At 70.3% G+C, this 216,332-nt stretch carries 187 protein-coding genes, 1 rRNA gene, 3 pseudogenes and 1 riboswitch; of the genes and pseudogenes, 91 read left to right on the top strand and 100 right to left on the bottom strand.

Features of this window, described 5'->3' with window-relative positions; translation table 11 throughout:
* Positions 1-92, top strand: a 5S ribosomal RNA gene (gene rrf, locus ACGFIM_RS37060); the annotation flags it as partial.
* A 1,211-nt stretch (positions 93-1,303) separates the two neighbouring features.
* Here rrf and ACGFIM_RS37065 read toward each other — a convergent pair.
* From ACGFIM_RS37065 to ACGFIM_RS37075, 3 genes are all read right to left on the bottom strand, one after another.
* Entirely contained in the window at positions 1,304-1,957 is a 654-nt protein-coding gene (locus ACGFIM_RS37065) for an NUDIX domain-containing protein (RefSeq protein ID WP_393210770.1), read from the bottom strand.
* A 353-nt stretch (positions 1,958-2,310) separates the two neighbouring features.
* Positions 2,311-2,847: a chloramphenicol phosphotransferase CPT gene (gene cpt / locus ACGFIM_RS37070; RefSeq protein WP_393210773.1), complete on the bottom strand. Its 537-nt coding sequence runs from the start codon at positions 2,845-2,847 to the stop codon at positions 2,311-2,313.
* Between the two features lie 323 nt (positions 2,848-3,170).
* Complete coding sequence (locus ACGFIM_RS37075) at positions 3,171-3,935, bottom strand: PhzF family phenazine biosynthesis protein (protein ID WP_393210776.1); 765 nt, start codon at positions 3,933-3,935, stop codon at positions 3,171-3,173.
* A gap of 167 nt (positions 3,936-4,102) precedes the next feature.
* On the opposite strand from ACGFIM_RS37075, the gene ACGFIM_RS37080 reads away from it, so the two are divergent.
* The gene (locus tag ACGFIM_RS37080; RefSeq protein ID WP_393210779.1) at positions 4,103-4,486 is read left to right on the top strand and encodes a cell division protein SepF; all 384 of its coding nucleotides are present in this window, start codon (positions 4,103-4,105) and stop codon (positions 4,484-4,486) included.
* A 660-nt stretch (positions 4,487-5,146) separates the two neighbouring features.
* Here the strand turns inward: ACGFIM_RS37080 and ACGFIM_RS37085 are convergent.
* The 5 genes from ACGFIM_RS37085 to ACGFIM_RS37105 all read right to left on the bottom strand — a co-directional run bounded on the left by ACGFIM_RS37085 (position 5,147) and on the right by ACGFIM_RS37105 (position 12,448).
* Positions 5,147-6,481 carry a hypothetical protein gene (locus tag ACGFIM_RS37085; RefSeq protein WP_393210782.1) on the bottom strand — a complete coding sequence of 445 codons (1,335 nt, stop codon included), beginning with the start codon at positions 6,479-6,481 and terminating at the stop codon, positions 5,147-5,149.
* A 121-nt stretch (positions 6,482-6,602) separates the two neighbouring features.
* Positions 6,603-8,330, bottom strand: a complete 1,728-nt coding sequence (gene argS / locus ACGFIM_RS37090; RefSeq protein ID WP_393210785.1) for an arginine--tRNA ligase — start codon at positions 8,328-8,330, stop codon at positions 6,603-6,605.
* Entirely contained in the window at positions 8,327-10,642 is a 2,316-nt protein-coding gene (locus tag ACGFIM_RS37095) for an HAD-IC family P-type ATPase (protein ID WP_393210788.1), read from the bottom strand. Before ACGFIM_RS37095 ends, argS begins: the two co-directional genes overlap by 4 nt.
* A 75-nt stretch (positions 10,643-10,717) precedes the next feature.
* Complete coding sequence (gene plsX / locus ACGFIM_RS37100; RefSeq protein ID WP_393210791.1) at positions 10,718-11,737, bottom strand: phosphate acyltransferase PlsX; 1,020 nt, start codon at positions 11,735-11,737, stop codon at positions 10,718-10,720.
* Positions 11,738-11,890: 153 nt separating this feature from the next.
* The gene (locus tag ACGFIM_RS37105) at positions 11,891-12,448 is read right to left on the bottom strand and encodes a DUF1707 domain-containing protein (RefSeq protein ID WP_393210794.1); all 558 of its coding nucleotides are present in this window, start codon (positions 12,446-12,448) and stop codon (positions 11,891-11,893) included.
* Between the two features lie 177 nt (positions 12,449-12,625).
* Between ACGFIM_RS37105 and ACGFIM_RS37110 the strand changes: the two genes are divergently transcribed.
* Together ACGFIM_RS37110 and ACGFIM_RS37115 are read left to right on the top strand one after the other, a co-directional pair.
* Positions 12,626-13,942, top strand: a complete 1,317-nt coding sequence (locus ACGFIM_RS37110; RefSeq protein WP_393210797.1) for a KamA family radical SAM protein — start codon at positions 12,626-12,628, stop codon at positions 13,940-13,942.
* 392 nt (positions 13,943-14,334) lie between these two features.
* A complete protein-coding gene (locus ACGFIM_RS37115; protein WP_393210800.1) occupies positions 14,335-15,297 on the top strand; it encodes a hypothetical protein in 963 nt (320 codons plus the stop codon).
* A 1,078-nt stretch (positions 15,298-16,375) separates the two neighbouring features.
* Here ACGFIM_RS37115 and ACGFIM_RS37120 read toward each other — a convergent pair.
* From ACGFIM_RS37120 to ACGFIM_RS37130, 3 genes are all read right to left on the bottom strand, one after another.
* Positions 16,376-16,549: a hypothetical protein gene (locus ACGFIM_RS37120; RefSeq protein WP_393210803.1), complete on the bottom strand. Its 174-nt coding sequence runs from the start codon at positions 16,547-16,549 to the stop codon at positions 16,376-16,378.
* A gap of 169 nt (positions 16,550-16,718) precedes the next feature.
* Positions 16,719-17,585, bottom strand: a complete 867-nt coding sequence (locus ACGFIM_RS37125) for an ABC transporter ATP-binding protein (RefSeq protein ID WP_393210806.1) — start codon at positions 17,583-17,585, stop codon at positions 16,719-16,721.
* The gene (locus tag ACGFIM_RS37130) at positions 17,578-18,513 is read right to left on the bottom strand and encodes an ABC transporter permease (RefSeq protein WP_393210809.1); all 936 of its coding nucleotides are present in this window, start codon (positions 18,511-18,513) and stop codon (positions 17,578-17,580) included. The genes ACGFIM_RS37125 and ACGFIM_RS37130 overlap by 8 nt, the downstream gene beginning before the upstream one ends.
* 696 nt (positions 18,514-19,209) lie before the next feature.
* Between ACGFIM_RS37130 and ACGFIM_RS37135 the strand changes: the two genes are divergently transcribed.
* From ACGFIM_RS37135 to ACGFIM_RS37155, 5 genes are all read left to right on the top strand, one after another.
* Positions 19,210-20,625, top strand: a complete 1,416-nt coding sequence (locus ACGFIM_RS37135) for an ABC transporter substrate-binding protein (RefSeq protein ID WP_393210812.1) — start codon at positions 19,210-19,212, stop codon at positions 20,623-20,625.
* A gap of 125 nt (positions 20,626-20,750) precedes the next feature.
* Positions 20,751-21,695 carry an ABC transporter permease gene (locus tag ACGFIM_RS37140; protein WP_393210815.1) on the top strand — a complete coding sequence of 315 codons (945 nt, stop codon included), beginning with the start codon at positions 20,751-20,753 and terminating at the stop codon, positions 21,693-21,695.
* Positions 21,688-22,662, top strand: coding sequence for an ABC transporter permease (locus tag ACGFIM_RS37145; protein ID WP_393210818.1), 975 nt, complete (start codon positions 21,688-21,690; stop codon positions 22,660-22,662). Before ACGFIM_RS37140 ends, ACGFIM_RS37145 begins: the two co-directional genes overlap by 8 nt.
* A gap of 13 nt (positions 22,663-22,675) precedes the next feature.
* Positions 22,676-23,713 carry an ABC transporter ATP-binding protein gene (locus tag ACGFIM_RS37150; protein WP_393210821.1) on the top strand — a complete coding sequence of 346 codons (1,038 nt, stop codon included), beginning with the start codon at positions 22,676-22,678 and terminating at the stop codon, positions 23,711-23,713.
* Positions 23,697-24,713, top strand: a complete 1,017-nt coding sequence (locus ACGFIM_RS37155) for an ABC transporter ATP-binding protein (RefSeq protein WP_393210824.1) — start codon at positions 23,697-23,699, stop codon at positions 24,711-24,713. Before ACGFIM_RS37150 ends, ACGFIM_RS37155 begins: the two co-directional genes overlap by 17 nt.
* 44 nt (positions 24,714-24,757) lie before the next feature.
* Here the strand turns inward: ACGFIM_RS37155 and ACGFIM_RS37160 are convergent, their stop codons facing one another.
* Entirely contained in the window at positions 24,758-26,005 is a 1,248-nt protein-coding gene (locus ACGFIM_RS37160) for a S8 family serine peptidase (RefSeq protein WP_393211279.1), read from the bottom strand.
* 266 nt (positions 26,006-26,271) lie between these two features.
* Positions 26,272-27,081, bottom strand: coding sequence for an S-adenosyl-l-methionine hydroxide adenosyltransferase family protein (locus tag ACGFIM_RS37165; RefSeq protein ID WP_393210826.1), 810 nt, complete (start codon positions 27,079-27,081; stop codon positions 26,272-26,274).
* 118 nt (positions 27,082-27,199) lie between these two features.
* On the opposite strand from ACGFIM_RS37165, the gene ACGFIM_RS37170 reads away from it, so the two are divergent.
* Together ACGFIM_RS37170 and otsB are read left to right on the top strand one after the other, a co-directional pair.
* Complete coding sequence (locus ACGFIM_RS37170; RefSeq protein ID WP_393210829.1) at positions 27,200-27,499, top strand: DUF3263 domain-containing protein; 300 nt, start codon at positions 27,200-27,202, stop codon at positions 27,497-27,499.
* Positions 27,500-27,538: 39 nt separating this feature from the next.
* Positions 27,539-28,309, top strand: coding sequence for a trehalose-phosphatase (gene otsB / locus ACGFIM_RS37175; protein ID WP_393210832.1), 771 nt, complete (start codon positions 27,539-27,541; stop codon positions 28,307-28,309).
* Between the two features lie 116 nt (positions 28,310-28,425).
* On the opposite strand, the gene ACGFIM_RS37180 is transcribed toward otsB, so the two are convergent.
* A complete protein-coding gene (locus ACGFIM_RS37180; protein ID WP_393210835.1) occupies positions 28,426-29,850 on the bottom strand; it encodes a trehalose-6-phosphate synthase in 1,425 nt (474 codons plus the stop codon).
* 31 nt (positions 29,851-29,881) lie between these two features.
* Here ACGFIM_RS37180 and ACGFIM_RS37185 point away from each other — a divergent pair, with 31 nt between their 5' ends.
* From ACGFIM_RS37185 to ACGFIM_RS37210, 6 genes are all read left to right on the top strand, one after another.
* Positions 29,882-30,436, top strand: coding sequence for an RNA polymerase sigma factor (locus ACGFIM_RS37185; protein ID WP_364068323.1), 555 nt, complete (start codon positions 29,882-29,884; stop codon positions 30,434-30,436).
* A gap of 79 nt (positions 30,437-30,515) precedes the next feature.
* A riboswitch (SAM riboswitch) is annotated at positions 30,516-30,659 on the top strand.
* 13 nt (positions 30,660-30,672) lie between these two features.
* The gene (gene thrC / locus ACGFIM_RS37190) at positions 30,673-31,905 is read left to right on the top strand and encodes a threonine synthase (RefSeq protein WP_393210840.1); all 1,233 of its coding nucleotides are present in this window, start codon (positions 30,673-30,675) and stop codon (positions 31,903-31,905) included.
* Between the two features lie 25 nt (positions 31,906-31,930).
* Complete coding sequence (locus tag ACGFIM_RS37195; RefSeq protein WP_364068319.1) at positions 31,931-32,206, top strand: MoaD/ThiS family protein; 276 nt, start codon at positions 31,931-31,933, stop codon at positions 32,204-32,206.
* Between the two features lie 242 nt (positions 32,207-32,448).
* Positions 32,449-32,649, top strand: a complete 201-nt coding sequence (locus tag ACGFIM_RS37200; RefSeq protein ID WP_043633553.1) for a cold-shock protein — start codon at positions 32,449-32,451, stop codon at positions 32,647-32,649.
* Between the two features lie 349 nt (positions 32,650-32,998).
* On the top strand, positions 32,999-34,630 hold the full coding sequence (groL, locus tag ACGFIM_RS37205; protein ID WP_393210844.1) for a chaperonin GroEL: 1,632 nt from the start codon (positions 32,999-33,001) through the stop codon (positions 34,628-34,630).
* 160 nt (positions 34,631-34,790) lie between these two features.
* A complete protein-coding gene (locus tag ACGFIM_RS37210; RefSeq protein ID WP_393210847.1) occupies positions 34,791-35,021 on the top strand; it encodes a hypothetical protein in 231 nt (76 codons plus the stop codon).
* A gap of 161 nt (positions 35,022-35,182) precedes the next feature.
* Here ACGFIM_RS37210 and ACGFIM_RS37215 read toward each other — a convergent pair whose 3' ends face one another.
* Together ACGFIM_RS37215 and ACGFIM_RS37220 are read right to left on the bottom strand one after the other, a co-directional pair.
* Positions 35,183-35,713 (bottom strand): YbhB/YbcL family Raf kinase inhibitor-like protein, encoded by a 531-nt coding sequence (locus ACGFIM_RS37215; RefSeq protein WP_393210850.1) that lies wholly within the window; start codon positions 35,711-35,713, stop codon positions 35,183-35,185.
* A gap of 67 nt (positions 35,714-35,780) precedes the next feature.
* A complete protein-coding gene (locus ACGFIM_RS37220) occupies positions 35,781-37,811 on the bottom strand; it encodes a HelD family protein (protein WP_393210853.1) in 2,031 nt (676 codons plus the stop codon).
* Between the two features lie 123 nt (positions 37,812-37,934).
* On the opposite strand from ACGFIM_RS37220, the gene ACGFIM_RS37225 reads away from it, so the two are divergent.
* On the top strand, positions 37,935-38,264 hold the full coding sequence (locus tag ACGFIM_RS37225) for a hypothetical protein (RefSeq protein WP_393210856.1): 330 nt from the start codon (positions 37,935-37,937) through the stop codon (positions 38,262-38,264).
* A 221-nt stretch (positions 38,265-38,485) separates the two neighbouring features.
* Here the strand turns inward: ACGFIM_RS37225 and ACGFIM_RS37230 are convergent, their stop codons facing one another.
* The gene (locus tag ACGFIM_RS37230; protein ID WP_393210859.1) at positions 38,486-40,132 is read right to left on the bottom strand and encodes a DNA repair helicase XPB; all 1,647 of its coding nucleotides are present in this window, start codon (positions 40,130-40,132) and stop codon (positions 38,486-38,488) included.
* A gap of 138 nt (positions 40,133-40,270) precedes the next feature.
* On the bottom strand, positions 40,271-40,627 hold the full coding sequence (locus ACGFIM_RS37235) for a DUF4190 domain-containing protein (RefSeq protein ID WP_393210862.1): 357 nt from the start codon (positions 40,625-40,627) through the stop codon (positions 40,271-40,273).
* Positions 40,628-41,405: 778 nt separating this feature from the next.
* Here ACGFIM_RS37235 and ACGFIM_RS37240 point away from each other — a divergent pair.
* A complete protein-coding gene (locus ACGFIM_RS37240) occupies positions 41,406-42,761 on the top strand; it encodes a hypothetical protein (RefSeq protein ID WP_393210865.1) in 1,356 nt (451 codons plus the stop codon).
* Positions 42,762-42,874: 113 nt separating this feature from the next.
* Here ACGFIM_RS37240 and ACGFIM_RS37245 read toward each other — a convergent pair whose 3' ends face one another.
* Positions 42,875-45,220, bottom strand: coding sequence for a helicase-associated domain-containing protein (locus ACGFIM_RS37245; RefSeq protein WP_393210868.1), 2,346 nt, complete (start codon positions 45,218-45,220; stop codon positions 42,875-42,877).
* A gap of 45 nt (positions 45,221-45,265) precedes the next feature.
* Between ACGFIM_RS37245 and ACGFIM_RS37250 the strand changes: the two genes are divergently transcribed.
* Positions 45,266-46,159: a hypothetical protein gene (locus tag ACGFIM_RS37250; protein WP_393210871.1), complete on the top strand. Its 894-nt coding sequence runs from the start codon at positions 45,266-45,268 to the stop codon at positions 46,157-46,159.
* Between the two features lie 3 nt (positions 46,160-46,162).
* On the opposite strand, the gene ACGFIM_RS37255 is transcribed toward ACGFIM_RS37250, so the two are convergent.
* Positions 46,163-46,780 carry a TetR/AcrR family transcriptional regulator gene (locus tag ACGFIM_RS37255; RefSeq protein ID WP_393210874.1) on the bottom strand — a complete coding sequence of 206 codons (618 nt, stop codon included), beginning with the start codon at positions 46,778-46,780 and terminating at the stop codon, positions 46,163-46,165.
* Between the two features lie 553 nt (positions 46,781-47,333).
* Between ACGFIM_RS37255 and ACGFIM_RS37260 the strand changes: the two genes are divergently transcribed.
* Positions 47,334-47,954, top strand: coding sequence for an HAD family hydrolase (locus tag ACGFIM_RS37260; RefSeq protein ID WP_393210877.1), 621 nt, complete (start codon positions 47,334-47,336; stop codon positions 47,952-47,954).
* A gap of 93 nt (positions 47,955-48,047) precedes the next feature.
* On the top strand, positions 48,048-48,443 hold the full coding sequence (locus ACGFIM_RS37265) for a cold-shock protein (protein WP_393210880.1): 396 nt from the start codon (positions 48,048-48,050) through the stop codon (positions 48,441-48,443).
* Positions 48,444-49,099: 656 nt separating this feature from the next.
* Here the strand turns inward: ACGFIM_RS37265 and ACGFIM_RS37270 are convergent.
* Positions 49,100-50,632, bottom strand: coding sequence for an MFS transporter (locus ACGFIM_RS37270; RefSeq protein WP_393210883.1), 1,533 nt, complete (start codon positions 50,630-50,632; stop codon positions 49,100-49,102).
* Positions 50,633-51,450: 818 nt separating this feature from the next.
* On the opposite strand from ACGFIM_RS37270, the gene ACGFIM_RS37275 reads away from it, so the two are divergent.
* A complete protein-coding gene (locus ACGFIM_RS37275; protein WP_393210886.1) occupies positions 51,451-52,248 on the top strand; it encodes a DUF3027 domain-containing protein in 798 nt (265 codons plus the stop codon).
* 85 nt (positions 52,249-52,333) lie between these two features.
* Complete coding sequence (locus ACGFIM_RS37280) at positions 52,334-55,387, top strand: sacsin N-terminal ATP-binding-like domain-containing protein (RefSeq protein WP_393210889.1); 3,054 nt, start codon at positions 52,334-52,336, stop codon at positions 55,385-55,387.
* A 23-nt stretch (positions 55,388-55,410) separates the two neighbouring features.
* Here the strand turns inward: ACGFIM_RS37280 and ACGFIM_RS37285 are convergent, their stop codons facing one another.
* Together ACGFIM_RS37285 and ACGFIM_RS37290 are read right to left on the bottom strand one after the other, a co-directional pair.
* Complete coding sequence (locus ACGFIM_RS37285; RefSeq protein WP_393210892.1) at positions 55,411-56,892, bottom strand: alpha/beta hydrolase; 1,482 nt, start codon at positions 56,890-56,892, stop codon at positions 55,411-55,413.
* Positions 56,893-57,137: 245 nt separating this feature from the next.
* Positions 57,138-57,350, bottom strand: coding sequence for a DUF2530 domain-containing protein (locus ACGFIM_RS37290; protein WP_393210895.1), 213 nt, complete (start codon positions 57,348-57,350; stop codon positions 57,138-57,140).
* A gap of 82 nt (positions 57,351-57,432) precedes the next feature.
* Between ACGFIM_RS37290 and ACGFIM_RS37295 the strand changes: the two genes are divergently transcribed.
* From ACGFIM_RS37295 to ACGFIM_RS37305, 3 genes are all read left to right on the top strand, one after another.
* The gene (locus tag ACGFIM_RS37295; protein WP_393210898.1) at positions 57,433-58,872 is read left to right on the top strand and encodes an NCS2 family permease; all 1,440 of its coding nucleotides are present in this window, start codon (positions 57,433-57,435) and stop codon (positions 58,870-58,872) included.
* A gap of 142 nt (positions 58,873-59,014) precedes the next feature.
* Complete coding sequence (locus ACGFIM_RS37300) at positions 59,015-59,467, top strand: MarR family winged helix-turn-helix transcriptional regulator (RefSeq protein ID WP_393210901.1); 453 nt, start codon at positions 59,015-59,017, stop codon at positions 59,465-59,467.
* A 23-nt stretch (positions 59,468-59,490) separates the two neighbouring features.
* Positions 59,491-60,714, top strand: coding sequence for an MFS transporter (locus ACGFIM_RS37305; RefSeq protein WP_393210904.1), 1,224 nt, complete (start codon positions 59,491-59,493; stop codon positions 60,712-60,714).
* A 111-nt stretch (positions 60,715-60,825) separates the two neighbouring features.
* Here ACGFIM_RS37305 and ACGFIM_RS37310 read toward each other — a convergent pair whose 3' ends face one another.
* On the bottom strand, positions 60,826-61,215 hold the full coding sequence (locus ACGFIM_RS37310) for an ATP-binding protein (protein WP_393210907.1): 390 nt from the start codon (positions 61,213-61,215) through the stop codon (positions 60,826-60,828).
* 244 nt (positions 61,216-61,459) lie between these two features.
* On the opposite strand from ACGFIM_RS37310, the gene ACGFIM_RS37315 reads away from it, so the two are divergent.
* The 3 genes from ACGFIM_RS37315 to thpR all read left to right on the top strand — a co-directional run bounded on the left by ACGFIM_RS37315 (position 61,460) and on the right by thpR (position 63,116).
* A complete protein-coding gene (locus tag ACGFIM_RS37315) occupies positions 61,460-62,284 on the top strand; it encodes a Scr1 family TA system antitoxin-like transcriptional regulator (protein WP_393210910.1) in 825 nt (274 codons plus the stop codon).
* Positions 62,277-62,495, top strand: a complete 219-nt coding sequence (locus tag ACGFIM_RS37320) for a DUF397 domain-containing protein (protein WP_393210913.1) — start codon at positions 62,277-62,279, stop codon at positions 62,493-62,495. Before ACGFIM_RS37315 ends, ACGFIM_RS37320 begins: the two co-directional genes overlap by 8 nt.
* A 63-nt stretch (positions 62,496-62,558) precedes the next feature.
* Positions 62,559-63,116: an RNA 2',3'-cyclic phosphodiesterase gene (gene thpR / locus ACGFIM_RS37325; RefSeq protein ID WP_393210916.1), complete on the top strand. Its 558-nt coding sequence runs from the start codon at positions 62,559-62,561 to the stop codon at positions 63,114-63,116.
* Between the two features lie 193 nt (positions 63,117-63,309).
* Here the strand turns inward: thpR and ACGFIM_RS37330 are convergent, their stop codons facing one another.
* Positions 63,310-64,278: an aldo/keto reductase gene (locus ACGFIM_RS37330; protein ID WP_393210919.1), complete on the bottom strand. Its 969-nt coding sequence runs from the start codon at positions 64,276-64,278 to the stop codon at positions 63,310-63,312.
* Positions 64,279-64,330: 52 nt separating this feature from the next.
* Here ACGFIM_RS37330 and ACGFIM_RS37335 point away from each other — a divergent pair, with 52 nt between their 5' ends.
* Together ACGFIM_RS37335 and ACGFIM_RS37340 are read left to right on the top strand one after the other, a co-directional pair.
* Positions 64,331-65,644: an MATE family efflux transporter gene (locus ACGFIM_RS37335; protein ID WP_393210922.1), complete on the top strand. Its 1,314-nt coding sequence runs from the start codon at positions 64,331-64,333 to the stop codon at positions 65,642-65,644.
* A gap of 48 nt (positions 65,645-65,692) precedes the next feature.
* Entirely contained in the window at positions 65,693-66,709 is a 1,017-nt protein-coding gene (locus tag ACGFIM_RS37340; RefSeq protein ID WP_393210925.1) for a hypothetical protein, read from the top strand.
* A gap of 48 nt (positions 66,710-66,757) precedes the next feature.
* Here the strand turns inward: ACGFIM_RS37340 and ACGFIM_RS37345 are convergent, their stop codons facing one another.
* Positions 66,758-67,147: a hypothetical protein gene (locus ACGFIM_RS37345; protein ID WP_393210928.1), complete on the bottom strand. Its 390-nt coding sequence runs from the start codon at positions 67,145-67,147 to the stop codon at positions 66,758-66,760.
* Between the two features lie 69 nt (positions 67,148-67,216).
* On the opposite strand from ACGFIM_RS37345, the gene lhgO reads away from it, so the two are divergent.
* From lhgO to ACGFIM_RS37375, 6 genes are read left to right on the top strand one after another with little or no spacing between them, the layout of a single operon-like run.
* Positions 67,217-68,443: an L-2-hydroxyglutarate oxidase gene (gene lhgO / locus ACGFIM_RS37350; protein WP_393210931.1), complete on the top strand. Its 1,227-nt coding sequence runs from the start codon at positions 67,217-67,219 to the stop codon at positions 68,441-68,443.
* Between the two features lie 17 nt (positions 68,444-68,460).
* Entirely contained in the window at positions 68,461-69,153 is a 693-nt protein-coding gene (locus ACGFIM_RS37355) for a response regulator transcription factor (protein ID WP_393210934.1), read from the top strand.
* 8 nt (positions 69,154-69,161) lie between these two features.
* Positions 69,162-70,565: a sensor histidine kinase gene (locus ACGFIM_RS37360; RefSeq protein WP_393210936.1), complete on the top strand. Its 1,404-nt coding sequence runs from the start codon at positions 69,162-69,164 to the stop codon at positions 70,563-70,565.
* Between the two features lie 20 nt (positions 70,566-70,585).
* Positions 70,586-71,287: a response regulator transcription factor gene (locus tag ACGFIM_RS37365; protein WP_393210939.1), complete on the top strand. Its 702-nt coding sequence runs from the start codon at positions 70,586-70,588 to the stop codon at positions 71,285-71,287.
* A gap of 9 nt (positions 71,288-71,296) precedes the next feature.
* Positions 71,297-73,165, top strand: a complete 1,869-nt coding sequence (locus ACGFIM_RS37370; protein ID WP_393210942.1) for an ABC transporter — start codon at positions 71,297-71,299, stop codon at positions 73,163-73,165.
* The gene (locus tag ACGFIM_RS37375; RefSeq protein WP_393210945.1) at positions 73,162-74,985 is read left to right on the top strand and encodes an ABC transporter; all 1,824 of its coding nucleotides are present in this window, start codon (positions 73,162-73,164) and stop codon (positions 74,983-74,985) included. The genes ACGFIM_RS37370 and ACGFIM_RS37375 overlap by 4 nt, the downstream gene beginning before the upstream one ends.
* 14 nt (positions 74,986-74,999) lie before the next feature.
* Here ACGFIM_RS37375 and ACGFIM_RS37380 read toward each other — a convergent pair whose 3' ends face one another.
* The 5 genes from ACGFIM_RS37380 to tdh form a co-directional block, all read right to left on the bottom strand.
* A complete protein-coding gene (locus tag ACGFIM_RS37380; RefSeq protein WP_393210948.1) occupies positions 75,000-76,178 on the bottom strand; it encodes an MFS transporter in 1,179 nt (392 codons plus the stop codon).
* Positions 76,179-76,202: 24 nt separating this feature from the next.
* Positions 76,203-76,661: an RNA polymerase sigma factor gene (locus ACGFIM_RS37385; protein ID WP_393210950.1), complete on the bottom strand. Its 459-nt coding sequence runs from the start codon at positions 76,659-76,661 to the stop codon at positions 76,203-76,205.
* 61 nt (positions 76,662-76,722) lie between these two features.
* Positions 76,723-77,625: a LysR family transcriptional regulator gene (locus ACGFIM_RS37390; RefSeq protein ID WP_393210953.1), complete on the bottom strand. Its 903-nt coding sequence runs from the start codon at positions 77,623-77,625 to the stop codon at positions 76,723-76,725.
* Between the two features lie 238 nt (positions 77,626-77,863).
* Positions 77,864-79,036 (bottom strand): glycine C-acetyltransferase, encoded by a 1,173-nt coding sequence (locus ACGFIM_RS37395; RefSeq protein ID WP_393210956.1) that lies wholly within the window; start codon positions 79,034-79,036, stop codon positions 77,864-77,866.
* 47 nt (positions 79,037-79,083) lie between these two features.
* The gene (gene tdh / locus ACGFIM_RS37400) at positions 79,084-80,112 is read right to left on the bottom strand and encodes an L-threonine 3-dehydrogenase (protein ID WP_393210959.1); all 1,029 of its coding nucleotides are present in this window, start codon (positions 80,110-80,112) and stop codon (positions 79,084-79,086) included.
* Between the two features lie 387 nt (positions 80,113-80,499).
* On the opposite strand from tdh, the gene ACGFIM_RS37405 reads away from it, so the two are divergent.
* Positions 80,500-81,642: an ROK family protein gene (locus tag ACGFIM_RS37405; protein WP_393210962.1), complete on the top strand. Its 1,143-nt coding sequence runs from the start codon at positions 80,500-80,502 to the stop codon at positions 81,640-81,642.
* 150 nt (positions 81,643-81,792) lie between these two features.
* Positions 81,793-82,974, top strand: coding sequence for a Gfo/Idh/MocA family protein (locus ACGFIM_RS37410; RefSeq protein ID WP_393210964.1), 1,182 nt, complete (start codon positions 81,793-81,795; stop codon positions 82,972-82,974).
* A 220-nt stretch (positions 82,975-83,194) separates the two neighbouring features.
* Here the strand turns inward: ACGFIM_RS37410 and ACGFIM_RS37415 are convergent, their stop codons facing one another.
* The 7 genes from ACGFIM_RS37415 to ACGFIM_RS37445 all read right to left on the bottom strand — a co-directional run bounded on the left by ACGFIM_RS37415 (position 83,195) and on the right by ACGFIM_RS37445 (position 89,784).
* A complete protein-coding gene (locus ACGFIM_RS37415) occupies positions 83,195-84,268 on the bottom strand; it encodes an SPFH domain-containing protein (RefSeq protein ID WP_393210967.1) in 1,074 nt (357 codons plus the stop codon).
* A gap of 3 nt (positions 84,269-84,271) precedes the next feature.
* Positions 84,272-84,703: an NfeD family protein gene (locus ACGFIM_RS37420; protein ID WP_393210970.1), complete on the bottom strand. Its 432-nt coding sequence runs from the start codon at positions 84,701-84,703 to the stop codon at positions 84,272-84,274.
* 72 nt (positions 84,704-84,775) lie between these two features.
* A complete protein-coding gene (locus ACGFIM_RS37425; protein ID WP_393210973.1) occupies positions 84,776-85,945 on the bottom strand; it encodes an Ig-like domain-containing protein in 1,170 nt (389 codons plus the stop codon).
* A gap of 73 nt (positions 85,946-86,018) precedes the next feature.
* On the bottom strand, positions 86,019-87,122 hold the full coding sequence (fahA, locus tag ACGFIM_RS37430) for a fumarylacetoacetase (RefSeq protein WP_393210976.1): 1,104 nt from the start codon (positions 87,120-87,122) through the stop codon (positions 86,019-86,021).
* Positions 87,119-87,889, bottom strand: coding sequence for a hypothetical protein (locus ACGFIM_RS37435; RefSeq protein WP_393210979.1), 771 nt, complete (start codon positions 87,887-87,889; stop codon positions 87,119-87,121). Before ACGFIM_RS37435 ends, fahA begins: the two co-directional genes overlap by 4 nt.
* Positions 87,886-89,055, bottom strand: coding sequence for a homogentisate 1,2-dioxygenase (locus ACGFIM_RS37440; RefSeq protein ID WP_393210982.1), 1,170 nt, complete (start codon positions 89,053-89,055; stop codon positions 87,886-87,888). The genes ACGFIM_RS37435 and ACGFIM_RS37440 overlap by 4 nt, the downstream gene beginning before the upstream one ends.
* A 78-nt stretch (positions 89,056-89,133) precedes the next feature.
* The gene (locus tag ACGFIM_RS37445) at positions 89,134-89,784 is read right to left on the bottom strand and encodes an IclR family transcriptional regulator (protein ID WP_393210985.1); all 651 of its coding nucleotides are present in this window, start codon (positions 89,782-89,784) and stop codon (positions 89,134-89,136) included.
* 98 nt (positions 89,785-89,882) lie between these two features.
* Here ACGFIM_RS37445 and ACGFIM_RS37450 point away from each other — a divergent pair, with 98 nt between their 5' ends.
* Positions 89,883-90,497, top strand: coding sequence for a hypothetical protein (locus tag ACGFIM_RS37450; protein WP_393210988.1), 615 nt, complete (start codon positions 89,883-89,885; stop codon positions 90,495-90,497).
* 41 nt (positions 90,498-90,538) lie between these two features.
* Positions 90,539-91,669: an NAD(P)/FAD-dependent oxidoreductase gene (locus ACGFIM_RS37455; protein WP_393210991.1), complete on the top strand. Its 1,131-nt coding sequence runs from the start codon at positions 90,539-90,541 to the stop codon at positions 91,667-91,669.
* Between the two features lies 1 nt (position 91,670).
* Here the strand turns inward: ACGFIM_RS37455 and ACGFIM_RS37460 are convergent, their stop codons facing one another.
* Entirely contained in the window at positions 91,671-92,939 is a 1,269-nt protein-coding gene (locus tag ACGFIM_RS37460; protein WP_393210994.1) for an MFS transporter, read from the bottom strand.
* Positions 92,940-93,209: 270 nt separating this feature from the next.
* Here ACGFIM_RS37460 and ACGFIM_RS37465 point away from each other — a divergent pair, with 270 nt between their 5' ends.
* The 3 genes from ACGFIM_RS37465 (at position 93,210) to ACGFIM_RS37475 (ending at position 97,338) form a co-directional block, all read left to right on the top strand.
* Positions 93,210-94,493 (top strand): hypothetical protein, encoded by a 1,284-nt coding sequence (locus ACGFIM_RS37465; protein ID WP_393210997.1) that lies wholly within the window; start codon positions 93,210-93,212, stop codon positions 94,491-94,493.
* Positions 94,494-94,696: 203 nt separating this feature from the next.
* On the top strand, positions 94,697-96,151 hold the full coding sequence (locus tag ACGFIM_RS37470; RefSeq protein ID WP_393211000.1) for an AAA family ATPase: 1,455 nt from the start codon (positions 94,697-94,699) through the stop codon (positions 96,149-96,151).
* Positions 96,148-97,338: a tetratricopeptide repeat protein gene (locus tag ACGFIM_RS37475; RefSeq protein WP_393211003.1), complete on the top strand. Its 1,191-nt coding sequence runs from the start codon at positions 96,148-96,150 to the stop codon at positions 97,336-97,338. The genes ACGFIM_RS37470 and ACGFIM_RS37475 overlap by 4 nt, the downstream gene beginning before the upstream one ends.
* Before the next feature lie 86 nt (positions 97,339-97,424).
* Here the strand turns inward: ACGFIM_RS37475 and ACGFIM_RS37480 are convergent, their stop codons facing one another.
* A complete protein-coding gene (locus ACGFIM_RS37480) occupies positions 97,425-98,405 on the bottom strand; it encodes an aldo/keto reductase (RefSeq protein WP_393211006.1) in 981 nt (326 codons plus the stop codon).
* A gap of 62 nt (positions 98,406-98,467) precedes the next feature.
* Here ACGFIM_RS37480 and ACGFIM_RS37485 point away from each other — a divergent pair, with 62 nt between their 5' ends.
* The 3 genes from ACGFIM_RS37485 (at position 98,468) to ACGFIM_RS37495 (ending at position 100,951) form a co-directional block, all read left to right on the top strand.
* Complete coding sequence (locus ACGFIM_RS37485) at positions 98,468-99,346, top strand: LysR family transcriptional regulator (RefSeq protein ID WP_393211009.1); 879 nt, start codon at positions 98,468-98,470, stop codon at positions 99,344-99,346.
* A 36-nt stretch (positions 99,347-99,382) separates the two neighbouring features.
* On the top strand, positions 99,383-99,583 hold the full coding sequence (locus ACGFIM_RS37490) for an EF-hand domain-containing protein (protein ID WP_393211012.1): 201 nt from the start codon (positions 99,383-99,385) through the stop codon (positions 99,581-99,583).
* 435 nt (positions 99,584-100,018) lie between these two features.
* Positions 100,019-100,951, top strand: coding sequence for a nucleoside hydrolase (locus ACGFIM_RS37495; RefSeq protein WP_393211015.1), 933 nt, complete (start codon positions 100,019-100,021; stop codon positions 100,949-100,951).
* Between the two features lie 200 nt (positions 100,952-101,151).
* On the opposite strand, the gene ACGFIM_RS37500 is transcribed toward ACGFIM_RS37495, so the two are convergent.
* Positions 101,152-101,796, bottom strand: coding sequence for a TetR/AcrR family transcriptional regulator (locus ACGFIM_RS37500; RefSeq protein WP_393211018.1), 645 nt, complete (start codon positions 101,794-101,796; stop codon positions 101,152-101,154).
* 66 nt (positions 101,797-101,862) lie between these two features.
* Between ACGFIM_RS37500 and ACGFIM_RS37505 the strand changes: the two genes are divergently transcribed.
* On the top strand, positions 101,863-102,630 hold the full coding sequence (locus ACGFIM_RS37505; RefSeq protein WP_393211021.1) for an alpha/beta fold hydrolase: 768 nt from the start codon (positions 101,863-101,865) through the stop codon (positions 102,628-102,630).
* A 25-nt stretch (positions 102,631-102,655) separates the two neighbouring features.
* On the top strand, positions 102,656-104,410 hold the full coding sequence (locus tag ACGFIM_RS37510; protein ID WP_393211023.1) for a bifunctional metallophosphatase/5'-nucleotidase: 1,755 nt from the start codon (positions 102,656-102,658) through the stop codon (positions 104,408-104,410).
* Here ACGFIM_RS37510 and ACGFIM_RS37515 read toward each other — a convergent pair whose 3' ends face one another.
* From ACGFIM_RS37515 to ACGFIM_RS37530, 4 genes are all read right to left on the bottom strand, one after another.
* A complete protein-coding gene (locus ACGFIM_RS37515) occupies positions 104,411-105,163 on the bottom strand; it encodes a cytochrome d ubiquinol oxidase subunit II (protein ID WP_393211025.1) in 753 nt (250 codons plus the stop codon).
* 20 nt (positions 105,164-105,183) lie between these two features.
* Positions 105,184-106,434, bottom strand: a complete 1,251-nt coding sequence (locus tag ACGFIM_RS37520; protein WP_393211028.1) for a cytochrome ubiquinol oxidase subunit I — start codon at positions 106,432-106,434, stop codon at positions 105,184-105,186.
* 97 nt (positions 106,435-106,531) lie between these two features.
* On the bottom strand, positions 106,532-107,200 hold the full coding sequence (locus tag ACGFIM_RS37525; protein WP_393211031.1) for a response regulator: 669 nt from the start codon (positions 107,198-107,200) through the stop codon (positions 106,532-106,534).
* A 90-nt stretch (positions 107,201-107,290) separates the two neighbouring features.
* On the bottom strand, positions 107,291-108,418 hold the full coding sequence (locus tag ACGFIM_RS37530; protein ID WP_393211034.1) for a sensor histidine kinase: 1,128 nt from the start codon (positions 108,416-108,418) through the stop codon (positions 107,291-107,293).
* 68 nt (positions 108,419-108,486) lie between these two features.
* Here ACGFIM_RS37530 and ACGFIM_RS37535 point away from each other — a divergent pair, with 68 nt between their 5' ends.
* Entirely contained in the window at positions 108,487-108,711 is a 225-nt protein-coding gene (locus tag ACGFIM_RS37535) for a hypothetical protein (protein WP_364068182.1), read from the top strand.
* 90 nt (positions 108,712-108,801) lie between these two features.
* Here the strand turns inward: ACGFIM_RS37535 and ACGFIM_RS37540 are convergent, their stop codons facing one another.
* Positions 108,802-109,767, bottom strand: coding sequence for a fatty acid desaturase family protein (locus ACGFIM_RS37540; protein WP_393211281.1), 966 nt, complete (start codon positions 109,765-109,767; stop codon positions 108,802-108,804).
* A 261-nt stretch (positions 109,768-110,028) separates the two neighbouring features.
* Here ACGFIM_RS37540 and ACGFIM_RS37545 point away from each other — a divergent pair, with 261 nt between their 5' ends.
* A complete protein-coding gene (locus ACGFIM_RS37545; RefSeq protein WP_393211038.1) occupies positions 110,029-111,357 on the top strand; it encodes an FAD-dependent monooxygenase in 1,329 nt (442 codons plus the stop codon).
* On the opposite strand, the gene ACGFIM_RS37550 is transcribed toward ACGFIM_RS37545, so the two are convergent.
* The 7 genes from ACGFIM_RS37550 to ACGFIM_RS37580 all read right to left on the bottom strand — a co-directional run bounded on the left by ACGFIM_RS37550 (position 111,279) and on the right by ACGFIM_RS37580 (position 119,632).
* Entirely contained in the window at positions 111,279-114,368 is a 3,090-nt protein-coding gene (locus tag ACGFIM_RS37550) for a BTAD domain-containing putative transcriptional regulator (RefSeq protein WP_393211041.1), read from the bottom strand. The genes ACGFIM_RS37545 and ACGFIM_RS37550 overlap by 79 nt on opposite strands.
* A gap of 314 nt (positions 114,369-114,682) precedes the next feature.
* A complete protein-coding gene (locus ACGFIM_RS37555) occupies positions 114,683-114,901 on the bottom strand; it encodes a hypothetical protein (RefSeq protein ID WP_393211044.1) in 219 nt (72 codons plus the stop codon).
* Positions 114,902-114,938: 37 nt separating this feature from the next.
* On the bottom strand, positions 114,939-115,289 hold the full coding sequence (locus ACGFIM_RS37560; protein ID WP_393211047.1) for a nuclear transport factor 2 family protein: 351 nt from the start codon (positions 115,287-115,289) through the stop codon (positions 114,939-114,941).
* Positions 115,290-115,754: 465 nt separating this feature from the next.
* Positions 115,755-116,762 carry a LacI family DNA-binding transcriptional regulator gene (locus ACGFIM_RS37565; RefSeq protein ID WP_393211050.1) on the bottom strand — a complete coding sequence of 336 codons (1,008 nt, stop codon included), beginning with the start codon at positions 116,760-116,762 and terminating at the stop codon, positions 115,755-115,757.
* 17 nt (positions 116,763-116,779) lie between these two features.
* Entirely contained in the window at positions 116,780-117,049 is a 270-nt protein-coding gene (locus ACGFIM_RS37570) for a sulfurtransferase TusA family protein (RefSeq protein ID WP_393211053.1), read from the bottom strand.
* Positions 117,050-117,192: 143 nt separating this feature from the next.
* Complete coding sequence (locus tag ACGFIM_RS37575; protein WP_393211056.1) at positions 117,193-118,806, bottom strand: cellulase family glycosylhydrolase; 1,614 nt, start codon at positions 118,804-118,806, stop codon at positions 117,193-117,195.
* Positions 118,807-118,924: 118 nt separating this feature from the next.
* On the bottom strand, positions 118,925-119,632 hold the full coding sequence (locus tag ACGFIM_RS37580; RefSeq protein ID WP_393211059.1) for a TetR/AcrR family transcriptional regulator: 708 nt from the start codon (positions 119,630-119,632) through the stop codon (positions 118,925-118,927).
* Positions 119,633-119,749: 117 nt separating this feature from the next.
* Here ACGFIM_RS37580 and ACGFIM_RS37585 point away from each other — a divergent pair, with 117 nt between their 5' ends.
* From ACGFIM_RS37585 to ACGFIM_RS37600, 4 genes and pseudogenes are all read left to right on the top strand, one after another.
* Positions 119,750-120,226: a (2Fe-2S)-binding protein gene (locus ACGFIM_RS37585; RefSeq protein WP_393211284.1), complete on the top strand. Its 477-nt coding sequence runs from the start codon at positions 119,750-119,752 to the stop codon at positions 120,224-120,226.
* A complete protein-coding gene (locus ACGFIM_RS37590) occupies positions 120,223-121,212 on the top strand; it encodes an FAD binding domain-containing protein (protein ID WP_393211062.1) in 990 nt (329 codons plus the stop codon). Before ACGFIM_RS37585 ends, ACGFIM_RS37590 begins: the two co-directional genes overlap by 4 nt.
* Positions 121,209-123,407, top strand: coding sequence for a xanthine dehydrogenase family protein molybdopterin-binding subunit (locus ACGFIM_RS37595; protein ID WP_393211065.1), 2,199 nt, complete (start codon positions 121,209-121,211; stop codon positions 123,405-123,407). Before ACGFIM_RS37590 ends, ACGFIM_RS37595 begins: the two co-directional genes overlap by 4 nt.
* Before the next feature lie 73 nt (positions 123,408-123,480).
* Positions 123,481-123,940: pseudogene (locus ACGFIM_RS37600) on the top strand (nuclear transport factor 2 family protein).
* Between the two features lie 63 nt (positions 123,941-124,003).
* Here the strand turns inward: ACGFIM_RS37600 and ACGFIM_RS37605 are convergent.
* The 3 genes from ACGFIM_RS37605 to ACGFIM_RS37615 form a co-directional block, all read right to left on the bottom strand.
* On the bottom strand, positions 124,004-124,537 hold the full coding sequence (locus ACGFIM_RS37605; protein WP_393211068.1) for a hypothetical protein: 534 nt from the start codon (positions 124,535-124,537) through the stop codon (positions 124,004-124,006).
* A gap of 84 nt (positions 124,538-124,621) precedes the next feature.
* Positions 124,622-125,227 (bottom strand): disulfide bond formation protein DsbA, encoded by a 606-nt coding sequence (locus ACGFIM_RS37610; RefSeq protein WP_393211071.1) that lies wholly within the window; start codon positions 125,225-125,227, stop codon positions 124,622-124,624.
* 510 nt (positions 125,228-125,737) lie between these two features.
* The gene (locus tag ACGFIM_RS37615) at positions 125,738-126,202 is read right to left on the bottom strand and encodes a very short patch repair endonuclease (protein WP_393211074.1); all 465 of its coding nucleotides are present in this window, start codon (positions 126,200-126,202) and stop codon (positions 125,738-125,740) included.
* Between the two features lie 104 nt (positions 126,203-126,306).
* Between ACGFIM_RS37615 and ACGFIM_RS37620 the strand changes: the two genes are divergently transcribed.
* Positions 126,307-128,247, top strand: a complete 1,941-nt coding sequence (locus ACGFIM_RS37620) for a DNA translocase FtsK (RefSeq protein WP_393211078.1) — start codon at positions 126,307-126,309, stop codon at positions 128,245-128,247.
* Here ACGFIM_RS37620 and ACGFIM_RS37625 read toward each other — a convergent pair.
* The 5 genes from ACGFIM_RS37625 to ACGFIM_RS37645 all read right to left on the bottom strand — a co-directional run bounded on the left by ACGFIM_RS37625 (position 128,228) and on the right by ACGFIM_RS37645 (position 142,119).
* A complete protein-coding gene (locus ACGFIM_RS37625; RefSeq protein WP_393211081.1) occupies positions 128,228-130,327 on the bottom strand; it encodes a UvrD-helicase domain-containing protein in 2,100 nt (699 codons plus the stop codon). The genes ACGFIM_RS37620 and ACGFIM_RS37625 overlap by 20 nt on opposite strands.
* 66 nt (positions 130,328-130,393) lie before the next feature.
* Positions 130,394-132,271 carry a DrmB family protein gene (drmB, locus tag ACGFIM_RS37630; protein ID WP_393211084.1) on the bottom strand — a complete coding sequence of 626 codons (1,878 nt, stop codon included), beginning with the start codon at positions 132,269-132,271 and terminating at the stop codon, positions 130,394-130,396.
* A gap of 2 nt (positions 132,272-132,273) precedes the next feature.
* A complete protein-coding gene (locus tag ACGFIM_RS37635; protein ID WP_393211087.1) occupies positions 132,274-135,474 on the bottom strand; it encodes a helicase-related protein in 3,201 nt (1,066 codons plus the stop codon).
* Positions 135,458-137,356 (bottom strand): UvrD-helicase domain-containing protein, encoded by a 1,899-nt coding sequence (locus ACGFIM_RS37640; protein WP_393211090.1) that lies wholly within the window; start codon positions 137,354-137,356, stop codon positions 135,458-135,460. Before ACGFIM_RS37640 ends, ACGFIM_RS37635 begins: the two co-directional genes overlap by 17 nt.
* A complete protein-coding gene (locus tag ACGFIM_RS37645) occupies positions 137,353-142,119 on the bottom strand; it encodes a DEAD/DEAH box helicase family protein (RefSeq protein ID WP_393211093.1) in 4,767 nt (1,588 codons plus the stop codon). Before ACGFIM_RS37645 ends, ACGFIM_RS37640 begins: the two co-directional genes overlap by 4 nt.
* A gap of 375 nt (positions 142,120-142,494) precedes the next feature.
* Between ACGFIM_RS37645 and ACGFIM_RS37650 the strand changes: the two genes are divergently transcribed.
* From ACGFIM_RS37650 to ACGFIM_RS37670, 5 genes are all read left to right on the top strand, one after another.
* The gene (locus ACGFIM_RS37650; RefSeq protein ID WP_393211096.1) at positions 142,495-144,588 is read left to right on the top strand and encodes a helix-turn-helix transcriptional regulator; all 2,094 of its coding nucleotides are present in this window, start codon (positions 142,495-142,497) and stop codon (positions 144,586-144,588) included.
* Positions 144,585-145,517 (top strand): hypothetical protein, encoded by a 933-nt coding sequence (locus ACGFIM_RS37655; RefSeq protein ID WP_393211099.1) that lies wholly within the window; start codon positions 144,585-144,587, stop codon positions 145,515-145,517. Before ACGFIM_RS37650 ends, ACGFIM_RS37655 begins: the two co-directional genes overlap by 4 nt.
* Entirely contained in the window at positions 145,514-146,341 is an 828-nt protein-coding gene (locus tag ACGFIM_RS37660; protein ID WP_393211102.1) for a DUF6339 family protein, read from the top strand. Before ACGFIM_RS37655 ends, ACGFIM_RS37660 begins: the two co-directional genes overlap by 4 nt.
* Before the next feature lie 68 nt (positions 146,342-146,409).
* Positions 146,410-147,378, top strand: coding sequence for a DNA cytosine methyltransferase (locus ACGFIM_RS37665; protein ID WP_393211105.1), 969 nt, complete (start codon positions 146,410-146,412; stop codon positions 147,376-147,378).
* Positions 147,379-147,397: 19 nt separating this feature from the next.
* Entirely contained in the window at positions 147,398-148,645 is a 1,248-nt protein-coding gene (locus ACGFIM_RS37670) for a DNA cytosine methyltransferase (RefSeq protein ID WP_393211108.1), read from the top strand.
* 44 nt (positions 148,646-148,689) lie between these two features.
* Here ACGFIM_RS37670 and ACGFIM_RS37675 read toward each other — a convergent pair whose 3' ends face one another.
* The 4 genes from ACGFIM_RS37675 to ACGFIM_RS37690 all read right to left on the bottom strand — a co-directional run bounded on the left by ACGFIM_RS37675 (position 148,690) and on the right by ACGFIM_RS37690 (position 152,343).
* Positions 148,690-149,067 (bottom strand): hypothetical protein, encoded by a 378-nt coding sequence (locus ACGFIM_RS37675; protein ID WP_393211111.1) that lies wholly within the window; start codon positions 149,065-149,067, stop codon positions 148,690-148,692.
* Between the two features lie 155 nt (positions 149,068-149,222).
* Complete coding sequence (locus ACGFIM_RS37680; RefSeq protein WP_393211114.1) at positions 149,223-151,283, bottom strand: DUF6571 family protein; 2,061 nt, start codon at positions 151,281-151,283, stop codon at positions 149,223-149,225.
* Positions 151,280-151,513 carry a hypothetical protein gene (locus ACGFIM_RS37685; RefSeq protein ID WP_364068134.1) on the bottom strand — a complete coding sequence of 78 codons (234 nt, stop codon included), beginning with the start codon at positions 151,511-151,513 and terminating at the stop codon, positions 151,280-151,282. Before ACGFIM_RS37685 ends, ACGFIM_RS37680 begins: the two co-directional genes overlap by 4 nt.
* A 125-nt stretch (positions 151,514-151,638) precedes the next feature.
* Positions 151,639-152,343: a FadR/GntR family transcriptional regulator gene (locus ACGFIM_RS37690; protein WP_393211117.1), complete on the bottom strand. Its 705-nt coding sequence runs from the start codon at positions 152,341-152,343 to the stop codon at positions 151,639-151,641.
* A gap of 65 nt (positions 152,344-152,408) precedes the next feature.
* On the opposite strand from ACGFIM_RS37690, the gene ACGFIM_RS37695 reads away from it, so the two are divergent.
* The 4 genes from ACGFIM_RS37695 to ACGFIM_RS37710 all read left to right on the top strand — a co-directional run bounded on the left by ACGFIM_RS37695 (position 152,409) and on the right by ACGFIM_RS37710 (position 158,261).
* Positions 152,409-153,260: a dioxygenase gene (locus ACGFIM_RS37695; protein ID WP_393211120.1), complete on the top strand. Its 852-nt coding sequence runs from the start codon at positions 152,409-152,411 to the stop codon at positions 153,258-153,260.
* Positions 153,257-154,114, top strand: a complete 858-nt coding sequence (locus tag ACGFIM_RS37700) for a fumarylacetoacetate hydrolase family protein (RefSeq protein ID WP_393211123.1) — start codon at positions 153,257-153,259, stop codon at positions 154,112-154,114. Before ACGFIM_RS37695 ends, ACGFIM_RS37700 begins: the two co-directional genes overlap by 4 nt.
* Before the next feature lie 131 nt (positions 154,115-154,245).
* Positions 154,246-156,420, top strand: coding sequence for an ABC transporter ATP-binding protein (locus ACGFIM_RS37705; protein WP_393211126.1), 2,175 nt, complete (start codon positions 154,246-154,248; stop codon positions 156,418-156,420).
* Positions 156,420-158,261, top strand: a complete 1,842-nt coding sequence (locus ACGFIM_RS37710) for an ABC transporter ATP-binding protein (RefSeq protein WP_393211129.1) — start codon at positions 156,420-156,422, stop codon at positions 158,259-158,261. The genes ACGFIM_RS37705 and ACGFIM_RS37710 overlap by 1 nt, the downstream gene beginning before the upstream one ends.
* A 426-nt stretch (positions 158,262-158,687) precedes the next feature.
* Here ACGFIM_RS37710 and ACGFIM_RS37715 read toward each other — a convergent pair whose 3' ends face one another.
* Positions 158,688-160,145, bottom strand: a complete 1,458-nt coding sequence (locus tag ACGFIM_RS37715; RefSeq protein ID WP_393211132.1) for a serine hydrolase domain-containing protein — start codon at positions 160,143-160,145, stop codon at positions 158,688-158,690.
* 63 nt (positions 160,146-160,208) lie between these two features.
* On the opposite strand from ACGFIM_RS37715, the gene ACGFIM_RS37720 reads away from it, so the two are divergent.
* Both ACGFIM_RS37720 and ACGFIM_RS37725 read left to right on the top strand, forming a co-directional pair.
* A complete protein-coding gene (locus ACGFIM_RS37720) occupies positions 160,209-160,931 on the top strand; it encodes a Clp protease N-terminal domain-containing protein (RefSeq protein ID WP_393211135.1) in 723 nt (240 codons plus the stop codon).
* Positions 160,932-161,245: 314 nt separating this feature from the next.
* Positions 161,246-162,400 (top strand): serine hydrolase domain-containing protein, encoded by a 1,155-nt coding sequence (locus ACGFIM_RS37725; protein ID WP_393211138.1) that lies wholly within the window; start codon positions 161,246-161,248, stop codon positions 162,398-162,400.
* A gap of 55 nt (positions 162,401-162,455) precedes the next feature.
* Here ACGFIM_RS37725 and ACGFIM_RS37730 read toward each other — a convergent pair whose 3' ends face one another.
* Both ACGFIM_RS37730 and ACGFIM_RS37735 read right to left on the bottom strand, forming a co-directional pair.
* The gene (locus tag ACGFIM_RS37730) at positions 162,456-162,926 is read right to left on the bottom strand and encodes a PPOX class F420-dependent oxidoreductase (RefSeq protein WP_393211141.1); all 471 of its coding nucleotides are present in this window, start codon (positions 162,924-162,926) and stop codon (positions 162,456-162,458) included.
* 85 nt (positions 162,927-163,011) lie between these two features.
* A complete protein-coding gene (locus ACGFIM_RS37735; protein WP_393211144.1) occupies positions 163,012-163,440 on the bottom strand; it encodes a DUF1772 domain-containing protein in 429 nt (142 codons plus the stop codon).
* Between the two features lie 193 nt (positions 163,441-163,633).
* Between ACGFIM_RS37735 and ACGFIM_RS37740 the strand changes: the two genes are divergently transcribed.
* Together ACGFIM_RS37740 and ACGFIM_RS37745 are read left to right on the top strand one after the other, a co-directional pair.
* Positions 163,634-164,014 carry a hypothetical protein gene (locus ACGFIM_RS37740; protein ID WP_393211147.1) on the top strand — a complete coding sequence of 127 codons (381 nt, stop codon included), beginning with the start codon at positions 163,634-163,636 and terminating at the stop codon, positions 164,012-164,014.
* A 107-nt stretch (positions 164,015-164,121) separates the two neighbouring features.
* The gene (locus tag ACGFIM_RS37745; RefSeq protein ID WP_393211150.1) at positions 164,122-164,601 is read left to right on the top strand and encodes a phospholipase; all 480 of its coding nucleotides are present in this window, start codon (positions 164,122-164,124) and stop codon (positions 164,599-164,601) included.
* Between the two features lie 175 nt (positions 164,602-164,776).
* Here ACGFIM_RS37745 and ACGFIM_RS37750 read toward each other — a convergent pair whose 3' ends face one another.
* Both ACGFIM_RS37750 and ACGFIM_RS37755 read right to left on the bottom strand, forming a co-directional pair.
* Positions 164,777-165,838, bottom strand: a complete 1,062-nt coding sequence (locus ACGFIM_RS37750; RefSeq protein WP_364068121.1) for a glycoside hydrolase family 19 protein — start codon at positions 165,836-165,838, stop codon at positions 164,777-164,779.
* A 76-nt stretch (positions 165,839-165,914) separates the two neighbouring features.
* A complete protein-coding gene (locus ACGFIM_RS37755) occupies positions 165,915-166,355 on the bottom strand; it encodes a DNA-binding protein (protein WP_364068120.1) in 441 nt (146 codons plus the stop codon).
* Between the two features lie 237 nt (positions 166,356-166,592).
* Here ACGFIM_RS37755 and ACGFIM_RS37760 point away from each other — a divergent pair, with 237 nt between their 5' ends.
* Positions 166,593-167,942: an ATP-binding protein gene (locus ACGFIM_RS37760; protein WP_364068119.1), complete on the top strand. Its 1,350-nt coding sequence runs from the start codon at positions 166,593-166,595 to the stop codon at positions 167,940-167,942.
* Entirely contained in the window at positions 167,939-168,571 is a 633-nt protein-coding gene (locus ACGFIM_RS37765) for an RloB family protein (RefSeq protein WP_378785412.1), read from the top strand. The genes ACGFIM_RS37760 and ACGFIM_RS37765 overlap by 4 nt, the downstream gene beginning before the upstream one ends.
* A 6-nt stretch (positions 168,572-168,577) precedes the next feature.
* Here ACGFIM_RS37765 and ACGFIM_RS37770 read toward each other — a convergent pair.
* Together ACGFIM_RS37770 and ACGFIM_RS37775 are read right to left on the bottom strand one after the other, a co-directional pair.
* A pseudogene (locus ACGFIM_RS37770) lies at positions 168,578-168,673 on the bottom strand (MerR family transcriptional regulator); the annotation flags it as partial.
* 18 nt (positions 168,674-168,691) lie between these two features.
* A complete protein-coding gene (locus ACGFIM_RS37775) occupies positions 168,692-169,591 on the bottom strand; it encodes a diacylglycerol/lipid kinase family protein (protein WP_393211155.1) in 900 nt (299 codons plus the stop codon).
* 505 nt (positions 169,592-170,096) lie between these two features.
* Between ACGFIM_RS37775 and ACGFIM_RS37780 the strand changes: the two genes are divergently transcribed.
* The 5 genes from ACGFIM_RS37780 to ACGFIM_RS37800 are packed head-to-tail and all read left to right on the top strand — an operon-like array spanning position 170,097 to position 174,900.
* A complete protein-coding gene (locus tag ACGFIM_RS37780; RefSeq protein ID WP_393211158.1) occupies positions 170,097-170,918 on the top strand; it encodes a S1C family serine protease in 822 nt (273 codons plus the stop codon).
* 14 nt (positions 170,919-170,932) lie between these two features.
* Positions 170,933-171,919, top strand: a complete 987-nt coding sequence (locus ACGFIM_RS37785; protein WP_393211161.1) for an AAA family ATPase — start codon at positions 170,933-170,935, stop codon at positions 171,917-171,919.
* Positions 171,920-171,925: 6 nt separating this feature from the next.
* A complete protein-coding gene (locus ACGFIM_RS37790) occupies positions 171,926-172,816 on the top strand; it encodes a DUF58 domain-containing protein (RefSeq protein ID WP_393211164.1) in 891 nt (296 codons plus the stop codon).
* 34 nt (positions 172,817-172,850) lie between these two features.
* Positions 172,851-173,810: a VWA domain-containing protein gene (locus ACGFIM_RS37795; RefSeq protein WP_393211167.1), complete on the top strand. Its 960-nt coding sequence runs from the start codon at positions 172,851-172,853 to the stop codon at positions 173,808-173,810.
* A gap of 37 nt (positions 173,811-173,847) precedes the next feature.
* Entirely contained in the window at positions 173,848-174,900 is a 1,053-nt protein-coding gene (locus tag ACGFIM_RS37800; RefSeq protein WP_393211170.1) for a VWA domain-containing protein, read from the top strand.
* Positions 174,901-174,924: 24 nt separating this feature from the next.
* On the opposite strand, the gene ACGFIM_RS37805 is transcribed toward ACGFIM_RS37800, so the two are convergent.
* Positions 174,925-175,317: an RNA-binding S4 domain-containing protein gene (locus ACGFIM_RS37805; protein WP_393211173.1), complete on the bottom strand. Its 393-nt coding sequence runs from the start codon at positions 175,315-175,317 to the stop codon at positions 174,925-174,927.
* A gap of 4 nt (positions 175,318-175,321) precedes the next feature.
* Entirely contained in the window at positions 175,322-176,821 is a 1,500-nt protein-coding gene (locus tag ACGFIM_RS37810; protein ID WP_393211176.1) for an aromatic amino acid ammonia-lyase, read from the bottom strand.
* A gap of 62 nt (positions 176,822-176,883) precedes the next feature.
* Here ACGFIM_RS37810 and ACGFIM_RS37815 point away from each other — a divergent pair, with 62 nt between their 5' ends.
* From ACGFIM_RS37815 to ACGFIM_RS37825, 3 genes are all read left to right on the top strand, one after another.
* Positions 176,884-178,434 carry an NAD(P)-binding domain-containing protein gene (locus ACGFIM_RS37815; protein WP_393211179.1) on the top strand — a complete coding sequence of 517 codons (1,551 nt, stop codon included), beginning with the start codon at positions 176,884-176,886 and terminating at the stop codon, positions 178,432-178,434.
* Positions 178,424-179,860 (top strand): class I adenylate-forming enzyme family protein, encoded by a 1,437-nt coding sequence (locus ACGFIM_RS37820; protein ID WP_393211182.1) that lies wholly within the window; start codon positions 178,424-178,426, stop codon positions 179,858-179,860. The genes ACGFIM_RS37815 and ACGFIM_RS37820 overlap by 11 nt, the downstream gene beginning before the upstream one ends.
* A 513-nt stretch (positions 179,861-180,373) precedes the next feature.
* Positions 180,374-183,688, top strand: coding sequence for a GH92 family glycosyl hydrolase (locus ACGFIM_RS37825; protein ID WP_393211185.1), 3,315 nt, complete (start codon positions 180,374-180,376; stop codon positions 183,686-183,688).
* 158 nt (positions 183,689-183,846) lie between these two features.
* Here ACGFIM_RS37825 and ACGFIM_RS37830 read toward each other — a convergent pair whose 3' ends face one another.
* Positions 183,847-184,527, bottom strand: coding sequence for a hypothetical protein (locus tag ACGFIM_RS37830; protein ID WP_393211188.1), 681 nt, complete (start codon positions 184,525-184,527; stop codon positions 183,847-183,849).
* A 276-nt stretch (positions 184,528-184,803) separates the two neighbouring features.
* Between ACGFIM_RS37830 and ACGFIM_RS37835 the strand changes: the two genes are divergently transcribed.
* A complete protein-coding gene (locus ACGFIM_RS37835) occupies positions 184,804-185,703 on the top strand; it encodes a LysR family transcriptional regulator (protein WP_393211191.1) in 900 nt (299 codons plus the stop codon).
* A gap of 11 nt (positions 185,704-185,714) precedes the next feature.
* On the opposite strand, the gene ACGFIM_RS37840 is transcribed toward ACGFIM_RS37835, so the two are convergent.
* From ACGFIM_RS37840 to ACGFIM_RS37855, 4 genes are all read right to left on the bottom strand, one after another.
* Complete coding sequence (locus tag ACGFIM_RS37840; RefSeq protein WP_393211193.1) at positions 185,715-186,446, bottom strand: SDR family NAD(P)-dependent oxidoreductase; 732 nt, start codon at positions 186,444-186,446, stop codon at positions 185,715-185,717.
* 14 nt (positions 186,447-186,460) lie between these two features.
* On the bottom strand, positions 186,461-187,255 hold the full coding sequence (locus ACGFIM_RS37845; protein WP_393211196.1) for an oxidoreductase: 795 nt from the start codon (positions 187,253-187,255) through the stop codon (positions 186,461-186,463).
* 195 nt (positions 187,256-187,450) lie between these two features.
* Entirely contained in the window at positions 187,451-187,741 is a 291-nt protein-coding gene (locus ACGFIM_RS37850) for a hypothetical protein (protein WP_393211199.1), read from the bottom strand.
* Between the two features lie 94 nt (positions 187,742-187,835).
* Positions 187,836-188,762 (bottom strand): LuxR C-terminal-related transcriptional regulator, encoded by a 927-nt coding sequence (locus ACGFIM_RS37855; RefSeq protein ID WP_393211202.1) that lies wholly within the window; start codon positions 188,760-188,762, stop codon positions 187,836-187,838.
* Between the two features lie 184 nt (positions 188,763-188,946).
* Between ACGFIM_RS37855 and ACGFIM_RS37860 the strand changes: the two genes are divergently transcribed.
* From ACGFIM_RS37860 to ACGFIM_RS37875, 4 genes are all read left to right on the top strand, one after another.
* On the top strand, positions 188,947-189,087 hold the full coding sequence (locus ACGFIM_RS37860; protein WP_364068096.1) for a hypothetical protein: 141 nt from the start codon (positions 188,947-188,949) through the stop codon (positions 189,085-189,087).
* Between the two features lie 25 nt (positions 189,088-189,112).
* Complete coding sequence (locus tag ACGFIM_RS37865) at positions 189,113-189,634, top strand: MauE/DoxX family redox-associated membrane protein (RefSeq protein WP_393211205.1); 522 nt, start codon at positions 189,113-189,115, stop codon at positions 189,632-189,634.
* Between the two features lie 63 nt (positions 189,635-189,697).
* Complete coding sequence (locus ACGFIM_RS37870; RefSeq protein ID WP_393211208.1) at positions 189,698-190,234, top strand: hypothetical protein; 537 nt, start codon at positions 189,698-189,700, stop codon at positions 190,232-190,234.
* Between the two features lie 5 nt (positions 190,235-190,239).
* Positions 190,240-192,096, top strand: a complete 1,857-nt coding sequence (locus ACGFIM_RS37875) for an ABC transporter ATP-binding protein (protein WP_393211211.1) — start codon at positions 190,240-190,242, stop codon at positions 192,094-192,096.
* On the opposite strand, the gene ACGFIM_RS37880 is transcribed toward ACGFIM_RS37875, so the two are convergent.
* Complete coding sequence (locus tag ACGFIM_RS37880) at positions 192,015-192,473, bottom strand: S26 family signal peptidase (protein WP_393211214.1); 459 nt, start codon at positions 192,471-192,473, stop codon at positions 192,015-192,017. The two genes, ACGFIM_RS37875 and ACGFIM_RS37880, sit on opposite strands and share 82 nt — an antisense overlap.
* 94 nt (positions 192,474-192,567) lie before the next feature.
* Between ACGFIM_RS37880 and ACGFIM_RS37885 the strand changes: the two genes are divergently transcribed.
* Positions 192,568-193,002, top strand: a complete 435-nt coding sequence (locus ACGFIM_RS37885; protein WP_393211287.1) for a hypothetical protein — start codon at positions 192,568-192,570, stop codon at positions 193,000-193,002.
* Between the two features lie 213 nt (positions 193,003-193,215).
* The gene (locus ACGFIM_RS37890; RefSeq protein WP_393211217.1) at positions 193,216-193,845 is read left to right on the top strand and encodes a hypothetical protein; all 630 of its coding nucleotides are present in this window, start codon (positions 193,216-193,218) and stop codon (positions 193,843-193,845) included.
* A 269-nt stretch (positions 193,846-194,114) separates the two neighbouring features.
* Here the strand turns inward: ACGFIM_RS37890 and ACGFIM_RS37895 are convergent, their stop codons facing one another.
* The 12 genes and pseudogenes from ACGFIM_RS37895 to ACGFIM_RS37950 form a co-directional block, all read right to left on the bottom strand.
* Positions 194,115-195,167, bottom strand: a complete 1,053-nt coding sequence (locus ACGFIM_RS37895; RefSeq protein WP_393211219.1) for a hypothetical protein — start codon at positions 195,165-195,167, stop codon at positions 194,115-194,117.
* Positions 195,164-195,682, bottom strand: a complete 519-nt coding sequence (locus tag ACGFIM_RS37900; protein WP_393211221.1) for a SigE family RNA polymerase sigma factor — start codon at positions 195,680-195,682, stop codon at positions 195,164-195,166. The genes ACGFIM_RS37895 and ACGFIM_RS37900 overlap by 4 nt, the downstream gene beginning before the upstream one ends.
* Positions 195,683-195,749: 67 nt before the next feature.
* A complete protein-coding gene (locus ACGFIM_RS37905) occupies positions 195,750-197,054 on the bottom strand; it encodes an MFS transporter (protein WP_393211223.1) in 1,305 nt (434 codons plus the stop codon).
* A 144-nt stretch (positions 197,055-197,198) separates the two neighbouring features.
* Entirely contained in the window at positions 197,199-197,477 is a 279-nt protein-coding gene (locus ACGFIM_RS37910) for a hypothetical protein (protein WP_393211226.1), read from the bottom strand.
* A 314-nt stretch (positions 197,478-197,791) separates the two neighbouring features.
* A complete protein-coding gene (locus ACGFIM_RS37915) occupies positions 197,792-199,882 on the bottom strand; it encodes a hypothetical protein (protein ID WP_393211229.1) in 2,091 nt (696 codons plus the stop codon).
* Positions 199,879-200,121 (bottom strand): hypothetical protein, encoded by a 243-nt coding sequence (locus ACGFIM_RS37920; RefSeq protein WP_393211231.1) that lies wholly within the window; start codon positions 200,119-200,121, stop codon positions 199,879-199,881. Before ACGFIM_RS37920 ends, ACGFIM_RS37915 begins: the two co-directional genes overlap by 4 nt.
* A gap of 193 nt (positions 200,122-200,314) precedes the next feature.
* Positions 200,315-200,551 (bottom strand): hypothetical protein, encoded by a 237-nt coding sequence (locus ACGFIM_RS37925; RefSeq protein WP_393211290.1) that lies wholly within the window; start codon positions 200,549-200,551, stop codon positions 200,315-200,317.
* A gap of 82 nt (positions 200,552-200,633) precedes the next feature.
* Positions 200,634-200,735: pseudogene (locus ACGFIM_RS37930) on the bottom strand (IS5/IS1182 family transposase); the annotation flags it as partial.
* On the bottom strand, positions 200,714-200,989 hold the full coding sequence (locus ACGFIM_RS37935) for a hypothetical protein (RefSeq protein ID WP_393211234.1): 276 nt from the start codon (positions 200,987-200,989) through the stop codon (positions 200,714-200,716). The gene ACGFIM_RS37935 and the pseudogene ACGFIM_RS37930, both read right to left, overlap by 22 nt.
* A 322-nt stretch (positions 200,990-201,311) precedes the next feature.
* Positions 201,312-201,743 carry a hypothetical protein gene (locus ACGFIM_RS37940; RefSeq protein WP_393211238.1) on the bottom strand — a complete coding sequence of 144 codons (432 nt, stop codon included), beginning with the start codon at positions 201,741-201,743 and terminating at the stop codon, positions 201,312-201,314.
* Between the two features lie 797 nt (positions 201,744-202,540).
* Complete coding sequence (locus tag ACGFIM_RS37945; RefSeq protein ID WP_393211241.1) at positions 202,541-202,735, bottom strand: hypothetical protein; 195 nt, start codon at positions 202,733-202,735, stop codon at positions 202,541-202,543.
* A 101-nt stretch (positions 202,736-202,836) separates the two neighbouring features.
* Positions 202,837-203,301 carry a DUF3237 domain-containing protein gene (locus ACGFIM_RS37950; RefSeq protein ID WP_393211244.1) on the bottom strand — a complete coding sequence of 155 codons (465 nt, stop codon included), beginning with the start codon at positions 203,299-203,301 and terminating at the stop codon, positions 202,837-202,839.
* 102 nt (positions 203,302-203,403) lie between these two features.
* Here ACGFIM_RS37950 and ACGFIM_RS37955 point away from each other — a divergent pair, with 102 nt between their 5' ends.
* Positions 203,404-204,066, top strand: a complete 663-nt coding sequence (locus ACGFIM_RS37955) for a TetR/AcrR family transcriptional regulator (RefSeq protein WP_393211247.1) — start codon at positions 203,404-203,406, stop codon at positions 204,064-204,066.
* Between the two features lie 96 nt (positions 204,067-204,162).
* Here the strand turns inward: ACGFIM_RS37955 and ACGFIM_RS37960 are convergent, their stop codons facing one another.
* The 3 genes from ACGFIM_RS37960 to ACGFIM_RS37970 all read right to left on the bottom strand — a co-directional run bounded on the left by ACGFIM_RS37960 (position 204,163) and on the right by ACGFIM_RS37970 (position 209,482).
* Positions 204,163-204,486 (bottom strand): putative quinol monooxygenase, encoded by a 324-nt coding sequence (locus tag ACGFIM_RS37960; RefSeq protein WP_290006461.1) that lies wholly within the window; start codon positions 204,484-204,486, stop codon positions 204,163-204,165.
* A gap of 250 nt (positions 204,487-204,736) precedes the next feature.
* Complete coding sequence (locus ACGFIM_RS37965) at positions 204,737-207,520, bottom strand: ATP-binding protein (RefSeq protein WP_393211251.1); 2,784 nt, start codon at positions 207,518-207,520, stop codon at positions 204,737-204,739.
* 504 nt (positions 207,521-208,024) lie between these two features.
* A complete protein-coding gene (locus ACGFIM_RS37970; RefSeq protein WP_393211254.1) occupies positions 208,025-209,482 on the bottom strand; it encodes an aldehyde dehydrogenase family protein in 1,458 nt (485 codons plus the stop codon).
* A gap of 289 nt (positions 209,483-209,771) precedes the next feature.
* Between ACGFIM_RS37970 and ACGFIM_RS37975 the strand changes: the two genes are divergently transcribed.
* From ACGFIM_RS37975 to ACGFIM_RS37985, 3 genes are all read left to right on the top strand, one after another.
* Positions 209,772-210,425: a hypothetical protein gene (locus ACGFIM_RS37975; protein WP_393211257.1), complete on the top strand. Its 654-nt coding sequence runs from the start codon at positions 209,772-209,774 to the stop codon at positions 210,423-210,425.
* 638 nt (positions 210,426-211,063) lie between these two features.
* Positions 211,064-211,792 carry a hypothetical protein gene (locus ACGFIM_RS37980; RefSeq protein WP_393211260.1) on the top strand — a complete coding sequence of 243 codons (729 nt, stop codon included), beginning with the start codon at positions 211,064-211,066 and terminating at the stop codon, positions 211,790-211,792.
* 219 nt (positions 211,793-212,011) lie between these two features.
* Positions 212,012-212,797 (top strand): tyrosine-type recombinase/integrase, encoded by a 786-nt coding sequence (locus tag ACGFIM_RS37985; protein WP_393211263.1) that lies wholly within the window; start codon positions 212,012-212,014, stop codon positions 212,795-212,797.
* Positions 212,798-213,055: 258 nt separating this feature from the next.
* Here ACGFIM_RS37985 and ACGFIM_RS37990 read toward each other — a convergent pair whose 3' ends face one another.
* The 5 genes from ACGFIM_RS37990 to ACGFIM_RS38010 form a co-directional block, all read right to left on the bottom strand.
* Positions 213,056-213,355, bottom strand: a complete 300-nt coding sequence (locus ACGFIM_RS37990; protein WP_393211266.1) for a hypothetical protein — start codon at positions 213,353-213,355, stop codon at positions 213,056-213,058.
* Positions 213,356-213,358: 3 nt separating this feature from the next.
* Complete coding sequence (locus ACGFIM_RS37995) at positions 213,359-213,646, bottom strand: hypothetical protein (RefSeq protein ID WP_393211268.1); 288 nt, start codon at positions 213,644-213,646, stop codon at positions 213,359-213,361.
* 287 nt (positions 213,647-213,933) lie between these two features.
* On the bottom strand, positions 213,934-214,314 hold the full coding sequence (locus ACGFIM_RS38000; RefSeq protein ID WP_393211271.1) for a hypothetical protein: 381 nt from the start codon (positions 214,312-214,314) through the stop codon (positions 213,934-213,936).
* A 295-nt stretch (positions 214,315-214,609) separates the two neighbouring features.
* Positions 214,610-215,191, bottom strand: a complete 582-nt coding sequence (locus ACGFIM_RS38005; protein ID WP_393211273.1) for a hypothetical protein — start codon at positions 215,189-215,191, stop codon at positions 214,610-214,612.
* Position 215,192: 1 nt separating this feature from the next.
* Positions 215,193-216,332, bottom strand: a 1,140-nt coding sequence (locus ACGFIM_RS38010; RefSeq protein ID WP_393211276.1) for a hypothetical protein, incomplete at its 5' end; no start/stop codon positions are given.

Here is a 216,332-nt window from a genome sequence, read left to right on the forward strand (position 1 = left end):
CACCCGGTTACATTCCGAACCCGGAAGTTAAGCTTCCCAGCGCCGATGGTACTGCACTCGGGAGGGTGTGGGAGAGTAGGTCACCGCCGGACAATCTTTGAGAGAGGGGTTCCAGCATCTTTCGGGATGCTTGGGACCCCTCCTTTTTGTGTGTCTGGATACTCTTGCCCGCCGCTTCTGGGACACGTGAGGTGGTCTCGTGGTGGGTCAGGGAGCGTGCTCGCTGCTGAGGGGTCGGCTGTCGGGCTGGACTTGATCCGGTCTGGGGGCTTGATCCGGTCTGGGCGGTCTGGGTGGTGTGGGTGGTTGAGGAAGGGCCGCGAGCATCTCGTTTGAGAAGGCCGCTCGGATCAGCCGGTCTGGGAGGGCCGTTTGCGACGAGCCGTCTGGGAGGGCCGTTTGCGACGACCCGTCTGGGAGGGCCTTTTGCGTATTGTCGTGTGGTCTTGACGCGCACCGGATTGTTCAGGCGGTCTCGACGCGCGTCCTGGCGCTGTCAGCGCGCGTCCAGGCGGTCTTGATGCGCACGTTCGCAAGCGTTTTTGCGCAGGCTGGCGAGGCTCTGAGGATCAGCGTGGGGGAAGCACCGGGAGTCAGTCGTCGCCGACTCCGACCCAGCCGCTTGCAGACGTCCCCGCCTCGGTCGTCTGGAAGCGGCTCTGGCCAGCCGTCCGTGGGCGGTCTTGGTTAGTCGCCCATGAGCGGGTCTGGTTCGCCGTCCGGGGGCGGCTTGGCTGGTCGTCCGGGGGCGGGTCGGGTCAGTCGTTCGGAGGTGGTTCTCGGTAAGGCGTCCGGAGGTGGCCTTGGTTGAGGTCTGGCGGGGCTGCATCTTGCGTGCTCGATCTGAGGGAGGTGGTCTGCGTCGCCTGTCAGCGAGGTCGGCTGCCTGTGGGGCGCCGGCTGTTCGGTAGCGGCCCTGGGCAGTGGTACGGGAATGGCTCGCCGTTGGGCCTCCGGTGTGGGGATTGCGTCTTCTGCTGGGCAGTACTGGAGGTGCCATTGCGCCGTTGGCCGCGGAGCGGTCCTGCGCCAGTCGTCTGATGTGGCTCTGGTCAGTCGGCCCGGGAGCAGCTTTGGGGCGGTCGTCTGGGAGGGGGCTGCGTCTTCCGCTGGGAAGTCCCGGAGGTGTCTGTGCGCCGCTGCGGGGGCTGGGAAGTTCCGGAGGTGTCTGTGCGGCGCTGCAGAGGAGCGTCTTGCGTCGGTTGTCGGGAGGTGGCTCTGCCTTAGTCGTCCGGGGTGGCCTCGTGTCGGGTTTTCGGGGTGGCTCTGTGGCTCGGGGCGGTTGTTCGGAAGAGGGGACTGTTCAGCCGCCTGGAAACTCCGGGGAGGAGCCGTGGAGTGGTGGAGCGTTGTCGTGCGGGTGTCGGGGCGTCGCTGTGGAGGAGACGGGCGTTGCTGTGGAGCGGGCGGGGTGACGTGATCTGGTAGTGGCGTTGGGCGGTGGGTGGTCCCTCGGGCTACTGGCGCCTTTGTCGGGATCTCGGTGCGGGTGCGGAGGGCTGGTCAGGTCCTGGGGCGGGGTGGGCCGGCCGTGGGTGCCTATGCCTTGGTTGCGGTGGTAGTGCCGGAGGCCGGCGACCGTGTACGGGACCGTATTGCCGGGGAGGCGGTGGGCGGGGAACCAATCGACGGCGGCGCACTTGTGCGGTTCGGCGTTGACGATGGTGCCGGTCCACTGTGTGGTGGCGAAGAAGAAGCCGCGGGGCTGTCCTTCGGGGTTGAGGTGGTGCAGGACGGTCGCCGGTCGCAGCGCGGCGGGGTCGATGCGGACGCCGACCTCTTCGCGGGTTTCCCGGATCGCGCATTCGACGACGGTCTCACCTTCCTCGAGGTGCCCTGAAGGGAGGCAGTACCAGCCGTCCCGGTAGCCGGTGCCCTGGCGGAGGCAGAGGAGGACGTCGTCGCCGCGTTCGAGGATCGCATGGACGTCGACGGTGACCTGCTGGCGTTGCGGCATCGGGCGTCTCCTCCCCAAGGACGAGCCTCGTGCCCAAGGACGAGCCTCGTGCTGCTCGGGGCATCGGCGGCTGCCGGGTGGCGAAGGCTCGCGTCGGAAGGCGATGGCGAGGGCGTTGTTCGGGGGTGACGATGAAGGTGTTGTTGGGGGTGACGGCGAGGGGCGTTGCTTGAGGGTGGCGGCGAGAGGGTGTTGTTGGGGGCGACGATGAGGGGGCGTTGTGGGGGTGACGGCGAGGGTGTTGTTGGGGGTGACGGCGAAGGTGTTGTTTTGGGGGTGAGGTGAGGGGGCGGCCGCCTCAGAGGGGGACGGGAGAAGGCCTCGTGGGGTGGTGACGCAGTCAGGAGGCGTTGTCAGGTGGTGACGTGGGCGGCGATTATTTTGGCGCACTCCAGGGACTCCGCGCGTGTGGTGTCCACCTCCAGGTCGTAGGTGACGCCCTTGTGGACGATCTCCGCCTGCTGTGCGGCCATCCCGGGGATGCGGTCGCCGCGGGCGAGTTCCCGGCCGGCCGCCACCTCTTTGTCGCACTTGACGCCCACCCACAGCACGTCGAGCCCGGCGAGGGCCTTCTGCCAGCGTTCCTGGGAGGCGGCGCCGCCGAGGAAGACGTCGTCGATGATGATGTGGGCGCCGGCGCGGGCCATCGCGGCCACACCCGCCGACCAGGCGCGGTCGAGGGCGGCGAACTCGGCACCGACGTTCACCGTGCCGTCGGGACCGATGTCGAGCCCCTCCTCCGATGCCTGCAGCTTCGCGGGCAGCGCCTCCACCATGGTGTCCACCCCGAGCGCGAGCCACGGGGTGGGGAGGATCGCCTGGAGACACCGTACGATGCCGGACTTGCCGGAGCTGGAACCGCCGTTGAGCACGATGATGTCTGTTGCCACCCGGTCACCCTAAAGGCCGCAGGGTCGCTCCGGAACTGGTTTTCGCAGCTCAGCGCTCTACCGGCTCTGCGTCCGCTCTCGCCCCCGATCCCGTTCGTCTTTGGCTCGCTTCGGTCCGCTCTCGCCCCGATCCGTTCGCCGTCGTCTCACTTCGGTCCGCTTTCGCCTCGATCCCGCCCGTCCTCGCCCCGCTCCTGTCCCGTCCCTTCCGGCCGCCCGCTCCCGCGTCTTCTGTCGGCTCGCGTCCCTCGCGGTCCCGTGTCTCCTGTGGCTCCGTTGCCCCGCCTGCGCGTGGCCGGTCGGGGCGGGCCGGTGTGGCGGGGTCAGATGTGGAGGGTGCCGGACATCACCGTGACCGCCTGGCCCGCCAGGTGGACGCGGTCACCGGCGTGCGTGACGTGGATGATGCCGCCGCGCTTGGACAGCTGCGCCCCCACCAAAGACGTGCGCCCGAAACGCTCCGCCCAGTACGGCGCGAGAGCGCAATGAGCGGAGCCCGTCACCGGGTCTTCAGGGACGCCGACGTTCGGCGCGAAGAAACGAGAGACGAAGTCCGTGTCGCTGCCGGGGGCGGTGACGATGACGCCTCTCGCGTCCACTGCGGCCAGCGCCGCGATATCGGGGGCGAGGTCGCGTACGGTTTCCTCCGAGTCCAGCTCCACCAGCAGGTCGAGCCTGCTTTTTCCGACCCGGACCGGGGTGGTGCCGAGCGCTTTCTCCAGGCCGGCAGGAACGGCGACAGGGGTCGCCTCCTTGGCCGGGAAATCCATTGTGATCATGTCGTCGGGGCGGCGATTCACGGTAAGGGTGCCGCTGGCGGTGCGGAATTCGAGCGTGCCCGTCGCGGCTCCGGTCGAATAGAGGACGTGCGCGGTGGCCAGCGTGGCGTGACCACACAGCGTGACCTCGACGGCCGGGGTGAACCAGCGCAGGGAATCTCCGAGCAGGAATGCGGTCTCGGAGAGGTTCATCTCGGCGGCTACGCTCTGCATCCATCGATCAGTAACCGGAGAGTCCAGCAGGCAGACGGCGGCGGGATTACCCTTGAAAGCCGTGCCGGTGAAGGCGTCGACGGTGAAGAGGCGCATGGGGCCGATGGTATAGGGGGGCGGATATCCAGCTGCAAGCGGGCTGCAAGCCGTACAAAATGGAATTAGGGCTGGGCGTGTCGCGTGGCGAATGCGGAATCGTCGGTTACCGTCCAATGTGTAGGGACGTGCCGATTACGGTGAGTTCCTGAGGAAAGGACAAGCCGATGGGGGCAGTGCACAAGGTGGTGAGCTACCTTGGATTGAGCGGGGCCGAGCACTACGACGAGGGCTACGAGTACGACGACCAGTACGAGGACGAGTACGTCCCGGCGACCGAGCGGGCAGCCCGCAGGTGGCGGGCGAACGTCGACTCATCGCGCATCGTCATGGTGCAGCCGCTCAAGTACAACGACGCACCAGTGGTCGGCCGGCATTTCCGCGACGGTCAAACGGTGATCATGGACGTCACCGCCATGCCGATGTCCGAGGCGACGCGGATGGTGGACTTCGCGGCCGGGCTGGTGTTCGGGTGCGAGGGCCGGATCGAGCGCATCGCTGAGCGGGTGTTCCTGCTCGCGCCGGCGCACGTGGAGATCGAGGTCACCTGACCCGGCCACACCGGTTCCTGCCGGTGATTCCGCGTGCCGGGCCCGGCCGGGGTGGCCGGGGCTTTTCCGGTGCCGTCATGAGGCCGTCTCGGTGTCGTGCCGATGTCGCGCGTGCAGGGTCGAGTCGCCTTTCCCCGGGTTGATGTCGTGCGAGGTCAGGCCGTTGTCGGGCCGTCTTCCGGATCGACGCCGTGCGGGTCTGCTCCGGAAGGTGTCCGGGGCGGTGCTGTGCGGCTCCGTTGACTCTTCGAGTTGATGTCGTCGCGGGTTCGGGCCGTCTCCCTCCCGGTTCCGGGCCGTCTGCCATTCTCCGGTTTTCGCCGAGGGGCTTCTGGGCGCCTCGGCATTCACTCTCCGTGAGCGTGCGAGTGCGGAGCGGGGAGAACGACGTCACCTGCGTGCAGGGAAGGCAGGCCCGTAGCGGGCGGTGACCGGGGCGCGCCCCATGCGGGCGGTCCCCGCGACCCGCGCCTCGCGCATGCCCGGCGCAGGTGGTTGCCGGGACTTTGTGCTTCGCGCATGCCCGGCGCGCAGCGCGACCAAGGCGGTGGCCGACCATGAGGCTGCCCGGGGCGCGGGTGATGGTGGGGCGGGCCTCGGCGACCCTGCGCGGCGTCGGAAGCGGCGGCCGGTCCCGGTGCCCTCTCCGGCGGAGGGTGGTCAGTGGGCGGCGCGAGGGCCGCGGCGGATGAGGCGGGTGAGTTCGGCGGCGTCCTCGGCGGCCTGCTTGGCGCGGGCCTCGGCCTCGCGGGCGTAGGCGTGCAGCGCCCACACCGCCCCTTCGGCCAGCTCGCGTAGCTCGCTGACCTGCTTGTCGACGTAGCGGGCGTCCGCCTCGATCTTTTTGCGGCGCTGCCACAGCCGCCAGCCGGCCAGGCCGATCATGGCGACGGCAGCGGCGGCGAGCAGGACCTCGGCGACGACGGCGCCGACCAGGCAGGCCACGCCGAGGACGATGAGGACGATCGCGGCCCAGGGCCGTCCTGGCGGCGTCATGCCCTCCGTACGGATGGACTCCTCGGCCGCGGCCAGCGACGTCTGGTCGGGGCCCTCGGGGCGCAGCCGGATGCGGTGGCCGAGCAGCGGCACGGTGAGCGTCTCCGGAGGCTCAAGGCGGCTGTCGGCTTCGAGCTCTTCGGCGGCGCCGCGCAGGATCGGGGCGGCCACGTGGAGCGCGATCGCCGCGAGGTGCGGGTCGGCGCCGGGGCGCAGGTCGTCGAGCAGGTACGTGTGGAGCGAGGCCATCGGCCCGGCGGGCCCGCCCTGGCCGATGAGGGAGCGCAGCACGGCGAGCGGCTCGTCCTCGGCCCAGTTGGCGGCGGGTTCGCCCGCGCTGTTGTCGAGCGGGGCGCCGGCGGCCTGCTCACTCTGCCGGGCGGAGGTGATCTCGGCGCAGCGGGCGCGCAGCCTGGCCAGGCGGTCGGCGGCCATGGCGGGCTTGGCCAGCTCGGGGATCTCCGCCATCTCGGGGAAGTCGGCCAGCGACGGCGGCACGACGACGGAGGGCTCGCCGGGCACCAGCGCCTGGATCCACTGCTCGGCGTCGGCGTGGTTCTGCACGGAGAGCGCGTCGAGCTTGCGCAGCACGAAGATCTTGCCGGCGGGGCCGTAGGCGCCTCTGGCGGCGGCCAGCCAGAGCGAGCGCTGGCCGTGGGTGACGGGCCGGTCGACGGACAGCTCGCCGAAGGCGGTGCCGAGCCAGGAGGCGTGGATGCGGCTGCCCTGGCCGGAGACGGCCAGCGCGAGGCAGAGGAAGAGCGCGGTCTGCTGCTGGTCGCGCCCGGCGGCCCGGCTCAGCGGCTCCATCGGGTCGTCGCCGGCCAGCAGCGCGACCAGCGCCTCGACGGCGGGCGGCAGCCAGTAGCCGGGTATGTCGCTGAAGCTCGGTGCGGCCGGCGGCGCGGTGCCCTTGGCGGCGAGGTGCGCGATCAGCGCTTCGGCATAGCGATGCAGCTCGGTCGCTGCTGGGGGGCTCGCAGTCAGGTCTGTGCTCAAGGCAGAGAACTCCCCGTTTCGGCCGCGGTTCATGACCGCGTAAAGCCTAGCCGTTGGGGCGCGCCAACCCGATGGAGGCGCGCCCACGACGGTACGGGAGACTTTGAGCCAACGTGCCGGTTTACATGCGCTCGGGGACAGGGACACCGAGGAGGTTGAGCCCCGTCTCCATGACCCGCAGCGTCAGCGCGCACAGGGCGAGCCTGGAGGCGCGGGTCTCGGGGTCCACGCCTTCCTTGAGCACCGGGCACTGCTCGAAGAAGTCGGTGAAGGCGGTGGCGGTGGCGTAGAGGAACGCGCACAGCCGGTGGGGCTCGCTCAGCTCCGTGGCCTGCTCGACGACGGCGCCGAAGCCGAGCAGCTGCAGGGCGAGCGCGCGCTCGGGCGCCTCGCCGAGCCTGATGGGGCCGGTGGCGTCGTCGGGGTCGAGGCCGCCCCTGCGGAAGATGGAGCGGATGCGGGCCTGGGCGTACTGCAGGTAGGGGCCGGTGTTGCCGGTGAAGGCCACCATGCGGTCGAGGTCGAAGACGTACTCGCTGTCGTGGCTGACCGACAGGTCGGCGTACTTCACCGCGGCCATGCCGACCGCCCGCGCGATCTCCTTGCGGGTCTCCTCGTCGTAGCCGCGCTCGGCGATCAGCGCGTACGCCTTGTCGACGGCCGACTGGAGCAGGTCCATCAGCTTGACCGACTCGCCGGAGCGGGTCTTGAAGCGGCGGCCGTCCTTGCCGAGCATCATGCCGATCTGGACGTGCTCGGCCGAGACGCTGTCGGGCAGCCAGCCGGCCATCTTGGCGGCGGCGAACACCATGCGGAAGTGCAGCGCCTGGTCGCTGCCCACGACGTAGAGGATGCGGTCGGCCTTGAGGTCGTGAACGCGGTAGCGGATGGCCGCCATGTCGGTGGTGGCGTATCCGTAGCCGCCGTCGCTCTTTCTGATGATGAGCGGCAGCGGCTTGTCGTCGGGGCCGGTGAAGCCGGGCGGGAAGACGCAGAGCGCGCCCTCGCTGATCTTCGCGGTGCCGGACGCCTCGAGGTCGTCGCAGACCTTCTGCAGCATGGGGTTGTACATGCTCTCGCCGGCGATGTCGGCGTCGGTGAGCGTGACGCCCAGCAGGTCGTAGACCTTGTTGAAGTAGCGCACGGTGGCGTCCATGAAGACGTGCCACAGGCGCAGCGTCTCGGGGTCGCCCGACTGGAGGGTGCCGACGCGCTTGCGCGCGCGGGCCTTGAAGTCGTCGTCGCTGTCGAACTTGGCGCGCGCCGCCTGGTAGAACTCTGTGCCCTGACCGGCTTCGAGCTGGGCGACGGCGGCCGGCTCGCCGATGTCGAGCAGGTGCTCGATGAGCATGCCGAACGGGGTGCCCCAGTCGCCGAGGTGGTTCTGCCTGATGACGGTGTTGCCGACGTGCTCGTGCAGGCGGGCGAGCGCGTCACCGACGATGGTGGTGCGCAGGTGGCCGACGTGCATCTCCTTGGCCGCGTTGGGCGCGGAGTAGTCGATCACGACGGTCTGCGGCGGTGTGCTGAGGCCGACGCCGAGCCGCTTGTCGCCGAGCATCTCGTCGGCCTCGGACGCGATCCACTCGTCGGCGAGCGTGATGTTGAGGAAGCCGGGGCCGCTGACCTCGACCGTGCCGGGGAAATCGGACAGCTCCGCCTTGATCGCCTCGGCGACCTCCCGCGGGCTCCGTCGCAGGCGCTTGGCCAGGCTCATCGCGACGTTCGCCTGGAAGTCGGCGAACTGGGAGGGCCGGATCAGCGGGTCTGCGTCGGCGTACTCGGAGCCGAACGCGCGACCCAGCGCCTGCTGGACGCGCTCGGTGAGCACTTTCTGCGGGTCGGTCATGGTCTAAGGGTACCGGCGAGCTTGACCGCCACGCTTATCGTTATCGCCGCCGCGAACGAGATCCCGACGGCGGTCAGAACGTCGCCGGGACCGCCGGGTACGAGCGCGAAGAAGTCCCTGATGAACGGCAGCGCGAACCCGGCCGCGAAGAGCGCCGCCATGGCCGCGACCAGCACGCCGCGCCACCAGTTGAGCGGCCTGGCGATGAGCACGAGCACCCACCAGGTGGTGAGGAAGAGCGTGATCACGGCGGCGGTCTGGTTCTCCAGCAGCGGGGCGGCGGCGTCGTGGGCGGCCCAGAACGTCGCCATCACCGCGAGCGCGCACAGCACCCCGGCCGGTACGGCGAAGCGCAGCACCCGGGCGACGAACCCGGGCTGCGAGCGTTCGAGCGTGGGCGCGAGCGCGAGGAAGATCGCGGGGATGCCGATGACCAGCGCGTTCGTCAGCGTCGAGTGGCGGGGCGCGAACGGGAACGCGACGCCCGCCACCCCGACGAGCAGCGACAGCACGATCGCGTAGAAGGTCTTGGTGAGGAACAGGTTGGAGACGCGCTCGATGTTGGCGAGCACGCGGCGGCCCTCGCCGACGACGTGGGGCAGCGTGGCGAAGGTGTTGTCGAGCAGCACGACCTGCGCGACGGCCTTGGTGGCCGGGCTGCCCGCGCCCATGGCGATGCCGAGGTCGGCGTCCTTGAGCGCGAGCACGTCGTTGACGCCGTCGCCGGTCATGGCGACGGTGTGGCCGCGGGCCTGCAGCGCGGTGACGAACTCGCGCTTCTGCTGCGGCGTGACGCGGCCGAAGACGGTGTGGGAGTCGAGGATCTCGCCGAGCGCGGCGGGGTCGTCGTGGGGGAGCGTACGGGCGTCCACGGCGCGTTCGGCGCCGGGGATGCCGAGGCTCGCGGCGATGGCCGAGACCGCGAGCGGGCTGTCGCCGGAGATGACCTTGACCGTGACGCCCTGCCTGGCGAAGTAGCGCAGGGTTTCGCGGGCGTCGGGCCTGATGCGCTGGCAGAGCGTGATGAGCGCGACGGGCTCCACCACGGCCTGGCCGAGCTCGGCGGCCTCCAGGCCGTCGGCGCGGCATAGCGCGAGCACCCGCGCGCCGGATGCGGCCAGCTCGGCGGCCCTGTCGTAGGCGTCGCCGCCCTTGAGCAGCACGTCGGGCGCGCCGAGCAGCCAGGTGCCGCGCTCGCCGAAGTCGGCGCCGCTCCACTTGCGCGCCGATGAGAACGGCACGGTGTCGCGGGCCGTCCAGCCGGCGGGCGGCACCGGGTGGCGGGCCTTGATGGCCTCGGCGGTGGCGTTGGGCCGGGCGTCGAGGTGCGCCATGGCGGCCAGCACGGGCTCGACCGGCTCGCCGTCGCGTACGGGCAGCACCTGGTCGAGGTCCATGCCGCCGGCGGTGAGCGTGCCGGTCTTGTCGAGGCAGAGCACGTCGGTCCTGGCCAGCCCCTCGATGGCGGGCAGCTCCTGGACCAGGCAGCGGCGGCGGCCGAGGCGTACGACGCCGACGGCGAATGCGATGGACGTCATCAGCACCAGCCCCTCGGGGATCATGGTGACGATGCCCGCGACCGCGCCGGTGATGGCGGTGCCGAGGTCGGCCGAGTTGCGCAGCTGGCTGTAGATCAGCAGCGCGCCGATGGGGACGACCAGCCAGGTGATGTACTTGATGAAGTCGGCCACGCCGGCGCGCAGCTCGGAGTGCGCGAGGTGGAAGCGGCTCGCCTCCTCGGCCAGCCGTACGGCGTAGGCGTCGGTGCCGACCCTGGTCGAGACGAACGCGCCGCTGCCCGCCACCGCGAAGCTGCCCGACAGCACCTGGTCGCCGGGCCGCTTGTGCACGGGGTCGGCCTCGCCGGTCAGCAGCGACTCGTCGACCTCCAGGCCGTCGGAGTCGACCACCTCGCCGTCCACCAGCAGCCGGTCGCCGGGGCCGAGCAGGATGAGGTCGCCGAGCACCACCTCGCGGGGGCTGATCAGGCGTTCCTCGCCGTCGCGGCGCACGCGTACGGGTGCCTCGTTGATGACCGCGAGCCGGTCGAGCGTGCGCTTGGCGCGTACCTCCTGGACGATGCCGATCAGCGCGTTGGCCACGATGACCAGCCCGAACAGGCTGTCCTGCCACTCGCCGAAGATCAGGATCAGCGCCCAGAGCACGCCGATGACGAGGTTGAACCGGGTCAGCACGTTCGCCCTGAGTATGGCGCTCAGCGACCTGCTGGAGCGCCGCGGCACGTGGTTGGCCTTGGCCGTTGCCACCTGGGCGGACGTGAGCCCGTGGACCACCGAGGTGAGCCCGTCCACATAACCCCCCGTTTCTGTGGATCGGTGACACACCCTAAAGGGTCGGCACCCTTCCTCGGGGGTGACTTCGCCCTATTACCACAATCGATGTGGCCGGCCCGTCGCCGACATCCGCTCGCCGATGGCGGGCACGATGCCGGCGGCCGCCAGGTCGGCGGCGAGCCGGCAGGCGGCGCTGATGCCCTGGGCCTTGGAGGCCCCGTGTGCGATGACCACAGTACCGTTCAGCCCGAGCAGCACCGCACCGCCGTACGCCTCCGCGTCGAGGCGGCGGCGCAGCTCGCGGATGCGGGAGCGCTGCAGCGCCGCGCCGAACCTGGCCAGCCTGCTGTCGCCGATGGCCTCGCGCAGCTCGCTGAAGGCGTACCGGACGGCGCCTTCCATGGTCTTGAGCGCGACGTTGCCGGTGAAGCCGTCGGATGCGATGACGTCGACCTTGCCGGTGAGCAGGTCGTGGCCCTCGACGTTGCCGGCGAAGTTCACGCCGGGCGCGGCCTGCAGCAGCTCGTGGGCGCGCCTGACGACCTTGTCGCCCTTCTCGGCCTCGCTGCCGATCGTGAGCAGGCCCACCCTGGGCTCGGCGACGCCGTGGGCGAGCTCGGCGTACGTGCTGCCGAGCTGGGCGAACTGCACCAGCATCTCCGGCTTGGCCTCGGCGTTGGCGCCGGCGTCCACGAGCACGGTCGGCGTGGGCCGCGTGGGGAGGGAGACGGCGATGGCCGGTCTGAGCACGCCCTGCTGGCCTTTGAGCCGCAGCCGGCCGGTGGCGACGACGCCGGCCGTGGATCCCGCGGAGACGACCGCGGCGGCGTCGCCGCGGCGGACGAGGTGGCAGGCGATCGCGATGCTGGAGCGGGGGCGGCGCAGGCTGGCCAGCGCGCCCTCGTCCATGGCCAGGGCCTCCTCGGCCCGGACGATCGGGATCTCTTTGGTGGCGTCGTGGTCGGCGAGCGCCTCGTACAGAACGCGGGGCGAGCCGACGAGCACGACGGGCAGCCCGCGCTCGCGTACGGCGTGCACGGCCCCCGCCACGATCTCGTGCGGGGCGTGGTCGCCGCCCATGGCGTCGAGCGCGATCGGCCTGGTGTCTGACAAATGGTCACCTCGTACGGCTTCGAGCCCGCCGTCACGGCATGGGCCGGTGGGCGGGCTCGGATGTCCGCACCGCAGGCAAGGCAGCTGCCAGGTTAACCGGCGGGTAGGTCCTCATGGTGCCCGGCCAGGGGCGTTCCACTCGCGCGCCCGAGGCTAGTGCAGGTTCCAGTCGTCCTTTCCGCGCGTGACGATCACCTTGGAGAACGCCGACGAGCCGGTCAGCCTGATCAGCGGCCCGTCGCCGCGGTCTCCGGCGTTCACGTTGCGCTTGCCGAAGATCGAGCTGCCCTCGTCGATGACGTGGGCGTCGGCGGGCACCCTGACGATGACCTTGCTGAACCGCGCTCTGGTCTCGAGGGTGATCTCCCGGCCGGGCAGCACGGCGTCGGACAGGTCGATGATGAGCGCGCCGAAGCCGGCCGCGAGCGTGAGGTGCCGGGAGGCAACCCAGCGTCCCTTGCGGACGATCTTGCTGAAGGTCGAGCTGATGACCTGCTTCTCGATGGTCGAAGGGACCCCGGAGGCGGGCACGTCGGGCAGGTCGCGGGTGAGGGGGGCGAGCTCGCCGACGGTCTTGGCGTTGTATGCCAGGTCCAGGCGGTCGGCGTGCTCGACGCTGGTAAGTCTTCCTGTGGCGAGTGCCTCGGACAGGATGGCGGCCACGCGGTCGCGGTCGGCGTCTGAGGCGCGGAGCTCTGGGTCCTGGGTCACGATATGTCAGTCTACGCCCAGTCGCGATATGTCGCGAGTGTCCCGAACCTCAAGGAAAACTTGGAGACCAGCGGAACCGGTGACGGTAGTGCCTGCGTCCGGGTATTAAGAACCGTAGACGCGCGACAGGGTCGTGAGGTTTACACGCGATCGAACAAAAAAGATGGGAAAGGCCTAGTGATCTTGAACCAAGCTGGCACGCGACGCTTCAGGGCGTACACGTCCAAGCACCTCGACGAGCTCCTGCGGCGTGCGGGGCTCGGGGACGACGAGCGCCTCAAGGTGCGCGCCGTCGCCACGGTGCTGCCTTTCCGGACCAACGCCTACGTCGTGGAAGAACTCATAGATTGGTCGGCCGCACCCGACGACCCGATCTACCGGCTCGTCTTCCCACAGGAGGACATGCTGCCCGCTGCCGACGTCGCCCGGCTGGCCGACCTGCTCAAGGCCGAGGCGCCGAACGCCGAGATCCAGGCCGAGGCCAATCGAGTCCGCGCCCAGCTCAACCCGCACCCGGCGGGCCAGAAAGAGCTCAACGTTCCGAAGATCAACGACGAGCCCATTCCTGGCCTGCAGCACAAGTATCCAGAGACCGTGCTGATCTTCCCCAAACAGGGGCAGACCTGTCACGCCTACTGCACCTACTGCTTCCGCTGGGCGCAGTTCGTCGGCGACGCGGACCTGAAGTTCGCCTCGGACGACATCGACCAGATGGTCGGCTACATCCGGCAGCACCCCGAGGTGACCAGCGTGCTGATCACCGGAGGCGACGCGATGATCATGGGTGAGCCCGTGGTCAGGCGCTACATCGAGCCGCTCATGGAGCTGGAGCAGCTCGAGAGCATCAGGATCGGCACCAAGTCCCTCGCCTACTGGCCGCAGCGCTTCACCAGCGACCCCGACGCCGGCGACACCCTGCGCCTGTTCGAGCAGGTCGTCGCGCGGGGCAAGAACCTCGCGTTCATGGCCCACTTCTCGCACCCGCGAGAGCTGGAGTCGCCGCTGGTCGAGGAGGCGGTCAAGAACATCATCGGCACCGGGGCCACGATCAGGACCCAGGCGCCGCTGATCAAGTCGATCAACGACGACCCGGCCACCTGGGCGGGCATGTGGCGGCGGCAGCTGCGGATGGGGATGATCCCCTACTACATGTTCGTCGAGCGCGACACCGGTCCCCAGGACTACTTCGCGGTCCCGCTGGCGCGGGCGTACGAGATCTTCAGGGACGCCTACGCCTCGGTCTCCGGCCTGTGCCGGACCGTACGCGGGCCGTCCATGTCGGCCACGCCCGGCAAGGTCTGCGTCGACGGCGTCACCGAGATCGCCGGCGAGAAGGTGTTCGTCCTCCACTTCATCCAGGCTCGCGACCCGTCGCTCGTGGGACGGCCCTTCTTCGCGCGCTTCGATCCCAACGCCGTCTGGCTGACGGACCTGCGCCCGGCCTTCGCCGACCGTTTTCCGTTCGAGTCGGCGGACGCCCTGCTGCCCGCCTGACCCGGCCGCGCGCGTCCATCGCGACCGGGATGAAACCGCGCCCCGGACCCGTGACATTTGTTTTCGCGACCCTTTGTTCACGGGCCTCCGGGGCGCTCCCCATTTCAGGCGATCTTGTACGTGCTATATCGGGAACAAGGCCGCCTGAATCCGTTTTGTCTGCCCGCTCAACGCCGCCCCTTTACTCGGTAACCGGGCTGCAAACCCCTGCTACATGGGCATTCATGCGCCTGCGGGCCGTTCACCGCGGGTGGTAGAACTTCCTGCGTAGCTCAGCCGTTGCGACACGCTCAGTGTGGTGCCCATAGCGCGTACGCGACGGCATACGGGGGTTATCGATTCGCATTTCCATCGCATTCGAGAGCGATCGATCACGAGCCGGGAAGGCAACCATGAATCGAGTAGTCAAGACGGCCCTGGCCGTCACAGCATTCGGCTTGGCGGCGGCGGCCATGGCCGTGCCGGCGCAAGCCGATGGTCAAAAGGAGACCGCCGCGCACGCGACGGTCGACGCCGGGGGCACCACCGCGGCAGGCCCGCTCGGCGGCGTCCTCGGCGGCCTGACCGGCGGCGATCTGCTGGGCGGCGACCTGCTCAACGGCCTGCTCGGCACGGCCAAGTCCGTCGCCCTGCCCTCCGCGCCGATGAGCGAGGTCGAGCGCGACAGGCTCGCCGAGATGCAGGCGCAGCGCCAGGCCCAGGCCAAGGGCAACGGGTTCGAGGACATCACCCGCACCGGCGGCCCGATCCCCGAGATCTCGCCCATCGTCTCCAACATGGCGTTCAGCGGCGGCGCCCTGACCTCGTCGCTGCCCCTCCTGGGCGCGGCGCGCATGGCGCAGCCGTCGGTCAAGGCCGACCGCGCCGTCCCGGCCGAGGCGGCGTTCAGCACGGTGGACGGTGTCCTGGCCTCGCCGGTCGGCGGCGCGCTCGGCCGGCTGCCCGGCACCGCGCTGCTGCCGGGCTCCGCCGGGAGTCTCGCCGACGCCGGCGCGGTCACCTCCGGGACCGTCAAGACCGCCACCAAGAGCCTGCAGGCCGTCTCGGCCGACGGTCTCGCGGCCGGGCTGAGCGAGGCCGCCGCGCGGGCGCTGCCGCACGCGGAGAACGGCCGGCTCGCCCCGATGGTCGGCAAGGTCGCGCCCGCCGAGGTCGCGCCGGTCGTCGAGGCGCTGCCCGCGACCACGCAGGCCGTCGCCGCGGACGAGCTCGCGCCGCTCGTGTCGGACTCCGTCTCCTTCGTCGCGAACCGCGGCGTCAAGGCCGCAGGGGCCTACAGCGACATCGTCACCGCCCTGGGCTGGACCACCGACGCGCTGACCGGGTCGGTGCGCGGGGTGGCCGCCCACCACTGAGCCCGCGGGCCGGGTGGGCTCGTGAGGCGTGACTCGTCCGGTGAGCCGGCATGGAGGTCCGCGGGCGTCTTCTAGGTGCCGGCGCCCTCGCCTTCGTCCGGCGACGCGACGCGCTTCGCGCGCTCCCCACGACGGGTTCCCCTCCCGCGACCGGCGTTTCCACGGGGGAACGACCGGCCGCGACACGGCGGATTCCCCCTCCGGCGGGTCTGGCGCTCCTTGCGGGGTGCTGCGGGGCCCGTCTTCGGCGGGTCGGGCGCGTTCCTACGGGGCGTCGCTGATCCCGTCTCCGGCGGTTCGGTGCTTCCTTCGGCGGAAGGCCGGGGCGCCGCGGCGATCCGCCTCCGGCAGATCCAGTGCTTCCCGGCGAGAGGCCGGCAGCCACGAGCTGGTGCCGCTCCTGGCAGGCCGTGCTCCTCTCTCAAGGGATCGGCTCTCAAGGATCGGCCGCCATCACGCAGATCGCGCCGTCAGCGGACCGGGAGCTTCCTTTCGGCGCCGCTGTGGCGGGTCGTCTCCGGCCGGTCCGGTGCTCCTCTCATCGCGGGGCATCGGTGGTCGCGGCCGAGCGCGTCAGGGTGACCAGGGCGTCTCAGGTGCCGGACGTCCGGTGCAGCCGGCGTGCAAGGGGATGACGTAGGGACCTCCGCACCGCGCGGACGGTCCGATGACGGGCCAGGGCGAACGCGCCCTCGCCCCGGGCATGCTCGCGCGCGGCGCCGCCACTGCAGGGCAGCGGCGCCACGCGAGCCCCGCCCCGCCGCCGGCCCCCAGGGGGTCGGCGGCTTTCGCATGTCCGGCCAGTGCAGCGCCCACCGCGCCTCGAACGGCCACGGGTCTCAAGCGGCCACCTGCTCTTGAACAGCCGCCGGTCTCGAACGGCCATCTCGCCTCGGACAGTCACCGGGTTTCAAGCGGCCATCTCGCCTCGAACGGCCACCGGGTTTCGAGCAGCCGTCCTCCCGTCTCGCCGGAGCGTCTGGCGGTGGCTTCTGGCCTCGGCCGTCACCCCCTCCCGGCCGCACCTCCCCTGTGGGCCATCCGGCCCCTGCAGGCCGGGGAGAGGCGCGTACGGCGCTCAGGGGATGCGGACGCCGGTGCGGCGGGCGATCTGGGCCTGCAGCCGGGCCATCTGCCAGTGCAGCTCCAGCAGCTGCTCGGCCAGCTGCATCCGCGGGATCTCGGAGATGTCTTCGGAGGCCAGGTGGTCAATCGCGGCCGACAGCTCTCCCATGGCGCGCCCCCACTCCATCACCGTTCCTCGAATCGAATCGACGTTCGAATTCTAGCGGAACCTCTGCCGCGCTGTCAGTGTTTCGCCCCAGGCATCGCAGACGTTTCGCCCGCGCCGTCGCGGCAAGGCGCGGACATGCGAAACCCCCGCCACCAAGAGCGGGGGCCGGAGAAAGAGGGACGGGGGATCAGCCCTTGTTGTAGGCGGCGATGACCTCCTTGGGATCGCCGTCCATGCGGATCTTGCCCTTGTGCAGCCAGATGACGCGATTGCAGGTCTCCTCGATGACCCTCAGGTCGTGGGCCACGAGGAAGACGGTGCCGGCCTGCTCGCGGATCTGGCGGATGCGGGCCTCGCTCTTCTTGCGGAACTCGCGGTCACCGGTCGCCAGCGCCTCGTCGATGAGGAGGACGTCGTGGGTCTTGGCGGAAGAGATGGCGAAGCGCAGGCGGGCGCCCATGCCGGAGGAGTAGGTGGACATGGGCAGCTGGACGAACTCGTCGATGCCCGAGAAGTCGACGATCTCCTGGTACTTCTCCTTGACCTCGGCGGGCGTCATGCCCATGGCGTAGCAGCCGAGGACGATGTTGCGCTCGCCGGTCAGCTCGCGCATCAGGGCCGCGTTGACGCCGAGCAGCGAAGGCTGGCCGTCGGTGTAGACGGCGCCCTTGTGCGGGGGCAGCAGGCCGGCGATGGCGCGCAGCAGCGTGGACTTGCCCGAGCCGTTGCGGCCCACGATGCCGATGGCGTCGCCGTGGTAGGCCACGAACGTCACGCCCTTGACCGCGTGGACCTCTTTCATCTGCGGGCGGCCCTGGCGCTTGAGGATGCGCGTGAGCGCGTTGACCGCGTTGCCCTTCTCGGCGTCGGTGGCGGCGCCGTAGACGCGGTAGACGATGTGGAGGTCGTCGACGATGACCGTGGGCGTGCCCGTGGGTACGTCGAGGGGCCGCTTGCCCGAAGGCTCCGGGGTGGGACGCTTCTTGGCGTCCTTGCCGGGGACGGCGGGCTTGTCGCCCTTCACCTGTGACAGCTCCTTGGTCAGTTCAGCCACGCCCGTACCTCTCTTCGGACCGCCAGAAGTACCAGAAGCCGAAGCCGAGTGCGAACACCGCCCAGAATACGCAAGACATCCACACCATCGGCGGGGGGTGGTGGCCGAACTCCGGCCGGTAGGTGGTGACCAGGATCTCGCGCATCCACTCGATGAACGACGCGGCCGGGTTGAGATACATCACATCGGCCACCCACTGGGGCAGCCCTGCCGACCCCACGACCTTGTCCTGAATGGAGAAGAAGACGCCGGAGGCGTACAGCCACGTGCGGGTGATGAAGGGCAGGAGCTGGTTGAGGTCGCGCATCGTGGCGCCGAGGCGGGCGACGATCAGCGCGGCCCCGATGTTGAAGAACGTCTGCAGCAGGAGCACCACGGGGATCATGAGCCAGAACCACGTGGGCAGCTCGCCGGTGACGACCACGAGGACCAGCAGCACGGTCATCGAGATCGCGAGCTGCTGGAGCTCCTGGATCGTGTAGGCCAGCGGCAGCGAGGCCCTGGGGAAGTGCAGCGCCCTGATGAGCGACAGGTTGCTGGAGATCGACTTGGCGCCCGCGGTGACGGTGCGCTGGGTGTAGGTGAAGATGAACATCCCGGTCAGCAGGAACGCCGGGTAGTTTTCGATCCCCTTGCCGCCGCCCAGGATGAGGCCGAACATCAGGTAGTAGATGGCGGCGTTGAGCAGCGGGGTCAGCACCTGCCAGAGCTGCCCGAGGGCGGAGCTGGAGTATTTCGAGACGTTGCGCGACGTCGCGTACGTCAGGATGAAGTGTCGCCGCTCCCACAGCTGGCGCAGATATACAGGGAACCTCGGCCGCGCGATGGCACGGCGAAGCCCGTATCTCTGGGCGAGCTTGGCCAGCGGCTCCTGCCCGCTTCGGCCGCCCGCCTGGGCGTCCGCGACAGCGGATTCCGGCTGGCTCATGGCAAGGACTCTATTGGATCCCGGTGGGTGGGGTGTCTGTCGTACGGATCGACGACAGACAGTTGGACGATCGAAGGCGGCGCCGGGTTCCAAGGCGCTGCCAAGACCTGGTCAACCGTAGCTCAGGGAGCGGGCGCGCGGGGGCGGAGACGCGAGCACGGTCCGGTAGGGGGTACTTTTCATCGACTGTTCATGCGCTGGCCTGGTCGGTCTGTTGAGTTTTGTACTATTTGCGAGGCATCAGGCGGATTGTCTGTGACGCTGGATAGGCACACGTGTGACCGAACTGCAACGCGCCAGAGACTCCCTGGTGGCAAGGAGTAAGGGATAGTCGCGATCGACTGGCAGGGCGTCGGCTGGTTTGACCATGTCAGCCAAATCCGGGGGGATACCAGGAACTCCCCGTCAGGCTGCTCACGATCACCGCAGCTCAGCGCTTGGCGCCCAACCTGTAGAGGGAGGAATTCTTTCACCATGCGTGTTACTAAGGGCGCACGGATCGTCGCCGGTACCGCGCTGCTCGCCCTCGCGGTTGCCGCGTGTGGCGGCGGTGCCTCGGACAACGGTGGCACCGCCGCGGGCGGCTCAGACACGCCGGTCCGCATGGAGATCGGAGAGCCCCAGGAGCTCCTGAACCCGCAGAACACCACTGAGACCGAGGGCTCTGAGGTTCTCGCAGCCGTCTTCTCTCCGCTCGTGCGTTACGACGAGAACAAGCAGCCGGTCGAGGAGGCCGCCGAGTCGATCACGACTGAGGACAGCAAGGTCTGGACGATCAAGCTCAAGCCCGGCTACACGTGGCACGACGGCAAGCCCGTCACCGCGGCCGACTACGCGCGTGCGTGGAACTACGCCGCGTACCAGGAAAACGCGATGTCGTCGTCCTACTTCTTCGGCCGCGTCCAGGGCTACGAGGACGTTCACCCGGGTGAGGGCAAGAAGCCGACCGCCAAGGAGATGAGCGGCCTGAAGGTCATCGACGACCTGACGCTCGAGGTCACCCTGTCGGCGCCGTTCTCGCAGTTCAAGACCATGCTCGGCTACACCTGCTTCTACCCGATGCCGGAGTCGGCGATCGGCCCCGACGGCAAGGTGACGCAGGAGTACGGCGAGAAGCCGATCGGCCAGGGCCTGTTCAAGCTCGACAAGCCGTACAAGAAGGGCACCGACCCGACCATCGAGCTGTCGGTCTACGACAAGTTCCCCGGCAAGAAGCCGTCGAACTGGACCAAGCTCCAGTTCAAGATCTACACCAGCTCCGAGACCGCGTGGAACGACCTGCAGGCCGAGAACCTGGACATCCACGACTCCCTGCCGGCGACCGCCATCGCCACCGCCAAGTCCGTCCTCGGTGACCGGTACTTCGACGAGCCCGACGCCTCCATCGGCTACATCGGCGTTCCGCTGAAGTACAACAAGGACTTCGAGAAGGTCGAAGTCCGCCGGGCCATCTCGATGGCCATCGACCGGAAGACGATCGCCGACACGGTCTTCTCCGGCACCCGTTCCCCCGCCGACGACTTCATCAACCCGGCCATCCCCGGCTACCGCCAGGGCGCCTGCGAGGCGTGCACGTACAACCCGGCCGAGGCCAAGAAGCTGTACGAGCAGGCCGGTGGCCCCAAGAGCATCGAGCTCGGCTACAACGCCGACGGTGGCCACAAGGAGTGGATCGAGGCCGTCGCCAACAACCTGCGGGCGAACCTGGGCATCGAGGTCACGCCGAAGCCGTTCGAGAAGTTCCAGGGCATCCTGGACGCCCTGGACGCCAAGGAGTACAAGGGCCTGTTCCGTATGGGCTGGTCCATCGACTACCCGTCGGCTGAGAACTACCTGACGCCGATCTTCGGCACCGGCGCGATCGAGACCGGCTCCAACTACGGCGGCTACTCCAACAAGGAGTTCGACGAGCTGGTGGCCAAGGGCGACCAGGCGCCGACCGCCGAGGAGGGTCTGAAGTACTACCAGCAGGCCGACGACATCCTGCTGAAGGACCTCCCCTACATTCCGGTTTACTTCTACCGGAGCAACTTCGGCCACTCCACCAAGGTCAAGAATGTCAAGCTCAATCTGCTGAACCAGATTGAGTGGGCGGACATCGAGAAGGCCTGACGTCGTTCGCCCGGCGGGCGGCTCTTGCCGCCCGCCCGTCGGAGGGCTGAGCTTGGAGGCAGTCACTCGGACCGGCCGAATCACGGACTCCGAGGGCTGCCTCCAAGTGTGTACCGGAGGGCTTTATGGGCCGTTATGTCATCAGGCGCTTGATCCAGGCGATACCCGTCCTGCTCGGCGCCACACTACTCATCTTCTGCATCGTCTTCGCGCTGCCCGGCGACCCCATCGCGGCACTGTTCGGGGACAAGCGGCCGGATCCGGCCGTGGCCGAGGTGCTGCGCGAGCAGTACCACCTCAACGATCCGCTGCTCCTGCAGTACTGGTACTACATCAGCGGTGTGCTCTTCAGAGGCGACTTCGGCGTCAACTTCGCCGACGTGCCGGTCTCGGAGATGCTCGCCGGCAAGTTCCAGGTCACGCTCAACCTCGCGCTGGTCGCCCTGATCATGGAGGCGATCATCGGCGTCGGCCTCGGCCTGTGGGCGGCGCTGCGCCGCGGCCGGGCCATCGACACCCTGATCCTGGCCTCCACGCTGCTGCTGATCTCGGTCCCCACGCTGGTGACCGGCTTCGTGCTCCAGCTCGTGCTGGGCGTGCAGCTCAAGCAGTGGACCGGCCTGGACATCTTCCCCGTCGCGGGCACGTTCGCGGGCCTGCGCAGCTATCTGCTGCCCGGCTTCGTGCTGGCCGGCGTGTCCGTCGCGTACCTGACCAGGCTCACCAGGACGAGCCTGGTGGAGACGCTGCGGGCGGACTACATCCGCACGGCCGTCGCCAAGGGCATGTCCAGGCGGCGCGTCATCGGCAGGCACGGCCTGCGCAACGCGCTGATCCCGCTGGTCACCTATCTGGGCGCCGACCTCGGCAACCTCATGGGCGGCGCGGTGATCACGGAGACGATCTTCAACCTCCAAGGAATCGGCAACCAGCTCTTCACCTCGGTCTACTTGCGTGAGCAGCCGGTTGTCGTCGGGATCGTCACCATCCTGGTGCTGATCTACATCCTGGCCAACCTGGTCGTCGACATGTTGTACGCCGTGCTCGACCCGAGGATCCGCTATGAGTAACCCAACCCCGACGGGCGGGCCTGGACTCCCGGAGACGCAGACGCTGGTCCCCGACACGGTCGCCGCCCCCGCAACCGAGCCGGACGGCGGTGAAGGCAAGGGCGGCAAGCCCGCCAGCCTGTGGACCGACGCCTGGTACGACCTGCGCCGCAGGCCGATGTTCATCATCTCGGTGATCATCATCCTGGTCCTGCTGGTCATGTCGTTCTGGCCCTCGCTGTTCAGCGACATCGACCCGTACAACGCCAGGACCTGCGACCTGTCGACGGCGCGGCAGGGCCCCGGACCGGGCCACCTGTTCGGCCGCGACAACCTGGGCTGCGACGTCTACGCCAGGACCATCTACGGCGCTCGCAACTCCATCGTCATCGGCGTGTTCACCACGCTCATGACCACGATCATCGGCGGCCTGCTCGGCATCATCGCCGGGTTCCGCGGTGGCGTGACCGACACGATCGCCTCGCGGGTCACGGAGATCTTCTTCGCCATCCCGTCGATCCTCGGCGCGCTGCTGATCGCCGCCACCTTCCGCGGCAAGGCCAACAGCATCCTGCTGGTCATCCTCGCGCTGACGGTGCTCGGCTGGCCGATGGTCTTCCGCATCATGCGGGCCGCGGTGATCACGGCGAAGAGCCAGGACTTCGTGGTCGCCGCGAGGGCGCTGGGCGCGGGAGCGGGCCGGATCATGTTCCGTCACCTGCTGCCGAACTCGCTGGCGCCGGTCATCGTGGTCGCCACGATCAACCTGGGCACGTTCATCGCCGCCGAGGCGGCGCTGTCGTTCCTGGGCGTGGGCGTGCAGTCGCCGGACATCTCGTGGGGCCTGATGATCGCCGACGCGCGCAACAGGTTCCTCGAGGCGCCGCTGCCGCTGGTGTTCCCCGCCGTGTTCCTGAGCGTCACCGTGCTCGCGTTCATCATGCTGGGCGACGCGGTGCGCGACGCGCTCGACCCGAAGCTCAGGTAGAAGGGGGGATAACGTGAAGAAGACGTCCACGGATGTGTTGCCCGCCGAGGGAGGGCCGGGCGACGGGCCGCTGCTCGCGGTCGACGACCTGCACGTGGAGTTCCACACGCGGGCCGGCGTCGTACGAGCGGTCAACGGCGTGAGCTACACGGTCAACCCCGGTGAGACGCTCGCGGTGCTTGGCGAGTCGGGCTCGGGCAAGTCGGTGACGGCGCAGGCCATCATGGGCATCCTCGACATGCCGCCGGCGGTGATCCCCAAGGGGCAGATCCGCTTCAAGGGCACCGACCTGCTCAAGCTGTCGGAGGAGGCTCGTACGCAGGTCCGCGGCCAGCGGATCGCGATGATCTTCCAGGACGCGCTGTCCGCGCTCAACCCGGTGTTCACCGTGGGCTGGCAGATCAGCGAGATGTTCCGGGTCCACCGGGGCATGTCCAAGTCCGACGCCATGAAGAAGGCCGTCGAGCTGATGGACCGGGTCCGCATCCCGGCCGCCAAGCAGCGGGTGAACGACTACCCGCACCAGTTCTCCGGCGGTATGCGCCAGCGCATCATGATCGCCATGTCGATCGCGCTGGACCCCGAGGTGCTGATCGCGGACGAGCCGACCACGGCGCTGGATGTGACCGTGCAGGCTCAGATCATGGAACTGCTGGCCGAGCTGCAGCGCGAGAGCCAGATGGGCCTGATCCTCATCACTCACGACCTCGGCGTCGTGGCCGACGTGGCCGACAAGATCGCGGTCATGTACGGCGGCCGCATCGTCGAGCACGCGCCGGTGTACGACATCTACAAGGCGCCCGCGCACCCGTACACCAAGGGCCTGCTGGACTCGATCCCCAGGGTCGACCAGAAGGGCCAGGAGCTGTACGCGATCAAGGGCCTGCCGCCCAACCTGCTGAACCTGCCGACGGGGTGCGCTTTCCACCCGCGCTGCCCGTTCCGTCAGGACACCTGCATGACCGACGCGCCCCCGCTGTACGAGATCAGCGGCACGCGCGGCAGCGCCTGCCACTACTGGAGGGAGGTCCTCGATGGCGAGCGGCAGTGAGGCCATCCTGCAGGTACGCGACCTGGTCAAGCACTTCCCGCTGACCCAGGGCATCCTCTTCAAGAAGCAGGTCGGCGCGATCAAGGCCGTGGACGGCGTCTCGTTCGACCTGCACAAGGGCGAGACGCTGGGCATCGTGGGCGAGTCGGGCTGCGGCAAGTCCACGCTGGCCAAGCTGCTCATGGCCCTGGAGCGGCCGACGTCGGGCTCGGTCAAGATCAACGGCCGGGACATCGCCAAGGCCAAGGGCGCCGAGCTCAAGCGCATGCGCCGCAACATCCAGATGGTGATGCAGGACCCGTACACCTCGCTGAACCCCCGGATGACCGTCGGCGACATCATCGGCGAGCCGTTCGAGATCCACAGCGACGTCGCGCCGAAGGGCGACCGCCGCAAGAAGGTGCAGGAGCTGCTGGAGGTGGTCGGCCTCAACCCCGACCACATCAACCGCTACCCGCACCAGTTCTCCGGCGGCCAGCGGCAGCGCATCGGCATCGCCCGGGGCCTGGCGCTGCAGCCGGAGATCATCGTCTGTGACGAGCCGGTCTCCGCGCTGGACGTGTCGATCCAGGCGCAGGTGATCAACCTGCTGGACCGCCTGCAGAACGAGTTCGACCTGGCGTACATCTTCATCGCCCACGACCTGTCGGTGGTGCGCCACATCTCCGACCGGGTGGGCGTGATGTACCTGGGCAAGTTCGTGGAGCTGGGCAAGGACGCCGAGATCTACGACACTCCCGCGCACCCGTACACGCAGGCGCTGCTGTCGGCGGTGCCGGTGCCCGACCCCGAGGGGCGCGAGCAGCGGGAGCGGATCATCCTCCAGGGCGACCCGCCCTCGCCGGCCAACCCGCCGAGCGGCTGCCGCTTCCGCACCCGGTGCTGGAAGGCGCAGGAGATCTGCGCGGAGGAGGAGCCGCTGCTGCAGATCAGGCCCGGGATCGGGCACGAGAGCGCCTGCCACTTCGCCGAGGCGCACGACGTGGTCCACGCGGGCTGAATCGTTGCGCGATGACCCCCTGGGGAGCCCTCCCCAGGGGGTCTTCACGTTCTCAGGTCGCGGCGATCAGTGCGGAGCCGTGGCCGGACAGGTCCAGCACGGCCGGCCCGGCCTGCAGCGGCCGTGCGCCGCCCCTGGGACCGCAGCACCACCCACCCCGACATCGCGATCGCCAGCACCACCATCCCCGCGGCCACCGCCGTCCTTGAGGCGGGCGCCGCGACGAAGTACGGCCCGGGCCGCGGCGGTGTGGCGGCGGGCGCGGCCAGCCGGGCCGCCGCGCGCAGCGCGAGCGCCGCGTTCGCCATCCCGTGGCCGTAGTCGGGGCTGTAGCGGTCCGCGCCGGGCCGCCGCCTGGTGCCCATCTCGATGGCCATCCGCACGTGGTACGGCGACAGGTGCGGATGCGCCGACTTGATGAGCGCGGCGATGCCCGCCACCATGGCGGCGGCCGAGCTGGTGCCGTCGCTCACCACGTACGAGTCGTCGCCGTCGGCCGTGACGATGTCGGTGCCGGGCGCGACCACCGACAGGTAGTCCTGCCGGTTGGAGAAGCGGGCCACCCTGCCGCGCCGGTCCACCGCGCCCACGGCGATCACCCCGGGGTAGGCGGCGGGGAAGTTCTTCCTGTTCGCCTCGGCGCCGTCGTTGCCCGACGAGGCCACGAGCACCGCGCCCTTGGCGATGGCGTACTGGACGGCCTCCTCCTCGGCGGCCGAGTCCTCCCAGGCGCCGCTGCCGCCGCCGAGCGACATGCTGATCACGTTCGCGCCGTGGTCGGCGGCGTATCTGATGCCTCTGGCCAGCGCGTCGCGCCAGCCCGGGCGGCTGCGGGCGCGGCGCGGGTCGCCGTTCTCCAGCGTGACCCTGATCGACAGCACCCGGGCGGCGGGCGCGACGCCGAGCACCCCGCCCCTGTGGCCCTCGCCGTGCCCGCGGCCGGCGATCAGGCCGGCCATCGCGGTGCCGTGCGGGCCCCAGCGCCGCCCGTTCCCCGAGCCGCCGGGCGCGGTCAGGTCGGGGCCCTGGACGACGGCGCCTTTCAGGTCGGGGTGGTGGGGGTTGACGCCGGTGTCCAGCACCGCGACCGTGACGCCCTCGCCCTTGGTGACCCGCCACGCCTCGGGCAGGCGCAGCGCGCCGAGCTGCCACTGCCCGGCCCTGGCGGCCGCGGCCACTTCGTCGGCGCCGTCTCCCGCGCCGGTGCCGTCTCCCGCCGTGCCGGCGAGCGCGGCGGGAGCGCTCCCAGTAAGGAGTACGGCCGCGAGCAGGCATGCGGCGATCGGCTTCACAACGGGCAACTGGAACACGTCGACCTCGGCGGGAGGGGAGGGACCTCCGGTCAGCTCGCATTCTGACACGCGAGTGCGCAACCGAAGGGACGCTTCAGTAAACAGTCCGATACGTGGAGTAGTTCCGAACTGTCTCGTATGTCGTGAAAGCAGGGAAAGTCGGACGGGAGCCGTGGCCGCCGGGTCGCGTCACCAAGGCGTCGCTCAAGCGTCCCTCAGGTGCCGCTCAGGCGTCCCCGAGGCGTCTCCGAGGCGTCTCCGAGGCGTCACCGAGAAGCAGGGGCGAGCCGGACGTGCGCGCCGGGCGGAAGCCCCAGCCGCTGGGCCGCGTCACCGCAGTTGACCGCGATCGCGATCAGCCCCGCCGAGTCCGCGAACGCCACGAGCTCGCCCGGCGGCACCGCCGCGTACGTCTCCCGGTACGGCAGCGAGAACCGCCGCCGCCCCAGCCAGACCCCCAGCCTGTCGCCCACCCGCACGCCCAGCGCCTGCAGGTCGCCCGCGCCGATCGACAGCTGCGTGTTGCCGAAGCGGTCGACGGAGACCACCTCGCCCTCCACCGAGCCGTCGCGCAGCACCGTGGTCGGCTCGGGCAGCGTGACCAGCCCGGACACCGGCACCTGCGGCCCCAGCGCGGCCGGGTCGAGCCCGGCGTACAGACGCGCGGCCACCGGCGCGAACACGTCGCGCCCCGGGAACGTCGGTGACGCCGGCCGCAGGAAGTAGGCGTCGTCGCTGATCTCGTACGCCGCCCGCGCACCGCCGCCGGCCCGTACCGCCCACGACAGCAGCCCGTTGTCGGGCCCGATGAACACCCGGCCGCCCGCCTCGATGGCCACCGCGCGCCGGGAGCCACCCGCTCCGGGATCGACCGCGCTGATGTGGATACCCTCGGGAAGGTACGGAATGGTCTGCGCCAGAACCGCCGCGCCGCGCCGCACGTCGCCCGCGGGGATCAGGTGGCAGACGTCGATCACCCTGGCCTCCGGGGCCAGCCGGGCGATCACCCCATGACAGGCCGCCACATACCCATCCTCTAACCCGTAGTCGGTGAGGAGTGTGATGACAGAGGTCACATTTGGTGACTGTACGTCTCCCAATCCATCGTGAACAGCCGCACTTCGCACATTACGATGGCGAACGGGCCGCGCGCGGGCGGCGAGATCGCCACCCGCCCCTTTCGAGGAGGACACCATGGGAGCACCGCTCAGCGGTGACAATGCTGCCCAGGAACCGTCCCGACGACCACTGACCCAACGCGATCTCGATCTCCTCGCCTTCGAGCGCCAGTGGTGGCGCTACGCGGGCGCTAAGGAGCAGGCCATCAAGGAGACGTTCGGCTTCTCCGCCACCCGCTACTACCAGCTTCTCGGCGAGTTGATCGACCGGCCTGAGGCGCTCGAACAGGACCCCATGCTGGTCAAGCGGTTGCGCAGATTACGCTCTACGCGCAGGCGTGATCGTGCGGCCAGGAGGCTCGGCATGCGTCCCTGACCCGCTGGGTACGGCAGCCGCGTGAAGAACATCCCTGCAATGGAAGCGATCGTCAGCGATCCGGCGGGCGCCGTGATCGGGCTCGACTTCGACGGCACCCTGGCGCCGATCGTGCCCGACCCGGCCCAGGCCGTGATCCATCCGAAGGCGCCCGGCGTGCTCGCGGAGCTGGGCGCCCGCGTCCGTGCGGTGGCCATCGTGACCGGCAGGCCCGCGGCCACCGCGCTGGAGCTCGGCCCCGGCCTGGCCGACGTGCCCGGCCTGGTGGTGCTCGGCCACTACGGCTTCGAACGCTGGGAGGACGGCCGCATCTCCGCGCCACCGCCGCCGCCCGGCGTGCCGCGCGCGGAGGCCGAGTTGCCGCTGCTGCTGGAGTCGCTCGGCGTGCGCGGCGTCACCATCGAGGACAAGGGGCGCGCGGTGGCCGTGCACACCCGGCGCAGCCCCGACCCCGAGGGCGCGCTGGAGGCGCTGCGCGAGCCGCTGGCCAAGCTGGCCGGCGAGCACGGCCTGGTGGTCGAGCCCGGCCGCATGGTGCTGGAGCTGCGGCCGCCCGGCATGGACAAGGGCCAGGCGCTCGGCCTGTTCCTCGCCGAGCGTGCGGCGAGGTCGGTCATGTTCGTGGGCGACGACCTCGGCGATCTCGCGGCGTTCGAGGCGGTGCGCGCCTCCGGGCTGCCCGGCGTGACCGTGTGCAGCGGCTCTGCCGAGGTGACCGCGCTCGCCGAGCGCGCCGACATCGTGGTGGACGGTCCGGACGGCGTGGTGGCGCTGCTCGAAGAGCTGGTCGCGGCGATCGGCGGCAGGTGAGCCGGACAACCGGCTCTCAGCCGCCGGTAAGCGGGACCTCGCCCGCGCGCTCGAGCTTCGCCGGGCCCGTCCGGCGGACCGGCGCGCGCCAGGTGGTGCCGACCACGGCGATGATCTCAGGCCAGGGCTTCGAGCTGAGCGGCGAGCCATTTCTGCGGCGGCAGCGCGGTCGCGGCCGCGCGCAGCCTGTCGCGGCGCATGCGCCGCTCGTCCTCCGGCATGATCAGCGCCTGGTGCAGGGCGGCGGCGGTCTCGCTGATGTCGTACGGGTTCACCACGAGCGCGTGCGGGCCCAGCTCGGCCGCCGCCCCCGCCTCCCGCGACAGCACGAGCGCGCAGCGCGGCGACAGCACGGGGCCCTCCTTGGCCACCAGGTTCATGCCGTCGCGGATGGGGTTGACCAGCAGCACGTCGGCCAGCCGGTAGGCGGCGAGCGAGCGCGGGTAGTCGTCGTCGACGTTGAGTATCAGCGGGTCCCAGTCCTCGGTGGCGTACTCGTCCTCGATCTCCTGGGCGCAGCGCTGCACCGACGCGGTGTACTCGCGGTATTCGGGCAGGTCGTGCCTGCTGGGGTAGGCGAAGGCGAGGTGCACCACGCGGCCGTGCCACTCGGGGTGGGCGGCCAGGAACTCGCGGTAGGCGATGAGCCCGCGCACGATGTTCTTCGACAGTTCGGTGCGGTCGATGCGGACGATCAGCTTGCGCTCGCCGACCTGCTCCCTGAGCGCGGCCATGTGCGACTCGACGTCGGGCTCGCAGGCCCGCTCCCACAGGGCCGCGCCGTCCACGCCCAGGCTGTGGACGCCGATGCGGGTGGTCCTGCCCGCGTAGGTGACGCTGCGGCCGACGCGGTCGGCCTCGGCGCCGAGCAGCCGTTCGCAGCAGTCCATGAACGCCTGGGCCCACCTGTCGGTGAGGAACCCGGCGTGGTCGGCGCCCAGGATGCCTTCGAGCACCTCCCTGGCGACGTCGTCGGGCAGCAGGGAGAAGTACTCGGGCGGCGCCCACGGGGTGTGGCTGAAGTGCGCGATGCGCAGGTCCGGCCGTTCGGCCCTGAGCATGGCCGGCGTCAGCGTAAGGTGGTAGTCCTGCACCATCACGCGCGCGCCGTGCCCGGCCTCCTCGGCGAGCGCCAGCGCGAAGGCGCCGTTGTAGTCGCGGTAGGACTCCCACTCGCGCTCGAAACGGGTGCCGAAGTTGGGCGAGTTGGGGATGTCGTAGAGCAGATGGTTGATGAACCACAGGGTCGAGTTGGCCACCGCGTTGTAGGCGCGGTGGAAGGTGGCGGGCGCGATGTCCAGCATGCGCATCGGCCCCGTGTCGTAGCCGGCGTGGTCCATGCGGCCGCCGCCGGCCAGGCGTACGGCGCTGCGGTCGCCGTCGGTCAGCGCGGCGCAGACCCACAGCACGCCGTCGCCCTTGGCCACGCCCGACAGCCCGGAGACGAGTCCGCCTCCGCCGCGTTTCATGGTGAGTTCGCCGTCGTCGGAGACGGTGAAGGAGACCGGCCCCCTGTTGGAGGCCAACAGCACGCTGTTCATCTAGGCTCCTTTCGATCATAGGATCCCAGCTATGGCGCTTGATGAGCTAACCGAGGAACTCGCTCGCTCAGCCGCCGCCGGAGACCATCGCGCACTCGGTGAGCTCCTGGCGCGGATAGAGCCCGATGTGATGCGGCATTGCGCCCGAATCCTGCCTTATCACCAGGATGCGGAGGAGGCCTCGCAGGATACGTTGCTGGCCGTCGCGCGCAATATCAGCCGTTTCGAGGGGCGGGCCAGGTTCAGTACGTGGCTGCACATCGTGACGGCCAACTGCGCCCGCACGACGTACCGGTCGCTCAAGCGTCGGGCGGCCGAGCAGAGCTCGGACGAGCTGCCCGTGCAGAAGCCCGACGTGCGGCGGGTCAGCGTGATCGCCGGCTCGCGCCTCGACCTCCTCGACGCCATGGAGGCGCTGGAGGCCGACAAGCCCGATCTCGCGCAGGCGCTGGTGCTGCGTGACATCGTCCAGCTCGATTACAACGAGGTGGCCGAGCAGCTCGGCATCCCGCTGGGCACCGCGAAGTCCCGGATCCATCAGGCCCGCAAATACGTGCAGAGCGTGCTGGGAGAGGACTATCGATGAGACCACCCGTCTCAAACTTTGAGACGGGTGGTAATTTCGTCCACTTCAGCGGGTAGAGTCCAATTCAACAACTTCATACAGCTCATCCAGAGGGGTGGAGGGACCGGCCCTGTGAAGCCCCGGCAACCCTCCCGGCTTTCGAGACTCGCGACCTGGCGAGGCCGACCGGGACAAGGTGCCAATTCCGGTTCGCGGTCAAGGTGGCCGCGGGCGAAGATGAGGGAAGGCCTCGCTTCATGTCGCTTGACTTTGGTCCTGCCGTCGGTCTGTCCTGCCGCGAGTGCGGCGCTCGTTACCCGCTGGGTCCCAGCTTCGCCTGTCTGGAGTGTTTCGGGCCGCTTGAGGCGGCCTACGACTTCGGCGAGGTGACCCGCGAACAGATCGAATCGGGTCCCGCCAACATCTGGCGTTACCGGGCACTGCTTCCGGTTCCGGCCGACGTGACCGAAAAGCCGAATATGAACCCCGGCTGGACGAAATTGGTCAAGGCCGGAAACCTCGGTCGAACGCTCGGAATCAAGAACCTTTACGTGAAGGACGACTCGGGCAACCCCACCCACTCGTTCAAAGACCGGGTCGTCGCCATGGCCGTGGAAGCGGCCAGGAACTTCGGATTCCACACCCTTTCCTGCTCCTCCACCGGCAACCTCGCGGGCGCCGTCACCGCCGCCGCGGCGCGTGCCGGGCTGGAGGCGTGCGTGTTCATCCCCGCGAACCTCGAGCAGGCGAAAATCGCCATGGCGCGGGTCTTCGGCGGCAAGCTCATCGGCATCGAGGGCACGTACGACGACGTCAACCGGTTCTGCTCGGAGCTGATCGGTGACCCGCTGGGCGACAAGTGGGGATTCGTCAACGTCAACCTGCGGCCCTACTACGCCGAGGGCTCCAAGACGCTCGCGTACGAGATCGCCGAGCAGCTCGGCTGGCGGTTGCCCGAGCAGATCATCGTCCCCATCGCCTCCGGCTCCCAGCTCACGAAGATCGACAAGGGTTTCCAGGAGCTCATCAAGCTGAGGCTGGTCGAGGACACGCCGTACAAGATCTTCGGCGCGCAGGCGGCCGGGTGCTCGCCGGTGTCCACCGCGTTCAAGGCGGGCCACGACGTCGTGCGGCCGGTCAAGCCCGACACCATCGCCAAGTCGCTGGCCATCGGCAACCCGGCCGACGGGCCGTACGTGCTGGACATCGCCCGGCGCACCGGCGGGGCCGTCGAGGACGTCACCGACGAGGAGATCGTGGCCGCCATCAAGCTGCTGGCCTCGACGGAGGGCGTCTTCGCCGAGACCGCCGGCGGCGTCACGGTCGGCGTGCTGAAGAAGCTCACCGAGAACGGCGTGCTCGACCCCGAGGCCCTGACCGTGGTGCTCAACACCGGTGACGGGCTCAAGACGCTCGACGCGATCAGCGACGACGCCGTGCCCACGGCCGTGATCCGGCCCTCCCTCGACGCGTTCCGCGCGACTGTCTGATCAATCAGGAAAGGCGACTTCAACCATGAGCGTTTCTGTGCGGATTCCCACCATTCTGCGCACGTACACGGGGGGCAACGCCGAGGTCAGTGGCGAGGGCGCGACTCTTCGTGACGTGCTCACCAAGCTCGACGCGGACTACCCGGGGATCGGCGCCCGAATTCTGGATGAATCGGGCAAGATTCGTCGTTTCGTCAACGTTTACGTGGGAGAAGAGGACGTCCGATTCGCCCAGGGGCTCGACACTCCGGCCCCCGACGGCGTTCAGATCTCCATCATCCCGGCCGTCGCCGGCGGCTGAGTGTCGAGGATCACATCGTGAAGGCGCCCCTTGTGGGCGCCTTCTCCTTTTGCAGGCCCAATTCAACGTTGAACGACCTTCGGAAGGAGGAAATAGGCTCTTTTCAGATTGACTCTGTTGCCAAACCCCTTGCCACAGGTATGGTCGAGGCGATCGTCCGGCTGATTTTCCGTTAAGTCGGGCGATTACAGGTCTCGCGGAGGAATGGGCGAGATCTGGTAGACCAGTAAGAGGAGTCGGAAGTGGCGCAGGGCACCGTCAAGTGGTTCAACGCGGACAAGGGCTACGGCTTCATCGCGGTAGACGGTGGTAAGGATGTATTCGTCCATTACTCGGCGATCCTGATGGACGGGTACCGATCTCTCGAGCAGGGGCAGCGCGTCGAGTTCGAGATCACGCAGGGCCAGAAGGGACCGCAGGCGGAGTCCGTCCGCACTGTCTGATCCACGACCTGGTACGCACCGGGCGGGTTCGCACGGCAGCGCAGTCCGTGCGAGCCCTCATCTCTCTTTTGTCGAATCACGTACGGTGGGCCGCCGGGCGGCTCGCCGTACCGGCGCATATAGCGCAGACCACCAAATGGCCGTTGACCTGGGAGAAAGCAGGGAGAGCAGGGGCGTTCGCTTGCACTCGGCAGGGTAGAGTGCTAAACAGTTCGTTGGCACTCTGTGCAGTAGAGTGCCAACACCGGATCGGGACGATGGGGTCTGCCGAAGGAGATGCTGACCCATGCCGTCGCGGGCGTCGGCTCGGTCCACGACAAGCCACCCTGCATCTGGGAGGTCTAGCCTTATGGCAGCCAAGATGATCGCGTTTGACGAGGACGCCCGGCGCGGTCTCGAGCGCGGTATGAACCAGCTCGCCGACGCCGTGAAGGTGACCCTGGGCCCGAAGGGCCGCAACGTCGTGCTGGAGAAGAAGTGGGGCGCCCCCACGATCACCAACGACGGTGTGTCCATCGCCAAGGAGATCGAGCTCGAGGACCCCTGGGAGAAGATCGGCGCCGAGCTGGTCAAGGAGGTCGCCAAGAAGACCGACGACGTGGCCGGTGACGGCACCACCACGGCCACCGTGCTCGCCCAGGCGCTGGTGCGCGAGGGTCTGCGTAACGTCGCCGCCGGGGCCAACCCGATGGCCCTGAAGAAGGGCATCGAGGCCGCCGTCGAGCGCGTCAGCGAGGAGCTCTCCAAGCTGGCCAAGGACGTGGAGACCAAGGAGCAGATCGCTTCGACCGCCTCCATCTCCGCCGCCGACCCCGAGATCGGCGCGCTCATCGCCGAGGCGATGGACAAGGTCGGCAAGGAAGGCGTCATCACCGTCGAGGAGAGCAACACCTTCGGCCTGGAGCTCGAGCTCACCGAGGGTATGCGCTTCGACAAGGGCATGACCTCGATGTACTTCGTGACCGACTCCGACCGCATGGAGGCCGTTCTCGAAGACCCCTACATCCTGATCGTCAACAGCAAGGTCTCCGCCAACAAGGACCTGCTGCCGCTGCTCGACAAGGTCGTCCAGTCCGGCAAGCCGCTGCTGATCATCGCCGAGGACATCGAGGGCGAGGCCCTGGCCACCCTGGTCGTCAACAAGATCCGCGGCCTGTTCCGCTCCGTCGCCGTCAAGGCTCCGGGCTTCGGTGACCGCCGCAAGGCGATGCTCAACGACATCGCGATCCTGACCGGCGGCCAGGTCATCGCCGAGGAGGTCGGTCTCAAGCTCGAGAACGCCACCCTCGACCTGCTCGGCCGCGCCCGCAAGGTCGTCGTGACCAAGGACGAGACCACGATCGTCGACGGCGCCGGTGACGCCGAGCAGATCGCCGGCCGGGTCAACGAGATCCGCGCCGAGATCGAGCGCACCGACTCCGACTACGACCGCGAGAAGCTCCAGGAGCGCCTGGCCAAGCTGGCCGGCGGTGTCGCCGTCATCAAGGCCGGTGCCGCCACCGAGGTCGAGCTCAAGGAGCGCAAGCACCGCATCGAGGACGCCGTCCGCAACGCGAAGGCGGCCGTCGAGGAGGGCATCGTCCCCGGCGGTGGCGTGGCGCTGCTGCAGGCCGGCGCCAAGGCCTTCGACAAGCTGGAGCTCAACGGCGACGAGGCCACCGGTGCCGCCATCGTCAAGAAGGCGCTGGAGGAGCCGCTCAAGCAGATCGCGGTCAACGCCGGCCTCGAGGGCGGCGTCGTGGTCGAGCGCGTCCGCAACCTCACCCCGGGTGAGGGCCTCAACGCCGCGACCGGCGAGTACGTCAACATGTTCGAGTCCGGCATCATCGACCCGGCCAAGGTGACGCGCTCCGCGCTGCAGAACGCCGCCTCCATCGCGGCGCTGTTCCTGACCACCGAGGCCGTCATCGCCGAGAAGCCGGAGAAGGCTCCGGCCGGCGCCGGCGCGGGCATGCCCGGCGGCGGCGACATGGACTTCTGAGTCTTCATTCGTCGCGCAGACGAAGGGCGGTCCGGAATTTTCCGGGCCGCTCTTTTTCTTGTGGACCGGCCATTACGTTTCATCATTGATCCGCTACGCCCGGTGAGGAAAGGTGGGTGGCCACGACTTTCCACCGAGTACGAACACGAAGGAGCAGCGGATGTTCTCCCGCAGCAAGCGCATTTTCGGTATCGCGGCCCTCGCGCTGGCCGCCGTCGGCATCGCGGCCGCGCCCGCGCACGCCGACGACGACGAGCTGACGGGCTTCAACCTGCTGCGCGACCTGCGTCACCCCCTCTGCCTGCCGAGCGCCGGGGTCACCGGCATCCCGATCGTGGACTCGCTGCTGCCGGAGGTCATCGCCTGCGGGCGGGCGATCGAGGTGCGCTGACGCCGACGTGACGAGCGCCCCGCCGGTGCGTGCCGGCGGGGGCGCTCGTGTGCGCCCGGTGAACCGCGTGCCGGAATGCGCCCGCCGGAAAAGGAGCGTGAAAAAGGGCCTGCCGGAAAAGGACCGGCAGGCCCGTCGAAAAGGTCCCCTGAGCGGGCTGATCAGACGCCGAAAGTGGCGACGATGAAGCCGCGGGCCAGCAGGTTGGCGTTGATGTTGAAGCCGACCACGGCGGGGCTGGCGTCGCTGTCCACACCCAGCTTCTCGACGCTCAGCGCGTGGACGGTGAACACGTAGCGGTGCGGGTCGCCGGGGGGCGGGGCGGCGCCGCCGTACGCCTTGATGCCGTAGTCGGAGCGGGCGTGCACGGCGCCCTCGGGCAGGCCCTTGAAGTCGGGGGCCGTGCCGGCGCCCGTGGGCAGCTCGGTCACCGAGGCGGGCAGGTCGAACAGCACCCAGTGCCAGAAGCCGCTGCCGGTGGGCGCGTCGGGGTCGAAGCAGGTGACGGCGTAGCTGCGGGTGCCGTCGGGAGCACCCGACCAGCGCAGGTGCGGCGACTGGTTGCCGCCCGTCATGCCCCAGTCGTTGAAGACGTGGAGGTCGGGCAGGCGTGCGCCGTCCTGGATGTCGTCGCTCTCGACCGCGAGCGCGGGGACCGGTGGCAGGAATTCATGGGGAAGCGGTGCGGGCACGGCATCCTCCTTGGGTGAGAGCTAGGTGCTTGCTCAGCCATCCTAGAAGTGGCCGTGCCCGCGCAGCTCACACCTGAAGCTCGGCGGGCAGCGGCTTGTCGTGCAGGACGGTCAGCGAGGTGACCGCACGGGTCAGCACGACGTACAGGCGGGCCAGGCCCCTGGGCTCGGCGGCCACGATGTCGGCCGGCTCGACGACGATGACGTGGTCGTACTCGAGACCCTTGGCCAGCGTGGCGGGCACGACGAGCAGGCGCTGCTCCTCGGTGGAGTCGGGGCCGAGCACGCCGTGCGGCAGGCCGGACAGCGCCTGCGAGACGCTCTCCACCAGGGCGTCGGGGGCGATGACGGCGATCGAGCCCTCCTTGGCGAGCGCCCGCTCGGCTGCCTCGGCGACCGAGCCGCCCGGCAGCACGGTGAGCGAGCCGGCGCCGGGGCGCAGCGAGCGCGGCGCGGCGAGGCCGGGGGCGATGGACGGCAGCAGCCGGGCCGCGTAGTCGAGCACCTCGCGCGGCACGCGGAAGCCGAGCGTCAGCTCCGTCACCTCGCCGTCGCGCTGGCCGAGGTGTTCGAGCACGGTCTCCCACGAGGTGGTGGACCACGGGGTGGTGCCCTGGGCGAGGTCGCCGAGCACGGTGGCCGAGCCGTTGCGGCAGCGCCGGCCGAGCGCTCTGAGCTGCATCTCCGACAGGTCCTGCGCCTCGTCCACGACCAGGTGGCCGAGCGAGGGCGTGCGTTCCATGAGGTCGTTCAGCTCGTCGAGGAGGGCCGCGTCCGCCGCCGACCACTTCGCCGACTTCCAGCTCCGGTACGGCTTGCGCCAGATGAGCAGCTCCTGCTCCTCGGCGGTCAGGTCGGACTTGGCGGCCGTGGCGAGGAACTCGGGGTCGGACAGCAGGCGGTAGAGCACCTGCTCGGCCGTCAGCTTGGGCCAGACGGCGTCCACGAGCTGCTTGACCGGCTTCGACCTGGCAACGGCGTCCTGGACACGGTCGTCGGGCGACTCGCCGCGCTGCTCCATGCGGACGAGCACCATGTGGGCCAGGCGCTGGGCGAGCGCGGCACGGCCCGGGTTGTAGCGGGTGGTGCCGCGCAGGGAGGCGACGATCTCGCGTACCTCGTAGTCGGCCACCCGGTAGCGGTAGGCGCCCTTGGTGTAGACGAGGCCGTCCTCCGGCTTGGTGATGTGCAGCCAGAGCGCGCGCTCCAGGACGGCGGCCATCCTGGCGTCGCCCTTGATGGCGGCGACCTCGGAGGCCTCGGGCGCGGCGTGGTCGCCGAGCAGCCCGGCCACCGTGGTCTGGTCGACCTTGACCTCGCCGAGCGCGGGCAGCACGGAGGAGATGTAGGACAGGAAGGCCTTGTTGGGGCCGACGATCATGACGCCCGACCTGGCCAGCCGCTCGCGATGGGTGAACAGCAGGTAGGCGGCGCGGTGCAGGCCGACGGCGGTCTTCCCGGTGCCCGGCGCGCCCTGCACGCAGACGGTCTTGGCGAGCTCGGAGCGGACGATCTCGTCCTGATCGGGCTGGATGGTGGCGACGATGTCGCGCATCGGGCCGGTGCGGGGGCGCTCGATCTCCTCGGTGAGGATCTTCGACGGACCGATCTCGCCGCCCTCGGCCAGCGGCTCGTCCTCGTACGCGGTGAGCTCCCCGCCCTGGTAGCCGAAGCGGCGCCGCAGGACGACGCCCATCGGGTCGGCCGGGCTCGCCTGGTAGAAGGCGCGGGACACCGGCGCCCGCCAGTCGATCACCAGGGGTTTGCTGTTGGCGTCGTGGACATGGCGGCGGCCGACGTAGATGGTGCCGGGCAGCTCGTCGCTCTCGGCGCGGTCGAGACGGCCGAAGAACAGCGGGGTGTCGGGGTGGTCGGCCAGCGCCGCCACCCGCTGGTCGAGCAGGGATTGCAGGATCTGCTGCGAGACCCAGTCGCCGGCGGCGTCGGCGGACAGGGACTCGGCGTGCTTGCGCATGGCCGTCAGCGCGGCTCTGGACTCCGCCAGGTGCCGCTGCTCGGCCGCGAGTACGTCGGATGGGTCGTCCGAGTCGGTGCCGGTCTCGCGGCGTATGTCAGGGGCCATCTGGTGTCCGGGCATGCGAAAAGCGCCTCCCTGGAGTAAGTGAACGGAGGTGGTCAAGGCAGCGAATCCGCCAGTTTAGTACCGAGTCCGGCGGCCCTCCAAAGCATTTCCTCGCGGGCGACCGGGTAGGCATAGGAGGTGCTCCGGCTCCGTGTCTCACCGATCGTGCCCACGATCGCGAGCTTCCTGCTCGCGGCGCTGTGGGCCGCCTCGGTGTTCGCCGGTTGGGGGCTTCAGGCGTTCTGCGCCGGTGATGAGAGCCCATCGACGTGCGCCCGGCGGCTTGATACCGTCTCCACGGTGTCGGCGCTGTTCGCCGCGCTGGCAGCCTGCTGCACGGCGGCCGCCTGGCTGTTCCCGTGGTCCAGGGCCGATTCGCGCACGTTCGCGCGCCTCATGGGCGCGGGGGCGCTGGCCTGGGTCGTGGCCGAGGGCGTGTTGTTCCTCGGGGGACTGCTGGCGCGCTGAGCCGGGCTGAAAGGTGCGACAGCCGTCAACCTGGAAATACCGAAAAAACCGGGCATATCAGGTGCGTTTGTCGGATCATGGGGGTATGTCGCAGGCGGCGTGATAGTACGCAGGTGAGGGGGGTGGTTCGAATGTCGTCGGCCCGCGGAGTCTCGTGGACGTGACACCACGGTGAATGCTCGGCCGCTCGGGTGAGAGCGGCCGGGCATCGCGACCGAGCCTCACACCCCGCCGAGCACGTCGTCGGCGTCGATGATCTGGTAGGCGTATCCCTGCTCGGCCAGGAACCGCTGCCGGTGCGCCGCGAACTCCTGATCGACGGTGTCCCTGCTGACCACCGTGTAGAACCGCGCGCCGCCGCCGTCGGCCTTCGGCCGCAGCACCCGCCCGAGCCGCTGCGCCTCCTCCTGGCGGGAGCCGAACGTGCCCGACACCTGGATCGCGACGGTCGCTTCCGGCAGGTCGATGGAGAAGTTGGCCACCTTCGACACCACCAGCACCTGGATCTCCTTGTCGCGGAACGCCTGATACAGCCGCTCGCGCTCCTTGACCCTGGTGTCACCCTTGATCACCGGCGCGTTGAGGTGCTCGCCCAGCTCGTCGAGCTGATCGATGTACTGGCCGATGACCAGCACCTGCTCGCCCAGGTGCCGCCGCACCAGCGCCTCCGTGACGCGCGTCTTCGACGGCGTGGTGGCGCAGAAGCGGTAGCGCTCCTCGGCCTCGGCCATCGCGTACGCCAGCCGCTCGTCGTCGGTCAGCGTCACCCGCACCTCGACGCAGTCGGCGGGGGCGATCCAGCCCTGGTTCTCCATCTCCTTCCAGGGCGCGTCGTAGCGCTTGGGGCCGATCAGCGAGAACACGTCGCCCTCGCGGCCGTCCTCGCGCACCAGCGTCGCGGTCAGGCCGATGCGCCTGCGGGCCTGGAGGTCGGCGGTCATCCGGAAGATCGGCGCGGGCAGCAGGTGCACCTCGTCGTAGACGATCAGGCCCCAGTCGCGGGCGTCGAACAGCTCGAGATGGCTGTAGACGCCTTTGCGCCTCGTGGTCATCACCTGGTACGTGGCGATCGTGACCGGGCGGATCTCCTTCTTGGTGCCGGAGTACTCGCCGATCTCGTCCTCGGTCAGCGACGTGCGCTTGAGCAGCTCGGTCTTCCACTGGTGAGCCGAGACCGTGTTCGTGACGAGGATGAGCGTGGTCGCCTGGGCGTGGGCCATGGCCGCCGCGCCGACGATCGTCTTGCCCGCGCCGCACGGCAGCACGATCACGCCCGAGCCGCCGTTCCAGAACGCGTCGGCCGCCTCGCGCTGGTAGGGGCGCAGCGCCCAGCCGTCCTCGCGCAGCTTGATCGGGTGGGCCTCGCCGTCGACGTAACCGGCCAGGTCCTCGGCCGGCCAGCCCAGCTTGAGCAGCGCCTGCTTGACGTTGCCGCGGTCGCTCGGATGGACGATGACCGAGTCGTCGCCCACGCGCTCGCCCAGCATCGGCTGGATCTTCTTCGAGCGCAGCACCTCTTCGAGCACGGCCTTGTCGGTGGAGGTGAGGATCAGGCCGTGTACGGGGTGCTTCTCCAGGCGCAGCCGCCCGTAGCGGGCCATCGTCTCGGCGATGTCCACGAGCAGCGCGTGGGGCACCGGGTAGCGGCTGTAGGTGATCAGCGCGTCGATGACCTGCTCGGCGTCGTGGCCCGCGGCTCGGGCGTTCCACAGCGCCAGCGGCGTGACGCGGTAGGTGTGGACGTGTTCTGGAGCGCGCTCGAGCTCGGCGAACGGCGCGATCGCCTTACGGCAGGCGTCGGCCTGCTCGTGGTCGACCTCGAGCAGCAGCGTCTTGTCCGACTGGACGATCAGCGGTCCATCGCTCACTGGCTTGTCTCCGTGGGGTTGCGGACGGGGCTCTGACGCATCGGGACCATCGTCTCGTGATCCCGGCTCCCCCGCTCCGTGTCTCCAACAACGGACACGCCAGGATTAGTCCTGGACGGCGCTATCGCGGGTCCGGCCTCAGTCGTCCAGGCGGCCGGTCGCGCCCAGGTAGATGAAGGTGCCGAGGGTGAGAGCGAGGCCCACGCCGAAGAGCACCCAGCTCCAGACGAGCATCGTGCGGGCGCTCTGCGGGCGATCATTGGCCCTGCCGAGCGCGAGACCGGCCAGGATCGCGCCGGGGATGCTGAAGATGTTGCAGCAGGACACGACCGCCATGCAGTTGAGCACCAGCGCGACGATGGCGTTCGCGGTGGGGCCGCTGCCGGGGGCGGGCGGAGGCGGGCCGTAGCCGTGGCCGTATTGCGGCGGGGGCTGCTCGCCGTACGGCGCCCCGTATGGGATGTACGGGTAGCCCGACGAGTCTTCCTGGCTCATTTTCACCTCCAGACGGATCAACAGATATCACGGAATCGGCACCGGGCTGACCAGTATGAAGAAGAGACGAAATCCCCGCAGCACCGGTGCTGCTTCGAGTAGAGGAGCGCCACGTGGTCCGGTCTGTGTGGGGTCGGTTGAGCGGCCTGTCTGAGTGGATGGGGTGTCGCGTGGTCGGGTCTGTGTGGGGTGGGCGTTGGGGTTGAGCGGCCTGTGTGGGTGGGTGGGGTGTCGCGTGGTCGGGTCTGTGGGGGGTGGGCGTTCGAGCCGGGCAGGCTCGGCGCCGCCTCGGCGAAGCCGCCGCACGTCCGGCGGGCGCGTTCGGCGAGCGCGTGACGCGCGGCCACACGCCTCGTGGAACACCGCGTCGTGGTCGTCGAAGCGCCGCCAGGGCCCTGGGCCAGGCGGCCCAGCCCGTGCTCGGCCGCATGCACAACCTGACGGGAGCGGGGAGGGGGAGTCAAGGCGGGGATCTTGACTCGTCATTGTGGACACGGGTGTTGTAGCCCGTAAATAGAGATAAATCTCGCTATATTGGCCTCAGAGGTTGCATGCGGTCTTCGATGGTGTATTGGTTGATATCTACGGGTCGTGAGGCTCGAAGCGAGCAATGCCAGGCATGATCCACATGTCTGAGCCGTTGTGAAGGGCGGCAGATTTCCGCAGGTCAGGCGCGGGATGATGACGCTCGGTCACCCCTTGTGCGAAAACCAAGAAAACCCGTGACTCGCGGGTCTTCTTTGTGGAGGAAAGTTTCCGCCCTATTACGAGGTGCTTCGTGACAGATACGCCTGATCCAGGGGAGATCGACCTCGACCACTTAACGCTCACAGGCAGCGTCAAAGCGGTCAACGACCACCTGCGCGCCATCGCCGGCCCCGCCACCGGAGACCTGACCAGGCGGGCCGCCGACGCGCAGCTCAGGTCGTACCTGGAGCCCGGGTGCTTCCCCGAGGCGGTGCGCCGGCTCGCCGCGCGCCACCTGCTCGTCCTCGTCGGCGAGGAGGACAGCGGGCGGCGGCTCGGAGCCATCGCGCTGCTGTCGCGCATGTCGCTGGCCGAGAGCACGATCACCGTGCTGTCCCCGGCCGCCGGCGTGACGGAGCTGCTGACCGGCATCGAGTACGAGCCGGGCCGGGCGTACCTGCTGCACGACTGGATCGCCGCCTCCGCGGGCCGCAGCGACCTGGTCGATCTGGCGCGCAAGCTCGCCGAGCTGGGGTCGTACCTCGTCGTCACCAGGAGCGGCGCGCTGTCGGCCGCCTCCGAGGTCGAGCTGGCGTGGGCCGCGCCCGACCTCGGCGAGCTGTACGACCTGTGCCTGAACAGTCTCGACCGGCGCGCCGGCGTCGCCGCGGACGTGCTGGCCCGGGGCCGGGAGCTGGCACAGCGCCTGCACACGCCGGCCGAGGTCGTCCGGCTCGCGGCCCGCCTCGCCCGCGGCGAGCCGCCCGCCGACGAGGTCGCCACCTGGTTCGACACCAAGCCGCCCCTGGGCGAGGTGCTGGCCGTCGCCGCGCTCGCGTTCGCGCACCGGCTCGCCGAGCCCGCCTTCGGCCAGCAGCTCGCCCGGCTCGAACGCCTCTGCCGCGACACCGGGGCAGGACCGCTCGCCCGGTCGATCGGCGGCCCTCTCGTCGAAGTCGCGGACGGGCGCGTGGCCTTCCGCGCCGCGCACCAGCGCGGGCAGGTGCTCGCCGAGCTGGCCGGGCGGTACGGGTTCTGGCTGTGGCAGCCGCTGCGCGCCTGGGTGCGCTCGCTGCCCTCGCAGGGGGCGGCCGTCCAGGTACGCGCCGCCGCCGGGCTCGCGCTGCTCGCGCGGCACTCGATCAAGGAGGTACGCCAGGAGTTCCTGGAGGTGTGGGCGCTGGGGAGCGCGGCGGAGCGGGTGGCGGCGGCCAACGTGCTGTCGTACATGTGCGCCGACGACACCCTCGCCCCGGAGGCGCTGCGGATCGCGCTGGAATGGTCGGACGACCCCCGAGACCGGCGCGCCGAGGTGGCGGCGGTGGCGCTCGGCGGCGGCCCCGCCGTTCGCTACCCGGCCGACTGCCGGCGCCGCCTGCGCGACCTGGAGTCCGCGGGCGGCCGCGTGGCGTCGGTGGCCGCCCGGTCCCTCGCCCTCCTGCCCTGACCCGCTCGCCGGGCACAACGCCGTCCCGGCACGCGCGCCGACCGTTTCCCCCGGCTCCGCCGCGCTTCCCCCGGCTCCGCAGCGCGCGTTCCGTCTCGCGCGCCGGGGGTGGGTCAGAGGCCGGAGACTCCGGTGATGCGGTGGAGGGCGAAGCGGTGCACGGCGGCGCGCGTCTCGTCGTACGCCGTCAGATAGCCGCCCTCCATCCTGGCCGGCTCCAGGATGCGCGAGGTCGCGTTGCCCTGCGAGTCGAGGTAGCCGATCCAGACCCGCACGCCCTGCTTGATGGCCTCCTGAAGGGCCGAGATGGTGGCCGTGGCAGGCCCGCGCGGGATGCCGCCCGGCGCGTCCACGGGCTCGCGCCGCGACAGGTGCGCCGCGTCGCCGGCCCGCAGCGCGCGCACGGCCGCCGCCGCCACATCGGGGTCGAGACCGTTCGGGGCCGAGACCGCGCGGACCGGGGCGACGCCCTCGGTGCGGCGGCTCTCCAGCTGCGAGATGATCACGTCGCCGTCGAGCGACTCGGCGACCGGCGCGTACCCCATGGCGCGCAACGAGTCGACCAGCGCCGCCCTGGGCGAACGCGAGGCGATCACGGTCGGGGCGAGCCGCCGCAGCCGCAGCGCGGCCGAGCGCCGGTCGGCGGTGATCTGGTCGAGCAGCGCGGGGTCGTCGCACCTGATGTACGCGCTCGCCGTGCCCACCCGGATGCGGCCGTGCCGCCTGGCGACATCGGTCACCAGGTACGTCAGCGCCTGCGGCACCGGCGTCGCCGAGTGGCGGGTCAGCATCGACACCAGCTCCTCGGCGCCGTGCCCGGCGTCGAGCGCCCGCCTGATCGACTCCTCGCTGAAGCGGTAGACGGTGGCGCCGCCCTTCGACTCGACGTCGGCGGTGAGCGTCATCCACCGGTTGAGCTCGCTGGTGAGCGGTCCAGGGGCGACGGCGGTGAGGTCGGCCTGGAGCAGCACGTGATCGACGGGCTCGGGCAGCAGCGGTGCGAGCGCGGCGGCGGCGTCCCCGCCCTCGGCGAGCAGCCGCCCGTGCGCGGACAGCGCGCCCAGCCCCGTCACGCCCACCTGCTCGGCCTCCCGCAGCGTGAACTCGGTGAGCTGATCCCGCAGCGGCCCCCGGCGGCGCGGCTGCTCCCACGCCAGGCGTTCGAGCACCGAGTCGCGGTCGGGCGCGAGACCGGGCTCGGCCGCGAGCACGCCCAGCGTGGCCGCCCGCACCCCGGGCGCGGACGAGCGCCGCAGGTCGGTGTGGAGGGCGTTCAGCGGCCTGTCACGGTCGTCGCGGTCGCCGACCAGGCCCGGCACGCGGTCCATGTGCAGCCACATGGACGCCAGGGTCACCCACCGGTCGGCGGTGGGCCTGACCCGCCACAGGTCGTAGCCGGAGGTCGGCAGCCACTCACCGTCGACGCCGCCGCCCGCCGCGATCAGCCCGGCCGCGTGCGCGACCTCCACCACCAGCGCCGCCACCCACTCGGGCACGTCGAGCTCGGCCGAGGTCCGCTTCAGATCGCGCACGCCCAGCCCTCCGGTACGCAGTACGCCCGGCGGATCGACGCTCCACCGCTCGCACAGCTCCTCGACCGACCTGACGAACGAGAACGCCTGCCCCGCCGCCGTGCGGTCCGCGAGCTGCTGATCGCGCGCCTTGCCCCGCAGCGGCGGCGGCACGGCGCGCAGGCCCCGGTGGATCCGTCCGCCGCGCAGGTAGAGCGCGACCTCGCGGGGCAGCGTCACGCTCTCCTCGCCGGTCGCCGCGAGCAGGCCGCGCGCCAGCAGCTCCTCGATGGGGGAGCGGGCCGAGGCGATGCGCACCTCGCGCCTGGCGTTCGGCACGCGGCCGGTCGGCGGGCCCCAGGCGAGCTGGTCGAGCGCGGCCCTGGCCTCGGGGGAGACGCCGGCGATCAGGTCAGCGGGGTCGGCGAGCGCCGCCACGAGGCGTTCCTTGCCCGAGCCCTCGGTGCCCGGCGCGATGTCGTCGGCCATCTCCGTGAGCTGCTCGGGCGCGTGATGGCGGAACGCGTCGGCCGCGCACGGGCCGAGGCCCGCCGGGTCCTCGAGCACCTTGCGGACGCCGGGGCCGAGGCGCAGGGCGTCGTCGCAGCCGTACACGAGGGCCAGCTCGCGCAACCTGTCGAGGGCGGAGGTCAGCGCCGGCTCAGGATCGCGCGCTTCGCCTTCGTCCTCGGTGGCCAGGGCGGCGGCGATCAGGTCGCGCAGGGCGTCCTTCGGCAGCGGCTCCTCGCCTACGGCCAGCGTCTCCACGACCGCCAGCGTGAACCGGTCGAGCCGGTCGAGCACCCTGGCGATGGCCGACGGACTCGCCGCGCGGGAGGCGAGACCTTCCAGATGCGCGGGCACCGGAGTGATCAGCTCGGGACGCGCGGAGACGAGCGCCCGTAGCTGTTCGTCGGTGCGCCCCCTGATCCACTCCGTGAACTCCATCGTTGCCATGGTATGTCCCACCTGATTGAGGCAGCATTGCTAGGCGTGATAGAGCGCGCGGACCAGCTCGTGCTGAACTACGTCTCCAAGGCCGCCGACGCCGCACACGGCGTGCTGCGCGCCGACCAGCGGCTCGACTTCACGCGGCGGCTGCGGGCCAGGATCGAGGAGGAGGTCGGGGACGGCCGGGATGCCCGGCACGTGGCGAAGGTGCTGGCCAGGTACGGCGATCCGGTGGCGCTGGTCGAGCGGGAGGTGCGCAGGCTCGCCGCGGGTGGTTCCGCGGGTCCGCTCGCCGCACCCGTTGCTGAGCCCGTGGCCGCACCCGTGGCTGCACCCGTGGCTGGGCCCGCCGTCGCGGACGGCGACACGGCGGTCATCCCCGCCGCCGCGAACGGCACGCGCCGGCTGCCGCCCCTCGTGGACGACCGGGCCGCGCCGCCCGGCGTGCGCGTGCACCGCCGGCTCACCGAGGAGGAGCGCGGCTACGGGCTGCCGTTCGCGGGCCTGCGCAGGGTGGCCATGTCGCGCGCCAACCCGCTGGCCACCGGCGGCAGGGACGCCAGGACCATCGTCAAGGAGCACCCGCGCGACGCGGCCGCCCTGGTGATCCTGGTGCTGGCCGCGCTGCTGGTGCCGTTCCACCTGGCCCCGCTGGCGATCTTCCAGGTGCCGGTCGTGGTGTGGGCGCTCGGCGCGGCGCTCGTGCTGTTCAGCGAGAACTGGAACGTACGCGACAGGCTGCTCGGCATCGGCGCGCCCATGCTCGGCTACTCCGTCGGCGGGGTGGTCATCGGCGGCCTGCGGGTCGGTCTCGAGGCGGGGTGGCAGCCGTTCGTCACGCAGTTCTTCGACGTCAGCGGCACGATGTTCATGATCGGTACGGGGCTGGGCGTCGTCTGGCTCGGCTACCGGCTGCTCGCGCTCGAAGACCGCTGAACGTCAGCCGACCGGGGCGGGGCTGGGCAGCAGGCCGAGCGCCAGGCGTACCCAGGCGGCGACGAACTGGTCCTTCTCCGCATGGCCCGGCACGTCGCCGATCGTCTCCTGAAACAGCCGGTACTGCACCACCGAGCCGCCCAGCACGGCCGCGATGCCGGTCCAGTCGAGGTCGGCGTCGTGGTATTCGGGCTGCTCCTTGAACCAGCTCACGATGGCGTCGAACATCGGCTGCAGCAGGCCCTCGCGGACCACCGCGACCAGCTCGGGAAACTGGCTGAGGTCGCGGAAGAAGACCCGGGTCAGCTCCGACTCCTCGCGCACCTTGGCCAGGCCGGCGCGGCACACGTGCGCCAGGCGCTCCTCCAGGGCGACCGACGTCTCCATGGCGCTCAGCTCCGCCAGGCTCTCCGCCACCTGGATCCTGGTACGCGCGGCGTGCTCGTTGATGGCCGCGGCGAGGACCTCGTACTTGGACTTGAAGTGCCGGTAGAGCCCGCCGGCGCCCGGAGACAGCCCCGATGCCGCCTCGATCTCGGCCACGGACGTGGCTGAGTAGCCCCGTTCCGCGAACAGTCGCAGGGCCTCGTCGACGATCCGCTCGCGGGTCGATCTGCTCATGTCTGTGCTGATACCTCCGTAAGGAGCGTAGTCGCTACCGCGAGGTACGCCGGATGAGGCCCGCCACGGCGGAGCCGACGATCGCCGCGAGGCCATGGTTGACGGGGATCGTCCAGCGCGCCCGTCACCCGCCGCCACGGCGTCACGCCCCTTCCACCGGGGCGCGCGGGCTGGTGCGGGCGGATCAGCGTGCAGGCGCGCACTGGCGTCGAGCCGCTGGGGCGCGTGGGCTGGTGCGGGCGGATCAGCGTGCGGGTGTGCGGCGGCATTGAGCTCTCGGGGCGCGCGAGGCGGCGCGGATGCGGCGCGAACCCGCGCTCGGCGCGCGGCCCTGCGGGGCCGCCTCCGGCACGCGATGCGCCCGGCTCCGCGCAGGCGCTCGCGGTGCGCGGTGCGGTGGGGGAGGCGACGAGCCGGTCTCCGGCGTGCGGCGGGTGGGGGGTGCCGGTCACGGCCCGCTCCTCTCCGATAAGTAATTCCTTTCTTCCCATTCCCCGGCTCCCAGAACAAGGCCCGTTACAGGTGGTAGGGGAGCGTTTGGCATCCTTCATGCGTGACGACTTCGGTGGGATTCGACCTTGACATGACATTGGCGGACACGCGGGAGGGCATCGCGGCCGTTTACGACGAGCTGGCCAAGCGATTGGGCGTGCCATTTGACAGTGCGGCGATCGTGCAACGGCTGGGGCCGCCGTTGGAGGTGGAGCTGGCCAACTGGTTGCCGCCCGAGGAGGTGCCCGCGGCGGCCGACCTCTATCGCGAGATATATCCGGAAATAGGAGTTCCGGTGCACAAGGCCATGGCGGGCGCGTACGAGGCCGTCGACGCCGTACGCCGCGCCGGCGGCCGGGTCATCGTCGTGACCGGCAAGAATCCCCGGGACGCCGTCGGCACCGTGCGGACGCTGGGCCTGGAGGTGGACGAAGTGGTCGGCTCGCTTTTCGGTGCGGCCAAGGGATCGGCACTCGCGCGCTTCGGCGCGGCGGCTTATGTTGGTGACCATGTCGCGGACATCGAGGCGGCACGCGCGGGCGGCGCCGTGAGTGTGACAGTCGCGACCGGTCCTTACACGGTAGGAGAGCTGCGTGAGCACGGAGCGGATGTGGCACTGGGCGACCTGACCGAATTCGCCGCCTGGTACGACCGCTGGTGCGATCAAGGCGCTCCCGCGTAATTGTCCGGCATTTACCCGGTCGCTCCGGCGCTTCCCGGGGCATAACCTACTTCCATCCGTCCTTCTTTTCGACTGTTTGAACGAGGTCCTCCTGTGCCGACTGGCAAGGTCAAGTGGTACGACGCCGACAAGGGATTCGGCTTCCTCACCCGCGACGACGGCGGTGAGGTCTTCGTGCATTCATCCGCGCTGCCCGCCGGTGCGGGGCCGCTCAAGCCCGGCCAGAAGGTCGAGTTCGGCGTTGCCGAGGGCCGCCGGGGCCAGCAGGCGCTGTCGGTCAGGATCTTGGAGCAGCCGCCGTCGCTCGCCAAGGTCAAGGCCAAGAGCAAGCGGAAGAAGCCGGACGAGATGGTGGTCATCGTCGAAGACCTGATCAAGTTGCTCGACGACGTCTCGACGACGTACCGGCGGGGCAAGCACCCCGACGCCGGGCACGCCAGGAAGATCGCCCAGGTGCTCCGCGCCCTCGCCGACGACCTCGACGCCTGACCCCATCCCCCACCCCACCCCCACGTTTCGCGACGTCCGCTCCTCCCTGCCCATGAGGGACCGCCCATGAGGGCCTGCTTGTGAGGGATCTGTCCTCGGGGGCCTGCTTGTGAGGGATCTGTCCGCGGGGGCTGCCTGTGAGGGGCCTGCCCCGCGGGGCCTGTACGCAAAGGGCTATCCGCGGGCTGTCCGCGGTGATCCGTCCGTAAGGGGCTGCCCGCGGGTGCCTGCCCGCGACGGGTTCTCCGCGCGGAGGAGCGGCGGCGCGACGCCCACGCCTGTCCTTCGTGGTTCCTTCGTGGTTCCTGCGCGAGGACGGCAGAGCCGTGCCGACCTGTCGCGGCGCACCCGTCCCCGCGTTGAGCCCGTTCCCGCGATGAGCCCGTCCCCGGCGACGAGCCCGGCTTCGCTGCGAGGACGGCCGCGCCGCGCCCTCTGCGGGTCAGCGCTGCCGGAGTGGGCTCTTCGGAGCCGGGGCGGACGCTGAGAAGCGGAGCGGACCCCTGCAAGCGCTGAGAAGCGGAGCGGACCCCTGCAAGCGCTGAGAAGCGGAGCGGACCCCTGCAAGCGCTGAGAAGCGGAGCGGACCCCTGCAAGCGCTGAGAAGCGGAGCGGACCCCTGCAAGCAGGTCGGCGACTCCCGCCGGTGGCGGAGGTCAGATGTTGGGGTTCGTCAGGGGCTTGGTGGGGTCGAGCGGGTCCGGGCGGTGCTGGGGCTCGGCGGTGGCGCGCTCGCGGTCGAGCCGTTCCTTCACCGCGCGTACGCGACGGCGCCGGGTCACCAGGAGCCAGCCGAGCGCGGCCGTCAGCGCGACGGCCTGCGTGACCAGCCCGGCCGTGCTGCTCCGCGTGAGCGACAGCACCAGCCCCGCCAGCCCGCCGAACACCCACGCGAGCTGCAACACCGCCTCGACCACGCCGAACGTGGACGACCGCACCTCCTCACCGATCTCCCGCTGCACGATCGCGTCGAGCGCGAGCTTGCCCAGCTCCTGGGCGAAAGCGGTGATGAGGGAGATGGCGAGCGCCGCCCAGACGCCGAAGAAGACGGCGGTGAGGATGGTCGCCACCACGGTGACGGCCAGCGTCAGCAGCACGATGAGCTGCGGCGCGTTCTTCCGCGTCCAGTTGGCGACCACGGCACCGGCCAGACCGCCGAACCCGGCCGCGCCCGCGAGCAGCGCGATCGTCTTCGTCACGTCGAAGAACGGGTCGCGCGCCGCCGGATCGTCGGCCGACAACCACGGCACGGCCGCGTCCTGCACCAGGAACAGCAGGAAGAACAGCAGGAAGCCGGAGAAGACGCGAAGGGCCACGTTCGCCCAGACGGCCTCCGCGACCGTGGGGCCGACCTTGAGCAGCGTGCGCCAGCGCGGCGCGGCGCCCTCCTCCTCCAGGTCGGGCGAGTCGACGTGGCGTGGCAGGCGTACGGCCGCCACACCGAGCAGCAGGAACGCCACCATCGCGACGCGCAGCACCACCGCGCTGCCCAGCCACGCGGTCAGCCCGGCGCCGATCGGCACCACGATTCCGGCCGACACCAGCGTGAACAGCGCCACCCGCGCGTTCGCCGACACCAGCGTGATGTCGGCGGGCAGCACCGACGGCATGATCGCCGCCCGCGACACGTTGAACGCCTTCGACAGCACCAGCACGCCGAGCGCCCCGATGAACAGCGTGGGCAGGTCACCCGGGCCCACGGCGGCGGCCATCGCGAAGCAGAGCAGGCCGCGCCCGAACAGCGTGCCCGCCATGACATAGCGGCGGCCCGATCTGAAACGGTCGAGAATCGGCCCCACGAACGGCGCGAGCAGCGCGAACGGCAGCATGGTGATGACCAGGTAGAGCGCGACCGAGCCGCGGGCCTCGCCGACCGGGACGCCGAAGAACACGGTGCTGGCGAGCGCGACCGTGACGAGCGCGTCGCTCGCGCTGTTGCCCGCCGACAGCTCGATCAGCCTTCCGAGCCCGGTGCGGCCCGCGCCGTTGGCGTGCGTGAGCCGCCGGATGGCCTGCCCGACCTTCCGCGCTCCCGTGGCCGTGGCCTTGCCCGCCCGTATGGTGCCGCTCGCCGTAGCCTTGGTCGCGCGCGCGGTCGCACGTCCCGCGCCGGCGGCGCCGCGCGCCACCCGCCGGGAGATCTCGCGTGCTCGCTCCCAGCCGCCGCCCTCCACGCCTACCAGTGTCACCCGGCCTCCTCCGCGATCTCAGCGCGGGTCCTACCTCCGACCTTGCCCCCTTCCCCGGCGCCGCTCCCACCGAACGAGCACCCACGACCGGCCGCCCGTGGATGGCTTACCTCTGTCGGCGGTGATTTCGCCGGGCGGGGACCCGTGACCGGCCGCCCGTGGATGGCTTACCTCTGTCGGCGGTGATCTCGCCGAGCGGGACTCGCGGCCGGCCGCCCTGGATCGCTCACCCCGTCGGCGATCACCCACGAAGGGCCGCCCGGCGTGCCCGCACGCGGTAGTGCGCCGCCTTGGGCCGGCCTGGTGTGCGGGGGTGTGCCGTTTGGGACCGGTCTGATGTGCGGGGGGCTCGGCCCTTCCGTCCTTCTGCGACCTCAGCTCTTTGGTGACCTCGGCCCGCTGTGGCGCCACCCGCTGTGACGTCGGCCCAGCGACTCCGGCCCGCTGCGTCTTCGGCCCGCCGGGTGGGCTCAGCGGGATGGAGACGGTTCGTCGTGGGTGGAGATGGGTGGGGCGGAGGTTGCGCGACCGGAGAAGGCGCCGGTTCCGGGGAGGCGTGGCCGGTCGTGAGGAGTGCCGGAGCCGGGCGGTGGGATCGGGTGGTGTCCGGGTGGGGGATCGGGTGGTGTTCGGGCGGGGGATCGGGTGGTGTCCGGGTGGTGGGAAGGGTGGGTTTCGGAAAGTGAGAAGGGTGGGTTCCGAACGGTGGGAAGGTGCGGGGGAATTGTGGGCGGGATGCGCGGTTGTGGGCCCCGCGGGTCCTTCGATGGGTGAGAATGAAGTGTGAGCGAACAGCACCTTTCGGCGGAGGCGGGCCGATGAGCCGCACGAGGGCCCGTGTCTCCGCTCCCGACCAGGCCTGTGTCGCCGCCGTCGATCTGGCGCGCGCCGCGGCCGAGGAGCTCGCGCGGCCGGGCGAGCCCGGCGAGCACCTCGGCTACGAGAGTGAAGGCGACCGGATCGTCACCCACTACTTCGCCTGCCAGGATCGCGCCTATCGCGGCTGGCGCTGGGCCGTCACCGTCACGCGCGCCTCGCGTGCGCGTAAGGTCACGGTCAGCGAGGCGTGCCTGCTGCCCGGTGCGGGCGCGTTGCTGGCGCCCGAGTGGCTGCCGTGGAGCGAGCGGCTGCGTCCTGGCGACCTGGGCGTGGGCGACCTGCTGCCGACCCCCGAAGACGACGACCGGCTGGCGCCGGGTTTCACGGAGACCGACGACGACGTCGAGCATCAGGCGGTTTTCGAGTACGGCCTGGGCCGAGCACGTGTGCTCTCGGCCATCGGCAGAGACCGGGCTGCCAAACGCTGGCACTCGGGCGAGCACGGGCCGCACACGCCGATCGCACACGCCGCTCCCGCGCAGTGCTCCACCTGCGGCTTCTACTGGATGCTCTCGGGTGGTCTGCGGCAGATGTTCGGAGTTTGCACTAACGAGTACGCGCCCGACGACGGCAAGGTCGTCTCGGCCGATCACGGCTGCGGCGCCCATTCCGAGGCCGCGGTGCAGCCGCCGCCCGTCGAGCAGGCGATCCCGATCCTCGACGACCTGGGTTACGACCTCATGGAGGAGGAGGGCTCGGTCGACGAGTCGGCCTCCGAGGAGCTCGGCCACTCGTGATCGTGAGTGTCGGTTTCTGATCGTGAGTGTCGGTGAAGGCCGCTAACCTACGGTGGCCCCCAACCCTCTACCAGGATCGTGATCGATGAGCGACACCTACGGCACTGACCGGATGCGCGCGGCCGTTCTGTCCGCGTGGACGGCTTCGCCCGCCCGGTTCCGCGAGGACGCCAACGCGGAGGAGGACTTCGCGCTCGGTGGTTACCGCGACCGGCTGATCGTCGAGCTGGCCCAGAACGCGGCCGACGCGGCGCTGCGGGCGGGCGTGCCTGGCGTGCTGCGGCTGACGTTGCGCGGCGAGGTGCTGACGGCGGCCAACACCGGCGCGCCGCTCGACCGCACAGGAGTGGAGAGCCTGTCCACGCTGCGCGCCTCGGGCAAGCGTGACGAGGCGGGCGCGGCGGGCAGGTTCGGTGTCGGGTTCGCGGCGGTGGTGTCGGTCTGTGACGCGCCGTCGATCGGCTCGCGCGGCCACGGTGCGGTCCGCTGGTCCCGTACGGAGACGGCGGCTCTGGTGGCCGACATTCCGGAGCTGGCCGGTGAGCTGGCCGACCGGGGCGGCCACGTGCCGCTGCTGCGGCTGCCGTTCGACGAGCCGCCGTTCATCGACATCCCCGAAGGCTTCGACACGCTGGTCCGCCTGCCGCTGCGCGACAAGGACAGCGTCGATGCGGTCCGGCGGATGCTGGCCGAGACCAGCCCGGCGCTGCTGCTGGGCCTGCCCGCGCTGGAGCGCATCGAGATCGAGCTCGACGGCGAGACCCGCACGGTGGTCGCCGAGGGCTGGCACGTGGTGTCGGAGTCCGGCGAGTTCACCCAGGAGGAGGTCGCGCGGCTGTTCGCCGACCGGCCCACCGAGGAGCGGGCCCGCCCTTACTGGTCGCTGCGCTGGGCCGTCCCCGTCACCGAGACGGGCGAGCCGGGACCGCTGCCGTCCACCGTGCCGCCGGTGCTCCACGCGCCGACGCCGAGCGACGAGCCGATCGACCTGCCCGCGCTGCTGATCGCATCGTTCCCGATGGCCACCGACCGGCGCCACGTCGCCAAGGGGCCGCTGACCGACTTCCTGGTCGAGCGGGTCGCCGACGCCTACGTACGCCTGCTGCGCGAGCTGCCCCGCACACCGAAGCTGCTCGACCTGGTGCCGTCGCTGATGGGCAAGGGCGAGCTCGACGCCCGCATCCGGCGGGCGGTGCTGGAGCGGCTGCCCGCCACGCCGCTGCTGCCCGCGCTGTCGGCGCCCGCGCCGGTGGTGGAGACCCCGTCGTTCGCCGAGGAGCGCGTCTACGAGCCCGACGCCGAGTGGCGGGTCGAGCATCCCGTGCCCGAGCCGGAGGGCGACGGCTGGGTGGTGTCCGGCCGCGAGGCGTCCGTCGTGCCGGGGGCCTCGTCGGAGTTCCTGGCGGCGGTCGCCGACTTCGTGCCCGGCCTGCTGCCCGCCGGCTGGAACGCCCGCCACCCCGCGATGGCCGCGCTCGGCGTGCGCAGGGTGGAGCTGGCCGACGTGGTCGACATGCTGTCGGGCGAGGCGCTGGAGGGGCGCGAGCCGTCGTGGTGGCGTTCGCTCTATGAGGTGCTGCCGGTCGACGACCCCGAGTCGCTGGGCGCGCTGCCGGTGCCGCTGAGCGACGGCCGGCTCGTACGCGGCCCGCGCGGCACTCTCATCCTCAGCGACGGCGGTGCCGAGCTCGACCTGACCCCGCTGGGGCTGCGCATCGTCCACCCGGAGGCGGCCCATCCCGTGCTGCTGCGGCTCGGCGCGGCCGAGGCGTCGCCCCGCACGGTGCTGGAAGACCCGCTGACCAAGGCCGCGGTCGCGCAGTCGCTCGACAGCCCCGACCCCGAGCCGGTGGCGAAGGCGGTGCTGTCGCTGGTCGAGGCGTCGGGGCTGGCGCCCGGCGAGGCTCCGTGGCTGGCCGAGCTGGCGCTGCGCGGCACCGACGGCGACCTCTATCCGGCCGGCGAGCTGATGCTGGCCGACGGCGCGCTGGCCGGGCTGCTGGAGCCCGACACGCACCTCGGCGTGGCGGCGTCCGAGCTGGAGGAGACCTACGGGCCGAGGGTGCTGGCGGCGGCCGGCGTGCTCGACGGGTTCGCCGTCGTACGCGACGCCGACGTGCTGCTCGACCCCGACGACTGCGACCACGACCTCGACGGCGAGGCCGACTGGATCGACCACGTGCTCGACCTGCTGCCCGACCTCGACGTGCCGCCGCTGATCCCCGAGTTCATGGCCGTACGCGACCTGGAGCTGGTGGCCGACTGGCCGGCCGCGCTGCGGCTGCTGACCACCCCGCCGCTGCGCGCCGCGCTCCACCCGCTGCGCATCCAGGGCGTGGAGGTGCCGTCCTACACCGCGTGGTGGCTGGCCAACCATCCGGTGCTCGACGGCCGCAAGCCGCTGGAGCTGCGGCTGCCCGGCGCCGACCCGCTGCTGCAGGGCCTGTACGCCGACGCGCCCGCCGGGCTCGACGAGGCCGCGCTGTCGATGATCGGCGTCCGTACGACGCTGCCCGAGCTGCTGGCCTCGCACGGCGGCCCGGAGGAGCTGCTCGACCTGATGGCCGACGAGTCGATCGAGGTCGACAGGGCGCAGCTGCGGGCGCTGTGGGTGGCGCTCGCGGGCGTCGATCCGTCGCGGGTGGCGCCGCCCGCCAAGGTGCGCGCCGTGCTCGGCGGCGACATCGTGGTGGCCTCGGCCGACGACGCCGTCGTGGTGGAGGCTCCCGACCTGCTCCAGCTCGTCACCGACAGGCCGCTGATCCTGGCTCCGTACGACCTGGCCGAGGCGCTGTCCGAGCTGCTCGACCTGCCGCTCGCCGGCGAGCTGACCGCCGGTGAGGTCACCTCGGAGGGCGTGACGCGGCCGGTGCCGGCCGAGGTGCGCTCGCTGCTGCCCACGGCGCCCGAGACGTACGTCGAGCACGAGAAGCTGCTGGTCGACGGCGTGGAGTGCGCGTGGCGCTACTTCGAGGGCACGGTCCACTGCACGGGCGTCGACGGGCTGGCGAGGGGTCTGGCCTGGGCGACCGGCCAGTGGAACGACCGGCTCGCGGTGGCCGCGCTGCTGCGCGACCCCGCCGTGGTGCCGCTGCTGCTCGCCGAGGCCGACCTGGCCGAGTCGGTGCTGAGCCTCTGAGGTCCTGTCTCATCCGCTCGTCGTCAGGCGGGGCAGGTGGTGCCGGAGGCGGGGAGCTTGCCGTCCACCAGGTAGGCGTTCACCAGCCCGGTCACGCACTGGTTGCCGCTCAGGTAGGCGCCGTGGCCTTCGCCCTCGTACGTCACCAGGACGCCCGTCTTGAGCTGGTCGGTGAGTTTCGTCGCCCACTCGTACGGCGTGGCCGGGTCGCCCTTGCCGCCGATGACCACGATCGGGGCGGAGCCGGTGGCGTCGATGTGCTTGGCCGCGTCGTCCCCCGGCACCGGCCAGTGGGCGCAGGCCGAGGTGGAGCCGCCGGTCGCCAGGATGGGGAAGATCTTGCGGATGCGGGCGTCGAGTTTCGCGGCCTCGGCGAGGGTGGGCCGTTCGCTGGTGTCGGCGCAGTTGATGGCGAGCAGGCTGCTCATCATCGTGTTGTACGTCCCGTCGGCGCGCCGCCCGGTGTAGGCGTCGGCCAGCGAGAGCAGTATGGAGGCGTCGCCCTTGCGCGCGGCGGCCACGGCCTGCTCGAGCACCGGCCAGGTCTGCTCGGCGTAGAGCGGGCTGATGACGGCGAGCTGGGCCAGCCCGTACGTCAGCTCGCGCTCGCCCACCTTGATGGGCTTGGTCTCGACCTGTTCGAGCAGGTTCATCACGGTCTTTTCGACCTCGGCGGGCGAGTCGCCGATCTCGCAGCCCTTGGCGACGCAGTCCTTGGCGAACGCCTCGAAGGCCGCGTCGAACCCGCGTGCCTGGGTGACCGCCCGCTCCTCGAACGTCCCCGTCGGGTCGAAGGCGCCGTCGAGCACGAAGCGGCCGACGTTCTTCGGGAAGTGGGTGGCGTAGACGGCGCCGAGGTGGGTGCCGTAGGAGAAGCCGAGGTAGTTGAGCTCGTCGTCGCCGAGCGCGGCCCGCAGCAGGTCGAGGTCCTTGGCGGCGTTCACGGTGCCGACGTGCGGCAGGATCTTGCCGGAGTCCTTCTCGCAGGCGGCGGCGAACTCCGCCGAGAGCTTGTCCTGGTCGGCGCTGGTGCCGGCGGCGAGCAGCTCGTCGATGGTGTCGCCGCAGCGTACGCCGGCGCTGCGGTCGACGCCGCGCGGGTCGAAGCCGACCAGGTCGTAGCGGTTGCCCAGGGCGGCGAACACCGGTGCGGCGGTGGCGAGGGTGTCCACGCCCGACGCGCCGGGGCCGCCGAAGTTGAAGACCAGCGAGCCGAGGCGCTCACCGGTGGCCTTGATGCGGATGAGCGCGAGGTCGATCTTCTCGCCGTCCGGCTTGGCGTGGTCGAGGGGGACCGGCAGCGTGCCGCACTCGACGCCGGGGCCGGGAGTGGTGGGTTTGCCGTCGGCGCCGATGAGGTCGGTGCAGGGGCCCCAGGCGATCGCGCCCGCCTGGCTGCTGCTCGTGGCCGGGGTCGTGGCGGGCGGTGCCGGGGAGCCGCCTCCGGTGCCGCAGGCGGTCAAGAACGCAGCTCCCAGAAGGAGCGGCACGATGGGCTTCTTCATGCTGTTCAGCATGGTTCGGCGGGCATATGCCGATGTAGTGGGCGATAACACCACTTCGAGATGACTTCGGCGACCGGCCCGGGATGACGAATGTCAGGTCCGGCCGTGGACCCCGGTCAGAACCACCTGGTCGTGCGCGGTCGGTCGGCTGGAGTGCCGTCTCCGGCAGGGAAAGCGGGCGGGTCCGGCGGTCGGCGCAGGGCGCCGGTGGGAGTCGTCGGGCGGGGTCGTTCGGGAGCCGGGGGTCAGTTGCGGCCGGGGCGGCGGACGAACCAGATGCCGAAGAGGCCGAAGACCACGCCCGTCACGCAGGTCCAGATCCACCACGTGTTCTCCGGTGCCGGACGGAAGATCAGCAGCACGACCAGCGCGAGCGCCCACAGGCCGGTGCCGACGGCGATGGCGGCCGTGTCGTTCGTTTTGATGGGCGGCGGGTCGGGATGCCACTGCTTGTCCACGTATCCAGCGTAGCTTCCAATAGGGTCTCGATCTCATCACTGGCTCTTTTCGCAGCTCACGACCTGCTGCCACTCTTCGCCCGTGAGTGACACTCGTTCTGCAATAGACCGTTTCTTCGCGATCTCCGAGCGTGGCTCGACGATCTCCCGGGAGATACGTGGCGGTCTGGCCACGTTCTTCACCATGGCGTACATCGTTGTGCTCAATCCGATGATCCTCGGCAACGCCAAGGACGTGACCGGCGAGTACATCGGCGACAGCCTCACGAACAACGTGGCGCTGGTCGCCGCCGGCACGGCCTTCGTGGCGGGCGTGATGACGATTCTCATGGGCGTGATCGGCAAGGTGCCGTTCGCCCTGGCGGCCGGGCTCGGCTTGAACGCCTTCGTGACGTTCACCATCGCCTCGGTGATGACCTGGGAAGAGGCCATGGGCCTGGTCTTCCTCGAAGGCGTCATCATCACGATCCTGGTGCTGACCGGGCTGAGGACGGCGATTTTCCACGCCATCCCCGCCCCGTTGAAGACCGCGATCAGCGTGGGCATCGGCCTGTTCATCGCGCTGATCGGGTTCGTGGACGCCGGATTCGTCCGCAAGGCTGAGGGCGCGCCGCTCGAGCTGGGCATCGGCGGCAACCTCACCTCGTGGCCGATCCTCGTCTTCATCGTGGGCCTGCTCGCCACGGCCGCCATGGTCGCCCGCAAGCTCAAGGGAGCGATCCTCATCGGCATCGTCGGGACCACCATCCTGGCGATCATCGTGGAGGCGTTCGCCAAGGCCGGCATCGCCTCGGACACCAACCCCGGCGGCTGGCAGCTCAACCGGCCCACCCTGCCCGAGCGGATCTTCGGCTTCGAGAACCCGCTGAGGCTGTTCACCGAGTTCGACCCGTTCGGCGCCTTCGTCCGTGTCGACGTGCTGCTGGCAGGGCTGTTCGTGTTCACCCTGCTCATCACCGACTTCTTCGACACCATGGGCACGATGGTCGGCGTCGGCCGCCAGGCCGGCCTGGTGCAGGAGGACGGTACGCTGCCGCGTGCCAAGCAGATCCTGCTCGTCGACTCGATCGGCGCGGCGGCCGGCGGCGCGGGCTCGGTCTCCTCGAACACCACCTACATCGAGTCGGCGGCGGGTGTCGCCGAGGGCGCGCGCACCGGCCTGGCCAGCGTGGTCACCGGCGTGCTGTTCCTCATCGCCATCTTCTTCGCGCCGCTCGTCACGATCGTGCCGTACGAGGCCGCCGCTCCCGCGCTGGTGCTGGTCGGCTTCATGATGATGACCGCGGTCCGCGACATCGACTGGAGCGACTTCGAGATCGCGATCCCGGCGTTCCTCACCGTCGTGATCATGCCGTTCACGTACTCGGTGTCGAACGGCATCGGCGCCGGCTTCATCAGCTACGTGCTGATCAAGGTCGTCCGCGGCAAGGTGCGCGAGCTGCACCCGCTGCTGTGGGTCGTGGCCGTGCTGTTCGCCCTGTACTTCGCGATCGGCCCCATCAGGGCGCTGCTGGGCGTCTGAGAAACCGGCCGTTCGGGGGATCCGGAGGACCGGTCAGGGAGCCGCTTCGCGCACGCGGGGCGGCTCTCGGGTATCAAGGGGACAAGAGTCCTTGCTCGGGAAATATCTTGCCATGCCGTATAGTTAGCAAAGGTAATGACTCATGCTAACCAACACCCAGCCAAAGATGGACCTGCGCAGCGACGCAGGTCTCGCTTCAGCGCTGCGCGTTTCACTCGCCAGGCTGAACCGAAGACTTCGACGACAGGCGGCAGCGCACTCGCTGACGCCCACCCAGTTCGCGACGCTCGCCGCGGTGGAACGGCATTCCGGGATAACCCCCGGCGAATTGGCCGAGCTCGAGAAGGTGCAGCCGCCCTCGATGACGCGCGTGATCGCCGCGCTCGAGGAGCGCGGCCTGGTCTTGCGCACCCCGCATCCGACCGACCGGCGGCAGGTGACCGTCTCGGTGACCGAGCCCGCCCAGAAGCTGCTGAAGGAGGAGCGCCGGCGCAAGGAGGCCTGGCTGGCGCAGCGCCTGAAGGAGCTGTCGCCGGAGGAGAGAGCCGTGCTCAGGCAGGCGGCGCCGATTCTGGAGAAGCTCAGCAAGATCTAGAGCCTGAAGAACCCAGGACCGGAATGTTCCGGTCTCTTAGGGTTCGTAACTACCGCATGTTCGCGGCCGGGGGCGCCGTCTCCAACGTGGGCACCTGGCTGCAGCGCACCGCTCAGGACTGGCTCGTCCTCGATCTGACGCACGGCAGCGCCTCCGCGCTCGGCACCGCCACCGCCCTGCAGTTCCTGCCGATGCTGCTGTTCGGGATGTTCGGCGGCGTGCTCGCCGACCGCTACCCCAAGCGGCCCATCCTCATCACGGCCCAGACCCTCATGGCCGGGCTCGCGCTGACCATCGGCATCCTGACGATGACCGGCAGCGCTCAGGTGTGGCACGTGTACGTGATGGCGTTCCTGCTCGGCATGATCTCCTGCGTGGAGGTGCCGACCCGGCAGGCGTTCGTGGTCGAGATGGTCGGCCGTGCGGACCTGCCCAACGCGATCGCGCTCAACAGCTCCATCTTCAACCTGGCGCGCGTGGTCGGCCCGGCTCTGGCCGGTGTGCTGATCTACGTGCTGGGCGGCACCGGGCCGATCTTCCTGATCAACGCGCTGACGTTCGGCGGCGTGATCTCCAGCCTGGTCTTCATGCGCAAGTCCGAGCTGAACGTGTCCGAGCCCGTGCCGCGGGCCAAGGGGCAGCTCCGCGAGGGCCTGAAGTACGTGCTGCAGCACGAGGAGATCCTCATGCCGGTGCTGCTGATCGCGTTCGTGTCGATGTTCTCGCAGTCGTTCTCGATGTCCATCGCGCTGATGGCACGCGAGGTGTTCGGCGCGGGTGCGTCCTCGTTCGGGCTGGCCTCCAGCATGTTCGCGGTCGGTGCGCTCGCCGGCGCCCTGCTGGCCGCGCGGCGGGCCAGGCTGACCCGCAAGGTGCTGTTCGCGGGGGCGATCGGGTTCGGGCTGTTCCAGATCGCCACGGCCGTCGCGCCGTTCTACCCGATCTACCTGCTGCTGCTGGTGCCGACCGGCATCGCGTTGATCACCATCAACACGGCCGCGAACTCCAGCGTGCAGATCGCCACCTCGCCCGACATGCGGGGCCGCGTCATGGGCATCTACATGCTCGTCTTCACCGGCGGAGCGCCGCTCGGCGCGCCGCTGATCGGCTGGCTGTCCGAGCTGGGCGGCCCGCGGATGGGCGTGCTGCTCTCCGGCGTGCTGGTCCTCGTCGGCACGGGCCTGGCGGTGCTGATGACCCGCCTGATCACCGCTCGGGTGGGGAAGTCGGCGCTCGCGGTGGCATGAGTCATGAGCCCACGTCGTGGGTGCTGAACGTGGGGAGAGGCGGGCGTCCGTTACGCGGGCGCCCGTTTTCTTTGCCCGGCCGGTCTTCCGCACGGTCGCTTCCGTACGGCTTCAGCGGGCGAACAGGGCCCAGACCACGCGTTCCCCCATCCGCGTCAGGCCCGTGCCCCAGCAGCCGCTCGTCAGGCCGTGCACCAGCCACAGGCCGCGCCCCCGCGTGTCCTCGGGCCCCGGCCTGCGCGGCAGTGGCACCTCTCCTTTCCTGCCCGGGTCGATGACGGCGAGCCGCCAGTAGTGCCGCCCTTCCTCCTGTACGGGGAGCAGGCTCATCCGCACCCACGGGCCGCCTCCGTGCTCCAGCGCGTTGGCCACCAGCTCGGAGGCGGCGAGCTGGAGATCCGTAAGCGCCGGATGGTCCGGCACCCACCCGCGCAGCTCACGCCGCGCCAGCGCGGGCAGCCGGCCCGGGTCGTCGAGCTCGTCGATGAGCCAGACCTTCACGCTGAAGGTGTAGGAGTTCGCTGCTACCGCTCTTTGCATGGTCACCTCGGCCCGTCAGGCGTACAACGCCGATCCCGGCGCGTACGCTCTCCCGCCGCACGCCACCCGGCGCGCGCTGGAGGGGTCTCATCAGCATGGGCTTTCATCGGCCTGATTGGGGACGGATTTCGGGCGTACAGTTTCCGTACAGTTAGTAGCCGACCACGATGTGTGTCGATCCGCCGAGCTACCCAAGGAGCGCGATATGGCACCAGAGGGGGACGATCCGAGCAGAGAGGCGTGGCGGGAGTTCGCCAGGCGGCAGCGCAGCTTCCGGCTGGGCAGGGGCCTGAGCCAGGAGCGCCTGGCGAGCCTGCTGCCGTACAGCGAGAGCGCCGTGGGCCACGTCGAGCGCCTGGTGCGCAAGCCCACCGGCGACTACACCCGCGCGGTCGAGCGGGCGCTCGGCCTGGACGGCCAGCTCATGGAGCTGGTGCCGGTGATCCAGGGGCAGACCATGGCCCCGAAGTGGTTCAGGGAGTGGCCGCGGGTCGAGACGTCGGCGCACACGATCCGTACGTGGGAGCCGATGCTGATCCCCGGCCTGCTCCAGACGGAGGGCTATGCCACCAGGGTGTTCCTGGGGGAGCCCGGGGCGACCGACGAGGAGACGCGGCAGGCGGTGCGCTTCCGCATGCACCGGCAGGCGGTCTTCTCCCGCCCGCGCCCGCCGCTGTACTCCGCGCTCATCGACGAGAGCGTGCTGCGCCGCCCCGTCGGCGGGAAGGAGGTGATGCGGGCGCAACTGGCCAAGATCCTCGACGTCCTGCGTCCCCCGTACGTCACGGTGCGCATCGTGCCGCTGGGCGCGGGCGTGACGACGGGCTGCCTCGGCGCGTTCGAGGTGGCGACGCTCATGGACGGCGGCGCGGACCACGCCTACCTCGAAAGCGCGGAGGAAGGGCGGGTCACTTGTCGCGCCGAGACCGTGCAAGCCCTTATCGTGCGGTGGGAGATTCTTTCCAGCATCGCGTACCCGGTCGATCAGAGCCGGGAGACGATCCGTGAGGTGATGGCGAGCTATGTCTGATGCGGGCGGGCTGACCGTTGGCGTGTGGACCAAGGCCAAGGCGTCGGGAGGAAACGGCGGTAGCTGCGTCGAGGTGATGCGGCGGGCGGACGACAGCGTTCTCGTGCGCGACACGAAGGACCGCGGGAAGGGGCCGGTGCTGACCTTCACCCGGGACGAGTGGCGCGCCTTCCTGGACGGTGCGTCCAAGGGGGAGTTCGACCTCTCCTGACGACCGGCCCGGCACGCGGACGTCCTTTTTCCCGCCTGCGATGATTCGGCAGGATGGGGAGGTATGAGGTTGTTCGCGGCGGTGGTGCCGCCCGATGCGGTGCTGGACGAGATCGCCGACGCCATCGCCCCCTACGTCGGTCAGGTGCCCGGCCTGCGCTGGCCTGACCGAGCGCTGTGGCACATCACGCTGGGGTTCTTCGGCGAGGTGCCCGAGGCCGTGCTGCCCGAGCTGGAGGTGCGCCTGGCCCGCGCCGTACGCCGCCACACCGCGCTCGACCTGGCCTTCGAGGGGTTCGGGGCCTTCTCGTCCGCGCGCCGGGCACGCGTGTTCTGGGTGGGCGTCACCGGCGACTCGATGGTCAGGCTGGCCGACTCCATCAAGGCGGGCGCGCGGCGGGCCGGGGCCGCGCAGACGGACGAGAAGCGGTTCCATCCACATCTCACGCTGGCCCGCGCCAAGGCGGAGACCGATCTGCGGCCGCTGGTCGAGGCGCTGTCGGGGTTCAGCGGGTCGCGCTGGCGGGCCGAGCGGGTACGGCTCGTCCGCAGCCACACCGGTCCCGCGATGAGGTACGAGTCACTCGCCGAATGGGCGCTGGCACCCGCCGAGCGGGGCTAGGCTCCAGGGCGTGGACCGTCCTCGACCCTGGTTGCTGCCCGTCGTCCTGGGCCTGTTGCTGCTGATCGTGATCGTCGGAGCCGCGCTGGCCTGACCGCCCGGCTCGCCGGCGTGCGTGCCTGATGATGGGCCGCGTCGCCGACCGCCCAGGGCGGGCGGCCGGCGAACGGTCACACCTCAAGACGCGGCCGGCTTACCAGGCGTAGTCCTCCGGGGCGGTGCGGTGGCCCGGGAAGATCTCGTCGATGCGGGCCAGCGCGGCCTCGTCCAGCTCGATCTCCAGGGCGCGCAGGCTGCCCTCCAGCTGCTCCATCGTGCGCGGGCCGATGATCGGCGCGGCGACCGCGCGCTGCTTGAGCAGCCAGGCCAGCGCCACGTTGGCCGGGTGCTCGCCCAGCTCGTCGCAGAACTTCTCGTACTGCTCGATCTTGTCGCGGTGCTTCTCGAGCTGCTTGACCATGTTGTCGGCGGCCGAGCGGCCCTTGTCGATCTTGCGCAGCACGCCGCCGAGCAGGCCGCCGGCCAGCGGGCTCCACGGGATCACGCCGAGGCCGTAGTCCTCGGCCGCGGGCAGCACCTCCAGCTCCGGCGCGCGGGTCAGCAGGTTGTAGTGGGTCTGCTCGCTGATCAGGCCCATGAAGTTGCGGCGGGCCGCCGTCTCCTGGGCCTTGGCGAGGTGCCAGCCCGCGAAGTTCGACGAACCCACATAAATGATCTTGCCCTGCTGCCGCAGGACCTCCATGGCCTCCCAGAACTCCTCGAACGGAGTCAGCCTGTCGACGTGGTGTGCCTGGTAGATGTCGATGTAGTCGGTCTGCAGCCGCTTCAGTGAAGCGTCGCAGGCGCGGCGGATGTTCAGCGCCGACAGCCGCCGCTCGTTGGGCCAGTCGCCCATGTCGCCGTAGACCTTGGTCGCGAGGACCGTACGCTCCCTGCGGCCCCCGCCCTTAGCGAACCACTTGCCCAGGATGGTCTCGGTGATGCCCTCGCCCTTGACACCGCCGTACACGTTGGCCGTGTCGAAGAAGTTGATCCCCAGCTCGTGAGCCCGGTCCATGATGGCGAAGGAGTCCTCCTCCGTCGTCCGCGGGCCGAAGTTCATGGTGCCGAGGCAGAGCGGGCTCACCAGGAGCCCGCTGCGTCCGAGGTTGACGTAATCCATGGCTCACAACCCTAAGGACCTGGAGTGCACTCCAGGCCATACCATTTCCCGGGTGATTTCCGGCGCGACGACATCCGGCGGCCGTCCCCCTTCCTTAGCGATCACCCTTCTGCGCTCGGCCGTGCCGATCTGCCTGGCGATGATCGCCGGAATGATCGGCTCGCTGCTGGTCACCTCGGTGCTCGGGCAGCACGACACGGTGACGCTGGCCGCGTACGCGGTGGTCACGGCCGTGCTCACCCCGGCCTCCTCGGCCGTGACGGGGGCGCTGCGCGGGCTCGGGCCGTTCGTCGCGCCCTTCCGCGACGACCCCGCGTCCGCCGTTCCGGTGATCCGCGACGCGCGCTGGCTCAGCCTGTCGGTCGGCACGATGGGCGCGCTCGCCGTCTTATGCGTGCCGCTGCTCGCCACGGCCACCGGGGTGCCCGGCCAGGTGGTGGCCGAGATGGGGCTGCTGCCCTGGTTCCTTGCGGGGTACGTGCTGCTCTTCGCCTCCACCGGCGGCGCGGGCACCATCCTGGTCGCGCTCGGCCGCAGCCGTAACATGCTCTGGCCCACCCTCGGCTTCGGCCTGGTGCAGGGCGGGCTCACCGCGCTGCTCGTGCCGTCGATGGGGCTGACCGGGGCGGGCATCGCCTGGCTGACGGGCGGCGTGGTGTCGGCGCTGGTGGGGGCGCTCAACGTACGGCTGGCCGTGGGCCGCCCGATCGGGCAGAGCCGGCCGCGGCCGCGCGAGATCGCCAAGCTGGCGCGGGTCAGCATCCCGCTGGCCGCCACCGTGCTCATCAAGTTCGCGGTGCTGGGCGCGGTGACGTTCGCGGCCGGCACCACGAGCCCCCGCGACACCGCCGCCCACGCCGTGCTGACCACGCTGACCAGCCTGATCATGATGATGTCGCTGGCCATCGCGCAGGCCGCGGTGCCGGAGATCGCCCGCGCCACCGACACCGCCGGCGCGCGGCGGGCCGGGCGGGTCGCCGCGCTGCTCGCCGTGTCGGGGACGCTCGTGATGGCGGCGCTGCTGCTTGTGGCGGGTGGGCCGCTGACGGCGCTGTTCACCGACGATCCGGCCGTGCGCGACCGGGTGCTCGGGCTGCTGCCGCTCATGCTGCTCTCGGCGGCGCTCGACGCCGCCCAGGCGGTGCGCGGCTTCGGTCTCACGGCGCTCAAGCGGTCGTCGTCCAGCCTGGGCTCCTTCGCGGTGGCGTACGGGCTGCTGCTCCTCTCCGTCGTGCCCGTGGCGCGGACCTGGGGCATCACCGGGCTGTGGACGGCCATGACGGCGGCCAACGCGCTGCTGGTAATGCTGCAGGGGCTGGGCTTCCACCGGCACAGCGCCAGGGTCGGCGCGGCCGTGACCGTCTGAGCGCGGCGTTGGGCCGGGATGCCCGGCTTGTGGTGCATGATGGCGAGCGTGGGGGACTTCGTGATCAGGATGCTCGCCGTCGTCGCGGCCGTGTGCCTGCTGCCCGTCGCGCCCGCGCTCGCGGCGCCCGGCGATGACGGCATGGAGAAGCTGTTCACCTTCCGGGACGAACGCATCACGGAGTCCAGCGGCCTGGCCGTCTCGCCGACCCACGACGACGTCTACTACACCCACAACGACAGCTCCGCCGCCCCCGTCTTCTACGCGGTGGACGGCAAGGGCCGCACGATCGCCACCTTCCACCTTCGCGGCGCCGAGGCCCGCGACTGGGAGGCCATGGCCGCGAGCAAGGACCCGGCGACCGGTCGCGGCGTGCTCTGGTTCGCCGACATCGGCGACAACCTCGACGGCGCGTGGCCCGACGTCTCCGTCTACAAGGTGGCCGAGCCGCGCACCCTCGCCGACGCCACGCTGCCCGCCGTCCGCTACCGCCTCCGCTACGCCGACGGGGCGCGCAACGCCGAGGGCATCATGGTGCACCCGAAGACCGGGCGGCTGTACGTCGTGTCCAAGGAGTTCGCCGGGTCCGTCTATGCCGCGCCGAAGAAGCTGCGCAGCGACCGGGTCAACGTGCTGCGCCGGGTCGCCTCCGCGCCCATCATGGCCACGGACGCCGCGTACGCGCCCGACGGGTCGTCGTACGTCGTGCGCACCTACTTCTCCGCCACCCTCTACAAGCCCAACGGCGAGGTGCTGGCCAGGGTGCGGATGCCGGAGCTGAAGCAGGCCGAGTCGATCGCGTACACGGCCGACGGCAAGGCGCTGCTCACCGGCAGCGAGGGGCTGCACAGCCCCGTCTACCGGGTGCCGCTCCCGACCTCCGCCACGCCCACGCCCACCCCTTCGGAGACTCCATCGGCAACGGGGGCCGACGACGAGGAGAGCGCGCAGGCCGCGCCCGCCGGCTCGCCGGGCGGGCTGACCGCGAGGGACGTGCTCATCTGGCTGGCCGCCGCGGCCATCGCGATCAGCGTCATCACGTTCCTGGCCCGGCGTACTCGCTAGGCCCGCCGCGCGGTCCGCGTGGGTCCGCCATCGGCCGGTCGGGGGCGCTCAGGGGCGGTGGGCGCGGCCTTCGGGGCGCATGGTGGCGGTGAACATGTCGCCGCGCAGCGCGCGTTCGACCACCTCGATCGAGCGGGACAGCCGTACCAGCCGTGGCCCCTCCTGGCGGTAGGTGTCGAGCACGGCCTCGATGGCGTGCGGCGGCAGATGGCCCTTGAGGTCGACGGCGGCGGCGCGGTAGCCGGCGCGGGCGGCCTCGACGGCGGACTTCACGTGGTGGCGGGCCATCGCGGCCAGTGCCACGGGGTGCCGTCTGAGCACCTCGTACGCCCGGTAGTCCGGCGGCACCGCATCGAGCAGCCAGGCCACGGCCGAGGTCTCCCAGTCGGGCACGCTGGGCGGGCGGACCTCGGCGGGCCACTCTGGCGGGACGTACATACCGCCAATCGTACTGAAGTTCGATTGTCGAAGGGAGAGTGCCCCGGCGCGGTCCCAGAGAGGCCGGATATGGCGGGGACGGGCGGTAAGTCGGAAAATCGGCGTGTGACGGAGAAGATCGGAGTCGTGGGCGCGGGCATCGTCGGGCTGGCGGTGGCGCGCGAGCTGGCCGGCACCAGAGGCGCCGAGGTGACCGTGCTGGAGAAGGAGGACCGCGTCGGGGCCCACCAGACCGGCCACAACAGCGGCGTCGTGCACGCGGGCATCTACTACCCGCCGGGCTCGCTCAAGGCGCGGCTCTGCAGGGAGGGCGTGGCGCTGCTCAAGGAGTACTGCTCCGGGCACGGGCTGCCGTACGAGGAGGTCGGCAAGCTCGTGGTGGCGAGCACCCGTGCCGAGCGGCCGCTGCTCGCGGCGCTGGCCCAGCGGGCGCGCGCCAACGGCGTGCCGGACATCGCCGAGCTGGACGGGCTCGGGCTGCGCGAGATCGAGCCGCATGCGGTCGGCGTGGGCGCGATCCACTCGCCGCGTACCGCGATCTGCGACTTCCCCGCCGTCGCGCGCCGGCTCGCCCAGGACGTGGCCGAGCTGGGCGGTTCGGTACGCCTGTCCGCCCCCGTCAGGGCCATCAGGGAGCGCGCGGGCAAGGTGGAGGTGGTGGCCGGGCGGCAGCGGCTGGCCTTCGACCGCCTGGTGGTCTGCGCCGGCCTGGGCACCGACGCGGTGGCCGAGATGGCGGGCGCGCCGGGCGAGGTGCGGATCGTGCCGTTCAGGGGCGAGTACTACGCGCTCAGACCGGCCGCGGCCGAGCTGGTGCGCGGGCTCATCTACCCGGTGCCGGACCCGCGCTATCCGTTCCTGGGCGTGCATCTGACGCGCAGGATCGGCGGGGGCGTGCTGGTGGGGCCGAACGCGGTGCTGGCGCTCGCCTACGAAGGCTACAAGTGGCGAAATCTTGGCAATTTTCGGCAAATTTTGGGTTGGCCAGGGACGCTGCGCATGGCCGCAGCCCACTGGCGTACCGGCATCAAGGAGATCTACGGCTCGCTCGTCAAGGGAGCCTTCCTCGAAGCCGCCCGCCGCTACGTGCCACGGCTGACCGCCGATGACCTGGAAAGAGCCCCGGGCGGCGTCCGCGCCCAGGCCGTCGCGCGAAACGGCCGCCTGGTGGACGACTTCGTCGTGGACGTGCACGGCAAGGTCGTCCTCGTCCGCAACGCGCCCTCACCCGCGGCCACGTCGAGCCTGGCGATCGCCCGGCACATTGCCGGAATTGTCCCAGCACTCGTCCGATGAGGGCATCCTTGGATGTGATGGAATCACGCCTGCTGATAGTCGAGGACGACCCGAACATTCTCGAACTCCTCGCCGCGAGCCTGAGGTTCGCGGGTTTCGACGTGACCACGGCTAAGAGCGGACTCGACGCCGTCAACGCCGTCCAACGCCACCGCCCCGACCTCGTGGTGCTCGACGTCATGCTGCCCGACCTCGACGGTTTCGAGATCGTCGAGCGGATGCGCGGCGGCGGGATGCACACGCCGGTGGTGTTCCTGACCGCGCGCGACGAGACCGAGGACAAGATCCGCGGTCTCACGATCGGCGGCGACGACTACGTGACGAAGCCGTTCAGCCTGGAAGAGGTGGTCGCGAGGATCCACGCCGTGCTGCGCCGTACGAGCGGCGACGCGCAGGCGGCCCCGCCCAGGCTGACGTTCGCCGACATCGAGCTGGACGAGGAGAGCCACGAGGTGTGGCGCGGCGGCACCGCCGTCGCGCTGTCGCCCACCGAGTTCAAGCTGCTGCGCTACTTCATGACGAACGCGGGCCGCGTCCTGTCCAAGCCGCAGATCCTCGACCACGTGTGGGACTACGACTTCCGCGGCGAGGTGGGGATCGTCGAGTCGTACGTGTCCGTGCTGCGCCGCAAGATCGACAACCGGAGCCCCCGGCTCATCCACACCCTGCGCGGCGTCGGATACGTCATGCGCCTGCCGCCGGGCAGCTGATGCGCGGTATGCCGCTGCGGATCAAGCTCATCGCGTCGATGCTGGCGCTGCTCGGCCTCGGCATGTTCTTCATCGGCCTGGTGAGCGTCTCCGTCCTGCACGGCTACCTGATCGACCGGGTGGACAGCCAGCTCCACCTGCTCAGCGCACGCATGGAGAAGAAGGTCAGGAGCGACTGGCGCAAGGACAGGGAGACCCCGGAGCGGCCGATCCTCATCGAGTCCGACGCGATCGCGCTGGTCAAGGAGCGGGGCGGCGAGTTCGTCCCCATGCTGACCGACCGTGACGTGGACGCCAAACCGAAGCCCGTGCTCGCGGCCAAGCCGGGCCACGAGCCCTACACCGCGCCCGCGGTGAGCGGCGACGGCGAATGGCGGGTGCTGGAGACCGAGGGGCCGTGGCGCACACTCGTCGTCGCGGTGGACCTGGAAGAGGTGGACGCCATCACCCGCAGGCTCGTGCTCATCGAGCTGTGCGGCGGCGGCGGGATCCTGTTCATCCTGGCGGTGGCCGGCGTCACGATCGTGCGGCGCAGCATGCGCCCGCTGGCCGAGATCGAGCGTACGGCCGAGGCCATCGCGGGCGGCGAGCTGGGCCGCAGGGTGCCCGACGGCGACCCTCGCACGGAGGTGGGCGGCCTGGCCAGGTCGCTCAACGGCATGCTGGCCCAGATCGAGGCCGCGTTCGCCGCCAGGTCGGCCTCCGAGGCCGCGGCCCGCCGCTCGGAGGACCGCATGCGGCAGTTCGTCGGCGACGCCTCCCACGAGCTGCGCACCCCGCTCACCTCGATCCGCGGCTTCGCCGAGTACGCCAGGCAGAACCCGCAGGCCGACGCCACCGAGCTGATGCAGCGCGTGGAGAAGGCGGCGGCCCGGATGAGCCTGCTGGTGGACGACCTGCTGCTGCTCGCCAGGGTGGACCAGCAGCGCCCGCTGCGCATGCAGCCGGTCGACATGCTGGCGCTGGCGGCCGACGCCGTACAGGACGCGCGGATCCTCGCCCCCGACCGGGAGATCAAGCTCGACGTGGTCGGCGGCGCGGCGCTCATCGTCTCCGGCGACGAGGTGCGGCTGCGCCAGGTCATCAGCAACCTCGTCACCAACGCCATCGTGCACACCGAGCCCGGCTCCCCGATCGTGGTGCGGGCCGGCGGCACCGCCGACAAGGTGTTCGTCGAGGTCGTCGACAGCGGCCCGGGACTCACGCCAGAGCAGGTCGAGCACGTCTTCGAGCGCTTCTACCGGGCCGACTCCGCCCGCTCGCGCCGCCGCTCCGCCGAGGACCGCGGCAGCGGCCTGGGCCTGGCCATCGTGCAGGCCCTCGTCGAGGCTCACGACGGCACCGTCACCGTGCAGAGCTCGCCCGAGTCCGGCTCCACCTTCCGCGTCGAACTCCCACTGGCCTTGGAGTGAGCGTTCAGCAAACCCTCAGAATGCTGCGTCACCCTGGGGAGGTGACGAATGCCGAGGCGTTGATCATGGTCGTGGACGACGAGCCCAGCATCAGGGACCTGCTCGCCGCGAGCCTGCGCTTCTCCGGGTTCGAGGTGCTGACCGCCGCCGACGGCGAGGAGGCCGTCGAGGTCGCCGTACGCACCTCGCCCGACCTCGTGGTGCTCGACGTCATGCTGCCCGACCTCGACGGGTTCGAGGTGGCCAAGCGCATCGACGCGCCCGTGCTGTTCCTCACCGCCCGCGACGCCACCGAGGACAAGATCGCCGGGCTGCGGGTCGGCGACGACTACGTGACCAAGCCGTTCAGCCTGGAGGAGGTGCAGGCCAGGATCCGCGCGGTGCTGCGCCGCACCAGGGGCGACGCCGCGCCGGTCAGCAAGCTCAAGGTCGCCGACCTGGAGCTGGACGAGGAGACCCGCGAGGTGCGGCGGGCCGGGCGGCAGGTGCGGTTGTCGCCGACCGAGTTCAAGCTGCTGCACTACTTCATGATCAACGCCGGGCGGGTGCTGTCGAAGGCGCAGATCCTCGACCACGTGTGGAACTACGACTTCGGCGGCGACGCCGGCGTGGTCGAGTCGTACGTGTCGTACCTGCGCCGCAAGGTGGACGACGTCGAGCCGCGGCTCATTCACACGCTGCGCAGCGTGGGTTACGTGTTGAGAGAGCCGCCTGCGGGTTAGCGTGCAGGTATGGACCTGCTCGGCGCGCTCGAATCGCTGCGCCGGCCGCTGGACCGGGAGCTGTTCCCGCTGGCCGTCGGCGACGCCGCGGCCGATCGGCGCGCACTGCGCGCGCTGACCGGGCAGCTCGACGACTACCTGCTGCCCCGGCTGCGCGCGCTCGACGCGCCGCTGCTCGCCGTCGTCGGCGGCTCCACCGGCGCCGGCAAGTCCACGCTGGTCAACTCCCTCGTCGGCGCCGACGTCGCCGAGCCGGGCGTGCTGCGGCCCACCACGCTCGTGCCCACGCTCGTCGCCAACCCCGCCGACCGGGCCTGGTTCATGGGCAAGAACGTCCTGCCCGGCCTCTCCCGCGCCACCGGCGAGGGGCCGGGCGACCTGCGCGTCGTCACCTCGCCCGCGCTCGGGGCCGGGCTCGCGCTGCTCGACGCGCCCGACATCGACTCCGTGGTCACCGCCAACCGCGAGCTGGCCGCCCAGCTCCTGGCCGCCGCCGACCTGTGGCTGTTCGTCACCACCGCCGCCCGCTACGCCGACGAGGTGCCCTGGAGCTTCCTGCGTTCCGCCCGCGAACGCAGCACCGCGCTCGCCGTCGTACTCGACCGGGTGCCGCCCGAGGCCGTCGAGCCCGTCTCCCGCGACCTCGGCAGGCTGCTGCGCGAGAACGGCCTCGAAGGCACCCGCCTGTTCACCGTGCCCGAGACGGCGCTGCCCGACGAGAAGTCCCGGCTGCCCGCCGAGTCCGTACGGCCCATCGCCGGCTGGCTGGCCGAGCTGGCCGCCGACGCCGCCCAGCGGTCCCTGGTCGTGCGCCAGACGCTCACCGGGGCGCTCGACAGCCTCGCTCCCCGCGTGGCGTCGCTCGCCACCGCCGTCGAACGCCAGCAGGACGCCTTCGACGGGCTGCGCGCCATCGTCGAGGCCGCGTACGCGGGCGGCATGGCCGACTTCGACGAGGGCATGCGCGACGGCTCGCTGCTGCGCGGCGAGGTGCTGGCCCGCTGGCAGGACTTCATCGGCACCGGCGACATCATGCGCTCCCTGGAAAGCCGCGTCGGGTGGCTGCGCGATCGCCTCGTCGGGTTCTTCACCGGGCGAATGCCGGAGGTGCAGCTCCGCGACGCCCTGGAGAGCGGGGTCGAAACGCTCATCAGAGGCGCCGCCGACGGGGCCGCCGAGCGGGCGCTCGAAGGCTGGTCGGCCGCGCCCGGCGGCCCCGGGCTGCTCGACCGGCTCGGCGCCGTCGAGTCCGCCCGCCTCGGCCGGGCCTCTCCCGAACTCGGGCGGCGGGCCGAGGCGGCGGTGCGGGGGTGGCAGGCGTACGTGCTGGACCTCGTCCGCGAGGAGGGCGCGGAACGGCGCACCGCCGCCAGGGCGGCCTCCTTCGGCGTGAACGGCGCCGGGCTGCTGCTCATGCTGGCCGTCTTCGCCTCCACCGGCGGGCTCACCGGGATCGAGGTCGGCATCGCGGGCGGCACCAGCGTGCTGTCCCAGAAGCTCCTCGAGGCCGTCTTCGGCGATCAGGCCGTACGGACGCTCACCGCGCTGGCCCGGGAGGACCTGCGGGAACGCGTGCGGGAGCTGCTCGCCGACGAGGCGGACCGGTTCCTCGACCTCCTGGCGACCGTCGAGCCGCCCAGGGACACCGCCGACGCCCTCCGCTCGGCCGCCCGCCTCATCCAGGAACACCGCACCGAGCTCCCCGGCGCCGCCGACATGCCCGGCGCGCTCGAAGACCACCCTCTCCTGCCCGGCCCGGCCTCCGGAGCAGGCTCATCGCCGGACGCTGACCTGAGCCAAGGTGGCGAAGGCCCGCGTGGGGAGGGTGCGGAGCCGCCCGGGGACGAGGGGCGTCCTGAGCGGGGGGAGGGCGCGTGAAGCTGCTGCGCCGTAAGGAGGGGCCGTCGCTCGACTCCCGGCTCGCCGCCCTGATCGAGGCCGCCGACCTGGGGGCGGGACGGCTTCCCGACGCGGCCGTGGCGGCGGCCCGCGAGGTGGCCGGGCGCGCGGGGGCACGGCGCGAGCTGTCACTCGACCACACCGTGGTCGCCCTGGCCGGCGCCACGGGCAGCGGCAAGTCCTCGCTGTACAACGCGCTGGCCGGGAAGAAGCTCGCGGACGTCGGCGTCACCAGGCCCACGACCTCGGCCGCCCAGGCCGCCCTGTGGGACGGCGACGGCGCGGGCCCGCTCCTCGACTGGCTGGAGGTGCCGCACCGCCACTCGGCGGCCGAGCCGGGCGGCGCGGCCGGGACAGGCGGCGCGGCCGGGACAGGCGGCGCGGCCGGGACAGGCGGCGCGGCCGGGACGGGCGGTATGGGCGGCGCGGCCGGGACGGGCGAGTCCGGCTGGGCGGGCAAGCCGGGCGAGGCGGCCGATCTGGCCGGTCTCGTCCTGCTCGACCTGCCCGACCACGACTCCATCCGGCTGTCGCACCGCCTGGAGGTGGACCGCCTGGTGAGCCAGGTGGACCTGCTGGTGTGGGTGGTGGACCCGCAAAAGTACGCCGACGCCGCGCTGCACGAACGCTACCTGCGCCCGCTGGCCGGGCACCGGGACGTGACGGTGGTGGTGCTCAACCAGGTGGACCGGCTGCCTCCGGCCGCCGTCGAGCGCTGCCTCGACGACCTGCGCCGCCTCCTGGACGGCGACGGGCTGACCGGCGTCCCCGTTCTCGCCGTCTCGGCCAGGACCGGGCAGGGACTCGACGCTCTGCGTACGCTCCTCGCCGAGCGCGTCGCGGACCGCCGCTCGTGGTCGGCCCGCCTCTCCGCCGACATCACGACCGCCGCCGCCCACCTCGCCGCCGGAGAGCCGTCCGCGCCCACAGCGGGCCGGGACGCGCCCGATCGGCGGCCTGCGGGCGCGGCTGGTGGCGGGGCGGGGAAGGACGAGGGGGCCAGGCGGCTCGATGGGGCCGGGCGGGCGCTGACCGGGGCGTTGTGCGCGGCGGCCGGGGTGCCGGTGATCGTGGAGGCCGTGGCGAAGGGACACCGGCACCGCGCGGTGGTGGCCACCGGGTGGCCGGTGACGAGGTGGCTGCGGAGGTTCCGGCCGGATCCGCTGCGGCGGCTGCGCATCCAGCCGCCGCGTGGCCGGCGGGACGGGGAGGGCAGGGAGGTCGTCGGGCGTACGTCGGTGCCCGCCGCGTCGGTGGCGCAGCGCGCCCAGGTCGAGACCGCGATCAGGGACGTCGCCGAGGTGGCGGCCGACGGGCTGCCGGGCCCCTGGGCGGCCGCGGTACGGCAGGCGGCGAGGTCGCGCGCCGCCGAGCTGGCGGACGCCGTCGACCGGGTCGTGGCCACGACGGCGGCGGGCGCGACCAGGCGGCCACGCTGGTGGCGGGCGGTGAACGTCCTGCAGTGGCTGGTCTTCGCCGCCCTGCTGGCGGGCGCGATCTGGCTGGGCGTGCTGTTCGCGATGGACTATCTGCGCCTGCCGCAGCCGCCGCTTCCGACCGCCGGGCCGGTGCCGTGGCCGACGGTGCTGCTGGTGGGCGGCGCGGTGGCGGGCCTGGTCATCGCGCTGCTGTCCCGCCTCGCGGCCTGGGCGGGCGGGCGGCGCCGGGCCCGCCGTACGGCCAAGGCGCTGCGCGCGGCGATCGGCGAGGTCGGCCGCGAGCTGGTGATCGAGCCCGCCCAGGCGGAACTGGCGACCTACGCCCGCTTCACCGAGGCGCTCGAAGTGGCGCGCGGCTGAGGCCCCAGAGCCCCTCAGAGGGGGCGGCGGATGAGGGTGGCGGCGAGGGCCGCACCGCCCAGCGCGAATGCGGCGGCGGCGAGGAAGGGCGCCGAGGGGCCGACGTGCTCGCCCACCGCGCCGGCCGCCGCGGATCCCAGCGCGCCGCCGATGCCGAGCGTCGTGGACACCCAGCCGAACGCCTCCGCCTGCGCGGCGGGCGCGTACTCGTCGACGAGCAGCGACGACGTCGTGAGCGACGGGTTGAGCATGAGCCCGCCCGCGAACAGCAGCACCCAGAACACGACCAGCGCCCCCACCAGGATCAGCGGCGCCAGAATGAGCCCGAGCGCCAGCAGCAGCCCGGCCAGCCGCACCGGGACGGGCAGCCGCCAGACGCGGGCTCCGTAGGCGGCGGCGCCCGCGATGCCGCCCAGCGACAGGGCGGCCACGAGGACACCGGCGGCGGCCGGCACGTCACGGGCGGCGGCCAGCGCGGGCACGCCCACCTGCAGCGCCCCGACGACCGCGCCGAGCAAAGTGGTGACGGCCAGCAGCATGAGCATCCGCCGGTCGGCGAACACCCGTCCCCGCTGCCGTACGGCCGTGGTCCTCCCCGTGCGCAGCGCGCGGGCGAAGGCCAGCGTCCCGGCTCCGGCCGCCGCCGCGACCACGCCCAGCGCCACCGACGACGAGGTCACCGCGATCAGCAGCCCGAACGCCAGCGGCCCCATCATCATGGCCAGCTCCTGCACCAGGTAGACGAGGCTGTAGGCGGCGGTGCGCCCCTCGGCGGCCGTCCTGGCGCCCCACGCGATGCGCATGCTGACCGAGACCGGCGGCAGCCCCATGCCCGCCGTCCAGGCGAGCACCGGCAGCGGCCACCACGGCAGGCCGTCCCGGGCGCAGGCGAGCAGCGCCAGCAGCGCCGCGACGTGCAGGAGCGCCGTGCCGGCCAGCACCGGCCCGGCGCCGTGCCGGTCCATCAGCCGCCCCTGCACCGGACGTCCCATGCCCGCGCCCACCGAGAACGCCGCCGCCGCGGCCCCCGCGAAGGCCAGCGACCCGGTGGCGTGCTCCGTCACGAGCACGATGCCGACGGGCGCCACCTGCTGGGTGAGCTGAGCGAGGAACCCGAGCACGGCCTGCGCCGCGACGCCGGGCAGGCCGAGCAGCCTCCGGTAGGGGAGACCGCCCGGCCCGTCACGCGTCATGAGCCGCAGGCTACCTCGCGAAGATCACACGATCGGGCAGCCGTACAGGTTCAGCGACTTCTCGTTCTGGAAGAGCACCTTGGCGATCTCGGGGCCGCTGAGTCCTTCCCAGGCGACCAGCGAGAGCAGTTCCCTGTCGTCGTCGCTCAGCCGCTGGAACGCCTGGTACGCCGGGTCGTGCGTCCTGTCGGGCACGGCCCAGGAGGCGGCCTCCTCGCGGAGCCTGGCGGCCAGGGCGGTCCTGTGCTCCTCGGCGCGGAAGTGGTTGGCGAGCACCCGCCTGGCGACGCCGTACAGCCAGAGTCTGGCCTCCTCCTCGCGCCGGGGGATGTCGTCGAGCCGCCGCCAGGCCGTGGTGAAGGTCTCGGCGATCACGTCGGCGATGTCGTCCGGGGACGCGCGCCGCCTGACATATGTGGCGATGGCGGGATAGTGCGCCATATAAAGCTCCTCGAAGCGTTGCTCGGGCTCAGGCAGGCCCATGGAGTGGTCCTTCCGATCGGCGAACACGCCCGAGGAGATGTCCGGATATGAGAGGAGTGTTTCAGCCTGTTCCGAGCGATCGGGCCACCTCGCGGAGCGCGGCGAGGAGCGGGCGCAGCAGGGGATGGGCGTCGGAGCCCCGGCGTACGGCGGCGAAGACGCGGCGTTCGGGACCCGGCGTGTGGCGCACCACGACCCCGCGCAGCGCCATGTCGCGCAGCGCGAGCCGGGGGACGAGCGCCACCCCGGCGCCGGCACCGACCAGGGCGACCACGGCGCGGAAGTCGTCGGAGCAGTGGACGAGGTCGGGCGTGAAACCGGCCTGCTGGCAGGCGAACGTGATCACGTCGTGCACCGGGTTGCCCGGGTAGGGGCCGATCCAGGTCTCGCGGGCCAGCGACACCAGCGTCGCGGAACCGGCCAGTGGATGATCGCGGGGGAGTACCAGGTCGAACGGCTCGGCGTACAGGGGGTGGCGCGACAGGCGGCGGTCGGCGGCGTCGGGCGCGCCGCGGTACTCCACCGCGATGGCGAGGTCGGCGCGCTCGTCGAGCAGCATGGACAGGCCCTGGTCGCCCTCGGCGTCGAGGACGCGGACGCGCACGCCGGGCGCGGTGGTGCGCAGCGCGGTGATCGCGGGGGAGAGCACGGCGCTGATCGCGGTGGCGAAGCAGGTCACGGTGACCTCGCCGGCCTCGCCCGTCGTGTACGCCGCCACCTCCGCCTCGGCGCGTTCGAGCTGGGCGAGCACCTCGTTGGCATGGGCCAGCATGATCTTGCCGACGGCGGTGAGGTGCACGCCGCGCCCGTCGCGATTGAGCAGGCGGTGGCCCACCTCGTGCTCCAGCGCGGCGAGCTGCTGGGACACGGCGGAGGGCGTCAGGTGCAGCGCGGCCGCCGCGGCGGTGACCGTGCCGTGGTCGGCCACCGCCCGCAGCGTACGCAGCCGCCGCGTGTCAATCACGCTGCGAGAATACGCCGCTCGGCCGCTCCCGCGGCCCCGGCCCCACCCTGTCTCGAGTTCGGCGGGGTTCCGAGTTCGGCGGGGTTCCGAGTTCGGCGGGGTTCCGAGTTCGGCGGGGTTCCGGGTTCGGCGGGCCGGGAGCCGGGCGGAGGCTCCGGCTCGGGAACCGGAGCAGGCGGCCCTCGGAGCGCAGGCCCGAAGCCGGGGCGCGGGCCCCAGGTTCGGAGCCGGGTGGTGGTCAGGCGGCGCGGGCCTGGGTGAAGGCCTCGATCGCGCGGTCCACGTCCTCGGGCGAGTGGGCGGCCGAGAGCTGCACGCGGATGCGCGCCTGCCCGTGCGGGACGACGGGGTAGGAGAAGCCGATCACGTAGATGCCCAGGTCGAGCAGGCGCTCGGCCATGGCGGCGGCCTCGGCGGCGTCGCCGATCATCACGGGCACGATCGGGTGGTCGCCCGGCAGGATGTCGAAGCCGGCCTTCGTCATCCCCTCACGGAAGCGCGCGGTGTTGGCGCGCAGCCGTTCGCGGGCCTCGCTGGTGGTCTCCAGCAGGTCGAGGATGCGCAGCGACGCCGCCGCGATGACGGGCGCGAGCGAGTTGGAGAACAGGTACGGGCGGGAGCGCTGCCGCAGCAGCTCGCAGATCTCCTTGCGGGCCGAGACGTAGCCGCCGCTGGCCCCGCCGAGCGCCTTGCCCAGGGTGCCGGTGATGATGTCGATCCGGTCGGTCACGCCGTGCAGCTCCGGCGTGCCGCGCCCGGTGGGCCCGACGAAGCCGACCGCGTGGGAGTCGTCGACCATGACCATGGCGTCGTACCGGTCGGCCAGGTCGCAGATCTCGCGCAGCGGCGCGACGTATCCGTCCATGGAGAACACGCCGTCGGTCACGATGAGCCGCCGCCGCGCGTCCGAGGCCTCCTTCAGCCGCGACTCCAGCTCGGCCATGTCACGGTTGGCGTAGCGCAGGCGCTTGGCCTTGGACAGGCGGATGCCGTCGATGATGCTGGCGTGGTTGAGCGCGTCGGAGATCACCGCGTCCTGGGCGTCGAGCAGGGTCTCGAACACGCCGCCGTTGGCGTCGAAGCAGGAGCTGTACAGGACGGTGTCCTCCATGCCGAGGAAGTCGGACAGACGGGACTCCAGCTCCTTGTGCACCTCCTGGGTGCCGCAGATGAACCGCACGGAGGCCATGCCGAACCCCCAGCGGTCGAGCGCCTGCTTGGCCGCCTCGATCACCCGGGGGTCGTCGGCCAGGCCCAGGTAGTTGTTGGCGCAGAAGTTGAGCACCTCGCGCCCGGCCACGCTCACCTGGGAGCTCTGCGGGGTGGAGATGACGCGCTCGGGCTTGAGCAGCCCGGCCTCGGTGATCTCGTCGAGCGTCGCACGCAGCTGCTCGCGCACGTTGGTGAACATCAAGCGCTCCTGTTCATGGTCGGTACCGCTGCGAAGTCCCGCACGGCTCACTCGCTCCAGTCGAGGATGACCTTGCCGGTACGGCCGCTCGCCGCCGTGTCGAAGGCGGCGTCGAAGTCCCGGTACGAGAACCGGTCGGTGATCACCGGGGTGAGGTCGAGGCCCTTCTCCAGCAGGACCGACATGTTGTACCAGGTCTCGTACATCTCGCGGCCGTAGACGCCCTTGATGGTGAGCATGGAGGTGACGACCGTCGACCAGTCGATGGCGAACTCCTCGGCGGGCAGCCCCAGCATGGCGATCTTGCCGCCGTGGGTCATGCTCGCGATCATGTCGCGCACGGCGACCGGGTTGCCGGACATCTCGAGCCCCACGTCGAAGCCCTCGCGCAGGTGGAGCTGCCGCATGCCCTCGGTGATGGAGGAGCGGGCGACGTTCACGGCCAGCGTGACGCCGAGCTTGCCGGCCAGGTCGAGCCGTTCGTCGCTGACGTCGGTGATCATCACGTTGCGCGCGCCGACGTGGGTGGCGACGGCGGCCGCCATGAGGCCGATCGGGCCCGCCCCGGTGATCAGCACGTCCTCGCCGACCAGGGGGAACGACAGCGCGGTGTGCACGGCGTTGCCGAAGGGGTCGAAGATGGCGGCGACGTCGGGGTGCACGGGGGTGCGGTGGACCCACACGTTGGTGGCGGGCAGCGTGACGTACTCGGCGAAGGCGCCGTCCCTGTTGACGCCGAGCCCGATCGTGTTGCGGCACAGGTGGCGGCGGCCCGCCATGCAGTTGCGGCACTTGCCGCAGACGATGTGGCCCTCGCCGCTGACGAGGTCGCCGACCGCGATGTCCTCGACGCCGGGCGCGACCTCGACGACCTCGCCGCTGAACTCGTGGCCCACGATGAGCGGGAGCTCCAGCGTGTGGCGCGCCCAGTCGTCATATTTCCGGATATGCAGGTCCGTGCCGCAGATCCCGGTGCGCAGCACCCGGATCTTCACCTCGCCGGGACCGACCTCCGGCTCGGGCACGTCCACCAGCCACAGGCCAGGCTCGGCCTGGTTCTTGACCAGCGCTTTCATGACGTCGCTCCCCCTGTCACAACCTACTGACGAGACCCCGGCCCGTCACCCCGCCGCCCCGCAGGGCCGGCGAGCCGCCGGATGTGACTCGTCGGAACGCACTGTGCCGCTTCGGCTCGGGACGTGTCCATCGAGGAGTTCTTAAGTGCCCCCACAGCTCCGCTTCACGCGGCCCCGCACCAGGTGGATCGGTTCTCGCGGCTGCCGCAGAAAGGCCGGCTCCCGTCGCGTGGCCACGCGCGGAGCCGCATCCGCCGCACGATGGCCGGCCCGCTTCGCGCGGCCCCGTGGCGGGTTGATCCGGCCGGCCCGCTTCGGGCGGCCCCGCGGCGGGTGGGTAACTGGCAGAATTAGCCAATCGACTTGGGATAAACGGAGGGAGCCCGGATGACCCGGCAGAGCGGCGACGCCTCCCTCCTGCGCAGGCTCAACTCGGCGGCGATCCTGCGCGTCTTGCGCGAGAGCGGCCCGTCCACCGTGTCCGAGCTGGCGGGCGCGGCCCGGGTGTCCCGCCCCACGGCCGAGGTCATCGTGGACGAGCTGGTCGCGGGCGGCTGGGCGGAGGAGTGCGGCGACGAGCCCGCCGACCGCAGGCGGGGCCGCCCGGCGCGGCGCTTCAGGTTCCGGGCCGCGGCCGGTCACGTGGCGGGGGTGGGCGTCGGATCGTCCTGGCTGCGTGCGATGGTGAGCGACCTCGACGGCACGGTGGTGGCCGCCCATCGCGTACGCCACCACGCCTCGATGCCCGCCGCCGATCGGCTCGACGCCATCGCGGGGCTGGTCGAGACGGTGGCGGCGCAGGCCGGGCTGCCGGTGTCCGGCCTCGCGGCGGTGTGCGTCGGCACGACGGGCACGGTCGACGGCTCGGGCCGGGTGGTCAAGAGCGTCGCGCTGGCCGGCTGGACGGGGCTCGACCTGCGCGGCGAGCTGGCCCGCAGGCTCCCCGCCGCCGTGCTGGTCGAGAACGACATGCGCCTCGCGGTGCTGGCCGAGCGCTGGCGCGGGCGGGCGCGCGGCCACGACGACGTGGTCTACCTGTTCACCGGCAGCAGGCTCGGCCTGGGCCTGCTGATCGGCGGCCGGCCGCACAGGGGCGCGCACGCGGCGTCGGGCGAGATCGGCCGCCAGGCCGGCGACCACTGGCTGGCGCACCGCCACGTCGTCGACTACGCGCTCGCCGCCGAGCCGGGGGAGATGCGCTCGCAGCGCGAGGCCGCCGAGTTCGCGATCGAGCGGGCGCGCGCCGGGGACGAGAAGGCCGTGGCCGCCGTCCGCGCGTTCGCCCGGCATCTCGGCGACGGCCTGCTCACCGTGGTCAGCCCGCTCGACCCGGAGCTGGTGGTGATCGGCGGTGTCCTGGCCGAGGCCGGTGACCTGCTGCTCGGGCCGATCGCGGAGCGTTTCGCGGACGTCTGCCTCTACCCGCCGCCGGTGGTGGCATCGACGCTGGGCAGCGAGTGCGTCGTGCTCGGCGCGGTGAGGTGGGCGCTCGACCACGCTGAACGCGACCTCTTTACGCTGCCCGCTTGACCGATGGAATGCGCGTTCGTGCGCGATCCGCCGGTGTCTTGACCGGCTTCGGAAGATCGTGCCAGATTTAAGCAAACAACTTACGTAAAGCAGAGGGCTGCCCCGGCCCTGACGTGACGCCGGCTCGCAGCGACCGCGGGAAGGACATCAGTGGAAGATCTGCGCATCGGAGTCATCGGGCTCGGCCTGCGGACCAGCATCGCCCTGGCCGCCGACCGGCCGGGCGAGGGCGCCGTGGTGGCCGCCCTGTGCGACATCGACCCCGCCGTGCTCAAGCGGCAGTCCGCGACGTTCCCCTCGGCCGGCTTCCTCACCCAGGACCACCGCGAGCTGCTCGCCAGGCCCGACATCGACGCCGTCATCGTCAACACCCCCGACGACACGCACGAGGCGCTGGCCATCGACGCGCTGCGCGCCGGCAAGGCCGTCTACCTCGAAAAGCCGATGGCCATCACCATCGACGGCTGCGACGCCATCCTGCGCACCGCCCGCGAGACCGGCACCCGCCTGTACGTCGGGCACAACATGCGCCACATGGGCGTCGTCCGGCTGATGCGCGACATCATCGCCAAGGGCGTCATCGGCGAGCCCAAGACCGTCTGGGTGCGCCACTTCGTCGGTTACGGCACCGAGTTCTACTACAAGGACTGGCACGCCGACCGCACCCGTACGACGGGGCTGCTGCTGCAGAAGGCCACCCACGACATCGACGTCGTCCACTGGCTGGCCGGCGGCTACACCACCAGGGTCAACGCGCTCGGCGACCTGCTGCTCCACGGCGACCTGCCGCGCCGCGCCCCGGGCACGCCCCGGCCGGACGCTTGGCTGCTGGAGGACGACTGGCCGCCCACCGCGCGCAAGGACCTCAACCCCGTCGTGGACGTCGAGGACGTCTCGGTCATGAACATGCGGCTCGACAACGGCGTCATCGCGGCCTACCAGCAGTGCCACTTCACGCCCGACTACGTGCGCAACTACACGGTCATCGGCTCCGAGGGCCGGCTGGAGAACTTCGGCGACGGGCCCGGGGCCACGGTCAAGGTGTGGAACACCGGGCCCACGCACTATCGGGAGGACTGCGACATCGCGTACAAGGTGCCCGACGCGAAGGGCACGCACGGCGGCGCGGACGTGCAGATCATGTCGGAGTTCATCCGGTTCGCCAGGGAGGGCGGGGTGACCGACACCTCGCCGGTGGCGGCCAGGATGAGCGTCGCGGCCGGCTACCTCGCCACGCGCTCGCTGCGCGACGGCGGCGTGCCGTACGACGTGCCGCCCCTGGACGCCGACCTCGCCGCCTACTTCGACCGCGGCCAGCAGGACACCGCCTGAGACGCCTACGCGCAGGAGCGACCGGCTCGCCCGGCCGCTCCGTCGCGTGGAGCCAGATGCCTTCGCCGGGGTGACTGGCGGGTTCCGCCTGGGGTTTCGCCCTGTGGGGCTTGACGCTTTCGCGCTCGGGGCCGAAGCCGCCGGTGCCGCCCGCGTTCCGGCGGGCGGCGGCGCGCGGCTTCAGGGGCCCGGCCTTCAGCGGGCGGAGTGGGGATCGGCGTCAGCGGCGCTCGGTCTCGGTCGGCTGCTTGTCGAGGTCGCCGAGCGGTGACGGCTCGGGGACGGACTGGGTGAGCTGGCGCGGGCCGGTGGAGTCGCCCTCCTGGGCGTCGGCGACCGCCTCGGCCGCCGCCTCCGCCGCCTTGGCGAGCTCTTCGTCCGCGGCGGAGGTCTCGGGCAGGTCCTCCCTGGTCGCGGTGCGGGGCAGCGCCTCGGTGAACGCCTTGGACACGCCCTGCAGCGCGGAGGTGACCTCGCTGGGAATCACCCAGAACGTGTTGCCGCTGCCCTGGGCGAGCTGCGGCAGCACCTGGAGGTACTGGTAGGCGAGCAGCTTGGGGTCGGGGTCGTTGCGGTGGACGGCCTGGAAGACCTGGTCGATGGCCCGCGACTGGCCTTCGGCCTCCAGGATCGCGGCGGTGCGCTGGCCCTCGGCCCGCAGGATGCGGCTCTGCTTGTCGCCTTCGGCGGTGAGGATCTGCGACTGCCGCTGGCCTTCGGCGGTGAGGATGGCGGCCCGCTTGTCGCGCTCGGCCCGCATCTGCTTCTCCATCGCGTCCTTGATGGTCTTGGGCGGGTCGATGGCCTTGATCTCGACGCGGTTGACGCGGATGCCCCACTTGCCGGTGGCCTCGTCGAGCACGCCGCGCAGCTGGCTGTTGATGGTGTCGCGGGAGGTGAGGGTCTTCTCCAGGTCCATCGAGCCGACGACGTTGCGCAGCGTGGTGACCGTGAGCTGCTCGACCGCCTGGATGTAGTTGGCGATCTCGTACGCCGCCGCCCGCGGGTCGGTGACCTGGAAGTACAGCACGGTGTCGATCTCGACGACGAGGTTGTCCTCGGTGATGACCGGCTGGGGGCGGAAGGAGACGACCTGTTCGCGCAGGTCGATCATGGGGTAGACGCGGTCGATGTACGGGATGACGAAGTTCAGGCCGGGCTTGAGCGTGCGGTGGTAGCGGCCGAGCCGCTCGACGTTGCGCGCCCGGGCCTGCGGGACGATCCGCACCGCTTTCAGCAGCGTGATCACCGCGAACAGGATGACGAACACTCCGACCAGCAACAGCGGGTCCATGGATCACTCCCGGGGATATACGAGGGCTGTCGCCCCTTCGATCTCGATGACGTCGACGGTCGCCCCGGCGGGGATCACCAGGGTTTCGTCATAGGCGCGCGCCGACCACTCCTCGCCCCCGATGCGCACGCGACCGCCCCTGCCCGTCACCTCGGAGACGACGTAGGCGGGTTTGCCTACGAGCGCTTCCACGCCGAACCGTTGCAATTGCGGTTGTTTCACATGGCGCATCGCGATGGGCTTGAGCACCAGCAATCCGGCGGTGGACGTCAGGGCGAAGAACAGTAACTGCAGGGGAACGGGCAGCCCGATGGCCGCGGTCGCGGCGGTGAGCAGGGCGGCGACCCCGAGCAGACCAAGGGACGCCGTCAAAGTGAAGATTTCGGCCACACCGAGGACGATCGCGAGGATTACCCAGATGACCCATTCGTCCATGTCGGCCCTCCTTTAGGTATAACGGGCCTGCGCTCTTATCTGGTTCCCCCAATGTCCACCGTAATCCTGATTTCAACCCCTCGGCACCACACCGCGCACGGCCACGGTCCGCGGCAGCGCGCTTCCCTGCCGCCATTTCTCCCACGACAGTTGCCAGTAGCCCCACCCGTTGTGCCATTCGAGCGGCCGGTCGGTGCCGGTGATGAGCACGGGGTCACCGCGCAGTGAGGTCTCGTAGAACCACGCGGCCTGGTCGGGGCGGGCGTTGACGCAACCGTGACTGACATTGACCCTGCCCTGGGCCCAGACGTTGTCTTTTGCGTGCACGTATTCACCGCTGTCGGAGATGCGTACGGCGTGGTCGATCATCAGGTCGTAATAACCGGGATCGCCTTTTTCCCTGCCGGGCGAGATCATCCGGACCGGATGACCCTTGTCCATGGTCAAATGCCATCCGCTGGTCGTGGTGTATTCGACGGTGGTGGCCATGCCGGCGCTGATGGCCATGCGCTGGGCCACCTTTCCGTCGCGGTAGACGATCATCCGGTGGGTCCTGGTGTCGATGGTGCTGGTCTGCTTGCGGCCCACGGTGAAGGTGAACGTGGTGTCGGTGCCCCCGAAAAGGCCGTCGCCGCCGCGCACGCCGGCCAGGTGGGCGGTGACCGTGACCCGCTGCCGCGGTGTCCAGAACCAGCGGGGGCGGTAGGCGACCCTGGCGTCGTCGAGCCAGCGCCAGGCGCCCTCGACGGGGGCGGCCGTGCGCACTTCGAGCGCCTGCTCCACGGCGGCGCGGTCGCGAACCGGGGTGTCGAACTCCAGGATGATCGGCATGCCGACGCCGACGGTCTCGCCGGGCAGCGGCGTGGTGCGGGCCACGTGGAAGGTGCTGGAGACCGCGCGCGTGCGGATGCGGCCCATGGCGACCGTGGCGGGCGCGCCCTCGCGGGTGGCGGTGGCGGTGACCGTGTATTCGGTGGCGGGCTTGAGCGTCCAGCTCGTACGCCACGTCGTGCGCGAGGCGTCGAGCCGCCCCGGCACCGGCTCGCCGCCCTGATAGACGAGCACCTGGCTGAGCGTGCCGCCCTGGGCCCTGACGATCAGGCCGCGGTCGGGCCTGGCCCGCTTGCTGTCGAACGGCGGCCAGACCCGCACGACGGGCGGCGCGGCGGGGGCCTGCGCCGTGACGGACGAACACCCGCAGACCAGGAGGAAGGCGACACAGAACATCGCAGCACGACGCATGTGACTCCTGCTTTCCGAGGGAGAGGGAGCTCCCAGGGTAGCGGTGTGTCACGAGGTAAGCACGTCGAGTTACTTATCCGACGGTTCCGGAAACCTCCCCGAGGGTCACCTCGCCGGCCGTGGCCCGGATCGTGACCGTGTCGCCGTCTTCGAGGAACGTGCGGGTCTCGCCCCCGGCCAGCTTGATCGGGTCGGCCCCGTTCCAGGTCAGCTCCATGAGGGAGCCGCGCTGACCGCGCTCGGGGCCGGAGATCGTGCCGCTGGCGAACAGGTCGCCGGTGCGCAGCGAGGCGCCGTTCACCGTCATGTGGGCGAGCATCTGGTCGGGCGTCCAGTACATGCCGGAATAGGGCGGACGGGAGATCACCTCGCCGTTCAGCAGCACCTCAAGGGTGATGTCGAGCCCCCAGTCGCCCTGCCGCCGCAGGTACGCGGCCGGCTCGGGGTCCTGCGCCCGCCCCGGTACGCGCGGCAGCGCCTCCAGCGGCGTCACCCAGGGCGAGATCGACGTGGCGAACGACTTGCCGAGGAACGGCCCGAGCGGCACGTACTCCCAGGCCTGGATGTCGCGCGCGCTCCAGTCGTTGACCAGCGTCACCCCGAACACGTGCTCTTCGAGCGGCCCCGCGGGCTCGCCGGGCTCGGTCGGCACGCCGACCACGAACCCCAGCTCCGCCTCGATGTCGAGCTTCCTGCACGGTCCGAAAACGCCGGGCCCGAGCTGCCCGCTCGGCCTCCTGACCGGCGTGCCGGAGACCACGACCGTGCCCGCCCTGCCGTGGTAGCCGACCGGAAGGTGCCGCCAGTTGGGCTGCAGCGGCTCGGTTCCGGGGCGCAGGATCTGCCCGAGCGCGCTCGCGTGCTCCAGCGAGGCGTAGAAGTCGACGTAGTCGGCCACCTCGAACGGCATGTGCAGGCGCACCTGGTCGAGCGGGATCAGGTGGTCCTCGATGACCGCCAGGTCGGTGGTGAGCTTGGTGCGGATCAGCTCCCTGGTGGCGTGCCAGGCCGCGTGCCCCCTCGCCATGAACGGGTTGAGCGAAGGCGCGGCGAAGATCTCGTCGTGCAGCGCGGGCGCGAGGTCGAGCACCCTGTCGCCGTACCTGACGCCGACCCTGGGCCGCTCCCCTGGACAGGAGAAGACCCCGTACGGCAGGTTGCCGACACCCCAGCTCACCGGGTGCCCTCCTCGATCAGTCCGAGCGCGCGCAGGTCGTCGAGCGGCGCGGTGGTGTTGCACGAGCCGTAGCTGACCAGTAGCCGCCGGGCGCGCTCCGCGGTCTCGTCGGACACGGCGCGGGCCATGTGCACGAGGCGGGTCACGTCGGTCGTGCGCAGCACGTGCGTCGGGTCGCGTCCCTCGACGGCCTCGCAGACTGCGAGCAGCAGGTTGAGGAAGCCGTGGCGGTCGACGCCGAGCGAGGGGTCGAAGTGGCGTACGGCGTGGTGCAGCCCGGCCGTCGCCTTGAACGGGATGCCGGTGTCCGCGCAGGACTTGATGAACTGCGCGAGGTGCTCGGCCGGCGGGAACTCCTCGGCCGACGCACCGCCGCAGCGCACCTTCAGCCCGGTGCCGGGCGGCACGTCGCCGGCCGCCTTGTGCGCGGGCACCTCGGCGAACAGCCGCACGCCCGAGGGCAGGCCGAGCCGCGCGGCCAGCTCTTCGACCGTGCTGTCCGGCGGCAGCCTGGTCTCGACGTAGTCCACCGGCAGGTCGCCGAAGTCGGGCAGCTCGTCGGTGTCGGCGATGAGCCCGATGCGGCGCGGCCGGTAGCCGGAGCCGCGCAGCCGGTCGAGCCGGCTCGCCGGGCAGAGGAAGCGGTGGGTGAGCACCTCGTGGCCGTGCTCCAGGTCGCGCCGGTTGCGGGCCAGCGCCTCGGTCATGTGCAGGGACGACGGCGGGAACAGTCCCGCGTCGTCGACGAGTGCGGCGTAAAGTTTCATCGTGCCCACGTCCAGGCATAGTCGGGGTCCTCGCAGGACAGCGCGCCCTGCCCGAGGTCCAGCGGGCGGAAGGTGTCGACCATGACGGCCATCTCGGTCGTCGCGGTGACGCCGCGCGACACGGCGTCGATCACCGCCTCGACCGCGCCGGGCTGCGGCCCGTGGGTGAAGCCCGCGGGGTGCAGCGAGATGGAGCCGACGTCGATGCCGGAGCCCGCCCGCGCCGAGTAGTCGCCGCCCACGTAGAACATGAACTCGTCGGAGTCCACGTTGTGGTGGTTGTACGGGATCGGCACCGCCTCGGGGTGGTAGTCGAGCGGCCGCGGGCAGAACGAGCAGACCACGAACCCGGGTCCCTCGAACGTCTGGTGCACGGGCGGCGGCGCGTGCGTCTTCTTCACGATCGGCTCGAAGTCGTTGATGTTGAACGCGTACGGGTAGAGGTAGCCGTCCCAGCCGACCACGTCGAACGGGTGGTGGCGGTAGACGAGCCGGCTCAGCCCGCCGCGGGTGCGCACCAGCACCGGCACCTCCTCGCCCGAGACGATGTACGGCTCGGTGGGCGCGCGCAGGTCGCGCTCGCAGTAGGGGGCGTGCTCGAGGAACTGGCCGTACTGCGACAGGTAGCGCTTGGGCGGCCTGATGTGCCCGGACGCCTCGATGGCCAGCACGTTGACCTGCCCGTCGGGCACCCAGCGGTGGATGGTGCCGGTCGGGACGATCACGTAGTCGCCCTCGCCGGCCTCGATGACGCCGTAGGTGGACTCGAAGCGCACCCGCCCGCGCTGCACGTAGACGCACTCGTCGCCCATGGAGTTGCGGTAGAGCTCGCTCGGCCGGTCGCTGGTGGCGTACGAGAGCCGGACGTCGGCGTTGCCCGCCAGCACCATGCGTCCGGTGACGAGGTCGCCCGCGCTGGCGAGCTCCTGGGTGCGGAAGTGGCGGGGCGAGAGCGGCAGGTTGGGCCGCAGCGCGGTCTCCACGGACGGGGTGACGGCCTCGGCCTTGACGATGGCCGTCGGCAGGTGGCGGTGGTAGAGCAGCGAGGAGTCGGACGAGAAGCCCTCTTCGCCCATCAGCTCTTCGGCGTAGAGGCCGCCGTCCGGACGTCTGAACTGCACGTGCCGCTTTCGCGGCACCTCTCCCACGACGCGGTAGTACGGCATTCAGCCTCCATAGATGTCCGCTTATCGGACGGCAATGTCCTCTATGTGGAACCACCGTCCGTCATCGGCATGGAGATGTCAACCGAGCCCGGCGGTCAGCTCCGCGGCCAGCTCGGCTGCCGCCGCCACCACGCGCGGCCCCGTGGACTCCTCCAGGGGGCCGAACGTCACCACGCCCACCGACGCCTCCAGCCACGGCAGGCCGGTGACGGGCGCGGCGACGCCGCGAGCCCCCTCCTGCAACTGCCCCTCCGTGACGAAGTAATCGCGGTGGTCGTGCCCACCGTCGCGCAGCGCCAGGATCGCCCGCCCCGCCGCGCCCTTGGTGAGCGGATGGCGCGAGCCCTCGCGGTAGGCCACGTGCATGTCGGTCCACGACGGCTCGACCACCGCCACGGCCAGCCCCTCGTCGCCCTCGGCCACCGTCAGATGCGCGGTCGCGCCCACGTCCTCGGCCAGCCGCCGCAGCGTCGGCGTGGCCGCCGCGCGCAGCAGCGGCTGCACGGCCTGGGCCAGCGCGAGCACCCCGAACCCGAGGTGCACCCGGCCCTCGGCGTCCCTGCGGACGAAGCCCTCGGCCAGCAGCGTCGTCAGCAGCCGGTAGACCACGGGCCTGCTCAGCGACAGCTCGCCGCTCAGCTCGGTCGGCGTGCGCCCGCCCTTGCCGTCGGCGAGCAGGCGCAGCAGGCGGAGCCCGCGTTCGAGGGTCTGAGCGGATTCTGCGGCCATGCGACCGATTATCCAGCCGGCCGCAGGTCGTGGTGACGCTGCGCTGCTGAAGGGGTACGTAAGGGCAGGGGACGGAGCCGGGGGGTTGAAAAATGCGCATGTGGTGGGTTCTGCTGCTCGCCGGGCTGGCGGTGTGCGCGCTGTCGCCTGCCGTGCCGCCGCTCACCGCGAACCTCGTCCACTGGGCCTCGCTCACCACTCCGCGAAGCGGCGCCCTGGTCGAGGACACCTTCTACCTCACCCAGGGCATCGAGGTCAGCCAGCGGCTGCTGCCCAGGGCCAAGGGCGTCACGTTCACGCCCGCCGACCTCGCCTCCGGGCTGCGCGTCGACGCAGGGGGCCGCCTCTACGGCAGGCCCGAGCGGCCCGGCACGTACGTCGCTCCCGTGCGCATCTGCTCGGAGGGCTCCTGCGAGGAGCAGGAGCTGACGCTGGTGGTGCTGGCGTACGAGCCGTGGGAGCCGCGCGAGCTGACCTTCCCGGGGCGGGTCGGCATGCCGCTCGACGGCGAGATCGGCATCAACGGCGGCCCGAGCGGCGTGATCCCCACCTTCACCGTCACCGACCACGACAAGGTGCCCGCGGGGGTCAGCATCGGCCCCGACGGCCACGTGAGCGGCGTGCCGGTCAAGCCCGGCATCTCCGAGGTGCCGGTGCGCATCTGCGTGGCCGGCAACTGCGCGGGCGTCGTCGTCCGCCTGATCGTCGTGTGATCGCTCTTGCGGCGGCCCGGTTTTGTGGTCACCGTGGAGGCATGAAATCGGTCATTGTGGTCGGAGCGGGTATTTGGGGGACGTCTCTGGCGTTGCGGCTCGCCGAAACCGGCTGGCAGGTGACGCTGGTCGAGCAGCACAAACCGGGCCACGTACGGCAGTCCAGCGCCGGCGAGACCCGGCTGCTGCGCTGCTCGCACGGAGCCGACGACTGGTACGCCCGCCTCGCCTGGCAGGCCAGGGAGGGCTGGCTGCGGCTGGGCGAGCGCGCGGGCGAGGAGCTGTACATCGAGGCGGGCATGGTGTGGTTCGCCAGGACGCCCGACGGGTGGGAGCACGCCAGCGCCCAGGTCCTGAAGAATTTGGACATCGGGTGTGAGGTGCTGGACCCCGGCGACGGCGGCCGCTTCTTCCCCGAGTTCCGCGGCGACGACCTCAGCTTCCTGCTCTGGGAGCCCAACGCGGGTGTGCTGCGGGCCAGGCGCGCCACCCAGGTCACCGCCGCCCTCGCCAGGGACGCGGGGGTGCGGCTGGTCAGGGGCAGGGCGACGCCGGTCCCCGGCGACGGGACGCCGTACCGGAGCGCCGTCGAGATCGAGGGCGAGACGCACCGGGCCGACAGGGTGGTCTGGGCGTGCGGCGCGTGGCTGCCGCAGCTCTTCGACGGCCTGCCGATCACCGTGACCAAGCAGGACACCTTGCACTTCGCGGTCCCGTCCGCGTGGTCGCTGCCCGAGACGCCGGCCTGGGTGGACTACGGCGCCTCCGCCTACGGCCACGGCGACGTGGACGGGACCGGCATGAAGGCCACCTCCGACGCCGAGGGCCCGCCGTACGAGCCCGAGCACGGCTCGCGCGCCGTGGACCCCGAGAGCATCGAGCAGGCGCGCGCCTACCTGCGCCGCCGCTTCCCCGGCCTCGCCGGCGCGCCGGTGCTGTTCAGCCAGGTCTGCCAGTACGCGCTGACACCCGACGCCGAGTGGCTGCTGACCGAGGTCTCGCCCGGCGTGTGGGTGCTGGGCGGCGACTCGGGGCACGGCTTCAAGCACGGCCCCGCCTGGGCCGGCTACGTGGCGGGCGTGCTCGACGGCGCGTACGAGCCGGAGCCGCGCTTCGGCGACCACCCGCGCACCCCCAGCCGGGGGCTGCGCACCAGCGGTCAGACCTGGTAGCTCACAGCGGGCTCGCGTCGGGCTGCCCGGCGGCGCTCGCCTCCGGCCGGGGCGCGCGCAGATTGCGCACCCCGGGGGAGAGCAGCGCCGCCAGCGTGGAGATCACGATCATGGCCGCGCAGCCGAGCAACGACTCCCGGGTGCCGATGAACGTCGCCGCCGGCCCGGCGAGCAGCAGCCCGGCGGGGCCGAACATCAGCGAGCCGAGCACGTCGTACGAGCTGACCCGCGACAGCGACTCCGGCGGCACCTCGCGCTGCATCGTGGTCTGCCACAGCACGCCGAAGACGTCGAAGCAGACGCCGAGCACGAACGCCGAGCCCACGATCGCCCAGAGCGGCGCGCCCACCCCGAGCACCACGTACGGCAGGGCGGGCGGCAGGCACAGCAGCACCGCGACCAGGATGGGTCTGCGCGGGCGCAGCCGCAGTGACACCAGCACCCCGGCGATCGTCCCCACGGCCTCGCCGGTGAGGAACGCCGACCAGGCGGCGGGCCCGCCGAGCGACTCCTTGGCCATCAGCGGCCCGAGCACGCCGTGCCCGGCCTGCGCCGCCATGACCAGCACCGAGAACTGCGCGACCACCACCCAGATCCACTGGCGGGAGCGGAACTCGCGCCAGCCCTCGCGCAGGTCGGCGATGACCGAGTGGGACTCCTGGGGAGCGCGCTCGCCGGGCTTGAGCCGCAGGTCGGCGATCAGCGCGGCGGCCACGGCGAACATCGCGCCGCTGACCGCGAGCGCCCAGCCGCCGCCGAACAGCACGACCGTGGCGCCGCCGAGCACCGCGCCGGCCACCCGGGAGGAGTTGGCGCCCAGGCCGAGCAGCGCGTTGCCGGTCTGCAGCCGGTCGGCGGGCACGACCTCGGGGATGATCCCGGTCAGCGCGGGATAGGTGACCGCGCCGGCCACCCCGGTCAGCGCCGCCGCCGCGGCCAGTGCGGGCAGCGGGGTCCAGCCGGTCAGCAGCATGACCGCCAGCGCCGCGTAACCGGTGGCCATCACCAGCTCCCCGGCCATCATCACCCGCTGGCGCGGCATGCGGTCCGCGATCACGCCGCCGAGCAGCATGAACGCGATCAGGGGCAGCGACTGGGCGGCGAGCACCACCGACAGGGTCGAGGCGGTGGCGCCGGGCAGGTTGAGCACGCCGAACGCCAGCGCCACGGGGGCGAACGCGCTGCCCAGCATGGAGATGGTCCGCGCGGACAGCAGCAGGGCGAAACGGCGGTCCCGAACCAGCCCCAGATCGCCGAGTTGGGAACGCACGTGCCTGACCCCCTGATACATGCCAAACTCCGTCATTGTGTCTCAGCGGGCGGCCGTTGTCTCCGACATTTTCCCGGGGTCGCCCAAGCGGGGAACGCGCAGGTGAAGCCGATGACGGCGGGCGAATGAACGGCCGGTGCACGGCGTCCACAGCGACGGCTACAGGCCGTGGAGAAACGGGTGAAAAACGTTACTGATCTCGTTGAATGATGATGATCGTCCGGATAGTGTGCGATATGCCAACGATCACCCCCTGGAAGTAAAGGTGCCATGAGACGGCGGCTACGGCAGGTCATCATCATCGGGCTCACCCTCTCCCTGCTCGGCATCGGCGTTCCCGCGTGGTCGGAGGACGACGACCGCAACTGCAACGACCTGATGGCCGCCGACACGCCGGCGTTCGTCGTCTGCACCTGGCTCGCCAAGCCCGACGAGGCCGCCGACATCGCCAGGTTCTGGCTCGACGACGACGGCCAGAACATGATCGACTCCGGCCCGCTCGACCGGATCTCCCTCGACTGCCAGGAGCCGGGCACCGAGTGCCCGACCGGCGGTGAGGGCGACGGCGAGATGCACGACGTCGGCGCCCCCGACGTGCCGGGCGCCGAGGACGGCGGCACCCCCGAGTGCCGGAACGGCGAGGAGTGCTACGTCGACCCGACGGGCGTCACCGTCGCCGAGAAGAGCGCCGCCAAGGCCACCCCGGCCGGCCAGGCCGCGCAGGCCGCCGCCCAGACCCCGATGCGCGTCTGGATCGACACCGAGCTCGCCGACGACTACAAGGCGGGCAGGCTCGACGAGGGCGTCAAGAAGATCGCCGCGCTGGTCGCCGCGCAGCCCGGCGTCGTGGGCGTCAGGTTCACCTCGCAGCTCGGCTACAACCAGACCTTCGGCACCGCCGAGGAGCTGGACGCGTTCGTCAGCCAGGCCTCGGCCGCGCTGCGCAAGGTGCTGCCGGGCAAGAAGCTGTCGGCGCACACCGTGGTGCCGCTGTTCGGCTGCGGCGCCAACGAGGACTGCAAGACCGCGATGACCGAGAAGTATCCGCTGCTCGACCCCGAGCGCATCGGTGCCTGGCTGAGCAAGGGCTACATCGACCAGCTCGCGCTGGACGACGGCCACCTCGCCACCCTGTACGCCACCTGGCAGATCGACGCCAAGGAGGCCCAGCGCAACCAGTGGATCCAGGTCCGCGCCCGCGCCTGGGACGCCTACGCTCAGATCGCCGCCGAGGACGCCACGTTCGCCGGCGCCCAGCTCACCGGCGAGCAGCTCACCCAGGCCATCTCCGAGCGTGTCGCCGCCCCGCTGCAGGACGCCGCCGCCCAGACCGTCACCCTGTGGACCCGCTGGCAGGACGCGAGCGGCGAGGTCCACCGGGTCTACGGCGAGAAGTGGCAGGCCGGCGACACCTGGGAGCAGCTCAAGAAGCTCGGCTCCATCCGGCCCCGCCTGGCCACCCTCTACGACCCGGCCCACCCCGAGGTGGACCCGGCCACCGACCTGAAGCACCTCTCCGAGGTGTTCGGCCAGGTGTACCTGCACGCCGCCTGACGCATCCCGCCGCCGGCTTCACGAAGGCCGGGCGCCCCTCCGCCGGGGGCGCCCGGCCTTCGGCTTTCCCGGTCGTTTCCCGGCCGGGGGCGGCCGGGCCCTCGGTACGTTGTCGGCCGTCCGATAAGTCGGTAAAGCGGTGGTTCGGTATCTTGCGTACCTGCGTAGGACCCCCGACAACCTGCGAAAGAAGGGAACGGCACGTGCCCGACGACCCCGGCCTCCAGGCGCTCCGCGAGGCGGCCCGCCTGTCCCCGGACAACCTGCCACTTCGCCGGCACCTCGCCGGGCAGCTCCTGGCCAAGGGCTATCTCGCCGACGCCGAGGCCGAGTTCAGGGCGGCGCTCAAGCTCTCGCCCGGCGACCCGGAGATCATCGCCGGGCTGGCGGAGGCGTTCATCAGGCAGAGCTCGTACGGCGCCGCGCTGGCCGCGCTCGAACCGCTGCTCGCCGAGCCCGGCTACCCGCCCGCGATCGGTGTCCTGGCGGCACGGGCGCTGGCGGGCGAGGGCGACCTGGCGCGGGCCGCGTACCGGTACTTCGAGGCGATCTCCAGGGATCCTTCGCTCGCCGATCCCGAGTTCGCCGCCCGGCTGAACCCGCCGGCCCCTCCGCAGCCCCAGCCTTCCGCCCAGCCGCGGACACCGCCCGGCGCCGCCGCGCAACCCGTCGCCCAGACGCCGGACGGCTCCGCCACGGCGTTCACCACCACCCCCGCGGTCCCGCACGGGCAGCCGATGGTCAACCCGCGGCCGGGCTCGCCGCCCGAGCCCGACAGCACCGCCGAGGTGGAGCAGACCGGGCTGACGTTCGCCGACGTGGCGGGCATGGAGCAGGTCAAGGAGGCGCTGCGGATCAAGCTGCTGCTGCCGATCCAGCAGCCGGAGCTGTTCGCCGCGTTCGGCAAGCGCGCGGGCGGCGGCGTCCTGCTGTACGGCCCGCCCGGCGCCGGCAAGACCCACCTCGCCAGGGCGGCGGCGGGCGAGCTCGGCGTGTCCTTCATCAGCGTCGGCCTCGCCGACATCCTCGACATGTACATCGGGTCGAGCGAGCGCAACCTGCACGCCACGTTCGACATGGCCCGCCGCAACCGGCCCTGCGTGCTCTTCTTCGACGAGGTGGACGCGCTCGCCGCCCGCCGCTCCGACATGCGCCAGGCGCACACCAGGCAGCTCGTCAACCAGTTCCTCGCCGAGCTGGACGGCGTGGACGCCAACGCCAACGAGGGCGTTCTGGTGCTGGCCGCCACCAACGCCCCCTGGTACGTGGACGCCGCATTCCGCCGCCCCGGACGGCTCGACCAGCCGGTGTTCGTGCCGCCGCCCGACGCCGCCGCGCGCGCCGCCATCCTGCGCATCCTGTGCCGGGACAAGCCGCTCGCCGAGATGGACTTCGACGCCGTGGCCAAGGTGACCGAGCACTTCGTCGGCGCCGACCTCAAGGGCCTGGTGGACCGCGCGGTCGAGGCCAAGCTGCAGCAGTCGATCAGCGCCGGCCGCCCGATCCCGCTGACCACCGCCGACCTGCTCGCGGCGGCCAAGACCGTGCGGCCGACGGCCGTACGCGAATGGATGGCCACCGCGCGCAACTACGTGATGCACGCCAACGACTCGGGCGCCTGGGACGAGCTGATGCCCTGGGTCAAGGGCAAGTGGTGAAGGTCGGCGACCCGGTCGAGCGGGCGCGCACGCTCCTGCAGATGCGCCGCCCGGCCGACGCCGAGCGGGAGCTGCGCGGCCTGCTCGCCCAGGAGCCGCAGCACATCTCCGGCCACGCCCTGCTCGGGCTCGCCCTCATCGAGCAGCGCAAGGTCCCCGAGGCGGTGTCGGAGGCGGAGGAGGCCGTACGCCTCGCGCCCGACGAGTGGTTCACCCACTACGCCGCCGCCCAGGTGTTCCTCCGCGCCCGCGACCTCGACAGGGCCATGGCGGCCGTGCGCGCGGCCCTGGACATCGAGCCGCAGTACGCGCCCGCCTGGGAGGTGCTGTCGCGCGTCCACATGCACAAGGGCGAGTGGCCGCTCATGGCGGGCGCGGCCCGGCAGGGCCTGTCCATCGACCCCGAGGACGCCGACCTGGTGAGCCTGCTCGCGCTGGCCCACGCCAACGCGGGCGAATCCGAGCCGGCGCGGGCCGCCGCCGCGCACGCCCTACGGCTCGACCCGGAGAGCCCCGCCGCGCACTTCGTCCACGGGCGGGTGGCGCTGCGCCTCGGCGACGCGCGGCAGGCCGCCGGCGCCTTCCGCGAGGTGCTGCGCCTCGACCCCGGCTACGGCGCGGCGGGCGACCTGCTGGTGCTCGCGCTCAAGCAGCGCAACCCGCTCTACCGGTGGCTGTCGCGGCTGCGCGGCAGGTTCCCCGGTGGCTGGCGGCTGATCTTCCTGCTGCCCGTGGCGCCGCCGCTCATCGCGGTCTTCGTCGTGCTCGCGCTGCTGCACTGGGTGGCGTGGGTGGCCGAGGCGTGGACCACGCTGCGGCTGGCCGTCGGCAGGTCCACCCGCCTGCTGTTCGAAGGCGCGCCCGCCCGGGTCGCGGCGGCCTGCCTGCTGCTCGTCGTGGCGGGCGCGGCCCTGCTCGGCACCGGCATCGCGGTCGGCCACGACGCGCTGAGCACCGCAGGCGTGGCCGTCATGGCGCTCGTCACCCCCGCGCAGGAGGCCGCGCACACCGGCGCGCCCCGCCGCAGAGCCGTCCTGTACGGCTGGACCGGGCTGCTCGCCCTGGCCGCGGCCGCGGGGGTGGTCTTCGGGTGGCCCGCCGTGGCGCTGCTCGCCGCGTACGCCGCGCTCGCCTCGGTCTGGCTCGCCACCGCCGTCAGAGGCCGCCTGGTCACCGACGGCCTCTGACCCTTCGCCGTGCGTCTCTCTGGACCGCCTGGCGATGGCCTTCGAGCCCCCGCTTTCCGAAGACCTTCACCGGCCGTCCGACGAGGTCACAGGAGGGTGCCGCCGCTCACCTCGAAGCGGGACAGCGCCTCGTCGATCCTGGCCAGCGTGTCCGGGTGCAGGGTGATGTCGGCGGCGGCCAGGTTCTCCTCGATGTGAGCCGGCGTGCGGCTGCCCGGGATCGGCACCACGTGCTCGTCCTGGTGCAGCAGCCAGGCCAGGGCGAGCTGGGCCGGGGTGATGCCGAGCAGCGCGGCGAGGTCCTTGACGGGCGCGTAGCGGTCGTTGTTGCGCGTCAGGTTCTCGGCCGAGAAGCGGGGCGCGTTGTGGCGGAAGTCGTCCTCGCCCAGTTCGGTGACCGTGCCGGTGAGGAAGCCGTTGCCGAGGGGGCTCCAGGCGACGATGCCGACGCCCAGCTCGCGGGCCGCGGCGAGCAGCTCGGCGTCGATCGGCCGCCACATCGACCACTCGTACTGCACCGCCGTCACCGGATGCACCGCGTGCGCGGCCCTGACCTGGCCCGCCGTCACGTTGGACAGGCCGATGTGCCTGACCAGCCCGTCGCGCACCAGCTCGGCCATCGCTCCCACCGTGTCCTCGATGGGCACGCCGGGGTCGGGATAGTGGAGGTAGTACAGGTCGATGGCGTCGATGCCCAGGTTGCGCAGGCTGCGCTCGGCGTAGCGGCGCACCAGGCGGGGCTCGGCGTTCACGTGCAGCTCGCCGAAGGCGTAGCCGACAGGGTGGGCGCGGCTCGGCTCGCCCTCCGGGACCGCCAGCCCGAACTTGGTCGCGACCACCACCTCGTCCCTGCGCCCCTTGACCGCCCGGCCCACCAGGCGCTCGTTGTGGCCGTCAGGCCCGTAGGCGTCGCTGGTGTCCACGTGCGTGGCGCCGGCGTCGAGCGCCGCCTGGATCGCGGCCTCGCCGCGGGCGTCGTCCACCTCGCCGTAGATGCCCGGCGACAGCACCATCGCGCCGTAACCGATCGCCGGAACCTCCAGCTCGCCGAGAGTTCGTGTCTTCATGCCGTCGATCGTGCGGCCGTGGCCGCTGGCGCGTCCAAGACCCTTTGCGATAACCATCGGTTATGGACGTTCACCTGCGCGAGCTGCGGTACTTCGTGGCCGTGGCCGACGAGCTGAACGTCACCCGCGCGGCCGAACGGCTCTATGTCTCCCAGCCCGCGCTGTCCAAGCAGCTCAGGGCGCTGGAAGGGCGGCTCGGCTTCCGGCTGTTCGATCGGGTGCCGGGCGGCGTGACGCTCACCCGGCAGGGCGCCGAGCTGCTGCCGGTCGCCCGTGACGTGCTCGAACGCTGGGAGGCCGGGGTCGAGCAGGCACGCGCGGCGGCGCCCGCGGGCACCCTCGTCATCGGGCTGCAGACCGCCGTGGGCCGGGGGCTGCAGCAGGAGGCGCTGCGCCGGTTCCGCGCCAACATGCCGGGGTGGGAGGTGTCGCTGCGGCTCGTCGGCTGGGACGACCCCAGCGGCGGGCTGGCCGACGGGTCGTCCGACGTGGCGTTCCTGTGGCTGCCGCTGCCGCCGGGCGTGCGGGCGTACGTGCTGGCCACCGAGCGGCGCGGCGTCGCCATGCCCGCCGATCACCCGCTGGCCGAGCTGGCGGAGGTGCCGTTCGAGGCGCTGGCCGACGAGCCGTTCATCGCGCTGCCGCCCGAGGCGGGGCCGCTGCGCGACTTCTGGCTCGCGGCCGGGCAGCGCACCCGCCCGCCGGTGATCGGCGTCACCGCGAGCACCGCCGAGGAGGTGTTCGAGGCGGTGTCGAGCGGGCTCGGCGTCGTACTGGTGGCCGAGGGCAACGCCGAGCTGTACCGCCGGCCGGGGGTGACGTACCGGCCCGTGAGCGGGCTGCCTCCCGGCGAGCTCGCCATCGCGTGGCGCGAAAGGGATAGCAGGCCACAAGTGCTGGCATTTGTCGACGAGTTGCGACATGTCACCACTAAGGTCTGACCCGACGAACGGATCAACCGGAGAAGGGCGAGCCCCATGAGCGACTACGCGACGACGTTCAACCTCATCGACGCCGACAAGGACGGCCGCATCTCGGCCGAGGAGCTGGTCCGGCTGATGGACGTGCTCGGCCAGCCGGTCACGCTCGAGGCCGCCCAGGAAGGCGTGCGGAAGCTGGACAAGGACGGCGACGGACTGATCGACGTGGAGGAGTTCGGCGCTTTTCTCCAGAAGTGATGACGCTCTCCAGTCGCCTGCGTCACCACGGCGGCAGGAGAGAACGGAGGCCGACCGTGGCCGCATCGCCCTGACCCGCCCCTGCGACCACCCCGTGCCCGCCCGGTTGCTTCAGACGGTGCCGCCGCCACCGGCCACCCCGCCACCTGGGGGCGGCGCACGCCCGGCCGCGTCGGGCGGGGGCGCTGCGGGGTGCTGCTCGGCCGGGTGCCGGGGGCGATGGCAGCGCCGCTTCGGCCCCCGGCCGTCCGGGTGTTCCGGGTACGGTGCGCCCGGGCGTTGCGGTGTGCGTCGTGTGCGGTGACGCATCGGCGGCTTCGGTTGCCGCTCACGGCGGTGTCTCGGGCGGGGCTCAGCCGGGGGACGGCGGCGCTCGCCGTCCGCTGACCCCGTGCCCCCCTGGGCGGGCGGGGGCTGGACGCCTAGCATGGGGCGATGCCGACACCGGTGATCCTCGACTGTGACCCCGGGCACGACGACGTCTTCGCGATCTGGCTGGCGGCCGGCGACCCCGAGATCGACCTGCGGGCCGTCACCACGGTCGGCGGCAACGGCCGCCTCTATCAGACCACCTACAACGCGAGGGTGGTGATCAGCCTGGCGGGCATCGAGGGCGTGCCGATCGCGCCGGGCGCGGACAGCCCCATGGTGCGGCTGCTGAAGCCGGCCGAGTGGATCCACGGCGACAACGCGCTGGGCGGCCCCGAGCTGCCGAAGCCCACCGTGGACGCCGACCCGCGCACCGCCATCGAGCTGATCAGGGACACTCTCGACGCCTCAGGCGAGCCGGTGACGATCGTCGCGACCGGGCCGCTGACGAACGTGGCGATGTTCGCCCGCACCTGCCCCGACCGCCTCTCGATGATCAAGGAGGTGGTCTGGATGGGCGGCTCGACGGGGAGGGGCAACGTCACCCCGTACGCGGAGTTCAACGCCTGGACCGACCCCGAGGCGGTGGCGATCGTGCTGGGCACGGGGGTGCCGTTCACGATGGTCGGGCTGAACGTCACCCACCAGGTCCTGGCCACGCGCGAGGTGATCGCCAGGATCGGGGCGGTGGGCAACAGGACGGCGGCGTTCGGGGTGGAGCTGCTGAACTTCTTCAACTCCACGTACGAGACCGATCAGGGCATGCCGGACGCCCCTCTGCACGACCCGGTCGCGGTGGCGCTGGTGGCCAGGCCGGGCCTGGTGACGACGGTGCGCACCCGCGTGGACGTCGAGCTGCACGGCACGGAGACGGCGGGCGCGACCTGCGTGGACCTGCTGGGCAAGCTGAACCGCCCGCCGAACGCGAACGTGGCGACCGGCGTGGACGTGCCGGCGTTCTGGCGGCTCGTGGAGGACGCCATCAGGGCGCTCGACTGAGCCGGGGATGCGGGGGCGGAGCTGGGTAGCGGAAGCGGATGCGACTGACCCGCACCAGCGACGTGTGGTGGAGGAACGCCGTCGTCTCTTGCCTGGACGCCGAGACGGGCGGCGCAGGAGTGGGACGGCGGCCCGTCACCGCGCGTCCCGGAGCCGGAGGCCGCGCCCGAGAACGCCTCGGTCGAGTGGCGCTGACGCCTTCATCGCGGGGCCGGGCGGCCGTCGGAGCCGCGGGCCGGGCGGCCGCCGGGATCAGGTGCGGTCTCCGCCGCGGGCCAGGCGGCCATGGCGCGCTCGGCGACGGCGAGCAGCTCATCCCGGGTGGCGCCGTCGCGGGCCTGGGTGGACATGCCCTGGATGATCGCGGCGTAGAAGGTGGCGAGCCCGCCGGTGTCGGTGCCGGCCGGCAGGCGGCCCGCGCTGACGTCGCCGTCGATGCGCTGCTTGATCGCCGCCTTCGTCGCCTCCCTGAACCCGCGCAGCAGCTCGATCACCTCGGCCGACTCGCAGTTGACGGCGGCGCTGATGATCATGCAGCCGTGCGGGTGGTCAGGGCGGGAGTACTCGTCGGCGGCCTCGCGCAGCACCCGCTCGACGGCCGCGCGGCCGGTGGGCTCCTCGGCCAGGGCGCGGGCGGCGAAGGCGCCGTAGGTCCGCTGGTAGCGCTGGACGGCCTCCTCGAACAGGCCGCGCTTGTCGCCGAACGCGGCGTACAGGCTGGGCGGGTTGATGCCCATCGCGGCCGTCAGCGTGGCGACCGAGGTGGCCTCGTAGCCGTGCTGCCAGAACTCCCGCAATGCGCTCTCCAGCGCCTCGTCCCTGTCGAACCCCCGCCGTCTGGCCATGCGGCCATTCTATAGCGATCGCTATGTTATGTTCTGTAGCGATCGCTAAAGATGGGAGTGTTCGAGATGCCACAGATCGCTCACGAGACCGGAGACGTCCACTACCGCAAGGAGGGCGACGGCCCCGGCCTGGTGCTGGTGCACGGCGCGGGTGGCGACGTGGAGACCAACTGGGCCCACCTCATGCCCGGCTTCGCCGACATCCGCACGGTCATCGCCCCCGACTACGCGGGCAGCGGCCGGACCGGGGACCCGGGCGGCGACCTCACCCTCGACCTGCTCGCCGACCAGGTCGCCGCCACCTTCGACGGGCCGTCCGATCTGGTCGGGTTCTCCCTGGGCTCGGCGGTCGCGGTCACCATCGCGGCGCGCCGCCCCGAGCTGGTCAGGCGGCTGGTGCTGATCGCGGGCTGGACCCACCTCGCCGACTCCCGGCTTGAGCTGGGCCTGCGTACGTGGCAGCGGCTGGCGGACACCGACCCCGAGAGCTTCGCCGCGTACGGGCCGCTGATGGCCTTCAGCCCCGGGTTCGTCGCCGCGGCCGGCGCCAAGACGCTGATGGCGGGGGAGGCGCCGCCCGGCATCGTGCGCCAGATAGGCCTGACCCTGCGCGTGGACGTCAGGGAGCTGCTGCCGAAGATCGCCGTGCCGACCCTGGTCATCGGCGCGACGAAGGACTACCTGATCCCGGTCGAGCACCACCGCGCGCTGCACGCGGTCATCCCCGGCAGCGCGTACGCCGAGATCGACAGCGGCCACATGGTGCTGCACGAGCACCCGGACGAGGTCACCCGGCTGATCAGGAATTTCGTCGCTGATGAGACCAACGGGTGATTCATCCCGGTTACCCTCGCCAACCATGCAGACCACAAGACTCGCCATCGCCGGGACCGCCGCGCTCAGCGCGCTGGTCCTGGCGGCACCTCCCGCGCAGGCCGCCAAACCGGCCAAGACGGTCACGGTCACGGTCATGGGCACGTCCGACATCCACAGCAACGGGCTCAACTGGGACTACTACAAGGACGCCGCCTACGCCGACGACCAGGGCAACTCCGTCGGCCTGGCGAAGGTGTCCTCGCTCGTCAACAAGATCAGGGCCGAGCGGGGAGCGGATCACACGCTGCTGTTCGACTCCGGTGACACCATCCAGGGCACGCCGCTGGCGTACTACTACGCCAAGATCGAGCCGATCACCGCGACCGGCCCGATCCACCCGATGGCCAAGGCCATGAACGCCATCGGCTACGACGCCGTGACCCTGGGCAACCACGAGTTCAACTACGGTCTGCCGCTGCTCGCCACCTGGATCGAGCAGATGAAGGCGCCCGTTCTCGGCGCGAACGCGGTGCACGCCGAGACCGGGCAGCCGGCGTACAAGCCGTTCGTCATCAAGACCATGAAGGTCAAGGGCGAGAAGCCGATCAGGGTCGGCGTGCTCGGGCTCACCAACCCCGGCGTGGCCATCTGGGACAAGGCGAACGTCGAGGGCAGGCTCCGCTTCACCGACCTCGTCGAGTCGGCGAAGAAGTGGGTGCCGGTCATCCGCGGCCAGGGCGCGGACGTCGTCGTGGTGACCGCGCACGCGGGCGACGACGGCATGTCCTCCTACGGCGACGAGCTGCCGGTCGAGAACGCCTCCGCGATGGTGGCCGAGCAGGTGCCGGGCATCGACGCGGTGCTGTTCGGGCACGCGCACAACGAGGTGCCTGAGAGGTTCGTGACCAACAAGGTCACCGGGCAGCAGGTGCTGCTGAGCGAGCCGAGCAAGTGGGGCCAGCGCCTGTCGGTGCTGGACTTCCAGCTCACCAAGGAGCGCGGCAAGTGGGTGGTCACCGGCAAGGCGGCCACCACGCTCAACACCAACACCGTCCCCGAGGACCCGAAGATCGTCGAGCTGCTGAAGCCGCAGCACGAGGCCACGATCGGCTACGTCAACAAGGTCGTCGCCAAGTCGGCGCAGGAGCTGTCGGCGGCCGAGTCACCGTACAAGGACACGCCGATCCTCGACTACATCCAGCACGTGCAGGTCGAGACCGTCAAGCAGGCGCTGCCCGACAACACGCTGCCGGTGCTGTCGATCGCCGCGCCGTTCAGCCGCAGCGCCGTCTTCCCGGCGGGCGACATCCGCGTCAGGGACGTGGCCGGCCTGTACGTCTACGACAACACGCTGATGGCCGTGAAGCTCACCGGCGCGCAGATCAAGGAGTACCTGGAGTACTCGGCCAAGTACTTCAACCAGCTCGCGCCCGGCGAGCCGGTGGACGTCTCCAAGCTCACCAACGCGGGCGGCACCCCCGACTACAACTACGACCAGCTCTCCGGCGTCTCGTACGACATCGACGTCGCCAAGCCGGTCGGCCGGCGCATCGCGAACCTGACCTACGAGGGTGAGCCGGTCGCCGACGACCAGGAGTTCGTGGTCGCGATCAACAACTACCGCCAGTCGGGCGGCGGCGGCTTCCCGCACGTCACCGGGGCCGAGGTGGTCTACAACGCGCAGGTCGAGATCCGGCAGGCGCTCATCGAGTACGCCACCGAGCAGGGCACCATCGACCCGGCCGACTTCGCCGTCACCAACTGGAAGCTCACCAGGGACGGCGAGCCGCTGTTCTAGTCACAGGTAGGAGGGCCCGCTGACCCGGTGCCGGAACGTCCACCACACCCACGCCTGCGCCGCCACCAGGAACGGCAGCAGGGCGAGGACGACCGGCACCAGCAGCGGCCCCGACGTGCCGGGCTCCAGCGGCAGCCGGAGCCCGGCCAGCACCCCCACGACCAGCAGCGCCACCGAGGTCAGCGCGTACGTGCGCCACTCGCCGGCACCGCCCGACGACGGCCCCGACGGCAGGGCCGCCCGCGCCCGCAGCGCGCCTTGCAGCCGCAGCGCCGCGAACGCCAGGCCGTGGACGGCGAAGAGCGCGGCCAGCACCAGCGCGCCGAGCAGCGCCACCGGCCCCCCGACGCCGAGCAGCACCCCGGCCAGGATCATGCCCAGGCTCAGCGCGAGCCCCCAGCTCCCGGCCACGATCGCGCCGTCCCAGAACGCCTGCCAGCGCGCCCCCGGCAGCCGCCCGCGCAGCCACAGCCCCGCATCGCGCACCACCCACGCGAGCAGCAGCGCGACCACCATCGTGAAGTTGCCGTGCAGCAGCTCGCTCTCCAGCCGGGGGAACAGCCCGGCCAGCACCCCTGCCGTGGCCACCAGCCACACCTCGTTGCCGAGGAAGAACGGCGCGATCGCGGCGATCACCTCGCGCCGCTCGCCCGGCGTCCTGCCGAGGTACGGCAGCGCCATCCCCACCCCGATGTCGGCTCCGGCCAGCACGAGGTAGCCGAGCGCGAAGAAGGCCAGTACGAAGATCTCCATCTGCGGGCTCCCGGAGGTTGTCAGAACGAAGGGACGGGGACGGGCGCCTCGATCGGCCGGTCGCCCAGCGCCACCGCGCCGAGCCCGCGCCGCGCGTACCGGGCGAGCAGCCAGGTGTTGACCGCGATCAGCACCGCGAAGACGGTGGCGAAGGCCGCCAGGGAGAGCGCCGCCTGTGCCCCCGTGACCGGCGACATCGCCTCCGACGTGCGCAGCAGCCCGTACACCACCCACGGCTGGCGGCCCATCTCGCGGAACACCCAGCCGCCCATCATGGCGAGGAACGGCACCGGGATCATCAGCGTCAGCACCCAGTGCCACAGCCGGAACCGGTAGACGGCGGGCTTGACGAACATGAGCAGGAAGCTCGGCCCCGCCACCATCAGCATCAGCAGCCAGAGCATGATCATCACCATGCCGCCGGTCCGTACCCAGCCCACGTCGGGCAGGTAGTCGCCGGGCCCGAACCTGGCGGCGAACTCCGCCTGCGCCTCGGCCAGCATGCTCGCCGAACCCGACCAGGCGGCCGACTTCGCGGGCTGCAGGGTCTGGAACGAGATGCCGCCGAAGACCGCGTTCAGGAACGTCGCGGGCAGCGCCACGCCGACGCCGATGCGCAGCGACTTGCGGAACACCTCGTGCTCAGGCGTGCGGCGGCGCAGGTGGTACGCGCTCACCCCCGCCATGAAGAAGCCGCCCACGATCAGCCCGCCGACCAGCACGTGCCAGAACGCCGCCTGCGCCGCCGGGTTCGCCACCATCGCCCCGAAGTCGGTCAGCCGCAGCCGCCCGTTCTCCACGACGTGGCCCACCGGGTTCTGCAGGAAGCCGTTGGCCACCAGGATCCAGAACGCCGACGCGTACGCGGTGAGCGTCACCACCCAGATGAGCGCCAGGTGCGCCCACCGGTTCAGCTTGTTCCAGCCGAAGATCCACAGCCCTAGGAACGTCGACTCGACGAAGAACGCCACCAGCGTCTCGATCGCCAGCGCCGAGCCGAACACGTCGCCCGCGTAGTTCGTCAGCCCGCTCCACGACAGCCCGAGCTGGAACTCCATCACCAGGCCGGTGACGATGCCCATCGCATAGTTGATGATGTAGAGCTGGCCCCAGAACCGCGTCATCCGCAGGTGCACGTCCTTGCCGGAGAGGGTGGCCGCCGTCTGGACGGCCGCGAGCAGCGTCGCCAGGCCGAGCGTCAGCGCCACGAACAGGAAGTGCGCGCCCGCGGTGAGCGCGAACTGCAGGCGGGCGAGGTCAACGGTGTCCATGCCGACGAGCTTGCGTGCACGGTTGCGCCCGCCGCGTCGGCCTGCGGCGGTCACCCGGCGTACTTCCCGGGATGACAGGCCCTCGCCCGCGTACTCCTCAGGGAGTAAGCCAGCCCGGGGTGATCATGCCGGCCTCGTACGCGATGATCACGAGCTGCGCCCTGTCGCGCACGCCGAGCTTGGTCATGATCCGGCTGACGTGTGTCTTCGCCGTGGCCGGGCTCAGCACGAGCCGGGCCGCGATCTCGTCGTTGGACAGGCCGCTCGCCACCAGCGTCATGACCTCGCGCTCGCGCTCGGTGAGCGCGTTGAGCTCGGGGCCCGGCTCCGGGCGCTTGACCCGGCCGGCGAACTCGGCGATCAGCCGCCGCGTGATCGACGGCGCGATGAGCGCGTCGCCCCTCGCCACCACGCGGACGGCGTGGATCAGCTCGGCGGGCTCGGTGTCCTTGACCAGGAAGCCGCTCGCGCCCGCGCGCAGCGCCCCATAGACGTAGTCGTCCAGGTCGAACGTGGTCAGGATGATGACCTTGACGTCGCCGAGCGCCGGGTCGCCCGCGATGCGGCGGGTGGCCTCAAGGCCGTCGAGCTCGGGCATGCGGATGTCCATGAGCACCACGTCGGGGCGGTGCTCGCGGGCGCCGGCGATCGCCGCCTCGCCGGTGGCGGCCTCGGCCACCACCTCGATGTCGTCCTCGTCGCTGAGTATGGACCTGAACCCGGCGCGGACCAGGGTCTGGTCGTCGGCGAGCAGTACGCGGATCATCGGCTCTCGTTCATGGGTGGGGCTTACGGGTGGATCGTGGGTTCACCGGCAGGGCGGGTCATGAGGCGGCGGGGTGGCCGATGGGTTCTTTCATGAGCTCGCCGGAGGACTCAGGGGGAGGCGGGCGGTGACGCGGAAGCCGCCCTCGGGGCGGGGACCGGCCTCGAGCGAGCCGCCGAGGGCGATGGCGCGCTCGCGCATGCCCTGGATGCCGTAGCCGCTGCCCTCCTCGTACATGCTGCCCGGACCATCATCTTCCACGCAAATGATGATATTTCCGGACGTGTTGCTGATGGTGAGCGTCGCCTGGTCGGTGCCCGCGTGGCGGGACACGTTCGTCAGCGCCTCCCTGATGATGCGGGCAGCGGCCAGATCGACCTCGGCGGGGAGCGCGTCCAGCGGGCCCGACGTCTTCGTACGGACCTTCACCCCCGACGCCGCCACCAGCTCGTCCAGCCGCGCGAGCCCGGCGGCGGGACCGGTCGGCGCGTCCTCGTCCACCTGGCGCAGCACGCCGAGCGTGCTGCGCAGCTCGCGCAGTGTCTCCTTGCTCGTCTCCTTGATCGTGCGCAGCGCCGCCTCGGCGTCCTCGGGCCGCTTCTTCAGGCCGTGCAGCGCCGCCGCGGCCTGCACGTTGATCATGGAGATGTTGTGGCCGATCACGTCGTGCAGCTCCCGGGCGATGCGCAGCCGCTCCTCGCCGGCCCGCCGCCTGGCCTCCTCCTCCTTCGTGCGCAGCGCGTCGAGCGCGTGCTGCCTGACCTCCTCCAGGTACGCGCGCCGGTTGCGGGTGACGCCGCCGAACGCGATCGCGGCCACCACCCAGCCGGTGATCATCATGAACATGCTGTCGTCCACGTGCCGGACACCGCCGGCCTCGCCGTACCCCATGGCCAGCAGAGCCGCGCCGCCCGTCGTCACGGCGGCGGCCAGATGACCCTGGTCGGCGGCGGTGTAGAGGGCGACGAAGACCAGCACGACGAGCGGCCCGTCGAGCCCCGCGAACGGGTAGTAGACGACGCTGCAGACCGCCACCACGATCAGCGCGGCGACCGGGTGCCGCCGCCGCGCGAGCAGCGCGCCGCAGGCGATGAGCGGCAGCACGATGTCGAGCGCGTTGAGCCGGGCCGGGCGCAGCGTGTAGGCGAAGACGACGCCGGCCAGCACGGCCGCGCAGATCGCGAGCGACACGAACGTGCTGGTGGAGGGCCTCGGCATGGCTACCATTCTGGACGTTGCGCTCGACATCCGGTAATCGGGCGGCCACTGCTGGGTAGTGCCCGTTCATGAGCATCAAGGACGAACTGGAGCAGGTCGAGGCGGATCTGGCCCGGCTCCGGGCCGAGAACCAGGAGATCCGCGACCAGATCCGGGACATCGGCGCGACCGACCAGGTGGAGATCGCGTCGATGATCAGCCAGGCCGACGAGCAGGCCGAGCTGATCTCCGAGCTGGAACGCCGCCGCGACGGGCTGCTGCAGCGGCTGAAGCAGGAGGAGGGCGCGCGCTGAGCACGCCCTCCATCCCGCGCACGGCCTTACCCGTGGACCGCGCCCCGGGCGGTACGTCCCAGCGAACGGCCGTGCCCCGGGCGGCACGCCTCAGCCGACGGCCGCGCCCTCGGCGGGCGGCCGCCGCAGCACCGCGCCCACCTCGTGCAGGTGCCCGAGGGCCTGCCCGTACGACTCGAACAGCCCGGTCTGCAGGTACGGGACGCCGATCTCGGCGCAGTACCGCTCGACGATGGGCTGCGCCTTGCGCAGGTTGGGCGCCGGCATGTTGGGGAACAGGTGGTGCTCGATCTGGTAGTTGAGCTGGCCGAGCGCGATGTCGATGAACAGCCCGCCGCGCACGTTCCGTGACGTCAGCACCTGCTTGCGGAGGAAGTCCAGCTTGTCCTCCTTGGTCAGCATGGGCATGCCCTTGTGGTTGGGCGCGAACGTGGAGCCCAGGTAGAGCCCGAAGACCCCCTGGTGGACGAGCATGAAGAGCACCGCCTTGCCGGGGGAGAGCACGGCGAAGACCGCGCAGGCGTAGACGACGAAGTGGACGATGAGCAGGGCGAACTCGAGCTTGCGCCGCTTGGCGGCGGGGTTCAGCAGCGCCCTGAAGCTGGCGACGTGCAGGTGCCAGGCTTCGAGGGTGAGCAGCGGGAAGAACCAGAAAGCCTGATATTTCGCGATGAATCGGGGCAAGCCTGAGCTGCGCGCCACCTGATCCCGTGACCAGACGATCACCGCGGGGGAGACGTCCGGGTCGTGGTCCTCGTGGTTGGGGTTGGCGTGGTGACGGTTGTGCTTGCTGTTCCACCAGCCCCAGCCGAGGCCGATGCAGAGGTTGCCGACGATCAGCCCGGCGATGTCGCTCGGGCGGCGGGTCCTGAAGACCTGGCGGTGTCCAAGGTCGTGCGCGATGAAGCCGAACTGCCCGAAGACCACGGCCAGCGCGGCGGCGACGAGGAGTTGCAGCCAGGAGTCGCCCAGCCAGGCGAACAGCGCCCAGCAGCCGGCGTAGACGACGGCGGCGATGCTCATCCGCACGGCGTAGTAGACGGGACGCCGGTCCAGCAGGCCGGCCTCCGAGATGCGTTGGGCGAGTCGGGCGTAGTCACTGCCTCGCGTGTCGATCGTGCCGGTATTGGCCACAGGTCTCCTTACCTCTTACCTCGCGGTGGGATCTGCCCTAACCATGGCGCATCCCGCAGCAAACTGAAAGGACGCCACGTACTCCATGATCAGGTCATCGTGTGACGTCCGCTGTCATCTCCGGCACCGGTCCGGCAGGACGCTGACAGCGATCCGGCAGCGGGCTCGGGCACCGTCACGGGCATGACGCACGTACTGATCGTCGGCTCCGGGCCGGCCGGACTGACCCTCGCCATCGAACTCGCCCGCAGGGGCGTGGACCTGCGCATCGTCGAACGCTCGCCGCGACCGCCCGGCGGCGTGCGCGGCAAGGGCCTGCAACCCCGCACACTTGAGGTCTTCGACGACCTCGGCGTGATCGACGAGATCCTCGCCACCGGCGCCGTCTACCCCGGTCTGCGCAGCTACATCGGGGACGAGGTGGTGTGGGAAGGCCGGATGGACGAGCTGCGCGAACCCTCGCCCGGCGTGCCCTACCCCAACGTGATCATGCAGCCGCAGTGGCGCACCGAGCGCATCCTGCGCGACCGGCTCGCCGAGCTGGGACACCGCGTGGAGTACGGGATGGAGGTGACCGGCGTCGAGCAGGACGCCGACGGCGTGACCGCCACCCTCGCCTCCGGCGAGCGCGTGCGCAGCGCCTACCTGGTCGGGGCCGACGGCGGGCGCAGCACCGTGCGCAAGGCGGCCGGCATCGCCTTCCCGGGCGTGACCCACGAGGCCGAGCGCATGCTGCTCGCCGACGTCAAGGCCCGCGGCCTCGACCGCGAGCACTGGCACCTGTGGGGGTCGCTGCAGGACCGGTCGCTGTACTTCTCGCTGTGCCCGCTGCCCGGCACCGACATCTACCAGCTCGTGGCGCCCGACCCCGCCCACGACGACCTGGCCGCGCTCGTCGCCGAGCACGCGCCCCACGTGCGGATCGAGGAGATCGTGTGGCGCTCGGAGTACCGGGTCAACATCCGGCTCGCCGAGCGGTTCAGGGCCGGCCGGATCTTCCTCGCCGGCGACGCCGCCCACGTGCACACGCCGGCCGGCGGCCAAGGGCTCAACACCGGGGTGCAGGACGCGTACAACCTGGGGTGGAAGCTCGCCATCGGGTCGGAGGCGCTGCTGGAGACGTACGAGGACGAGCGCAAGGCGGTCGCCGAGCACGTGCTCGGGCTGAGCACCCGGCTCTACCGCGAGGGCGACCACCGGCGCGGCGACGACACCAACCAGCTCGACCTCGCCTACCTCGGCAGCGCGCTGTCAGTGGGCGAGCGCGGCGGCGAGCGGCTCGGGACGTACTTCGCCGAGCAGCGCGGCACCGGCTTCCTGCTCCTCGCCGACCGGGCTCCCGGCTTCGCGTCCACCGCGGAGATCACCGTGCTGCCGCCGCTGGACGGGCAGCGCGGCGTCATGCTCGTCAGGCCCGACGGCTACATCGGCTATCACGGGGACGAGAGCGGGCTGAGCGCGTACCTCTCGGGGTTCGGGATCGCCGCGCCCCTGTCCAGCGCGGCCCGGTAGGCGGCGGCGCCGAGCGCCTGCTCGCAGCGCGCGGCCAGGGCGTTGACGTGGGGGTCGGCCGACTCGGTGATGCCGCGCAGCGCCCGCGCCGCCCCCAGCAGCTCGGCCGCGAGCCCGGCCGGCACGTGCTCGGCCACCCCTTCGAGCACGGCGGCCCTGACCGTGCGGTCGGAGCAGCCCTCCATCAGCCGGAGCGCCTGGCGCAGCGGCTCCGCCGGGTCGGGGCAGACGCGGGCGTACTCGACCGCCATCAGCGCATGGAACTGCGCGGACTCCTGGACGTCGCGCGCCCGCGCCCGTTCGAGCAGCTCGCGGGCCGTCTCCCGGTCGCCGGTCCGGCGGGCCAGCTCGGCGCGGGCGTGCAGCACCCGCGCCACCACGGCGTCGTCGTCCGAGCGCACGGCCGCCGCCCACGCGCGTTCCAGCGCCCGCGCCGCGCCCTCGTGGTCGCCCGCGCGCGCCTTGAGCAGCCCGAGCCTGATCAGGAACGTCATCGGGCCGAGCGGCGTCTCCAGCATCTCCAGCTCGGCCGCCAGCCGCTCGGGCTCCTCGGACAGCGCGACCGCCGCCGCGAAATCGCCGCGGTTCTCCGCCGCCAGCGACAGGAAGTAGTACGTGGCCCACTGCCCCCACCGGTCGCCGGTCCGCCGGAACCCGGCCAGCGCCGGCTCCAGCAGCTCCTCCGCGCCCGTCACCGACCCGTACTCGAACCGCACCGCCCCCGCGAGCAGCATCGCCGCCGACCGGGTCCACAGGTCGGGGTGGGTCCGCAGCCGGGCCAGGCCCTTCTCGGCCAGCTCCACCACCTCGCCGCGCGGGCCGTTCGAGCCGCCCACGGTCCACGCGGCGAGCGCCATGGGGTGGTCGGACTCGCGTACGACGTCGCTCACCGGGCCGCCCGTCATCGCCACGCACAACCCGTGTTCCAGCTCCCTGCCGGGTGGCGGAACGTCGCCTGCCCTGGCCAGCACCGCGCTCGCCTGCTCGGTCAGCTCGCGGTAGCGGCCGCGGACGATCCACGGCCAGAAGCGTAATGTGATCAGCCTCAGCGGGTCGTCGGTGTGGCGCAGCGCCGCGTCCAGGTTGCCGCGCTCGGCGTCCAGCACCGCCAGCCACTTGAGCTGCTCGCCCGTCCGCAGGTGCGCGTCCGCCGTCGCGGCCAGCTCCGTGTAGTAGCGGGCGTGGGCGCGGCGCAGCTCGGGCAGGTCGGCGGCGGCGTACTGCCTGATCGTCTCCAGCATCGTGTAGCGGTCGCCCTGGAGCATGATGAGCGACTTGTCCACCAGCGAGGAGAGCAGGTCCGGGTCGCCGCCGCAGACCGCCGCGATCGCCTCGTACGTCGCGCCGCCCGAGAACACCGTCAGCCCGCGCAGCAGCTCGCGCTCCGGCTCCGACAGCAGGTTCCAGCTCCAGTCGATGACCGCGCGCAGCGTGCGGTGCCGGGGCTCCGACGTACGGCCGCCGCGGAACGCCAGCCGGTCCCCGAGCTGCCGCATCAGCACCTCCACCGGCATCGTCCGCAGCCGGGCGGCGGCCAGCTCGATCGCGAGCGGGATGCCGTCGAGCTCGCGGCAGATCCGCTCCGCGTCCTGCGCCGACACCGTCGCGTCCGGCCTGGCCGCCGCCGCCCGGTCCAGGAACAGCTCCACCGCCTGGTCCGGCGGCAGCGGCCGCACGTGGTGCAGGCTCTCGCCCGGGATGTCCAGCGGTTCCCTGCTGGTGGCGAGAATCCGCAGGCCGGCCACCTCCGACAGCAGCCACTGCGCGACCTTGGCGGCGTCGTCGATGACGTGCTCGCAGTTGTCCATGACGAGCAGCGCCGGCCCAGGGGCGGCGCGCAGCGTCGCGACCGGGTCGGCCGTCCTGAGCGTCTCCTCGACGGCCGCCCGCACATCCCCGGCCGCCGCCAGCTCCACCACCCAGACCCGCTCTGGCCTCAACGCCGCCTCCACAGGACCGGGCTCCGCGCGGCCGGTCTCCGCCAGGGCCGGGACGCCGAGAGCCGGCTCCACCCGGCCGATGGCCCCCTGGGGAGCCGGAGCCGTCCTCCGGGCGGCGGAGGAGCCGGAAGGGCCGGTCGGTGCCGAGGCGGATCCGGCAGAGGGGCCGATCAGCGCTGAGGCGATCTCGATGGCGAGGCGGGTCTTCCCGGCGCCGCCCGGGCCGACGAGCGTGACCAGCCGGGCGGTGCCGAGCAGCCGGCCGACCCTGGCGATGTCCTCCGACCGCCCCACGAACCTCGTCAGCCGGGCCGGGAGATCGCTCCCCGGCGGCTGCCGGCCGCGGCGCGGCGGCTCCTGGTCCTGGAGTGCCGCCAGATGCGCCTCGCGCAGCTCCGGCCCCGGGTCCACGCCGAGCTCGTCGGCCAGCGCGTTCCTGATCCGTTCGAACGCCGCCAGCGCCTCGGCCCGCCGCCCCACCACCGTCAGCGCCCGGACGAGCAGCGCGTGGAACGGCTCCCGCAGCGGATACGCCGCCACCAGCTCCTCCAGCTCGGCCACCAGCTCCTCAGGTCCGGGACCTGTGGGCGGTGCCGCGGATGAGCCGGTGGGCCGGGCGGTGGTGAGGTCGAGGTCGGCGGCGATGCGGGCGGCCAGGGCCGTCAGGCGCAGCTCCTCAAGGCGGGCGGCCGGGCCCGCGGCGAAAGGCAGCCCGGCGGCGTCGGCGAGGGGCGCGCCCCGCCACAGCGCCAGCGCCCGCCGCACGTCGCCCTGCCGGACGAGCCGTTCGAACGCCCACGCGTCCACCTCGTCGGCCGCCACGTCGAGCAGGTAACCGGCGGGATGCGAGGCGATGAGCCCCGGCGCCTCCCTGCGGGCCCTGGACACCAACGATTGCAGCGCCGCGGACGGATGCGCGGGCGGGTCGCCGGGCCACAGGTCGTCGATGAGCCGGTCGGCGGTGACCACCCGGCCGGGGGCGAGCGCGAGCCGGATCAGCAGCGCGCGTACGCGAGCACCGCCGACCTCGCTCCCCGCCACTCGCAGCGGCCCCAGTATTCCGACCCGCATCGCCCCTCCACGCCCGCATGTCGCACTCCACAGTACGCACCGCGCTGCGGTCACGGGCAGCGGATCACCCGCCCGGCGCACGTCGGGTCGCCTCCGAACCCGAACAGCGGCATCGGCGCCCCCTCGGCCACCCTCACGGTCGCGGGGCGGGCCTCACGGCTCGCAGGTCGCGGGATCGCGCGGGGCCGGCGGGCGGGCAGGTCACCGGCGTCCGGCGGGGCCGCTCCGCGCCGGCGGCGGGGCGTGGTGGTCGCGTGCCGGACGCCGGCTGGGCGCGAGTGCGCCGCGCACCGCCCCCGGGCGCGGGTGGCCCGTCAGGCGTCGGTGGTGGCCAGGCGCTCGAAGAGGGCCAGGGCGGCTTCGCGGACTTCGGCAGGGGTCACCCCGTCGAGGGTCTTTCTCGCCGAGTCGATGTCGCGCGTCGTGGCAAGGGTGATGGCCACGGACGTGGCGGCGGCGCGGTCGATCGATCCCGTCGGGGCGGCGTCTGCGAGTTCCTGGGCGCTGGCGGCGAGGTCGAGGTTGTCTCTCAACGGATCTCCTCGGGTGAAAACGGCTCGGCTTATTGCATCACTTGAGGTCGTGCCGCATCCACCATTCGGTGAATTCCCGGCACCGCCCGTCGGGTGCGAACCGGATCACCCATAGATTGCTGAACGTTTTGTCCGGATATGTCGTGACTCCCTGGATGATGCTCACGTCGTCGGTGACGCAAACCGGATGCCACTGGAAGTCCGTCTCACCTGGCTTGTCCTGGCGGGCCAGCCACTGCGCGATGATCTCGTCGCGCCCCTGCCAGGGCCTGCTGTACGGCTCCGGGTAGTACACCGCGCCCTCGGTGAACAGGGCGGCGATGTCGTCGGGGTCGTTGGAGTTCCAGGCTCGGACGTACCCCTCGATCCAGGGGCGGGGATCGATCATGCGGTCACCCATCCTCTCCGCGGGTCTGTCCCGTCACACCGGCATGAGCTCCCTCCCGGGCTCGTCATCCGCCCGGTCGCCTACCCGGCCGACCTCGCCTTACGCGCCCTCGCCGGCGCCCGCGACCGGGACCGGAAGGCCCCCGGCCCGCGAGGAAGGCCCGCGACCCCGCCGGGAACGCCCGCTGCCACGTGAGGAACGTCCGAGGCCCCGTGGGGATCGCCCACCGACCCTGCGCAAAAGGTTACGATTAGCTCCCTTTCAGGTCACGTTCGGGTACAGAGGTACTCGAAGCGTCCCTCAAGCACTCGTTTCGTGTGGAGCCGTCTCCACACGGGGGACGCGGAGACGGCTCTGCAGGGAAATGCCGCGAAGGAGGGGACGGCACGTGCCGCGCGAGCGAGGCGAGGCGGTCTGCCAGCCGCCGCGCCCATCGCCCGCGGCACGTGCCGCGCTCGGACTCCGTCAGACGGCGGGCCCGGTGCTGCCACGCGGGGTGAGGCTGGCGGCCTGGTCTTCGTACGGGGGCACGCTCTCGCCCGCGATCAAGGCGAGCAGGCGCTGTGCCGCGTGCGCGCCGTACGCGGGGATGTCGCGGGTGAGAGCGGTCAACGGCGGGCGTACGACCTGGGCGAGCGGCGAGTCGTCCCACGCCACGATGGACAGGTCGCGCGGCACCTCCACCCGCATCTCCTGCGCCACCGACAGACCGGCGACGGCCATGATGTCGTTGTCGTAGATGATGGCGGTGGGCCGGTCGGGCGAGCTGAGCAGCCGCCTGGTGGCGCGCGCCCCCTCCTCACCGGTGTAGTCGGTGTGGACGATGACGTGTTCGGCCACGCCCTCGCAGGCCTGCGCGAACGCCTGGTCGCGCACCGTCGTGTGCACCAGCTCGGGCAGCCCGGCCACCCTGGCGATGCGGCGGTGGCCGAGCGCCACCAGGTAGCCGACGGTCTCGCGTACGGCCTGGCCGTCGTCGGACCAGATGGCCGACAGCGCCCCCGACTCCGACGGGTGCCCGATGACCACGACGGGCATGCCGAGGCGTTCGAGCTCGGCCACGCGGGAGTCGGAGCAGTGCAGGTCGACGAGGAAGGCGCCGTCGATGCGGCTCTCGCCCCACCAGCTGCGGTAGACCTCGATCTCCTGCTGGTGGCTGGTGACGACCTGCAGCAGCAGCGCGTACGAGCGGTCGGCGAGCACGCCTTCGATGCCGCTGATCAGCTCCATGAAGAACGGCTCGACGCCGAGGACGCGCGCGGGCCGGCAGAGCGCGAGGCCCACGCAGTTGGCCCGTGCGCCGTTGAGCGCGCGGGCCGCGCTGTTGGGCCGCCAGCCGATCTCCTCGGCGATGGCGACGATCCTGGCCCGCGTCGCCTCCGACACCCCGGGCTGACCGTTGAGCGCGTAGGAGACCGCTACTTTGGAGACTCCCGCCCGGCTGGCGATGTCGGCGATCGTGGGACGTTTCACGGACTGATATTAACCGCTTAAGCCGCGTGCCAGGGCTTGGTGTCCTGCGTCTCCTTGGCGTCCGCGGCCACGCGCAGCGCGTACGTCGGGCGTTCCGCACCCTCGACGGGTCCGAGGTAGGTGTGCCCGGTGAGATGGCACCACGCGGGAAGGTCGACAGGGGCGGCGGGATCGGTGGCGATGAGGTGGATCACCGCGCCGGGGCCGGCCTTGCGCACGTGGCCGCGCAACTCGATGAGCAACTGCACGCACAGCTTGTCGCCGCCGTCCACCACGAGATCAGGCATGCGTATAGGAAACCACCCCGGAGATCGTGCGTCCGCACCGCCCTCGCGAACCGCCCCGGCCGGTTCCGCGCCCACGGCCGGGTGGTTCAGGGGCAGAGGGGTGACGGCGCGCCCGTACGAGTCCCCGGGGTGGCGGGTCGGTGTCAGGAGGCCGCGCACGTGTACGACGAGACCGTGGCGGTGTCGCCGCCGGGCCGGTTCACCTGGACGCCGAAGCCGGTCGAGGCGCCCGCGGCGAGCGTGCCGTTGTAGGCCGCGTTCCTGGCCGTGACCGTCTGCCCGCTCACCGACAGCGAGGCGTTCCACGAGCCGGCAAGCGTGTGCCCGGCGGGCAGCGTGAACGTGACCGTCCAGCCGGTGATGCCGGAGCCGCCGTCGTTGGTGACGGTGACCGGCTGCACCACGTACCCGTCGCTCCACTGGGTCTGCACGGTGCCCTCGGCGGTGCAGCCGCCGCCGTTCCCGCCGCCGGGTTCGGTGGTGAACGTCGCGGCCGGCGAGGCCGCCGACCGGTTGCCGGCGCCGTCGCGGGCCCTGACGTACACCGCGTACTCGGTGCCGGGGGTCAGGCCGGTGAGCGTGATGGAGTTCGTGGTGCTCCGGCCGAGCAGCGTGTCATCGCCGCCCTGCTCGCGGTAGACGTCGTAGCCGGCCAGGCCGGAGCCGCCCGAGTCGGTGGAGGGGGCCCAGGTGAGGGTAGCGCCGGTGGAGGTCACGCCGGACGCGGATGGGGTGCCGGGCGTCGTGGGGGCGGTGGTGTCGGGGGTGCCGCCGCTGAAGAACGTCGCCTCGCGCGAGGTCTGGACGATGCCGTTCGCGCCGTTGAAGATGCGCTGCCCCCAGGAGGTCAGGCGGGCCGGGTCGAAGTCGGTGACCATGTCGAGGTATTCGACGCCGCCGCCGTTGCCGCTCCACGACCAGCCGATGTAGCCGATGCCGCGCGCCTGGGCCTGCTCCATGATGGTGTCCTCGTCGGGGTCGCCGTCGGAGTGGTCGTGCCCGAACTCGCCGATCACCAGCGGCAGCCCGGCGTTCTGGAACGCGTCCAGGTACGCGGTGATCTCGGCGGCGGTGTCGTAGACGCCGTACATGTGGATGGAGAAGACCGTGTTGTTCTGCGGGTCGGCGGCGGCCACCCGCTCGGCGTCGTCGCGCATCGTGCCCTGCCAGTCCTGGCCCCAGTTGGGCGCGTCCACCATCAGCAGGTGCTGGAAGCCCAGGCTGCGCATGCGGGTGACGGCGCCGATCGTGGCGTCGGTCCAGGCCGAGACGTCGTTGTTGCCGTACGGCTCGTTGCCGATGTTGACGATGATGAAGTCCTCGGTGCCGGTGAGCGCGCTCTTGACGCTGTTCCAGTAGTCGACGGCCTGGTCCAGCGTGTACGCGCCGCTCTGCTCGCCGTACCCGGTGGTGTCGTGGTTTTCGAGCACGCATATTAACCGGTTCTGGCGGCAGAGCGAGACGACGCCGGCGACGTCGGACGCGTCGTTGGGCGTCCACCTGCCGCCGCTCAGCACCACGCGTACGGTGTTGGCCTGCAGCGCCTTGATGTCCGCGAACGCGCGCGTCCGGCTCGGGTACCAGGTGTGCGCGTGGCTGACGCCGCGGATGACGAACGCGTTGCCGTTCGCCTCGACGATCCTGGTGCCGTCCACCCGCAGCCCGACGGCGGCCCGCGCCGGAGCCGCGGGGGCGATCAGCATCGTGAGGAGGAGCGACAGGAGCGCGGCCGCGGCGGCCCCGGGTCGTGTTCTCATGGGGGTGCCTCTCTGTTAACCGGTTAGGTCGGCGGGCACACATGGTCCGCGCAAATCGCTCCGATGTACAGGTTGCGGGGTGCGGGCGGTCAGGAATGCCTGGATCCGGGTGAAAGTTTCAGCTCGGCTGCTGCTCGCGCAGCGCCGGCAGGCCCGCCGCGAGCGCCGTGAGCGCCCGGGCGAGCGAGGGTGCCATCTTGGGGCAGGCGGCGTCCAGTGCGGGGTCCTCGGCGTAGACCTGGGCGAGCGCGGGTGGCGGGTTGGAGGCGTGGTAGAGCATGCCGGCCAGCGCGCAGGCCGCGCCGACCAGCTCCGCGCCCTCGCGCGGGCTCAGCCCCGCGGCCGCGGCGACGTGTTCGCCCAGCTCGGCGACCAGCGAGAGCACCGTGACCTTGTACGTGCGGGCGGCCTCGACGGAGACGTTGTGCTCCAGGGTGGTCGATGAGTGGCTGAGCAGGTCGCAGAAGAGCGGGCGCTCGATCAGGGTGTCGGTCAGCAGCGTCGCGATCTGGTGCGGCGAGCGGTGCTCGGGGCCTGGGCCGGGCTCGTTTCGGCTGGGCTCCGGGCGTCGGCCGAGCGCGTCGCGTACGGCGTCGCTCCAAGAGCGCCACTCCTCGACGAGCAGTACGAGGTAGATCTCCTCGCGCGTGCCGAAATAGCGCACGATGTTGGACTTCGCCAGCCCGACGGCCTCGGCGACCGCGCCCAGGCTGACGTTGCGCACGCCGGAGGTGCGGGCGAGCTCGCGGGCCGCGGTGAGGATCGCCTCCCGCCGCTGCTGCTTGTGCTCGGGCCGCCTGGCCCGGCGAAACGCCGCCCTCGTCATGACCTCAGCAGCATAGCTCGCGGCGATAAGAGAACGCCGTTCTGTTGTTAAGTGAACGCTGTCCTGTTAACGTCCGCCTATGCCACATCTGGAGGAGATCGCGTGACCGAGATACGGATGACAGTGAACGGCGCCGTCGTCGGCCTCGACGTCGAGCCATGGGTGAGCCTGCTCGACGCGCTGCGCGACCGGCTCGGCGTCACCGGCCCCAAGAAGGGCTGCGACCAGGGCGCCTGCGGCGCGTGCACGGTCCTGGCCGACGGCATCCGGATCAACTCCTGCCTGGCGCTGGCCGTCCAGTACGCCGGTCGCGAGATCACCACCATCGAGGGCGTCGACCACCCGCTGCAGGAGGCGTTCGTCCGCCACGACGGCCTCCAGTGCGGCTACTGCACACCGGGACAGATCTGCTCGGCGATCGGCATGCTGGCCGAGCACGCCGCCGGCCAGCCCAGCGCGGTCACCGACGGGCAGGACACGCCGCCCCGGCTGACGGAGCAGGAGATCAAGGAGCGGATGAGCGGCAACCTGTGCCGCTGCGGCGCGTACAACGGCATCGTCGAGGCCATTCTCGATGTGGCGGGGGAGCGATGAAGCCGTTCGCGTACGTCAAGCCCGCCGACGTCGAGGCCGCCGTGCGCGCCGCCGCCACCGAGCCGCGCGCCCGCTACCTCGGCGGCGGCACCAACCTCGTGGACCTCATGCGCGAGGGCATCGAGCGGCCCGACACCGTCATCGACGTCACCGGCCTGCCGCTCGGCACCATCGACGACCTGCCCGGCGGAGGGCTGCGGATCGGCGCGCTCGTCCGCAACAGCGTCCTCGCCGCCGACCGGCGGGTCCGCGCCCGCTACCCGATGCTGTCGCAGGCGCTGCTCGCCGGGGCGTCCGCGCAGCTGCGCAACATGGCCACCGTGGGCGGCAACCTGCTGCAGCGCACCCGCTGCGCGTACTTCTACGACACCGGCGCCGCCTGCAACAAGCGCGAGCGCGGCGCGGGCTGTGACGCACTCGACGGCTTCAACCGGGGCTCGGCGATCCTCGGCGTGAGCCGGCACTGCATCGCCGTCCACCCCTCCGACATGGCCGTGGCGCTGGCCGCGCTGGACGCCGTCGTCGAGGTACGCGGGCTCGACGGCACCCGCCGCATCCCGCTCACCGGCCTCCACCGCCTGCCCGGGGACACCCCCGACGTCGAGCACGCGCTGGCGCCCGGCGAACTGATCACCGCCGTGGAGCTGCCGCCGCTCACCGCGCCCTCCCGCTACCGCAAGGTCCGCGACCGCGCCTCGTACGCCTTCGCCCTCGTCTCGGTCGCGGCGACGCTCGACGTACGCGACGGCGTGATCGCCGAGGCCCGGCTGGCGCTCGGCGGCGTCGCCACCAAGCCGTGGCGGGCCAGGGAGGCCGAGCGGCTGCTGACCGGCGGCCCGGCCGACGAGGACGCCTTCCGCCGCGCCGCCGAGGCCGAGCTGGCGGCGGCCACCGTACGCCCGGCCAACGCGTTCAAGGCCGGCCTCGCCCGCAGCACGATCGTGGCCACCCTGCGCGAGCTGACCACGGAAGGAACCGCACGATGACCACCCTCACCCGCGCCGAGCCCGTCACCCGCACCCCGTACGTCGGCCGGGCCGTGGACCGCAGGGACGGCACGGTCAAGGCCACCGGCCAGGCCCGCTTCGCCGCCGAGCACCCGATCCCCGGCCTCGCCCACGCCGCGCTCGTGCACTCCACGGTCGCGCGCGGCCGCATCACCGCCATCGACGCCTCCGCCGCCCGCGCCGTGCCCGGCGTGATCGAGGTGCTCACCCACGAGAACGCCCCCGCCATGAAGCCCCTCGGCAAAGCGGGCCCGATCGACCTCGGCGCCATGGCGTCCGGCACGAACGTCGACTACCTCGCCACCGACGAGGTGCACTGGAACGGCCAGCCGGTCGCGGTCGTGGTCGCCGAGACGCCCGAGACCGCCAGGTACGCGGCGAGCCTGGTGCAGGTGACGTACCGGGAGCTGCCCTCGGTGGTCGACTTCGCCGCCGAGGCGCCCAACGCCGTACCGCTCAAGAACTCCCTGATCCTGGCGCACAACGCCGACAAAGGCGACGCCGAGGCGGCGCTGGCCGCCGCGCCGGTCTCGGTCGACCTGACGTTCACCACACCCCACCTCAACCACAACGCGATCGAGCCGCACACCACCACCGCCGTCTGGGACGGCGACAAGCTGACCGTGCACGAGCCCTCGCAGTCCATCGCGTTCCTGCGGAGGCACCTCGCCAAGCGATTCGGGGTGCCGGAACCGAACATCCGGGTGCTCGCGCCGTTCGTCGGCGGCGGGTTCGGCGGCAAGGGCTCGGTGTGGCCCGGCACGCTCCTCACCGTCCTCGCCGCCCGCGCCACCGGCCGCCCCGTACGCCTCGTCCTCACCCGCGAAGGCGTCTACCGCACGGTCGGCGGGCGTACCCCCAGCATCCAGCGCGTCGCGCTGGGCGCCGACGAGCAGGGGCGGCTGACCGCGCTCATCCACACCAGCGTGGCCAGGACCAGCAGGATCGGCGGCTTCCCCGAACCGATCACCGGTGTCTCCCGCCACCTGTACGCGGCACCGAACATCCTGCTGCGCGAGTCCAAGGTCACCCTCGACCTGCTGTCTCCCACGTTCATGCGGGCTCCGGGCGAGGCCATCGGGACGTTCGCGCTGGAGTCGGCCGTGGACGAGCTGGCCTGGAAGCTCGGCATGGACCCGATCGAGCTGCGCCTGGCCAACCTGCCCGAACGCGACCCCGTGGGCGGGCAGCGGCTCACCCGGCGCACGCTGCGGCAGGCGTACACGAAAGGCGCCGAGCTGTTCGGCTGGGGGCGGCGCGACCCCCGCGCCGGCGCCATGCGCGACGGGCGGCTGTTCGTCGGCATGGGCGTCGCCACCGCCTACCACCCCGCCATGATCCTGCCCGCGAGCGCCACCGTGCGCCTGCACGCCGACGGCACGGCGGTGGTGCGCTGCGGCATGCAGGAGATGGGCATGGGCGCGGCCACCGCGCAGGCCCAGATCGCGGCCGACGAGCTGGGGGTGCCCCTCGAGTCCGTACGCGTCGAGTACGGCGACTCCGACCTCCCCGACGCCCCGATGGCGGGCGGCTCGGTGCAGACCGCCAGCGTCGCCGCCGCCCTGATCGCCGCCTGCGCCAAGGTCAAGAAGGAAGTGCGCGCGCTGGCCCGCCGGTCGCCCGGCCCGCACGAGACGTACGCCGGCATCCTCGCCGCCGCAGGACGCGACCACGTCGAAGGCGCGGTCAAAACGGGCATGCTCGGCTTCGTCCTGCGCACGCTGCGCGACCGCCGCCGCTACGTCAAGGCGGCCACCGCCGTCCACTTCTGCGAGGTGCGCGTCGACCCCGACACCATGGAGGTACGCGTCGCGCGCTGGCTCAGCGCCTTCGACGCCGGCCGGGTGGTCAACGCCAAGACGGCGGCCGGCCAGATACGCGGCGGCGTCGTCATGGGCATCGGGCTCGCGCTGTCGGAGCAGACCCTGGTCGACCCGCGTAACGGCCGTATCGTCAACCCCAGCCTGTCGGAGTACCACGTGCCGGTGCACGCCGACATCCCGCGCATCGAGGTGCACGACGTCGGCGTCCCCGACCCCACCATGCCGCTCGGCGTCGTCGGCATCGGCGAAGTCGGCATCACCGGGGTCGCCGCGGCCGTCGCGAACGCCGTACGGCACGCCACCGGAAAGCGCGTCGGAGACCTGCCGATCACGCTCGACAAGCTGCTGTGACGTGGCTGGGCGGGCCTGCCGTGGGTACGTGCCTAAGCCGACTCAGCCGACGATCAGCCGAGGAGGCCTGCACATGCCGCGCCCGCCCTTCCCGCCGTTCACCGAGGAGACCGCCCGCGTCAAGGTCCAGGCCGCCGAGGACGCCTGGAACACCCGCGACCCCGAGAAGGTGGCGCTCGCCTACACGGAGGACACCGTCTGGCGCAACCGCGACGAGCACCTGACCGGACGCGTCGCGGTCATCGAGTTCCTGCGCCGCAAGTGGGCCAGGGAGCTCGACTACGCGCTGCGCAAGGAGCTGTGGGCGGTGCTCGGCAACCGGATCGCGGTGCGCTTCCAGTACGAGTCCCGCGACCCGTCAGGGCAGTGGTGGCGCAGCTACGGCAACGAGCAGTGGGAGTTCGACGAGTCGGGGCTGATGCGGCGCAGGGAGGCCAGCATCAACGACGTACGGATCGCCGAGCCGGAACGCCGGCATCTTCGGCCCGCGAAGCGAGGCGGAACGCGGCGTGGACGTCCTCCCGATCTTCTGAACGGAGGGACGTCGCCGCAGGGGCGTGAGCCGCCGACACGCACAGACACTCGACGAGGCGTTGTCAGGAGGTGCGAATCCATCGAGGGTCGCCGTACCGCTGCTCCACACCCTCACCCGGCACGAAGTCGGGCGCCGTGGCCAGCACCACGAGACCCTGCACCTCCAGATAGCGGATCAGCCCGGCCGCCACCGAGAACACCGTCTCCATCGAGCCGCACTCCGGCGGCATGTGCTCCTGCAGCACCGCCACCACATCCGGCAACCCGAACTCCGCGGGCAGCAGCTCCGCCACCTCCCTGACGAAGTCCTCGGTCACCTGCGCCTGCACCACCACCGCGCCCGGCCTGCCCGCTCCCGAGCCGGCGCAGCTGTCACAGCCGTCGCTGTGGAAAGGGGCGATCGAGACCGTGCCCGATCCCAGGCACACCACGCACCGGCCCCACTCGGCCGCGTGCAGCGTCGCCGCCTCCCGGTCCTTCAGCGGGGCCGCGCAGGTGCAGCGGAAGGTGTTGTACGTGCCCGCGACGTAGTCGCGGTAGGAGATGTCGTCGGGGGCGTCGACCCACTCGGTGGTGATCACGTGCGGCTCGTCCATGAGAACTCTTGTCCGTCGCTGTGCTGGGGTGCCCCACAACATAGCTCCGCCGACGGGCCGGCATCACGGAATCGGCTCAACTCTTCACGTTCCGTAAGGCTCCGGTGGGCGGGGCGGGCCGCCCTTGAGCTCGTGGAAGCCCGGCGTTGATGCGACCAGCAGCGTCCCGTCCCAGAGCCGCCCGGCGTCCTCACCGGTGGGCACCTTGGAGATGACCGGCCCGAAGAACGCGACGGTCTCGGCTCCCCCACTCACGGCCACGATCGGCGTCCCCACATGGTCACCGCCGATGGCCCGCAGCGCCTCGGCCGTCGAGGCGCGCAGCTCACCGTCATGCTCGTGTCCGAGCCCTGCCTCGGCGAGGCCGGGCGGCAGACCGGCCGCTTGGAGCGCCGTCCGTGGATCACCCGGCCGGTCGCCGGGGCCCGTCGTCCACAGGGCTGTGTAGAACTTTCCCAGCGCCTCCTGCCCGTGCTCCCCGCCGACCGCCGCGGCGACCCGCGCCGGCACCCACAGGTAGCCCTCGGTGTCGCCTTCGGGATCCTCGTCGCGGCCCTCGTTGAGCACCGACAGGCTCATGACGTGCCATCGCACCTCGACCGGGCGCACCCGGCTCACCTCGAGCAGCCAGCGCGAGGTCAGATAGGAGTACGGGCACGACGGATCGAACCACATGTCCGCCACCATCATGATGGCCATCCTGCCCATTCCCCGCAGACCCAGACACCACCGCGTGGAACGCCGGACTCGCGAGACGCTGCGGGTGAGAATGGCTTGTTGTGCCGACCGCCGGCATCGACCCGGCCGCCGAACCTCGCGTACCGCCGTGGCCAGGCTCACCTGGTCACCGGTCCGCCCCGTTCGTCGACCTCGGCACCGCGCACCGCGAGGGCCAGGTCAGGGTGCCGCAGGGCGTACTCGGTCCGGGTCCGGCGGCGCGACCTCACCCACCGCCGCACCGACCGGATCGTGGCGGCCAGGACGGGCCTGCGCCCCCTGAGCCCGTCGGCCGACCGCATCGGCCGCACGACGATGCGCTGCGTCGCCCTCCGCTCGGCCCTCGCCGACCGCGGCCGCCCGTGGACCGCCGCGGCACCGGCCCGCTCGTCGAGGTCTACCCGGCCGCCTACCTGAGACTGTGGACCTCGCGTACCGCGGCTACAAAAGAGAAGTGCCCATGTAGTAAGTCGCTACTGTACGTCAAACACGGTTTGACGTACCCGTCTTGTCAGGCATCTGTGCTCGGGTGGCTTGGACTGTTTCCGCTACCAGCCTCGCGGCCGGGATCGGGTCTTCGTGTTCCCAGATGCGGACCACTGTCCAGCCCGCCTCTCTGAGCAGTCGGTCCGTCTCGGCGTCGCGCTCTCTGTTCCGCCGGACCTTCTCCGCCCAGTACTCGGCGTTGGTCGCCGCTTTCGTGTGGTGTTCCGGGCAGCCATGCCAGAAGCATCCGTCCATGAAGACGGCGACCTTGGCCTTGGTGAAGACGAGATCGGCGGTGCGACGGATGGCGGGGAGGGGGCGGACGGACACGCGGTAGCGAAGGCCGAGTGCGTGGACGGCGCGTCTCAGGGCGAGCTCAGGGCCGGTGTTCCTGCCGCGATTGGACTGCATGCTCTTTCGAACGCCTTCGCTGGAGGCGCGGGTCGGCCTCTTCACTGCCATGGCCCATACCGTACGAGATCTTTGTGACTCCGGTTATGGTCTTTATCTTGGGAAGATCTCGTCCTCGTATGAGGCACACCATGGCGTGATTGCGAGGTGACCCGGTGGGAGAGGGGATCGTCCTGTCCGGCCGCTATCGGCTGGACAGGAAGCTCGGTCGCGGCGCCATGGGCGTGGTGTGGAAGGCGTTCGATCAGCGTCTGGACCGTGAGGTCGCCGTCAAGGTCTTTCCTCATCAGATCGATTCCGGCCACCGTCGGGTGGAACGTTTCCGGGCCGAGGCCAAACTCTGCGGTCGGCTCCAACACCCCGGCATCGTCGTGGTCCACGACGCCGACGAGGACCAGGGTCGGCTGTACTTCGTGATGGAGCTCCTCAAAGGCAAGGACCTGGCGAAGGTGATGTCCGAGGCGGTGAACGGCCTGGCGATCGATCGGGTGGTCACCATCGGAGCCCGTCTGAGCGAGGCTCTAGCCGCTGCGCACGCAAAGAAGGTCGTCCACCGCGACATCAAGCCGGCCAACATCATGCTCCTTGCCGGTGATCGACCCAAGATCTGCGATTTCGGCATCGCAAGGGTCGTCGACACCGGCAACGCCACAGCGCAGGTCGGCACGCCGGCCTATGCCGCGCCCGAACAGAGTGACGGGACGCCGGATGAGCGGAGCGATCTCTACTCACTAGGCTGCGTGCTCTACGAGATGGTCACCGGTGATCCTCCGTTCCGAGGGAACAGCTGGTCCCTTCTGTTCCAACACGCGACCAAGACACCGAGCCCGCCTTCCGACCTTCGAGGCGGCATCCCATCGCCTCTGGAGGATCTGATCCTGCAACTGCTGGCCAAGAAACCGGGAGAGCGCCCGCAGTCAGCGGCCGAGGTGGCCGACCGGCTTGGAAGCATGCGTCCGCCCTCCAGGCGGGCCGGCGCCAAGCCGGTGGATCGATTGCCTCCGGCCCGACTGCTGAGGTCGAGTTCAGCGGAGCGGAAGCACACCGATGCGGATGACGCCATGGCCGAGGCCATCGGCGAGGTGCTCGACGAGGCCCGCGTCGATGCCAAGGTGGCCGGCTATGTACGTACGGCGCAACTGACCAGGTTCGAGATCCGGCTCGGACCCACCACCGCGAAGACGGCGATCTTCGGCCTGACGGGCGCGTTCGCGGAGGCCTTGAAGAACAGTGCCGTCCGGGTCGTGCCCATGCGATCGACATCTCCCTTGCCGGGCGCGAGCGCGGTCGGCGTCGAGGTGCCTCACCGAGGTCTCGACCTGGTCAGCCTGGGCGACGTTCTTCGCGAGGCTTCCGAAGACGATTCACTGCTGGCAGGTCTCGGCCGCGACCAGAACGGGGCACCCGTATTCCTCAGGTTCGAGGAGACACCGCATGTCCTGATCGGTGGCAACGGAGGGCCGTTCGATCCGCTCCGAGTCATCACCGCCTCTCTCGCGATGCGGCATCATCCCGGCCGTCTTCGCATGGTGTCGACCGGACGGCGAAATCCGTTCGCGCAGCTTCCCCATATGGTCGAGCAGGCCCAGGGCGATCCGCTCACCTGGGCCGTGGCGGAGATGGAGTGCCGCTACGCCGACCTCAACGCGAGGCGGTGCCGTACCACTGAGCAGTTCAACCGAGTGGTTCGTGAGAGCGGCATTCCGGCCCCCATCGGTGCGCTCGGCGATACGGACATGGCCCACCCCGACGTGGTCGTCATCGTCGACGAGTTGGCGGACCTTCGAGACGTCGAAGCGGTCAGGGAACTGACGAGAGAGGGCCGCGCCGTGGGGTTCCATGTCATCGCCCGCACGGCCGAGCCATCCGAGCGTGTGCTCAGCAGCAAGGTCACCGCCTATTTCCCGGCTCGACTGGCCCTTCCCGTGACGACCGTCGAGGAGAGTCTGAACGTTCTCGGCCGCATGGGAGCGGACACCTTGCGCCCGGACAGCGGACTGTTGCTCGTCGGCGGGGACGGTACGCCGAACGAGGTGCGGCTCGCCGCGATCTCGGATGAGGAGATCGCCGCGATCGTCAGTCACTGGCGAGGTTGAGGAACGGGCTTGGCGCGCCATGCCATGAGACGTGCAGACGTTCTCTGGCACGGGTCGCCGCCACGAAAAGCAGGCATCGCTCGCGCTGCAGATCGTTCGCATGCGTGGTGGCGTCCTCTTCGAGCGGGGTGACGGCGCTCGACGCGGGCAAGTGGCTCGCTCCCACGCCGATCACCGCGACGCAACGGAACTCGAGTCCCTTCATTCGGTGCATGGTCGTGACCCGCACATGTCCGTCCAGCCCGTCGCGATCCCGTGTCAGGTAAGACGCCTTCAGCCCGGCACGCGTCAAAGCCTCGACGGCCGCCCGTCCGGTCACTTCGGAGCGAGCGGCGATCCCGATCTCCTCCGGGTTCACCCCGGCGGTGGTCCAGCCCCGTACGACCTCGACCAGATGGCTCAGTTCGGCGTTCTGCGTGGGAGCGCCGCACAGCTCGGGCATGGCGCCGTGGATTTCGGAGCGACAGCCGGTGAGACTGCTGCGCCGCCCATCGAGATCCTCGATGTTCTCGCCGGCCAGCATGGCACAGCTCCAGGTGAGGATCTCCTCGGTGGTCCGGTAATTGACAGTGAGCCTGCTCGATCGGCCTGCGAGCTCGATGCCCATCGAGCTGAGGGACACCCGGTTGTCATAGATGCGCTGATGAGTGTCGGCTGCGATGAACAGGTCGTTCGGTCCCTTGGCGACCGCGGCCCGCAGCACGCGCCAGCGCACCGGATGCAAATCCTGTGCCTCGTCGACGACCACGTGGTCGTAAGGCAGCACCTCCAGCCCCTGCAGCACACGCACCGCTTCGACGCAGGTCGACTCGAAAGTACGGTGATTCCGATCCCTCAGCTCCTGCTCGAACTCTGCGACCGCCCGCCATATCTGGGCGCGCTGCAGCGGTCCGAGCCGCCGTCCGCGCCCTGTTCTCCGTGCCTGCAGGTAGCCCTCGGAGGTCGTGATCGCCTGCGCGAGGACGACCTGCCGCCACTCTTCGCGTAGGAAGGCCTCACTGAAGTCGAGACCGCGATTACGGATGATGCGCCGCCAGACCTCCTTCTCCTCCTCCTCGCGGAGGAGACTGGCCTTGCCCACGTGCTCGTCGACAAGTCGGCGGGCCACCTGGTCGACGGTCAGGACGTCGATGCGGGACAGCACATCGTCGTCGGACTCCAGCAGCCGCAACGATTCGGCCAGCGACCGGGTCAGTGTCGCGGTGAAGGTGGTGAGCAGCACGCGCCCGCCTTGGCGGGCCAAGTGACGGGCACGATGCAGCGCGACCACGGTCTTGCCGGTGCCGGGCCCGCCGGTGACCTGCGCGGTCCCCGAGTACGACGCGTACGCGACCTCTCGCTGCAGTGGATGCAGATAGACCCGCCATCTGGCGAAAGGCTTGGCGAACAGCTCTATCAGTTCGTCCGGCCCGTCCACGAGGGCCACCTTGTGCGACGTGCGCTGAGCGGCGGCGACCAGATCGTCTGGATCGATCTTCATCGATGGCACGGCGGTCGCTCCGACCACGTCGTTCCAGACCTCCTCGGAGGACATGCCGGCGGCGAGTCCCAGCAGGACGTCATATTGGACCTGCGGCAACTTGCCGTCCAAGGCCTCGAGTACCGCCACGTCGGTGAGCGTTCGGGCGAATCTGCGCATCTGATCGTCGATGCCCAGCCTGATCAGATCGGCATCGGAGATGTGGTCGAAGATCGGACGCGCGGCATCGGAGGAGGTCTGTGACAGTCCGTCGATCGTGTCCTCGATGATCGCGTCATCACGGATCTCCATGCATCCGTTGGCCATGTTCACCGACACACGGCGATGCCGCACCCAGGCGTAGGCCTCATCGTGCGTGTCCACTCGAAGCAGCGTGTAGGTGTCTCCTGTTCTGGGGGCCAGCACAATGCCGCGATATTGGCGATCGATCCGGATGCTCTTGAACCGCTCATCACGGATGTTGGTGAGCTTCTCCAGATGCGCCCCGGCGTGCGAGGTCTGTTCGAATTTGAGAATCGTGTCTACGACCTTCTGCTGGATGGGGCGCTCCAGCCTGATGAGGTCCTGAAGGAAGTCCTGGTGAATGCCCAGACGTGGCACGCGCCCTCCTCACCGATCGGCCCTCCGGTCCGATGTGCCGTGATCAGACCGGAGGGATCACGCTGCTCAGTCGTGCTTGTGAAAGAATCCGACCGACGGGTCGTCCGGCGTGCCGATCAGCATCGCCCGGTCGAGGAAGACGTTGTTGCTTTCGCAGCTCGTCTCGGGAAGCAGGACGCAGGCGTAGCAGGCGGCCAGGTTCAAGCTGTCGAGACCACTGGCCTCTGACTCCATACACGGTGGATCCTGCGAGCACCATTCGGAACGCGCGAGCGCCGACTCGAGAGTTTCATAGAGCTTGCGGTGCTCGCCTTGGGCGACGACGCCGCCGAGGGAGCCGGCAGAGTCGCTGGTGGCGGTGTAGATGAGCACTCCGGCCATGTCGTGGTCGACATAGAGCCGTTCGCGCAAGGCCGCCGCCGGGTAGCCGCAGTCCAGACTCCACTCGTTGATCAGCACGTGTGCGAGGGTGTGCAGCAGCACGTAGCGCGCGGTCACCGGAGAAACGATCTCACTGACCGGCATTCTGATCCCGGACTGTGCCGCGCGATTGCGAAGGACCTGCGTGTGATTGAGCCAGATCCGGTGGGCTCGCGCAGCAGGCCCGGGCCGCTGCTCCCAAGCGCGTAGAAGGTCTTGGTCGATGGCGAGGAACACGCCTTCGCCACTGACCTCGATCGCGGGCAACCAGTCCACCGGGCTTTTCGCCATGGCGGCGCGACGGGTGCCGCCTTCGGCGAGCTCCGGCGGGGTGACGCGGGTGAACGACTCCAGCGCTCGCACTTCGCGCAGCCGCTTGACCAGCATGGATCGCTTGATGCCGAAGGGCAGAGCGCGTCCGTCGCCGGGCGCTCGGACGCACTCGAAGTTCTCCTCCCTGGAAACGATCCCGGTGCCGTCGTAGAGCTGGTGGTACTCCTCGCGTCTGAGGGCGTTGGCCGACTCGAACATCATCGCCGTCTCGTCGGAGTCCGGTGGGGCACTCGTCTCCAGTTCGTGTCGTCGGTACACGGCGGCGAGGACCTCTTCGGCCGTGAACCGACCGTCGTGCATGATGTCGGTCTTCTCTAGGGCTTGCAGCAGGACCGCGTCAGGGGTGCCGGCCTCCACAAGCAACTTCAGCATCTCGTAGTACCGATTGAGTCGTTGCTGCAGTGACTGTGACCACGGAGGAATGGACAGCGCCGACCGAGTGATCGCGAACCAGGCCGCCGATGCGCCTCGCTGCAGCGTTCGAGGGGTCGCGTTGCACATGGGTTCATCGGAGTCCCGTCCGAGCCACGGCCTCCGCCCCTTGCACGTGATGCCCAAGCTGAGCATGGCGCCTTTACCGAAGGCTCCTTCGAGGGACGCGGGCGGTACACCGCACGAGCACGTGATCACCACAGAGCGGAGCGAGGCGGTCTGGCCGCTGCTCTCCAGGGTCAGCTCATGCTTGACGTTCTCGTTCGGGTCGCGGTTCGACCCGCTCTTCTTGTGCACCCATTCGAAGTAGGGGAAGTCGTCCAGGTGCCCGTTCTCACAGGCGATGACGAAGCGCGACGGTGTGAGCGGCTTCTCGCACGAGCCGCAGACGCTCTTGCCCGGAGGCGAACCGAACCGCTTGAACTCCTGAAGCCTGTTACAGACACCGCAGGAGTACATCTCCGGGAAGAGCCGAACCCTGATGCCGTCGCCCGAAGGCGGCTCGTCCGCCGGCGGAAGCTGGAATCGGGAAACCTGCAGCCAGTGCTGCAGCCGAGGCTCATAGATGACGTCCGACGGCCGCACGCGCCAGCCGTCCAGCCCGCTCACGATGTACGACCGGTCTTCGATGGCGATCATGGAGCCGACGCCGTACGTGGTGATCGTCTGAGCCCGTCGTACCGCACCCAGCGGTGTGCGCGTGACCTCTGCGGAGCCGTTGCGGCTCGCCTGACGGGTACGTCCGCTACGTAGTGCCATGCTCATCGCTCCAGGTAGAGGTCGGATTCGGCGTCGACGTCGCGCAGGCTCCACAGAGTGGGGATCGCCTTGGTGAGATCGGTGTCGGTGAAGGTGCAGAGAAGGGCCTCATCGGGATTGCGGATCTCGCTTCGCTTGAAGCGCGGCCTGGCCTCATACACCAGGTTCGGATTTTCGTCCGCCAAGTCGATCCAGCGGGCGATGACGTCGTTCAGGTCCTTCTCGACGCCCGCCGCCTCGTCCGGGTCCACCGCACGAGCCCTGAACAGGATGAGATCCTTCAGCTCCTCTATGCGGCTCTGGTGCTCGCGTATCTTCGCAGCCGCCCCGTTGAGCCGGAGCCCCGGGTGCACCAACCGGGCCATGCCGACCAGTACGGCGTGAAGGGCGCGGTCGCGGGCGCGGGGCGAGAAAGGCGTCACGCTGGTGGACTCGACCTGCCGGTACAGCGCCGAGTGATAGCTTACGAAGCTCTCGTAGTGTGAGCGGTCTCGAGATCGATTGGCGTTGTAGAGCATCACGACCAGGCCGGGATGCTGACGGCCGACGCGGCTGCTCGACTGGATGTACTCGGCGGTGGTCTGCGGCTGTCCCATGATGGCCATCAGACCGAGCCGGTCGACGTCCACGCCCACGGAGATCATGTTCGTGGCCAGCACAGTGTCGAGAACGCCCTCGTCCGGAAGCCTGCGCTCGAGATCCTTCAGCCGTTCAGGGATGTCGCTGGACTTCACGCGACTGGTCAGCTCGGTGAGCCGCTCCCTCAGGCGAGGCTCGGCCCCGTGTTGCTTCGCCAGGACCTTGAGCCGGTCTTGGACGTCGTCCAGCACTTGGAGTTCGGCGGCGGCCAGAAGCCGGAGGCTGTTGAAGTAGCCCACGAGGGTCCAGTAGGCGTCCCGTACCGAGTCGGGGCCCTGGATATGGACCGCATGGTGCAGCAATGCCGCATAGGCGCGCACCAACAAGGTCGCCTGGCTGGTATTGGGAGCGAGCAGGCCCACATAGAGCCGTGACGCCTTGGCCTCGGCCGGCGTCTCGACCGCGAACCACGAATCACGCGCGTCCAGCCCGGCGGGGGGAAACTGCGCGACGGTTCGGTTGAACAGGCTTCTCACCTGGTCCTTGGCCCGGCGAATCGTAGCGGTGGAAGCGATCACCTTGGGTTGCTCGGCGGCATAGTCGATCGCGGTCTCGTACAGGCCGGTGAGGCTGCCCAGAGGGCCGGAGATCAGGTGAAGTTCATCCTGGACGATCAGCTCAGGAGGAGGAGTGCCTTCTCGGTCCCGATTGAAGAGCGCCGCGACCTCGGTACGCCACGTGATCTGCGCGAACTTGTCGACGGTCGCGATGATCAGAGTCGGCCTGACCGCGTAGATCTTCTCGTCGACGACGTGAACGGGAAGTTCACCGTGGAACTCGCAGTTCAGGTCTGCGCAGAAGATGCGCATCTTGGAGCTCGGGACGTCCACCTCGTACTCGTCGGGCCCCATAGCGGTGCCGCACCATGGGCAGAAGCGGAGCTGGACAGGGTTCTCCTGGTGGAGTTCGCCGCCGTCCTTGAGCTTCTTCAGGCCGGCCGCGGCATCCTTGATCCTGTTGGGCGTGGCGGCGGCGCCGACCCACATGCCGATGGAGATCGGCTCTTCGCCCAGTTCCCCTGGTCGTCGTCGGCGCATGATCTCCATGGCGCAGATGAGTGCGGCCGCCCGTTCGAATTGCTGAAGCGTGAGCAGACGCAGGGTGTACCGCATTATCGCCGTTACACCTCCGCCGGCGTCCCGCTTGCGGAGGCGACGCAGGAAGACCGTGAAGGCGATGATGCCCAGGTACGCCTCGGTCTTGCCACCACCGGTGGGGAACCAGAGCAGGTCGGCGACGCGCCGGTCGTCATGCTCAGGGTCGACGATGCCGTTCAAGGCGAGCAGCAGAAAGGCGATCTGGAACGGGCGCCAGATGCCCGTTTCTGGATCCGGCTCGCCCTGCATACCGCCCTTGATCCAGCCGGTCCTGGCCCTCTGGGCGGCCATGGCCTCATTGGCGTACCGGAAGGCGGTCATGACCTGCGGCTCGCGCCTGAGCGTCGCGATGCCCGAGTCCATACGATCGCAGGCCTGCTCGCACAGCCGAATCTGCTCTCTGGCGGCGTCGGCGTACTCCGTATCGCCGAGCAGACGCGACTCCTCGGCCCGCTCCGCGATCCACGAGCGGTAGCCCTGCACCAGCCTGCGCAGGCCGAGCAGGACGTCCTCATCCGGCTTGCGCGCCAGATCGAGCATGCGAAGCGCAGAGTCGTCGATCTCCGGATTGGAGTCGGTGAGCAGCACCTCTTTCGTTGGCACGAATTCGCTCCAGATGGCCTCCACGGCCGCCGGAGCGCCATTGAGCAGCGCTTCGTCACGCGGTGGCGGAGGCGTCCAGTCCCAATCCGCCGCGCATCCGTGTCCTACGGCGAAGTTCGGGGCGTAACGGTACAGCAGTCGATTGCTCTTGATCTCCGCTTCGTCCGCTCCCACGGGGACGGGTCTCTCGACGAAGGGCTTGGTGCCATTGACGCCGGTGACCTTGATCTGAGGTTGGAACAGACAGTGTGCGTCTCGGAGATCGAATCCGCCGACCTCCTGCACGTTGAGCAGCGCGACGGTGACGGACACCGCACCCTCCCTGGGAGGGCGCACCCGGACCCGAAGTTCGACGCCGGGCGCGAGTGGGACCGTGTGCGTGTCGGCGGTCTTCACGTCGACCGAGTACGGCGCGATGTCCAACGAGCGGCGCCGCCATCGCAGCTTCTGCTCGTCGATACTGCGGCGCTCGGCGCGTTGGGCCTTGACCGGTCGTCCCTCGAGGTCCACCGGGTCGTACACGGCCGCGGTCACCGTCACCGTGATGGTCGGGGAGATGGTCGGGTCCACCCCGAAGGTCAGCCCCATGGAGGACGGCGCCTGATCGTTCGCAAGGGCGACTCCGATGTCGGGGGCCTCGTCCTTGACCCGCGTCTCTGGAGCGAGATCGACGTCGCGTTCGCCGACTTCCTCGATCACCAGGTTGTTGTCGCGGCGCTGAGGATAGAGCACACCGGCCGCGTACATCGTGACCGGGGAATCCGTGAGGATCTCCTCGGGGCCGCCCACCGGGCCGATCATGTCCAGGCGGAGTCGCTCCACCAGTTCGGTCCGGAAGGCGTAGTGCTCACTGTGCTTGGACATCGGGTTCCTTCTTGTCCCAAGTGAAGGTGGACAGGCCGACCAGTCGTGGTGCGAGCCAGACGCCGTGCTGGTCGAGCCCGGCGCGGATGCCGGCGGCCTCGTTCCCCGCGACGGTCTCCACCACGTCGATGCGGACGCCGGAGATGCGAGCGGGGAACGACCGAGGTACGAAGTTCGAGCCCTGCTTGAGAAATGTGAAGAGATCGCGCCTGAACTTCTCGGAAGCCGTTCCGATCGGTCGGCCGCGGTGTCTGATCAGGTACGGCGGGCTCTCCGACATGCCGATCGGCTCCGGATGGAGGCGCTCCAGATCGACCTCGTCGCCGGGACGCACGCCCGTCGCGAGGTAGCGCTGAAGGTCCGCGACATCGTCGTCGAAGTCCACCGTGCCGGCCGGGTACTCGGTGAGGACGTCTCCACCCTCCAGTTCCAGGCCGTCGCGCCGCCAATACTGGAAGCCGTACCGCCCCCATCGGCCGGTGCGAGGGTCGATGCGGATGTTGCGCATGTCCATGGGGGAGACCACGTAGAGCTCGTCGCGGGGCCTCGTCATGGCCACGTACAGAAGGCGCGCCTCTTCGGCGGGGTTCTGATCGTTCTTCTTGTTCTTGCCGGCCGCCGGCAGCGGCCCAGGATCCACCACCAGGACCCGGTCGAACTCCAGCCCCTTGGCGCGGTGGAAGGAGGACACGACCAGCCGTGCGGGCGGCTGCGCCGTGAGCTCATCCGGGAGACGACCGCCGGCCAACGCCGAGCGCAGTCGGGTCAGATCCAGGAGACGGTCCGGCCCTCGCCCAGCGCCCGTTCGCTGCAGCCATCGCCATAGGAGATCCGGCTGCGAGTCGTCCGGCAGCGGAAGATCGCCGATCAGTTCATCGAACCTCTCTCGGCTGAGCGAGGAAGCATTGCAGCGGGCCATGAGCAGACCGATCCAAGCCGGCACGACGCGATCGCGCGCCGATCGCTGTAACCGGTGGGCCACTCCCAATCCGGCCAGCCGCTCCGAGATCACCAGTGCCTGTCCGTTGGTGCGGCAGAGAATCGCGGTGGTGCCCGGGTGGCCGGTGAGCGCTTCGGCGGCGAACGTGTCGAAGGCCCCGAAGTTCGTGACGCCGCTGAGCGCGGCGCGGAGCTCCTTGTGGTACGTCTCGCCGTCCTTGTCCCCGGTCTCCGAAAGCGTTCGAAGCCGAGGACCGAAGCAGTGGGCCGTCCTGGCCTCGTCGGTGCGGGCGCGGAAGTTCTCGGTGAGGCTCAGCTCTGTCAGTTCCTCACCGAAGGTGATGCGAAGCCAGTCGAAGAACCTGTTGGTCTCGCCGGCACGCTCCGCCGGATCGTCGATCGTGAAGCCGTAGATCGACTGAGCAGGGTCGCCTACGACGGTGAACCCGCAGTCGTATCGTTCCAACAGCGTCTCCACGAGGTTCCGCCGGATTCCGACCAGGTCTTGGACCTCGTCGATGACGACGTGGCGGAGGTCCTCCTCGTACAGTTCATCGGCCTGGCCGCTTTCGATCGCCTTCTGGGCGCCCTCGATGCGGTCGTCGAAGGACCTGTCGGCCCATTCGCCCTGCGCGTCCACCTGCCTGAGCAGGTCGAGCGCCCAAGAGTCGAAGGTCTGCGCGCGCACGTTGCGGGCCGCGTCGCCGTACTGCGCGAGGCGGTTCTTGAGTTCGCGGACGGCCGCCCTGGAGAAGGTGAGGACCAGGATCTCCCCGGCGCTCACCCCCTCCTCGGCGACCAGCCGGTCGAGTCGGCGCACCAGAGTGTGGGTCTTGCCCGCGCCCGCCTGAGCGGTCACCAAGGTCAGGGCGTCGGCGGGCTGCTCCACGACGGCTCGCTGTTCGGCCGTGAGCGTATGAGCGCCGCGGTAGGCATCGCTCACTTCTTGCTCCAGAGGTACTCGAACTGGGTGAACGCCAGTCGGCGGTCGTAGTTGATGATGTTGTCCGCGACGTCCAGGATCAGACAGGTCTCCTTGCCGCCGTTCTTGATCCCGCGCAGACCACGGCCGATCATCTGCTGATAGACGTTCGGACTGTAGGTGGGTCGGGCGACGATGACCACCTCGGTCGCCGGGGCGTCGAAGCCCTGGGCGAGGACGCCGTAGTTCGCGAGCACCCTGATCTGCCTTCGCCGGAATCTCTCGATCAGCGTGCGCCGCTCGGCGTCGGGAGTCCCGGAGTCGATCGCCGCCGACTTGATGCCGAGACGGTTGAGTTTGGCGGCCATCAGCTTGGCATGGTTGACGGAGGTCGCGAAGAGCAGGACGGGAGCGTCCTCCGGAAGCGCCTGGATCTCCCTGAGCAGGGTTTCGTTGCGTGCGCTGTCACGCCCCAGCTTCTCCTCCACGGTGGCGGGAAGTCTCGCTCCGTCGAAGGTGGTCGCCAGCCGAAGGTCCTCCTCCGAAAGCGTGAGTGTCGTCCCCTTGAGCTCCCGATGCTCGACTTTCGCGAGCACGCCGAGCTCCTGCAGCTCGGCATAAGGATCGCCGCTCTCGAAGATGCCCTCGTCCAAGCGGTTGCGCCCGTAACGCTCGACCAGGCGACGGGTCTCCGTCTCGTTGAAACCGCGGAACGGCGTGGCCGTGAGACCCAGCAGGGGACGTGATGTCTCTCGGGAGGTCAGACCGAGAGAAGCAAGGATGCCGGTGTAGCGAGGCGTGATCGAGGTGTGCGCCTCGTCCACGATCACCAGCGCAGGATCGCGGAGCCAGGCGTACTCGGGCTTGTTCAGGCACACTTCGAGCTTGGCGTCGGTGGCGACGACCAGCTGAGCCGTCTCTCTGCTCGGTGCGGCCTCGCGGCCCGCCCAAAGTCTGTTGATGACGAGTCGTTCCTCCGGACCGGCCTTGGACCAGACGAACGCCCAGCTCTGCACCGCCTGCTCGCAGAGCTCCTCGCTCTGGGCGATCCACAGGACCGGCCGGCCGCCCGACCCTCGTTCTTTGATCACGCGGATGACGGCCTCCGCTGCCACGCGGGTCTTACCGGCCCCGGTGGGAAGGCACAACATGGCGCGCGGCGAGTCGTACTTGGTCAGCAGGTCGACGGCCTTCTGTGCCAATCTCTCCTGATAGTCGTGCAGGCGAGGGAAGGCCGTAGGCCCCGGCACCGTCACCGATGGCGGCAGCGTCTCTCCCTTCGTCCCCGCGTATGCACCGGGAAAGCCAAGGTCGTTGACGACGCGCACCGACTGGGCGTCTCCGTTGAAGTTCGCCGCGAGCTGGGGGAACTCCGCCTTGATGTCGCGTCGATAGACGCGAAGAACCTCGGTTCCGTAAGCGTCATGCGCCAGTTCGGCCATGCGGCGTTCGTTTCCAGGGGCGCCTCCATCCGATCCGTCGCCCTCGAGAAGGCCCTCGGGCAATCCCTTCTTCAACGCCTCCACCCCGATGAGCAGCAGGAGCTTCTCCGACACGCTCTCGGTATCGCGGATGCGCTCGATGCGCTCGTTGTCACGTTCCTGCTCGCGTCGCTGGAGGATCTGCTCGCAGGCCGTTCGTCCCAGATTGAGCCTCAGAACGCGGTCCACTGCTTCGAGCACCTGCAGGTCGTTCGCCGGCATCCGGACGAGCACCTTGTGCTCCTCCGGCAGTACGGCCTCGGCGATCGAGTCGGCTCGCATACCTGTGGGAGTACGGATGATCTCTGCGAGTTCGTCGCATCGAACGATCGACCACCCCTCCACCTGCGTCCGTCGAGACATCTTCAGGTGCGGGAACTCCTCCAGGAGCAGAACCCCTTCCGCCTGACCTGCGTATTTGAACTCCTTCTGGACGGCGTCGGAGGGGGCCATCATGCCCCACGCCTTGCGCATGGTCTCAGCGAGGGACGCGGCCGGCACCAGCAGGGCCGGCACCCTCTCCCTGATGAGCTCGTAGTACTCCGAGCGAACGGCGGTCACCGCGATCTGCGCGTTCTCGATGTCGCTGCGCCACTCGTCGCCGACGCGGCATCGGGTCATGGCGCCTTCGGGGAGGTCGGCCCCGACCTCGAACATCAGGGCGTAGACCTCGCCGGGGAAGGCGTCGTCGGTCGAAGAGGAGGCCTCGTCGACCAGTTCCTCCCAGATCCTCGTCGGCAGCTCGTCCAGCGTCTGAGGCAGGGCCAACATCGCTGCGATGTGCGGGGAGACATCGGCCACTGGGAGAACGTCTCTGTGCATGTTCAGATCGGGGCCGACGCAGCGCCTGACCTGCCGCAAACCCCGTGAAGTCTTCAGATGTCCGTACTTTCGACCGAGCCAGCGGATCGGCGAGGCGATGGTCCGGCGGCCGGCCACTCCCTTGTTCCCCGGCTGCATGACCCAGTTCGCCACCGCGCCGCTCGACGGGACGTTCTGGAGGAAGGCCGCCCGTCCTTCCTCGGAGAGCGAGGTGAACAGGTGCAGCGGCCCGGGAGGGCGTGTCCCATCGAAAATCATCTTCGCCAGAGTGGGTCGTGCCTCGCCGGGAGGCAGTTTGGTCACGTACCGCTTCCAGTACGCGGTCTTGTACTCCTCGAACCACTCCTCGCCTTCCGGGTTCACGTTTGTGATCGGACCGTCGAGCAGGCCCAGGTCAGGGAGGTAGGCCCGATCGTCCCGGTGGAAGGTCATGTCGACGGTGACGTGCCGGTCACGTGAGCCGTCGGTCGGCACCACCCGTCCGGGCAGCAGGCAGTCGCGGATCCGCCGGAAGTCACCCGCCAGCGTTCTGACCTTCAGCTCCTTCGCGGTGTCGATGCCACGTCCGCTGAAGGCGGTACGAACGCCTGCGGGACCCGCCAGCCGTGCCAGCTCCCAGAAGGCGGCCCAGTCACGGTCCAGGTAACCGGAGAACCCACGCTCCACCACGGAGGAGAGCCGACCGATGTGGTCGGCTTCGTGGATGCCGAGGGCCTCCAACGCCTTGGCGGTGGCGTCGTTGCCCACGTAGACGCGTTCGTCCACGTACACCGTGTTGTCGGCGAGGCCGTCGGCGGCTGATCGCCGGAAGATCCGTGTGGACGGGGCGACCAACCCGAGCGTCTCCGTGAGGACGATCTTCGCCCGCAGGGCGTCCTCCGCCTGCGGATGGTTGCTCCGTTTCATGTCCGCGGCGATGAGCACCGCCCGTGCCGAGGCTTCGGGAGAACCGTCCGAGACAAGGGCCTCCAGCCATTCCTTGGCCGTGGCCACCGCGGTCGTGGACTCGGCCAGGATCCGGTTGATGCTCTCGCGGCGGTGCCTGTTCCTCGTCGACTCCACCGAGTGATGGATCCAGTTCACCGGCCGACCGGGATGATCAGCCCACAACCGAAGCCATTCCGGGCGTAGATCGGCGGGGTGCACGCGGACCTCGCTCGGAGTGCCGAAACGTCCTTCCTGATCAGGGAAGACGCGCCGTCCTGGTGCGATCTCCCAGATTCTCGCCACCAGTCGGTCCGCCGCCCACTGCGGCTCCTCACGCCCTCGGGCAGGTACGACGTCGAGGTACGCCCCCGGGTCGTCCGGTCTCGCCAGCGACGGAAGCGACGAGACCACCAGGTCCGCGACCTCGTTGATCAACTCATCGTTGAACCGGTTGCCGGCGTACAGGTTCTGCCGGTCCTCACTGGTCTTCCAGGGCGCGTTGACGATCCCGCGGAGCGTCGTCGTGTAGTTGGTCGGAAAGTAGGCCCAGAAACGACCACGCCCCTGAACCCGGCCGTCCGTGTCGGGGACCGCCCACGCGATGTCGATCTCAGGACGGTCGTGCAGCTCGCCGGCCTCTTCCAGAGCCTGAGCGGACGGGCGATGGACACGGGTGAAGACCCGCCATCGAGCGGTCTCCTCCCGCTCGCCTCCGCCCGTGACGTAGTGCACCTTCTGCAGGGCCCTTCGGTCACCGTCGACCTGCTGGAAGATCTGGCGCTTGGAGACCTGTCCGGAAAGGCGCTTCTCCAGCGTGACCGTGCCGACGTGCGGTGAGAACAGGGAGAACTCCGCAGGGAACTCGTCGATGTCCTTGGCCAGCCGCGGCACCGCCGAGGGCTTCAGCGGCAGCCGTACGACGGTCGTGGCCCATGAGAGGAGCTCCCTGAGAGTCGGGTCGTTGGCGGCGGCACGGTCGCGGTCGAGCGGGCGTGCCATGCGCAGCACAGGCGTCTCCGTGGCGGCGGGTTGCACCTTCTTGATCTCCGCCTCGGCCCACTCCCTGTCAAATCCGAAGCTCTTGTCGTCCTCGGCGCTGAAGAATTCGGGAACGTCGGTGACGCTCAGTACGGACTTCACTCCAACGCCGAACCGGCCGATCTGGCCGCCGCGCTTGCGCGATACGCCCATGCGCAGAATCGTGTCCGCACCCTCGGGCGTCATCGCGGTTCCCTGGTTGGCGCAGTAAAGGTGTGTATCGGTGAGAATGACCGCTATCTCGCCGCCGGGATCGTTTCTCAGCTCGTCTGCGCCATTCTGGACCAGTTCGTAGATCTGGCGGTCTCCGTAGCCTCCCTCTTTGATACGCCGCTCACCGTTCGCGTGCTCTTGGACGAGACCTGGATCGATCCTGTACGTCTCGAGAACGCGCGTGGTCTGCTGAAGAACGACCTCGATGACCGACGGTTCTGCACTGCTCACGGCGATGCTCTCCCAACGATCGAACGCCCGCTGAGCGGAACGGATGAATATGGGCACGGTCGGCTCGGGCACGCCGAATAAGCGCACCGGAGGTCAGGAGTCGCTCTTCATTCGGGCGCGTATGAATCTAACGGAACGCAATCGAAAAGGGACGGGGAAAGGCCAAGCGTATCGAATGAAAGCAGCGCTCCGAGGCCACCGTTGTTTCGGCTTGCCGGTGAGTGAGATGAATCTTGGCATAGGGGTTCGGTCGGCGCAAGTACCCTAATATTCGGACTTTGCGGGGCGAAAACTGACACATGTGAGCAATCGGCTCCTCGTGGGCGATGTCGTGCGGGGCGAGAGTCGTGCATGCCATATAAGAAATGCCGACAAGGTGGTGTCAAGTGCAGTTAAACGCTAGCCTTGGTTGTCAAACACCCCCGGTTCACCTGGAGATACACCGCGATGACGCAGGACGGTGACGGCATCACCCGGGACGCGGAGGCGTTCGGAGTCTGGCTCGGCAGGCAGTTGCGGCGTAAGGGCATGACGCAGTCGGATCTCGCCAACGCTCTGGACGTGACACGTGCCGCGGTCTCGGCCTGGATCACGGGCCGCGCCACCCCGCGCATCGACAAGATTCAGGCCATCGAGGAGATTCTCGACCTGGCGGCCGGCTCCTCGGTCACCCGTGACGAAACGCCGGAGTCAAGCGGATACGTCGGCTGGCAGCACCGCCTTGCGCACTCGGATGGAGGGCGCGAGCTGGGCAACGCGGCCGCCTTCGCCTTCGACTCCTCCTTGGCCATCACCGCGAGAGAAGCGACGCAGAACAGCCTGGACGAGCGTTGGGACCCGTCCCGTCCCGTCCGCATGCGGTTCACGCTGCACGAGATCAGTGGAGAGCGGCTTCGCCGGCTGCAAGAGGCCGTCCACTGGGACGACCTGGCCCCCCATATCGAGGCCGCCGGTGATCCGAAGCAGAAGGTCGGACGCATGCTGGCCGACGGTCTCCGTGAACTTCGCGAGACCGGCAAACTGCTGTTGCTGCGGATCGACGACTACAACGCCAACGGCCTGACAGGACCCGAGTACGACGACGGGCGCTTCGCTGCGGTGGTCCGCAGACAACTCGACAGCCACAAGATGGGCATCGCCGGTGGGTCTTTCGGGCTGGGCAAGGCCACCATCTGGGGCGCCAGCCGATTCGGGCTCGTCATCGTCAACAGCACGCTGTCGGAGCCGTACGAGGGTCTGCGCGAGCGGCGCATGATCGGCCGGATCGACCTGCCCTGGCACGAACTGGACGGCGTCGAATATGCCGGTCCTGCGTGGTTTGGCAGCCGAGACCCCATGAGGGAGGCCGCCGCCCGCTCGTGGTGGGCCGGTGAGCGCACCGTGGAGGAGCTGTACCTGACCCGGGGCAGCGCCGACCCCGGCACCAGTTTCCTCATCGTCGGCGCCCATGATCCGTCCGGTGAGGCGGCGACCCTCGAAGAGATGCACGCCGTTCTGGTCCACGGCCTGGCCTCGGATTTCTGGGCGTCCATGGTGGCGGGCAGGGGGCAGGCGCCCATGCTCGAGGCCTCGGTGGAGGCCCTGCGCGACGGCCAGGTGGTGGTGGCCGAGGAACGGGTCGACCCCTACCGGTACGAGCCGGCCCGGGCGCGTGCCGTACGGGCGTTCTTCGACCGGACGACGGTTGCGCAGCTCACCAAATCCGACGACGTGGTCGAGCTGACCGTTCCGCTGACCGTGCCTCCGCGCAAGACCGAGACCGGCGGTCGTCCTGCCGAACACCGGGCGGTGTTGCTGATCACGCCTGCGACGGAGGCCGATCAGAAGGTGAATCGAGTGGTCGGTATGCGAGGCACGAGGATGACCGTTCTGGATCGACCGGTCACCGGAGTGCCGCTCGGAGCGCCTCAGTTCCAGGCGGTGGTGCTGGCGGGCGTCGCCACCGGCGCCGGACTCGCGGCGGACGAGGCCGCCGAGGCCTTCCTCCGGGCCGCCGAGCCGCCCGAGCACAACGACTGGAAGGCGACCGAAGACCTCACTTCGACCTACGCTCGGGGAGCCACCACGCGGTTGCGGGAGTTCCGCAGAACGATCTTCACATCGATACGGAACGCGGTGAAACCCGCTGAGCCCGTCGCGCAAGAGGGGGGACCGGCCATCCTGCGCGAACTGACAAGCCTCGACCCTCCGACGTTGCCGCGCACGAGGGGCTACCCCACCGTCAAGAGCGCCACGGGCGAGGTCGACGAGGCCGGGGCATGGCGTATAAGAGTGGAGATCAAACTGCCGGAGCGGGAGGATCCCTGGGTCCTCCGGCCTCTGCTGCGCTTTTCCACGCGCTCCGGCCCCAAACCGGAGGCGCGCTGGGCCGCGCTGATCGCCGAGTCGAATTGCGAGGTGAGCGGCGACGTGTTGGTCTGCGGCGCTCATGAGCGGTCCGCCGTGTTCACGGGCGTGAGCGATGCGGCCAGCCATCCGGTGGCGGGCAGGTTGGCCATCGCCGAAGTCGACCTCGTTCAGGCCAAGGACGGTCGCTCATGAAGCAAGTCGTGCCCTACCAGGTGTTGGCCGGCGAGGTCACCATGACGGTCCGCGAAGTCCGTCTCGACGATGTGACCTTGCCGTACAACATGATCTCTGAGGCAGACCGTACCGTCGCGCTGCACCTCGTCGGTCGGGAGGACTGGAACGTCGTACGGTTGGCGCTCGACGTGACGGCTCCACAACATGAACTGCAGGCGGGTCCTTGGCTCAGCGTCGCCTTCCTCGCGACGGCGTCCGAACGCCGCACCAACACCCATTCGGCCGTGAAGCTCATGATGGGGCAGCCGGGCGAATGGTCCGGCGAAGTGGAGCTCCATAGGGACGACCATGTCGGTCACGTGCGCATCTCCGGGCAGCTCGTCGCGACCGTGGACAACGTCTCGGCAAGGGTGATCGCCACCGTCGCGCGCCCCTGGACGGTGGACCTGCTAGGGCAGGCCTCGGCGCGACAGGATTCCATTCGGGTTCGCTGGGTCGACTTCGCGGCCGATCCGCATCTGGCTTGGTGCAAGACCGATCCCTGGGCCGTGACGACGACCGACGAGGCCGCGACGCTCAATCTGAACAGCGGCTTCGACGGCCTGCGGGCGGTGTTGGAGAGCCCGAAGCCGGCGGAGCGCCCCATGCGTGAGGCGTTGGCGGCGCAGATGGCCGTGGACCTGTGGACCTCGCTCTTCAACGAGGCGGCCCACCACGTGGACGGATATGAGTGGCCGGAAGGATGGCGTGGTCTGGTGCTACGACGCATGCTGCCCGATCTGTTCCCGGATCACTCGCCGGACGATGCGCTCAGGGAGATCGTCAACCAGGGCGTCGGTGCCGTTCAGACGCGGGTGCTGCATGCCGCGGCGAAACAGGCACGAATGCCGCGGCGTCTGGGGGGCTTCATCCGATCACTGCACAAGACGGGTCCGGAGGACGAGTGAACACGAAATTGGGCCTGCTGCCTGACGAGGCCGCCGCGCGGTTCCTCACCACCGGCGTGCTCGAGAACAGCGAACCGCTGCCTTTCGCGGCCATCGACGGTGTGTCGGAATCGACCCCTTGGGAGGCCGAGCCGGTGCGTCAGCTCTTCGACGAGGCGATGAAGCGCTTCGCGCCCGGAGAACGGACGTCCGCCGATGCCTGGCTCGCTCCGGTCCTGCACGCGACGCTACGGTTGACGCGTCGTGAGGCCTCGGACTCTCGCATCTGGAACCATCTCGCCCTGAGGTTGGCCCCCGATTACGTCTATTGGCGGCACATGAGCCGAGGAAACCCACCGCGAGTGACGCGCACGCGATTCTCCGGGCCGTTCCACTCCCAGGCGTTCGCGCGTTTGTGGTGGGCAGCGGAGCTCTTCCGTGACGGGCCGGACTACGGGCCCGTGGTGGTGGCCTGCGGTAATCAGGACGTGTTGAACACCGTGCTGAGGCTGGAGGTCATCCTGCACCGACCGACGGCGCAGGCGATCATAAGACTGCTCGATGGTGACGTGGTCCGCACCGGGCGGCAGGTCAACGCCCTGGCCCAGGCCGTGAACACTGCAGGTACGACACTGTCGTACGAGGCGTACGCGCCCGACACCCCCAGAGACGTCGATGCCTACCGAGACTGGATCGAGGAGCTGGGATCGGTACTCGTGCCCTATGACTCGCTGCCCACCGGTCCCTCGGACGGGCGGGCTCGGCCGGCTTCGGTCGACGCTTTGACCGCACTTTTCAAGCAGTTCCTGGCCGATCTGCCGAACGCCGGCCAGACGCCGGAATAGTTGAAAGCGGTGCCGACGGGGGCGCGATCCCCTATTCTCTCTACGGCCGAATCGAGGAGGGGCGGCGCGTGGGCGAGAGATTCACCAGCCTCGAACTCGGGGCCGGGGTCGGCGGACAAGCGCTGGGGCTCGAACGGGCGGGTTTCGACCCTGTCATCGTCATCGACGATGACCCGCACGCATGCGAAACGCTGCGAGCCAACCGTCCTGGGTGGAACGTGCTGAAAAAGGACTTCAAGGAGTTCGTCGGCGCGGAATATGACATCGCGACGGTGGATCTCCTGTCCGGGGGAGTGCCGTCCGGCCCGTACTCCATCGCGGGAAAACAAGAGGGCGCGAAGGACAAACGGGATCTGCTCGTCGCCGCCGTCTACCTCGCGATCGAGCTTCAACCTCGCGCGATCCTGTTGGAGACGACACCGTCGTTGTTATCGCCGAAGTTCACGCAGGTACGTGACGAGGTCGAGGCCGAGCTCAAGCATCTCGGCTACTCCTGGGAATGGAACGTTCTGGACGCTCAACACTTCGGTGTGCCCCAGACCAGGCGCAGCTGCCTTTTGGTCGCCATGCGTCCGGACGACTTCGAGCGCTTCACCTGGCCGACACCGACCCACGACGCCGCCGCCACCGTCGGACAGGCGCTCCGGGACTCGATGGCGAGTAAAGGCTGGCGCTATGCGGACGCATGGGCCGCGATGGCCGACCGCGTGGCCCCCACGATCGTGGGCGGGTCCAAGAAGCATGGAGGTGCCGACCTGGGACCCACCCGGACCAAGCGGCAATGGGAGGAACTCGCGGTCAACGCTCATGCCCTTGGCGACGATGTCCCCGATAAGGACTTCGTTCTCGATCCAGGGCTCGGCCGCCACGGCCTGCCCAAACTGACGGTCGAACAGGTCATGAGGCTTCAAGGCCTACCGGACGACCTGATCGTCACCGGAGGTAAGACCGCACGCTACAAGCAGGTCGCGCAGGCGTTTCCGCCCCCGCTCGCCGAGGCGGTCGGTCGCCGTATCGCGTCGGCATTGATCCACTGATATCGGTACAGTGACGCCCATGACCATCGGCACCACCGACCCCATCAACATCGTTGACCTCTTCGCGGGGTGCGGGGGGCTGACTCAAGGATTCCACTCCTTCAAACCGGGGGCGTTTCGGACCGTGGGTGCGGTGGAGTGGGACATCGCCGCGGCCTCGACTTACGCGGCGAACTTCGCCGAGGAGGCCGGCGGCACCGACCACATCTATGCCGGGGACATCACCGGATGGGATCCCACGAGTGTCGGCTCCAACGTGGACGTGATTCTCGGCGGTCCGCCTTGCCAGGGCTTCTCGGGGTTGGGGAAAGAGGATCCCGATGACCCTCGGAACAAGCTCTGGAAAGAGTACGTTCGGGTGGTCCGCAAGCTGCAGCCCAAGATATTCGTCATCGAGAACGTCGACCGGTTCATGCGGTCTCGTGAATTCGAGCTGCTCAGGGCCGCGAACACCGACGGCGACCTTCGTGACTACGCCCTGGAGACGAAACTTCTCAACGCGGCCGACTATGGAGTCCCCCAAACTCGCAGGCGCGTGATCGTCCTGGCCACGCACCGAGATCTCGTCGCCTCCCATCCTTCGCGTCAACCGCTCAAGCACCCGCAGCCGACGCATCACAAGCCTGATGGACGAGACGAGGACGGCGCGCTCTTCGAGCAGATCCGGTATTGGGTTCCTGCTCGTAAGGTCTTCAAGGAGACGACGCTGGAGACAGTGACCACCGAGCTGCCCGAGCGTACGTGTGATCTTCTCGGTGTCACCCTGCCCGGCATCTTCCGCACATCGGACCTTCATATAGGCCGTAATCCGACCGAGCACTCGCTCAGGCGTTACAGGGCGATCCCTCCAGGCGGCAATCGTCATGACCTACCGCCGGAACTGTCGACGCCGAACTGGATCAAGCACCGAAACGGGTCGGGCGACGTCATGGGGCGCCTGTGGTACGACCGCCCTTCGGTGACGATCCGCACCGAGTTCTACAAGCCTGAGAAGGGCCGCTATCTGCACCCCGAGGCCGACCGCCCGATCACCCACCTCGAGGCTGCTTTGCTCCAGGACTTCCCTCCCGACTACAAGTGGGTGGGCAGTAAGGTGCAGATCGCTCGTCAGATCGGCAATGCGGTGCCCGTAGGACTCGCACGTGCCATCGCCGGAGCGCTGTACGAGTATCTTCGCGCCGCTACCCCGATCCTGGAGTCGACACCGGCCGAGACCGACGCCTCGGTGGGCGATCTCGAACCCTTGGGCGCGTCTCATCTGGCCTGAGGCTGATAGTCGCCGTTGCTCCGGAGTGGACCCTCAGCACAGGGCTACTTGGACTCTGCGAACAGGATCGGCTTGAGTCGGCGGACGAGTTCGATGGCGTCAGCCCGGTGGTCCCTGCCCGGTGCGCCCGGGGTGATCCAGATGGAGAGGCGGCGCCGGGCGTCGGGGGTCCAGGCGTAGGCGTACGTGCTCGTCCCCGCCTTGCCCTCGAAGTGGGCGGTGTAGCCGGGGCCGAGGTCGGCTGGGAGGTCGACTCCCCGGTCGTGTTTCTTGGTGCTCTCCAGTTCCTGTAGTGACAGGGCGGACGGGTCGTCGTACGAGATCGACAGCAGCGCTTCCCGATCCTGGTCGGAGGGATCTGTGACGACGCAGTGGGAGAAGGGTTCGCCGGGGCGGCTGCCGGAGGCCTCGAAATCCTTCACGCCGGTGATCCGCTCGATGGCGGCGCTGGAGATCAGGCCACATTCCCGCGGCTCCGCCGTCGCGTCACCCAGGGGGCGTGTGTCGGGCGGCGGTGACGAGGTACAGGCCGAAAGGGCCGCTGCCACGGCGAGCAGAAGGGGGGCGCGGAAAGCTTTCATCCGGTGCTGCCGATCTGTTTGAAGCCGTCCCTCACGGCCTGCTGGGGGCCTCGGAAGACCGCTCCCACGTCGCCCAGGCCGAGCCAGGTGGTGTACGCCTTGCGCTGTTCCTCGGTCATCTCGCTCCAAGGCACGATCTTGTTGCCCGACACGAAATCCCCTGCCGAACCACGCGGATGATTGGTGGAGGCGTAGGGGTGGGTAGGGGCCGGCACCTCGCCGTCGCCGAAGAGACCGTGGCGCATCATCACGTCGGCGGTGATGTCGGTGAACATGTCGACGCTCTGTTCCAGCGTGGAGGCCGCCTGGCTGCGCGCCGCTGCTCCTTCCTGGCTGTTGATCGCCCCGAACACGGCTGACCTGCCCTGTTCGAAGAGCATGCTGCTGATTTTGCCCTGCGGCCCGGGGACGAGGTTCGCGATGCTGCTGACGGCATCCTTGAACGCGTTGAACCGCTGGTCGTGCGCGTCGGCTTTGGTGATCTGGGCGACGTTTCCCGCGTCGGTGATGAGGTACAGGGTGCGGCTGAGCCGCTCGATGTCCGTCGAGAAGCTCGCGCCGCCTCCTCCCGTCATGTGCGCCTCCAAGATGCGCTGGTGTTCGGCGTTGATCTCGGCCTGTGTGGCGTGCGGATGGGCTCGTCGCCACTCCTCGAAGCTCGACCGGATCTGCGCGGCCACTTTGGCGGCCCGTCCGTCCAGCATGTTGATGGCGTACTGGCCGTGGGCGGTGACCACGGTCTTCATGACGAGAAGATCGTCGAACGCCCATCTCATCACTTTGATCGCGTTTTCGCGGTCCAGCAGGGCGCCGTAGGGCTGGACGCCTTTGAGGTGGGGATCGGCATCGGGCTCCGTGGTGACTCCTGGTCTCTGCGCTACCCGCTGGGTGGAGACGCGATGCAGGTCGCTCATGTACGCGCTGATGATGTTCCCCACGTTCTGCCGGGTGTGGGGGAGGTTGTTCTGCACCTGCGGGTTGCCCCAGAAGTGCATCGCCCATGAGGCGATCAGCGCCGACTTGTATCCGCGTGACTGCTCCGGCGGCTGGTCGTGGTCGCGGAAGGTCCTGGTGGCGGCTTCGAGGGCGTTGCCGAGGTCGGTGTCGGTGTACTCGTGCCAGGGGCGTTCGCGCATCAGGTAGTCGAGGGGCTTGCGTTTCGGGTCGGTGAAGAAGTCTTGGGCGGCCCGGGGATTGTTGGCGAGCGCGGCGGCGACGGCGGCCATCGGATCCTTATAGGCGGCCGGGAGATCGTTAGCCGGTTGGGTGGTGGGCGTGAAGTTAAGCCAGTACGGGGACTGCCGGGGCTGCTTGCGCTCGTAGTCGTAGACCTTGGTGGCGATCTCGAGGAGGAAGGCGTCGTCGTAGGTGCCGCTGCGCAGGAGCTTGTTCAGCGCGAACGCGGTCTCCGGGATGTCGAGGTGTTTCAGCAGTTCATCGACGTACCCCTGGGGCAGCTTCATGCCGCCGGCCCCGCGTGATGCGGTGCCGAGGATGGTGCCGAGCGCGGCCGAAAGCTTGTCCAGCCGGGCCATGGCCTCTGGGTCGGCGCCGGCCGGGGTGGTCTGGCCGCGGTAGAGCTTCGCGATGAGGCTCTTCAGCTCGTGCGGCGGCATCTGGGTGGCGAACGCCACGGCGAAGTACGGGTCCTCCTGGTGCTTTTGCAGCTCGGCGAGCGTCTTGGCGTCGATCGTGCCCTTCTTCAATCCAGTACGCAGCGCGTCCGCGAGGCGCTTGGCCGTGGCGGCGCCGGCGGCGGGCGTGTCGGACAGCCACGTGGATTCGTCGGCCCAGAGCGCTTTCGAGGTGTCGAGCGCGACCTTCTGCGCGGCCAGCATGAGGTCGAGCCGCCGCTGCAGGTCGGGCACCTTGCCGGCGATCTGCCGGCCGATGTCGCGGGCTGTGCCGGGGCCGTACAGCTGGAGCTGCACCGTGGCGAGACTTCTGTCCACCTGGGCGCCCATGTCGGGGATGGTGGTGCTGAGCCGCTTCATCAGGTTGATGAGCTGCGTCATCAGCGCCGGGTCGATGCCGAGCGGCACGGGCTGCGGGCTCATCGGCCGGCACCGTCCGGGCGGAGCGTGTCGAGCATGGCAAGGGCGCGGTCGAACATGCCCTTCAGCGCTCGATCCCAGCCCTGGGCCTCGCTTACCAGCGCGTCGGCGGCGGGGCCTTTCATCGCGCCGGAGTTGATGAGGTGGATCACCCCGCGGACGTCGCCACCGTGTTGATCCCGCAATTGCTCGATCTGCCGGCGCACGGCGTCGATCTGCTCCTGCGTCGCCATTCCGCGTCCCCTGAGGCTGCCGACAACTGGGTGACGCGAACAGCGTAACCAGCGGTGACGCATGGTAGCGGGCGTTCGTTGAGTCTCACGACTGAGAAGGTGTGGGAACGCGATACGGTTCGTCGCTATTGCGCCTTCGTACGCGTCGGGGCGGTGCCGCGGTGGTGGTTCACGGCGGTGGTGGTGCGGGTGAGGTCGCCCGCCGCGATGGCCTCGACCAGCTCGGCGTGCACCTCGACGCGGTGCCGCAGGTACTCGTCCTCGCCGTCGCTGCCGTCGGGGTCGGCGCGTTCCGACAGGTCGGACACGCAGCGGGTCATGGCCAGATAGACCGCTTTGGCCAGGTGGTTCGGGGTGATCTCGGCGATCCGCTCGTGGAGCGCCCAGTTGGCGCGCATGAAGCGGTCCCGATCGGCGGTCGATCGCTTGAGCGCGGCGAGGAGCTTGTGCAGGTCGGAGATGTCCTGGCGGGTGCGGTGGCGGGCTGCGTCGGCGGCGATCAGGGGCTCCAGAGAATCGCGTACGGCGATCGCGTCGGCCACCGTGGCCGGCATCGAGCGTACGGTGAGCAGTGTGTGCCGCAGCCGCACGATCGGGTTGGGCGCGGCCACGAACAGGCCGCCGTTGCGGCCGGGGCGGATCTCGACCGTGCCGCGGTCGCTGAGCAGGCGGGCCGCCTCGCTGATCGTCGCGCGGCCGTAGCCCGACATGTCGCGGAAATCGTCCATCGTGCCGATCAGGTCGCCCGGGGCCAGACCGCGCTCGGCGATCAGGGCTTCGATGTCGGCGGCCAGGGACTCGGCGCGGGTCGGAGGCGTACCGGAAAACACCCGAACCATTCTGGTCTTTCGAGCGCGGCGGCGCTACGCTCCGGTCAAGCCTTTTGGAGGACTATGTGACCCCGCTGCTGCGACAGGTCCTGAGCCAGATCGACGGGCCCGACCCCCGGATCAACGAGGTGGTCTCCGCGCTCGTCCGTCACCTGCACGCCTTCGTCGAGGAGGTGCGGCCCACGGAAGGCGAGTGGAACGCGGGGCTCGGCTTCCTCATCGAGACCGGCCGCATGTGCACCGCGCACCGCAACGAGTTCATCCTGCTGTCCGACATGCTGGGCCTGACCAGCGCGGTGGACGCGGTCAATAACGAGGGCCCCGAGGGCATGACGCCGTCGTCGGTGGAGGGCCCGTTCCACTCGCCCGCCCCGGAGCGGCAGCCGGGCGCGTGGATCAGCAACGGGCCCGAGCGGGAGCGCGGCGTGCCCATGGTGGTGCACGGGCGGGTGCTCGACTGCGACGGCATGCCGCTGCCCGGCGCGGTGGTGGACGTCTGGCAGGCCAACGACACCGGCCTGTACGACACCCAGGACGACACGCAGGACCTGGGCAACCTGCGCGGCCTGTTCACCACCGACGTGGAGGGGCGCTACTGGTTCCGTACGATCCGGCCGAGCAGCTACCCCGTGCCCACCGACGGCACCGCGGGACGGCTGCTGGAGGCGATCGGACGCCACCCCATGCGTCCCGCGCACTTCCACTACCGGGTCACCGCCACCGGATACCGGCCGCTGACCACGCACGTGTTCCTGGCCGGCGACCCCTACCTGGGCTCCGACGCCGCGTACGCGGTGAAGGACGAGCTGATCCGCGAGCCGGTGCCGCGTACGGAGGGATGGGGGATGGACGGGCCGTACGAGGAGATCGAGTTCGACATCAAGCTGGTGCCGCTCGACTGGAAGGAGGAGCGGTGAAGCTGGTCGGTGTCCGTGTGCGCGGGGACGACGTCGTACGGGTGGCGCGGCTCGACGGCGAGACGGTGACGCTGCTCGCCGAGGTGACGGAGTTCTGGTCGGACGCGCGGCGGCTGGTCGCCGAGGTGGCCGGCATCCGGGGCGGGCTGCGGCTGGCCGACGAGCACGCCACGCTGTCCACCGAGGCCGTGGAGTTCGTGCCTCCCGTGCCGCCGTCCGCGCGGGTGATCTGCGTGGGGCTCAACTACCGGGCGCACGCCGCGGAGGGGTCGTTCGAGGTGCCGGAGCATCCGACGCTGTTCGGGCGGTGGACGGCGTCGCTGAGCGTGGGCGGGGCTCCGGTGGCGGTCCCGGCCGGTGAGGACGGGCTCGACTGGGAGGGGGAGGTGGCCGCGTACGTCGCCGAGCCGCTGCGCTACGCCGACCCCGACACCGCGCTGAAGGCCGTGCTCGGCTACTCCACCTTCAACGACCTGACCGCCCGCCGCGCCCAGAAGCTCACCAGCCAGTGGACGCTCGGCAAGAACGCCGACCGCAGCGGCCCCCTGGGACCGATCGTCACCGCCGACGAGGTGGGCGACCTGCGCGACGGGCTGCGGGTGCGTACCAGGGTGAACGGGACGCTCGTGCAGGACGGGAACACCCGCGACATGATCTTCGGCGTGGGCGAGGTGCTGTCGCTGATCAGCCGGACGCTCACGCTCAACCCCGGCGATGTGATCGCCACCGGCACCCCCGAAGGGGTCGGGTACGTGCGCAACCCGCCGTGGCTGCTGGGGCCGGGCGACGTGGTGGAGGTGGAGGTGGACCGCCTCGGCGTGCTGCGCACCCCGGTGACGGGCGGCCCCGCGTAAGCCCGGGGCGGGCGGGCTCCTGCCATGACGCCTGGTGACAGGCCTGGACGGACCGGCGGCCGGAAACTGTCGGTGCTCGGTGGTACACATCAAGTCCACGCACGCCCACCGTCATCGGCCCGGGGGAGGCCATGCCGACCACCATACCCGCCACCACGATGAGCTCGGAGTTCGACGTCTCCGGGCCGCGCTACGACCAGCGCGGGCCGGTGCGCTGGCTCTGGTCACATCTGCGCCGGCATCCGGTCCAGCTCGCCGGGTTTCTCGGCGGCTCCGTCATCATGACGGCGCTCAACGCCTCCGTCCCGCAGCTCACCGGGGCCGCGTTCGACGCCGTGCTCGGCGTGCGCGGAGAGCCGGCGGGGACGCTGACGCTGATCGTGCTCACGCTGCTGGTCATCGTGCTCGCGCGCGGCCTGTTCGACCTGATGGCCAGGCTGTCCAGCGAGGTGCTGGCCAAGCGGCTCGAACGCGACGCGCGCGACGAGCTCTACGTGAGCCTGCTCGGCAAGAGCCAGACCTTCCACAACCGGCAACGGGTAGGCGACCTGATGGCCCGCGCCGCCAACGACATCAGGCAGCTGTCCGTCATGATCTCGCCGGGGGTCGATCTGATCGTCGACTCCAGCCTGGCCGGGCTGGTGCCGCTGCTCTTCATCGCCGCCATCGACCCGCGGCTGCTGCTGGTGCCCTGCGCGTTCGCGGTCGTCTTCGTGCTCGCGCTGTGGCACTACATGCGCCAGCTCAACCCGGTCGCCACGCGCATGCGCGAAGAGTTCGGCGACCTCAACGCGGGGCTCAGCCAGGCGGTGCGTGGCATCGAAGTGATCAAGGTGATGGCGCAGGAGGGGCAGGAACGCACGCGGTTCCGCGCCCGCGCGCGCCGCTACCGTGACTCCTTCGTACGCAACGGGCTCGTCCAGGCCCGTTACCTCCCGACGCTGCTGTTCGCCGGCGCGCTCGCCGCCGCCCTGTGGCACGCCATCCACCTCCAGAGCATCGGCGTGATCACGGTCGGCGACCTGGTGGCGTTCATGGGGCTGATGGTCATGCTGGGCTTTCCCACCCAGATGTCGATCTGGACGTTCTCGCTGGTGCAGATCGGCATCGCCTCCGCCGGCCGCATCCTCGGCATCGTCACCGCCGAGACCGAGCTGTGCCAGCCCGCCGACGGCCACGCCGCACGCATCTCCGGCGAGATCGTCTTCGACGATGTCACGTTCGGCTACGACGACGGCGGGGAGCCGGCGCTGCGCGGCATCAGCTTCACCGTCAAGCCCGGCGAGACCGTCGCGATCGTCGGCGAGACCGGGGCGGGCAAGAGCACGCTGACCAAGCTGGTGCCGCGCATCTACGACGTCACGTCGGGGCGCATCCTCATCGACGGCGTCGACGTACGCGCATGGGACCTCGACTCGCTGCGCTCCCAGATCTCCACCATCGAGCAGGACATCGTGCTCTTCTCCCGCTCGGTGGCCGAGAACATCGCCTTCAGCCTCGGCCAGCGCGCCGACCGCGAGGCCGTGATCAGGGCGGCCGAGGACGCGCAGGCCGCCGAGTTCATCGCCGAGCTGGACGACGGCTACGACACGGTGATCGGCGAGCGCGGCGTCACGCTGTCGGGCGGGCAGCGGCAGCGGCTGGCCATCGCGCGGGCGCTGCTCACCGACCCGGCGATCCTCATACTCGACGACTCCACCAGCGCCATCGACTCGGCCACCGAGGACAAGATCCAGCAGGCCATCGAGCGGGTGCTCGAAGGGCGTACGACGCTGATGATCACCCATCGGCTGTCGCAGATCCGCTGGGCCGACAAGGTCGTGCTGCTGCGCAGGGGCGAGCTGGCCGGTTTCGGCACTCACGACGAGCTCATCGCCCGCAGCCCGCTCTACCGCCGCATCTTCGCCCACTACGACGAGGCCGACTACGGCCCGGTGGGCGACGACGACGTCTCAGCGAGTGAAGCGGCCGGAGACGGCACCGCCGGGGCCGGTGCGGCTGAGGATGGCGCGGCCGAGGCCGGGGCCGGCGCGGCTGAGGATGGCGCGGCCGAGGCCGGGGCTGGTGCGGCCGTGGCTGGTGCGGCCGTGGCTGGTGCGGCCGGGGCCGGCGCGGCCGTGGCCGGCGTGGCCGGAGGGCGCGGGGCCGATGGTGGCATGGCCGGGGATGGCCCGTCCGGCGACGCCGCGTCCAAGGATGACGGACCTCCGGAAGACATGTCCAAGGATGACGGACCCCGGGAAGGCGCGTCCGGGTCCGGGGCCGGGACGGCTGTTCTCAGTGGCGAGCAGGGGAGCGTGCGCTGATGGGCTTCATCATGGACGGCCTCGACGCCGAGGACTACGACCGCACCTACAACGACCGCGACCTGCTGCGCCGGATCCTGTCCTACTTCCGGCCCAAGCTCTGGTCGATGGTGCTGGTGGCCGTGATGATCGTGCTGTCGTCCACCAGCCAGGCGTTCGTGCCGCTGCTGACCAGCTACGTCGTCGACGCGATCGCCGACGGCACGATCGGGCGGGTCGGCTGGATGTTCGTCGTCGGGCTGCTGCTGACCGGGGCGCTCGGGTGGGTGTTCAACTTCGTACGCCAATACTTCAGCGCCCGCGTCACCGGCGACGTCGTGCTCAAGCTGCGCGAAGACGCCTTCGACGCGGTGCTCGAGCGCGACATGTCGTTCTACGACGAGACGCCGTCCGGGCGCATCGTCAGCCGGGTGACCTCCGACACCGACGACTTCGCCACCGTCTCCACGCTGACGATGGACCTGATCAGCCAGGTGCTGATGGTCGGGTTCGTCACGTTCCTGCTGTTCCTGCGCAGCGTCGAGCTGGCGCTGCTGACGCTGCTGGTCGCGCCCGTGGTGGTGGGGCTCGCGCTGCTGTTCCGCCGCATCGCGCGGGCCAGCACCCGCCAGGCCCAGCGCTCGCTGAGCCGGGTCAACGCCAACCTCCAGGAGACCATGGGCGGCATCGCCGTCGCGAAGAACTTCCGCCAGGAGCAGCAGGTCTACGACGAGTTCCGGCCGATCAACCAGCAGAGCTACCAGGTGACGCTGCGGCAGGGGTTCGTCTTCTCCGGCATCTTCCCGGTGCTCTTCCTCGTGGCGGGGCTCGCCACCGTCGCGCTCGTCCAGCTCGGCGGCACCGCCGTGCTGAACGAGCGGCTGAGCGCCGGCGACTGGTACCTGTTCCTGCAGGCCGTCGCGCTGTTCTGGATGCCGCTCACCTCGATCGCCGCGTTCTGGTCGCAGTTCCAGCAGGGGCTGTCGGCGTCCGAACGCGTCTTCGCGCTGATCGACGCGCCGCCCCGCGTGGTGCAGACCGACGCGCGGCAGGTCGGGCGGCTGGCCGGGCGCATCGAGTTCGACGGCGTGACCTTCGGCTACGACCCCGCGCACCCCGTGCTGCGCGACTTCGACCTGACCATCGAGGCCGGTGAGAGCGTGGCGCTGGTCGGCCACACCGGGGCGGGCAAGTCCACGCTCGCCAAACTGATCACCCGCTTCTACGAGTTCCAGGACGGCCGGCTGCTGATCGACGGCCACGACATCCGCACCCTCGACCTCGCCTCCTACCGGCGGCAGATCGGCGCGGTGCCGCAGGCGCCGTTCCTGTTCAGCGGCACCGTCGCCGACAACATCCGCTACCCGCGCCCCGACGCGACCGACGACGAGGTGCTCGCCGCCGCCTCGGCCGTGGGCGGCGGCGACTGGATCGACGCGCTGCCCGACGGGCTGCAGACCGACGTCGGCGAGCACGGGCGGGCGCTGTCCATGGGACAGCGGCAGCTCGTCGCGCTCGCCCGGCTGCTCATCCAGGACCCGGCCATCGTCGTGCTCGACGAGGCCACCGCCAGCGTCGACCCGCTCACCGAGGCGCAGATCCAGGAAGGGCTCGACGTGGTGCTCGCCGGCCGCACCTCCATCGTCATCGCCCACCGGCTGTCCACGATCGAGCACGTCGACCGCATCATCGTGCTCGACCACGGGCGCATCGTGGAGGAGGGCGACCACGCCACGCTGCTCGCCCGCGGCGGCCGCTACTGCCAGGTCTACAACACCTACTTCCGCCACCAGTCGCCGAACTACCGGGCAGGCACAGGCTTCGTCCCGGTGGGCACCGGCGAGACCGCCGGCACCGGTTGAGGGCGGCGGCGCCGGCGGTGGCGCGCGAACACACTCGGGGAGCCGGCGTGGGACGCGGCGTCGGGGTGATGGCTGTGCGGGGACTCACCTCGGGGTCGGCGTTCGTCCCGGTGGGCGGGCGAGGCCGGGGAGCCGGTGCGTGGTCGGCCCCGCCGGCCGGTGTGCGGTCGTGCGCAGGGGCCGGTGCGTAAGTGAGCCCGGGACTCTGTGCGCAGGGGTCGGTGCGTGAGTGAGCCCGGGACTCTGTGCGCAGGGCGGCGGGGAGCCGGTGCGCGACTGAGCTCGGTGCCAGCGGCATGCGGGTGGGCTCGCGAGCGTCCGTTCGCAGGGTTCGGCCGACGTTCGATTCGACCGAGGTGCACAACGACGGCGCCGCGGTGGAGATGGGGGATCTCCTGAGCGGACTGCTGAGGGCGTCTGCGGTGCTCACGAGGCTGACGTTGTGCGGGCGTGGGCGCCCAGGTTCGGGACGCCTAGTTGGCGTTTGAGCAGCTCTGCCTCGTGGTCTGGGAGTTCGCGGCGGATCGTGAGGGCGTTGTCGAGGAGAGGGTCGGCGGTGAGGCGGACGTGGCGGACGCCTTGGGCGAAGGCGTCCGGGTCCCAGCCGTCCTTGGCCTCGGCGGTGGACGCCATCGCCGTGATCTGCTCGGCGGTGGGCGGGGTGGGGATGCCGAGGCGGGTGGTGAGGCGGTCGCCGACGAGCAGGCCGGCCAGGTAGCTGCGGCCTGCGGCCGGGGAGCGGCGGGGGCGCGGGTCGGTGCCGTGGACCCAGGCGGTGACGATGTCGGCGACGAGGCGGGCGGCGGCGTGGCTCGGACGGTCGGAGAGGCCGAGGTCGCCGAGGTCGTACTGGTTGGTGGAGATCACCAGCACAACGCGGTCTTCGGTCCAGCCGCGCGTGAAGTGGTTCCAGCCCCACAGGTACTCGCCGTTGTGCCCGATGTACGGGTGCTCGCCGCCGTCGAACACGTTGAAGACGAAGCCGACCGACGCCGAAGGGCTGGGCCCCATGAGGGTGCCGCCGGACGCCTGGGTGGTGATCATCTGCCGGGCGGTCTCCTGCGCGAGGACCGCTCCCGAGTCCAGGCGGCCGCCGTTGAGCAGGGCCAGGATGAAGCGGGCGTGGTCGGACGGCGTGCTCAGCGCCGACCCCGCCGGATAGTCGCCGGGGTAGAGCGGCGGCAGCGTGAGCCGGAGACCTGGCAGCGTGGCGTACCCGGTGGAGCGGCGGGCGAGCAGCTCGGCCGGCACGTGGTCGGGGTGCTGCGCCGGCGGGAACACGGTCGAGCCCATCTTCAGCGGCTCGAACACGTGCCGCGCCACCCACTCGGAGAAGCTCACCCCGTCGGGATTGAGCAGCTCCACCAGGTGGCCGACCAGGGCGATGCCGATGTTGCTGTAGGTGTAGCGCTCGCCGACGGGCGCGGCCCAGAACGGCAGCAGCGTGCCCCCGTACGCGTCCGACCTGGCCTCGGTGAGCACGCGCCGCAGGTGCTCGCCCAGGGGTCGGGGCGGGACATGGTCCCAGTTGCCCATGTTCGTGCCCAGCCCGCTGCGGTGGGTCAGCAGGTCCCGCAGTGTGATGGAACGTTCCCCGAGCGGGTTGCGCACGTGCTCGTCCAGCGGGTCGTCCAGCCCGAGGAGGCCGCGTTCGACGAGTTGCAGGGCTGCGACGGCGGTGTACGCCTTGCAGTCGGAGCCTGTGGGGCCGACCGTGTCGGTGGTCATGGGGCGGCCGGTGGCGACGTCCGCCAGCCCGTACGCCCTGGTCAGCGCCACCTCGGTGCCCACGCCGACGGCGAGGGAGAGTCCGGGTGCGCCGCAGTGGCCGAGGATCTCCGGCGTGAGGACGTCCAGCGCCTCCGCCAGCTTCGAGATGTCCATGCGTCAACGATGTCTTTGACGTTCGCAAAATGTCAAGGATTACATTGACAGCATAATGGGAGGGTGCCCGAGCTACCCGACCTCACCGCCCTGCTGTCGATCGTCGAAGAACGCAGCGACAGCGCCGACCCGCTGACCCGCCTCTCCGTCGCCGAGGGCGTGCTGTCGGATCTGCAGGGCGTCGGCGACCGGCTGCTCGGCTACCTCGTCGAGCTGGCCAGGGCCGAAGGCTGCTCGTGGTCCGACATCGGCGACCACCTCGGCATCAGCCGCCAGGCCGCCCAGCAGCGTTACGGCCGCCGCTGGGCCAGCCTCACCGTGGCCGACCTCGCGCAGACCGGTGCGTTCGACCGCTACACCGGCCGCGCCAAGGAGGCGCTCGAACGCGCGGAGGCGCACGCCCGCCGCACCGGCAGCACCGCTGTCGGCGCCGACCACCTGCTGCTCGGCATCCTCGACGATCAGCAGACGCTGGCCGTACGCGCGATCGCCGCCCAGGGCGCCGACCCCGCCGCGCTCCGCGCCGACCTCGAACGGGAGCTCACCACCGGCCCCGGGTCACCCGACACGCTTCCCATCGGCGCTGACGCCCGCCGCGCCCTCCAGGCCGCGCTGCTGGAGACGGCCGAGCTGCGGCACAACTACGTCGGCACCGAGCACATGCTGCTCGGCCTGCTCCGCGAGAAGTCCGTAGGGTTGCTGCGGGAACGCGGGGTCATGCTCGAACCGACGCGGGCCGCCGTACGGGCCGCACTGGAGGCGATCCTGCGCGCCCGGGAGGCGTAGGCGGGAGGACGGGGGCTCAGGTGCGGCGATCCGCCGGTCGGCGGGGCCCGTGATGGCGGGTGCGGACGTCCTCGGCCGGGCGGGCGGGCCGCTGCTCGACCCTTGTGATCAGCGGGCGTTCAGGCGCGGGCGGGTGTACCGCTGCCCTGCACGCGGTGATCAGCGGGATCGTGAAGGGAGGGTGCGCAACTTCTCGACCGGGCGGATAGCCGCCACTCCGCCCGTGGCGGTGCCGGGATGGTACAGGTAGCCCTACCTAGGGTGTCGCGTCTGCGGGATCGATGGCGCCAGGTGCCCGTCAGTAGCTTGGGCGCATGATCACTCGACGCACCCTTCGCTGGACCGGCACCTCCGCCCTCGCCCTCGCCGTCCTGGCCGGCCCCGCCGTGACCGCCGCACACGCCGCCACGGCCACGTACGCCACCAAGACCGCCGACGCCTCGGGCGCCGTCGTGCAGGACCTCCTCGACGACCTGGTCACCAAGGACAAGTTCCCCGCCGCCATCGCCACCGTGCAGGACAGGGACGGCGAGATGACCGACTACACGGCCGGGAAGGGCGAGCCGCCCGCCGACGGGTACGTGCGCATCGGCAGCAACACCAAGACGTTCACGGCGGTGACGATCCTGCAGCTCGTGGGCGAAGGCAAGATCAAGCTGGACGGCCCGGTCGAGAAGTACCTGCCGGGGCTGCTGCGCGGCAAGGGCATCGACGGCCGCCGCATCACCGTACGGCAGCTGCTCCAGCACACCAGCGGCCTGCCCGAGTACACGGACTTCCTGGCCAAGGGCGCGCTGCCGTACCAGCACCGCTACTTCCAGCCGCGTGACCTGCTGGACATGGCGCTGAAGAAGAAGGCGCAGTTCGCGCCGGGCACGAAGTGGTCGTACACGAACACCAACTACATCGTCGCCGGCCTGATCATCGAGAAGGTCACCGGCCGTCCGGCGGCCGAGGAGATCACCAAGCGGACGATCAAGAAGATCGGCCTGACCCACACCTACTTCCCGGGCGTCGGCGAGCAGAAGATCCGCGACCCCCACCCCACCGGTTACCACCGTGACGACCCGGCCAAGCCGATGACCGACGTGTCCGTCTCCGACCCGTCCAGCGCGTGGACCGCCGGCCAGATGATCTCGACGCCGAGCGACCTGAACCGCTTCTTCACCGCGCTGCTCGACGGCAAGCTGCTCAAGCCCGCGCAGCTCAAGCAGATGCGCACCACGGTCAAGGCGCCCCAGCTCGGCCCCGGCGGCCGGTACGGGCTCGGCCTGAGCGCGGTCAAGCTGTCCTGCGGCGGCACGGCGTGGGGTCACGGCGGCGCCATCCCCGGCTACTACACGACGAACGCCGCCACCGAGGACGGCCGCGCCGCCGCCATCGCGGTCACCCACCTGCCGACCACGGTCGAGGGGCAGCAGCACGTCGAAGGCGCCCTGGACAAGGCCCTCTGCTCGTTGAAGGACTGACGGTCCCGCCCGCGGCGAGTGGCGAACGGGGAGCGGTCCGCCGCAGCGGGGCAGGTCAGTCGTTCTGGAACAGGCGGGCGGGGAAGCCGCCGGTCGCGATGGGACCCCACCGCTCGATGGTGATGCGGATCAGCGACTTGTCCTGGCGGCGCATCGCGTCGCGGTACTCGTCCCAGTCGGGGTGCTCGCCCGCGATGCACCGGTAGTACTCGACCAGCGGCTCCAGCGCCTCCGGCATGTCGAGCACCTCGGCCTGTCCGTCGACCTGCACGTACGGGCCGTTCCAGTCGTCGGACAGCACGCAGATCGACACCCGGGGATCGCGCCGGGCGTTGACGGCCTTGGCACGGTCGGGGTAGGTGGAGACCACGATCCGGCCGGATTCGTCCACACCGCACGAGACCGGCGACAGCTGAGGCCGGCCGTCGGAGCGGGTGGTGGAGAGCAGGCCGTGGTGGCGGGGCCGGAGGAAGTCGAGCAGTTCGGGCAGCTCGACGCGGCGGGCGGTGGCGATGTTGGGTGCCATCTGCGGGTGCCTCTCATGACGCGGTAGGTGGACCATGCCCGATCCTGCCATCAGCGCCGGCGCCGCCTCGCAGGTGGTGCCGGCGTCAGAGCGCGGTCAGTCCGATGCCGGTCAGGACGAGGCTCACCGCGCAGGCCACGGCCCTGATCGTGTTCCAGCGGGTCCAGCGCGGCGCGTACTTCTGGTACGGCATCGTGCCCGCGTCCAGGGCGTTGTTCATCGGGACGTTGATCGCCCCGGTGACCAGGAACGAGCCGACGCCGTTGACCACCGCGGCGGCGTAGAACCAGACGGACCCGGTGACGATCCCGGTCACCAGCGCCGCCACCGGCGAGCCCAGGAACACGAGGAACAGCCACGGGTTGAGGATCTTGCGGTTGATGCTGCACATCGCCGCGCCCGCGTGGGCCGGGTCGATGGCGTTCAGGCCCGGCATGACGGACATGGAGAAGGCGTAGAACAGGCCCAGGAGAGCGCCGTGCAGCAGGAGGGTGATGAGAGCCAGAGCCAGCATGCCTTCATGGTGATGGCTCTGCGGTGAGACGGTCCATGGTCATGGCGCTCATCCGCATAAGCGAGCGTCTCACCGTTGTGGTGTGACGGCCGTCACACCCGCTGTGCGTATTCGTCCACAGTTGTTCGGGCTGAAGCTCCGTACTGTCCCTGTCATCAAGCGGAACACACCGAATGACGGGGAGGAACCCGAGATGCGTAAGACCTTGGCGATCGCCGCCCTTGCCGGTTCGATGGCCCTGACCGGCGTCGCGATGAGCGCTCCGGCTCAGGCGAGCACCGGGACGAGCTGGGGGAGGTTCTTCTCGAGCGACTACAAGGCGTACACGTTCGGCAAGACGTGGAAATCGCACGGCAAGGTGTACACGAAGTGGCACGGGGTGGACAGGCCCGGCGGCAAGAAGGGCTGGGTCTGGTTCGAGGTGTACCAGAACGGTCACTGGACGCGGTTCACCAAGGCGTGGGACGGCAAGGTCGTCGGCACGTGGAGCGGCCGGGGGATCCAGAAGGTGTACACGTTCACCTGCTGGGCCGGGAAGTTCGACAACTGCGGCAAGAAGTACCGCATCTACTGAGAATCATGAGCGGAACTTGGGGAGAACCGCCGCGTGTCTCCCCGTGCCGCGACGGGTGATCAGGTGACGCTTGCCTGGACAGGTTCCGGCACGACAGGCAGGCTCTCATGCTCGGACGATCCTTCGCCGCTCTCGCCATGACCACCGCCGTCCTGGCGTACCCGGCTCCGGCGTACGCCGTGACGCTGGAGCAGAAGCTGGCCGCGCTCGCCGCGTTCACCCGGCCCACCGACGAAAGCGCCGCCGCCTGGCGGAGCGCCTGGGCCGATCAGGCGTCATGGGCCGCGTACGCCTTCGACTGGTCCACCGACCAGTGCTCGGCGAGCCCCGACAAGCCGCTCGGCTTCGACTTCACGATGCCCTGCACGCGGCACGACTTCGGCTACCGCAACTACAAGGCGGTGAGCCGGTTCGACGAGAACAAGGCCCACGTGGACGACGCTTTCCTGCATGACATGCGCCAGGTGTGCGCGGGTCACCAAGGGGCGCGCAGGAGAGTGTGCGACCGCCTGGCCTGGTCGTACTACCAGGCGGTGCGCAGGGTCGGCGCGCTGGTGTCGGGGGATCGGCTCGCCGGCTTCATGTGACGGGCCCGTCCCGAACTGCGGACCGGACGGAGCCGACGGGGCCGGACGGAGTCAGCCGGACTGTACGGAGCGCCGGCAGGGCCGGACGGGACATGGGACGGCCCGCCACACGGGGGCGGGCGGGCCGTCCAGGAAGGGACCGCCGCTCGGTAAGAGCGGGCTGTCCGGGGAGGCATCAGCAGGACAGGTTGCCGCCCGGGGAGACGCCGAGCATCTGGGTGAAGCGCTGGTAGGTGGTGATCCGGCTCTGCACCTGGGCCGGGTTGCCGCCGTTGCACTCCACGCCGCCGTTGATGCTGCGGATGGTCTCGCCGAAGCCGTGCCCGCCCACGATCGCGTTGTGCGGGGTCATGATGCCGGGGCCGGTCTGGGTCATCCAGTACCACACGGCCGCCTTCCAGGCGACGGACGCGTCCTGCTCGACCAGCCACGGGTTGGTGAGCAGCGGCAGGCCGAGCGCGTCACCGGCGGCCTTGTAGTTGTAGTTCCAGCTCAGCTGCATGGGGCCGCGGCCGTAGTAGGCGGACTGGCCGGCCGGGCAGCCGTACGACTGGCGGGTGTCGCAGTAGTGGGAGTAGTTGGCGGTGTTCTGCTCCACGATGTGGACGAGGCCGCCGGTCTCGTGGCTGACGTTGGCGAGGAAGGCCGCCGCCTCCTGCTTCCTGACGGTGTCGCTGCCGGTCTCGGTGAAGGCGGGGAACGAGCTGAGCGCCGCGACGAGGCCGCTGTAGGTGTAGAAGCCGTTCCGGTTCGGGAACATCTGCTCGAACTGCGCCTGGCTCACCACGAACCCGGACGGATCGGGGTTCGGGTCGGTGGAGCCGCCGTCACAGGTGTACGGGTCCCAGTACCAGTGGCTGATCACCGGGTCGTAGCCGGGGTTCTCGTGGACGGCGATGTAGTGGTTGCCGTCGGTGTAGCGGACGATGCTGCCCACCGGGTACCACTGCCCGGCCACCCAGTTCGGGTAATTGCAGCTCGTCCCGCCCCCGCTGCTGCCGCCGGTGCAGGAGCCCTGGTCGGACCAGACTTCGGCGCTGCCCGGGGTCTCGCCCTGGGTCCACCACCGGGCCTGGTAGTTGCGCCCGTTGTACGACACCAGCGCCCCGCCGGTGTAGACCGCCGAGGAGCTCCAGGGGCTCGCGCAGGCGGCGGCGTTCGCCGCGCTCGGCATCAGCACCGCGAGCACCCCCGCGGCCAGGCATAACGCGGCCAGGTGGGCCAGGAGTCTACGCACGAGATCTCTCCCTCGATTTTCTTAGGAAACTTTCCTAAGAGTTAACGGACGCCCTGGCCCCGCGCAAGGCCCAAAGTCAGCCCGCGCCCTCCTCGGCGGTCGCGGTGCGTCCGGCCAGGCGCTCGTAGCGCTGTCTCGCCGCCTGCGCCGTTCCGAGGCCCAGGCCGTACGCGATCTCCTGCCAGGTCATGCCGCGTCCGCGCGCCATCCGCAGCAGCCCGGCCTCCAGCGCGTCGAGCTCGCCGCGCACCAGCGGGACGAGGGTCAGTGCGGCGGTGATGTCGGCCCTGTCCACCTCCGGCTCGCCGTCGTCGAGCTGTGCGGCCCCGCTGAGCAGGAACGTCACAAGCCTGACGGCCTCGTGCGGCGCGAGCGCCGAGGGGTGGACCTGACGGCTGCGCTGCTCGTCGGTGGCGGCGTGGCGCTCGGCGATGCGGAAGAGGGAGGCGTGGACCCGCCCGGCGCGCGCCCGTTCGGGATCCGGCGCGGCAAAGGGGTCGGTTTGCTCACTGTGCATGAACCCACGGTCCCGCGCCTCATGCAGTGTTGTCAACATAACGTTTTGAACAGACTGTTTAAGGCCTGTAGGTGTGCCCCTGCTAAGCGCCAGTCGGGCCGTCGAGGCGGGAGGTTTCTGTTAATCGGCGGTTGTCCGATTTTCTAGCCATTTGCGCACGGCCTATGGAGGCTCTGTCAGCGCGACTTCGGTCAGGCTCAATTGCTAAATTGCAGATTTCCCGCAATAATCGCGCTCATGGCGGACGGCGAGGCGGGTCAGCTCTCGATGCTTCTGGCGTTCCGGGCGGAGAATGCCTACTCGTTCTATGACGAGTTGGACTTCTCGCTTGAGGCGACGGCTCAAGCGGAGAAGGGCGTGCCGAGAGAGGTTCACTGGCACCGCAAAGGCGGCCGTCCCCTCCGGGTTCTCCCCGCGGCAGGCGTGTTCGGCGCCAACGCCTCGGGCAAGACCAACCTGCTCAAGGCGCTGCACCATCTCAGAGACCTCGTGCTGTTCTCGTTTCGGTCCGGTGACCCGTCTGGGGGCGTTCACCGGCACAGCTTCCGGCTCGATCCCGAGGCGGCCGACAAGCCGACCCGCTACGAGATCGATCTCGTGCTCAACGGCGTCCGTCACGAGTACGGCGTCATCGTGGACAGCCGGCGCGTTCTCCAGGAGTGGGCATACCGTTATCCGCATGGCCGCGCGGCCTTGATCTTCAACCGGACACACGGCGAACAGATCGAGATACCCGCAGGAAAGCGGACGATAGGAAGGGCGATCGAGCGCATCGTCAGGCCGAACGCCCTCTTCCTGTCGGCTGCGGCAGCGGGCGAGCATCCGGATCTGCTTCCGCTCTACGACTGGTTCGGTCGCAACCTGAAGCTCGCGGAGGCGTCGAGCAGGCAGGCGCGATGGGCGTTCACCGCACAGCTCCTTCGCGAGGACGCGAGCCGGGAGCAGGTATTGGCGCTGCTTCGCGCCGCGGACCTCGGCATCGCGGATGTCAGGATCCGGCCACCCGACCCCAAGGTGCTCGAACGGGTCCGCCGCGCCATTCTCATCCTGGCCGGGCATGAGGACGATGCCGAGGGATTTCCGGAGATCGACCTCACTGAGCTGGGTTTAGTGCTCAGTCACCGCGGCGTGCGGGATGACGTGGACTTCAACGTGTCGGAGGAGTCGCTGGGCACTCTCGTCTGGCTCGGGATCGTGGGGCCCGTCTTCGAGGCTCTGCAGTCGGGGACCGTCCTCCTGGTCGACGAACTGGAGTCGAGTCTGCATCCCCTGCTCACGGAGCGGCTCATCGGTCTGTTCCAGGACCCGGAGGCCAACCCCCACGGTGCGCAGCTGATCTTCAGCTCCCATGCTCCGTCGCTTCTGGGCAGCACCACGCGTTCGCGGTCCCTGGGACGCGATCAGATCTGGTTCACCGAGAAGCTCGCGGATGGCCGCAGCCGTCTCTACCCCTTGTCGGATCTGTCGCCGCGCCAGGAGGAAGCCATAGGGAAGCGGTACCTTTCCGGCCGCTACGGTGCGACGCCGATCGTCAGCCACGAGGAGTTCATCGAAGTCGCTCGTCTCATAGCGGGCGGTCACCAGTGACCCGCAAACCGCGAAGCCGCTCGCAAAGGGTTCCGGCGGCGCAGAGCACCAGGCGCACCCTCTACGTGTTCACCGAAGGCACCAAGACCGAGGTGCTGTATTTGCAGCACTGGTATCGGCTCTGCAGGGAGCGCGTCATCGTGGAGATCGATGACTTCCATGGCGTTCCGCTCGACCTCGTACGCGCTGCCTGTGCTCGCAAACGAGCGGACCAGCGTGAGGCGAAACGCGGTCGTGGCAGTGCCTTCGACGAGTACTGGTGCATGTTCGATGTGGACGAGTTCCCGAACCTCCCGGAGACCTATCGGCTGGCCGCCGACAACCAGATCAACATCGCTGTCTCGAACCCGTGTGTCGAGCTGTGGTTCCTGCTCCACTTCCAGAATCAGACGGCCGCGCTCGAACGAGGCTTAGCGCAGACGCTGGCCAAGAAGCACCTGTCCTGCGAGAAGGCGCTGACCCCACGTGCGCTTGAGCAGCTGACCGACCGCTACGACGTCGCCCGTGACCGCGCGCAGAAGCTGGACACCAAACACGAGGGTGACGGCTCACCCCCGAGATCCAACCCGAGTTCGGGCGTCTGGCGACTCATCGAGAGCATCCAAGGCCACCGGGGAACAAGCGGCTGATCCGCGCGGAGCGACGATGGCGGCGTCGGAGTGGAGGCGGATCGCGCTGACGCTGAGCCCGGTACGGCGGGCCGCGTCCCCGATCGAGTAGAGCTCGTCCATGCCCGCCACTATCGGACCTCAAGTCGCTTGAGACGCGACCTCCGGCATGGACAGCCGCCAGGCGTGGGGCTCGACGGTCCACGTGCGCTCGGCGTAGGGGCCGGTCAGCTCGCCGTCGGCGTTCACGTGCACGGCGGGACCGCTGATCCGGACCCGCGTCCCGCGCACGGCGGCCACCTCCGGCCTGTCCACGTGCCGCCCGAGCTTGAGCAGCACCCCGTACCGCAGCCGCTGCCACGGCCCCGTGGCGAACGAGACCACCACGTCGGCCTGCCCGTCCGAGGGGTGGGCGCCGGGGGTGAGGGGCGTGCCGCCGCCGATCGAGGTGCCGTTGCCGATGCCGACCATGAGGACCCTGCGCCGTCCGTCCGCGACCACCCGGCCGTCCACCTCCACCTTGAGCGGCGATCCTTTGGTACGCGCGCCCGCCACCAGGCTGCCGACCGCGTACGCGAAGCGGCGCAGCACCGGCTTGAGCGGCGTCGCCGTACGGGCGGCCTCCACGCCCACGCCGATGTGCACGGCGTTGACCACGACGCCGCCCTCGTCGTCGCGCAGCAGGTCGATCGGCCGGGGCCGGCCCAGAGCCGCCGCCCGCGCCGCCTCCTTGGGATCGAGTGGTACGCCGAGTCCGCGCGCCAGGTCGTTGCCGGTGCCGAGCGGGATCAGGCCGACGGTCCTGCTGGCCAGCTCTCCTCGCTCGGCCAGAGTGGCGACGAGGCGGTGCAGGCTGCCGTCGCCGCCCAGCACCACCGGGTCCCGGTCGGGATGCTCGTCCAGGGCCTTGGCCAGCGCATCGGGCTCGTCGAGCCGGACCTCTGCGGTGTCGGCGTGCTCGCGCAGCACGTTCACGATGTCCGAGACGACGTCGTCGGCGGCGCCCGCCGCCGCGTTGACGATCGCCAGCAACCGGCGCATCGAAGCCCTCCCTCGCCGCGTCCTCCGGGGCCGACGCCTACCCCGCCCCGCGCCCCCAAACCTCCACACCCCGCCGCGGGGTGGAAGCATCCCGGTGCGGCTTCCGGCTGTCCCGGCCGGACCGGCGCCCCCGATCACCCCACCGCCGCGGCTGCGAACTTCATGGGGAAGAGAAAGGAGGGCGGAACCCGGTGGCGGGGCCGCCGCTCGGCTGCGGGCCGATCGCTGAGAAGGGGACGCAGTCCGGTGGTGGCGGCGTCGCCCGGCTGCGGGGCTTCTTGGGGAGAGGGGGCGGCGCGCGGCTGCGGGGCCAGGCGTGGAGAGGGGGAGGCGGAACGCGGGCGTGGACGGTCTGGCCTTGGTGGTCGGATACTTGGTGGTCGGATATGCGGGTGGTCGGCACTGCTACCTCCGCCGCTACAAAACCCAGACTCCCAGCCGGTTCTCATGAAGTTCTCAGGCGAAGTTTGTAGCACTTTCGCCTGAGATTTATGACTATGGGGCGATGGAGCGCGTGCCGCAGGCGGACGGCGCGGCCGAGGCCGAGGAGGCGAAGACGCCCCCGAAAGCCGAAGCCGGTAAGCGGGTCCGATGGTTCGTCGTCGGGGGTGCGGCCCTGGTCATCGTGGCGGTGCTGGCGTACGCCCTGGGCAGCATCGGCGCGGGCGGCCGGGAGGCCGCGCCGAGCCCCAGCCCGACGCCCTCACCCAGTGCCACGTTGAGCGTGTCCGAGGTCTTCGAACGGGTCGGGCCGTCGGTGGTGGTCATCCAGGCGGGCAAGTCGCTCGGCACGGGAGTGATCGCGGCCGACGACGGAACGGTCCTGACCGCGTACCACGTGATCAAGGGCGCGAAGGACGTCACGTTGCGATTCTCCGACGGCACCAGGAGCAAGGCCGCCGTCACCTCGGCGAACCCCAAGCGCGACGTCGCCACGCTCAAGCCGCAGAAGCTGCCCGAGGTGGTCGTCCCGGCGACGCTCGGCGGGGCGGTGTCCGTCGGCGCGCCCGTGATCGCGATCGGCAACCCGCTCGGCCTGACGTACAGCGTCTCGACCGGCGTCGTGTCCGGCCTGAACAGGTCCGCCGAGCGCGGCTCCGCCGACGGCGACCTGAACGGGCTCATCCAGTTCGACGCCGCCGCCAACCCGGGCAGCTCGGGCGGCCCGCTCCTCGACTCGCGCGGCCTGGTGATCGGGATCGTCGTCTCGATCGCCGACCCGGGAGGCGACGAGGCGTTCGCCGGCATCGCGTTCGCGGTGCCGATCGGCGCGGCCCTGGGCGGCGACGACGGCGAAGGACCGCCCGGCGAAGGGCTGCAGATATGACGCGAAGGGACCCCATGACCCCACCAGAGCCGGACCAGGCCCACCCGCTCGAACAGGTGCTGTTCGAGGTCAAACGTACGATCGTCGGGCAGGACGTGCTGCTCGAACGCATGGCGGTCGCGCTCATCGCCGACGGCCACCTCCTGGTGGAGGGCGTGCCGGGCCTGGCCAAGACCCTCGCCGTGCGGTCGCTGGCCGCCGCCGTGCACGGCACGTTCCAGCGCGTGCAGTTCACCCCCGACCTGGTGCCGGCCGACCTCATCGGCACCCGCGTCTACCACCAGCACTCCGGCGAGTTCAAGACGGAGCTCGGCCCGGTGTTCGCGAACCTGCTGCTCGCCGACGAGATCAACCGTGCCCCCGCCAAGGTGCAGAGCGCCCTGCTGGAGGTCATGCAGGAGCACCAGGTGACGATCGGCCGGGAGACGTTCCCGGTGCCGGAGCCGTTCCTGGTCATGGCGACGGAGAACCCGATCGAGTCGGAGGGCACGTACCCGCTGCCCGAGGCGCAGGTGGACCGGTTCATGATGAAGGTGATCGTGGACTATCCGTCGAACGCCGAGGAGCACGCGATCGTCGCGCGGGCGCTGCGCCCGCCGGAGCCGCCGCAGCCGATGCTCACCCCCGGCGACCTGATGGCCATGCGCGAGCGCGCCCGGCAGGTGTACGTGGACCCGTCGATCATCGACTACGCGGTCCGGCTGGTCTCGGCCACCCGCTCACCGGCGACGGCCGGGCTCGGCGAGCTGGAGCGGTACGTCACCCACGGCGCCAGCCCCCGCGCCTCCATCGCGCTCGTCACCGGGGCGAGGGCGCTCGCGTTCCTGCGCGGCCGCGACTACGTGCTGCCGCACGACCTGGCCGAGCTGGCGCTCGACGTGCTGCGCCACCGGCTGGTCCTGTCGTACGAGGCCCTCGCCGACGACGTGGATCCCGACACGATCGTCACCAGGGTGCTCGGCGCGGTGCGCGCCCCCGACGTCGTCCTGCAGAGCCGCTGACCCGCCATGGCGACCGCGCCGGAGAAACTCCTGCTCCGCCTGGAGTGGAAGGTCGTGCGCAGGCTCGACGGCCGGCTCCAGGGTGCCCACCACACCACGTACCGGGGGTCCGGGATCGACTTCACGGGGCTGCGCGCGTACAGCGAGGGCGACGACGCCCGCCACATCGACTGGAACGTGACCGCCCGGCTGGACGAGCCGCACCTGCGGGTCTTCACCGAGGACCGCGAGCTGACCGTGTGGCTGGTGCTCGACAGGTCGGCCTCGATGGCGGCGGGCCGTCCCGGGCGGGCCAAGCACGACGTGCTGGCCGAGCTGGCGCTGGTGCTCGCCCGGCTGTTCGGGCGCAGCGGGAACCGGGTGGGGGCGCTGCTGTACGACACCGGCATGCTGCGCGTCGTTCCGCCGGGCACGACGCGCAAGCACGCGCTGCGCATCGCCGCCGAGCTGGAACGCACCGCGGAGCGCGCCGCGAAACGGGGCGCGACGACCGACCTGGCCGCGATGCTGGACGCGGCGGGACGGCTGGCCCGCCGCCGCGCCCTCATCCTCGTGCTCTCCGACTTCATCGGCGAGGGCGACTGGGAACGCTCGCTGCAGCGCCTGGCCCGCCGGCACGAGGTGGCCGCGCTGCGCATCGTGGACACCGCCGACGACGTGCTGCCCGAGGCCGGGCTGATCGTGGTCGAGGACGCCGAGACCGGCGAGCAGCTCGTCGTGGACTCCGCCGACCCGCTGCTGCGGGTGCGCTTCCGCGAGGCGGTGGAGGCCCGCGAGGCCGGGCTCACGGCGGGCATGCGCCGCGCCGGGGTGCCGGTGCACCGCGTGGAGACCGATCGCGACCTGGCCGAGACGCTCGTCGAGGTGGTCGCCAAGACCAGGGACAGGCGCTCATGAGAGCGTCCGGAGGAAACCCGGTGGAGGAGGCGTCATGACCCTGTCCTCCCCGCTGCTGCTCGTCGCCGGGCTGCTCGTGACGGCGGCGCTCGCCTGGGCGGCCGCCGTCTCGGTCCGCCGCCGCAGGGCGGCGCTGGCCGCCGCGGGGGTCGTCGCGGCAGGACGCCGTACGCCGTCCGGCGCGGGCCTCGGCACCGGCCTGACGATCGTCGGCGTCGCGGTGCTCGCGATCGCCACGGCGGGACCCACGGCCATGGTGCCGGTGCCCCGTACGGCGGGCACCGTCATCCTCGCCATCGACGTCTCCAACAGCATGGGCGCCACCGACGTCGCGCCCAACCGGCTGGCGGCGGCGCAGCGGGCGGCGCGCAAGTTCGTCGAGGCGCAGCCCGACAGCGTGGACATCGGGGTCGTCGCGTTCGAACGCGGCGCGCTCACCACCGCGCGGCCCGACCCCGACCACGCCAAGGCGCTCAAGGCCATCGACCGGCTGAAGATCTCCGGCGGCACCTCGCTGGGCGCGGCCATCGCGGTCTCGCTGACGGCGATCAGCGGCAAGCAGGTGACGATCGGCAAGGACGGCGACGTACCCGACATCGGTTACTGGCCGTCGGCGACGATCGTGCTGTTCTCCGACGGCCAGAACCAGGGCCAGGACCTCGAGAAGGCCGCCGAGGTCGCGCAGGCGGCCGGCGTGCAGGTGCACACGGTCGGCGTCGGCACCACCGCGGGCGCCACGGTCAAGGTGGACGGCTACCACGTGCAGACCTCGCTGGACGAGGAGACGCTGACGCAGATCGCGCGGACCACCGGCGGCGAGTACCACCCCGCCTCCGACGCCGCGCGGCTCGACGGCATCGCCGACTCCATCGACCTGCGGCTCACCGTCTCCGACGAGCCGCTGCCCCTCACCGGAGGGCTCATCTGGGTCGCCATCGCGCTGCTCACCGCGGGAGCGGCGCTCACCGTGCTCCGCTCTGGACGGGTGATCTGAATGCCGCCGACATCGACATGCCCGGGGGTGATCTGAGGTGACCTTCTCCTGGCCGTGGGCACTGCTGTTCGCGCTGGTCATCCCGCTGATCTTCGCCGTGCGCTGGTGGGCGCTGCGCCGCCGCAGGCGGGCCGCCGTACGCGTCACCTCGATCGCGCTCGTACGCGCCGCCGTGCCGGGACGCACCCGGTGGATCAGGAAGGTCCCGCCGGCGCTGTTCGTCGCCGGGCTCGCGCTGCTCGCGGTCGGCGCCGCCCGGCCGCAGGCGGAGGTACCGGTGCCGCAGCGGTCGGCGACGATCCTGCTCGCCCTCGACACCTCCATGTCCATGTGCTCGACGGATGTGGAACCCAACCGCCTGACCGCCGCGAAGAAGGCCGCCGCCGAGTTCGTCGAGTCGCAGCGGGGCGGGCCGCGCATCGGGCTCGTCACGTTCTCCGGCACCTCAGGGCTGCTCGTCCCGCCGACCGACGACACCGACGCGCTGATCGAGGCCCTGGACGACCTCATGACCGGCCGGGGCACCGCCATCGGTCAGGCCATGCTCACCTCGATCGACGCGATCGCCGAGGTGGACCCGTCCGTCGCCCCCACCGGTGCCACCCCGCCCCCGGGCGAGGGCGGTCACGCCGCCGCCGCGATCGTCGTGCTCACCGACGGCGCGAACACGCAGGGCGTCGATCCGCAGACCGCCGCCCAGGAGGCGGCGCTGCGCCACGTACGCGTCTTCCCGATCGGCTTCGGCACCACCGACCCGGCGCCCATGGTGTGCGACAGCTCCCAGTTCGACGGGCGCGGCTTCGGCTCGTGGGGCGGCTGGGGCAGGGGCGGCTTCGACCGCGGGCGCAACGTCCGCAACATCGACGAGGCCACGCTCAAGAAGATCGCCGAGACCACCGGCGGCTCCTACCACCGCGCCGAGAACGCCGACGAGCTGCAGAGCGCGCTCGGCTCCCTGCCGGCCGCGTTCACCGTGGTGCGGGAGAAGGTGGACACGGCCGCGCTGTTCGCGGCCGGGGGAGCGCTGCTCGTCGGCAGCGCGCTCGGGCTCTCGCTGTGGTGGAACCGGCCACGGACGCCGTCCCGATGAGGAGCCCCGCCGGGCGGCGGGGGCTCAGTCGCGGCGGCCCCGCCGGCCGAGCAGCCGCTCGATGTCGCGGCGCTCGCGCTTGGTGGGACGGCCCGCGCCGCGCGCGCGTACGGCGACCGGCACGATCTCCTCGCGGGGCGGCGGCGGAGGGCTCTTGTCGACGTAGCACTCGGCGGCCACGGCGGCGCCCACCCGCTTGTTGATGATCTTGGAGACGACGACGATCCGCTCGCGGCCCTCGTGCCGCAGCCGCACCTCGTCGCCGGGGCGGACGGCGTGGGCGGGCTTGACGCGTACGCCGTTGACCCGCACGTGACCGCCCCGGCAGGCGTCGGCCGCCATCGACCTGGTCTTGATCAGGCGGACCGCCCAGATCCAGCTGTCCACGCGCGCACTCGGCTGCTGCTCACCTGCCACGCCGTCACTCTACTGACCCGCCGCCCTCCTGGTTCACCCCCGTGAGCAGATCCGCGGCCGTGCGGACGTCCTCGTCGAGCGGCCGGTCCGGGTCGATCGGCGGGATCGCCTCGGCCAGCGCGTCCAGCAGCTCCGCGCAGGCCGGGGCGGTGGGCCGGCGCGCGCCGACGTGCGCCGCCTGCCGCAGCCCCACGGCCAGCGAGCCGCACAGCAGCCGCAGCAGGCCCGCCATGTCGTACGCCCGCAGCGCCGCCTGCGTCCCGAACGGCACCACGTCCTGGTTGTGCAGGTTGGTGGGCAGGCTCTGCATCCCCGCCGGCACCGCGGCGCGGCGCAGCTCGGCGACGAACGCCGTCGTCGCGAGCTGCACGCCCTGCATGCCGTGCTGCCGGCCGGGCCCGGCGGCCAGCATGGGCGGCAGCCCGCCGTTGCGCCCGGGATCGACGAGCAGGTCGAGCTGGCGTTCCGCGAGGTTGCCGAGCTGCGCGATCACCATCGCGAGCACGTCGGACGCGAACGCGGCCGGCTGGCCGAAGAAGTTGCCGCCGTGCACCACGAGGTCGTCGTCGGGGAAGAACAGCGGGTTGTCGCTGACGCTCGCGAGGTCGGCCGCGACGACGCCGTCCACGTACCGCAGCGCGTCCTCGGCCGCGCCCAGGAGCTGCGGCGAGCAGCGGATGCTGTACGGCTCCTGCAGCGCCCGCGTCCCCGACGGCCGGATCCCCGACAGCGTCTTGCGCATGCCCTCGGCGACGTCCGCCGCGCCGCGATGGCCGTACGCGTCGAGCAGCCGGGGATCGAGGAACTGCGGGTCGCAGCCGAGCAGGTCGGCCAGCAGGCAGGTGAGCGTCTGCACGGCCCGGTGCGAGGCGCGCACGCCGTCCAGGGCGAGCGCGGTCGCGGCGGTGGTGAGCGAGGTGCCGTTGACGAGGGCGAGCGCGTCCCGCCCGTCGAGCGAGAGCGGCTTGAGCCCGGCCTCGTCCAGCGCGGCGGCGGCGGGCATGCGCCGGCCGTTCACGTACGCATGTCCCCGGCCGCGCAACGCCTGGGCGGCGTAGGCGAGCGGGATCAGGTCGCCGCTCGCGCCCACCGAGCCGAAGCGGGGGACCGCCGGGACGAACGTCGTGCCGAACATGGCCGCGAGCCCGTCCACCACGTGCGCCGACACCCCGGACAGCCCCTGGGCCAGCGACCACACGCGCACCAGCAGCGCCGCCCTGGCCACCTCCAGCGGCAGGTCGGGGCCCTGACCCGCGCCGAGATGGGCGAGCGTGTTGTCGCACTGGTCGGCCTCGTCCTCCCGGCCGGCGAAGCCGACGAGCGCCCCGAAACCGGTGGTCGCGCCGTACACCGGGCGATCCTCCTCGCTCAGCACCTCGCGCAGGTAGCCGCGGCCGCGCTCGACGCGCCCCCGCACGCTCGGATCGACGACGACGGACACGGGAGCCGCGGCGCGGCGGAGATCGGCGGGACACAGCGGAGCGGTGAGTTCGATGTCGCGCATGACCGGACGATAGGTCGGTGATTCTCAGAATCCTCTGAGAATTCGTCCTTAGCTTCCAGATCATGGCGCATGACTACGTGATCATCGGAGCCGGACCGGCCGGGCTGCAGCTCGCCGCACTTCTCGAACGCCACGGTCATGACTACGTCGTCCTCGAACGCGGGTCGGGGCCGGGCACCTTCTTCACCCGCTTCCCGCGGCACCGCCAGCTCATCTCCATCAACAAGGTGCACACCGGGTACGCCGATCCGGAGCTGCGGCTGCGCATGGACTGGAACTCGCTGCTGAGCGACGATCCCGGCCTGCTGTTCACCCGCTACACCGAGGAGTACTTCCCGCAGGCCGACGACCTCGTGCGCTACCTCGCCGACTACGCCGAACGGACCGGGGTGCGCGCCGAGTACGGCGTGGACGTCGTCCGGATCGGCCGCGACGACGAGGGCTTTCGCATCCTCGACGCCTCCGGCCGCACCTGGCGGGGCCGCCGGCTCATCATGGCCACCGGCGTCTCCCGCATGTACGTCCCGCCGATCCCCGGCATCGAGCACGCCGAACGCTACGACACCTTCGACACCGACCCCGCCTCCTTCACCGACCAGCGGGTGCTCGTCATCGGCAAGGGCAACTCCGGCTTCGAGACCGCCGACGCGCTCGTCGCCAAGGCGGCCGTCATCCACGTCGCAGGGCCGCACTCGATCAGGATGGCCTGGCAGAGCCACTACGTCGGCCACCTGCGCGCGGTCAACAACAACTTCCTCGACACCTACCAGCTCAAGTCGCAGAACTCGGTGCTCGACGGCACGGTGGAGAGCATCGAGCCGCGCCCCGAGGGCGGCTACCGCGTCATCTTCCGCTACGCCCGCACCGTGGAGGCGCTGCGCGAGCTGCACTACGACCGGATCATCGCATGCACCGGCTTCCGGTTCGACGCCTCGGTGTTCGACGACTCCTGCCGGCCCGCGCTCGTCATCAACGACCGTTTCCCCGAGCAGACCTCCGCGTACGAGTCCGTCAACGTCCCCGATCTGTACTTCGCCGGCACGCTCACCCAGCAGCGCGACTTCAAGAAGGGCACCAGCGGCTTCATCCACGGCTTCAGGTACGGCGTGCGCGCCCTGCACCGCATCCTCACCACCCGCTACCACGGCGGCTCCTGGCCGGCGAGGGAACTCGAGCCCAGCCCCGAAGCGGTCAGCGACGCGATCATCGAGCGGGTCAACAGATCGTCGGCGCTGTGGCAGCAGTTCTCCGTGCTCGGGGACGTCGTCACCGTGGGCGGCAGCGCCCTCTACCAGGAGGAGGTGCCGGTCGCGTACGTCGCCGACGGCGGGCTCGGCCCGGCCCGGCACCGCTTCGTCGTCACCCTCGAATACGGCCCCGACCACGACACCGCGGACCCGTTCGACATCTCGCTCCCGCGCGTCAAGGAGAACGACTGGGAGCACGCCCAGGACTCCAGCTACCTGCACCCGGTGGTGCGCTACTACCGCGACGGCGAGCTCAACGCCGTGCACCACCTGGCCGAGAACCTGGAGAACGAGTGGGACCTGCCGGTGGTGCACCGCCAGCCGCTGACCGCCTTCGCCAAGGAATGCCTGGCCGATGCCGGTTGATCCGTACCCCCGTCCCGTCCTCGACCTGCTGGCCGCCGCCGGTGACCGCCCCGTGTTCGAGCACGGGGACCGGGCGGTCACCGGCGCCGAGCTGCTCGGCATGGTCCGCCGGTGCGCGGCCGGGCTGCGCGCCGCCGGCGTCGGCCCGGGCGACGGGCTGGCGCTGCTGCTCGGCGTCTCGCCCGAGGCGTTCGCCGCGATCATCGCCGGGTACGTCGTGGGCGCCCGCGTCGTCGGCGTCCGCCCCGGCCTGCCCGACGCCCAGCGCCGCCACCTGCTGAGCCAGGACATCACCGCCACCGTGGCCGACACCGGCACCGGGGGCCTGCGCCTGGACGACCTGCTGGAGACGCCCGACGACGGCGGGCCGCTCGAGCTGTCCGGCCGCCCCGACGACGTCGCCAGGATCGTCCACACCAGCGGCAGCACCGGCACGCCCAAGGCGTGCGCGCAGACGTACGCCGCCATGAACGCCGCCTGGACCGCCCGCCCCGACGCCTGGCCGCCCGCGATCAGGGAGCTGGCCTCCCGGCTCCAGCGCTACCTCGTCTTCGGCACGCTGAGCAGCCAGGTCATGATGGAGTACGGCATACTCACGCTCGCCGCCGGCGGCACCCTCGTCGCCGCCGAAGCCCCGTCGCTGCCCGAGGCCATCGTCAAACACCGGGCCAGCGCCAGCGTCATCACCGTGCCCCGCCTGTACAAGCTCGTGGCCGCCCAGCGCGCCACCCCGGCCGACCTGAGCAGCCTGCGCGCGCTCATGGTGTCCGGCTCGCCGGTCCAGGCCGCCCGGCTGCGCGAGGCCCGCGAGGTGCTCGGCCCCGTCGTGTTCCACGGCTACGGGCAGACCGAGACCGGCACCATCTCCATGGCCACCCCCGACGACCCGCCCCCGTCACTCGGCGTCCCGCCGGACGTCATCGACATCTCGATCAGGGACGCCTCCGGCGCCCCCGTACCGCCCGGCCAGGACGGCGAGCTGTACGTCCGCACCCCGGCCCAGGCCGCCGGCTACTGGGGCGACCCCGAGGAGACGGCGCGGGTCTTCGTCGACGGCTGGGTGCGCACCCGCGACCTCGGCCACGTCGACGCCGACGGCCGCCTCTACCTCGCCGGCCGCGTCAGGGACGTCATCATCGTCAACGCCGAGCTGCACTACGCCGGCCCCATCGAGCGCGCCCTCGCCGCCTCGCCCGACATCGCCGAGGCGTACGTGATCGGCGCGCCTGACGAGGACACCGGCGAGGCCGTGCACGCCTTCGTCGTCCCCGCACCCGGCCGCACCCCCGACTTCGACGCCCTGCGCCACCTGGTCAGGGAGCGGCTCGGGGCCGCCTGCGTGCCCGCCACGATCACGGTCATCGACGAGGTGCCCGCAGGCCCGAACGGCAAGCCCGACAAGCGCCTCCTGAAAGCCCCCGGTTAGCCGGGACGCGCTCCTGCCCGCCGTGCCTGCCGCCGGGCTTCCGCTCCCACCGCATGGGCGGCCCGGCCCTACCTCACCCGCACGGGCGCCCCGCCCCGCTTCCCCCCGCACGCTCGGCTCGGCCCCTGTCTCCACCTCGCACGCTCGGCTCGGCCCCTGTCTCCACCTCGCACGCTCGGCTCCGCTCTGCCTCCCCGCACGCTCGGCTCGGCCCTGCCTCTACCGCGCACGCTCGGCTCGGTGGGGGAAGACCCCTCTTTCCTCGAGGCCGTGCACGCACGGCGGCGGGTGAGGTTGTGGACGGGCGTGCCTTGACAGGTCCTGCCTTCTCCTCCTTGAAAGGCCGTGCACGCACGGCGGTGGGAGGGGTTGTGGACGGCGGGATGACTCGCCTTGACAGAGTTCGGTCGGGATCGTTTAGTGGTCCGTAGGTTGACAACGTTGTCTACGGGCGGGACCCGCCGACCGCGGCAGTGCGGGCCCGCAGCAACGCGAGCCCCTCATGGAGGAGCCTTGTCCCGTTCAGCATGGGTGGCGGCCTTAGCCGCCGCCGTCACTCTCCCCAGCCTCTCCTTACCGGCCCCCGCCCAGGCCGCAGCCCCGCCGGCCGACCTCGCCGCGTACGTCAACCCGTTCATGGGCACACAGGACGGCGGCCCCGACTTCGGCCACGGCGGCGGCGCGGGGATGAACTTCCCGGGCGCCGCGCTGCCGTTCGGCATGATGCAGTGGAGCCCCGACACCGTCCGCGCCTCGGGCGGCGGCTACAAGTACGAGGACGACCGCCTGCGCGGCCTGTCGCTCACCCACATCTCCGGCCCCGGCTGCACCGGCGCCCAGGACTTCCCGGTCCTCCCCATCTCGGGCACCGTCGCGAGCTCCCCGGCCACGGACTTCGACGACTACGTCCAGACGTTCCGGCACGAGAACGAGAACGCCTCGCCCGGCTATTACGGCGTGACTTTGGACAGCGGTGTCAAAGCCGAGGTCACCGCCACGACCAGGGCGGGCGTCGGCCGCTTCACCGGCCCGGCGGGCAAGCCGCTCACCCTGCTGCTCAACGTCAGCGGCTCCGTCAACGGCGTGGACGACGCCGAGGCCACGATCAGCAGCGACGGCGGGTTCACCGTGAGCGGCTGGGCCAAGACGGGCGGCTTCTGCGGGGCGCAGAGCCGCTACTACGTCTACTTCCACGCCACCTTCGACAAGCCGGTACGCGCGTTCGGCACCTGGCGCGACGGCTCGGTGCTCCCCGGCGAACTGCGGGTGAAGGGTCGTTCCGAGGCCAAAGTGCCGCCGGCGGTCAAGCCGCACGGCCTGGCCGGCGTCACCGACGCCCCTGGGGAGAGGCAGGCTGAGGGGAAGGGCGAGCCCGCCGTGCAGCCCAGCCCGCCCGCCGACCGGCCGCCGGCCAGGCAGGCCGCCCGTGACGTGATCGTCAAGGGTCCGGGGATCGGCGTGTATCTCCAGTTCGACCCGCAGACGCCGGTGCAGATGCGCGTCGGCCTGTCGTACGTCAGCATCGACGGCGCGAAGCGCAACCTGCGCGCCGAGGTCGGCTCTCAGGGCTTCGACCGCATCGCCGCGAGCGCACGGCGCGCCTGGAACGAGCGCCTCGGCCAGATCAAGGTGACCGGCGGCGACGAGACCAGGAAGCGCACGTTCTACAGCAACCTGTACCACGCGCTGCTCCAGCCGTACGTCTTCGACGACGTGGACGGCACCTACACCGGCTTCGACTACCGCACACACCAGGTCAGGCGCGGACACCACCACTACGCGACGTTCTCCGGCTGGGACGTCTACCGCAGCCAGATGCAGCTCATCGCGCTGCTCGCGCCCGACGTGGCGAGCGACATCGCCCAGTCCATGTACGAGAACGCGCACGCCATCGGCGACGTCTGGGACCGCTGGTCGCACCAGAACACGATCACCGGCGTCATGAACGGCGACCCGTACCACTCGATCATCTCCAGCATCCACGCCTTCGGCGCGCGCGACTTCGATGCCAAGGGCGCGCTGGCCGCGATGGTCAAGGGCGCGGAGCGCATCGGCGCCGACCCGGCCACCGGCTACACGGAACGGCCGGGCAACGCCGCGTACCTGAAGAACGGCTACGTCCCCACGGACCCCTCGACCACGCTCGAATACGCCATCGCCGACTTCGGCATCGCCCAGCTCGCCGAGCGGCTCGGCGACACGAAGACGCGCGATGCGTTCATGCGGCGCGCCCAGTCCTGGCAGAACACCTACAACCCGGCCAACGCCTGGATCCAGCCGCGCTTCGGCGACGGCTCGTTCACGCCGGACTTCGACCCGGCCAGCCCGTCCATGTACGTGGAGGGCAACGGCGCCCAGTACCACTGGATGGTGCCGCACAACCCGCGCGGGCTGTTCAACGCCATGGGCGGGGTCGACAAGGCGATCGCGCGGCTGGATGAGTTCTTCGCCGAGCTGAACGCCGGGCCCAACAAGCCGCACGCCTACCTGGGCAACGAGCCGTCGCTGCTCAGCCCGTGGCTGTACGTGTGGGCGGGTCAGCCGTACAAGACGCAGGATCTGGTGGCGCGGGCCAGGAACGAGCTGTTCAAGCCCACGCCGGACGGCCTGACCGGGAACGACGACCTGGGCACGATGGGCGCCTGGTACGTCTGGGCATCGATGGGGATTTATCCCGCCATCCCGGGGCGTGCGGAGCTGATCCTCCACAGCCCCGCGTTCGAGAAGATCACCGTCACCCGCTCCAACGGCAAGACGATCACCATCAACGCCCCCAGCGCCTCCGACACCAACCGCTACATCCAGGCGGTCAAGGTCAACGGCAAGGCGACGGACCGGGCGTGGCTGCCCGAAGGGTTCACCAGCGGCAGGCTCGACTTCGCGCTCGGCTCCCGGCCCGACACCTCGTTCGGTGCGGAGGAGCCGCCGCCGAGCTTCCAGGCGGGCATGAAGCCGTACCTGGTGAGCCTCGACCCCGGCGCGTCCCCCGTCGAACCCGGCGGAACCGTCACCGCCACGCTCACCGTCCAGGCCGTCGGCGAGGGCGGCACGCTCACCTGGACCGCCGAGCCGCCCACCGGCGTCACCGTGACCCCGGAGAGCGGCACCCTCGACGTCCCCGCCAACGGCAAGGCCACCGCCGAGATCACCCTCGCCACCGCCGCCGATCTGCCGACCGGCTTCACCACCGTGCCCGTCGAGCTCGACGCGGACGGCGTCACCGCCGCGGTCAAGCTCAACGTCGCCGAGCGCGGCACCATCGAGTGGCACCAGAACAACGCCGGCATCGGCGACGACGAGCAGGCCGGCCTGGCCAACTTCGACGGCATCGGCTGGAGCTACAGCGCCCAGGCGCTCGCCGCCGCCGGCGCCCGCCCCGGAGCCGAGCTCACCTGGAAGGGCCACACGTTCACCTGGCCCGACCGGGCGCCTGGGGAGTGGGACAATGTCCAGGCCACCGGCCAGACCATCGACGTCTCCGCCCCCGAAGGCGCCACCACCCTCGCCTTCCTCGGCGCCGGCGCCTCCGGCGACGTCGAGACCGACATCACCATCACGTACACCGACGGCTCGACCCAGCAGGCCCGGGTCGGCTTCAGCGACTGGGCGCTCGCCCGCGACGCCTACCCGCCCCGCTTCGGCAACGAGATCGTCCTGCGCACGCCGTACCGGCTCGATGGCGGCGGCGGGCGCCAGGACATCAACGTGTACGTCTTCGCGACGGTCCCGATCGAGCTCGACCCCGGCAAACAGGTCAAGTCCCTGACCCTCCCCGCCCCGGCCACCGCCGCCACCCCCCATATCTTCGCCTGGTCCTTCGGCACGTGACCCGGCAGAGGCGGGTGAGGGGCCACCCACCCTCACCCACATGACCCGGCGAGGTGGGCGAGGGGCACCCTTCCTGCCTCGCGTAAATCGGCGAGGTGGGTGAGGACCGGCGCGTCCTCACCCACCTCCACCAGGTCTGCACACCGGACGCCGGGGCGTCAGTTGTGGTGGTGTTCGGCGGAGGCCAGGTAGGCCGGGGTGAGGCCGGCCGCGGGCTCGGGCTCCCAGAAGACGGTGTCGGGCCACGGGGCGATGCGACGGTCCATGACCCGGTGGATCTGGGCGGGCGTGCGGATCTCGACGGCGTGCGGCGGGATCGCCGCGTCCGAGAAGGCGTACGGAGACGAGGGGTGGTCGGGCCCGAGGCCGCGGGGGTACGGCTCGGCGGTGTTGACGTGCCACACACTGGCGCGGAGGGAGAGCGAGTCGACCAGCCACAGCTCGTAGTCGTCCCGGTTGTCGGCCAGGTGATTGATGTAGCGGGTGAGCACGGTCTGCGCGACCGTCTCGGCCCGGTCCGCCAGCGTCATGCCGCTGGATTCATCGCTGGGCGCCGGGTACCAGCCCTTGGCGTGCCTGTCCGTATATTCAATGAGATAAGCGAATTCTTCGCGGTCTTCCGGCTCTTCCGACGCGCCGAGCCGCTCGGCCGCCTCCGCCGACAGCCGTGCCCACGCGGCGATGCCGGCGTACATCGCGGCCTGGCGGTTGGTGTACGGGGCCCCGTCCTCGCGCACGGCATACTCGTCGAGACGCGGCATGTTCAGCAGGGCTGCGACCTGGTGAAGCTCGCGGGGAGAGATCAGACGGTCCCGCGCGCCGGTGAGATCTTTCGTCACGACCTTCAGTTTGCTGGCTCGTCAAAAGTACGACCCGGCAAAACCTAAAAGATCTTCGATGTTTCTCTGCGGCCGAGAGCACCGTTTCGTAGATCTTCTTGATCGGCGACTTTTGTCGGCATAAAGCGCGATGAATATCGATTGCAATGGGTGGTGCGCTGCGCGGCGCCGGGCGGTACGGAGCCGAACGCCGCTTTGGGCGAAGCGGGGGCGCCGCCCTAGGGTGGTCGTTCACTGCTTACATGATTACAAGCGGGTGGGAGGGGGCTGGCCGGCATGAGTCTTCGTCAGTACGAGTACGCCTTGGCCGTGGCCGAGGAGGGGTCGGTGACGGCGGCGGCCGAGGTGCTGCGGGTCGCCCAGCCGTCGGTGTCCCAGCAGATCCGCAGCCTGGAGCGGGAGCTCGGCGTCACGCTGTTCACCCGTATGCCGACGGGCCTGGTGCCCACGGCGGCCGGGCGGGCGTTCCTGCGGGAGGCGCAGGTGGCGGTGGCCGCGGCCAGGCGGGCGCGGGCGATGGCGCGTGCCGGGGCCGGCGAGCTGGAGGGCGAGCTGCTGGTGGCGGCGCAGATGGGCCTCGGTACGCGGCAGCTGCCGAGCGCGCTGGCCAAGCTGCGCCGCCGGTTCCCCCGCCTCGAGGTCACCGTCTTCGAGGAGCCGAACCCCGCCGAGCTCGAACGCCTGGGCCGCCGCGGCGTGCTGGACCTGGTCCTGGTGGCCTCGGCCTGCGACGAAGGCGGCGCCGACGCCTACCACCTGGGGGACGAGGAGTTCGTCGTGGCGCTGGGCTCCGGGCACCGGCTGCTCGCCGCGGACAAGGTCGAGCTGCGCGACCTGGAGGGCGAGCCGTGGATCAGGTTCGACCGCGAGAGCGCGCTGGACGCCGTGCTGCGGGACGTCCTGCGTGACAACGGCCTGACCACGACCACGGCCGCCCGCGTGTCCCAGACGGCGACCGCCGTGCGCTGGGCCGCCCATGGGCTGGGCGTGACGCTGGTGCCGGCCTCCGCGGTTCCGCACGGGTACGAGCGGCTCGCCCGGCCGGTGCTGCCGGTCGTGTCGCAGCCCGTCATCGCCGGGCTCCGGCTGGGCGCGGGCCCGGCGGAGACGGCGCTGCTGGAGCTCCTGCGGGAGGAGAGCTGGTCGCGTACGGCGTCGTACGCGCAGGTGGGCTAGACGACAGCGAGCTAGAAGACGGCGCCGCCGGCGTCCACGTGGAGCGTGGTGCCGTTGACGAATCCGGCGCGGGGCGAGGCGAGGAAGCAGATGGCCTCGGCGAGCTCGCGCGGCTCGGCCGTCCTGGGGATGCCGAGGTCGCGGGCGACGGGCTCGTTGCCCGCGTCGCCGTACGCGGCCACCACCCCTTCGGTGAGTACCGGGCCGGGGGAGACGCTGTTGACGCGTACGCCGCCGTCGCCGAACTCCTTCGCCCACGCCCGGGTCAGCGCCTCCAGCGCCGCCTTGGACGCGCCGTAGACGGACGTCCCCGTGAACCCCCGGTGCGCCGCCAGCGTGCTGACGTTGACGATGGCGCCCTCGCCCTTGGCCAGCATGTCCGGTACGAGCGCCGCGACCAGGAAGTACGGCCCGCGTACGTTGACGGCGAAGATCTCCTCGTACCCCTTCACGCTCTGTTCGAGCGCGGGCGCTGTGGGGAAGACACCCGCGTTGTTGACCAGGATGTCCACCGGGCCGCTCCGCCTGGCCAGCTCGGCGACCGACTCGAGGTCGGCCATGTCCGCCTGGACGTACCGGACCGAGCCGTCCTCCCGCGCGAGGCGCTCGGCCTTTTCGCCGCGTTCGGGGTCGCGTCCGCTGATGACGACGGCGGCGCCCTCGCACGCCAGCAGCCGGGCGGTGGCCAGCCCGATGCCGGACGTCCCGCCGGTGAGCAGTGCCGTTTTTCCGCGGAATTCCATGTGCGGAGAACCTTTCAGCCCATCGGGAATTCGCCGCCGTCGACGACGAGTGTGCGGCCGATCAGAAAACTCGCCCTTTCGGAGACGAGGAAGAGCACCGCCTCCGCGATGTCGTCGGGCCGCCCGTCACGGCCGACCGGCGTGGTGGCGAGCGCGGTGTCGTTCTGGACCGGCGCGCCCTCCATGCGGGCGGCCACCTCGGCCCAGTGCGCCCGCGTCTGCTCGCCGCCCGGGGTGGCGATCCTGCCGGGCGAGACGGCGTTGACGCGGACGCCGTACGGCGCCAGCTCCAGCGCGAGCCCCCTGCTGTAGGTCTCCAGCGCCGCTTTCGCGGCCGAATAGTGCAGGAACGACGCAGCCTCGGGGGCGAGGGTCGCGGCCGACGAGATGTGCACGATCGCGCCCTGGCGGCGTTCCCGCATCTGCGGCACGAGCAGCGCGTTCAGCCGTACCGATGACAGGAAGTTCAGGTCGAGCGCGTCCTGCCACACCTCGTCGGGGATGTCCGTGCTGCCCTCGTACGCCTGCGCGCCGCCCGCGTTGTGCACCACGATGTCCACACCGCCCATGGCCTCCCGCGCGGCGGCGGCGACGGCCTCGGCCCCCGCCCTGGTCCGCACGTCGGCCGGCACGAACGCGGCCCCCTCCGGCGGCTCGCCGGCGGCCGACCGCGCGGTGGTGAGCACCTGGGCGCCGGCCTCCAGCAGCCGCCGTGCGACGGCCGCCCCGATGCCCCGCGTCCCACCCGTCACCACGGCCCGCCTTCCCGCGAACTCCGGCGTTTCCGTTTCCTTCACGACGGTGGTCATCGCCGCCCGTCCTTTCCGTAGAAAAATAAAAGAAAAAGCGCAACTCTCGCAGCGCTTACACGCTATGCCCGGGAAAGAACGGAAATCAAAGAGTAAAATTCAGTGGGCCCTATAGGGAACGCCTATGGCCGTTCGGCCGGCGTCGGTAGGAGGGCAGGGCGAGGCGGCCTGCCCACAAGCTGCCCGCCGATCCCCTCACGAGCCGCCGCCCGGAGGGACGCGGCGACCCGATCGCAGCCGGGGAGGAGCCGCGCCGATCAGCAGGAGCGCTTCGAGGGTGACGGAGGGCGTGCCGGTCGCGCTCGTCCCGAGCGGGTCGGAGGAGTGAGGCGGTGAGATGCGCAGGCAGTACACGTCATCGACCCCGTCGGCGCTGATCTCGAAGTCGTCGGTCGCCCGCGTCTCGCCGGATCCCGCGGCCGTGATGCGGACCCCGCGAACCTCGGGCCCGCGCCGGTCTCCTCGATGGCCCCGGCGATCGGCCACGGGTACTCCAGGGAGGCCCGGGGCTCCGCCTCCAGCGCGCGGGCGACACCGTCACGGCGTCCGCCCGCTCGGCCGCCGACGGCGGGCCCTGCCGTCAGATCCAGCCCTGCTGTTTGGCGAGCAGCGCGCCCTGGAAGCGGTTCGCCGCGCCCAGCCGTTCCAGCAGCGCGGCCACGTGCCGCCGGTACGTCCGCAGGCTCACGCCCATCTCCCTGGCCGCCACCTCGTCCTTGTGGGTGCTGGCCAGCAGGTAGAGGACCCGCCGCTCGCGCGGGGTGAGGCCGGGCGCGTGGCAGGGTTCGAGGTCCTGCGCGTGCGCCCAGACGCGTTCGAACAGATCCGTCATCGCCGCGACCACGCCCGCCTGGGAGATCATGAGGGCGCTCCGGTGGCCTCCGCCGGGGTCGCTGGGCACGAACACCACCGACCGGTCGACGATCACCATGGCCTGCCCGTCGTCGTCCATGAGCCGGTGGTGGTCGCCGGCGCGGTGCAGGGTGACGCAGAGGTCCATGACCGCCGGATCCAGCAGGCTCTTCCTGGAGATGATCGTGCGCCAGCGGGCGCCCTCCGCGATCCGCTGGAGGCGGGCCGAGAGCCCGTCGGGGCACGGGCGGAGGTGCTCCGGCTGCATGATCAGCACTTCCTGCGCGTCGAGCGCCAGGGAGCAGATGCGCTCGTAGATCCGGTCGGCGCCGTCGATCTGCTCGATGGTGACCGTACGGCAGGCGCCGCGCCGCTGCGCGCTCAGCAGGTGGACCGCCTCCCACGCCGCCGAGATGCGCCGCTGCTGCGCGTGGGTCTCCAGCAGCCGCCGGCGGATCAGGCGGCTGACGCCGATCTCCGGCTCGACGGGGACGGGGCGTCCTGCCTCGTCGAAGCGTACGAGGCCGAGGCCGGCCAGGTTGCGCAGTGCGGCGGATAAGCCGTCCGGGTCGTCCGTCGCCGTCTCGCGGCCGCTCAGGAGGTCCCGGTAGACGCACTCCTCGAGATCGGTCAGTCCGAGACTGCTGAGGCTCATGTGGCTCCCGATGGACGAGTGACAGGAAGCTGCACGGCACTACAGCATGCTGCCAGCCCTGACCGCTTATGTCAGTTGATCATCCGTGGTTATTGTCCAGGTGTCGTCGTAGATCACCCAAATCGCGAACGACGCCCCTTTGCCGGCGTCTCCGCCGCCGGCTCGCACCACAAGGAGGACCCCTGTGATCCGTGCACTCAACGAGCTGAGCGACCGGCTGCTCAGCAGGTTCCTGCCCACCACCACCGCCGAGGCCGAGCCCTGCTGGTGGACCGACACCGGTATCCACTGCTGCATCTACGCCGGCAAGACGTACTGCCGCTGAGCCCCCGGCCTCACGGATCAGCGGCATGGAGTACGTCGCGCTGACCGCCCGCTGCACCCTGGGCATCGTGTTCCTGGTGGCGGTGGTCGGCAAGGTGCGCGGGCGTGCGGCGTTCGAGGCGTTCCGGCGGTCGGTGCCGGCGCTCGTCCCGCTGCCGCGGGGCCGGGTGCCGGCCGTGCTGCCCGCCGCGGTGGTCGCCGTCGAGTCCGCCACCGTCGTGCTGCTGGCCACGAGGTCCACGGCACCGGCCGGGCTGGTCCTGGCCGGTGCCGCGCTGCTGGCCTTCTCCCTCGGCATCGGGCACGCGCTCCGCTCGGGCACCCGGGCCACCTGCAACTGCTTCGGCGCGTCGGCGGCGCCGATCGGGCGCAGGCACCTCGTACGCAACCTCGCCCTGACCGCCGTGGCCGTCGCCGGCGTGGCCACCTCGTACGGGGACGCGCGGCCACACGCCGCCGGGGCGGTGCTGGCGATCGCCGCCGGGGGCCTGCTCGCGCTGCTCGCCGTCTTCACCGACGACCTCGCCGACCTGTTCGCGACGCACTGAACGCACCGAGCCCGGTGCGCCGCACCCGTCATCACCCCGCTCGACCGTACGTAAGGGTCGCCGATGTCCTTCCTCGTCGCCGCCGTCGTCTTCGTCGGCGTGCTGAGCGCCCTCAACCTCTTCCTGCTCCTCGCCGTCATACGCCGCCTGCGCGAGCACGCGAACGTCCTGCGGCACGTGACCGCACCGCCCGCCTTCACCCCGCCGGGCACCCGGCTGCCGGACTTCACCACGACCGCCGTCACCGGCGCGGAGGTCGGCAAGGCCACGTTCGGCGCGGGCGGCGGGCCGGCCGTCGTCGGCATGTTCTCCACCGACTGCTCCGCCTGCGACGAGCATCTGCCCGTGTTCGCGGAACGGATCCGCCTCCTGGGCCGCGACCGCGTCGTGGCGCTGGTCGTGGGCGGCGGGCCGAAGGAGGAGGCGTTCGCCGCCGCGCTCGCGGACGTCGCCACCGTGGTCACCGAGCAGCGCGACGGCCCCATGTACACGGCCTTCGGCCGCCCGCCGTTCCCCGGCTTCTACCTCGTGGACGGCGCCGGCACCGTGACGGCGTCCGCGCACTCCACGGACGAGCTGCCCATCCCCGCGACCCTCTGACCGCCATGGCGAACCCCCTGCTCGGCCGCATCCGCGTCGCCGCCGCTCTCGCCTGGACCGCCCACCCCGCCGCCGCCGTCAGTGCGGCCGCGCTCGGCGTGCTCAGCGGGGTGGCGCCGGTCGCGACCGCCTGGCTGACGAAAGTCGTGCTGGACGCGATCATCAGGGGCGACGGGCCCGCCGCGCTGGCCCCCGCGGCGGCCGGGCTCGCCGTCGCGGGGCTTGCCGTGATCGTGCTGCCGCACTTTGCCGAGTACGCCAAGGCGCAGCTGCGCAGGTCGCTCCGCGTGCTCATCTACGACCGGCTGTTCCGGGCGGTCAACCGCCATCCGGGGCTCAGCCGGTTCGAGACGCCGGGCTTCCACGACACGCTCAGGCTGGCGTACGACGCGAGCGGCAACGCCCCCGACCGTCTGGTCATCGGCACGCTGGCCATCGGGCAGGCGGTCGTCACGCTGGCCGGCTTCGCCGCCGGCCTGGCCGCCATCAACCCCCTCATGATCGCCGTGATCGCCGTCGCCGCGCTGCCGGCGGCGCGGGTCGAGCTGATGCTCAGCCGCAAGCGCGCCCAGGTGATGTGGGACATCACCCCCGCCATGCGGCGGCAGGTGTTCTTCGGCGACCTGCTCACCCGCCCCGAGGCGGCCAAGGAGGTGCGGCTGTTCGGGCTGGGCGACCACCTGCGTACCCGGATGCTCGACGAGGTGCGCGACATCAACAGGGCCGAGCGCGAGGTCGACCGCCGTGCCCTGCGCAGCCAGGGCGCGATGGCGCTGCTCGGCAGCGCGGTGGCGGCCGGCGGGCTGATCTGGGCCATCGTCAGCGCCGCGGCGGGGGACATCAGCGCGGGTGACGTGACGGTCTTCGTCGCGGCCGTCGCGGGCGTCCAGTCGGCGCTGACCGCGATCGTCAGGCACTGGGCCGACGTGCACAACGCGCTGCTGATGTTCGGCCATTACGTGGAGGTGGTGGCGGCCGAGCCCGACCTGCCCGTTCCGCGCGAGCCGGTCGCGCTGCCCGCGCTGCGGCGCGGGATCGAGCTGCGCGACGTGTGGTTCCGCTACAGCGACGAGCATCCGTGGATCCTGCGCGGGGTCGATCTGTTCATCCCGTACGGCCGCACGGTGGCGCTCGTCGGCGTGAACGGCGCGGGCAAGAGCACCCTGGTCAAGCTGCTGTGCCGGATGTACGACCCGAGCAAGGGGCGGATCACCTGGGACGGCGTGGACCTGCGCGACGCCGACCCCGCCGACCTGCGTGGGCGCATCGGCGCGGTCTTCCAGGACTACATGGACTACGACCTCACCGCAGCCGAGAACATCCGGCTCGGAGACCTGGCGGCGGGGCCGGACGAGGTGCGGGAGGCGGCCCGCCGGGCGGGTGTCCACGACACGATCGCCGCGCTGCCCCGGGGCTACGACACCATGCTCAGCCGCCTCTTCGGCGACCGCGACGAGCAGTCGGGGGTCTCGCTGTCCGGCGGGCAGTGGCAGCGGCTCGCGCTGGCCCGCGCGTACCTGCGGCAGCGCCAGGACCTGCTCATCCTCGACGAGCCGAGCTCCGGCCTCGACGCCCAGGCCGAGCACGAGGTCCACACCGGCCTGCGGGCCTACCGGGGCGAGCGCACCAGCGTGCTCATCTCGCACCGGCTCGGCACCGTACGCGACGCCGACCTGATCGTGGTGCTGAGCGAGGGGCGGATCGCGGAGCGCGGCACGCACGAGGAGCTGATGGCGCTGGGCGGCGAGTACGCCAGGCTGTTCACGCTGCAGGCCGCCGGTTACGAGACCGGCCCGGGGGACGATGGGCCGGAGGAGAGCCTGCGTACGACCACCCCGAGCACCCGGTCGGCCGGCAGATAGCCGTACACCCGGGAGTCGGCGCTGGACGGGCCGTCCCCGACGACCACCAGCGCCCCCTCGGGCACCGGCTCACCCGGCTCGGCCTTGGCCGCCTTCGCGACGTCGTCGGGCACGGGATCGCCGGGCAGCGCGGTCACCCGCTTGATCGCCCATGGCGGACCGGGCGGCCCCGTGCCCCACCCGCCGGGCCGCGTCGACTCGAACACGATCACCTGGCCGCGCCGCACCGCCGAGGTCCTGCGGACCAGCACCCGATCACCGGGAAGGAAGGTCGGCGCCATGCTCACGCCGCTCACCTGGACGACGACGAGCCCGCGCCGGGCGGCGACCGCCAGGGCGAGGACGAGCGCCGCGACGGCGGCAACCGCGAACCACACGCCCTCACCCTAGACGCGCAAGATCACGAACGGAACCGGCCCGGCCAGAAAAGGAGACGCCTGCCTCGACCGTGGCGCATCCAAGGCAGGCGAGCTGTTCGACGGGCGTCCCGAGCGGGAGTCCACGGCGGTCAAGCGGGTGCTCGAAGCGTTCTCGTACGTGATCGTCAGCGGCGACGGCACGGTCGCGCTGTCCCGGCCCGGCCTGCTGCGCGCCTGGCCCAGGCTGCGCCGGTGGGTGGAGACCGAGCGCGCCGGGCCGGCCATGCCCGCCTCCATCAACACCGCCGTCCGCCACTGGATCGAGAACGGCAGGCGCGACGCCGACCTCTTCCAGGGCAGCCGCCTCGAACAGGCGCTGAGCTGGGCCGCCACCGGCCGCAGGAGCGTCACGCCGACCCCGTTCGAGCAGGACTTCCTGCAGCGCGGACGGCAGGCGGGCCGCGATCGCCGCTCCCTGACCCCCGCCGAATGGGACCGCTACCGGGGCGGGGCGCCGTACCAGGACGTCTGCCGCCGGACCCCATGAGCGGTTGACACGAACGGATTGCGGCCGATCACCCTGAGTGACAAGATGTGGCGGCGTGACCGGCGAGGTGCGCAACACCGGCCGGCCCCGCCCGCCGCTCAGCAGCGCCATGCCCCGGCCACCACAACTCGAAGAGCCGCCAGGAGAAGACCCCCGACCCCGCAGCCCCGACGACCCCCTGCAACTTCCGGCAGAAGACACTAAGGAGCGGGTGTGCTGACCGACGCCGCCTCCCGTCAGCTTCCCCAGTGGTCCCGCCAGCGCAAGCCCGGCCTCGCCGCCCTGGCCGTGCTGCTGGTGCTCGGCGGCGCGCTGACCACGATGCTGCTGGTGATGGGCGCCGGCGAGCGTGCCGCCGTCATCCGCGTCACCGGCCGGGTCGGCGCCGGCCAGCCCTTCGGCCCCACCGTGCTCCAGGAGGCCCGCGTCGCCGACGACGGCGGCACGTACTGGCCCTGGTCGCAACGCGGCCGGCTGGCGACCGCCGTAGCCTCGGTCACGGTCCTGCCCGGCACCCTCCTCACCCCGGCGATGGTCGCAGGCGCCGACGGCAGCACGGCGGCGGGACACCCCGTCCGGCTGGGCCTGGCCCTGAAACCCGGCCAAGCCCCCTACGACCTGCGCCGCGGCGAACACGTCCAGCTCATCCACGTCCCGAGCCGCAGAAACCACGCCCCGGAGCCGGACGTCGTCGCCGAGGAAGCGGTGGTGGACGGCGTCACGTACACCTCCGGCACCGCCACCCAGGCGACGGTGATCGTGGACAGCGTGGTAGCACCCCAGGTGGCCAGCCACGCCGCCAACGGCGAAATAGCCATAGCCGCCATCCGCGGTAACCCCTGAAGTTCGCGAGGCGTGGCGCCGCAGCGGCACGGTACGACGGCGGCTCGCGGAACGCCTTGACCAGGGCGTGCCGTCACCGCGACGTGCGAGCCTTGCGGTCGCAGCGAGCCCTCCGGCGGGCGGTTCGCCGGAGGCGATGTCGGTCAGGCCGGCCGCGTGCAGGCGTTCGAGCAGGGGAGGACGGCGTCGCTTCTGTCCCCGGCGCGAAGCGGAACGGCCCGCCGTGCCCGAACGTGCCCGGGCCTGGCGGGCCGTTACGTGAAGCAGCGTCAGCGTGGGAGCTTAATGATCATTTCCGAGTACACCCCCACCGCCCAGCGCGTCTGCCGGTTGGGGTGTCCTCCGGTCATCTGCACCTTGCCGGTGATGGTGACCTTGGTGCCGGCGGGGATCGTCGGGCTCCACAGCAGGACGTTGGACGCGTCCAGGGGGTTGTCGTCGCACACCCACGCCCCCTTGTACGACTTGTCGCCGATCGAGTACGAGATGGTGATGCGATCCGCGAAGCTCCCCGTGCACCGGTGCTCGATGCGGAACCGGCCGCCAAGGCTGGTGAACGTCCGGCTGAAGGTCGTCTCCTGCGGCCAGACCCCGGTGACCTGCCCGACCAGCTTCTGGGAGCCCAGCGCGGCGGGGAAGTCCTCGATCGGGGGCGGTTCGACGGGCTGGGCCGGCGGCGTGTACTCGTAGATCGCCAGCGGCCAGTCGGCGGGCCGCCGGGTCGGGCGGTCGGGGCACTGGGCGCTCTCGCCGCGGGCGCAGATCTCGTCGGTGGCGTCGAAGGTGACGGTGACCTGCCGGGCGCCCTCGGGGACGTCGAGCGCTTCCAGGACCATCCCCATGTCCTCCTTGGTGAGGCACTGGTTGAACCGGGTGCCGACGAACTCGCCGTCCACCATGGCCTTGGGCCTGGCCAGCACCGTCGGGTCGCCCTTGGGGCACATCGCGGCCACCTCCAGCGGCTTGCCGGTGACCGGGACCGTGAGCGTCGTCACCCGCTCGCCCTTGTGCAGGGTGGTCGCGGCCAGACGGCGGTAGCCGGAGCCGTCCTCGGAGGTGAACCGCTCCGGCAGCTCCTCCTCGGCCGCCGGCTGCGCGGCCACGGACGTCTGCGGCGTGGCCGTACCGGGAGAGAGAAGGCCGGGGACGGTGACGGCGGCGGCGGTGATGACGGCCGCGCCGGCCAGGACGGCCCCGGCGGCGCGGCGGCGGCGGTCGCGGCGGATGCGGCGTTCGAGCTGGGCCATGCGCTGGTGGTTGTCGGGCGCACGGGCGCTCATGTCGTCGAACACGTCACGCAGGTGGTTCAAGGTGGGTGTCATCCCAGCTCTCCTCTCAGACGGGACGCCACCGCCGGCGGCGCGATCTGGGGGTCGATGCGCAGCTTGGCCAGTGCCTTGCTGCTTTGGCTCTTGACGGTGCCGATGGAGCAGTTGAGGATCTCGGCCACGGCGGATTCGGGCAGGTCCTCGAAATAGCGCAGGACCAGGACCGCTCGCTGGCGCGGGGGCAGGCGTCCCAGCGCCGCCCAGAGCATCTCCCGTTCGTCGGTCATGCCCATCCTGTCGTCCGGTACGGCCGTGTCGGGCGGGGCGTCCGTCGGCAGCTCGCGGTGCCAGAGGCGGCGCCGCCAGGACAGGTGCGTGTTGACCAGGACTTTGGTCATGTACGCGTCCGGGCTCTCGCTGATGCGGCCCCAGGCCCGCCACACGCGTACCAGGGCGGTCTGCAGCAGGTCCTCCGCTTGCGTCCAGTCACGGCAGAGCAGGTACGCGGTCCGTAACAGCCGCGGAGATCGCGCCTCGACGTACGTCACGAACTCTGACTTGTCACGCATCAGCCGTGCCCTTTCCGTTGTGCTGGCTCCCGTTATGACCTGGTGGAGCCCGCCAACGGTTGCCCGGCTATCGCGGCAGGCGGACGCGGGCCGCCGCCACGGCGACGGACACGGCGGTCACGGCGGTGACGGCGAGGACCGCGACCGTGATCGTCGCTCCTCCGCCTTGGGCGACGCCGCGCCCGACCGTCGCGGTCGTGATCGTGGTCATGACGGCCGTGGCGATCGCCTCGACCAGGACCGCCGAGGCGGCGGCCTTGCTGGTGGAGACGCCGTCCGCCTCCTCCGGCACGTCCACGATGTGGTTGAGCGTGTCGAGGTACGTCAGCCCCATGCCGATGCCCGCGACCGTCCACCCGGCAAGGGCCGGCTCGACGCCCCAGGCCAGGTCGCCGGCGAGCAGCGGGGCGCCGATGGCGACGAGGCCCGCGGTGATGAGGCCGGCGCCCAGCGCGGAGCGGCGTGCGTACGCCCGCGCGGGCTTGGCCGGCCAGCGGGCGGCCGCGAGCCCGGCGAACGCCCAGCCCAGCCCGCCCGCTCCGAGGACCAGCGCGACCTGGCCGTTCGTCCCATGCAGCAGGTCGTGAACGATGATGGCGATGATCGCGGCGGCACCGAAGTACGCGGCGGTCAGCAACCCCATCGTCGCCAGCGCGGCGGGACGTCCCGCCCGAACCTTCAAGGTCCCGCCGGGCAGCAGCCTGGCCGCCGCCACCAGCGCCCCGGCCACGCCCACTGCGCCGACGGCGATCGCGGCGGCGTCGGGCAGCCCGCGCAGCCCGACGCCGGACAGCAGGGCCACGCTCGCGGAGAGCAGGATCGCGGACCCCAACGTGAGCCGTTCCTCACGGCCGGATTGCATGGTGCCGGTGAGCTGGCGCGCGATGACGACCCGCGCGATCACGAGCAGCGGCAGGTAGGCCACGAACGCCCACCGCCAGCTCAGCGCCGACGCGATCCACCCGGCGTACAGGGGGCCGAGGAGCGAGGTGCAGACCCACATGACGTTGTAGCCGGCGAGCACCAGGCGCCGCCACGTCTCCGGCATCACCGAGACGATCGCCGCCAGCGACACCGACGCGAGCGCCCCGCCGGCCAGCCCGGCCACCCCCTGGCCGAGCACGAACACGCCGACGTTCCCCGCGACCGCACTGATCACCCCGCCCGCGACGCTCAGCCACGTCAGGTGCAGCAGCAGCCGGTCCACGCGGAAGCGCTGCAACAGGTACGGCCCCAGCGGCATGGTCAGGAACATCGCGACCTGCCCGGTGCCGTTGATGACGCCGTAGAACTCGTGCGCGTCCAGCTCGGCGCCGACGATCGGCACCACGGTGCGGATCAGGTACGTCTGGATGCCCGCGATGAATTCCACGGTGAGCAGGGCAGCGGCGAGAACGCCGTATCGGACGTTCGGGGCCTGCCCGGGCTGCGCGTCTGTCACGACTTGTAGTCGCGTTCGATCGCCATCTCGCCATCTTGGCGATTTTGACGCGGGACATTCAAGGCGCGCCGGCGGTTACAGCGGCTTGGGTGTGCAGTCGTGCAGGCGGCCGTAGCGAGTGCGGGCCACGCGCAGCAGGTCGGTGATGTCCTTGACAGGGTCACGTCCCTGCGCCACGGTCTCCAGGTCGATGCTGATCCACGGCTTCTCCTTGCCGCAGCGGAAGCGGGCCACGGAGAAGTAGGGGCGGGTTTCGAGCGAGTCGGGTCCGGCGTACGCGACGAAACCGTCGCCTAGGTCGGAGGGCAGTGGGGTGGGGTCGGTGGAGTCCCAGTTGTCGCGGAGAAGCTTCAAACGGGCGGCACTGTCGTCGATCTTGGACCACCACACACCTACTGGTTCCCTGCCGTTTCCTACGAGGAGACAGCCCCCGTCGTTCTTCCATGGGCCGTCTTTCTCCTCGGTGAGGGGTTGCGTGATTCCGGAGACCCGGCGGAACGCCTCCTGCGGAATGAACTCACACCAGTACGGCGCCTGGTCGACGACCGGCCGTAAATCGGCGGTGGGCGTAGGTGAAGGCGGGGGCGGCGCAGAACCGGGGTCAGCACCGCATGACGCGACGGCGGTGATCGCTACGAGGCCGGCGATGATGGACGGCAAGCGATGTTTCATGATGTCCCTCGCGCTGAGAACCGATAAGTATCACCCGCGTCTTCACGGCCCATGTGCAGCCCGCTACCGGCTACGTGTTTGTTGCCGCTGAAATTCGAGTGCTGCTGAGCCCAGTGCAAGAAGGCGCGATATTCGTCTGGTGTCATCTCCACCAAGGGCTTGATCTGGCCGTTTCGCACGAACGGACGCCCCGTCAGACCCTCTCCGTCATGCTCGCCATGGACGATCGTCGCAGAGGCGATCATCTGGATCATGAGCTGTTCCACCAGGTCATGGCTGTTCTTGGCGGCCCGGTAGGCCTCGTCCAGGGTTTTCCCCTTCATCTGCTCGCTGACCCAGCTCCCCGCTTTGTCGAAGGCGTATCCGGTGCCTTGATCGAAGGTCTTGTCGACCAGGGCCTTGCTGAACTCTTCGAGCTTCATGCCCTTGAAGGCATTGGCCGCGATGTGGCCCACCGCCGCCTGTCCGGGCACGGGAAGCATGCCGACGGCGGACTTCACCATTTCCTGTAGCTCCTTGAGCGCGGCCTCTTCGCCGCGTCCGGCGGCCAGCAGTGCCTGGCGGCGGGCCTCAAGGATGTGACCGAACGTGTAGCTCTCCCGGGAGATGGGGTCGGTCATGCGCTGGCCCTTGTCCTTAAGCGGGAAAATGGAGTCGATCTCCACCCGCATGTGCTCGCTCTGCGCCTGCACGATGTGCTTGAACGCGTTGTCGTCGCTGCTCACGAACAGCATGGCCCAGTCGAGGTCGCCGTTGTTGACGGTCCGGTCGCGCTCGGTGGCGCCGACGTTCGTTTCCAGGACGTTCTGTTTGTCGTACACCTGACCCAATAAATCGATGCGTGAGGCGAAGATGTCGCCCAGCGGACGGCGCAGCCCGGCGAGTTCGTTGAACGCCTTCTTGTCCGTGAGTTCGAGGTGCTCTGCGTCGTTGCGCTTGAAGAAGTGCGCGATATCGGTGCCGAGGATCTTGACGGTTTCGGCCAGGAGCCGTATGGACACCGTGTCGTGTCCGGACATCGCGCTTTTCAGCGCCTCCCCGAATGACTGGGCGCCCGCGTGATAGGGCTCGTTGATGCCGTTCGGCGCATCCGACCACAGCGACCGCCGCTCGCGCAGCAGGTAGTCGAGGTTCGTGGTCGTGGATCCTGGAGGTGTGTGGTAGAGCAGGGTCTGGCTTGCCGTCCTGCTGGAGGCGGCCGCGTGCAACAGCCCGGGGACGATGGACGGCATGGACCGGACGACCGTGTTCTTGCCCTTGCTCCAGATGGCGCGGTCCATGTCGATCATGTCGCGTCCGACGATCTCCATGAACTTCGCCGAATATGGCGGCTTGCCGTCATGCGCGGCCAGAATGGCGGCCAGAGCGTGATAACCCGTGGGCATGCCTGACGCCTTGCTGCCCGACTTGGGTTCATCGCGGCCGACCTGCTTGAGCTGTTCGAGGTAGTCGTCGCCCATGTACGCGCGGCTCTTGGGATCGGTGCCGGCGGCCAGGGCCGAGCTCATGGTGCGAAAGGCCTGATCGCTCAGCCGGTTCAGGCGGTGCCGCTCTTCGGGGTTCGCGTGTTCTATGGCTCTGCGCAGGGCGTTGGGGATGGCTGCCAGATCCTTGGGCCCTAGCCTGCGGAGGAACGCCAGCGCGAATTCCGGGTCGTCCGCCTGGCGGGCGTACTTGTGCAGCTCTTCGAGCCGGTGCCCCAGGGCGGCCTCGTCGGCCTCACCGTTCGCCGTGGCCTTGAGGGCGTCGGCGGCGCGGGTGCCGTCCAGCATCGCCTGGGCGTCGGAGAGCTTGTCGGGCACGACGAGGAACGTCCCGGCCGTGGTGCGCGTACCGAAGACCACCTTCTCTTTTTCCAGATCGCGGGCGAGCTGCTGGCGTCGCCGCAGATCCGCGGCCTGTCGTTCGGCGCGCTCGGCGATCGCCTTGATCCGTGAGGCGGCAGAGGTGTCGAGGCCGGCTCGGGAAAGCTCGCCGTAGAGCAGGCCGGCCAAAGAGGCCAGGCGTTCGGCGGCGGAGGCGTGCCGGGCGGTCATCAAATCGAATTCGGGCTGCTTGACCCCGGAGAAATCAGGCCCGAAATTCATCGCCGGCCCGCCAGCGAAGCGACCTTGGCCCTGGCCTCCTCCACTGCCTTGGTCAGCATGTCGCGCAATGCCTGCTGGTCGGCGTGCACGTCCTTACCGAATCGCCGGCCGGTCGGCCCCACCCAGGCGTCGTTCTCCATCAGGGTGCACGTCGGATGCAGTGCCCACCAATGATCGTCGGAAAGTTTCTGGATCCGGCGAAGTGCTTCCTGCATGACCTCCAGATCCGGGTCAGGCATGGCATTCCCCCTCGGGCGACCTTATTGCCTCGAAGGTAGCGCGCATCGCCGGAGAAATGACCTCAAGTATGACAACGGGTATCGGCCAGGACCCGATCCGGGCGGGTCCTGGGACGGCCACCGCCGAGGCGGGCCACCCGGATCTTGCCCAGCACCGGGATGAACTGCGGGCTGTCGCCCCGCTGTTCGGCGGTCACCACCGCAGCCAGCGGCTTGCGGCCTTGCTCGCAAGCCAGATGGGTTTGGTGGTCAGCCCGCCGCGTGAGCGCCCCAGCGCGTGATCGGCCTTCTCGCTGTGCACCCCGCCGGGCGGCTCCTTCTGCAGGTGGCCGTCCCGGCGGGCTCCGGCCGCGTGCTGGTGAGCCCGGGTGATCGTCGAGTCCACGCTCACCGTCTCGATCTTCCCGGCGGCGTCCGCACACGCCTGCAACGCCGCCAGGATCCGCGCCCAGACCCCTCCCGCTCCAGCGCCGTAACAATCCGTACACGCTGAACCAGCGGCCGTAGCAGGCAGGAACGTCCCGCCACGGCGCCCCGGTCCGGATCCGCCACCGGATCCCGTCGATCAACTGCCGCCTGCTACACGGCCTAGTTAGGCCGGCCTGGGAGTGCATCTGTGAATCTCCCCATAGCGTTTACGGGCAATGGTGAGCAACTGCGTCAAGTCGCTCACAGGGTCGCGTCCACTTTGCACTTCGGAAAGATCAACGCTGATCCACGGTCGCTTGTCGCCGCATCGAAACAGCATCATCGTGTAGTACGGTCTGGTGCGCGGCGGACGTTCGGTATATGCGATCAGACCGGTGCCGAGATCCTTGGGAAGAGCGGCCAGCTGATGGTCGCCGAAGTTCTCGCGTGCGATGTCCAAGACGTGGTCGCCATCTCTTATCGACCATAGGAGAGAGAGCCGGTCATAGTCATTACGAAGTGCGCACTGCCCATGAGTCGTAGGCGCGCCGGTCTTACGTTCTTCGATTGCTCCGTTTAGGCCGGTGATATCTCGGACGGCCTGCTGGGGGAGGAAGTCGCACCAGTAAGGTGAGGAGTCGACTATCGGATCGACCGAGGCCGTGGCTTCTGCGCTGGGCGATGGCGATGTTCTGGCATCGGTGCAGCCTGCGGTCAGGATAAGGGACAGTGACAGGCCGACGATGGCGCCGCGGGATGGGCGAGTGATTCGAGATGGCATGTCAGTAGTGGTTGACGCCTACGCTGTCATGCGTACGGTTGCGGGCTGTTTCCATGGTGTTCACCAACTCGTTCGAAGTGCTTTCGATGGCAGAGTGTCGGCGTGCCCATTCCATGAAGTCGTCGAAGGTTTCAGGGTTCGCAAGGATCTCATCTATGGGCTTGAGCTTGGGTGGCCGTCCGTCCGTGACGAAAGTTTTGTTTTCGGCGTCTCTCATGGCCTCTTCCGACCAGTCATCGGCGGCGATTTTTACGCTGATAACAGCGCTTTGCATCAGCCAGTCGACCATCTCCACCTGACTCGCGGAGGTGCGCAGGGCCTCATCTGACGTGATGCTCGTCTGAATGATGCGACTGGCGATGTACGACGAGAGTTTGTCGAAGACGACCTCAGCGCCCTTCCCGCCGGCCACTCCGCCCAGCTCGCCCGCCACCTTGGCGCCGAGGCCCCCGATAGGAGAGATCAGCAGGGCGAATGCGGAGTTCCGCTTCGGCGGCCTGAAGTTCGACCGCGGCGTCCCTGTCACTGCTCACAAGCACCAGCACTCGATCCAGCTCCTCCTTGGTCAAGCCGGGGAAGCCTTTGGAGGAACGTCTTGGCGAATGAGGGGTCTTGAGCTTTTGCGGCGTAGGCCTGCAGCTGTTTCAGCGCATTCTTGTCTCCGGCGGCTGCAGCTTTGGCTGCCTTGGCCGCGAGCGTGCCATCGAGCTGGTTCTGGGCTTCGCGGAGCGAGTCCGGCACGGTGATGAAGGAGCCGGCAGGAGGCGTGCAGGACCCACCAGTTGTCGTCGGACAGCTTCTGGATGCGTTGCACCGCCGCTTGCATGAGCTCACGATCAGGACCGGGCATGCCGCTCTCCTCGTGCAACTGTCAAGGGCCCCGACCGACGATAACCCCGCACGGTCCGGATGCCCTGGTAACCAACTTTTCTGTGATGTCTCCCGGCAGGTTCGATCCTCCGAGGAGGGGGCGTGCGTATAAGGAAGAACGCTCGGACGGCCGCGCCCAGGATCTGGTTGGAGAAGGCCCGGATCGCCACGGCCTGGACCTCCTCGCTCTTGCCGGATGCGTGCAGGGCGGTGATGATGCGCCGCGCCAGGGCGGTCGCGTTCGGGCCGATCAGGGGCCGCCGTCGGCGGCACCGTTCAGAACGGCCTCGGCGCCACCACCCCCAGCGGCGTGCTCTTCGCCGCCAGCTCCATCCCCATGGCCATGCTCTGCTGCTACGCCTATGAGCGCGGCGGCGTCCTCACCTCCATCGCCGTGCACTTCGCCACGAACGCCACCATGGTCCTGCTCAACGTCCAGCAGCCCGTCACCCTCGCCGTGATCATGGGTGTCCAGGCCGTCGTCGCCGTCACCCTCATGGCCACCACCCGGCCCACCGTGGCCACGACGTCCCCGCTCGACAGCGCCCCGGTCACTGATCCTTCCGCACTCCAGCCCGGCCGGGGCAGGGGAGTGCCCACCCCGGCAGTGATGCTGGAACGCCTCCGCGGAAACGCCCCGCCGGGACGGTCCCGGCTCACTCAGCGGGCGTGGGCGGCGCAGCGGCCTCGACGGTGTAGAAGGCGAGGTCCACGCCCATGGTGTCGTCTGCGCGGGAGGGCACGAGCGAGCCGACGATGGGGACGTCGTTGAGCCAGAAGTAGGGGCCCTGCGGGGCTTCGATCCGGCAGGCGGTGATGCCGGGCGTGGCGTCGTCGTCTCCGCGCAGGGTGCCCTGATTGAAGACGGTCAGGATGACGCCGTCGTCGGTCCGCAGGGCGTAGGTGGCGCTGACGAGCGTCGTGCCATCGTCGCGGGCGATCGCCCAGTCGGCGCCTCCGGGTACGACGTGGCCGCTGATCCTGCCGGTCACGGTGCCGCCCGTGATGGGGATGATCAGCCGCTGTCCGGCGCGGATCCGGCCGGCGTCGATCGGCTCTGCGATCTCCACGTGAAGTTCGGCGAGCGGGCGCAGGGTCAGCGGCGGCGCGGGAGTGGTCAAGGGGGCTCCTCTCCAGGGATCTCGAACCTATCCGACTTTTTGTGCAGTGTTCAAGAAGGTGGTCTAGGGTGGGCCCCGCACAACGAAACGTCGGGAGAGGTCATGGCCGCTGGCAGCAAGCCGGGCCGGGCGCGTGCCTCCGTCCGGCGGTCCCACGATCCGCGGACACTGCGCACGCGTGCGGCGATCGTGAGCGCGGCCCAGGAGCTGGCGCGGGAACGGGCCGGGGAGCCGGAGGGGGAGATCACGGTCGCCGATCTGGCGGCCCGGGCGGCCATCAGCCGCAACTCCTTCTATACGCACTTCTCCGGCATCGCCGACGTGGCCGCCCATCTGCTGACCGAACGGTCCGCCGCACTCGCCGCGACCCTCGCCGACGGACCGCCCGGGCGCGCGGTGCTCGCGCGGGCGGCGGTGCCGCTGCTTGAGCACATCGCCGCCCACCGGGTGCTGTACGCCGCCCTGGACCGGGAGGGCGCCGGCGCGATGGAGCGGATCACCGCGATCTACCGCGAGCACCTGCGCCGGATCGCCGCCCGGCGGCCCGGCCTCCCCGCCGGCCTCGACCTGGACTTCGTGGCCGCGTACGGCGTCGGCGGCTTCCTGGGCGCGCTGGGCGCGTGGTTGCGCGGTGACCTCGTCTGCACCCCCGCCGAGTTCGCGGAGCAGGTCCTCACCCAGCTCCCGCCCTGGCTTCTCGAACCGCCGCCCGCCAGGGTCCGCCGCGACGCGTGGAGCGACGGCGTGTCGGAGCCTGGCAACTGAAGACCGTCCGGCCCGCGTGGACGAGCGGGCGCCCGCGGGACGAGGTTCGCCGCGGTGCCTCCCGCCCGGTGTCGGCGTCGGGCGGGCGTCGCGCTCCTAGTGGGCGGGGCGGAACGGGCGCAGCAGGCGGATGCCGTCCTCGATGGAACCGTCGATCAGTTCGAGCATCTGGGGGACGAGTTCCCGCATCCGGGGCGCGGCGAGGTGCGCGTCGAGGTGGGCGCGTGTCTCCCAGCGTTCGTAGATGACGAACTCGCCGGGCCGGCCCTCCACTTCATGGGCCTCGTAGTCGATGTTGCCGGGGTCGTTGCGCGAGGGGGTGACGGCGGCGGTGATGAACGCCTTGAGGTCGTCCTCCCTGCCCGCCTTCGCCTTCGCGTCCCAGACGACGGTCACGTAGCCGGTGGGCGTTGCGGTCATGGTGATTCCTTCTTCCGTTCCGAGTGGTGTTCCGTGCGGGCGGGCTGTGCCGGTACCGAGCCGGGTGAGCTCCTGATGAAGCCGAGGAGGTCGGCGTCGGCGGTGCGCATGCCGTGCGACAGGCCCGGGTTCGCTGTCTCCACGAGAATGGCTCGGCCACCGTGCCGACAGCCTCCGTCAGCTGACTGACATCCGGCCGGCGTTCGCTTACGTCAGCACCGTGGCGGCGCTGAGCCCCGACCGGTAGCCGTCACGGCCGGGCGGCCGGAGGCTCGGGAGGCAGCGCCTCCAGAGCGTCGCGGAGCTCGGCCCGCGACGTGATCCCCAGCTTCGGGAACACACGGTAGAGATGCGACGACACGGTCCGCGGCGAAAGGAACAGACGCGTCGCGATCTGCGGGTTCGACAGCCCCATCGCCGCCAGCCTGGCGACCTGCAGCTCCTGTGGTGTGAGGGCCTCACCTGCCTTGCCCCGGCCGGCCCGCGTCATCCCGGTGGCGCGCAGCTCCGCCGCGGCCCGGGCCTCCCACGAACGGGCCCCGAGCTCCTCGAAACGGCCGCGGGCGGCGGCCAGCTGCACCCGGGCTTCCCGGTTGAGCCCCTGGCGGCGTAGCCGCTCGCCGTACGCCAGATGAGCACGGCCGGCCTCGAAGGGCCACTGCTCGACGCCCGGCAGCCCGAGTGCCTCCTCAAAGCGGCTGACCATGTCCTCGGCAGCCGACGTCATCGCGATGACGGTGGCCGCGCTCAGCGCGAACCGCGACGAGAGGCGTGCGACACCGGCGTCGCGCAGCGCGTCCGCGTGCCGTCGCGCCTCCGCGTGCCGCCCGGTACGCACGGCGGCCTCGACGAGGTCCGGCGCGGACCACACGGCCTCGGGGTTGAACGGCGGCAGCACACCTGGGGCGCAGATCGCCGTGGCGTGCCGGTACGCCGTTTCGAAATCGCCGGCGCCGAGTGCCGCCCGGGCCGCCGCCTGGTGGGCGCAGTTCTCCAGCCGCCGCAGGCCCCTGGGCCCCGACCAGCCCCAGATGGCCTCGCAGTGCTCCCGGCACGCGTCGAGGTCGCCGCGCTGGGCCGCGGCCATCGCGGCGACATAGCGGCCCACCTGGGCGAACAGGTGGTATCCCATCTCTTCGGACAGTGCGATGAGCTCGTCCGCGGCGCCGGCCGACGCCTGCCACCGGCCGGCGTACAGGTCGTCCAGGGCGACGAACATCAGGGCCGGCATGCTCGACCCCATCGCGCCGCCGTCGCGTATGACCCGGCGCACGGCCTCGCGACAGCCCGCAAGCCGGTCGAGGTACGAGGCGGCCAGGGCGGTGCGGATGACCACGTCGGCGTCACTCTCGTCCCGCAGCCGCGCGATCTCCTCGTCCAGGCGGCGCAGCATGCCGTCGGTGACGGAGCCGAGGTCGTGGTGAACGCGCCCCAGCGACGCCGCGGCGGCGGGCGCCGCCTCGGGGAACCGGGCGAGCACGTCGACCAGAGGCCGCCAGTGCTCGGGCCGGCCCGAGTACTGGCCGGCGAGGGTGAGGGTGAACAGCGCGGTCTCCAGCTCCTCACGCGGCACCGCGGGAATCACCGGGGCCTGCTCGACCGCCTCCATCAGGAGCGCATGGGCCGTATCGGCGTCGCCTTCCGTGACGAGCACCAGGAAGCCGGCCGTCGCGGCCGCCGAGAGCGACCGGGCCGCCGGATCGCCCTCGACCTCGCGCATGATCTCGTGACTGACCTCCAGATGGCCAGCGACCCAGGCGGCGGTATAGGCGGCCTGCGACAGGCGGTGCCTGCGGTCCGCTCGGTCGGGGCTCAGCTCGGCCGCGCGGCGGAATCTCGCGATCGCGCCGTCAGCGTCACCGCGCCGCAGGCTGCTCCGGGCCGCCGACTCCACGATGGCGGCGACCGCCTCGTCGGGCGCCGTCGTTGCTCTCGCGAGGTGATCCCCGCGCCGCTCGGGCTGGTCGGCCAGCGCGTCGGCCAGCCGGCGGTGGGCGCAACGCCGCTGCTCACCGGTGGAACCGTCGACCACCGCGGTCCTGACCAGTGGATGCCTGAAGCGCACCGCGCGGCCGTTCTCCGCGATCATGACCAGGTGGTCACGCTCCGCGGGAGCGAGTTCCTCGAGGCTGCCCGGCCCGCCGGCCGCCTCGAGGACGCCGATGTCGCCGGAGCCCTCAAGAGCCGCGAGCAGCAGTACGTCGCGCGTTCCCCGCGGCAGTCGTCCGACGCGGGCGCCGTACAGAGCGCGGACATCCCGCCCCTGGCCGCTCGCCCGCCCCGCACCCTGGCCGTGCCGGTCGCCGGACACCCCGGTGGACCCGGCGAACTCGAGCAGCGCCAAGGGATTTCCCTGCGCCTCGTGCGCCACGGACGAAAGAACCCGGCGGGGAAGGTGGGCAAAGCGCCCGGACAGCAGCCGCAGGGCGTCCGCGTCACCCAGCGGCGCGACCTCCCGCTCCGGCAGACCGATGGACCGGAAGGAGTCGCCGGACTCCACCCGCTGCGCTCCGAGCAGCCCGATGCGGCGGCCCCCCAGTCGTCTGGCGACGAAACCCACCGCAGCCAGGCTCGCCTGGTCGACGACATGAAGGTCATCGACCACGAGGAGCAGCGGCCGCTCCTTCGCGGCCGCGTCGAACAGGGACAGTGCCGCGTTCAGGACGGCGATCCGGCTCGGCGCGGGACCGGCTCCGAGACCGAGGGCGACCTCGAGGGCCTGCCGCATGGAACGCGGCAGACGACCGAGCTCGTCCGGCAGCGATCCGACGAGCTGATGGAGCCCCGCGAAGCTGATGTCCGTCTCGTACTCGACACCGCTTCCGCGGACGACCCGCACCCCCTTCGCCGACGCCAGCTCGGCGGTCGCGTCCAGGAGAGCCGTCTTCCCCACGCCCGGCTCACCGGTGAGCAGCAGGGCGGCTCCGTCCGTCCCGGCCATGTCCAGGAACGCCGCAAGCTCGGCGAGCTCGCCCTCCCGGCCGACCAGCCCGGTCGGGCCGATGCCCATGCCTGTCCCCGACTTCGCCCGCATCCGCCGCGTCCCTCGTTCTGCCTGGCGAAGCAGTCGAAACACTAGCCACGCACCTGACCAGCAAGTATTGCACTCGCCGCCAAATGGAGCCGGAAGCCGTCCGCCTCACCGGACACCCGAAGACCAGGAACACGACGCCGCCGCTGCCGAGCCCGCCCTGCTCCACTTCTCCGCCCCGCGCGCCCCAGCGACCATCGCGGTCCTACCGCGCGAGAACGAGATCACCGGCCGCCACGCGGAGGCTTCTCCGTTCGGGAGGTGGCTTCACCAGCGGAGAAAGGCGCCGCCGGCGGGCGCGCCGGAACCGCGGCGGCGAGGTTCCCTCACAGAACCGGCACCGCGACGCTTTCCCCGTCCCTCCCACGCTGCGGGCTCCCCCCGAAGGCCGCCACCAGTACAGACGACCACCGGCAGCGCCGTGGCCGGCGGCACCGGCTGCCGGGCGAATCGACGCCTGGTTCCCGTGCGGGGACGGCCAGGCGCCGGGACAGGTCATGAATCCGATCAGTGAGCGGACAGGGTGTGGTCCTGCTCCACGTACACCTTGAGGGCCTGGAACTCCTCGATTGCGCGCGGGCCGCACAGGTAGCCGTAACCGCTTCCCTTGACGCCGCCCTCCTCGAAGTCCTCGTTGATGGCTCCCCAGGTGTTGATCCATACCGTGCCGGTGCGGATGCGCCGGGCGATCCGGCGGGCCTTCATCGAGTCCGAGCTGAACACCGAGGCGGCCAGGCCGTAGATGGTGGCGTTCGCCTTGGCCACGGCGTCGTCCTCGTCGTCGAAGACCTCGAACGTCTGGACCGGACCGAAGACCTCTTCCTGCACGATCCGGACGTCGGTGCGGTCCACCTCGACCAGGCTCGGCCGGTAGAACGCGCCGGCGGCCAGCGGGCCGTCGGTGACCACACCGCCGCGCAGCAACACCGTGCCGTACGAGGCGGCTTCCTCGACGATCGCGTCGACCCGCTCGGCGGACGCCCGGTCGATCACCGGGCCGAGCTGGGCCTTCTCGTCGTCGCCCGACCCGAGCCGCACCTGCGCGAGCGCGGCGGTGAGCCGAGTTCGCACCTCGTCGGCGATGTCCCGATGAACCAGTACACGGGAGCCGGTGCAGCAGAACTGCCCGTTCATCAGCACCAGCGACTGCACCACGGTGGGGATCACCATGTCCAGATCGGCGTCGGGAAAGATCACCATGGGCGCCTTGCCGCCCAGTTCCAGACCGAGCCGCTTGAGCGTGGTGGAGGCCGCGGCCGCGATATGGCGCCCGACCGGCGTACTGCCGGTGTAGTTGATCACGTCGACCTTGTCCGAGGAGACCAGAAACGGCGCCCCGGTGTTGCCGGACTCGGTGAACACGCTGACCACTCCCGCAGGGATCTCCGGGACCGAGGCCAGCACCTGCGCGAAAAGCTCATTGGTCAGCGCCGTCTGAGCCGGAAGTTTCACCACGACGGTGCAGCCGGCGGCCAGCGCCGGGCCCAGTGCCCGCACGGTCAGCATGATGGGGGAGTTCCAGGGAGAGATGATCCCGGCGACACCGAGCGGCTCGGGCACCGAGTGGGTGTACTGGCCGGGTGCCGTCTCGGCGGCGCGCCCGGCGGTCTGCGTGCGCGCAGAGGCCGCCGCATATCGCAGCCACCCGACCGCACCGCTGACCTCCCACATGGTCTCACCCAGCAGCTTGCCGTTCTCCCGGGACAACATGGCCGCAATCTCGGGCACCCGGGCCTCGAGAGCGTCGGCCAGCCGGCTGAGTGCGGTCGCCCGGAGCGAGGGAGTGCGCGCCCACTCGGTGGTCGCGAACGCGGCCGCGGCGGCGTCCACGGCGGCCGAAGCCTCTGCTTCGCCACCGTCGTAGAACAAGCCGACGACGGTGCCGTCGGCCGGGTTGATCGATTCCAGAACCGAGCCGGAGCCGGTCCACTGTCCGTTGATCCAGTGCTGCGCGATGGTGTTCATGGTCCGCTCCTCGTGGTCTCGCCCGGGTACCGGGCGCCTTCGACGTCTCCACGAGAATGGCTCGGCCACCGTACCGACAGCCTCCGTCAGCTGACTGACATCCAGCCGAGCTCCGCCGCGCGCTGAACGACCGAAAGCAGAGGGAAGAGATCGCAGAGATGATCACCTGCTTGGCGGCTGGGCGCGGGGTTGCGTCCGCGGGTGTGCTCACCGGCCGCTCAGCGTCGCGCACGTCCTTGGCACGATCAGCGACTGCACTGCCCGCAACACTTGCAAGAGCACCCCGTACATGTCCCACATCCGCCGAGGTCGCCGCGATGAAGGGCCCAACGAAGGAGGAAAGCGCGCTTCCCTGCCTTTGGCAGCTCTGGGAGAGCCGCACATCCTGCGCACGACCTTGGAGGCCATCTCGGTCACCTTCACCGGACCCTCGGCCGGGGCGAACACGGTGCGCCGCAAGCGAGCCGTTCTCCACCATCTGCTTGAGCACGCGGTGGAGCAGAAGGTGTTCGACAGCAACCCGCTGGACGGCATCAAGTGGACCGCACCCAAAGCCGTCACAGTCGTCGACCCACGAACGGTGGTCAACCCGGCCCAGGCCAGACAACTCCTCGATGCCATCCCGAAGGTCGGACGCAACCGAGGCTCCCGCCTCAAGGCGCTCTTCGCCTGCATCTACTACGCCGCACTCCGCCCCGAGGAAGCGGCAGACCTGCGGCAAAGGAACTGCACCTTGCCTCAATCCGGCTGGGGCTTGATCGTCCTGGAGGAAGGCACGCCCCCAGGGCACGAAACGCTGGACCAACTCCGGCGAGACCCACGAATCCCGAAACATCAAGCATCGAGCAGGCAAGGAGACACGGGAAATCCCGATCCCGCCCGTCCTGGTCGCCATCCTCCGCGAGCACGCCCGCTTCGTCGTCCCCGCCAACAACCTGATTGACCATGTCCTGGCCTGGTCCCAATTCCGGCAAGAGCACCAAACCCGTGCTCTGATCAGCCACTACCGGCAGCGAGGTGACCCGCCACCTCAAGATTTACGAATGTAGTACAGGTCAAGGGATTCGTCGTCGCAGAGCAACCTTCTTGACTCCCGACTTGTCATACTTTAGCCTGCTGTGCGAATGAACGGATGCATGGCAACGGGTACCCGACGTAAAACAACCGCTGGACCGGAAGGACTGTTTGGTCAATAATTCTGCGTAGCCATGACTTAGCCGCGCCTATGTAAGTCAGACAGTCCAGCGATAAAAGGTTCAGCCACCCGAAGAGAATACCTGAACCTGGAACGGAAAGTCGTCTCGAGCGCGGCTGGCCCTGCATCTGCGGCCAAAGTCCATTCATGCATGTCGGGCCTCTGCGGGGCGATTCAATGGGAGCTCGCCGAGAAGGCGAATCACGCTGCTAGGCATACTGGCGTAAGGTGCTGCGGCCGATGAGGTGAGTGGGTGGGTGTTTGCCCATTCATTCGCGCTATAGGTCGGCGGCAAAAGGCTGAATTCCACGATTGTTATGCTAGGGGAGCCACTTGCTGATCCATATACCCAGTATCCAGACCTCGTCACGCCAGGACGGCGGAGCATGACTACGAGCCATAACCATCAGGGGCTGTTCCTGGTGCTCGAAGGGGCCGATGGATCAGGTAAGAGCGCCGTGGCCACAGAGTTGGTGACCCTAGGGCGTGATGCCGGATTGGATATTCGTCGCGTCCTGCGTGGTTCGCCGCGCGGAGATGAAGCACACGCATCTTTGATTCGCACAGTAGGCCGACTATTCGCTGATAGCGATGAAATAGGCGCGCGATGGGACCTGCTCAGTCTGGCTGCAGCCACGCAGTGCCTAGCGCTCCTGCAAACAGAGGTGGAAGATAGTGTGCTCGCCGGTGGCGTGGTCATTGCTGAGAGCTGGTGGCATAAGACACAGGTGAGACTGGCGATAGAAGCTTCGATCTGTGGTTACTTGGACCCTTCGCAGGAACTGGCATTCAGCACTTGGCAGCAAGGGCTCATGCCGTCCTCGACCAAGCTTTCTCAGGCCCAGCAAATGACTGTGCTGATTGAGACTGATCTGGATACTCGGGTCAAATGGTATGAAGCTGGTAGCTGCGTCGAGCCGGTATACGATCCACAAGGGGTAGTCACCCATGACCCTATCCATTTCGGCAACTTTACCGAAAGAATAGCGATAGGACTGCTCCAGCGAGCTCAGGAGGAGGGTTGGCCGACGATACGTAACGGGATGGAAAGGCGGCCTGTGGAACTTGCGAGAGAACTGATAGAGCTAATCCTTACGAGGCACACAATCGAGTGAGGCCTTGTATGGGCACGATTGAACATCGCCGATGTTTGGTCGCCTGTATCCGCTCGTGGGGGTACTCCGCAATTGCGTTCCCGTATAAGGAAGATTAGAATGCCGTCTAAAGAATCTGGATGCTCTGAGTGAAAAAACTGGGGCCCGGTCTTCATTGAGCTGTCCTTAACCCGGCGACGCCCCCTTCCCTTCACCGGATCTCCGGCCGGGGCGAACACGGTGCGCCGCAAACGGGCTGTCCTGCACCATCTGCTCGAGCATGCCGTCGAACAGAAGATCTTCGACAGCAACCCACTGGACGGCATCAAATGGACCGCACCCAAAGCCGTCACAGTCGTGGACCCGCGCACGGTGGTCAACCCCACCCAGGCCCGGCAGCTCTTGGACGCCGTTCCCAAGGTCGGACGCAACCGCGGCGCACGCCTGAGGGCGCTTTTCGCCTGCATCTACTACGCCGCGCTACGGCCTGAGGAGGCAGCGGACCTGCGGCAAAGGAACTGCACCTTGCCCGAGTCAGGCTGGGGCCTGATCGTTCTGGAAAAGGCGCGCCCTCAGGCCACGAAACGTTGGAGCAACTCAGGCGCGACCCACGAGTCCCGCAACCTGAAGCATCGAGCAGACAAGGAGACGCGCGAGATCCCCATTCCGCCCGTCCTGGTTGCCATCCTCCGCGAGCACATCGCGCAGTACGGCACAGCGAAGGACGGCAGGATCTTCCACACGGCCAAGGGCGGTACCTACTCCAGCTCGGCGCACTCCTACGTCTGGCAGGAGGCCCGAAGGCTCGTCCTCAGCCCTGAGCAGATCAGCTCATCCCTGGCAGCACGACCATATGACCTGCGTCATGCGGCCGTCTCGCTGTGGTTGAACGCAGGGGTCCCCGCCGTCGAGGTCGCAAAGCGTGCCGGCCACAGCGTGGATGTGCTGTTGCGGGTGTACGCCAAGTGCATAGACGGGCAGCAGGAGCACATCAACGCGAAGATCGCCGACATGCTGATCGACTAGTCCACCGCGGCGACGACGGTCCTGGCTAAGCCGGGGCCGTCGTGGCGTATGACGCACGGTCACTGTGGACCGCGTTTCGTTGCCTGAGACTTCTGGCTGAACGTCGTATCCCTAGGAGGATGTCCCCGTTGGCCGGAGGGTTCGGACCCTCCCGGTTCCGCCTCCCAAGGTCGGGACTGATTCACGTCGGCCGGATATCTTGCGTTTCAGTCGTGTGACGGCTGAAACCTGCAAGCAAGAAGCAAGGAAGATGAGCTCTCACAAGTCGTATTGACGGATCAACCGCAGAGCCTCCTTCTCCGTGACCATGTCCGCGGTGCGGGTGATGTGCAGGCGAAGGTCATTCAGGATGGTGTCGCCGGCATGCCGAACGCGGTCGCTGTGGCGCTCGAGCTCACCATCGAATTCCTTGGCAACGGGTCCGGTCCAGATGCGACCCGAATGGAAGTCCTTGGAACGATTTGCGAGCGCTTGCTGCATGTCATGGATCAGAGGCTCGATCGTACGCAGCGCCTGTTGTAAGGCGGGGAGCAGGGGGTTGGGGACCATCTCCGGCATGGCTCAATCCTTCGCCTCGGGACCATCGGATGCCCTGGTGCCCATGAGCTTCGGAGCGATCAGCTTCATCAACGCCACCACATCGGCTTCGTTATCACGCCCTTCGGCGCCGATCACAAGTTCAATGCCCAAACGCACTTCGCCGCGGACCAGCACAGATCCCACCCGGGTTTTGGAGTTGGGGTCCGTAACGTAGTACCCGGCCCCACCGGGGACGATGGCGGGCAGCGGCTTAGAGCCATCCCGAAGTTGTTCTTCGATCTGTCCGCGAGAGCCGTTGGTGTCGAGCATGATCCGGAGGATCGACGATCTTTCCCCGCTATTCTGGAAGACAGAGCAGGCGCCGATGGCCGGATTGTTCTTCGTGGGCGGATTCAGAGAGCCTGTTACTAGTGGGTCGCGGACTCCGGTGATCTGCTCCACGGCGGCCTTAGGGACGTAGTTGCAGATGAACGGCGGGGCGTAAGCCGTTGTGAGTGGAGAGGTATCGACTTTCGCGGGAGTCTCCCCGGTGCATGAGCTGATCCCCGCAAGCACGCTCACAATAAATGCTGTCCGAATGAGTAAGTTCGCCATGGTCACTTGTCGATCGATGTGAACAGCCCGGAGAAGGCCTCCTGGGGCCGGTTCTCGCCCGCCGGCCGCGCGCCGAAGTCGATCCTGGCCACCGGGACGGGGCGGCCGTGTTCGGCGAGGTGGTCGAGCAGTTCGGTGTCGTCGGCGCCGCGGATGTCCTCCCAGCGGTCGGTGCGCAGGCAGGAGCGTTTTTCGAGGTGGCGGAGGAGGAGTGATTTTGCCGCTGCCGCCGAGGCCGTGGAGGTAGAGGATCCGTTCGGGTGGTGGGTCGTCGTTGATGCGGGTGACGACGTGGCGGGTGAGCTCGAAGCGGTTGGCGAACAGTTCGAGCGAGCGGTCGTGCGCGACGATGGAACGGGCTGAGCCGTTTGGAAGATCGGCATGGGTCAGCCCTGTGCGGTTGTGAGGCGCAATGTGGTGTCCCGTCCCGGGTAGACGAGTGACTTAACGGCGTTATCTGACAGCACCTGGCTAGAGGGCTGCCATTCCGCTCGGTTTTACGCTGGTACTCGGCTCAATTCCGCCGGGTTTGATGTTTTTCCCTACGTTACTCGCCGACCTGCTGCTGTGCATATCGGGAAAGGTGCAGCGCTCTTGTTTTCTAGTCGAGTAGGCTCTGATCGGCTCAAGGTCGTATGGTGTAGCTCATGTCCGCAGAGGGCGGAGATGGCTATGCCTTTATCTGGGCTTAGGGGTGCATTTGTGGAGCTCGCCGTACCGTTTGCGAGCGATGCTCAGCAACTGGGTTAGGTCGCTCACCGGGTCGCGCCCCTTATCTATCTCGGACAGATCGATACTGATCCACGGGCGCTTGTCGCCGCAGCGAAACAGCATCATCGTGTAGAACGGCTTAGTTTGCGGCGGGCGCCCGGTGTAGGAGATGAGTCCCTTGCCGAGTTCTGTTGGCAGTTCTGCCAGCCGATGCTCTCCGAAGTTTTTCTGGGCGGTATCCAGTACGTTGTCGCCATCTCGTATCGACCAGACCGCGGATAGTCTTGTGTATTCGTTGCGAAGTGTGCATATGCCGTGTGTTGTCGGCACTCCGCCCTTGTCTTCTTGGAGGGGAAGGGTGAGACCACTGATCGTGCGGACTGCCTGCTGAGGGAGGAAGTCGCACCAATAGGGTGGGGAGTCAGTGAGCGGGGCGGCGGAGATCTTATCGCTTGGGCTGGGTGACGGCGGTGGATTTGTTCCGGTGCAGCCGGTCAGCAGCGCCAAGGCGAGTGCCAGCCCAGTTCTTGTAGCAGTAGTGATCTTCATGTCAGTAATCGAGTATTCCAAGATTGTTGTGTGTTGTATCCCTTGCCGTGTTCATGGTGTTGCTCATATTGTCAGAAATCGCCTCGATGTCTGAATGTCTACGTGCCCATGCCATAAACTGGTCGAAGGCTACTGGGTCGGTCACGATCTCGTGTATCGGCTTGATGGACGGCGGATTTCCGTTGGTAACGAAACGAGTGTTTCTTGCGTCATCCAATGCGGCGCCGGAGATTTTTTCGTCTGCTAGCCTTGCGCTGGCCACTCCGATCTGCATGAGCCACGTGACCATAGCGGTTTGATCATTTGAGGTCTTCAAAGCCTCCTTCGTGGTGATGCTCACCTTGATCATCTGTTCTGCGGCCATCGCGGCTAGTTTGTCGAAGCCGATCCCGGCGCCCTTCTCGCCCAACTGTCCGCCGACTTCTCCGGCTACCTTTCTGCCGATTGCCCCGACTGGGCTTACCAAGTAAGACATCGCGGCGCTAAGCGTGTCTTGTAGATCCTTCCGGGCTTTTTCCTCGCTCCATGCATGGGCGAGCAAACTCAGTCTGCGGGCTTCGAGCAGATGCCCGAACAATCTGGCCTCGGGGCGCAGCTCCGAGTCGAGATTCTTTCCACCATTCGCTTTCTGCGCGTCATTGATTGTGTCGAGCATGTGGCCCGCTTGTGCTGCCTGAAGTTCTACTGCGGCGTCTCTATCGCCACTAGCCAGCACCAGCAAGCGATCCATTTCTTTTGCTTCTATAAATGGATGGAAACCTTCTGTTTGAGTTTCGAACGTTTTCTGAACTTCGTCGATATGGGCTGCTAGGGCGCTCCCTAGAGGCCCTCTGAGGAAGGTGAGTTGGTCGTACAGGTTGCGATTCGCTATGAAATACCGTCCGTTGTCATCTTTTCCGAAAGCGCCGTTGACCTGACCCTTCAGAGCCACCAGCGCCTCTTTGGTCAGGTTCAAAGAGACAGGGTCCTTACTAGTCAGGGCACTCCGGAGCGCTGCTGCGAATGGATCGGTGTTGCCGTGGAAGTGGAATGCGGACAGACGGTCGGTCAGCATGTACGACAGGACTGACTGCTTCCACCCGGCTGGTGTGTGGTTCAGCAGAGCTTGAGCGGACTTCGCGTTGCTCGACGCCGCGTGGAA

The organism is Nonomuraea sp. NPDC049309 (assembly GCF_043196965.1).
GTDB classification, from domain to species: domain Bacteria; phylum Actinomycetota; class Actinomycetes; order Streptosporangiales; family Streptosporangiaceae; genus Nonomuraea; species Nonomuraea fastidiosa.

Coding starts and splice junctions, on each gene's coding strand:
- ACGFIM_RS37065 (WP_393210770.1), bottom strand. CDS start 1,957: ATGCCGCAACGCCAGCAGGTCACCGTCGACGTCCATGCGATCCTCGAA.
- ACGFIM_RS37075 (WP_393210776.1), bottom strand. CDS start 3,935: ATGCGCCTCTTCACCGTCGACGCCTTCACCGGCACGGCTTTCAAGGGT.
- ACGFIM_RS37080 (WP_393210779.1), top strand. CDS start 4,103: ATGGGGGCAGTGCACAAGGTGGTGAGCTACCTTGGATTGAGCGGGGCC.
- argS (WP_393210785.1), bottom strand. CDS start 8,330: ATGACCGACCCGCAGAAAGTGCTCACCGAGCGCGTCCAGCAGGCGCTG.
- ACGFIM_RS37115 (WP_393210800.1), top strand. CDS start 14,335: ATGAATCGAGTAGTCAAGACGGCCCTGGCCGTCACAGCATTCGGCTTG.
- ACGFIM_RS37120 (WP_393210803.1), bottom strand. CDS start 16,549: ATGGAGTGGGGGCGCGCCATGGGAGAGCTGTCGGCCGCGATTGACCAC.
- ACGFIM_RS37130 (WP_393210809.1), bottom strand. CDS start 18,513: ATGAGCCAGCCGGAATCCGCTGTCGCGGACGCCCAGGCGGGCGGCCGA.
- ACGFIM_RS37140 (WP_393210815.1), top strand. CDS start 20,751: ATGGGCCGTTATGTCATCAGGCGCTTGATCCAGGCGATACCCGTCCTG.
- ACGFIM_RS37145 (WP_393210818.1), top strand. CDS start 21,688: ATGAGTAACCCAACCCCGACGGGCGGGCCTGGACTCCCGGAGACGCAG.
- ACGFIM_RS37155 (WP_393210824.1), top strand. CDS start 23,697: ATGGCGAGCGGCAGTGAGGCCATCCTGCAGGTACGCGACCTGGTCAAG.
- ACGFIM_RS37170 (WP_393210829.1), top strand. CDS start 27,200: ATGGGAGCACCGCTCAGCGGTGACAATGCTGCCCAGGAACCGTCCCGA.
- otsB (WP_393210832.1), top strand. CDS start 27,539: ATGGAAGCGATCGTCAGCGATCCGGCGGGCGCCGTGATCGGGCTCGAC.
- ACGFIM_RS37180 (WP_393210835.1), bottom strand. CDS start 29,850: ATGAACAGCGTGCTGTTGGCCTCCAACAGGGGGCCGGTCTCCTTCACC.
- ACGFIM_RS37185 (WP_364068323.1), top strand. CDS start 29,882: ATGGCGCTTGATGAGCTAACCGAGGAACTCGCTCGCTCAGCCGCCGCC.
- thrC (WP_393210840.1), top strand. CDS start 30,673: ATGTCGCTTGACTTTGGTCCTGCCGTCGGTCTGTCCTGCCGCGAGTGC.
- ACGFIM_RS37195 (WP_364068319.1), top strand. CDS start 31,931: ATGAGCGTTTCTGTGCGGATTCCCACCATTCTGCGCACGTACACGGGG.
- groL (WP_393210844.1), top strand. CDS start 32,999: ATGGCAGCCAAGATGATCGCGTTTGACGAGGACGCCCGGCGCGGTCTC.
- ACGFIM_RS37210 (WP_393210847.1), top strand. CDS start 34,791: ATGTTCTCCCGCAGCAAGCGCATTTTCGGTATCGCGGCCCTCGCGCTG.
- ACGFIM_RS37220 (WP_393210853.1), bottom strand. CDS start 37,811: ATGCCCGGACACCAGATGGCCCCTGACATACGCCGCGAGACCGGCACC.
- ACGFIM_RS37235 (WP_393210862.1), bottom strand. CDS start 40,627: ATGAGCCAGGAAGACTCGTCGGGCTACCCGTACATCCCATACGGGGCG.
- ACGFIM_RS37245 (WP_393210868.1), bottom strand. CDS start 45,220: ATGGAGTTCACGGAGTGGATCAGGGGGCGCACCGACGAACAGCTACGG.
- ACGFIM_RS37255 (WP_393210874.1), bottom strand. CDS start 46,780: ATGAGCAGATCGACCCGCGAGCGGATCGTCGACGAGGCCCTGCGACTG.
- ACGFIM_RS37275 (WP_393210886.1), top strand. CDS start 51,451: ATGAGCCGCACGAGGGCCCGTGTCTCCGCTCCCGACCAGGCCTGTGTC.
- ACGFIM_RS37280 (WP_393210889.1), top strand. CDS start 52,334: ATGAGCGACACCTACGGCACTGACCGGATGCGCGCGGCCGTTCTGTCC.
- ACGFIM_RS37285 (WP_393210892.1), bottom strand. CDS start 56,892: ATGAAGAAGCCCATCGTGCCGCTCCTTCTGGGAGCTGCGTTCTTGACC.
- ACGFIM_RS37300 (WP_393210901.1), top strand. CDS start 59,015: ATGCTAACCAACACCCAGCCAAAGATGGACCTGCGCAGCGACGCAGGT.
- ACGFIM_RS37305 (WP_393210904.1), top strand. CDS start 59,491: ATGTTCCGGTCTCTTAGGGTTCGTAACTACCGCATGTTCGCGGCCGGG.
- ACGFIM_RS37315 (WP_393210910.1), top strand. CDS start 61,460: ATGGCACCAGAGGGGGACGATCCGAGCAGAGAGGCGTGGCGGGAGTTC.
- ACGFIM_RS37320 (WP_393210913.1), top strand. CDS start 62,277: ATGTCTGATGCGGGCGGGCTGACCGTTGGCGTGTGGACCAAGGCCAAG.
- thpR (WP_393210916.1), top strand. CDS start 62,559: ATGAGGTTGTTCGCGGCGGTGGTGCCGCCCGATGCGGTGCTGGACGAG.
- ACGFIM_RS37330 (WP_393210919.1), bottom strand. CDS start 64,278: ATGGATTACGTCAACCTCGGACGCAGCGGGCTCCTGGTGAGCCCGCTC.
- ACGFIM_RS37345 (WP_393210928.1), bottom strand. CDS start 67,147: ATGTACGTCCCGCCAGAGTGGCCCGCCGAGGTCCGCCCGCCCAGCGTG.
- lhgO (WP_393210931.1), top strand. CDS start 67,217: ATGGCGGGGACGGGCGGTAAGTCGGAAAATCGGCGTGTGACGGAGAAG.
- ACGFIM_RS37355 (WP_393210934.1), top strand. CDS start 68,461: ATGGAATCACGCCTGCTGATAGTCGAGGACGACCCGAACATTCTCGAA.
- ACGFIM_RS37360 (WP_393210936.1), top strand. CDS start 69,162: ATGCCGCTGCGGATCAAGCTCATCGCGTCGATGCTGGCGCTGCTCGGC.
- ACGFIM_RS37365 (WP_393210939.1), top strand. CDS start 70,586: ATGCTGCGTCACCCTGGGGAGGTGACGAATGCCGAGGCGTTGATCATG.
- ACGFIM_RS37370 (WP_393210942.1), top strand. CDS start 71,297: ATGGACCTGCTCGGCGCGCTCGAATCGCTGCGCCGGCCGCTGGACCGG.
- ACGFIM_RS37380 (WP_393210948.1), bottom strand. CDS start 76,178: ATGACGCGTGACGGGCCGGGCGGTCTCCCCTACCGGAGGCTGCTCGGC.
- ACGFIM_RS37385 (WP_393210950.1), bottom strand. CDS start 76,661: ATGGGCCTGCCTGAGCCCGAGCAACGCTTCGAGGAGCTTTATATGGCG.
- ACGFIM_RS37395 (WP_393210956.1), bottom strand. CDS start 79,036: ATGTTCACCAACGTGCGCGAGCAGCTGCGTGCGACGCTCGACGAGATC.
- tdh (WP_393210959.1), bottom strand. CDS start 80,112: ATGAAAGCGCTGGTCAAGAACCAGGCCGAGCCTGGCCTGTGGCTGGTG.
- ACGFIM_RS37405 (WP_393210962.1), top strand. CDS start 80,500: ATGACCCGGCAGAGCGGCGACGCCTCCCTCCTGCGCAGGCTCAACTCG.
- ACGFIM_RS37415 (WP_393210967.1), bottom strand. CDS start 84,268: ATGGACCCGCTGTTGCTGGTCGGAGTGTTCGTCATCCTGTTCGCGGTG.
- ACGFIM_RS37420 (WP_393210970.1), bottom strand. CDS start 84,703: ATGGACGAATGGGTCATCTGGGTAATCCTCGCGATCGTCCTCGGTGTG.
- ACGFIM_RS37425 (WP_393210973.1), bottom strand. CDS start 85,945: ATGCGTCGTGCTGCGATGTTCTGTGTCGCCTTCCTCCTGGTCTGCGGG.
- ACGFIM_RS37435 (WP_393210979.1), bottom strand. CDS start 87,889: ATGAAACTTTACGCCGCACTCGTCGACGACGCGGGACTGTTCCCGCCG.
- ACGFIM_RS37440 (WP_393210982.1), bottom strand. CDS start 89,055: ATGCCGTACTACCGCGTCGTGGGAGAGGTGCCGCGAAAGCGGCACGTG.
- ACGFIM_RS37445 (WP_393210985.1), bottom strand. CDS start 89,784: ATGGCCGCAGAATCCGCTCAGACCCTCGAACGCGGGCTCCGCCTGCTG.
- ACGFIM_RS37450 (WP_393210988.1), top strand. CDS start 89,883: ATGTGGTGGGTTCTGCTGCTCGCCGGGCTGGCGGTGTGCGCGCTGTCG.
- ACGFIM_RS37455 (WP_393210991.1), top strand. CDS start 90,539: ATGAAATCGGTCATTGTGGTCGGAGCGGGTATTTGGGGGACGTCTCTG.
- ACGFIM_RS37465 (WP_393210997.1), top strand. CDS start 93,210: ATGAGACGGCGGCTACGGCAGGTCATCATCATCGGGCTCACCCTCTCC.
- ACGFIM_RS37480 (WP_393211006.1), bottom strand. CDS start 98,405: ATGAAGACACGAACTCTCGGCGAGCTGGAGGTTCCGGCGATCGGTTAC.
- ACGFIM_RS37485 (WP_393211009.1), top strand. CDS start 98,468: ATGGACGTTCACCTGCGCGAGCTGCGGTACTTCGTGGCCGTGGCCGAC.
- ACGFIM_RS37490 (WP_393211012.1), top strand. CDS start 99,383: ATGAGCGACTACGCGACGACGTTCAACCTCATCGACGCCGACAAGGAC.
- ACGFIM_RS37495 (WP_393211015.1), top strand. CDS start 100,019: ATGCCGACACCGGTGATCCTCGACTGTGACCCCGGGCACGACGACGTC.
- ACGFIM_RS37500 (WP_393211018.1), bottom strand. CDS start 101,796: ATGGCCAGACGGCGGGGGTTCGACAGGGACGAGGCGCTGGAGAGCGCA.
- ACGFIM_RS37505 (WP_393211021.1), top strand. CDS start 101,863: ATGCCACAGATCGCTCACGAGACCGGAGACGTCCACTACCGCAAGGAG.
- ACGFIM_RS37510 (WP_393211023.1), top strand. CDS start 102,656: ATGCAGACCACAAGACTCGCCATCGCCGGGACCGCCGCGCTCAGCGCG.
- ACGFIM_RS37515 (WP_393211025.1), bottom strand. CDS start 105,163: ATGGAGATCTTCGTACTGGCCTTCTTCGCGCTCGGCTACCTCGTGCTG.
- ACGFIM_RS37520 (WP_393211028.1), bottom strand. CDS start 106,434: ATGGACACCGTTGACCTCGCCCGCCTGCAGTTCGCGCTCACCGCGGGC.
- ACGFIM_RS37525 (WP_393211031.1), bottom strand. CDS start 107,200: ATGATCCGCGTACTGCTCGCCGACGACCAGACCCTGGTCCGCGCCGGG.
- ACGFIM_RS37530 (WP_393211034.1), bottom strand. CDS start 108,418: ATGCCGAGGCCCTCCACCAGCACGTTCGTGTCGCTCGCGATCTGCGCG.
- ACGFIM_RS37535 (WP_364068182.1), top strand. CDS start 108,487: ATGAGCATCAAGGACGAACTGGAGCAGGTCGAGGCGGATCTGGCCCGG.
- ACGFIM_RS37545 (WP_393211038.1), top strand. CDS start 110,029: ATGACGCACGTACTGATCGTCGGCTCCGGGCCGGCCGGACTGACCCTC.
- ACGFIM_RS37550 (WP_393211041.1), bottom strand. CDS start 114,368: ATGCGGGTCGGAATACTGGGGCCGCTGCGAGTGGCGGGGAGCGAGGTC.
- ACGFIM_RS37560 (WP_393211047.1), bottom strand. CDS start 115,289: ATGATCGATCCCCGCCCCTGGATCGAGGGGTACGTCCGAGCCTGGAAC.
- ACGFIM_RS37570 (WP_393211053.1), bottom strand. CDS start 117,049: ATGCCTGATCTCGTGGTGGACGGCGGCGACAAGCTGTGCGTGCAGTTG.
- ACGFIM_RS37575 (WP_393211056.1), bottom strand. CDS start 118,806: ATGAGAACACGACCCGGGGCCGCCGCGGCCGCGCTCCTGTCGCTCCTC.
- ACGFIM_RS37580 (WP_393211059.1), bottom strand. CDS start 119,632: ATGACGAGGGCGGCGTTTCGCCGGGCCAGGCGGCCCGAGCACAAGCAG.
- ACGFIM_RS37585 (WP_393211284.1), top strand. CDS start 119,750: ATGACAGTGAACGGCGCCGTCGTCGGCCTCGACGTCGAGCCATGGGTG.
- ACGFIM_RS37590 (WP_393211062.1), top strand. CDS start 120,223: ATGAAGCCGTTCGCGTACGTCAAGCCCGCCGACGTCGAGGCCGCCGTG.
- ACGFIM_RS37595 (WP_393211065.1), top strand. CDS start 121,209: ATGACCACCCTCACCCGCGCCGAGCCCGTCACCCGCACCCCGTACGTC.
- ACGFIM_RS37605 (WP_393211068.1), bottom strand. CDS start 124,537: ATGGACGAGCCGCACGTGATCACCACCGAGTGGGTCGACGCCCCCGAC.
- ACGFIM_RS37610 (WP_393211071.1), bottom strand. CDS start 125,227: ATGATGGTGGCGGACATGTGGTTCGATCCGTCGTGCCCGTACTCCTAT.
- ACGFIM_RS37615 (WP_393211074.1), bottom strand. CDS start 126,202: ATGGCAGTGAAGAGGCCGACCCGCGCCTCCAGCGAAGGCGTTCGAAAG.
- drmB (WP_393211084.1), bottom strand. CDS start 132,271: ATGGCACTACGTAGCGGACGTACCCGTCAGGCGAGCCGCAACGGCTCC.
- ACGFIM_RS37635 (WP_393211087.1), bottom strand. CDS start 135,474: ATGTCCAAGCACAGTGAGCACTACGCCTTCCGGACCGAACTGGTGGAG.
- ACGFIM_RS37650 (WP_393211096.1), top strand. CDS start 142,495: ATGACGCAGGACGGTGACGGCATCACCCGGGACGCGGAGGCGTTCGGA.
- ACGFIM_RS37655 (WP_393211099.1), top strand. CDS start 144,585: ATGAAGCAAGTCGTGCCCTACCAGGTGTTGGCCGGCGAGGTCACCATG.
- ACGFIM_RS37670 (WP_393211108.1), top strand. CDS start 147,398: ATGACCATCGGCACCACCGACCCCATCAACATCGTTGACCTCTTCGCG.
- ACGFIM_RS37680 (WP_393211114.1), bottom strand. CDS start 151,283: ATGAGCCCGCAGCCCGTGCCGCTCGGCATCGACCCGGCGCTGATGACG.
- ACGFIM_RS37685 (WP_364068134.1), bottom strand. CDS start 151,513: ATGGCGACGCAGGAGCAGATCGACGCCGTGCGCCGGCAGATCGAGCAA.
- ACGFIM_RS37705 (WP_393211126.1), top strand. CDS start 154,246: ATGCCGACCACCATACCCGCCACCACGATGAGCTCGGAGTTCGACGTC.
- ACGFIM_RS37710 (WP_393211129.1), top strand. CDS start 156,420: ATGGGCTTCATCATGGACGGCCTCGACGCCGAGGACTACGACCGCACC.
- ACGFIM_RS37715 (WP_393211132.1), bottom strand. CDS start 160,145: ATGGACATCTCGAAGCTGGCGGAGGCGCTGGACGTCCTCACGCCGGAG.
- ACGFIM_RS37725 (WP_393211138.1), top strand. CDS start 161,246: ATGATCACTCGACGCACCCTTCGCTGGACCGGCACCTCCGCCCTCGCC.
- ACGFIM_RS37730 (WP_393211141.1), bottom strand. CDS start 162,926: ATGGCACCCAACATCGCCACCGCCCGCCGCGTCGAGCTGCCCGAACTG.
- ACGFIM_RS37735 (WP_393211144.1), bottom strand. CDS start 163,440: ATGCTGGCTCTGGCTCTCATCACCCTCCTGCTGCACGGCGCTCTCCTG.
- ACGFIM_RS37740 (WP_393211147.1), top strand. CDS start 163,634: ATGCGTAAGACCTTGGCGATCGCCGCCCTTGCCGGTTCGATGGCCCTG.
- ACGFIM_RS37745 (WP_393211150.1), top strand. CDS start 164,122: ATGCTCGGACGATCCTTCGCCGCTCTCGCCATGACCACCGCCGTCCTG.
- ACGFIM_RS37755 (WP_364068120.1), bottom strand. CDS start 166,355: ATGCACAGTGAGCAAACCGACCCCTTTGCCGCGCCGGATCCCGAACGG.
- ACGFIM_RS37760 (WP_364068119.1), top strand. CDS start 166,593: ATGGCGGACGGCGAGGCGGGTCAGCTCTCGATGCTTCTGGCGTTCCGG.
- ACGFIM_RS37775 (WP_393211155.1), bottom strand. CDS start 169,591: ATGCGCCGGTTGCTGGCGATCGTCAACGCGGCGGCGGGCGCCGCCGAC.
- ACGFIM_RS37780 (WP_393211158.1), top strand. CDS start 170,097: ATGGAGCGCGTGCCGCAGGCGGACGGCGCGGCCGAGGCCGAGGAGGCG.
- ACGFIM_RS37785 (WP_393211161.1), top strand. CDS start 170,933: ATGACCCCACCAGAGCCGGACCAGGCCCACCCGCTCGAACAGGTGCTG.
- ACGFIM_RS37790 (WP_393211164.1), top strand. CDS start 171,926: ATGGCGACCGCGCCGGAGAAACTCCTGCTCCGCCTGGAGTGGAAGGTC.
- ACGFIM_RS37795 (WP_393211167.1), top strand. CDS start 172,851: ATGACCCTGTCCTCCCCGCTGCTGCTCGTCGCCGGGCTGCTCGTGACG.
- ACGFIM_RS37810 (WP_393211176.1), bottom strand. CDS start 176,821: ATGCGCGACATCGAACTCACCGCTCCGCTGTGTCCCGCCGATCTCCGC.
- ACGFIM_RS37815 (WP_393211179.1), top strand. CDS start 176,884: ATGGCGCATGACTACGTGATCATCGGAGCCGGACCGGCCGGGCTGCAG.
- ACGFIM_RS37820 (WP_393211182.1), top strand. CDS start 178,424: ATGCCGGTTGATCCGTACCCCCGTCCCGTCCTCGACCTGCTGGCCGCC.
- ACGFIM_RS37835 (WP_393211191.1), top strand. CDS start 184,804: ATGAGTCTTCGTCAGTACGAGTACGCCTTGGCCGTGGCCGAGGAGGGG.
- ACGFIM_RS37840 (WP_393211193.1), bottom strand. CDS start 186,446: ATGGAATTCCGCGGAAAAACGGCACTGCTCACCGGCGGGACGTCCGGC.
- ACGFIM_RS37845 (WP_393211196.1), bottom strand. CDS start 187,255: ATGACCACCGTCGTGAAGGAAACGGAAACGCCGGAGTTCGCGGGAAGG.
- ACGFIM_RS37855 (WP_393211202.1), bottom strand. CDS start 188,762: ATGAGCCTCAGCAGTCTCGGACTGACCGATCTCGAGGAGTGCGTCTAC.
- ACGFIM_RS37865 (WP_393211205.1), top strand. CDS start 189,113: ATGGAGTACGTCGCGCTGACCGCCCGCTGCACCCTGGGCATCGTGTTC.
- ACGFIM_RS37870 (WP_393211208.1), top strand. CDS start 189,698: ATGTCCTTCCTCGTCGCCGCCGTCGTCTTCGTCGGCGTGCTGAGCGCC.
- ACGFIM_RS37875 (WP_393211211.1), top strand. CDS start 190,240: ATGGCGAACCCCCTGCTCGGCCGCATCCGCGTCGCCGCCGCTCTCGCC.
- ACGFIM_RS37895 (WP_393211219.1), bottom strand. CDS start 195,167: ATGACACCCACCTTGAACCACCTGCGTGACGTGTTCGACGACATGAGC.
- ACGFIM_RS37900 (WP_393211221.1), bottom strand. CDS start 195,682: ATGCGTGACAAGTCAGAGTTCGTGACGTACGTCGAGGCGCGATCTCCG.
- ACGFIM_RS37915 (WP_393211229.1), bottom strand. CDS start 199,882: ATGAATTTCGGGCCTGATTTCTCCGGGGTCAAGCAGCCCGAATTCGAT.
- ACGFIM_RS37920 (WP_393211231.1), bottom strand. CDS start 200,121: ATGCCTGACCCGGATCTGGAGGTCATGCAGGAAGCACTTCGCCGGATC.
- ACGFIM_RS37955 (WP_393211247.1), top strand. CDS start 203,404: ATGGCCGCTGGCAGCAAGCCGGGCCGGGCGCGTGCCTCCGTCCGGCGG.
- ACGFIM_RS37960 (WP_290006461.1), bottom strand. CDS start 204,486: ATGACCGCAACGCCCACCGGCTACGTGACCGTCGTCTGGGACGCGAAG.
- ACGFIM_RS37965 (WP_393211251.1), bottom strand. CDS start 207,520: ATGCGGGCGAAGTCGGGGACAGGCATGGGCATCGGCCCGACCGGGCTG.
- ACGFIM_RS37970 (WP_393211254.1), bottom strand. CDS start 209,482: ATGAACACCATCGCGCAGCACTGGATCAACGGACAGTGGACCGGCTCC.
- ACGFIM_RS37975 (WP_393211257.1), top strand. CDS start 209,772: ATGTCCCACATCCGCCGAGGTCGCCGCGATGAAGGGCCCAACGAAGGA.
- ACGFIM_RS37980 (WP_393211260.1), top strand. CDS start 211,064: ATGACTACGAGCCATAACCATCAGGGGCTGTTCCTGGTGCTCGAAGGG.
- ACGFIM_RS37990 (WP_393211266.1), bottom strand. CDS start 213,355: ATGCCGGAGATGGTCCCCAACCCCCTGCTCCCCGCCTTACAACAGGCG.
- ACGFIM_RS37995 (WP_393211268.1), bottom strand. CDS start 213,646: ATGCTCGACACCAACGGCTCTCGCGGACAGATCGAAGAACAACTTCGG.
- ACGFIM_RS38000 (WP_393211271.1), bottom strand. CDS start 214,314: ATGCCGATCTTCCAAACGGCTCAGCCCGTTCCATCGTCGCGCACGACC.
- ACGFIM_RS38005 (WP_393211273.1), bottom strand. CDS start 215,191: ATGAAGATCACTACTGCTACAAGAACTGGGCTGGCACTCGCCTTGGCG.